Here is a 223,290-nt window from a genome sequence, read left to right on the forward strand (position 1 = left end):
GGCGGCCGCCTCCCACTGTCCCTTGTTGACGGCCTGGATACCGGCGCGCACGATTTCCGCGACGTTTGCCGAAACGCTGAGCGCAAGGCCGAAGAGCAGCGCCACGAATTCCGGCCGCACATGCAGCCCGCCCGTCAGACGGAATTTTCCCGCCGTCGGGAAATCCCAGTCGATGGCGACGCCGCCGGCGAGCCAGAGCAGCAGCGCGGGGCCGACAAGCGCGGCCAGCGCAATGAGACCGCCATGGTTCGACTGGCCCGTCGTGACACGCTTCCTCGTCGCCACGGTGCGGATGACGAGCGCCGCGATCGCGCCGCCGACGAGGCAGGCAAGAAGCGCAAGGCCGCCGCTTTCGACGAGCGCCGCCGGCACGACGAGGCCGCTATTGGAAAGATAGACGCCCGGCAAGAGGTTCAGCGCCTGCTTGACCGGCGGCAGGGTGAGGATGATCAGCGAATACCAGAGGAAGAGATAGAGCAGCAGCGGCACGTTTCGCAGCAGCTCGACATAGACGAGCGCGAGGCGTGCCAGAAGCGGATTGTGCGACATGCGCGCAATGCCGACGGCAAGGCCGAGAACGGTGCCGAAGATCGCGGCGAGCAGCGAGACCTTCACCGTATTGGCGATGCCGACGAGGATGGCGCGGCCGACCGTATCGGTGGGCTCGAAGGCGATGGCCGCCTCGGTGATGACGAAGCCGGCCGGCCGCGTCAGGAAGTCGAAGCCCGTCGCGATGTTCTGCTTGGCGAGGTTTGCGCTCGCCGTGGAAAACAGGGTCCAGCCGACAAGGGCCACGAAACCGATCGCGACGACCTGATAGAAATAGGCGCGAAAGCGCATGTCATGCAGGAAAGCCATGAAACCTCGCCATCGATGTCGGAGAGAAGTGGGGGCACGCGCACCGCCATGCGCGCGCCCCGGAGGATCGCTCTAGGAAGCGATCAACGGATCGGCGGCGAGAAGATCAGGCCGCCCTTGTTCCACAGAGCGTTCGGGCCGCGCGTCAGGCCGAGCTTGGTGCCCTCGCCCACATTGCGCTCGAAGATTTCGCCGTAATTGCCGACGCTCTTGATGATGTTGTAGCCCCACTTGTTGTCGAGGCCGAGCATCTTGCCGAGTTCCTCGGTCGTGCCGAGAATGCGCTGCACGTCCGGGTCTTCGCTTTTCAGCTTCTCGTCGACATTCGCCTGGGTGATGCCCTTTTCCTCGGCGGCCATCAGCAGCCAGACGGACCAAGAAACGATGTCGCCCCAGTTGGAATCGTTCTGGCGGAAGGCCGGCGCGAGCGGCTCCTTGGAGATCGTTTCCGGCAGGACGATGTAGTCGTCCGGGTTGTTGGCGACGGAGCGGATCGAGGCAAGGTCCGAACGGTCCGAGGTGATCGCCTCGCAGCGGCCGGAATAGAAGGCGGCGCGGTTCTCGTCCGGGCTTTCGAAGACGACCAGCTCGAACTTGCCGTTGATGGCGGCGAAGAAGTCGGAAATGTTCTGCGCGGTCGTGGTGCCCGGCAGGGTGCAGATCGCCGCTTCCGTCAGTTCCTTGGCGCTGGTGACGCCGAGCGACTTGGGCACCATCAGGCCCTGGCCGTCATAGAAGACCGTGGGGCCGAAATCGAGGCCGAGCGAGGCATCGCGCGAGAAGGTGTGGGTCGTCTGGCGCGACAGCACGTCGATCTCGCCGGACTGAAGCGCCTGGAAGCGCGTGTTGATGTTGGTCGGAACGAAATCGACCTTCTCGCCATCGCCGAAGACGGCAGCGGCGATCGAGCGGCAGATATCGACGTCAAAACCCTGCATGCGGCCCTTGTCGTCGGGCGCCGCAAAACCCGGCACCGTCAGCGAAACGCCGCAGATGAGCTTGCCGCGTGCCTTGACGGTTTCCAGCGTGCCGGCCGCCGAGGCCTGACCGGCGATGGCAAGACCGAGCGCGGCCGCGCAAAGCGAAAGAAGTGCCTGTTTCATGCTTCCCCTCCCATGGGTGTTGTTGGACCGGACGCCCCACCGCCCTCCAGCAGCCGGCCGTCCCGTCACGATCCATCAGACCGCAATGATTGTGTACAATGCAAAAAATTCATCATCAACACTTTCTGATATAGAATGTGGACAATCGGGCAAAAGCAGCCATGTACAATGATCATGATGCCATGTAGGATGGGCATCAACCTTGAATTTGCAGCGCAATATCGGCGTTAGCACCTGCAAAACAGCAAGGCCGCCTCAATGAGACGGCCCTGAAATCGGGTTTTTTGACAGACGCGGTATACAATCTGCGTGCGAAGGTGAATTCTGTTTCAATCTTTCTCCCGGCAGGCGGGACCGGAGCGCGAATGGTCCGGTCCCGTTTCTGTCCGGCCTTTGCCCATGGGGGCCGTCAGGTTCCCGCCAGCGCTTCCCGCGCCCTCGGCGCCGGCCGGAAGGTCATAGCGATCAGGAAGGCGCCGAGGCCGATGCCCCAGGAGCCGACATAGAGCCAGGTATAGCTGGCGAAGGTATCGTAGATCAGCCCGCCCGCCACCGGCCCCAGCGCCATGCCGAGGCTGCCGGCCATGGCCGTGCCGCCGATCACCGTTCCCATCATGCGCAGCGGGAAGTTTTCACGCGCGATGACCGCATAGAGCGGCATAACGCCGGCATAGATGAAACCGAAGATGCCCGCGACCAGATTGAACGAGGCCAGCCCGCCGGTGAAGACATAGGCGAGCGCCCCAAAAGCCTGCACGAACAGCCCCAGGACGAGAATATGCTTGGCGCCGAACCTGTCGCCGAGCAGGCCGAAGACCACGCGCCCGCCCATGCCCGCCAGCCCCTCGACGCTGTAGATGGTGACGGCGGCGATCATCGGGATGCCGCAGGTGATGGCGTAGCTCACCGTATGGAAGATCGGCCCCGAATGGGTGGCGCAGCAGAAGAAGTTCGTCAGGCACAGGATGATGAATTGCGGCGAGCGCAGCACCTCGCGCACCGTCATGCCCTCCTGCGGCTCGCCGGCCACGGCGGATGAGGCTCCCGCCTCCAGCGCCGGAGGACGCCGGATCAGCAGCGAGACCGGGATCATCGTCACGGCGACGACGGCCGCGATGATCTGCATGGAGACGCGCCAGTCGTGCATGGTCACCAGCCAGGCGGCGAAGGGCGACATGGTCATGGGCGCCATGCCCATGCCGGCCGAGACCAGCGAGACGGCAAGGCTGCGATGGGTATCGAACCAGCCGGTCACGCAGGCCATCATCGGCGCGAAGACGGCGGCGACCGCCACCCCCACCAAAAGGCCGAAGACGAACTGGAAGACGATCAGCGAGGTGGCGAAGCTCGCCAGCACGAGGCTTGCGGCCAGCAGCACCGAGCCGGCCAGCACGACCGGCCGCGGCCCCCAGCGGTCGGACAGGCCGCCCCAGCCCATGCTGGCGAAGGCCATGGCGAGAAAGCCGATGGTCATGGCGGTGGAAACGCCCGTCACCGACCAGCCCGTCTCCTTGGCGATCGGCAGCAGGAAGACGGGCAGCGAGAACATGGCGCCGATGGCGATGCAGCCGAGCAGGCCCCCTGCCGCGACGATCACCCAGCGATAATGCGTATGGACCATTGTCATCTCCTCTTGGCTCGACCGGCCGGCGAAAGCCGCGCCGGATCGTCTTGTCCGGTCTCCCATGAAGACGCTGGCCACCGGGTTCTTCCGACATCGCCCGAAAAGAAAACGCACGATGCGGCCGAAAACACCCCGCGGCAAGGCGGATTGCCCCTATCCCGCGACTTCGGCCAGAATGGACTTGAACCCGGACGGCAAAACGCCTTTCCTCGGCGACGGACACGGCAAGACTAGAAGCCGGCGGCCCGGCAGCGGGAGTTACAAGTGTGACGGGAATGGCATGGACTCGATGATCATCGCCGCCGCGCGGGCATTGGCCGGCGGCGACCCGCTCGGCGCGCTCGACCGCGTGGCGCTGCGCGACGACGCCCCGGCGCTCGCGCTGCGCGGCATCGCCATGGCCCAGCTCGGCGACCTCGACCGGGCCAAGGCATTGCTGAAGAGCGCCGCCGGCGCCTTCGGCCCGCGCGAGGCGGTGGCGCGGGCGCGCTGCATCGTGGCCGAGGCGGAAATCGCCCTCGTCTCGCGCGACCTGACCTGGCCGGTCAAGGCGCTCACCGCCGCCGGCGCGACGCTGGAGGCCCATGGCGACCGCCTCAACGCCGCCCATGCAAGAACCCTCGCCATCCGCCGGCTGCTGCTGATCGGCCGGCTGGACGAAGCCGCCGCGCTGCTGGCGGAAATAGACCCCGCCGCCCTGCCCCCGCCGCTGCGCGCCGCCCATGAACTTGCCGCAGCCGGCATCGCGACCCGCCGGCTGCGCACAGGGACCGCGCGGCAGGCCTTCGCGCGCGCCGCCGAGGCCGCCCGGCAGGCGCGCATTCCGGCGCTGATGCGCGAGATAGAAGAGGCCGCGCGCGTGCTGGAAAGGCCCGCCGCCCGCCTGATCGCCCATGACGGAGAACACCCGCTCCTGCCCGACGCGGTGGAAGCGCTGTTCGCCACGCCGACACTGATCGTCGACGCCTGCCGGCATGTCGCGCGCAGCGGGGAGAGCGCGGTCCCGCTCGCGACACGCCCCATCCTCTTTTCCCTGCTGCGCACGCTGGCCGAAGCCTTTCCGGGGGATGCGAGCCGCGAGACCCTGCTGCTGCGCGCCTTTCGCGCCCGGCATGCCGACGAATCCCACCGCGCCCGCCTGCGTGTGGAAATGGGCCGCCTGCGCGCCGAATTGGCCCCTTTCGCGGATATCGTCGCCACGCCCGCCGGCTTCAGGCTGGCCCCGCACGCGAACCGGGCGGTCGCCGTGCTCGCCCCGCCCCGCGACGAGCCGCATGCCGAGGTGCTGGCGCTGCTCACCGATGGCGAGGCCTGGTCCAGTTCGGCGCTCGCCATTGCGCTCGGCGCCAGCGCCCGCACCGTGCAGCGCGCCCTTGAGCAGCTTGCCGCCGCCGGCAAGGTGCAGCCGGTCGGGCGCGGGCGCGCGCGGCGCTGGCTGACGCCGACACCGGGGGCATTCTCGACACTCTTGTTACTCCCGGGTCCCCTGCCCGGCGATTAGGATAAGATCATCCAGGATCCAGAGGAGACGACGATGACGACCACCGAGGCAGACATCCTGCACGAATACGGCCCCTATCCCGGCGTGGAGCAGATCGGCGGCGTCACCTTCGACGGCAAGGCCGTCTGGTTCGCCGCCGGCGATGCTATCAAGGCGATAGACCCGAAGGACGGGCGCATGCTGGGCGCCATCGACATGGCCGCCCATGCCGGCACCGCCTATGACGGCCGCCACCTCTTCCAGATATCCGAGGACCGGATTCACAAGATCGACCCGGCCTCGGGCGCCGTGCTCGCCACCATCCCGGCCCCCGGCGGCGGCGGCGATTCCGGCCTCACCTGGGCGGAAGGCTCACTCTGGGTCGGCGAATATCGCGGCAAGCGCATCCACCAGATCGACCCAGAAACCGGCGCGATCCTCCGCGTCATCCACAGCAACCGCATGGTGACGGGCGTTACCTGGGTGGACGGCCAGCTCTGGCACGGCACATGGGAGGGCGAGGAAAGCGACCTGCGCCATATCGACCCCGAGACCGGCGCCGTGCTCGACACCATTGTCATGCCCGAAGGCATGGCCGTCTCCGGCCTTGAATCCGACGGCGCCGACCGCTTCTTCTGCGGCGGCGGGCGAAGCGGCGTGGTGCGCGCCGTCCGCCGTCCGCGCTGAGGCCTCGTTTAAAGCCCGTGGGTGCCGTCGTAGCCGTTGACCGGCGGCGGCGCCCAGCCCTGCGGCAGGCCCCTGGCCTTGTAGATTTCCACGACCATCGGATAGCACTTCGCCGTATCGGAGGAATGTTCCGACGAGCAATCCCCGCCCGGGCAGGCGGACATGCAGCCCAGAAGATCGATCTCCGCGAAGAACTCCAGATAATCGCCCGGCCGAACCGGGCTGGCCTTCATGAAATATTGCCCGGTATCGCGTGTGAAGCCGGTGCACATGAAGACATTCAGCACATCATGCACATATCCCTCCGCCTCGCGCGGCGTCATGCCGGTCCTGCGCGCAAGGGCGCGCGTCAGGTTGGAATGGCAGCAATGGTGGTACTGGCCGCCATGGCTGAGCAGGTTGTGCGTATAGGGATCGCAGCGCGTGCCGATCACATCATGCACCGCCCCGCCGAATTCGTCGAAGCCGTACCAGTCCAGCGTGTCGTGCGTGATGGTGGCGATGGGCCTGAGATAGGGGAAGCTGGAGAAGAGCTGGTCGCCAAGCCCGACATGCGTGCCGTTCAGCGCCCGCGTCTTGCCGGAATAGAACCGTTCCTTGAGGTCGTTTGCGTTGAAAAGGTTGAGGTCGCCGACCTGCGCGCCCTCGCTGCAGACGATCCGGCAGAAATGCCCCGCCGGCACTGTCCACGTCGCCGCCTCGCGCGGCGGCACGACGACGGTTTCGACAAGCTCCAGATCGTCGCGCAGGGCGCGATAGGCGGCAAGCTCCGGCCGCGGCAGCGTCTCCACCGGATAGCAGACCACCGGCTTCACCGCCTTGCGCGCCGCCGCATCCGCAGGCGCTGCCGTCATCGCATCGGGCTTCATCTCGATCTCCTCTCGTGCAGCCGCCGCCGGATAATCCGCATCGGCGCCATTCTTGTTGAATAACACTACTACGATTGTTCAACATTACGCAATCGGAGCGACGCCGCAGCCTCTCAATTTCCTTGTTGCATCGCACAACGCCGTGCTATGCATCGCATGTGCTGCGGCTGTCGAAAGGGTGGATTGATGGTGGCTCGACGTATGAAAAGCGCTGCGTCGCCTCGCGATGCCTCCAATCCCCTTCTCGTCAACCTTGCCCTGCAGGGCGGCGGCTCGCACGGCGCATTCACCTGGGGCGTCATCGAACGCATCCTGGACGATCCCTCGCTGAAGCTCGACAGCGTCACCGGCACGTCGGCGGGTGCCATGAACGCCGTGGCGCTGGCGCATGGCTATATCGAGAATGGCCCGGCCGGCGCGAAGGCCTCGCTCGAGGCCTTCTGGCGGCGGGTCAGCGACGCGGCCCGCTTCAGCCCGATCCAGCGCAGTCCGCTGGACGTGATGACCGGCAACTGGACCCTCGACAATTCGCCCGGCTACTTCTTCTTCGACATTTTCAGCCGCCTGCTCTCGCCTTACGAGACCAATCCGGCGAACATCAATCCGCTGCGCGACATTCTCGAGGAAAGCATCGATTTCGAGCGCCTGAAGCAGTCTACGCTCAAGCTCTATGTCACCGCGACGAATGTGCGCACCGGCTTGCCGCGCGTCTTCCGCAATGCCGAGATGACCGCCGACGTGGTCCTGGCGTCGGCATGCCTGCCGCTGATGCACCAGTCCGTCACGATCGACGGCGATTCCTACTGGGACGGCGGCTTTTCCGGCAACCCGCTGCTGACGCCGCTCATCCACGAAAGCGAGGCGCAGGACACGCTCCTGGTGCAGATCAACCCCGTGGAACGGCAGGAGACCCCGCGCACCGCCCGCGAGATTCTCGACCGCCTGAACGAAATCTCATTCAATTCGAGTCTCAAGAAGGAGCTGCGCGGCATCGCCATGTTCCGCCGCGCCGTCGCCGAGGATGGCGGTCTCGACCATGTGGACTGGATCAGGCAATGGTCCGAAACGCGCCTCCACCGGATCACCAGCCCGACCCTGATGACCGTCGGCGCCTCCTCGAAGCTCAACGCCGAATGGGCCTTCCTGAACATGCTGCGCGAAGAGGGCTACAGCTCCGCAGACCAGTTCCTGCAGACCCACGCCGAAGACCTCGGCGTCCGCTCCACCTTCGATTTCGACGCAATCCTGGATACCGTCCTCGAACAGGTGTGAGGATACCGGGTTTCGGCGGAAAAACTGAACGCGGATCAATGCCCGTCGACAAGGCAGCGATGCGTCTGCCCCGGAGCGAACCGCGTGGTACGAGAGATTTAGCGCAGGACTGCACCAACGTAGATCGCGCGCCCACCACCGGCATCTCGCCCCTATACTCTTCGTCGACCTTGTGCGTCTTGCATGCGGGGATATCTACAATTAGTGGCAATCCGGCCCATGCCGCATTGCCCACGCATCAGACATGCATCGACGAATTCCACGCGGGTCAACGCCTCTACCTTCGCATGACCAGTCCCATCCTCAACGATCGGCGACATGGTTGCCTCGTGGCTTGAAGCCTGCAAGTTACGCCAGCCCTTTCACAGGATCAGGAAACTCCAAAAGTGACGCGGATAAACTGCATTCCACCCGATGAACTCACGACAGCTCACCTCGTCGCCGAATACCGCGAACTCCCGCGGATCTTCGGCCTGGTACGCGCCGCAATTGTCCGCGGCGAAAGGCCCGATGATCCGCGCAATCCCCACGACTACCGGCTTGGGCCAGGCCATGTACGCTTTTTCTACCCGCGCCTCGGCTATCTGGCCAGGCGCCAGGAGGCATTGATCGCGGAAATGCTGAGACGCGGCTACGCGCCCAGTTTCACAGATCCCGCTGGCCTGCTGACCGACATTCCTGTCGAATGGCACGGCGACTGGACGCCATCGGAACAGGCGATTGCACTCAACCGGGGAAGGATAGCAGAGCGCCTTGGCGCCAAACTCTAGTTCGCCATCCCGAACAAGGAATGACGCTCGCCACATACGTCTGAACAGACCCACGTTGAAAACACTGTATTTTCTGTCCCCGTCGCCACATTCATTTGAGCACGTCGCCTCATACCCCTGAGCAAACAGGGGTCCGTCGCCACATACGTTTGAGCAACTATGCCTCTGCACGAGATGCCACAACTCTAGAGTGCGCGACAGGTGAGTTCTACAAAAAGATACCTCGCTTCGCCTGATCAGCTTTCCGCTTTTTCTGGGCATCTAACCCGGTATCTGATAGCAGCGTATGCATCAGTTATTTTTTCAAATCTCTCTTGAGCGGCTGAAGGAATGTTTTCTGATAAAGAATGAAGCTCAAGTCGTTTGAAAATCTCAACTTCTTGCCGAAAAACGGTGGCCACCTCGTGGAAGGTGGCTGTACGAGCGAGGCCTAAAACGGCGTAGTAGTCAGCAAGTTTATGATTTGTTTTCCACGCTCCTGTGTCATACCCTTGATCCCCCATTATTTCCACCACTACCGATGTTCGGAGCCCGAGATAAATTCCCGTATCAAATAAATAGAAGACAATTTCACGGAATATAACGCAAGATTTTATTACCGAATCACATATACAAGCGAAAGCCTCTTCAATTACATCGTCCGTCATTCTCTGCGCCCGTAAGGTTTCACGGAGGCCGCGCGCAGCGTCAGAAGCAGTTAATTTTTGGGCTCTGATAAAATCGAATACGTAGTTAACGCTTGCAGCATCATCCCCGATGAACGGTATGTATTTTCTGAATAGCTTGTGTTGGTGTTCTTCGTCTTGGGTGTTCTGAACAGCCATGATCAATGTGACTAAATAGGCTCTAACGTCTACTTTCAGTCGCGGCAATTGCATGAGTGGGATGCCTTTAATTTATTTAAATAATCGAACTAAATAAATTGTGGCACGAGAATTTATCGGCATCTACATGAAGCTAAGAATTATCATGATATACTTATTTCAACAGCGTTGATGATCCTTATATCCACGTGGAATCATGCATGATCATCGGGCGCGTGGCGATGATCGAACGTGCACTTGCTCACAACTTTGCGTTTGACTCACTACAACGTTCGACTATGACCTATGTGACGCAACCCCAAGGCCTTGAATAATCATCATTGCAGATACGTCTGCGGTCTCGCTGAGAAACTGCCGCTGAAGTTCGATGACCGGTGTGACGTCCAGGAAGTGACCTTTCATCCACTGGATAAGGTAGCTGCGCGCCCTTACTGGCAGCTTGTTGTAGATATACCAGAGGAGACGGTGACACTCCTCGGAACGTCCTCGGACCACGCTATCCAGAAGCATCCCCAAGGTTTTTTCAAAGTGCAATGGAGGTGCTCGAAACTTGCCGAACGCGAGTCTCGCGAATTCGACGATAGTGTCGGCATGTGATTTCAGGTCAGCTCGTGGGCCACCAATAGAGCTGGCTCGGGAAATCTGCACAGCGGGGATAAGTGGAGTTTCTGCCTGACTTCGGCTTAGATGCCGGGAACAGGAGAGACCATGACGAGACGACCGCGCCGGAACCATAGCCCGGCTTTCAAGGCGAAGGTGGCACTTGCCGCCATCCGAGGTGAGCAGACGCTGGTGGAGTTGTCCCAGCAGTTCGATGTGCACGCCAACCAGATCAAGCAATGGAAAGACCAGCTCCTTGAGGGGGCGACAGGTGTGTTTGTCAACGGCGGAGTAAAAACCGGCCACGGGGCGGAGCAAAAGTCGGCCACTGCGGCGCCGGTCTGAGACCGCCGGGAGGGCTTAAGCCCGAGCGGGGGTCTCAGGCCGGCGTGGTGATTTTTCGGGAGGTTTTCAGCCTGCCTTTCGGGCTCGGCTTTGTGCGAGACGATAGCTTTCGCCGTTCATCTCGAGGATGTTGACATGGTGGGTGATGCGATCGAGCAGGGCGCCAGTTAGACGCTCGGACCCCAGGGTTTCCGTCCATTCATCGAAAGGCAGATTGCTGGTGATCAGAGTAGCGCCGCGCTCGTAGCGTTGCGAGATCAGCTCGAACAGCAACTCCGCACCGGTCTTCGACAGCGGCACAAAGCCCAGCTCGTCGATGATGAGCAGCTTATAGGCTGCCATCTGCTTCTGGAACCGAAGCAGACGCCGCTCATCACGCGCCTCCATCATCTCGCTGACCAGGGCGGCCGCTGTCGTGAACCCGACGGACAGGCCTTTCTGGCACGCGGCCAGGCCGAGACCGAGCGCGACATGCGTCTTACCCGTGCCGCTCGGGCCCAGCGCAATGACGTTCTCCCGGCGCTCGATCCATTCACAGCGGGCCAGTTCCAGCACCTGCATCTTGTTCAGCTTGGGGATGGCTGTGAAGTCGAAGCTGTCGAGGCTTTTGACGATCGGGAATTTAGCCGCCTTGATCCGACGTTCGACCTTGCGGCGGTCCCGTTCGATCATCTCCCGTTCGGCAAGCCGGAACAGGTATCCGACATGATCGACGCCTTCGGTGGCGCATAACCGGGCCAGCTTCTGGTGCTCGCGCTGGAAGGTCGGCAGCTTCAGGGTCTTGAGATAGTGGGCGAGCAGGATGTCGGGTGCTTCGGTGCTCATGCCGCCTCTCCCGCATCAGACGACAGGAGGCGCATATACGCTTTCGCTGAGGTCTTCTCGACCGTCGCCCGCGGCAGGTAGGGATAGATCGACAGATCCAACCGCGGTGGCCGGCGCTCGACCCGGCACAGGATCAGATGCTTGACCGCATCGAAGCCGATCGCACCGAGCTGTATCGCCTGCTTCACGGCCGCATGCAGGTCCGCAAGGTCGAAGCTCTCCAGCAGGCGCAGAACCTGCACGTATTCCCGTCGGCCATGCTTTGCCATGCGGCCTTCCATCAGGCGGCGCAGCGTCGCGAACTCGTCCGGCAGGTTCCAGCCCTGGAGTGGAGCCGCCTGATCCAGCGCATTGATCGTGAGCGCGACGAACACCCCACCTTTCCTTTTGCGATCGCGGCCGCGAGAACAGCTCCTTCACCGATAGGAGCGGAACGGGATGGTCGAAGATCGCGCTGATGCCATGCTTGAAGCCATGGATGAAGGCATGCATGAAGCCAGGCATGAGGGAAAGTATCGTCGGATCGAGGTGATCACGGGTCGACGCCAGCGGCGGAATTGGACCGACGAGGAGAAGGCGCGGATCCTTGCCGAAAGTGCAGAACCTGACGTGAACATCTCGGCGATCGCCCGGCGCTGGGGCGTCAATCGCGGTCTGCTGAACGTCTGGCGGCGCGAAGCCGGGCTGACCTCTCGACGATCCGCGCAAGCCGGCGCACAGCAGGCCATGTTCGTGCCGGTGACGGTGGTTGGCGATAGAACGTCTTGCGAGAACTCGCCGTCGGATGTCGCCCATGACGCCGCGGGGCGTATTGAGATCGAGATTGCTGGCGCGCGTATGACCGTGATCGGCTCGGTGGCGCCCGAATTGGCGCAGGCGATCGTGGCAACGTTGCGAGCACGCCGGTGATTGGACTTTCGCCTGGTGGAGTGAAGATCATGGTGGCGACGCAGCCGGTCGACTTCCGGCGCGGCATGAATGGGCTTGTTGCGCTGGTGGCGTCAGCGCTTGCAGCTGATCCCTACTGTGGTGACGTGTTCGTGTTCCGCGCCAAGCGTCTCGATCGCCTGCGCTGCATTTATTGGGACGGATCAGGCATGATCCTGGCGACGAAATGGCTGGAGGCTGGCACGTTCGTTTGGCCACCGATCCGTGATGGCGCGATGCAGATGAGTAGCCAGGAGTTCTCCCTTTTGCTGGCCGGTATCGACTGGACGCGGGTCAGGCGAAACACCGTAAAGCGGCCAACGAAAGCAGGCTGATCCTATTGGATTTGCTTGAAGATTCAGGGTCATGTGCTAGGGTCTGCCATGCCGCTTCGACCCGACCCTTTACCTCAGGATGCCGCGCAATTGAGCCGAATCATTCTCTCGCTCGATGCAGAGAATGCCGACCTCAAGGCGCGCGTTGCCTTCCTGGAGCGGCAGCTCTTTGGGCCGAAATCGGAGAAGATGACGGCGATCGACCCGAAGCAGGCGACGCTTGAGCTTGGCGATCTCAGCGACATTCCCGCGGCGGCCAATGACGATGTTGCACCCGTGGCTGACGGCCGAAAGCAGGAGCGGCGATCGCCGGCGCGCAACATCGGCCGGTTACCCAGGCATCTCCCACGGTATGAAGAGCTCATCGAGCCGGAGAGCAAGATTTGCCCGTGCTGCTCGTTCGAGCTGCATTGCATCGGCACGGACGTCAGTGAGGCGCTCGACATCGTGCCGGCGGTTGTCCGGGTGAAGCGGACGATCCGGCCGCGCTACGCATGCCGGGCCTGCGAGAGTGCCATTGTGCAAGCGCCAGCGCCGGCGCGTGTGATGGACGGCGGCATGGTGACCACGGCGTTTGCCGCCCATGTCGCCGTTTCGAAGTTCGCCTGGCATTTGCCGCTTCATCGCCAGGCGCAGATGCTTGCCTCCTGCGGCGTGATCATCGATCGCGGCACGCTCGGGGCCTGGGTGACGCGGGTCGCCTGGTGGCTTGAGCTTCTCTATGACGCGCTGCTTGCCTTCATCCGCTCCCAGCCAAGGGTGTTCTGTGATGAGACGCCGCTCCCGCGGCTTGATCCGGGGCGTAAGCGAACCAAGGTCTGCCAACTTTGGGCGCAGGCGGTCGACGATCGGCCATGGAATGGTCCGGCGCCGCCGGCGGTGGCCTATACTTTTGCCGAAAGCCGCAGCGCGCGCGAGGTCGAGGGGCAATTGTCGTCGTTTGCCGGCGTGCTCCAGGTCGATGGGTACCAAGCCTATAAAACCTTGGCCAAGCGCCGGGGGAGGAGCAATGTCGCTCCCATGCGGCTGGCCTTCTGCCTTGCCCATGCCCGACGCAAGTTCGTCGAAATCGTCAAGATGACCGGGTCTGCTGAGGCCCTGTCGATCCTTGCCAGGATTGCCGAGCTCTATCGGATCGAAGCGAAACTGCGCGGCGAAAATGCCGATACCCGGCTCACGGTGCGGCGTCGCGAGGCAGCGCCCATCATGAGCGAACTGAAGGCCCAGCTCACCGAACTGAGCGACGAGGTGTCGTCGAAATCGGCGCTTGGCAAGGCCGTCACCTACACGCTCAACCACTGGAACGGACTGGCAGCCTTCCTGGAGGATGGCCGGATCGAAGTGGACTCCAATGTGGTCGAGCGTTCGATGAAATCGGTGGCTCTGACGAGGAAGAACTCGTTGTTCGTGGGCAGCGAACGCGGTGGCAAGACGTTCGCGGTCCTCGCATCGCTCGTCAACACGGCAAAGCTCAATAGTGTAGACCCCGAAGCTTGGCTTGCCGACGTGCTCGAGCGCATCATCTCCGGCAAGGTGACCGCGAACCAGATGGATACGCTCTTTCCATGGACCTGGAAGGCCAACCGCGAGAGCATTGCAGATCAGGAGCGACGGGCGGCATGACACAGAACAGCCAAGGGGCTACGGCACGACCGAAGCTCGATGACGAGGCGTTCGAGGCGTTTATCAGGGCACGCCGTCCAGTCTCGCCGATCTGGTCGATGAGCGGCCTCGACGGCTATCTCACGGCTCTCATCATCGGCCCGAGGTTTATCGACCCGCGTCAGTGGATCCCGGAGCTGACTGGCCCGGATGCCCTGAACCTGCCAATGGAAACAACCGAGCATCGAGCCGTCCAGACCATCGTTGCGGAATACAACCGGATATCGGCAAGCCTCGCCGAAACGCCGAAAGATCATCGGCCCAGGTTCACCAAGATCGATGATCAAACCTTTGATCCCTTCGCTTGGGACCTCTGCTTTCTATTGGGAACAAGGTACGCGCCCAAGCTTTGGCAGCCCGTCCTTGGAGGTCATGCCGTCACTGGGGATATCGTCGCGCCCATCCGCAAGCTCGGCGAGGCAAAACGGAACGCGACCCGTCAGGATGCCGTTGCCGTCGCCGAAGCGCTCGTCAAGATCCGAGCCTATTTTATGCCGAAGCGGGCAAAGCAAAAGTTCTGACCGACAGCCGGAAGCCTATTCAGTCAATCACGGAAGCCGTGGGCTCTTCGTTGCGCTCACCATTGATCTTCTGCTCGATCAGCGGCAGATAATGAACGGGATCGAAGACGACGTCTTCCCGTTCCCAGCATCGCGGATGACGGGCAATGATCTCGCCGCGGCAGCCGATCACCACCTCATTGACATAGCCCCGGACCCAGACGTCCTGATGGCCATAGGCGACCGGTACGGAATAGTCGTTGGTCTTGTAGCGCACCAGCGACTGGGCTGTCACCCTGGCGCTGGCCTGGTCGCAGGCATCGAAGGGAGACGCCGGTAACGGACGCATGGCCGCCAGATCACGCTGTAGCCGCTCCCCGATTGTCTCACTCTCACCGCGCAGCTTGTCGCGCTGGCGTTTGCGGCACTGCTCTTCCAGAAAGGCGTTGAACGCATCCCATGTCGCAAACTGCGGGATCGGCACCATAAAATTACGTCGGGCATAACCGACGAGTCCCTCGACATTCCCTTTATCGTTGCCCTTTCCCGGACGGCCATAGCGATCCCGGATCAGGTAGTGGGACAGGAAGCCGCTGAACAACGCCGCCCGCTTGCGTGTGCCGTCGGGCAGGATCTTGGCCACCAGGCAACGGTCATTGTCATAGACGATCGACTGCGGCACGGCCCCGAAGAAGGCGAATGCATGGATGTGGCCGTCGACCCAGGCCTCGGCCACCGCCGCAGGATAGGCCCGCACGTAGCAGCCGTCGCTATGCGGCAGATCCAGCACGAAGAAACGCGCCTTTTGCTCGACGCCGCCGATCACCACCGTCGCCTCGCCAAAGTCGGCCTGCGCATGGCCGGGCGGATGCGACAACGGCACGAACACCTCCTGCCGACGCTGATCCCGCTCGCGTATGTAGTCCTTGATGATCGTGTAGCCGCCGGTGAAACCGCACTCATCACGCAGGCGGTCGAACACACGCTTGGCAGTATGGCGTTGCTTTAGCGGCATCTTCAGATCTTCGTCGAGCCAATGCTCGATCGTCGAAACAAACGCATCCAGCTTCGGACGCCGGATCGGTGATCGACGCTGATAGCCGGGTGGTGTCGAATAGGCCAACATCTTGGCCACGGTCTCTCGCGAGATGTTGAAATGCTTCGCGGCCTGACGCTGCTTCATCCCTTCCGAAACAGCCAGGCGAACCCTCAAATAAAGTTCCACGGTGTAGATCCCCTGTCCCTCCTGCGATCATTGCAGAAAGGAAATAGGTGGCCGGATTTTACTCCGCCCGCAGCAGCATTATGCCGCCGCTACCGTGGCCGACTTTTGCACCGCCGCTCTCACTCCCGCCCTGCAGGCCGACGAGTTCGGCAAGGCCATCTGGCTGCATTCGGCCGCCCTCGTCGCCGCGCCCGCCATCTCGATGCCCGCCGTGGCGTCGGCCCAACCCAAAACGGAGACCAACATGCTGAAAGCCATTGCCATCGCGCTCGGCCTCACCGAGGACGCCGCCGAGGCGTCCTGCCTGTCCGCCATCACCAATCTGAAGAAGCGTGTCGATCCGGCCGTGCATCAGCAGGTCATCGACACCCTTGCTGCCTCGCAGAATGAACTCAGCGAGATCAAGAAAGCCGGCCGCAAGGATAAGGTCGACGCGCTTCTCGAAGGTGCCTTGAAGGCCAAGAAAATCTCCCCGGCCCACCGTGACCACTACGAAACCCTCTGCGCGACCGATGATGGCCTCGCCTCGGTGACCGCGCTGATCGAGACCCTCGGCGCTGGCCTTGCCCCGACCGACCTCGACACCAAGCGCGTGCCCGGCGGCGAGACCTACACCCTGTCTGCCGAAGACCGGAACGTCATGCGCTCGCTCGACCTGTCCGAGGAAGACTACCGCAAAGCCAACGGCCTTCCGGCCGCCTGATCGGGAAAGGAACGATCATGACTGCAATGAGTGAAGGGCGTCAGCTCGTGGAGAGCGCGCCCGACTATTCCGATCCGCCCGTGAAGGGTGGGGTGACGATCCACCAGGGCGCACTCGTCGTGATGGAGAGCGGCCTTGCCGTCCCCGGCAAGACCGCGACCAACCTGACGGCGGTCGGGTTCGCTCTCAAGACCGTGAAGAACACCGGCGCGGACGGCTCGGTCACGGTGCCCTGCAAGCGCGGCACCTTCCGCCTCTTTAACCAGGGGGGCGATGCGGTCACGGCCGGCGACATCGGCAAGGACTGCTTCGTTGTCGATGACCAGACCGTTGCCAAGACCAACGGCACCAACACCCGCTCGGTCGCCGGCAAGGTGATCGCAATCGACGCTGCCGGCGTCTTCGTGCGCGTCGGCTACTGACCTCAACCAGAAAGGACCACTTATGTCCCGCGTTCTCACAGCGGAAAAGCTCGATGCGGCAAGGCGCGGCTTCAAGACCGCCTTCCAGCTCGGCCTGACCTCCACTGCCGCCATCTACCAGTCGCTGGCCACGGTGATCAATTCGGATGCGCCGGAAGAGCTTTATGGCTGGCTGGGGTCGATCCCCAAAATGCGCGAATGGATCGGCGCGCGCCACATCCACGGCCTCACGGAAAAGGCCTATTCCATCAAGAACCGGAAGTTCGAACTGACGGTTTCGGTCAACGCCGACGACATCTTCTACGACCGGCTCGGCGTCTACCGGCCGCGTTTCGAGATGCTCGGCAATTCCGTCGCCCTGCATCCCGACGAAACCACGATGGAGCTGGTCACGTCCGGCGCGACGCTGCCCTGCTTCGACGGCAATAACTTCTTCGACACCGACCATCCGGTCGGCAAGCCCGGCGCGGTGACGTCGGTTTCGAACTATGCCGCTGGCGGTTCCAATCTCTGGATCCTGGCCGACCTCTCCAAGCCGCTGAAGCCGTGGATTTACCAGAAGGTCGGCAACCCGACCTTCGTCAACAAGGAAGACCCGAAGTCCTCGGACCACGTCTTCATGAACGACGAATATGTCTATGGCGCAGATGTGCGCGGGGCAGTCGGCTTCGGCTTCTGGCAGATGGCCTACGGTGCGACCGTGGCGCTGGACGCGACGAGCCTCAAGGCAGCCTGGCAGGCCATGTCGGCGTTTACCGACGACGAGGGGCGCAAGCTCAACATCAAGCCCACGCATCTGCTCGTCGGCAGCAGCAACGTCTTCAAGGCGCGGGAACTCCTGTTGTCCGAGACGATCAGCGGCTCGTCCAACACGCTGCGCAATCTCGTCCAGCTCATGGAGCTTCCGCTTCTCGACTGATCCGCGGAGCGGCCGTTGCGCACGGCCGCAGGATCGCCGGCGGCTTCTCCTCCTCCCGCCGCCGGCGGTTTCCCGGCAAGCAGCGCCCCGCCTGCTTTCTCGGAAACCAAGGAGACCATCATGGCAAAGCAGTCCACCCCGGCCGAAAAGGTCGCGACCAACGATCAGGCAACCGGCGGCCCGGCCGGCGAGACCTTGCAGAACGATGCCGGCGCGGCTTTCCAGGCCCATGAGCACAAGGGTCCCACGGAAGGCGGCGAAACCAGAGCGCCGGCCAGCCCCGAGCCGGGCGAAGACGACGGCGAGGTCATGCAGATGATCGCGGCGGAACAGGTTCTCGTGGTCTCCGCCCCGGGCGGGCCGCGTCGCCGTGCCGGGTTCGGCTTCGGCCCGGTCCCGGTCGATCTGCGCTGGGAAGAACTCGGCGCGGACAACGATGAACGCAAGGACGTGCTGGAGCGGCTGCGCGCCGACCCGTTGCTGAAGATCGATAGCCGCTTCGAAGAGCGCCCGGCCGAGGACGACTGAGATTTCGACGGGAGCGCCGCGAGGGCCGGCCGACACCTGAAGCCTGTCGCCCATCGCCCGTAGCCCTGGTGCAGCAGAAGCCCGACAGGGGCACCAGAACAGCGGCACACCAACACGCGGCAAAGCCCGCATCTCTTTCGAAAGGTCATCGCCATGCCCGACCACAAGGGGCTTCCCGTCGCCGGCTACCAGCCGCAGAGCGAGGCGAGGATCGTCCTCGTCAACGAGAACAAGATGGTTGAGGAAGGCGTTCTGCGCCTGCTCGACATGCTTGCCACGCTGCCCGAGATCGACCAGCGCTGGCTTGCCATCGGGCGGTCGCACATCGAGCAAGGTTTCATGGCGATCAACCGTGCCGTCTTCAGGCCTGGGCGCATCAAGCTCGACGGCGACGAGGCGTAACCATGGCCGTCTACGCCACCATCGCCGATCTCCAAGCCCGTCACCGCGACCAGCTCACGCTCGTGGCGGCCGACGAGGAGACCGGCCTTCGAGACGACGTGCGTATAGACGCCGGCCTCGTCGACGCCTCGACCGAGATCCGCGCGATCCTTGCCGCGCGCTATTCCTCCTCCGATCTTGCCAGCCTGGACGAAGACAGCCTCGCGGTTCTGCGCGTCTATTGCATGGACATCGCCTTTTACCGGATCGCACTCGCCTTCAGTCGCTCGTCGGACGCCATCAAGGAACGGTACGACGTGGCCATCAAGCGCCTGGAGGCCATCGCTTCCGGCAAGGGGGCGCTGACGACGACGGGCGGCGGTGCGGCTGGTGGCAGCGCTGCCGGCGATGTCGGCCAGAACGAGGTTATCGTTGAAGCCCCAGAACGCATGTTCACCAGGGAAAGGCTCGGCCGGATATGAGCTTTTCCATCACGCTCGACGCCTCCGATCTGGACGATGCCCGCCTGAAGCTTCGGCGTTGGTTCGACTTCGAGCCGTCCGAGCTGATGACGAACATCGCCGCCATCGGCGAGAACCAGACCCGCCGCCGCATCGCCGAGGAGAAGACCGCGCCGGACGGCACGCCCTGGAAGCCGAACTCGCAGGACACGTCCATCCTCATGCAGACCGGCCAGCATCTGCTCGCCTCCGTTGCGTCCTTCGCAACGGCCAGCGAAGCGCAGTGGGGCGCGGCCTGGGAATATGCACATGTCCACCAGGAAGGCATGACGATCGTGCCGAAGTCGGCGGAAGCGCTCGTCTTCCAGCTCGGCGGCGAGACTATTCGCGTCAAGCAGGTGACGATCCCGGCGCGACCGTTTGTCGGCATTTCCGACGAGAACGCCCGCGAGATCGTCGATGCCGTTACGGACTTCTTCGGGTTGCTGCCATGATGGAACCAAAGCCCTTTGCCGCGCTGCTCGAAACCGACCCGCTTGCTCCCCTGCAGGCGGCAATCGTTTTCACCCTGAAGCTGCTCAATCCCGGCGTCGCCGTCGTGCCGCATCCGGGCAAGGTCGACGTGTCCGAGCTGGTCTTCAAGACGGTGGTGAAGGCCCCCGGCATCGGCGTCGGCTGGAACAAGGTCAAAACCGGCCAGCACGCAGACGGCATGTTCTATCTCGTCGTCGAATGGGTCGCCTATATCGTGGCCGAAGCCAAGGTTGTGGAGACGCGCCGGGTAGAGAAGGAGGCCGTTGGCCTCGCGATCGGTGGCCGGTTGCTCGAAATCCTCGCGGATATCGAAACCAGCATGTGGGGCCGGCCGGGCGTGCTTCCGCCCGAGACCACGCCGCCGGCCGAGCTTAAGCCGTTCTTCACGGTCCGCGATGCCGCGCAGGGCATCGCCTATTACACCGTCACCTGGACACAGATCGTGCCGGCGCTGGGCACCGGCTTCATGCCGCCGCATGCCGGCCGCTACGATGAGCGGCTCGGCGCGATCGTCTATCCCGAGGCGGACATGATCGACGAGCTGGCTCCGTGGATCCCGGCCAAGCGGGAGGCCGACGAGGATGCGTGATCCGGTCGCCCTCGAACTGCGCCGCCAGCTCGCCCGCATGGAAGCGGCCGAGCGGCGCATGTCCATGATGCTCATTCCCGGCAAGGTCGGCCCGGTCGATCCCGAGCGCCGCCGGCTGCGCCTGAAGCTCGGCAAGAATTCGAAGGGCGAAGACGTGCTTGGTCCCTGGACACGGTGGCAGGAAGCCGGCGTCGGCCAGCTCTCTATCCACAGCGAGCCGGGCGGGGACGAGCAGATGATGCTGATCTCGCTGTCCGGCACGGTCGGCGCTGGCTCGATCGCCATCCCGGCGACCTTCGACCAGGATCACGCCGCGCCGTCCAAGGCGAGCGACCTTTCCATGTTCGCGCGCGGGCAAACCCGGATCGAGATGAAGGGCGACCAGCTCGTGTTTCGCGCCGGGGGCTGCACGGCCGTCCTCGACGCGGCCGGCTGGCAGACCTTGGGCGGCGGCGTTTTCCACGACGACGTCCAGATCGGCAAGGACCATGTCCACGAAGATGTTGAACCCGGCGGTGCCCTTTCGGGCAAGCCGCCACGCTGAAGGAGACCCGCATGGCAAAGCAGACGAAACCGCAGGAGCTGCTCGACGCTGTCCGCGAGCTGCCCGAGAAGCTGCCGATCTTCCCCGAACCGACGCCGCTGGTTCTGAAGGACGAGACGGCGGCGCTGCCGGCCGACGACGGGCGGATCGAATACACGGTGACGGCGACCGCGCCGCCCCGGGTTGCCGGCCGGCGCGTCAAACCGGGCGATACGCTCCGTCTCACCGAGGAGGAGGCGCGCGGCGAGCTGCTCGCCCTTCACATCGCCCCGCCGCGCGCCGCCGGCCTCACCGCCGAGCAGGTTGCTGCCGTAACCGAGATCCTTTGAAGAGGCTTTGAAGCATGGCCGGGGAAATCCGCTATCGCGTCGGGATTAACGCACGGACGGGCAAGCTGCTCACCGGCCCGGCGCATCTTGCGCAGTCGCTCGGCAAGATCTGGCACACCCGGATCGGCACCCGGGTCATGCGCCTGACATTCGGCGCGGATCTTCGCTCGCTGCTTTCCGAGGACCTCACGCCGTCCATCGCGCTCCTTCTCTATAATGAGATGGTGGCGAGCGCGGCCCTTTGGGAGCCGGAATATCTGCTCGGCCAGTTGCAGCTCGTCAGGCTGACGGACGCCGGCCAGCTCGGCATCCGGCACGGCGGCCTCTATTTCCCTGAAGGCCGGTTCGGAAACTACGACCTTGCCGTTGACCTCGGCCTGCGCGCCACCACCACCGTTGCGCTGGGGGCCGCATGACGATCGATCTTTCCGCCCTGCCGAAGCCAACCGTCATCCGCGAACTCGACTACGAAGCCATCGTCGAGCGCCAGAAGCAGGCCTTCCTTGCGAAGTGGGCGGACGCCCAGCTCCTTTATCCCGACCTGCCGACCTACAGCGTGGAAATGCTGGATAGCGACACGTTCGCCATCGACAACCAGGCCGAAAGCACGCGCGAGATGCTGCTGCGCGCCGAGATCAACGACACGTTCCGCTCGACGTTCCTCTATTACGCAAAGCGCGGAAACCTCGACCATCTGGCGGCGAGCGTGCCGGTGCTGCGCATGCCGGGCGAGGATGACGACCGCTTCCTGGTGCGCATCCTGCTCGGGATCATGGGGCATTCGACCGCCGGCCCGAAGGAACGCTACCAGTTCCTCGCCATGTCGGCCGACCTGCGGGTGAAGTGGGCGGAGCCGTACCGGATCGGGCGCAGTCCCGTCATCTACATCGCCATATTCTCGACGGAGGCGAATGGCGTCGCCAGCGCTGGCCTCCTCAATACCGTCCGCGCCGCTGTCACGCTGCCTTCCGCCCAGGTGATGAACGACACGATCGTGGTGCAGCCGGCCATTCAAAAGGTCGCGAACCTTGCCGCCGATATCTGGCTGTTGCCCGACGCCGACGAAGCCACGGTCGCTCGCGCCATATCGAACCTGCGCGCCGCCTGGGCGACAGAGCAAGGCCTAGGCCGCGACCTCGTGGTGGAATGGTGGGTCTCGAAGCTGATGATTGCCGGCGTGCACAAGGTCGCGCCCACCACGTTGGCCGACGTCGTCGCCCAGCCGACCGAAGCCATCTCCATCGGCGCGATCGACCTGACCGTTAAGGGGAGAGCCTATTGACCTCGCTCCTTCCTGCCGCCTCCACCGACATCTACGAGCGTATCGTCGAGGAAACCCGCTTTGCGCGTTGGGCCGAGCTGCGCGCGGCCGTGCCCGCCATCCGCACCGGCAAACGGATCGCGCCCGCACCGGACGTCCTGCCGTTCCTCGTCTTCGAAGACGGGCTTGGCATGCTGACGCCCTATGTCGATAACGTGTACGAGCTGCTCGACGGTCGGGGCACGCGCTGGATGCGGGTGCGGGGCACCTATGAGGCGATCGCGCGTGGTCTCGCATTTCTCGGCATCACGGCCACGGCCGAACCGGCGTGGCACGGTCGCGCCTGGTGGAATTCCTTCCAGCTTCGTTTCCCGGTGCTGCCGGCGAGCGATCATCCGCTGCTCGATCGCATCGAGGGCATCACGCGTCTGTCCAGCCCCAAGCGCTCGGACCTCCGGCGCGGCGTTCACCAGTACGACGTCGGCCCGCTGACCGGCAACGCGTCCCGCCTCAACCAGAGCCTCCTCGACCGCGAGAGCGGCATCCGCCTGCAGCCGGGCGGCACACTCTGGTCGTTCGGCCGGACGATGGATATCGACCACACGCTGACGGAGGCCGAGGGCCTCGCGATCGGCAACTGGATCGAGGTGCCCGAGTCCGGCGGCATTCCGTGGGTCACCATGACCTATCCGTGGGTGACTGCAACCTTTCCCTGGGCCGCAAGTCCGGCAGCCCAGCGCCGGTCGCTGATGGCGGCATGGTTCTCCGCCCGGCCGATCTACGCCCGGCTGAAGAACGCCGCCGGCAGTGTCATCGGCTATCGCCGCTGCCGCGCCTGCCATGCGGTCAGCCCGGCCGTTTCGGGCCGTTACCAGATCGCCGGCCAGTCCTGGTCTCCAGCGCCGGCCGGCCAGACGGCCTACATCGAGGCCATGACCGGCTTCCGCGATGCCGATGGTGTCGAAGCCCGGTCGGTCGCCTTGATGGCCGGCGTCACCCTTGCCGATGGCGTCCCGCCCGGCCGGCTCTGGCTGAAGCCGGAAGAGGTGACAGCCGGCGCACCCTTTGCCGAAACCCCGATCTCCCTGCCGCTCCGCGCCACGGTGCGCGAGCGCTTCAAATTTCTAGTGAGGTTTTAAATGGCCTTTGAACATCCGTCCGGTCTGCCCGACGCTCATGATCGTGGCTCTCAGGACAGCTCCGCTGTCCAGGCGCTCGTTTTCTACGGCATGGAACCCCTCATCCAGGCTGCCGAGTTTAATGAGTGGCAGACAATCCAGCGCGGCGTCATAAAGCGGCTCGGCCATATGATCGTGAACGATGGCGACCGCATCGACGGCGGCGCAGCCTTCATCGACGTCGAGGCCGAAACCATGACGATCGCCGCCGGCCGCGTTTATGCCGACGGTGATATTTGGGACGTGCCGGCTCGGGTGCTGGCCGGCGTCGGTATGGTCGGCCGCATCGATGTCGGCATCCGCCTTGTCACCACCTATGTCACCCACGAAGACGATCCCACCCTTCTTGGCCTGGTCGCCGGAACGGTCTCGGAAGGTGAACCCGGTGCGGCGCGCGAGATCCGCAGCGCCACCTGGGCGCGCCGGGAGGCGGACGAGCCGGGCCTGTTCTTCACCGTCTACATCCTGCAGGACGGCGTGATCCTCGACCAGGAAGGGCCGAACCTGATGGCTCCGGTCACCGCCGCGCTCGCGGCGCAGGATCGCCCGAACGGCAATTACATCGTCCACGGCTGCCGCGTGACCTACCTTGCCACCAATGCCGGCAAGCAGGTCTTCTCGATCTCCGAAGGCGAGGCCAACATCTACGGCTACAAGCGGTCCCGCCTCGTTGCCCTGCGCCACGAGGAGCCGGAAGACTGGGACGAGATGGTGATCCCGGGCGAAACCCACATCTATCCGGGTGGTGCCACCCACACGTTCGAGGTGGACTTCGCGCCGATCGGCGTCGTCAACTCGATCCTGCTGACCAAGGAAATCACCGTCAACGTCACGCGCGGTCCCATCGCCAACGGGCAGGACGGATTGCCGAAGACGGGCGTCACCAGCATCGTCGCCATCACTGGCTACACGAAGGACGTGGATTACACACTCACCGGCAACACGGTGAACTGGGGCCTTGCAGGCGGGGAGCCTTTGGCCGGCGTCAGCTATCCCTGCACCTTCCGCTATCTCGACCTTGTCGAGCCGACCGCAATCACCGACACGGCGATCACCGTTGCCGGCGGCGCGGCGGGCGGCACCATCATTGGGGCCTATACCTCGAAGCTCCCCCGCATCGACCGCCTTTGCCTCGCCGAGGATGGTTCTCCGCTCTACATCAAGGGCATCTCCGCGCGATCCAACGGCCTGCCACCCGCCGCGCCCGACAACGCCCTGAAGCTCTGCCAAGTGCATAACGACTGGATGGGGCCGCCGCGCATCGTCATCGATGGCAAGAACGACGGCGTGGTCTTCAACCCTCAGGCCGACATTGCCCGGTTGAAGTTCGCCTTCCTCGACATGCAGCGCCTCATGGGTCTGGAGCGTATCCAGCAGTCTATCGACAGCCGGGAGCCGGTCGCCAAGAAGGGTATCTTCGTCGATCCGTTCATCGACGACAGCTATCGCGACACCGGGCTTGCGCAGTCCGGCGCGATCTTCGACGGCATGCTGCAGCTTGCCATCGACCCCACCTTCTTCACGACGACGCTGACCGAGCCGGTCATGCTCGACGCCGTCGAGGAGGTCATCGTCTCGCAGCCGCTGAAAAGCTTCTGCGAGAAGATCAACCCGTACCAGAACTTCAACTTCCTGCCCGGCGCGCTGAAGCTGGTGCCGCCGGTGGACTACTGGACGGAGACCCGCGACACATGGACCTCATCGCGCACGCGCGAGTTCAATCGCGGTACGAGGACGGACGGCGGCCCGCTTCGAACCACGGCGACATCGTCCGAGCTGATCGACACCCGCGAGGAGCTGATCGAGTTCCTGCGCCAGATCGAGGTCGCCTTCACCATCACCGGCTTTGCGCCAGGTGAGATACTGGAGACGCTGACCTTCGACGACGTCGACGTGATGCCGGCCGGCGTCCACACCGCCAACGGCATGGGTGAACTGAGTGGCACCTTCACGATCCCGCCGAACGTCACCGCCGGCTCCAAGATCGTCGCCGCCAAGGGCATGGGCCAGACCGACGCCACGGCGATGTTCGCCGGCCAGGGCACGCTGGAAACGCGCACCATGCGCCTCGTCACCACGATCTCGACATGGACGCGGCCACGGATGGTGGCGATCGGCGGCGGCGGCCGTGGTAGCGGCGCGGACGGATCACGCGGCCTCGATCCGCAGGCGCAGCTCTTCGCCCTGCCGGAAACCCGACAGGTCATGGGCGTGGACTTCCACCTCTGCCATATCGGCGACGAGGCCAAGCACATCGTCGTCAACCAGGTGACGTCGGACAACGGCAATCCCACAACCGACGTCCAGGCCGAGGCCATCGTGCCGATGGTGGGGGCCGTCGTCGGCTGGAAGCCGGCGCGCTGGAGCTTGCCGATCACGACGACGCCGCAGACGCTGCACGGCTTCGTCATCAAGACCGACGATGCCGATCATTCTATTTCCATCGCCAAGCTCGGCGGCTTTGACCAGGAGCTGCAGCAGAAGATATCGGGGCACCCGTATACACCTTCGCCGCGCTTCTCCTCCGTCAACGCATCGACCTGGACGGCGCACCAGGATGAGGCGCTGGCTTTCCGCGTCATCGCCTCGTCCTATCCGGTGACGACCAAGATCGTCGAGCTGGGGAGCTTCGACCTAGTCGCGTGCTCGGACCTTGAAGTGCGTGCGACCGTCGAGATCCCGTCGGCCGGCTGCTCGGTCGAGTTCGAGGTGGAGCGCACCAATGGCACGAAGTACCGGCTGGCTCCTCTGCAGGTGCTCCAGCTCACCGAATACATCACGGAAACGGTGCAGCTCCGGGCCATCCTCAAAGGCACTTCGAAGCTCTCGCCGATCCTTTATGCGCCGGTCGTTCTGGTCGCGGGTCATATCCACGAGGAGTTCACCTACATCTCCCGGGCGTTCGCGATCGGCGAGGCGGTGCGGATCGCGAACTACTTCAAGGCCTATCTTCCCGGCGGCTCGACCATCGCGGCCAGCCTGTCGATCGACGGCGGCCCCTTCGTCAACATGCCGGTCGTCGACAACGAGCAACTGGCCTTCCCGCTGTGGGTCGACCGCAAGCACGAGCTGACGGGGCAGACCGGCACGGCCTGCCGCCTGAAGCTCGTCGGCACGGGCGGCCCGGCCTCGCGCCTTGTCGCCGGCCACTATTCCGCCGCCGTATTCTGAGGAGCACGCCATGGCTGACACAACCGAACACCTCCTCATTCCGAAGCCGAACCGCGCGCGGGTGCCGTCCCGTAACATCGACGAGCAATTCGATGAGCTGGCGCTAGCCTTGGACATGGTCGATGCCTTCATTCATGCCCTGCGGCAGGCGGTGGTTTTACTGGCGCCTGCCGACCACGATCAGGCGATGGAGACAATCACCGGCCTGGTCGACGCGCTCAATGCGAAGATGCCGGCCGATCGCCAGTTCAAGCTCGACGATCTCACCGACGTCGACGGGGCGACTGCCGCGCCGGTGAACTATGTCCTGGTGAAGTCGAGCGGCGGGCTGTTCGTACCGTCCACGGCGCTGGCGGCGCTGGGCGTGCACCCGCATCTGATTTCCGAGGTGACGGGCCTTGTCACCGCGTTGACCGACCGTCCGACGCGCGACGAGGTGGCGGCAGGGCTGGATGTCCTCAATGATGACCTGATGGCCGAAATCCAGAAGCGCGGCGTGCCCATTGGAACCATGGTTCATTCTGCTGTGCCGCTGGAAGCCTATGGCTATCTCCTCGCCAACGGAGCGCCATGCACCCCGGTCACCCCAGAACTGCGCGCCGCGTTGCTGGCCGCCGGCAGTCCGTTCGGACATAACGGGACGGACCCGTTGCTCCCTGACGAAGTGACCGCCAATCGCTTCCGGCGTGCTGCAGGCGGGAGCCTGCCGGTTGGCTCGGTGCAGGCCGACCAGATGCAGCGCATAACCGGGTCGATACGTGTTCGATCTACCGACGTAGCTGGATCGGCGTTTGTGGTGGCGGCTGACGGTGCTTTTTCTGCCAGCACGCAAACCGGACCTAGTGCTTCGGGCACGACAGTTGGCACCACACGCGGTCAGGACGTCTTGACCCTCGACACCGCCAATTCGCCCGGTGCGCGCACTGGCGATGAAACCCGCCCGAAGGGCATCACTTATCTGCCGTACATCAAGGCATTTGGCGCGATCACGATTGAGGGCATGGCGGACCTTTCCGCGCTCTTCAATGCGCTCGCGACGGAGATGGAAGCGGTCGCCGGAACTGACAATACGAAGCTCATGACGGCGCTGCGGGTGCGGCAGGCGATGAGGCTCCGCAACGGCGGGACGATTGCTCTTTCCGGGACGTCCGTTGAATTAACCGGCATACCTGCCGATGTGCAGCGCGTGACGCTTGATGTCGATGCCACGTTTTCAACGAATGTTGGACCGCGATTGGAATTGGGTGACGCATCGTCGTTCGCCGGGTCTGGCTACAGTGGTGCGGCGGCTAGATTTGTTACCACCGGATCGAGCGCTGCCGCCTCAAGTGCTTCGTTTTTCGATGACGGTGCGTCTCAAACATCTCGCCTTGCTCGATACGTCCTGACAAAACAGAGCGGTAATGCCTGGCATATCGAAGTTTCTGGCCAGTACGGTGCAGGAGGTGCTTTCTTCGGTTACGGAAAGGCAACTGGCCTTTCAGCAGCGCTATCGCGCCTGCGCCTCTCGACCGGGTCAGCAGCAACCATGTCCGGCACTGCGAAAATCTGGTGGGAGTTCTGATCATGACGTTTCGTGTTGTTTATGACCTCGCAACCGGCGAGCGTCAGGAAATCCCGCTGACGCCGGAGGAAATCGCAGCCCTTGAGCCGATAGCGCCCGAGCCGCCTCCGAATGAGATTTCCCGCCGTCAGTTCTTCCAGGAGTTGGCGAACCGGGAGCTGATCACGAAGGAGGAGGCCTTGGCCGCCATCACGTCCGGCACGCTGCCGGCAGAGTTCGAAACCCTCGTCGCAGCCATTCTCGACGAGGATATCGAATGGCAGGCGCGCATGGCCCTCTGCGGCGCGACGACCTTCCTGCGCACCAACTGGTTCGTGGATTACTTCGCTGCGATGAAGGGCTTCTCCTCGGCCTACATGGATGACCTCTGGAGCAAGGCCTTCCTCATAACCTGACGTCCGGCCGCGCGCCGGGTTGATTTTCGGCCGGGGAACGCGCATCTTCCACCGCAGAAGCGGACTTAGCGATCAAGGGGCTGACAACTGTCAGCCCTTTTTCTATTCCGCCCACGCCTAACGTCGCCCCAGCTTTGAACCATCAGCAGGGACGACCAATGTCAGGCACCACGGACTTTGTCGGCGTACGCGGGTTTTCGAACCTGCGTAGCACCGTCGCCAAGATCGACACGCGCAACAGCACCGTCGTCGGCGTCTGCCTGCCGGCACCCGCTGCCGACAACACGGTTTTCCCGCTCGACGAGCCGGTGCGCCTGTCGATCGACGATCCCGAGCAGGTCGAGAAGCTCGGCGCGGGCATTGCGCGCGACACCGTCGACCAGTTCCTGACGGAAGGCATCGTCACCGATCTCGCCTTCGTCCGTTCCGAGCATTCGACCCTGACCGATCCGGCCGCGAAGCTGGAGGCGGAAATCAATTCGATCGTCGGCAGCGCAGGTTCCAAGACCGGCATGTGGGCGCTGCTGGACGCCAAGAGCCACATCAAGATCGAGCCGGGCAGCATCATCTCGCCCGGCTATATGGCCCATCGCCTCGGCGGCGCGGCCAATGCCGTCGCGACGACCGCCCGCACGATCTGCGACCGGATCATCGACTGCATCGTCATTGCCGACACGCCGTCCACCTCCGTGGAGGCCGCGATCGAATGGGCCGAGGACTTCGCGACGGCCCTCAATGTCGTCGCCATGTATCCGGGCGGCGTCGTGAACCTCGGCGCAGGAAACGTCACGCGGCCGATCTCGGCCAACGTCGCCGCCGCCATGGTGCGCCGGGACAAGGAAACCGGCGGCCCCTACAAAGCCTTCTGGAACCGCCCGCTGCAGGGCATCCTCGCCCCGTCCGTGCCGGTCGGCTACACCGATGGCGATGTCAGCTCCGAGGCCAACCTGCTCGCCCAGGCCGGCGTCGGCACCATCATCGAAGGCAATCTGCTGTGGGCACCCTTCACAACGGCGACGGACCCGACCGTGAAGAGCTGGCGGTCCATCAAGAAAATCCGCACCCGCCGCGCCGTCGAGAAGGCGATGCTGCGGCCGCTGCGCCAGTACATGTCCGAGGACATCACCGGGCATGTCGTCTCGCTGATCTATCGGGCGGCCGACCAGTTCCTGGGCGATCTCGTCACGCTCGGCGCGCTCATCGACTACGAGCTGATCTGGTCGAAGGCCATGAACCCGGCAACCTTGCTGGAGGCCGGTGGTCTGCGCACGAAGATGCGCTGGGCCGAGACGCCCGACCTCGTAGACCTCCAGCTCTACGATGAAGCCATGCCGGAGGCTTTCGACGTGCTGCAGGCGGCAATTGCCTCCGCGCTCTCGCAGCTCGGCCTATCCAACGTGCGCGTCACTGCCTAAAGGAGAATTTTCATGGACGGCCTGATCAGGGGTGCCAACTGGTACTGCGGCGAGATCAACCAGCGCCTTCGCGCCGACGAAACGACCCTGCCGGTGCTGCGCCGTGAGATGATGCAGCTCGTCATGGGCGGTGGGTGGTTTTCGTTCGAACTGCCGGCCGAAGTGCAGCCGCTCACCGCCGAGATGACGGTGGAAGGGGTCCACAAGGACCTCAAGGCCCGGTTCGGCCGCGAACCCGGCGACTGGACGACGGTCTCGTACTACGAGAACCTGCTGAATGTCTTCCCGTCGAACTCGACTGGCGAAGTCGCCAACGGCGCGGCGCAGAACCTCGGCCGCGTCGTGTTTCTGAAGGGACTGCTCAATGAATACGCTCAGGCGGGCGTGAAAGGGCAGAAGTCGAGCGGGAAGACCCGGCTCGTCTGGTCATCGATCGTGCTCTACCACGACATCTTGGACGGCCAGACCGTCCACAAGTTCGACGTCCAGAACAACACCCTGATCATCGACGGCATCAATTACACCGCCGAGCATAATCGCCTCATTCGCGCCTGATCGGCGCGGATGGGGGTGTTTTTCGCCGGCCGCGTCTGCGGCTGGTTCTGCTTTGAGGAGGTTTCAAAGTGACTTCGAATGCCCCGCAGACAATGAAAATCGAGACTGCGCTGGAAAAAGACGATCGGCTCGCCGTCAAGGTCGCAGAAATCCCGCTGCCGCCTGTCGACCAGTGGGAGGCGCTGGACAATTCCGGCGACGCAAAGAAGGTCAGTGCGACTGATCAGCAGGCCCCGGTCGAGCGCGAGATAGCCCAGCTCAATTTCGACATTCCGACGATGGTCGTGCAGCCGCTCGACTTTCCGTTCACACATCCTGTCCTCGGCCACGTCACCGAAATCACCGTGCGACGGCTGACGGTCGGGGCGGTGGGCAACATCCTCGATGGCCGGGCAGCCGACGCGCCGGACATGTTCGACATCTACGCAGTCATGACCGGAGTGCCTGCGCCGGTCCTGCGCGGCCTCATCGATGTCGACGGCGAGAGGGTAACGGGAGCGTGCTTCGATTTTTTGCCCCGACTGTTGCGCCCGGTGACGACGGCAAGCTGACGCGCGTCATCATCGACTATCGGCGCTGGCGGTCGGTCATGGCTCGTATTTCAAGCAGCTTCTCGACGTCCTTGAGTGACCTTCTCGCGATGCCATGGGACGAGGCCCTTCGCTGGTTTCCAGAGGCGAAAAGTATCTACGGGGAGACATGGGGTAAGCGATGAACAGTACGCTTGATGTCGCTCTGCGACTGAGGATGCATTACCAGGGCCGCGATGCCGACAAGGCAGAGCGAGACATCAAGGACCTCGACGAGGCCGCCAAGCGCCTTGGCCGTTCCAACGGCGGCGACGCCCTGGCTCGCGATATCCGCACGATTGGCAGCAATGCTGACGAGGCGCGCCAGAAACTCGGCAAGGTCGGTAGCGGCCTCAATGGCTTGAAGGGCGAGGCCCGCGACGCTGCCGCCGCGATCGGCAGCATCAAGGCCGAGGCCAACGAGACGCGAGCTGCTATAGGCCGAATGGACAATGGCGCATTTGCCGGACTGAAGCAGGACGCCCATGCCGCGAAGCAGGCTATAGCAGAGATCGGACAGGCAGCCGAGCGCGCCGAGCAGAAGATGCGCGGCTGGCGCGGCCCTGCGGTGGCGAAGGGGGGCGGGCTTGGATACAGCCATATTCCCGTTGGTCGGAGCGGCTCGGGTTTTCTGAATGCGGCGGAAGGTGCTGTTGATCAGTTTGGCCTGCCGATCGCGCTCGGAGCTGGTGGTGCCTATATGGTTGGCGCGGTGCCCGCAGGCGCGGCTGTTGTTGCCGGCGCGGCCGTCAACGCGGCGGGGAACGACGAATTCACCCTCGACCAAATCCAGAATACCGGCGGCTTCAGCGATGAAGAGAAGCGCCGTTATGACGCCCTGATGGGGAAGATCGGCCCCAAGCATGGGATAGGCAAGCAGGGTGCAATGCAGGTGTTCGGGCTGCTCCAAGCCGGTGGGCTGGAGCATGGTGAAGCTGCAACGATGATGGATGATGTCGTTCGCTTTGCCAAATCGACAAATTCCGACGTGGGCGATGCAGCCAACACGGCCACAGCACTGCGCAACAATATGAAAATTGCCCCCAAAGATTTGCTCGCCGTCTTTGATGCTATGACGGTGGGTGGCAATTCTGGGAAGTTTGAAGTCCCGGACATGGCTCGGAACTTCCCGTCGATGTTGGCCGCCATGGCCGTGCAAGGATCGACCGGCGCTGGAGGTGTCAATCTGGCAACTGCGCTGGCGCAGTCCATCATGAAATCCTCCGGCTCACCAGATCAGGCGAAAACCTCCTTCGAAGCCATGCTCCGGGACATGATGGCGCCCGAAGTCACCGTACGGGCAAAGAAGGACTATGGGGTTGACGCGTCTGCAGTGAAGGAGGCGGCAGCCAAGTCGGGGCAAGACCCTGTCCTTGCCCTCATCAAGGCGTATCGCGAGGCAGTGGGCGGTGATGAAACCAAGATGCGCGACCTGTTCCGAAACGACGAGTCGTTCAAGGGTCTCGCCGCCGTTTTCAAGGACCTGAAAGAGGTCGAGGCATTGATGGCGAAAATGGAGAGCGCGAAGGGGGTCACCTCGGCTGGCTATGACAATGCGACGGATAATTTTAACTCTCAAAAAGACCGTCTGACCTCGAATGTCGGTCAGAATATCAAGGACCTTGCCAAGCCGCTTCTGCCTGTCCTGACCAGTGTCATGCGCACGATCTCCGAGAATATCGAAGCGGCTCGCGAGGCTCCAGAGAAAGACCCGATAAAGGGCCTCCCCGCCTCGGGCATCGCGGCAGAGGGGCTAAAGCTATTCCTAAAAGGGACCGCCAGCACTGGCGGCGAGCCGTCCGCTATCCAGCGTTTCCTCTTTGGCAAGGGCGCTGAAAAAGACTTCAACCTACGTGAGCATATGGGTGTTGATCTGCGAGGAACCGCGCAAAGCAGCATGGAAGGCTACAATGAAGCCCTTTCAGCCGAGGGCGCGAAGGCGCAAGGTATTGCCGGCTCGATCGCCGATAGCATCAAGGCAATGTTCGGCTTCACCGTAACTCCCACGATCCAGCCGACTTATGTGCCTCCCAGCGGTGGTGGCGCTGCCGCGACGACGGGCCAGCAGCATACGTCCATCTCGCCGACCTCCAACAGGTTCAACCAGACGATCGTTTCGCCGAACTCGATGCATGCCGCGCGGCAAAGCCGGCGCGAGATCCAGAAGGCGCAGGCGCGGACCCTCTATGATACCGGCCGGAGTCTCGCATGAGCGCCTTGAAGCCCTATGGCGCGCTCATCTCGATCGGTGGCGCGATCCTCTACACGGTCGGCCTCAACCCGCAGCGCATCAGCTATTCCTCGACCGCACGCTTTCCGGTGCATTCGGTGCAGTCCGGGTTCCGCGTTCAGAAGACCGGCGTCGATCCCGAGCGCATCACCCTTGAGGCCGTGACCTTCCCGCACGTTGTCGGTGGCCTCGATGCCTATGCCATCCTGAAGGCGCATCATCGCGGCCAGTCCGTCGTTCCCTATGTGCGGCTGCGCGGCAATTACCTTGGCGACGTCAACGGCCTTTGCGTCATCGAGACCATAGACACCGACGAGGAGCGCCTGCACCCGTTCGACGGCGTCGGCCGCAAGGTGGACGTGTCGCTCGGTCTCCTGTTGCTGCCGCCTTCGGCCGCGCTTGGCGGCGGGCTGAACATCATCAATCTTGGAGGCCTGCTCGGATGACCTATCCCGTCCCGCTCGGCGGCGAGCGCATCGACCGGATCGCGCGCAGGCTCATGCAAACCGAGAACCGTGGCACCGTGGAAGCACTGCTGGAGGCAAATCCCGGCCTTGCGGCAATGATGACAGCCGCCATGGTGCCAGCCGAGACCCTCATCCGCCTGCCGGCGACGTTCACACCGAAGACTGCGGCCAAGCGCTTCGTGCTGGCCTGGGAGTAATCATGCGCAAGCCCGTCGTTCAGATTATCGGCGCTTCCGGCACCGACCTCCTTCCAGGCTGGGGCAGCGCCGTCATGGCCGTCCGCTTCACCGATTGCGAGGGCGGCGAGGCCGACGAGCTGGAGATCGATTTCTCCGTTGCGCCGCCTTTGCAGGCACCGCCGGCCAAAGACACGAAGTATCGTCTCCTCTATGGATGGGACGCGTCGGCGCTGAAGGATGCCGGTCTCTTCACCTTCCAGAACGCCAGCTTGAACTTCGATCCCGAGCGCGGCTGGGTAATGACGGTCACATGCCGGTCGGCCGACTTCGTCGATGCCGACAAGGCGGCGGATATGGAGCATTTCGAGGAGACGACGGCCGGCGACATCTTCCGCAAGCTTGCCACCGGCGTCGGCAAGAGCGCCACCGTGCATCCCTCGATCGACGACATCGCCATCCCGTATCGTCTTCGCCACCAGCAATCGGCCATGGGGTTCGCCCAGGCCTTCGCCGACGAGCTAGGCGCGACGGTCAAGCCCGCGAACGGCCGCTGGCTCGTCACCATGAAGAACAGCGGCGAGACGGCGGGCGGCTCCACGATCCCGACGCTCACGATCTCGGCCGACGACGTGACGTCCTGCGGCCTGTCGACAGAGGGCCGGCCGGAATACGGGGAGGTCCAGGCGAGCTATTTCGACGAGGACCGGGGCTTTTCCCGGCTGGAGGCCGCGCGGGGCCTCGGACAGGCCGCCCGATTCCTCGCCCTTCATCCAGCACCATCGGCCGGCGAGGCGAAACAGCGCAGCAAGGCCGAAGCGCTCGACCTCGCCCGCGCGACGATCGACGGCAACGTCACCGTCGAGGGTGATGTGCAGGCCATGGCCGGCGCGCCGGTCGAACTGATCGGCTTCGGAGGATGGGCGGGCCTCAACATGGTGGCGCAGACCATCACCCATGAGTTCACATTCGACGAAAGCGGAGGGTGGTTGATGACGCCGGAATTTGCGGCGCGAACGAAGGCGAGCTGAAGTGACGTCGTTACGGAAGGCCGGCCTGTCGAACTCCGTAAGCTCTTTGAAAAAGTGAAATACACCCAACGGCCAGTTTATGGGCATTGCTGATCCGACGTTCAGCCCAGCAACTGGCAATGCCTTAATGTTTGGTCTAAACCACCATGAGGTTGCAGGGAACAAAGGGGGTTTGAATGCGACTTATCACAGGGCTTTGCGCTCTTCTGCTCGCATCCGGCACGCCGGCTATTGCCGGTTTCAATAGTTGGACGGCGGAAAGCGAAGACGATCCTTTTTCGGGCGGCAACAGGACAACCGTCGATTACTCCAACTCCGTACGCTCGGGTGTCCTAATCATTTGTGATACCGCTCAACCGGGATTAATGGTGCGCGCCGTACCAGGGTTTGCTTTCGAAGCTGGACTCTCTGACGTTACCCCGGAGATGGAATTCGCCATTGATGGCGCGAAGATCCTCGGCCAGGTTGGGCGTGTCGGGGCTGTTGGCGACAACATCGCGGCGGCGGAGACCCAGTTGTCGAAGGAGAATTCCGAGGCCTTCGTTAAAGCCTTTGCCGCTGCAACGAAGCAAATTGCGATCAAGGACGGCATCAGCGACCGTCCGTTCCTTCTCACCGCTCGCGGTTCCACGAAGGCCGGTGCGGCACTGGTAAAGTGCATGGCGGGACAGAAGTGATTTTGTCGTGAGGAGGCGGTTTTGCGCCTCCTCATCATTCTTGGATTTAACCAAGGCTATCTCTGCTTAATCCGAGATGTGAAATCGCCTCAAAGACGCTTCAAAGGATATTTTTGACAGGTCGAGTGGAAAAACCAAAATTCCGATTTCTGGTGTCAAAATTCCGGAAATTCGCGGCGAGCTACAACAACCCAAAAGAGAATTCGGGCGATTTTGCTCAAATTTCGAGGCGAAAGTTCAAATGTATGTGGCGAACAGCAAAGGAACTGGTGGGCCCGGAGGGACTCGAACCCCCAACCAAGCGGTTATGAGCCGCCGGCTCTAACCATTGAGCTACAGGCCCGTCCGGCGGCGCGCCGGGGCCGTCGGTCAATGGCGGCCGACGGCTGGAAAGCGTCTAGACGAAATCGGGCCGCCTCACAAGCATGTCGCCGTATTCTCTACACAATGCCGGGCGATGAACGGGGCAAGGGACACAACTATCAGGAGATATTCCCGCATGTTCCATGGAAGCTTGAGCCGCCGCACCGGCCTCGTCGCCCTCACCCTGGCCCTTGCAGCCGCCGCCGCACCGCTGGCCGCCCAGGCGCAGGAGACCGCAAGGCCGCGCGAATCGACCGTCATCGTCACCGGAGAGGGCACGGCCGAGATGGCGCCGGACATGGCGCTGGTCGACCTCGGCGTCGTCAAGGACGCCAAGACGGCCCGCGAGGCGCTGGACGCCAACAACAAGGCCATGGCCGACATTCTCGCAGCCATGAAGGACGCCGGCATCGAAGCCCGCGACCTGCAGACCTCCGGCTTCGCGATCAACCCGCAATATCAGTTTCCGCAGAGTTCGACGGGCGAGAACCCGCCGCCGATCCTCCTCGGCTTCCAGGTCACCAACACGGTCACGCTACGCGTGCGCGACCTTTCCAAGCTCGGCGAGATCCTCGACAAGGCCGTGACGCTCGGCGCCAACCATGGCGGCGGCATCCGCTTCGTCAACGACAAGCCGGACGCCGCTGTCAGCACCGCCCGCGCGCGCGCCGTGGAGAACGCCATCGCCAAGGCCAAGGAACTGACAGCCGCCGCCGGCGTCGGCCTCGGCCGTGTGCTGGAAATCTCCGAGACGAGCTTCCGCGCCGAACCGATGCCGATGATGCGCGCCATGGCCAAGGACTTCGCCGCCGGCGGCGCGGTTCCGGTCGCCACCGGCGAGAACAGCTATTCCGTCGTGGTCAACGTGACCTTCGCGCTCGGCAAATAAGCCGCGCCGGATAGCGGCAAAAGACGAAGGGCCGGGAAACCGGCCCTTTTTGTTGGTCTTCGAACATTCGGCGAAAGCGGTGGAGGCTACACTCCAAACCCGAAAACCCTCCCGGCGAGACCGGGAGGGCGGCCGTCCAGCGGCCGGGGGTGACAAGCTGGACGACGTCCTTCAGGTGAGCGCCAAAGGCGCCTCCCCCTTTGTCCTCGTATGATGGCTCAGCGCCAGATCGGGCAACCGCGGTCGTTGATGAAGACGATGCGGCGATAGTCGCCGTGGCGGAAGCCTTCGACCACGACGCGGCGCGGCGACATGTCGACGACACGGGCGCGGCGCATGCCGAAATCGCGGGCCTTGGCGACGGCCAGATCCGGCGAGCAGCGGCCGCGGCGACCCCAGTCCCCGTGGCGGCGATCGCGGCGATCGTCCCAGCGGTCGCGATCGTGACCGCGGCGACCGCGATCCCAGCCGCCGTCATAATCCTGGACCTGGAGGAAGCCGTTGCGATAACCGACATTGTCGATCGTCACGCTGAGGCTGGCGGCGGAGGCGGCCGGAACAGCGGCAGTCACGGCGCTAAGACCGAGGACGGCGGCAAGGATGGTCTTTTTCAGAATGCTGGTCATGGAAGGTTCTCCTGTTCGTTCCGGCCGGGCCGTTCTGTCCGGCGATTGAGGAAACCATATGGCGGCCCGCCTGAACGAAATCCGAATCCGCCGTTCAGCCTGCGTTCAACTTCATGAACCGCTGAAGATGGCAAAGCGGGTGATCGCCCCGTCCTCCCGTTCGAGGAGGATAATCTTCTCCTTCGAATAGCTGTCGCCGCCCGCCGAGCGGCCGCGCGCCGTCACGCGGATCGCGGCATTGTCGCCCGAGGCATCGCTCATCACCAGCACGTCGCCATAACTTTCATCATGGGCCTCGAAGTGGCGGGCAAGCCGGTCGCGCAGCGCTTCGCGGCCGTTGTCGCTGCCCTCTCCGATGCCGGAAAGCGCAACATCCTCATGGACCCTGCCGGCGAGCGCGGAAAAGTCGCGGGCGTTCAGCGCCTCGATGACGGCGCGGCTGGTGCTTTCGATATCGGCCATGGTTCTTCCTTCCGGTTGATCGCCCAGGGAAACGTTCGCCCCGCAACGTGGTTCCGTCAAGGGCGGGCCGGGCCTTCAGCCGATGGCCCAGAACAGCGTGCCGAAGACCACGATGAAAGCGAGGATCGCGCCCATGAAGCGACCGAGGCCCTGATTGGTGTCGGTGGTCGTGCCGACAATCGCATAGTAGATATCGTTCATCGCGAGGTCCTTTCCGTAAGAGGCGGATGCAGCGATAGCGCACCCGCCGGCCCGTCACAATTCCAGGAAGGCCCGGAAGCCGCCATAGATCATGCGCTTGCCGTCGAAGACATCCTTCCAGTCGTCGCCCTGCAGACGCTCGTCGGCCATCACCTTGGCGACGATCGCATCGCGCCGCTCCCGGGATTCGTAAGTGATCCAGGAAAAGATGACGATCTCGTCATCGTTCGCATGCACGGCGCGCGGGAACGAGGTGAATTCACCATAGGGCACGTCATCGGCGACGCATTCGACATAATCGATTGCGCCATGTTCCTTCCACACGTCGCCCGCCGTGCGCGCCATCGCCTTGTAGGCCTCCAGATTGGCCTTCGGCACGGCCAGCAGGAATCCGTCGACATAGGTCATGCTCGTCTCCTCCTTGGTTGGGGCATGACAAGAACGTGTGGCGCGGCGGCGATCCGACAAGGGGGCAGCCGCCGTTTATCGCTCTGCGCTCGCCTTCGTCGGATCGCCGACCGCCGCGTTCAGCCGCACGGCCTCCCGCACCAGCGCCTCGGCAAGCCCGCGATCCACGGTATCGCCCTCCACGAATGTCATCGTCGCCAGTTCGTATTTGCCGCCGGGCTTCAGCCGCGGCTCGATCCCGGTCAGCCGCTTGCCGCGCCAGAAACCGAACAGCACGCGGGCCGCCTCGGCGCGGATCAGCAGCACCGGCCCGTTGGAAAAGCAGACGATGTGCCCCCATTTGATGCGCTCTTCCAGCGCGCCGGCGGCGAGCACGGCCGCGCGCAGCGCATCGACGACCGCGCGGCGCCAGCCGTCGAGAGCCGCGACATAGGCCTGAGGGCTTTCGGCCGGCTTTTCCTTGCGCATCATGGGCATGGCTCCGCGTTTTCCCGCAGTCTACCGCGAACCGCCCTGCCCTGCCACGCTTCTCCACCGCCCATCCATGCGCAGGGCAAATCGTCTGTTGCCTCGCTGTCTCCGTCATGCAAGTTTCGGCCGCGTAAACGGCTCGGCATGAAAGGAAAAGACAATGCGGGACTGGTTTTGGCGGCGTGTCCTTTCCCTCTCCGCCTGCGGCCTCATGCTGGGCACGCTCTTCTTCGCGGCATCGCTGACGCCGAGCCTCCTGCCGCGCACGTATCTCACCCAGGGCCTGCTGTCCGGCGTCGCCATGGCGGTGGGTTACGGTCTCGGCGTTCTTCTCAGCATCCTGTGGGTCTGGCTGGAACTGCCGGAGGCGAAGAACCGCACGCGCCTCTGGGTAACGGCGGTGGCCGGCGGCATCTGCGGCGTCGTGGCGCTCGTCTTCCTCTGGCGCACGGCCGAATGGCAGAATTCCATCCGCACGCTGATGCACCTGCCGCCGATCGAAACGGCCCATCCCTTCTATGTCGGCCTCATCGCCCTTGCGCTCTTCCTCGCGCTGCTCGGCCTCGGCCGGCTGTTCACGCTCAGCGCCCGGCTGTTCGCCAGCACGTCGCAGCGCGCGGCCCCGCGGCGCCTTGCCTCGCTCATCGGCACCGCCCTTGCCGTCGTCCTCTTCTGGACGCTGGCGGACGGGGTGCTCGTCCGCTTCGTGCTGCACACGGCCGACTCCTCCTTCCAGCGGCTCGACCAGGTGTTCGAGCCGGACACGGCGGAGCCGACAAACCCGCTGAAATCGGGTAGCGCCGCCTCGCTGGTGCGCTGGAACGAGCTTGGCCGACAGGGCCGCTCCTTCGTGGCGACCGGCCCGTCGTCCAGCGACATCGCCGCCTTCACCGGCAAGCCGGCCATGGAGCCGCTGCGCGTCTATGCCGGCCTCAATGCCGCTGAAACGCCGGAGGCGCGGGCGCAGATCGCGCTTGAGGAACTGATCCGCGTCGGCGGCTTCGAGCGCTCCACGCTGCTCGTCGTCATGCCCACGGGCACGGGCTGGATCGACCCCGAGGGGATCGACCCGGTCGAGTACCTGCACCATGGCGATATCGCCAGCGTCGCCATCCAGTATTCCTATCTCGCAAGCTGGCTCTCACTGCTCGCCGAGCCGGATTACGGCGCGGAGGCCTCGCGCGCGCTCTTCCGCGCCGTCTACGGTCACTGGACGCGCCTGCCGAAGGATCATCGCCCGAAGCTCTATCTCTACGGTCTCAGCCTCGGCGCGCTTTCCTCCGAGCAGGCAGCCGAACTCTTCGAGGTCATCGGCGATCCCTATCAGGGCGCGCTGTGGTCCGGCCCGCCCTTCCCGAGCCGCATCTGGCGCCAGATGACCGCCGGCCGCAACCCCGATTCACCTGCCTGGCTGCCGCGCTTCCGCGACGGCTCCTACGTGCGCTTCACCAGCCAGCGAAACGCGCTGCCGGAAGCCGGCGACCATTGGGGGCCGATGCGCATCGTCTACCTGCAATATGCCAGCGACCCGATCACCTTCTACGACGCGCATTCCTTCTACCGCCAGCCCGACTGGATGCAGGCGCCGCGCGGGCCGGATGTCTCGCCGGACTTCCAGTGGTATCCGGTCGTCACCTTCCTGCAGCTCACGCTCGACCTTGCCATGGCGACCACCACGCCGATGGGCCTGGGGCACGTCTATGCCGGCGAGCATTACGTCGAGCCGTGGATTGCCGTTACGAACGTTACGGACTGGAGCGAGGCGGACATCGCGCGGCTGAAGGAGAAATACCGCGCGGACCGGTAAACGGGCCGCGCCATCACCGCACAAACAAAAACGCCGGGGCAAAACCCCGGCGTTCGCATTTTCAGATCCGTGCGCCTTATTCGGCGGCGACGATCTTGCCGTCTTCCCACTTGAAGAGCGAGAAGCTCTGCGAGGTGAGGTCGCCGCTTTCGCCGTAGGTCAGCTTGCCGATGGCGGTCGGGATGGCGTCGCCGGTCTTCAGGGCGGTTGCGACGGCGGCGGCGTCATCGGCGCTGCCGGCCTTCTCGATGCCGGCCTTCAGAACCTCGACGGCGGCATAGGCGTTGAGCGTGAAGGCTTCCGGCGGAATACCCTTTTCCTTGAGGACGGCGACGGCGGCCTGCGAGTCGGGGCTCTTCAGCGCGTCCGACGCGTTGGTGAAGAGCGTGCCGGCGGCAGCTTCGTTGCCGATCGCCCAGAATTCGCTGTTGGACAGGCCCTCGCCGCCGATGATCGTGGCGTTGACCGAGAGGTCCTTGAGCTGGCGGGCCAGCAGGCCGCCTTCCGGGTGATAGCCGCCGAAATAGATGACCTCGACGCCGTCGGACTTGAGGCGGGTGATCAGCGCGCTGAAGTCCTTGTCGCCCGGGGTGATCGAATCGTAGAGCGCCTCGGTGACGCCGCCCTTGTTGAGCGCGGCCTTGAAGGCGTCGGCAAGGCCCTTGCCGTAGGCGCCCTTGTCATGAACGATGGCGACCTTCTTGTCCTTCAGCTTGGCCAGCACATAGGCGGCGGCGACTTCGGCCTGCTGGTCGTCACGGCCGCAGGTGCGCAGCACGTTGGTGAGGCCGCGGGCGGTGAGGTCCGGCGCGGTCGCCGTCGGGGTGACCATCAGGATGCCGTTTTCAGCCAGCACGTCGGAAGCCGGGATGGCAACGCCGGAGGTGACCGGGCCAACGACGAAGCGGATGCCTTCGCCGACGATCTGGTTAGCGGCGGAAACGCCCTGCTTGGGTTCGCCCGCATCGTCGGTCAGCTTCAGCACGACCTTTTCGCCGAGGATGCCGCCGGTCTTGTTGATCTGGTCGACAGCCGCCTGGGCGCCGTTCTTCACCTGGTCGCCATAGGCGGCAACCGGGCCGGTGAGCGGCGCGATAAGACCGACGACGATATCGGCATGCGCGAGCGGCGCAAAGGCGACGGAAGCCGCAAGCAAGGCTCCGGCGAAAATCTGCTTCTTCATGGTGTATCTCCTGAACTGGGGCCTCGGAAAGGCCCGGTCGCAAACCGTCATGCGTCCGGACGGCGCTGCCGTCTGCTCTGGCATGGCGGGGTACTTTCACGGTCCGGAACAATCGTGCGCGAGAGGCCGGCGTGCTGCGGATTGATTAGGCCGGAAGGGCAAAAAGCGCAACAAAAGAATGCATTTGCATCCTTGATCGGCCGATCACTCCCATGAATGGGAGCGGCAAATCGCAATTGAATCAAAACCAATCGTTAAGATTTACAATTTATCAATATCCAGAAATCTTGAGGATCAGCGATGCGTTGCGTATTGATCGTCGTCCTCCTGCTGCTTGCCGGCTGCGCGTCCGTCCCCCGACAGACGCAGAACGCCTGCGCCATCTTCGAGCAGCGCGACGGCTATTTCGACAACTGGCGGCAGGCCGCCTATGGCGTTGAGCGCGAATACGGCGTGCCCGTTCCCGTGCTGATGGCGACGGTCTATGCGGAGTCCGGCTTCCGGCACAATGCCCGCCCGCCGCGCACCAAACTCTTCGGCTTCATTCCGTGGAAACGCCAGTCGACGGCGCTGGGCTATTCGCAGGCGCTCGACGGCACCTGGGCACGCTACAAGCGTGAGACGGGCCGCTGGACGGCCAAGCGCACCGACTTCGGCGACGCCATCCGCTTCATCGGCTGGTACCACAGCGAGAGCAACCGCAAGAACGGCATCGCCCTCAACGACACCTACCGGCTCTACATCGCCTATTACCACGGCCATACCGGCTACCAGCGCGGCAACTGGAGTTCGACGGCGAAGGCCGGCGGCAAGCGGGCGGCGACCATGGCGGTGAAGTATTCGCACCAGTTGAAGAGCTGCGGCGGCTGGTAAACCGCGCGAAGCGGGCGCCCCGCGTCCGGCTGCCGCCATAAACAAAAAGCCCCGCGACCTTCCGGTTCGCGGGGCTTTTTCGTTTCTTCGTCGCCTCAGCTATCGAGGAACGAGCGCAGCTTGCGGCTGCGGCTCGGGTGCTTCAGCTTGCGCAGCGCCTTCGCTTCGATCTGGCGGATACGTTCGCGGGTGACCGAGAACTGCTGGCCGACTTCTTCCAGCGTGTGGTCCGTGTTCATGCCGATGCCGAAGCGCATGCGCAGGACGCGCTCTTCGCGCGGCGTCAACGAGGCCAGAACGCGGGTCGTCGTCTCGCGCAGGTTCGCCTGGATGGCGGCGTCGATCGGCAGAAGCGCGTTCTTGTCCTCGATGAAGTCGCCGAGGTGGCTGTCTTCTTCGTCACCGACCGGCGTTTCCAGCGAAATCGGCTCCTTGGCGATCTTCAGGACCTTGCGGACCTTTTCGAGCGGCATGGCGAGCTTTTCGGCCAGTTCTTCCGGCGTCGGCTCGCGGCCGATCTCGTGCAACATCTGGCGCGAGGTACGGACGATCTTGTTGATCGTCTCGATCATATGCACCGGAATACGGATCGTGCGGGCCTGGTCGGCGATGGAACGGGTGATCGCCTGACGAATCCACCACGTCGCATAGGTCGAGAACTTGTAGCCGCGGCGATACTCGAACTTGTCGACCGCCTTCATGAGGCCGATATTGCCCTCCTGAATGAGATCGAGGAACTGAAGGCCACGGTTCGTGTACTTCTTGGCGATCGAGATCACGAGACGGAGGTTGGCTTCCACCATCTCCTTCTTGGCGATGCGCGCCTCGCGCTCGCCCTTCTGCACCATCGAGACGATGCGGCGGAACTCAGCGATGGAAATGCCGGTTTCCGTGGCGAGGTTCTGGATCTCCTGACGGATGTCGCGGATCGTCGTGTTCTCGTTCTTGGCGAACTCCTTCCAGCCGCGGGCGGCAAGGTTGGCGATCGACTTCATCCAGTTCGGATCGAGTTCCGCGCCGGAATACTGTTCCAGGAACGAGTCGCGCTTGACGCCGTAGCTTTCGGCAAGGCGCAGCAGGCGCCCCTCGTTCTGCATCAGGCGCTTGGAGATGTCGTAGAGCTGCTCGACGAGGCTATCAACGCGGTTCTGGTTGAGCGACAGCGACTTCACGGCCGTGATCAGCTCGTCCTTCAACTCCTTGTAGCGGCGCTCCTGGGCGGGCGAGAGCGTGCCGGTCGCCTGCAGGCGGGCTTCCACCTGCTGGTCCTGCAGCTTGCGCAGCTTCTTGTAGGTCTCGGCAATGGTGTCGAGCGTCTCCATGACCTGCGGGCGCAGTTCCGCTTCCATGGCGGCGAGCGAGAGGTTCGACTCGTCGTCGTCCTCTTCCTCTTCCTCCGGCGGCAGGCCCTCGCCGCCGACATTGGTGATGTCGTCGTCGTTGGCCGCGCGCGGCTTGCGGTTCTTTTCCTTTTCCTCGGCCGCCTTGCGATCGGCCTCGATCTTTTCCGGGCTCTGGAACTGCGGGGCAGCCTTCGCCTCGGGACCGGAATAGGTCGTCTCGAGATCGATGATCTCGCGCAGCAGCGTCTGGCCTTCGTTGAGTTCGTCGCGCCAGATGATGATGGCCTGGAACGTCAGCGGGCTTTCACAGAGGCCGGCGATCATTGTCTCGCGGCCGGCTTCGATGCGCTTGGCGATGGCGATTTCGCCTTCGCGCGACAGAAGCTCGACGGAACCCATCTCGCGCAGATACATGCGCACCGGGTCGTCCGTGCGGTCCGTCGGCTCCTTCTTCTTGGCGGTCGCAAGCGCGGTGCCGCCGGAAGAGGCAAGCTCCCCGCCTTCGCTCTCGTTGTCGTCGTCGCCGCCTTCGTCCTCGGTCTGGGCCGCCTCTTCGGCGTCCTCGTCCTCGATGACGTTGATGCCCATGTCCGAAAGCATGGCCATCGTGTCCTCGATCTGCTCCGAGGTGACTTCCTCGGACGGCAGGACGGAGTTCAGCTCATCCATCGTGACATAGCCGCGCTTCTTGGCGGCCTTGATCATCTTCTTGACGGCATCATCGGAAAGATCGAGAAGAGGGCCGTCGGATGCGCCTTCGCGTTCGTTTTCGACTTCCTCGTTCTCTTTGACCTTTGTCGCCATATTACTTCGTCGCTTTCCTGAGCACCAGTTTCCAAGCGGTAGGGGTTCCGCAGCCGATCGCCCTTCGGCATGCGCAAACGCGAATCAGCGTCCCTGACCTAACGGATTGACAATTAAATCCCGATTAACCACATCCCGGCTCGCGGGTCCGTGGGAATGTTGCGCAAGCAACATAATTGACATGACTTCCCGATCCGCCGTACCCATTCCTTCTCAGCCAACAATGGTGATTCCCAGAATTTTCGGTTACGTCAAGCTTTTCCGGCAAAAAAGCCGCAAAAGGTTCCGATTCGGGTTCGCAGACAGGCAGGTCGGCGGATCCGGGCGATTGAGCCTCATGTAGGCGCAAATCCCGGAAAGACAAGGGCCGGCAGCCTCGCGAAATCCAGCGGATTGACGCGAACGACTCACCGCCCCGCTCAGAACGAGCGGCCATCCACCTTGTCGATCCTCAGCGTCTCCAGATCGATGGCCGGAATGCACCGCAGGTTCACCGCCGCCATCCTGTTTCCTTTCGGGTCGCTTCCCTCGCCATAGGGCGCGATGCCGCAATTGGCGCAGAAATGGTGCTGGATGACGTGACGGTTGAACGTGTAGGTCGAGACCTTCTCCTTCGGCGTCGTCAGCCGCAGGTTTTCCGCCGGCACGAAGGCGAGCAGGCCGCCGCGCCGCCGGCACATGGAACAGTTGCAGTCCATGGCGGAATCGAACTCGCCCTCCACCTCGAAGGCGACATTGCCGCAATGACAGCTTCCCTCGTATTTCATCAGAAATCCTCCTTCCGTTAAACGCCAAACGCTTCCGTAGGCGGCCTCAATACCAATCCATGACGACCTTGCCGGAATTGCCCGAGCGCATCGCCTCGAAACCCTCCTGGAAGTCGTCGATCCCGATGCGGTGCGTGATGATCGGCGCAAGGTCCAGCCCGCCCTGCACGAAGGCGATCATCTTGTACCAGGTCTCGAACATCTCGCGCCCGTAAATGCCCTTCAGCGTCAGCATCTTGAAGATCACCTTGTTCCAGTCGATGCCGAAACCGTCCGGCGCGATGCCGAGAATGGCGATCTTGCCGCCGTTGTTCATCGTTTCGATCATCGAGCGGAAGGCCGGCGGCGCGCCCGACATTTCGAGGCCGACGTCAAAACCCTCCGTCATGCCGATCTGGCCCATCACCTCGGCAAGATCAGCCTTCGAGGCATCGACCACATGATCGATGCCGACCTTGCGGGCGAGGTCGAGGCGCACCGGATTGATATCCGTGATGACGACCTTGCGCGCACCCGAGCGCTTCGCCACCATCGCCCCCATGATGCCGATCGGCCCCGCCCCCGTCACCAGCACATCCTCGCCGACGAGGTCGAAGGAGAGCGCCGTGTGAACGGCATTGCCGAACGGGTCGAAGATCGCCGCCACCTCGTCCGGCACGTCGTCCGGGATCGGCACGACATTGTGCTCGGGAATGCAGACGAACTCGCCGAAGGAGCCCGGCCGGTTGACGCCAACGCCCTTGGTATAGTGACAGAGGTGCCCGCGCCCGGCGCGGCAGTTGCGGCACTTGCCGCAGACGATGTGCCCCTCGCCCGAGACGCGCTCCCCGACACGGTACTTGGTGACCGCCGAGCCGACCTCGGCAATCTCGCCGACAAATTCATGACCGACCACCATGGGCACAGGAATGGTCTTCTGCGCCCACTGGTCCCAGTTCCAGATATGCACGTCCGTGCCGCAGATCGCAGACTTCTTCACCCGGATCAGCACGTCGTTCGGCCCGACCTCCGGCACCGGCACATTTTCCATCCAGAGACCGACTTCAGGTTTTGCTTTAACCAGCGCACGCATCATGTTCGACATGACGAAAACTCCGCAAGGGATTCAGAAGACTCTCAAATGACGCCCAGTTCGCGCCCGACTTCGGCGAAGACTTGGATCGCCTTGCGAACGTCCGCCTCGCTATGGGCGGCCGACATCTGGGTGCGGATGCGCGCCTGCCCGCGCGGCACGACGGGGAAGGAAAAGCCGATGACATAGACGCCCTTCGCCAGCATGCGGCTCGCCATTTCCTGAGCAAGGCTCGCATCGCCCAGCATGACGGGAATGATCGGGTGCCCCTCCCCCGCAAGCGTGAAGCCAAGCTTCGTCATCTCCGCACGGAAGAGATCGGCATTGGCGTACAGCCGTTTTCTGAGCGCATCACCATTGTCGATGAGGTCGAAGACCTTCAGCGAGGCGGCCGCGATGACCGGGGCGAGTGTATTGGAGAAGAGATAGGGCCGCGAGCGCTGGCGCAGCCATTCGACCACCTCGCGCTTGCCGGACGTATAACCGCCGGAAGCGCCGCCGAGCGCCTTGCCCAGCGTGCCGGTGATGATATCGACCCGGCCCTCCACGCCGCAATGCTCCGCCGAGCCGCGGCCATGCTTACCAACGAAACCAACCGCATGGCTGTCGTCCACCATGACCATCGCGCCATATTTCTCCGCAAGATCGCAGACGCCCTCAAGATTGGCGATGATGCCGTCCATCGAGAAGACGCCGTCCGTGGCGATCATCTTGAAGCGGCTGCCTTCCGCCTTCTTCAGCTCCTCTTCCAGCGCTGCCATGTCGTTGTTGGCATAGCGGAAGCGCTTGGCCTTGGAGAGCCGCACGCCGTCGATGATCGAGGCGTGGTTCAGCGCATCGGAGATGATGGCGTCCTCCTCGGAAAGCAGCGTCTCGAACAGGCCGCCATTGGCATCGAAGCAGGAGGAATAGAGGATCGTATCCTCCTGCCCGAGGAAGGAGGAGATGCGCGCCTCGAGCTGCTTGTGCTCTTCCTGCGTGCCGCAGATGAAGCGCACGGAGGCCATGCCGTAGCCATAGCGGTCGAGGGCCTTCTTGCCGGCCTCGGCCAGTTCCTCGTTATCGGCAAGGCCGAGATAGTTGTTGGCGCAGAAGTTCAGCACGCGCTCGCCGGAGGCGACGGCGATCTCGCCGGCCTGCTTGGAGGTGATCACGCGCTCGGCCTTGTAGAGGCCGGCGGCCTTCAGGCCTTCGATTTCGGATTGGAGATGGGCAAGGAAAGCGGAGGTCATGGGCACGCACTCACGGCTGGAAGGAAAATCGGTTCGAAGCGGCGACGGCTCAGGCAACGCTCGCCGCATAGGCTGCGACAAGCCCCTCGTAGTCTTCCATCGGCGGGAATTTCTCGTAGCTGTGCGCGGCAGGCGTCGTGGCCCAGGCAAGCTTCTCGCTCGTATAGGTCTCGATGAAGGGGCTGGACCAGCTTGCGTCTTCGAGCATGGTCGGCCGGACATTGACGAAGAAATCCATACCCGCCGGCCGCGTGAACATCCATGTCATGCAATCCGGGCAGAAATGGTGCCCCGCCTCAGGACTGGCCCCGGCAACGACTGGCGCGCCGACCGTGACGGCAAAGCCTTGCGACGGGATGGCCGCGCTCAGCGAATAGGCGCTGCCGGACATGCGCTGGCAGCCGGTGCAATGGCAGGCCATGGTCAAAAGCGGCGGCGCGCTGATGCGGATTTGCACCCGCCCGCAACGGCAGGCTCCGTTCAGCGGCAAGGTCGGTCGCGGCATATTCGGCTCCCCCTCCGATCGACGCCGGCTTGTCTTGTTATCGTAGCGCCGGCGCATATGGCTCCAGAACATAGTTCTAGCGCAGCGGCGGCCCGCGTAAAGGGCCACCGACCCCTTTTCAGGGCCGCTCGCAGGCAATCAGCAGGAACATCGGCCGGTTCAGCTCCACCTGCCATTCGGGATGCTCGGCAAGCTGCGCCGCGCTCGGTTTCCATTCCTCGACATGGCGGATGACGAAGCCGGCCGAAACCAGCGCGTTCAGCGTCGTGCCGATGGTTCGATGATGTTTGACGACGCCCTTGGCGAGCCAGTCCGTCGTGCGCGGGCCTTCGACGAGATAACCATCCACCGGCCAGACCGTCCTGCCATCCACCTCCGCCCAGTCGGGCTGTGAGGGCGCCATATAAAGCGGATGCTCGATGGTGAAGACGAAAGACGAGCCGGGCACCAGCGCCGCATGGATGCTGCGCACCAGCCGGCCGAAATCCGCGATATAGTGGAAGGCGAGCGAGGAATAGGCGAAATCGAAAGCGCCTTCCGGCAGTTCGAGCCGGTCGAGGTCGGCAATCTCGTAGCGCACGGCCGGCGACTGCGTCTCGGCCTTCGCCCGTGCGATCATGTTTTCCGAAAGGTCGAGGCCGAGCACGCTTTCCGCCCCCTCCGCCGCCGCATGGCGCGCGAACCAGCCGAAGCCGCAGCCAAGATCGACGATGCGCCGCCCCTTCAGATCGGGCAGCAGCGCGCGCACCGATTCCCACTCCGCCGCCCCGGCAAGCCCATGAACCGAGCGGGGAAGGTTACTGTAGCCCTCGAAGAAGGCCGGCTGGTCATAAATATTCTGGGCCATTGGAAAATCCTCTCACCGGGGACATACCCCGTTTTCAACAAAGGACAAACCCGTCCGCCTGACCACGGGAATGGATCGCAGATTGCCCGAACCGTTACCCGCCCCCTCTCCGGCCGGAACACCGCGAGCAAGACGCCCCTTACGGCCCCACGCGATTTCCCCGGACTTGACAGAAGCCACCTGCCCCTATCCGTTGGCGCCACGAAAGGAAGCGGCAATGACGATTTTGGACAGGTTCTCCCAGAAGGGCCGCGTTGCCCTCGTCACCGGCGCCGCGCGTGGTCTCGGCTTCGAGATCGCCAACGCGCTCGCGGAAGCCGGCGCGCATGTGGTGCTGACGGGCCGCACGCCCGCGACGCTCGACGAGGCCGTGGCGAAAATCACGGCGGCCGGCGGCAGCGCCTCCGCAACCGCCTTCGACATCGCCGACCGTCCCGCCCAACGCGCCGCGCTCGCCGATATCGAGCGCCGGCACGGACGACTCGACGTACTAGTCAACAATGTCGGCGCCCGCGACCGTCGCCCGCTCGCCGACCTCGACGACGAGGCGATCGACGACCTGATCCTGACCGACCTTGCCGCCGCCGCCAGCCTTTCGCGCGATGCCGCCGCCCTGATGAAGCGCAACGGCCACGGCCGTCTGATTTCCGTCACCTCCATCGGCGGCCATGTCGCCATGCCGAACGACGGCATCTACCCCGCCGCAAAGCAGGGCCTCACCGGCCTGATGCGCAGCATGGCGGTCGAATACGGCCCGCACGGCATCACCAGCAACGCCATCGCCCCCGGCTGGTTCGCAACGGAGACCAACGCCGCCATGGCCGCCAACGACGACCTGATGCCCTTTGTGCGCCAGCGCATTCCCGCGCAGCGCTGGGCGCGCCCCGACGAAATCGCCGGCGCCGCCCTCTTCCTCGCCAGCGACGCTGCCTCCTTCGTCAACGGCCATGTGCTGGTGGTGGACGGCGGGATGACGGTCAGGATGTGACGGCCGCCCACCTCGCCGCTAATCCGTGAACTCGTCGATCACCGCGAGAAAAGCCTCGCCGAAACGGTCGCGCTTCGAAACGCCGATGCCGGGAATGTCCAGCAGCTCCTCAAGGTCGCGCGGCCGCTCCTTGGCAAGCGCAATCAGCGTCGTATCGGGGAAGACGACATAGGGCGGCACGTCGAGATCCTTGGCGATGGAAAGACGCTCGGCGCGCAGCAGCTCGAACAGCGCCAGATCGGAACCGGAGAGGTTGGACTTTTCGCGCGCGGCCGGAGAACTGCCGGCGCGCGCCTTGCGCCCGCCCGCCTGCGGCCGATCCTTGCGGAACAGCACCTCGCGCTCATGGCGGAAGACGGCCCGCGCCTCCGGCTCGAGCTTCAGCGCGCCATAGGCAGAATGATCGACACTGATCAGGCCCATGGCCAGCAACTGCCGGAAGATCGACTGCCAGATGCGCGGCGCAATATCCTTGCCCGCCCCGAAGACCGGCATTTCCGTATGGCCGAACCGTTCCGTCTTCTCGTTGACCGTCCCCATCAGCACATCGATGACATGCCCCGCGCCAAAACGCTCGCCGGTGCGATAGACGGCGGCGAGCGCCTTGATGGCGGCCTCCGTGCCGTCCCAGGTCTCGACCGGGTTGCGGCAGGTATCGCAATTGCCGCAGCCGCCCGCATGCGCCTCGCCGAAATGCGCAAGGATCGCCTTGCGCCGGCAGCCGGCCGTCTCGCAGATGGCGAGCAGCGCCGTCAGCTTGGCGCGCTCGATGCGCTTGATCTCGTCCGCCGCCCCGCCCTCGTCGATCATCTTGCGGCGCTGCACGACATCGGCCATGCCATAGGCCATCCAGACATTCGAGGGCAGCCCGTCGCGCCCCGCGCGCCCGGTCTCCTGATAATAGGCCTCCACGGAACCCGGCAGGTCGAGATGGGCGACATAACGCACATCCGGTTTGTCGATGCCCATGCCGAAGGCGACGGTGGCGACGAGGCAGAGATTCTCTTCCTTCAGGAACGCATCCTGATTGGCGTCGCGCACCGCCCGGTCGAAGCCGGCATGATAGGGCAGCGCGCGGACGCCCTGCGCATTCAGCCAGTCGGCCGTATCCTCCACCTTGGCGCGCGAAAGGCAATAGACGATGCCGCTCTCGCCCTGATGACGCGACAGGAAACGCAGGAGCTGCTGGCGCGGCTGGTCGCGCTCGGCGATCTCGTAGGAAATGTTCGGCCGGTCGAAGCTGGTGGTGAAGACCTCGGCCTCCTCCAGCCCGAGGCGCTCGATGATATCGTCGCGCGTATGCGGATCGGCCGTCGCCGTCAGCGCCATGCGCGGCACACCGGGATAACGCTCGCCGAGCAGGCCGAGCGTGCGGTATTCCGGCCGGAAATCATGGCCCCATTGCGAGACGCAGTGTGCCTCGTCGATTGCGAAGAGCGCGATGCGCGCACCCGCGACCAGCTCTGCGAAGCCATCCGTGACGATGCGCTCAGGCGTCACATAGAGAAAATCGAGATCGCCGCTGCGCATGGCGTCGCGCACCGCGAAGAACTCCTCGCGCGACAGCGACGAATTGAGCGCCGCCGCCCTGACGCCAAGCTGCTTCAACGCCTCCACCTGGTCGCGCATCAGCGCGATCAGCGGCGAGATGACGATGCCGACACCCTCGCGGCAAAGGGCCGGAATCTGGAAGCACAACGACTTGCCCGCGCCCGTCGGGAAAAGCACCACGGCATCGCCGCCCGCCGTCACATGCTCCACCACCGCCTGCTGCTTGCCGCGAAAGGCATCGTAACCATAGACGCGCTTGAGCACGTCGAGCGGATCGGCGGCAGGCGCGGCGAAAAGGGCCGACAATGGACCGGGAGGATTGGGGAAACTGGCGTGACTCATGACCTGCACTTTCTTCCCCCATTCTGGCCAAGCCCGGCAATGTCGGCAACCACCCGACCGGCGACTTTCGTCTTCACACACAATGTTCTTGATTTGTTCTGATTTCAAGAGTAAGTTGCAAAAAATTGAGAGGGAGCGAAAAATGGATGCCTATGCAACACTCGGCGCCTCCGACGCCGCGGCGACAGCCACATTCTACGATGCCGTGCTCTCGACCATCGGCTGGGCGATGCATTCCGAATTTCCGGGATGGCGCAGCTATACCAAGGGCGGCGGCGAAGGCGGCTTCAAGCTCTGGCTTTGCACGCCCTTCGACGGTGCGCCGGCCAGCGCCGGGAACGGCACGATGATCGGCTTTGTGGCCGCCTCGCACGATGAGGTGCATGCCTTTCACGCTGCGTCCCTCGCCCTTGGCGGGACGGATGAAGGCCCGCCCGGCCCTCGCGCGCATTACGGCCCGAACTGGTACTCCGCCTATGTGCGGGATCCCTCGGGAAACAAGCTCGCCATCGTCTACGACAGCTAGGACGTTTCCGGCCGAAGCACACAGCGGCTTCGCGCGATGACGCCATGAGGCGTGGCAGAAACGGATTATTTCCCTGCCGGCCCCTTCACCCGGCCGGAGAGCACACCGAAGCCCTCGATGATGGCTTCTTGGTTCTCCATGCGGACGGTTTCCAACTGCACCTCCTGCAGGGCGCGCAGGATTTGCGGCACGCGCTCGCCGTCGCCCTCCTCCGTCGCCACGGCAAGCTCACGTTCGAGTTCACGGCGCTGCCAGAGGAGCGCGCGGGTGCGCTTGTGGAGGGCGAGCGCCTGGAGGTAGCCTTCGCGGGCATCTTCCGGTGCGGCTTCCGCCGTCGCGGTCCAGAGGCGGGAATTGCGGATCTGCTGGTCGAGACCGCGCAGCAGCGTGTCGAAGCCTTGGGCCTCCAGCTCTTCTATCAGCCGGTCGCGGTCGAGCCGCGCGCCGACGGCGCCGGCGATGCCGAGAAGCGAGGACCAGAGGCGCTGCAGGTCGCGGTTCTCGTATTCGATGATGGCGATTTCGTCATAATCGCTGAAGAGGAGGCCGGGATGGTTGACCACGGTAAGCGCCAGCACACTCTCGCGTAGTGCCGGCAGTTCCTGCGCGCCGCGCACCAGCGCGGAGCGGGCGAGCCGGTCGGAAATGCCCGATGGCACCGCATTGCCCTGCGGGCCGCCGCGTCCGCCGCCCCTGCCCGGCTGCCGGTTGCCGGAAAAGCCGCTGCCGCCCTGCCGCTGGGGCGGGCGGAAGAAGGTGTTCAGCCTTTCGCGCATGGCCTGCTGGTAATGGCGGCGCACATCCTCGTCGGCGATCACCGCCGTGACCTGCCGTAAACGCGCCTCAAGGGCGGCGCGGCTTTCGGGCGTGTCGAAATTCGTGCCCTGCACCTCGCGGTTCCAGATCATGCCGTCAAGCGGCTGCGCCCCGGCCATCACCTTGTCGAACGGCGCGCGGCCCTCATGGCGCACCAGATCGTCGGGGTCCTTGCCGTCCGGCAGCAGGGCGAAACGCACGGTCCGCTGCGGCTTGATGAAGGGCAGCGCCAGATCGGCGGCGCGGTTCGCCGCGCGGATGCCCGCCCCGTCTCCGTCGAAACACAGCACCGGCTCCGGCGTCATCTTCCAGAGGAGTTCGAGCTGGTTTTCGGTGAGCGCCGTGCCGAGCGGAGCGACGGCATTCTCGATGCCGGCCTGATAGAGCGCGATCACGTCCATATAGCCTTCGACCGCGATGACCGTGCCGCCCGCCCTGTCGTCCTGCCCGGCGCGGCCCGCCCCCTGCGCCGCCTTGCGGGCGCGGGCATGGTTGTAGAGCACGCTGCCCTTGTGGAAGAGTTCTGTCTCGTTGGAATTGAGGTATTTCGCCGGCGCATCCGGCGACATGGCCCGCCCGCCGAAGGCGATGACCTTTTCCCGCACCGAGAGGATGGGGAACATGATGCGGTCGCGGAAGCGGTCGTAGGAAACGGGAATGTCAGGCCCGTGTACGACGAGGCCGCAGGCCTCGATGGCCTCCTTCGGCACGCCCTTGCCCGCGAGGAATTCCTTCAGCGCATTGCGGCTTTCCGGCGCATAGCCGAGGCGGAAGGTCTCGATGGCGCGGCCGGTCAGGCCGCGGTCGCGAAGATAGGCGCGCGCCTTGGCGCCGCCCGGCGTCTGAAGCTGGTCCTCGAAGAAGCGGGTCGCCATCTCCATGACCTCGACGAGGCCCATGCGCTCCTTCTCGCGCTGCTCGGCCTCGCGGTCCGGCTGGGGCATGGCGACGCCCGCGAGGTCGGCGATCTGCTGCACGGCCTCCGGGAAGGACAGCCCTTCAAGATCGGTGAGGAAGCGGAAATGGTCGCCCGAGACGCCGCAACCGAAGCAATGGTAGCGCCCCTTGCGGTCCTCGCAGTGGAAGGACGGCGATTTTTCGCCGTGAAACGGGCAGCAGGCCCAGTAGTCGCCGCGCGAGACATTGGTCTTCTTGCGATCCCAGGTCACACGCCGGCCGATCACGTCCGAAATGGAAACGCGGTCGCGAATCTCGTCTAGGAAGGCGTTGGAAAAGCGCATGGATACCTCGGGTCGGGGTCCATATAACCATGCGGGCGGCCCGCCGCCAGCGCTAGTCGCCCGCCCACAGCAATTCACAGGTGGAAACAAGAAGGGCGGCCAGAGCCGCCCTTTCGTTCGAATGCCGTGCGCCGGCTTACTTCAGCAGGTCCTTCACCACGCCGGAAGCCTTGGCGAAGTCCATCTGGCCGGGGTGGCGCTCCTTGAGCACGGCCATGACCTTGCCCATGTCGCGCAGGCCCTGCGCGCCGATTTCGGCGATGACGCCGGCAATCAGCTCCCTGACCTTCTCGTCGGAGAGCTGCTCGGGCATGAAGCCCTGGATCACCGTGATTTCCTCGCGCTCCTGGGCGGCGAGTTCCGGGCGGCCGTTTTCGGCGAAGATCTTCGCGGATTCCTCGCGCTGCTTGATCATCTTGGCGAGAATCTGCAGCAGCTCGTCATTCTCCACCGGCCCCTTGCCGGCGCCGCGGTTGGCGATGTCGCGGTCCTTCAGCGTGGCCTGGATCAGGCGCAGCGTGGAAACACGGCAGGCGTCTCTTGCCTTGAGTGCATCCTTCAAGGCGTTTGCGATGGTATCGCGCATCATTTTCTCCATGGGAGGCTGCCTTCGCGGGATGCGCGGCTCGGCCTCTATCGTCGTTCGATTGTGCATGCTCATAGACCGGCGGAGGGTCCGCCGGCAAACGGATTACGCAAGCGATTGATTTCAAACGCTTTATAATTCCGCGCAATCCACAGGCAACGGTTGACCCCGCCCCCTGCTTTGTCTATTTTCCGGCACCTGCACGAAAATTGGCAATCAGGGCGAACCAACGCGGGTTTCCGCGCGCCTTTGCCTGCGACCTTAAATGGTGCCCGGCCTCTCGGCTTTCAAGCCAGCGCCCGGCACCGGAAACGGGATGACTATGACCTCGACCCCCGCATGGACCACTGAAAAGCCCACCGCCCTGCTCGTCCTTGCCGACGGTACGGTGATCGAAGGCAAGGGCATCGGCGCCACCGGCAAGGTGACGGCGGAAGTCTGCTTCAACACGGCGCTGACGGGCTACCAGGAAATACTGACCGACCCCTCCTATCTCGGCCAGATCGTCACCTTCACCTTCCCGCATATCGGCAATATCGGCGCCAATGACGAGGACATCGAGGACCTGACGCCCGCCGCCCGCCATGGCGCGGTCGGCACCATCTTCAAGGCCGACATCACCGATCCGTCGAACTACCGCTCGGCCAAGCATCTCGACGCCTGGCTGAAGGCGCGCGGCATCATCGGCCTTTCGGGCATCGACACCCGCGCGCTGACCGCCTGGATCCGCGAGAACGGCGCGCCGAACGCGGTCATCGCCCACGATCCGAACGGTGTCTTCGACATCGAGACGCTGAAGGCCGAGGCCAAGGCCTGGAGCGGCCTCGTCGGCCTCGATCTCGCCAAGGTCGCCTCCTCCGGCCAGTCCTCGCGCTGGAGCGAGGAGCCGTGGGTCTGGAACGAGGGCTACGAAGACCTTCCCGACGGCGACGTGAAATACCACATCGTTGCGCTCGACTACGGCGTGAAGCGCAACATCCTGCGCCTCTTCACGGGCCTCGGCTGCAAGGTCACCGTCATGCCGGCGACCTCCAGCGCCGAGGACGTTCTGGCGCTGAAGCCGGACGGCATCTTCCTCTCCAACGGCCCGGGCGACCCGGCGGCGACCGGCGAATATGCCGTGCCGGTCATCAAGACGCTGATCGAGACGGGTATTCCGATCTTCGGCATCTGCCTCGGCCACCAGATGCTCGGCCTCGCCGTGGGCGCGACGACCGAAAAGATGCACCAGGGCCACCACGGCGCGAACCATCCCGTGAAGGACCACACGACCGGCAAGGTCGAGATCGTCTCGATGAACCACGGCTTCGCCGTCGCCTCCTCCACCCTGCCGGACGGCGTCGAGGAAACCCACGTTTCGCTCTTCGACGGCACGAATTGCGGCCTGCGCCTTGTCGGCAAGCCGGTCTTCTCCGTGCAGCACCACCCGGAAGCCTCCCCCGGCCCGCAGGACAGCCACTACCTCTTCCGCCGCTTCATCAATCTGGTGCGCGAGAAGAAGGGCGAGGCAGCCATCCCGGAACGGGCGTAAGCGCCTCTTCCTCCATGCGTGCGAAAAGGCCCCGGACAGCGCGTCCGGGGCCTTTCGTTTTGGCGCTATGCCAAGAGGATTACGCCGCGCTCCGCCGCGTCACCAGCCGGTAGAAACGCCAGTTGAGCAGGATGGAGGCGGCCGAAAGGCCGGCGAGGAAGCCGTACCAGACGCCGATGCCGCCGAAGCCGGCCGGGAAAGCGAGGAACCAGGCGGAGAAGAAACCGATCGGCCAATAGGAGATCAGCGCCATGACCATCGGGATGCGCGTGTCCTTGAGGCCGCGCAGCAGGCCGGCGGCAATCGCCTGCAGGCCATCGACAAGCTGGAAGATGCCGGCGACCACCACGAAGGGGCCGGCGATGGCGAGGACGGCGGCCGAATCCTGACCCGTCTTGTCGAGGAAGATCGAGGCGAGCGTCGTGGGGATGGCGGCGAAGAGCACCCCGCCCGTCACCGAGATGCAGGCCGCGACGATCAGCACCGCCCAGGAGGCGCGCACGATGCCGAGCCGGTCGCCGCGCCCGTGCCCCACGCCGACGCGCACGGTGCCGGCCTGCGCCAGACCGAGCGGCATCATGAAGGCGATGGAGGCGAGCTGGAGCGCGATGCCGTGGGCGGCAAGCTGCAGCGTGCCGATATTGCCCATCAGCAGCGAGGCCCCGGAAAAGAGGCTGACCTCGGCGAGCATGGTGAGGCCGATCGGCAGACCCAGATGAAGCACTTCGCGGAAGGCCGGCCAGTCGGGTTTCCAGAAACGCACGAAAAGCTCGTAGCGGCGCATGTCGGCGCGTGACTGGATATAGAGGGTGATGAGCAGGAAGCTCAGCAGGTTGACGCCGAAGGAGACGATGGCCGCGCCAACGATCCCCATGGCCGGCAGGCCGAAATGGCCGAGCACCAGCGCATAGGCGAGGATCGCGTTGACCGTGAGTACGACGATCGTGATGTAGAGCACGATCCCGGCCCGGCCATGGGCGCTGACGAGGCCGCGCAGGGTCATGAACAGCAGCGCCGGCCCCATGCCCCATTGCGCGATCTTCAGGTAGCTGCCCGCGAGCGCCGCCACGTCCGGCTTCTGGCCAGCATAGAGCAGGATGCGCTCCGCATTGAAGAAGATCGGCGAGACGAGCGCGGCATAGATCAGCACCACCCACATGCCCATGCGCACGGAGCGGCGCACGGAGACGGTGTCGCCGCGGCCATAGGCCTGCGCCACCATGGGCATGACGGCATTGGCGAAACCCGAGCCGAGAATGAACAGGGTGAAGAAGAAGGAGCTGGCCAGCACGATGGCCGCCAGATGCGCCGCGCCGAGGCGGCCGAGGATCACCACGTCCGTCGTGTGGATGCCGAGCTGGGCGAGCTGCGCGCCGATAAGCGGCACGCCGAGCGCAAAGGTCGCCCGGAAATGCGCGCCCCAGCCGTTATCCTCGCGGTGCGATGCCATGTGCATGATAATTCTCACTTTCGCATCGCTTCCGATCACAAGATAGGGTCGCGATCAATCGAATAGCGTTGATGCTTTCATCAAAAATGCGCGGAACCGGGCCTTTTCCGCCGGCTCCGGCCGGAAATTTCGTCGAAATGTCATGTCGAAGGCGCGTCAGACGCTTTCCGACACGAGATTTTCCTTCGGGCCGACGCCGGCCCCCTTCAGCTTGACGAGGAAGACGACGAACCCGACCAGCAGGATCAACGCAGCCACCGCGAAGGGTGCGCCGGCAAAGGCGACCGGCGCGGACGGCGACGTGAAGTGGCTGAAGACCTGCGTGAAGATCAGCGGCCCGATGATGGTGGTGATCGATGAAACGCTGGTCAGCGCCCCCTGCAGTTCCCCCTGCGCGGAGGCCGGCACACGGGCGGAGGCGATGGAGCGCAATGGCGGATCGGCCAGCGCCTCCAGCGCCGTCAGCACGATCACCACATAGACCATCCAGCCCTGCCATGCGGCGGCATAGCCGGAAAGCGCCACGACCGAAAAGACCAGGCCGAGAAGCGCGGTGCGATACTCGCCCAGCCTCGGCACGACGCGCGGCAGGACAAGCCCCATGACGACGGCCCCGCCAATGCCGAAGATGCCGAGCGACAGGCCGATCTGCCCCTCGCTCCAGCCATAGCGATAAGCGGAAACGAAGGACCAGACCGCAGGATAGACGGCATGCGCCAGGCCGTAGCAGAAGAAGACGACACCGACCCAGAGCACGCCGGGATAGTTGCGCATCTGCAGGAGCGCGCCGAGCGGATTGGCGCGGGAAAGCTCGAAGCGGCGGCGGTTTACCGGCGCAAGGCTTTCCGGCAGCAGCACCCAGGCGCCGAGGAAATTGAGGAAGGCGAGTGCGGCCGCGCCATAGAAGGGAATGCGCGGACCGAACTCGCCGAGGATACCGCCGATCACCGGCCCGATGACGAAGCCGGTGCCGAAGGCGATACCCATCAGGCCGAAATTCTTCGACCGGGTCTCGTCCGTCGAGACGTCGGCGATATAGGCGGCCGCCGTGCCGAAGCTCGCGCCGCTGAGGCCGGCAAGCACCCGGCCGACGAACAGCATCCAGTAGCTCGTCGCCAGCGCGCAGATCAGGTTGTCGATGGCGAAGGTGAAGATGCAGGCAAGCAGCACCGGCCGCCGGCCGAAGCGATCCGACAGGTTGCCGACAAAGGGCGCGAAGAGAAACTGCATGCCGGCATAGACGAGCAGCAGCCAGCCGCCGTCGATGGCCGCCTGGCTGATATCGTCGCCCGTCAGCTCGCGCAGATAGGTCGGCAGCACCGGCATGATGATGGCGATGCCGATCACGTCGAGGAACATGATCATGAAGACGAGAAACAGCCCCCGCCGGGTAGACCTGGCATCGATCATGGCAAGACCTCAAGAAATGAATGTGCCCGCGCGGCGGGCGAAAATGTCAGGCGGCGAGTTCTATTTCACTTTTCCTGACGAAACAATCCGTGAACATCGCAAAAGTTTTGATGATTGGGATGCATCCGACTGATGAAAACGGAAAAACCCTCCGGCCTGGCCAGCCGGAGGGTTCCTTGAAAAAGATCCGGGAAGACGGCGTCAGACGTCGCCCTTGAACGTGTCGCAGGCGTCGACGCGGCCGGTATCGAAGCCGCGCTTGAACCAGCGGCGGCGCTGGTCGGACGTGCCGTGGTTGAAGCTTTCCGGCACGACATAGCCCTGCATGCGCTTCTGCAGCGTGTCGTCGCCGATCTGGGTCGCGGCGTTCAGCGCCTCCTCGAGGTCGCCGCTTTCCAGAAGCCCCTTCTGCTGGGTGTATTTGCCCCAGATGCCGGCATAGCAATCGGCCTGAAGCTCGACGCGGATCGACATCTGGTTGGCCTCCACCTCGCTCATGCGCTGGCGCTGCTGGTTGAAGCGCGGCAGTACGCCGGTGAGGTTCTGCACGTGATGGCCGACCTCATGCGCCACGACATAGGCCTGCGCGAAATCGCCGGCCGCGTCGAACTTGTTGGCAAGCTCGTCGAAGAAGCTCATGTCGAGATAGACCTTGTGGTCGCCCGGGCAATAGAACGGGCCGGACGCCGCCGAGGCGAAGCCGCAGGCCGACTTTACCGAGCCGGAGAAGAGCACCATCTTCGGCTCCTCGTAGCGCTCGCCGGCCGCCTGGAAGATGCCGTTCCAGGTGTCTTCCGTCTCGGCCAGAACCGTCGACATGAAGGCCTTGGTCTCTTCCTCCTGCGGCGAGGAACGGCTGCTGGCGCTTTCCGTCTGCTCGACGCCTGGCATGCTGCCCTGCCCGCCGCCATTACCCATGACCTGCAGGAGATCGATGCCCATCGCCTTGAAGATGAAGTAGAGGGCAATGAGGAAGATGATGGTGCCGAAGCTCATGCCGCCGCCGGCGCGGCGACCGCCACCCATCGGGATGCGGAAACCGCCGCCGCTGCCGCGGCCGAACGGATTGCCGCCTCCCATCGAAGGCCCGGCCCCGCGCTGGTCCTCGATATTGTCCGACTGGCGACGACCTTTCCATTCCATGGCGCATTTCCCCGCATTGAATTGCCGACGAACGCTCATCGCGTGAATTCGTTCCTCAGCAACGACTTATAGGGCCTGCAGGGGCCGCTTGCAAAACGAAAAGCGACCGCTCAACGCCGCCGCAGGCGGGCGCTCCACCCCGCCTCCCGCACGGCCAGCGCGCCCGCCCCCGCGATGAGGGCGCTGACCGCCGCCGCAATCACCCCACCGGCAAGAGCGGACGAACCGTCGAAGAGCGCCGCATGCATCAGACGCCCCGGCAGCAGCGTGAAAAGCCCCGCCACGACGATGCCGCCGAAATACATACCCGCGACCGCCGAGCGATGCGCCCGGATATCGCCGCGCCGGGCCGCCCGGATCGCCGGCACGCTGCCGAAGATCACGTAGAGCGACAGCAGGTGGATCGCGCTGAAACCGTGGAACGTGCCGATTCCATGAATGAAGAAGGTGGAGGCGCTCGTGGCGACCATCAGGCAGAGCCAGACTTTTCCAAGCAGCCGATGGGCCGGCGTGCCTTTGGGGCGTGCGAGCAGGACCGCGCCGAGCACGGCGGCTGGCAGCACGGTCGCGACGTGGAAACGGATGGCGAGCGAGGCATGGAGAAGCGGTTCGAGGGTCATGGCGGGGTCCGGCGCGGTTGAATTCACCGGCGTCTTGCGCCATTGATCGGGCCGCCTCAAACGCTTTGGCCCGAACGGACGGAAAACTTCGTGGAACGCCCCCTGCTGCAATCCGCGCTTCGTGAACTGCAGGCTTTCCTGCGCGCGCCGCGCTTCTGGGCGACGTTCGGCGCGGTCGTGCTGATCTTCTGGATAACCGGCCCCTACGGCACCGCCGAGCGACTGGCGGCCATCCCGCGCCTCGGCTTCTGGCTCGTGCTGCACGGCCTTGCCTGGGGCATCGCCGTCAGCGTCATCGTCCTCGTCAACACGCTGCTGCGCGGCCGTATCCCCAGCCTTGCCGGCCGCATGGCTATCGGAACCGTCGTGGCCGGCATTCCCGTGGGGCTGGCGACGGAGGCGGTCAGCCTCGCGACCTTCGGCGGCGCGCCGACGCTTTCCACCATCGCCGAAAGCATCGCGACGGGTCTCCTCCTCTCCGCCCTCTTCTGCGGCCTCACCTACCTGACGATGAGCAGCAGGCAGGCCGAGGCGCTCTCGCCCGCGCCTGCTCCGCAGGAGCGCATGGAAGCGCCGCTGCTGCGCCGCCTCAAGTCCGAGAACCGCGGCCCGATCCTGCACATGACCGTCGCCGACCACTATACCGAAGTGACGACGACCCGCGGGCGGGAACTGATCCTCCTGCGCTTTTCCGACGCCGTCGGGGAGATCGGCGGCACGCCGGGCCTCCAGGTGCATCGCTCGCATTTTGTCGCCGATGCGCATGTCGAACGGCTGCTGCGTGCCGATGGCCGGCTCGCCGTCATGCTCAAGGACGGCAGCGAGGTTCCTGTCAGCCGCAGCCGGACGGAGGCGGTGCGCATCCGCTGGGGCTGATTTTTTTGCCGCCCGTGTCGGCTCGCCGTTCCGCCGTTCGTCTCTAGGTATATCGTCAATCGCACATGCCAGGAGAAACCCCATGCGAAAGATCATTGTCGGCGCATTCACCAGCCTCGACGGCGTCATGCAGGCCCCCGGCGGGCCGGACGAGGACCCCATCGGCGGCTTCAAGTTCGGCGGCTGGGCGGCCCCGCTCTTCGACGAGAAGATCGGCGCTTTCATCGGCGAACTGTTCGCAAAGCCCTTCGACCTGCTGCTCGGCCGCAAGACCTACGATATCTTCGCGGCCCATTGGCCCTATGTGGAGAAGGACGACCCGATCGGCCCGCTCTTCGACCGCATCAACAAATATGTCGCGACCCGCAATCCGGGTTTCAAAACCACCTGGCAGAACAGCCATGTGCTCGGCCCGGACACCATCGCCGCAGTGCGCGGGCTGAAGCAGGGGGACGGGCCGGACCTCCTGACGCAGGGTTCCACCGAGTTCCTGAAGGCGCTTTTCGAGCACGACCTCGTCGACGAGGTCCACGTCTCCACCTTCCCGGTCATCCTCGGCAAGGGCAAGCGGCTCTTCAGCGACGGTTCCTTCCCCCGCGCCCTGACGCTGATCGATTCGCGCGTCAGCGACACCGGCATCGTGATGAACCGCTATGCCCGCGCCGGCGACGTCACCACCGGCTCCTTCGAATTCGAGACGCCGACCGACGCCGAGCTGGAACGCCGCCGCAACCTCACCTGAGCCATATCAGGCCAGCCCCTCCGCCGCCGCCGTCTCTTCCAGCCAGGCGGCGAAGGCGGACATGGCGGGGGTGAGGCTGCGCGATTGCAGGCGGGTCAGCCAATAGCTGCCGAGCGCGACGCTGGTGCGGAACGGCTGGACGACCGCGCCGGCGGCAAGCAGCCGCGAGAACATCAGCGGCGGCGCAAGGCCGACGCCCCCGCCCTGAAGCACCACCTCCATCATCGCCAGCGACGTATCGAAGACGATGGCGTTCTGCGGCGGCGGCGTGCGCGGCAGGCCGGCGGCCTCGAACCAGCGCGTCCACTCGTCGCGGCGGTAGGAGCGCAGCAGCGTCATGCCCAGCAGATCGGCAGGCTCCTTGAGATCGTGCGCGACCGAGGGCGTCGCAAGCACGGAAAGCGGCGCGTCGAAAAGACGGACGGCATCCGTCCCGTGCCACGCGCCCGCGCCGAAGCGGATGGCGAAATCGAGGCCTTCGGCGGCAAGGTCCACCCGGTTGTTGTTGGTGGAAAGCCGCACCTCCACGAAGGGATGGCGCTCGCGGAAGCCGGCAAGACGCGGCAGCAGCCAGCCGACGGCAAAGGTGCCGACCGCGCCCACCGTCAAAATCTCCCGCACATGCCCGCCGCGAAAGCGCTCCACCGCATCCGCCATGCGGTCGAAGCTGTCGCGCAGCACCGGCAGCAGGCTTTCCCCCTCCGCCGTGATCATCAGCCCGCGCGGCAGGCGCTTGAACAGCACGACGCCCATCTGCTCCTCAAGGCTCTTGACCTGATGGCTGACAGCCGCCTGCGTGACATTCAGCTCGATGGCGGCGCGCGTGAAGGAGAGATGGCGGGCCGACGCCTCGAAAGCGCGAAAGGCGTTCAGCGGAAGATATGGCCGAACCATGGCGATGCCCCAGTTTTTCTAATGGCTGAGACCAGTATTCATCTTTTGCCAGATCATCAAGGCATTGCTACCTTTGGCGCACAAACCATTCGAAAACCGAGGAAAACGTGATGGACCTGCGTCCCTTCGCGGCCGGCCTGCTGCTGGCCGCCGGCCTTGCCGTGCCCGCCGAGGCCCGTACTATCTGCACCATCGTGGCCGACGCGGCAAGCGACGCGATCATTCTGGAACAGGGCGACTGCAAGACGCGCGTCACCCCGGCCTCCACCTTCAAGGTGCCGCTCGCCGTGATGGGCTACGATTCCGGCTTTCTGGAAAATGCCGAGGAGCCGGTGCTGCCCTTCATGAAGGGTTATCCGGAATGGGGCGGCGAGAACTGGCGTCAGCCGACGACGCCGAAGCGATGGCTCGAATATTCCGTCGTCTGGTATTCCCAGCGCATCACCGAATTCCTCGGCTACGAGCGGCTGCGCGACTATGCCGAGGCCTTCGACTACGGCAATGCCGACATGACCGGCGACCCCGGCAAGAACAACAGCCTGGAGCGCTCCTGGATCGCCTCCTCACTGAAGATCTCGCCGCGCGAACAGGTCGGCTTCCTGAGGAAACTGGTGAACCGTGAATTGCCGGTCTCGGCCGAGGCGATGGATGCGGCGATGGAGATCGTCGAGGGGCGCGACATCGCCGATGGCTGGCGGGCGCAGGGCAAGACCGGCATGGCCTATTCGCAAAAGCCCGACGGCACCCGGAACTACGGCCGCCCGTGGGGCTGGTATGTCGGCTGGGCGACCCGCAACGACCGCACCGTCGTCTTCGCCCGGCTGATGCAGGACGAGACGAAGCAGGAAACACGCGTCAGCCTGCGTGCGCGTGACGGCATCCTTGCGGAATTGCCTAGCATTCTCGCCCGCAACTGAGCCTTGCCTGCCACGCACCTGCGACATCGCGAACCGACAGGGGAAAGCCCCCGCATTTTCCTGTCGATTCGGCAATTTTCGGGGTTCCGCTCACCCCCGCATTTGCCTATAAGCCGCTTCTAGCCTTTGAACGACCATAGATGCGCGCCCGGCCGGTGAACCCATCACCATGGCCGGTTTTACGCGCGCGCGGCAAATGCGTTAAGAACGGATAGAGAGATGCCCAAGCGCCAAGATTTGAAATCGATCCTCATCATCGGCGCGGGGCCGATCGTCATCGGTCAGGCCTGCGAATTCGACTATTCCGGCACCCAGGCCTGCAAGGCGCTGAAGGAGGAAGGCTACCGCGTCATCCTCGTCAACTCCAACCCGGCGACGATCATGACCGATCCGGGCCTCGCCGACGCAACTTACGTCGAGCCGATCACCCCCGAAGTCGTGGCGAAAATCATCGCCAAGGAGCGCCCGGACGCGCTGCTGCCGACCATGGGCGGCCAGACGGCGCTCAACACCGCGCTCTCTCTCAAGCGCATGGGCGTGCTCGACCGCTACAATGTCGAGATGATCGGCGCCAAGCCGGAAGCCATCGACAAGGCCGAGGACCGCGCGCTCTTCCGCGAGGCCATGGCCAAGATCGGCCTCGAAACGCCGAAGTCGATGCTGGCCAACGCCACCGAGATCAAGGACAAGGACCGCAAGGTCCATGAGGCCGAGCGCGCCAAGCTGAAGGCGGAACTGTCGGGCGATGCGCTCGACAAGGCGCTCGATGCGCTGGAAAACCAGTGGAACCTCGGCGAGACCGACCGCAAGCAGCGCTATATGAGCCACGCCATGGCCATCGGCGCGCAGGCGCTCGACACCATCGGCCTGCCCGCCATCATCCGCCCGTCCTTCACCCTCGGCGGCACCGGCGGCGGCATCGCCTACAACCGCTCGGAATTCTTCGAGATCGTCAATTCCGGCCTCGACGCCTCCCCGACCACGGAAGTCCTCATCGAAGAGTCCGTCCTCGGCTGGAAAGAATATGAAATGGAAGTCGTCCGCGACAAGGCGGACAACTGCATCATCATCTGCTCCATCGAGAACATCGACCCGATGGGCGTGCATACGGGCGACTCGATCACCGTCGCCCCGGCCTTGACCCTGACGGACAAGGAATACCAGATCATGCGCAACGCCTCGATCGCGGTGCTGCGCGAGATCGGCGTCGAGACCGGCGGCTCCAACGTGCAGTTCGCCGTCAACCCGGAAAACGGCCGCCTCGTCGTCATCGAGATGAACCCGCGCGTCTCGCGCTCTTCCGCTCTGGCATCGAAGGCCACCGGCTTCCCCATCGCCAAGATCGCCGCCAAGCTCGCCATCGGCTACACGCTCGACGAGCTGGAAAACGACATCACCGGCGGCGCGACCCCGGCCTCGTTCGAGCCGTCCATCGACTATGTCGTGACGAAGATCCCGCGCTTCGCCTTCGAGAAGTTCCCGGGCGCAGAACCGACGCTGACCACCGCCATGAAGTCGGTCGGTGAGGTCATGGCTATCGGCCGCACCTTCGCCGAATCGCTGCAGAAGGCCCTGCGCGGTCTCGAAACGGGCCTTACCGGCCTCGACGAGATCGAAATCCCCGGCCTCGGCGACGGCAACGACAAGAACGCCATCCGCGCCGCCATCTCCACCCCGACGCCGGACCGCCTGCGCATGGTCGCCCAGGCGCTGCGCATGGGCCTGTCGCTCGAAGAAGCCCATGAAGGCTCCAAGATCGACCCGTGGTTCCTCGAGCAGTTCAAGGCCATCGTCGACATGGAGGCCCGCATCCGCGAGCATGGCCTGCCGACCGACGCCGAGAACCTGCGCATGCTGAAGGCCATGGGCTTCTCCGATGCGCGCCTCGCCACCCTCTCCGGCAAGCGCCCGAAGGAAGTCGCCGAACTGCGCAACGGTCTGAACGTGCGCCCGGTCTTCAAGCGCATCGACACCTGCGCCGCCGAATTCGCCTCGCCCACCGCCTACATGTACTCCACCTACGAGACGCCCTTCGCCGGCGCGACGCGCTCGGAAGCCGGCATTTCGGACCGCAAGAAGGTCGTCATCCTCGGCGGCGGCCCGAACCGCATCGGCCAGGGCATCGAGTTCGACTATTGCTGCTGCCATGCCGCCTTCGCCCTGAAGGACGCGGGCTATGAAGCCATCATGGTCAACTGCAACCCGGAAACCGTCTCGACCGACTACGACACCTCCGACCGCCTCTATTTCGAGCCGCTGACGGCCGAAGACGTGATCGAGATCCTGAAGGCCGAGCAGACCAACGGCGAAGTCGTCGGCGTCATCGTGCAGTTCGGCGGCCAGACCCCGCTGAAGCTCGCCGAAGCGCTGGAGAAGAACGGCATCCCGATCCTCGGCACCGCGCCCGACATGATCGACCTTGCCGAAGACCGCGACCGCTTCCAGAAGCTGCTGCAGAAGCTGGACCTCGCCCAGCCGAACAACGGCATCGCCTATTCCGTCGAGCAGGCCCGCCTTGTGGCCGGCGAAATCGGCTTCCCGCTGGTCGTGCGCCCGTCCTACGTTCTCGGCGGTCGCGCCATGCAGATCATCCATTCGGAAGGCCAGCTCCAGACCTATCTGCTCGATACGGTGCCGGAACTGGTTCCCGAGGACATCAAGCAGCGCTACCCGAACGACAAGACCGGCCAGATCAACACCCTGCTCGGCAAGAACCCGCTGCTCTTCGACAGCTACCTGACCAACGCGACGGAAGTCGACGTCGACGCGCTCTGCGACGGCAAGGACGTCTTCGTCTCGGGCATCATGGAGCATATCGAGGAAGCCGGCATCCATTCGGGCGACTCGGCCTGCTCGCTGCCGGTTCATACGCTCTCGAACGAGATCGTCGACGAGCTGGAGCGCCAGACCAAGGCCCTCGCCAAGGCGCTCAATGTCGGCGGCCTGATGAACGTGCAATACGCCATCAAGGACGGCACGATCTACGTGCTGGAAGTGAACCCGCGCGCCTCGCGCACGGTGCCCTTCGTCGCCAAGACCATCGGCGCGCCCATCGCCAAGATCGCCGCCCGCGTCATGGCCGGCGAGGGCCTCGATGCGGCAATCGCCGCCTATGGCAAGAAGCCGGACCCGCGCAACCTCAAGCACATCGCCGTCAAGGAAGCCGTGTTCCCCTTCGCCCGCTTCCCGGGCGTCGACACGCTGCTCGGCCCGGAAATGCGCTCGACGGGCGAGGTCATCGGTCTCGACACCGATTTCGCACTGGCCTTCGCCAAGTCGCAGCTCGGCGCGGGCGTCGACCTGCCGCGCGAAGGCACCGTCTTCGTCTCCGTGCGTGACGAGGACAAGGACCGCGTGCTGACGGCCGTTCGCCTTCTCACCGAGATCGGCTTCAAGGTCATGGCGACGTCGGGTACCGCCCGCTTCCTCGCCGAAAAGGGCATCGAGGCGATCAAGGTCAACAAGGTGCAGGAAGGCCGCCCGCATGTGGAGGACGCCATCCGCAACCGCCAGGTCAGCCTCGTCATCAACACGACGGACGGCAGCAAGGCGATTTCGGATAGCAAGTCGCTCCGCCGCGCCGCGCTGATGCAGAAGGTGCCCTACTACACCACCATGGCCGGCGCGGAAGCCGCCGCCCAGGCGATCAAGGCCCTCAAGCAGGGCCAGCTCGAAGTCCGACCGCTGCAGTCGTATTTCTGAGAATCCGAATATTCAGGCCGGGCGGTTCATCCGCCCGGCCTTTTCATTCGCGCCATGACGCCGCCCCTCGCACATCTGTGGGTGGATGCTGCCCTGCGGCAAAAAAACTGGCTTTCGCGCGCTGCAATCTGCTATAAGGGCCGTTCAAACGCTTTCGACGGTTCCGGGGATTCTTCTCCGGAGACCGTTTTCTTTTGCGTTCACGCGGGCGGGAGCCTGCGGGACGCGGGCTGAAGGACGGGAAAAAATGGTTGAAAAGGTACCGATGACTCAGGGCGGTTACGTCAAGCTGCAGGAAGAGCTGCGCTGGCGTCAGCAGGAAGAGCGCCCGCGTATCATCGAGGCGATTGCCGAGGCGCGCGCCCATGGCGACCTGTCGGAAAATGCCGAGTACCATGCCGCCAAGGAAGCCCAGAGCCACAATGAAGGCCGCATCACGGAGCTGGAAGACTTCGTCGCGCGCGCCGAGGTCATCGACCTCACCAAGATGTCCGGCTCAAAGATCAAGTTCGGCGCCAAGGTGAAGCTCGTCGACGAGGACACCGAGGAAGAGAAGGTCTACCAGATCGTCGGCGACCAGGAAGCCGACGTGAAGCAGGGCCGCATCTCCATCTCCTCGCCCATCGCCCGCGCCCTCATCGGCAAGGAAGTCGGCGATTCGATCGAGGTGAACGCACCCGGCGGCTCCAAGGCCTACGAAATCCTCGCGGTTACCTGGGGCTGAGGCTCCCTGCCGGAGACCGGGGCGGTGACCGATATCAGGAACGTCGACGTAATCGCGCCGAACTTTAAGCGCCGGCTTTCCGGCGTGACGTCGACGATCGTCCAGCTCGTGCCCGCCCAGGTGAAGCTCGGGCTGCGCATCGCGGTGCTCGGCCCCGGCCTGCCGGACGGTGCCGGCCTGCCGAAGATCAGCTTTGGCGCCCTTACCGGCCTCTGGCGCGCGCCCGCAGGGCGCACGCACCGCATCTGGCACGCGCGGCGCAACAACGAGATGGGCTTCGGCCTTTTCCTGCGCGGCGTGCTGCGCATGCCGCTCAAGCTGGTTTTCACCTCGGCCGCCCAGCGCGAGCACAGCGCCTATACGCGCTTCCTCATCCGCCGGATGGACGCGGTGATCGCCACCAGCGACCGCTCGGCCTCCTTCCTCAAGGTGCCGTTCCGCGTCATCCGGCACGGCGTCGATCTCGACGCGTTCCACCCGCCGCAGGGCCATGACGATACGATGGAGGCGACGGGCCTGCCCGGCCGCCATCTCATCGGCTGCTTCGGCCGCATCCGCCACCAGAAGGGCACCGACCTCTTCGTGCGGGCGATGATCGAGCTTCTGCCGCCCTATCCCGACTGGACCGCCGTCATCTGCGGCCGCGCCACGGCGAGCCACGCGGCCTTTGCCGACGGCCTGAAAGCCGAGATCGCCGCCGCCGGCCTTTCAGAACGCATCGTCTTCATGGGCGAGGTGCCGGATGTGAAGGTCTGGTATCGCCGCCTCGCCCTCTATGTCGCGCCCTCCCGCAACGAGGGCTTCGGGCTGACGCCGCTCGAGGCCATGGCGTCCGAGACGGCGGTCGTCGCCAGCGATGCCGGGGCCTATGCCGAGATGATCGCCCCCGGCGAAACGGGCGCGGTGACGCCGGCCGGAAATTACGAGGCGCTGCGCGATGCGATCCGTCCCTATCTGGCGGACCCGCAGATGACCGCGCGCCATGCCGCCGAAGGGCTTGCGCTTGTACGCCGGACCTTCGCGCTGGAGAACGAGGCAAAGGCCGTCAACGCGGTCTATGAAAGCCTGAAATAGAGTTTACAGCTCCACCAGCCCGACCTTCTTGACCTGCCGGATCGTCAGCATGGTGCGCACGGTGTCGACCTGCGCATTGGCGGTCAGTTCCTCGATGACGAAATCCTGGAAGCGGGTGAGGTTCTCCGCCACGCAATGCAAGAGGAAATCGCTGTCGCCGGAGACCATCCAGGCCTGGCGCACCATCGGCCATTCGCCCGTCGCGGCCGCGAAGGCCTTGAGGTTCGCTTCCGACTGGTGCTTGAGGCCGACCATGCAGAAGGCGACGAGATCGTAGCCGAGGGCGGGCGCGTTCAGCAGCGCCGTATAGCCCTCGATGATGCCCGCCTCCTCCAGCTTGCGCACCCGGCGCAGGCACGGCGGCGCGGAAATGCCGGCGCGCGCGGCAAGCTCCACATTGGTCATCCGCCCGTCGGCCTGAAGCTCCTTCAGGATGCGGATGTCGATGGCGTCGAGTTCGGCACGGAACATGGGATTTTTTGAAACCTTTCAGGGTGGCGACCGGAAGTGATCCGAATCGCCGCATCAGCGCAACATTGTTACCGCAAGAGGCACAAATATGTCACGCGGGATCGCTTGCCTGTTGGCAAAGCGCGCCGCGCACTTGAAACTGCCCGTACTCCCCTCATAAATGAGGATCGAACACGACACGCCGGCCCACCCGCAGCGAAACCGCGCGAGGCGGGCCGATTGGGGCAAGGCCCCGGAAGGAACGATCATGTCCACCCGCCACGTCAAGGTGCTGATCATCGGATCCGGCCCCGCCGGCTACACCGCCGCCATCTACACCGCCCGCGCCATGCTGGCACCCGTGCTGATCGCCGGCATGGAACAGGGCGGCCAGCTCATGATCACCACGGATGTGGAGAACTATCCGGGTTATGCCGATCCGGTGCAGGGCCCGTGGATGATGGAGCAGATGCTCAAGCAGGCCGAACACGTCGGCGCCGAGATCGTCAACGACCTCGTCACCAATGTCGACCTCGACGTGCGCCCCTTCCGCATCTCCACCGACAGCGGAACGGAATGGACCGCCGACGCGCTGATCATCGCGACGGGCGCCAAGGCCAAGTGGCTCGGCATCGAGACCGAACAGACCTTCATGGGCTTCGGCGTTTCGGCCTGCGCGACCTGCGACGGCTTCTTCTATCGCGGCAAGGACGTCATCGTCGTCGGCGGCGGCAACTCGGCCGTCGAGGAGGCGCTTTACCTCTCCAACCTCGCAAAGAGCGTGACGGTCGTACACCGCCGCGACGGTTTCCGCGCCGAGCGCATCCTTCAGGAGCGCCTGTTCGCCAAGGAGAACGTCAAGGTCGTCTGGGACCACGAGGTCGTCGAATATCTGGGCGGCGAGGCCAAGCCGCCGATGCCGGCCGCCGTCAACGGCGTGAAGCTGCGCAACGTCAAGACCGGCGAGACGCGCGACGTCGAGACGGACGGCGTGTTCGTCGCCATCGGCCATGCGCCGGCGGTCGAACTCTTCAAGGGCAAGCTGCGCCAGAAGCCGAACGGCTACCTCTGGACGGCGGCCGATTCCACGGCGACGGACGTGCCCGGCGTATTTGCCGCAGGCGACGTCACCGATGACATCTACCGCCAGGCGGTCACGGCCGCCGGCATGGGCTGCATGGCGGCCCTCGAAACCGAAAAATACCTTGCAGGTCATATGCCTGTCGCAATTGCGGCCGAGTAGAAGCCGCCAACAAAGGGAGGCGGGCCAGCTCCGACCTCCCTGTGGGAACAGTCGAAACAGCGATCGGGCGGGAAGCGCATGCTCCCCGCCACAAGAGACATATGGGGGATAGAATGCCGCTCGATTGGGACAAGCTGCGGATTTTTCATGCCGCGGCCGAGGCGGGTTCGTTCACGCATGCGGCGGACAAGCTGCATCTTTCTCAATCCGCCATCAGCCGCCAGGTCAGCGCGTTGGAGCAGGATGTCGGCATCAAGCTGTTCCACCGCCATGCCCGCGGCCTCATCCTCACCGAACAGGGCGAAATCCTCTACCGCACCGCCCATGACGTGCTGATGAAGCTCGAAAGCGTGCGCGTGCAGCTCACGGAAAACACCGAGAAGCCGAGCGGCAAGCTGCGCATCACCACCACCGTCGGCCTCGGCCAGGGCTGGCTGACGGACAAGGTGCAGGAATTCCTCGCCCTTTACCCGGACATGCAGGTGCAGCTCATCCTCGACAACGAGGAGCTGGACGTGAACATGCGCCATGCCGACTGCGCCATCCGCCTGCGCGAGCCGCAGCAGTCCGACCTCATCCAGCGCAAGCTCTTCACCGTGCACATGCACGTCTATGCCGCGCCGTCCTACATCAACCGCTATGGCGAGCCGCAGTCGATCGACGATTTCGACAACCACAAGATCATCACCTTCGGCGAGCCGGCCCCGAACTACCTGCTGGACGTGAACTGGCTGGAGATCGCCGGCCGCGATTCCGACAATCCGCGCCCCTCGGTGCTGCAGATCAACAGCCTCACCTCGATCAAGCGCGCGGCCCTGCTCGGCATCGGCATCGCCATGCTTCCCGATTACATCGTCGGGCGCGATCCGGGGCTGATCCAGCTCGTCACCAATGCGGACGTGCCGTCCTTCGATACCTATTTCTGCTATCCGAGCGAGATGAAGAACTCGGCCAAGCTCAAGGTTTTCAGGGACTTCATCGTCGCGAAAGCACGCAACTGGAACTTCTGAGGACAGGTCTTCTCAAGGCCTGCGCCTCATGCATGGCTGACATGCACATTGAAACCTTGCCGCCTGCACAAAAAACCATCATATCGCCCGTAGCTGATGCATTTTGGTGGCTTTTTCCTCCCAGTGCCACCGCGTCGGCTGTTCCCCTCTGGAGGTTTTATTACCTTCAAAACTACAAAGGGCCCAAGTTGATCTTGCGGCCCTCTTTTTTTGCCTTGTGTTAACCAAGACGGAATTTTCAACGTTCCCGGAAAACTTGGCATCCGTTTCTCTTGAAGAAACATCACCCCTCCCCCATATTCAAAACAGCCGGTGCACCCGCGGACTTTCTCCTCCCAGTGCCGCGCGCCGGCTGTTCCCCTCTGGAGGTTATTCGACCTTCAACCTTGCAGGGCCCAGGCTTCGCTTGCGGCCCTCTTTTTTTTGCCGGCACCTCTTGCATCGCAAAAGAACGATCACAATATCGGCAAAAGACGATACATCCATCGCCAGATAACGATAGACAAGATGACACCGCTCGACACCGACGAAATCCTCAAGGCCCTCGCCCATCCAAAACGGCTGGAGATTCTCGCCTGGCTGAAGGAGCCGCAGGTGCATTTCACCGGCCAGGAGCATCCACTGGAATTCGGCGTATGCGCCGGCCAGATCGAAAAGCGCTGCGACCTTTCGCAGTCCACCGTTTCCGCCCATCTCGCCACCTTGCAGCGCGCCGGTCTCGTGACGACGCGCAAGGTCGGCCAATGGGTGTTCTTCAAGCGCGACGAAGGCAGGATCGCGGCTTTCCTCAGCCACATCAACGGCGCTCTCTGATACCCCCTCCCAGCCAGAAGAAGGACATTTCCATGACCTCCCTTTTCGACCCCCTGACGATCGGCGACATCCAGCTCAAGAACCGCATCGTCATGGCGCCGCTGACGCGCAACCGCTCCCCGGGCGCGGTGCCGAACACGCTGAACGCCGCCTATTACGAACAGCGCGCCAGCGCCGGCCTCATCATCACCGAAGGCACGCCGATCACCCAGCAGGGCCAGGGCTATGCGGATGTGCCGGGCCTCTACACGCCCGAGGCGCTCGCCGGCTGGAAGCAGGTGACGGATGGCGTACACAGGGCCGGCGGCAAGATCGTCGTGCAGATGTGGCATGTCGGCCGCGTCTCCCATGACAGCCTCCAGCCGAACGGCGGCAAGCCGGTCGCCCCCTCCGCCGTCACCGCCAAATCCAAGACCTATCTCGTCAATGCCGATGGCAGCGGCGCCTTCGCCGAGACGTCGGAACCGCGCGCCCTCGAGCGCGACGAGCTTGCCGGCATCGTGGAAGACTATCGCCATGCAGCACGCGCCGCCATCGACGCCGGCTTCGACGGCATCGAGATCCACGCCGCCAACGGCTATCTCATCGACCAGTTCCTGCGCGGCGGCAGCAACAAGCGCACGGACGATTACGGTGGCTCCATCGAGAACCGCGCCCGCTTCCTCTTCGAGGTCGTCGACGCCATCGTGGCGGAAATCGGCGCAGGCCGCACCGCCATCCGCATCTCGCCGGTAACGCCCGCCAACGACGCCTTCGATGCGAACCCGCAGCCGCTCTTCACCCATGTGGTCGAGGGCCTTGCCCGGCACGCCCTCGCCTATATCCACGTCATCGAGGGGGCGACGGGCGGCGCACGCGACCACCAGCAGGGCGACACGCCTTTCGACTATGCGGCGCTGCGCGCGGCCTATGCCGCAGCGGGCGGCAAGGCGGCCTGGATGGTCAACAACGGCTATAACCGGGAACTGGCCATCGAAGCCGTGGAAGACGGCAAGGCCGATCTCGTCGCCTTCGGCAAGCTCTTCATCTCCAACCCGGACCTCGTGGAGCGGCTGAAGAACGATACGGTGATGAACGCCCCGGATGTCGGCACCTTCTACGGCGGCGGCGCGAAGGGCTATACGGATTATCCGGCCCTCGAAAACGTCGCCTGAGGACTTCAGGAGCGGGCGCGGTTCAGGCCGCGCCCGTCCATCTTAACGGCGCATGCCGCCGACATGGTACTCGCCCGGGCCGTTGCGCATGGAGCGGTACTTTTCCGGATTGTTGAAGAAATAGTCCCAGACCGACATCGTGGTCGGGCCTTCGCTGACCACGATCTTTCCGCGCGGCGCGTCCTCGCCGCGCTCGCCGGATCTGTCGGCGGCGAAGGCGGAGCCCGCGGCGGCGAGCGCCAGAAGAACGGCGAGAGAGAGGGGCTTGGTTTTCATGATGCAGCTCCGGTTTTGTCGCGTCGCTTCCTTATATCGGTAAGGAAGGCGAAAATTTCACCGGGGCAAACAAAAAACCCGCCGTTGCCGACGGGTCCTTGTTCAGAGAGAAGAGCCGCTTACTTGCAGGCGGCGCAGAAGCGCTGGATGCGCTTGCAGGCCTCTTCAAGCTGGGCTTCCGAAGTAGCGTAGGAGATGCGGAAGTTCGGGCCGAGGCCGAAGGCCGAGCCATGCACGACGGCGACGCCTTCCGCTTCCAGCAGTTCCGACACGAAGTCCTCGTCCGTCTCGATGACCTTGCCCGACGGCGCGGTCTTGCCGATCAGGCCCTTGCACGACGGATAGACGTAGAACGCGCCTTCCGGCGACGGGCACTCGATGCCCTGGGCCTGGTTGAGCATGGAGACGACGAGGTCGCGGCGGCCCTCGAAGATCTTCTTGTTTTCCGGGATGAAGTCCTGCGTGCCGTTCAGCGCCTCGACGGCGGCCCACTGGGCGATCGAGCACGCGCCGGACGTCTGCTGGCCCTGGATCATGTCCATGGCCTTGATGAGGTTCAGCGGGCCGGCCGCATAGCCGATACGCCAGCCGGTCATCGCATAGGCCTTGGAAACGCCGTTCATGGTGAGCGTGCGGTCGTAGAGGCCCGGCTCGACCTCGACCGGGGTCGCGAACTTGAAGTCGCCATAGGTCAGGTGCTCGTACATGTCGTCGGTCAGAACCCAGACATGCGGGTGGCGCATCAGCACATCCGTCAGCGCCTTCAGCTCGTCATGGCTGTAGGCCGCGCCCGAGGGATTGGACGGCGAGTTGAAGATGAACCACTTGGTCTTCGGCGTGATCGCCTTTTCCAGGTCTTCCGCCTTCAGCTTGAACTTGTTTTCCTGGGTCGTGGCGACGAAGACCGGCTTGCCGCCGCGCAGCGACACCATTTCCGGGTAGGAGACCCAGTAAGGCGTCGGGATAACGACTTCATCGCCCGGATTCATCGTCGCCATGAAGGCGTTGAAAAGAATCTGCTTTCCGCCCGTGCCGACAATGGTCTGCGCGGCGGTGTAGTCGAGATTGTTCTCGCGCTTGAACTTCTTGACGATGGCCTCGCGCAGTTCCGGAATACCGGCGACCGGCGTGTACTTCGTCTCGCCGCGGTTGATCGCGTCGATGGCGGCCTTCTTGATATTGTCCGGCGTGTCGAAATCCGGCTCGCCCGCGCCAAGCCCGATGACATCGCGGCCTTTCGCTTTCAGCTCGCGCGCTTTCTGGGAAACGGCGATGGTGGCGGAAGGCTTCACACGGGAAAGGGCGTCGGCAAGAAAGGCCATGATGGAGATGTCCTCATCGGGTTCAAAGACGGCGTGACGCCATGGACCCGGAGCGCCGGGCTCCATAGCGGTTAGGTCTATGTCGAATGTGGGCGGGTCTTGCAAGCGCGAAGGGCGAAAAAAGCGGGAAATCCGGGCCCCGGCGCAAAATTTCATGGACGCCATCAACGAAGCGAATGGATTGCGGCCCGCCCGCCCGCAGGGCACACCAAATAGTTGAGATCGCTACGGGAACCGAAAACTTTACGCGAAGGATTAAACCGACGTTAACAGGTGCCCCCTATCCTTTGCCTGTCGATATCCAGCGGATGGTGCGCTGCATGAGCGAGAAAAGTATTTTCTCCAATCTCGTCCGCCAGCCGGACGGCGCGTTCAGCGCGGTCTACGGTCCCTATCTCCTGCAATCGGCGCTGCAACCCATCTTCCACGAGCGGGAAGACGGCCATTTGCAGATCGCCGCCTTCAAGGGCCTCATCCGCGCCGGCATCGGCGACCTGCCGTCCTCTCCCGCGGAATTCTTCCAGGCCGTGCCGGAAGAGGAGCGCGCGGCCGTGGACGGCCTGTGCCGCAGCCTGCACATTCTCAACGCCGGAGCGCTCGGCCGCCCCCATGCCGCGCTCATCGTCGGCTACCATTCCGGTCTTTACGGCACGCAGGCCGCGATGCGGCAGGAGGAGGAACGGCTGCGGCTTTGCGCGCATGAGGCGGGCATGCCGTTCGAGGCCATCGCCTGTGAAATCCGCGAGCATCCCGATGACGACCCCGGCGCCATGGCGCAGTTCGCCGCACGGCTGCATGAAAGCGGCTTTTCCATCGCCATCGACGACTATACCGGCGAGGACAGCGACCTGGAGCGCCTGGAGCGCCTCGATCCGCAATTCGTGACCTTCGACACGGCATGGCTGCGCGGCTTTGCGGAAAACTCCGCCGGCCTCGCGCTCCTGCGCGTCGTCGTCGGCCAGTTCGCGCAAAAGGGCATCCGCGCCGTCGTCGCCGGCATCGAGGAGCCGGACATGCTCGACCTCTGCCGCGAGATGGGCGGCCCCCTGATGCAGGGCTATCTCCTCGCCCGCCCCGAACTCGCCCCGACGACCTTCAACATCGCCTTCCCCTTCGAAGGCGAGGAGGATGCCTGGACGTCCGCCGAGGCGCTTGCGGCAGGCCTTTCCCCGGCCGCCGAAACGCGCGTCGTCCGCCCCCAGCGGCAGTTCGGCCGGCGGGGCGTCTAGAACGGTGCAAAACGGCGGTCTATTCGGCCGAACACGCTGAAAATCCACCTTTTTCCATTTGCCATGTTTTCGCCACAATAAATGTCGGGACTTGCCGCAATTCGGTCCTTGTCGCGCCGATTTCGGCAGGCTTTTTCGGTACTCGCAGCGGAGAAAAAGCAAAGAGGGGGACGCGATGTTTCTGGATGAAGACAAGGTCGGCAGATCGCCGAAGGCCCGCGAGTCGCGCGCCATGTTCCTGATCGCGATGACCGCGCTCGCCGCCTGCGTCGCCATGGTCGTCGGCCTGATGTCGCCACCCGCCATCGCGCTGGACACGATCAAGACCTCCGGTATCCAGAAAACGACCTCCGAGACCCTGCCCACGCAAAAGTGACGCCCCGGCGCGGGCGCCGCTCTTGAAAGCCGCACGGCTCTAGGCCAGTTAACGGCGAAAGACGGGAGACGGCGATGCGACGGAAGACAGGCAGCGGGAAAAACCTTATCGGCGGCATGGCCCTCGCCCTCCTTGCGGGCTGGTCGCTCCTCCCCCTCCCGGCCAGCGCCGAAACCCGTGAATTCCCCAGCAAGAAAGCCCCGCTCGCCGTCGAGACGCTGGCAAGCGGCCTGCGGCAGCCCTGGTCCGTCGAGGTCCTGCCGGATGGCGGCTACCTCGTTTCGGAAAAGGCCGGCGCGCTGCGCCTCGTGCGCGGCGGCAAGGTCTCCGCCCCCATCGGCGGCACACCGGAGGTCGCAACGGACGGCCAGGGCGGCCTGCTCGACATCGCGCTCGCGCCGGACTTTGTCAAGAGCCGCATGCTCTACCTGACCTATAGCGCCCGCGGCGACGGCGGCGCAGGCACGGCGGTCGCCAAAGCGCGGCTTTCCGACGACGGCACGCGGCTGGAAGACCTCACCCGTATCTTCCTGATGAGCCGCCTGACGCCGAAGGGCCAGCATTTCGGTTCGCGCATCGCGATCGCCAGGGACGGCAGCCTGTTCTTCGGCATCGGCGACCGGGGCGAAGGCGACCGCGCGCAGGACCCGCGCGACCATGCCGGCGCGATCCTGCATATCAACCCCGACGGCACCCCGCACAAGGACAATCCCTTCCTCGGCACATCGTCGGGCCTTGCGGAAATCTGGTCGAAGGGCCACCGCAACCCGCAGGGCCTCGCCATCGACCCGAAGGACGGCACGTTGCTGACGGCCGAACACGGCGCGCGCGGCGGCGACGAGATCAACAATCCGCAGCCCGGCCGCAATTACGGCTGGCCGCTCGTCTCCTACGGCCGGCACTATTCCGGCGCGGAATTCGACCTCGGCGCTTCGGCCGAGGGCTACGAGCCGCCGCTTTATTACTGGGACCCGTCCATCGCGCCGGGCGCCATCGCCGTCTATCGCGGCGCGATGTTCCCGGAATGGGACGGCAACCTCATCGTCGCCGCGCTGAAATACCAGCTCGTCGCCCGCCTCGAACGGGACGACAGCGGCGCGGTCGTCTCCGAGGAGCGCCTGTTCGACGGCGAGTTCGGCCGCATCCGCGATGTCGTCGTCGCCCCGGATGGCGCGCTGCTGCTCCTGACCGACGAGGCGAACGGCGCATTGTTGCGCGTCTCGCGCGCCGACACGGCGGATTGACGCCCTCCCTTGCCTAACGCCCGGCCGCCTGATAGCAGGGGGCCGGGCGCGCTCGCGTCCGCTTCCTCTCATAGGGTACGAGACATGACGCGCGTTCAGGCGAACCTTCTCCTGTTGCTGGCAGGCGCCATCTGGGGCGCGGGCTTCATCGCCCAGTCGACCGCGATGCAGGCGCTCGGCCCGTTCTGGTTCATCGGGCTTCGCTTCGTCGTCGCGACCTTCGTCGCCCTGCCTTTCATGCGCTGGGAGAAAGCGCGCGCGACCGGGCCGCTGCGCAGGCGGGACGTCGCCGGCTTCGTCGCGACCGGCCTTGCCCTCTTTGCCGGGGCCGCCTTCCAGCAGGTCGGCCTGCTCACCACGACCGTCACCAATTCCGGCTTCCTCACCGGCCTCTATGTCGTCTTCACCCCGATCCTGACGGTGCTGTTCCTGCGCCGGCGGCCGCACTGGGTCATCTGGCCCGCCGCGCTCACCGCCTGCCTCGGCATCTTCCTGCTCTCCGGCGGCACGCTGACCGCGCTGACGCTCGGCGACATGCTGACGATCGCCAGCGCCGCGCTCTGGTCCGTGCAGATGATCTGCGTCGGCGTCTTTTCCGGAAGGTCCGGCCGGCCCATCGCCCTGTCGCTCGTGCAGTTCGCCGTCTGCGGCGTCCTCGGCTGCGCCGCCGGCCTCCTCTTCGAACCCGTCAGCCTGGCCGCGATCCAGTCCGCCCTGCCGGAAATCCTCTATGCCGGCCTCTTCTCCAGCGGCATCGCCTTCATTCTCCAGAACATCGCCCAGCGCTATACAACCGCGCCGCAGGCGGCGATCTTCCTTTCCAGCGAGGCCCTGTTCGCCGCCCTCTTCGGCGTGGCGCTGCTCGGCGAGACCATCACGCCCGCCGGCTATGCGGGCTGCGCCATCATCTTCGTCGCGATCCTAGCGGTGGAGCTGGTGCCGGAACTGCTGCGCGGCCGCCGCGCGGGCCGTCCCGCGGAAGCATGAGCCCCGCCCAAAGCGGGGTCTTCTTCCTCCGTTCCGCAATATAAGTCATATCAATGCGGCGCAGACCCCATAAAACCTGAGGGTTTTTTCGGCAATCGCCCGGAATTTGACCAAAGTGAGGCACGTCGAAGACGCGCCAAAACTTTTGCTTGCCAATTTGAAGCAAACGCATCACTCTTGCGCCGTTCGGGCAATTTGCGAACACGGGAAGACCTTGAATAAATGCGCGCCGGAGACGCGAAACAATTCCGGGCGGCCAACATCTGGAATGGTCCTTGTGACCTTGTGGTTGGCTGGCTGCGGTGAAAACAGGACCCTTTCCTCAACCTCGAGAACTGCCTGCCTAACGCCCCTCGGGGCAAAACTGTCGTGCTGCCCGCCGCCAATATACGGGCAGAGAGAAAAGGACCTGACGCATGGCCGAAACTGGCACCGTAAAATTCTTCAACACCGAGAAGGGCTTTGGCTTCATCAAGCCCGATAACGGTGGTGCGGATATCTTCGTACACATTTCCGCTGTACAGGCCTCGGGCCTGAACGGCCTTTCCGAAAACCAGAAGGTAAGCTTCGACACGGAACCCGATCGCCGCGGCAAAGGCCCGAAGGCGGTTAACCTGCAGATTGCCGGCTGATCCGGTCTTCTCAGGATTTTCAGTTGGAGCCCGGCAGAGATGCCGGGTTTTTTCGTTCAGCCTCCGTTCAGCCTCTTTCTTCTAGTCTGGTGCCATCATCGACCGGTAGAAGCCGGCGTTCAAAGGAACGACGTTATGAATAAAATCATCAAGGCCATCGTGCTTTCCGCTGCTGTCGCCGCAACGACCCTCACCGCAACCGCCGGCGTTGCCGAGGCGCGCGACCGTCATGGCTGGAACAATGGCGGCTGGCACCATCGCGACTACCGCCGCCGCGACCGCAACGACGCCCTCGTCGGCGGCGCCATCGGGCTTGCCACCGGCATGATCATCGGCGGCGCCATCGCCTCCCAGCCGCGTTACGATGACCGCCGTGTCTATGTGGAGCCGGATTACTACCCGGAACCCGAGCGCCGCGTATATCGCCGCCCGGTCGCAAGCTACGAGCCGTGGACGCAGTCCTGGTACGATTACTGCTCGCGCCGCTACCGCTCGTTCAACCCGGACAGCGGCACCTTCGTCGGCTATGACGGCCGCGAGCACTTCTGCATCGCCGGCTGATCGCGGCGATCTTCAGCAAAACGGGCGCCATCGGCGCCCGTTTTCGTTTGTCACAGCCCGCGCAGGAACGGATTGGTCCGCCGCTCCTCGCCGATCTTCCCGCCCGGCCCGTGACCGCACAGGAAGCCGACCTCGTCCCCCAGCGGAAACACCTTGTCGCGGATCGAATCCAGAAGCTGCTGATGGTCGCCGCCCGGCAGGTCCGTGCGGCCGATCGAACCCTGGAAAAGCACGTCGCCGAGATGGGCGAAGCCCTGGCCGCGGTTGAAATAGATCACATGCCCCGGCGCGTGGCCCGGCGTGTGGTAGACCTCGAATTCATGCGCGCCGAAGGAGACCTTGTCACCGTCCTCCAGCCAGCGGTCGGGCACGACATTGCTGACCTTCATCGGCACGCCGAACATCGAGGCCTGCGCCTCCAACCGCTGCAGCAGCGAAAGATCATCCTTGTGCGGACCGATGATGTCGATGCCGAGCGCTTCCTTCAGCTCCTTCGCCCCGCCGGCATGGTCGATATGGCCATGCGTCAGCCAGATCGCCTTGAGGTCGATGCCGTTGTCCTTCACCGTCTGCAGGATCACCTCGACATCGCCGCCGGGATCGACGACCACGCCTTCCTTGGTGTCCGCGTCGAAGAGAATGGTGCAGTTCTGCTGGAAGGGGGTGACGGGAATGATGCCCGCCTGAAGCATGCCCATGGGGTCCTCGCTCTGTTGCGCTCGTCGCCTCCCTATAGACGCAAGCGCCGGCAAAGACCATGCGCCAGCCAGAGCATTTCCAGCCGAAGCGAATTCGCTTCGGCGTCGGATAATGCGATAAAAACAAAATCCTAGCGCAGGCTCGCCATCTCCTGCGCAGGCGCGGTCGCCAGCGTCGGCGAGACGGTCGAGAGCAACAGCGCGACGACCGCGATATTGATGACGGCATAGAGGTAGACGACCGGGCGAAGGCCGCGGGCGACCGGGTTGAGCGGCTGTGAATTCGTCTGCATCGTTCGTTCCCCGTTGTTTCCGGCCAGGATCGGCCCCTTGCGACCGTTTCTACAACGACGCGGGCCGCCGGCCTGTTCCGCCGGAAACAGGAAGCAGGGCGCAGAGGTCAAAGCGGCAGGGCGGTGGTTTCCTTCAGCGTGTCCAGCACGATGGCCGTCTTCACATGGGAGACGGATTCGTGCGGCAGCAGCACGTCGTTGACGAAGGCGGACAGCGCCTTCAGGTTCGGCACGACCACCTTGATGATATAATCCATCTCCCCCGTCAGCGAGAATGCCTCCAGCACTTCCGGCAGGTTGGAGATCAGCCGGGCGAAGCGCACCGCATTGTCGCGGTTATGCGTCGAGAGCGTCACTGTGACGACGATGACGATGCCGAGATCAAGCTTTTCCCGGTCCAGTTCCGCGCGGTAGGCGCGGATGATGCCCTCCTCCTCCAGCCGGATGCGCCGGCGCGAGCATTGCGAGGGCGACAGGTTGATACGCTCCGAAAGCTCGTTGTTCGTCAGGCGCGCATCCTTCTGCAAATGCGCGAGCAGTTTACGGTCGAATTCGTCAAGTTGCACGTTCTTCCCCTTGTTTTCTCATTTTACGCACGAACATCGCACGAGATTGGCAAAACGCAAACACTACGCACGCACATTGCATGGAAACCGCGCCATACTTGCCGAACATCAATCTTGAGGAGGACGAACGATGGGCCCTTTCCCGCATGACGCACCGCCGGCCGTGATCACCGCCGACAACCCGGCCGGCACGGACGGTTTCGAATTCGTCGAGTTCGCCCATCCCGAGCCGCAGAAGCTGGAAGACCTCTTCACCCGCATGGGCTACAGCAAGGTCGCCACGCACCGCACCAAGGCCATTTCCGTCTGGCGGCAGGGCGACATCAACTACATCGTGAATGCCGAGCCGGGCTCGCACGCCATGAAGTTCACGGATGTGCACGGCCCCTGCGCCGCCTCCATGGCCTGGCGCGTGGTCGATGCGCAGCACGCCTTCGAGCATGCCGTCTCCAAGGGCGCGACGCCCTATGAAGGCGACGACAAGGCGCTCGACGTGCCGGCCATCGTCGGCATCGGCGGCTCCCTGCTCTATTTCGTCGACAAATATGGCGCCAAGGGCTCGGCCTATGACGCCGAGTTCGAATGGACCGGCGCGCGCGATCCGCGTCCCGAAGGCGTCGGCTTCTATTACCTCGACCACCTGACCCACAATGTCTATCGCGGCAACATGGACAAGTGGTGGGACTTCTACCGCGAACTCTTCGGCTTCAAGCAGATCCATTTCTTCGATATCGACGGCCGCATCACCGGCCTCGTCTCGCGCGCCATCACCTCGCCCTGCGGCAAGATCCGCATTCCGCTGAACGAATCGAAGGACGAGACGAGCCAGATCGTCGAGTATCTGAAAAAGTACAACGGCGAAGGCATCCAGCACATCGCGGTCGGCACGGACGGTATCTACGACGCGACCGACCGGCTGGCCGGCAACGGCATGAAGTTCATGCCCGGCCCGCCGGACAATTACTACGACCGCTCCTATGTGCGCGTGGTCGGCCATGAAGAGCCGGTCGAGCGCATGAAGAAGCACGGCATCCTCATCGACGGCGAAGGCGTCGTCGATGGCGGCATGACGAAGATTCTGCTCCAGATCTTCTCCAAGACCGTGATCGGTCCGATCTTCTTCGAGTTCATCCAGCGCAAGGGCGACGAGGGCTTCGGCGAAGGCAATTTCCGGGCGCTCTTCGAGAGCATCGAGGAAGACCAGATCCGCCGCGGCGTGATCGCAGCCGAATAACGACCGCGGCAGCAAGCCATGCGGGGAAGAAGGAGGCGGTCGCGATGCGGCCGCCTCTTTTCATTCGTAAAACTCCGGTGCACGCAATACGCGGACAAATTGACAGATACCCAAATTCTCCTCACGTTACAGGTGTCGAATCTTTCGGCAGCGGGCGCGCGGACTCCAGCCGCAGTCCGGCAACGTATCCCAGTCCGGCCCCGACCACTCTCTCGTCCGGGCGGACCTTTCGGAGGGGAATTCATGGAAGCTTTGATGCCCATCATCACGCAGCTCATCGCCGGCGCCGTTGGCGGCAATGTGGCCGGAGCCGCCTTGAAGCAGGCAGCCGTGAGCGCGATCGTCAGAACCATCGTCGGCGCCATCGGCGGCGTTGGGGGCGGCTTCCTCCTGCAGATGCTGGGCGGTGAAGCCGGCCTTTCCGGCCTCGTGGCCAATGGCATCGGCGGCCTTGTCGGCGGCGGCGTGCTGACGGCCATTGTCGGCAGCGTGCTCGGCAAGAAGTAAGGTCCATCCCTTTACGGCGCGAGGCCGGAACATCCCCGCGATGTTCCGGCCTCGCTTGCATTGCGGCGGCTGCGCCGCTCTTTCAAGTTGATTGTTCCGCCCGTTACGGTCTAACCAGAAAACCGGAAAAGACGCGGGGGGCAGCAAGGCATGAAGGGAAATGACAACGTGGCCCGACAGATGCCGGACAGGAACGGCGCGCACGAGCTGCACGAGGACGCCATGACGGGCGACGGGCGCATCGACTTCGAGATCATCGAGGGCCTGTTCTTCGCCTATCGCGACTTCATTTCCGATCCGGACGCCATCCTGGAAAAGAGCGGCTTCGGCCGCGCCCATCACCGGGTCGTGCATTTCGTCAACCGCGAGCCGGGCATGACCGTCGCCGACCTGCTCGACACGCTGAAGATCACCAAGCAGAGCCTGGCGCGCGTCTTGAAGCAGCTCATCGATTCCGGCTATATCCAGCAGGTGGCCGGCCCGGAGGATCGCCGCCAGCGCAAGCTCTACCCGACACGCGCCGGGCGCGCACTGGCTCTTGCGCTCGCCGAGCCGCAATCCCGCCGCATCGCCCGTGCATTCGAGGAAATGGACGCGGGCGACCGGCGGACGGTGATCCGCTTCCTCACCGGCATGCAGAACGCCAAGAGCGAATGACAGATTGACCAGGAGGTGAAGACGATGACCGCTGCCGGCGCGCCCTGCGACGATGCATCCCATCTTCTCGTCGTCGACGACGACACCCGTATCCGCGACCTGCTCAACCGCTACCTGAAGGCCGAGGGTTTCCGCGTGACGGTCGCGGGGGATGCGGACGAGGCCCGGCGCAAGCTGCGCGGCCTCGATTTCGACCTCATCATCATGGACGTGATGATGCCGGGCGAAAGCGGGCTCTCGCTGACGAAGAGCCTGCGCGAGATCCGCCCCGTGCCGATCCTGATGCTGACGGCGCTCGCCGAATCGAGGTCCCGCATCGAGGGGCTGGAGGCCGGCGCGGACGACTATCTCTCCAAGCCCTTCGAGCCGCGCGAACTGGTGCTGCGCATCAACAACATCCTGAAGCGCAACGCGGCCCCCGCCGCGCCGAAGATCGAACAGGTCATGTTCGGCCCCTACACCTTCTCCATCGTGCGCAAGGAGCTGAAGCGCGGCAGTGACCCCATCCGCCTCACCGACCGCGAGCAGGAGATCATGCTGCTCTTCGCCCAGCGCGCCGGCGAGACCATCCCGCGCCACGAACTGATCGGCGAGGAGACGGAGGTCGGCGAGCGCACCATCGACGTGCAGATCAACCGCCTGCGCCGCAAGATCGAGGACGACCCGTCCAATCCGGTCTGGCTGCAGACAGTGCGCGGCATCGGCTACCGCCTCAGCGTGGAACAGGGCTGAGCGTGGGCGGGGCGGGAAATACCCTCCTCCGGCCGGCAGGCCGCAGGGGCGCGTTGCAACCGGCACGCTCCCCGGAAAGCCGCCCATGACCACCTTCCAGACCCTTCGGCGGGATATCGAGCGCGCGCCGCTGGCCGGCTGGAAGCGCTTCACCCGCTGGCTGCGGCACCGGATGCCGACGGGCCTCTATGCCCGCTCGCTGCTCATCATCATCCTTCCGATGGTGCTGCTTCAGGCCGTCGTCGCCTTCGTCTTCATGGAGCGTCACTGGCAGCTCGTCACGCAGCGCCTCTCCATGGCCGTCACGCGCGACATCGCGGCGATCATCGACCTCATCGAGACCTATCCGCAGGACGGCGATTATTCCGAGATCGTCCGCATCGCGCGCGAGCGGCTGGAGCTGATCGTCTCCATCGAGCCCGGCACGGAACTGCCGCCGCCGCGCAGCAAACCCTTCTTCAACATCCTCGACGAAATCCTGAGCGAGGAAATCGTCCGCCAGATCCGCCGGCCGTTCTGGATCGACACCGTCGGCGAAAGCAACCTCGTCGAAGTCCGCATCCTGCTCGATAACAAGGTGCTGCGCGTCTACGCCCGGCGCAGCCAGGCCTATGCCTCCAACACGCATATCTTCCTGCTGTGGATGATCGGCGCGTCCCTCGTGCTCATCACCATCTCCATCCTCTTCCTGCGCGGCCAGATCAGGCCGATCCTGGCGCTGGCGCAGGCCGCCGAGAGTTTCGGCAAGGGGCAGAAGATGCCGGAGAACTTCGCCCCGCGCGGCGCGGACGAGGTACGCCGCGCCGGCCTTGCCTTCATCCTCATGCGCGAGCGCATCGAACGGCAGATGGAGCAGCGCACCGCCATGCTGACCGGCGTCAGCCACGACCTGCGCACCATCCTCACCCGCTTCAAGCTCCAGCTTGCGCTCGCCGGCGACAACCCGGACCTGCAGGGCCTCAACAAGGATGTCGAGGACATGCAGAGCATGCTGGAAGGCTACCTGTCCTTCGCCCGCGGCGATGCGGAGGAGGATGTCGGCGAATTGCGGCTGTCCGATCTCTTCGAGCGGTTCGAGGTGGAAGCGGAACTGCAGGACCGCACCTTCACCAGCGCCATCGACGGCGCGGACGAGGTGATGGTGCGCCCGAACGCCTTCGGCCGCCTCGTCGGCAATCTCGTTTCGAATGCGATGCGCTACGCCAGGAGCGTGCATGTGGACGCACGCCACGGGGCCAAGTGGCTGACGATCACGATAGACGACGACGGCCCCGGCATTCCCGAGCGCTCGCGCGACGACGTTTTCAAGCCGTTCTTCCGGCTCGACGCGGCGCGCAACCTCGATGCCTCCGGCACCGGCCTCGGCCTTGCCATCGCGCGCGACATCGCCCGCAGCCACGGCGGCGACGTCACATTGTCGGATAGTCCGATGGGTGGTCTTCGGGCGACGGTCCGCGTTCCCGCGTGATCAGCACATCTTCTTGCCGTTCGGCACCGGACGGTCGACGCCGGCCAGCACGATGGCCCCGGTCTCGTCCTCGAAGCCGAGCGTCAGCACTTCCGAGCGCACCGGGCCGATCTGGCGCGGCGGGAAGTTGACGACGGCAAGCACCTGCCGGCCGACGAGGCCTTCCGGCGTATAATGCACGGTGATCTGCGCCGAGGATTTCTTGATGCCGATCTCCGGCCCGAAATCGATCTGCAGCTTGTAGGCCGGCTTGCGCGCTTCCGGGAAGGGCAGCGCCTCGACGATGGTGCCGACACGAATGTCGACGCGTTCGAAATCGGCGTAGGTGATGGTCTCGGTCATGGGAAATTCCTTGGAGGGCTCAGCCCGCCAGTTCCTCGGCGCGCTTGCGGGCGGCGGCGATGGCCTTGTCGAAGAGTGGCTGCATGCCGTCCTCGGCCATGAGGACGGAAAGGGCCGCGGCGGTGGTGCCGCCCGGCGAGGTCACGTTCTGGCGCAGGCGGCTGGCGTCGTCGGGGGACTGGTGAAGCAGTTCACCAGCCCCCGCGACGGTTTCCCGTGCGAGGCGCATGGCGAGGTCCGCCGGCAGGCCGAGTTTACGACCTGCCTCTGCCATGCATTCGACGAGATAGAAGACATAGGCCGGGCCGCTGCCCGAAACCGCCGTGACGGCGTCGATGTCGCCTTCGGTCGCGACCCATTCGACAGGGCCGCTCACCTTGAGAAGCGCATGCACGAAATCGCGCTGCCCCTGCGACACCCGGTCATTGGCAAAAGCGCCGGTGACGCCGCGCCCGATCATGGCCGGCGTGTTCGGCATGGCGCGCACGGTGGCGGCCGCGCCGAGATGGCTTTCCAGATTGGCGATGGTCTTGCCGGCCGCGACGGAAACCACGACGGTCTCGGGACCGACGAGCCCCTTCAGCGGCGGCAGGACCTGATCGACGAGCTGCGGCTTGACGGCAACGAAGAGCACGCCCGCCTTCACACCCTCGGGCGCAGACGTCTCGTGCCGCGCGCCGTTGTCGGCGATCAGTTTGGCCATGGTCGGCTGCGGGCCGGGATCGATGACGATGACGGAGGAGCCGGAAATACCGCTCTTCAGCCAGCCCGTGAGCATCGCGCCGCCCATATTGCCGGCGCCGATGAGAACGATGGGACCGGAACCCGCCACAGCCATGTTCACGCCTCCCCGACCGTCTCGAACAATACGGCGTCGACGGCGGACTGGGCGTCCATGCCGGACCAGACGACGAACTGGAATGCCTGGAAATAGGCCTCGCAGGCTTCGAGCGCACTGGACAGCAGCACCTCGACCTGACGGTTCGTCGGCTCCGCGCCGCCGGCAAGCAGCAGCGACTGGCGGAAGATCACGACATCCTCGCGGCGCCACAGGTCGAAATGGCCCATGAGCACCTGGCCGTTCACATGCGAGAGCAGGCAATGCACCTCGTTGACGCGGCTTTCGGGAACCTTGATGTCGAAGGCGCAGGCCAGATGCAGCGCCTCGAACTCCTCCATCCAGGAGAAGGAGACGTGGTAATCCGTCCACTTGCCTTCGACGGTCATCGCGATCTCGTCTTCGCCCGACCGCTCGAACGTCCAGTCATTGTTGGCTGCGACGAATTCGATCATGTCGACCGGGTTGGACTGACGCCCGATATCCAATTCCATAAGGCTCATGCATCACCTTCAAGGCCGGAAGGCATGCGCCATCGCGCTCACACACGCGACGCGGCAAACCATACTCCGGATACAACACTGAATGATTGCTCGGCACCTTGCGCAATTCTGGACGACTTACCCTGCCCGAAGCTTGCGCTGCCCGTTTCGAATCATCATTTAAAATCAGTGTATAATGGCGGAGTCGCGACGCCAGCCCCCGCCTTCCCATTTTCTCCGCCCGGTTGTGGACAGAGCCTGCCAAAGAGATTCAGGTCGGACGCTTAAGGGACTCTGCGCAAAGGGCTTTTCGAAAGTGTCCACAGGGGTAAAAATTTTATTAAAAAAAACGGTTGGCGCGATGTGAATCACGCCAACCGAGTCCTGATCGAAAGAAGCTGTGCCGAAACGGCTCAGGCGCCCTTGGCAAGGCGCGCTTCGAGAGCCTCGATACGCTTCAAAAGCGCGTCGTTTTCATCGCGCGCCTTGATGGCCATTTCCCGCACCGCCTCGAATTCCTCGCGCTTGACGAGGTCCATGCCGTTGAAGAAGCGCTCGGCCTGGGCGCGGAACACGGTCTCGGCCTCCTTGCGCACGCCCTGGGCGGCGCCGGCGGCATCGGTCATCAGCTTGGCGAAGTCGTCGAGAATGCGGTTCGCACCGGTGGTCATGGTCTGCCCTCCTCGGGTCCTGATGGTCCTGGCGGGCGTCATGCGCCCGCATCCTGACCTGTGAGGTAGGGTCTTGCGCCCGTCCTTGCAAGCGGATTCCGGTGGATCGCCGCCCCTTCGGGGCATGGCGGGGCCGCGTATCACGATTTATCGCCTTGACCCTGCCGCAAGGCCTCGCCATCTTCCGCGCAAAATCAGGAAGACCGCAGTTGACCAGCATAGTCCAGCTTTTCGCCATCATGCCCTACCCGCAGATCGACCCGATCGCCTTTTCCATCGGCCCGGTCGCCGTGCACTGGTATGGCATAGCCTATGTCGTGGGCATCATGCTGGGCTGGTTCTACGCCCGCAAGCTGATCGAGACGCCGCACCTTTGGGCCGGCGACGCACCCGCGACCCGCACCCAGCTCGACGACTTCCTCGTCTGGGCAGCCGTCGGCATCATCCTAGGCGGACGCATCGGCTACATCCTCTTCTACGATTTCGCCAATGTCGCCGCCGATCCGCTGCGCGCCCTGCAGATCTGGAACGGCGGCATGTCCTTCCATGGCGGCCTTGCCGGCACGACACTCGCCATGATCCTCTTCGCACGCAGGAACGGCATCGCCGTCTGGAGCCTCTTCGACATCGTCGCCGCCGTCGTGCCGATCGGCCTGTTCTTCGGCCGCATCGCCAATTTCGTCAACGGTGAACTCTGGGGCCGCCTGTCGGATGCGCCCTGGGCGGTGGTCTTCCCCAATGGCGGCCCCTTCGCCCGCCATCCGAGCCAGCTCTATGAAGCCGGCCTCGAAGGCATCGTCCTGCTCGCCCTGCTCGCCATCGCCATCTACGGCCTCGGCGCGCTGAAACGCCCCGGCCTCGTCACCGGCCTCTTCGTCTCCGGCTATGCGCTGTCGCGCATCACGGTGGAGTTCTTCCGCGAGCCGGACCCGCAGCTCGGCTACCTCTTCGGCGGCTGGCTGACCATGGGCATGCTGCTCTCCCTGCCGATGCTCGCCCTCGGCCTGTGGGCCATTGTCCGCGCCCGCACGGCGGATGCGGTCAAAGCCTGAGCGGACGCGCCCATGCCGACACCCCTTTCCCGCAAGATCAAGGCGCTGATCCGCACCAACGGTCCGATCAGCGTCACCGACTATTTCGCGCTCTGCCTCGCCGATCCCGAATACGGCTATTACCGCACGCGCGATCCCTTCGGCACGGCCGGCGATTTCATCACCGCCCCGGAGGTGAGCCAGCTCTTCGGCGAAATGCTCGGCGTCTTCCTCGTCCACGCCTGGCAGCGGCACGGCGCGCCGGCGGATGTGCGCATCGCCGAAATCGGCCCCGGCCGCGGCACGATGATGGCCGACATGCTGCGCGTGGTCTCGCGCATCGCGCCCGAACTCTACGAGAGCGCGACGATCCACCTGATCGAGACCAGCCCGAAGCTGCGCGGCGTGCAGCGCGAAACGCTCGGCACCCATGCGGCCCGCGTCGCCTGGCACGACAGTTTCGAGGAGCTGCCCGAGGGCTTCGTGCTGCTGGCGGCGAACGAACTCTTCGACGCCATCCCGATCCGCCAATTCATCAAGACCGCCGCCGGCTTCCGCGAGCGTCTCGTCGGCCTCGATGCCGAGGACGAGCTGACCTTCGCCGCCGGCGTCGCCGGCATCGACCCGGCCCTCCTGCCGGAAAACCACAAGACCGTCCCGAACGGCACGATCTTCGAGATCGCTCCCGCCCGCGAGGCGGTGATGGCGACCATCGGCGAGCGCATCGCCCGCTTCGGCGGCACCGCGCTGATCATCGACTACGGCCATTTCGTCACCGGCTTCGGCGATACGCTGCAGGCCGTGCTGAAGCACGATTTCGACCCACCGCTTGCCCATCCGGGCGAAGCAGACCTGACGAGCCATGTCGATTTCGAGCGTCTGGCCGGCGCGGCGGCGAGCGTGGGGCTGCACGTCCACGGCATGCTGCACCAGGGCGACTTCCTTGTCGGCCTCGGCATCGGCGAGCGCGCCTCCGCCCTCGGCCGAAACCGCGACGAGGAGACGCAGCAGTCGATCCTTGCCGATGTCGACCGTCTCGCAGGCTCCGGCGTCGGGAAAATGGGCGATCTTTTCAAGGTCTTGGCGGTCGGCAGCGCGCCGCTCTCGCTCTTTCCCTTCCGCCAACCCGATTGACACATACGCCAAGGCCGGACAACATCCGGCCCGATTTGCACCCCGCATGCCCGGCCGAAATCCTTGCCTGGCGGCCTGTCCAAAAGCCTAGCCGAGAGACCATGAAGGACCAAGCGCTCCCCCATCCGATCGAAAGCCCGCTGCTCGCGGAACGCGCCGGCAAAGCCGCGCGCCACGGCTTCTTCACCCGCACCGGCGGCGTTTCGGAAGGCATCTATCGCGGCCTCAATGTCGGCCTCGGCTCGCAGGACGAGCGCGAGAACGTGCATGAGAATCGCGCCCGTGTCGCCCGCTGGTTCGCCGTGGAGCCGGACCGGCTCGCAACGGTGCATCAGATCCATTCGCCCGACGTCGTCGTGGTGGACGAGGGCTATGACGGCGCGCGGCCGCAGGCCGACGCGATGGTCAGCAACACGCCCGGCGTGGTGCTCGGCGTGCTCGCCGCCGATTGCGGCCCCATCCTCTTCTGCGACCCGGAGGCCCGTGTCGTCGGCGCGGCCCATGCCGGCTGGAAGGGCGCGCTCTACGGCGTGCTCGAAAACACCATCGCGGCCATGGAAAAACTCGGCGCGAAGCGCGAAAACATCATCGCCAGCCTCGGCCCCTCGATCAGCCACCGCAACTACGAGGTCGGCCCGGAATTCGTCGAACGCTTCCTCGGCGTCGACAAGACGTACGAGCGCTACTTCAAGCCCTCGGAAAAGCCCGGCCACGCGATGTTCGACCTGCCGGGCCTGACGACGCAGCGGCTGAAGGATGCCGGGGTGACGGCGGAAAACCTCGACATCTGCACCTATCCCGACGAGGACCGCTTCTTCTCCTACCGGCGCACCACGCACCGGCAGGAACCCGACTATGGCCGGCAGATTTCGGCGATCATGATAAGGGGCTGAAGCCCCATACTGCGAGGGAGACACCCATGGCACTTCACTTCGACACCGAGGAATACGCCAACCGGCTCCAGCGCCTCACCTCCCGCATGCGGGAGGAAAAGCTCGACGCCATGCTGCTCTTCGCGCAGGAGAGCATGTACTGGCTGACCGGCTACGACACGTTCGGCTACTGCTTCTTCCAGACGCTCGTCGTCAAGGCGAGCGGCGACATGGTGCTACTCACCCGCTCGGCGGACCTGCGGCAGGCACGCCATACCTCCAATATCGAGAAGATCGAGGTCTGGGTCGACCGCGTCAACGCGGACCCGACCATGGACCTGAAGAACCTTCTGTCCGACCTCGACCTGCTCGGCTGCCGCATCGGCGTGGAATATGACACGCATGGCCTCACCGGCCGCAATACCCGCCTGCTCGACAACCAGCTCCAGAGCTTCGGCGATCTCGTCGACGCCTCGACGATCGTCAGCCGCCTGCGGCTCATCAAGAGCCCGGCCGAGATCGTCTATGTCGAGCGCGCCGCCGCCCTTTCGGACGACGCGCTGGATGCGGCCCTGCCGCTGATCGTGCCCGGCGGCGACGAGGCGGCGATCCTTGCCGCCCTGCAGAACGCGGTGCTTGCCGGCGGCGGCGACTATGCCGCCAACGAATTCGTCATCGGCTCGGGCGCCGACGCCCTTCTCTGCCGCTCCAAATCCGGCCGGCGGCGGCTGGACGCCGAAGACCAGCTCAGCCTGCAATGGGCCGGCGTCAGTTCCCGCTACCATGCGCCGATGATGCGCACCGCCGTCATCGGCGAACCGAGCAACCGCCACCGCGAACTCTACAGCGCCTGCCGGGAGACCATGCAGGCGATGGAGATGGTGCTGCGGCCCGGCAACACGTTCGGCACCGTCTTCGAGACCTTCGCCCGCATCCTCGACGAGCGCGGCCTTGCCCGCCACCGGCTGAACACCTGCGGCTACTCGGTCGGCGCGCGCTTCGCCCCCTCCTGGATGGACCCGCAGATGTTCGTCGTCGGCAATCCGCAGGAGATCGAGCCGAACATGTCGCTCTTCGTCCACACGATCATCTCCGATTCCGAGAGCGGCACGGCGATGACGCTCGGCCAGACCTATCTCACCACCACCGACACGCCGAAGGCGCTTTCGCGCTACGGCCTCGATTTCCTCGAGATCTGACCCGCGACATCCTGCGATTGACAGCGCCCGGAGCGGCACCCATAAATCGTTGCGGGGACGCAGGAGGCAAAAAGCCTCCGCAGGATACGGACGACAACGATGCAAGAGCTGATGAAGCGGCTGGCACTGATCGGCCTCATTGTCACCCTTACCGGCTGCAACAGCACCGACGCGCTCATTCCGCCCGCAGAGGTTGGTGGCGGCTTCAATTCGCCGCCGGTGACCCAGAGCGACCTCGACCAGATGAGCGCCGATACCTCGCCCGTCACGACGATGCCGGTCGCCACCGCCACCCAGCAGACGGCCTTCACCTCTTCCGGCAGTTCGACCGGCGCGGACACGGCCGGCACCCTTCAGGGGCAGGCCGATGCGCTTGCCCGCAACAATGGCGCAGGCAGCGCCGCAGAGGCCGATGCCGAGCTTGCCCGCACGACGGCGGAACGCTCGCTGGCCGCCGAAGAAGTCGCGTCCCTGCCGGCCGCGAACGCAGGCAGCGAGACGATCCGCTTCCTGCCGATCATCGGCGCGCCGGTCGAGGCGGTCACGCCGCTGTCCAAGCGGCTCGGCGCGGAGGCGCGCTCCGGCGGCCTGACGATCCGCAGCGCCTCGGACACATCCGCCCGATACATCCTCAAGGGTTACTTCTCCGCCATGAACGACAACGGCAAGACGACCGTCGTCTATGTCTGGGACGTGCTCGACGGCAGCGGGGCGCGGCTGCACCGCATTCAGGGCCAGGAAACGGTTTCCGGCACGGCCGCCGACCCGTGGACCGTCGTGCCTGCGCAGACGATGGAGGGCATCGCGCAGAAGACGATCCGGCAGTATCTCGACTGGCGCGGTTCGCTGCCGGGTTAAGCTCCCCGAAACGGTAAATCACAGCGAAATGCGAGGAATCGCTTTTCCGAAGGAGCAAGGCCCTTGCATTCGCGGATTTTGCCGCTTAAACGCCCCCCATCAGCATAATCCACAGGCGGACCATAGATGAAGGTTTTCGCGGGCAACTCGAACCGGCACCTTGCCGAAGCGATCTGCAATTATCTGAATGTTCCGCTCGGCCGCGCCACGGTCAGGCGCTTCGCCGACCAGGAAATCTTCGTTGAAATCCAGGAGAACGTGCGCGGCGAGGACGTTTTCGTCATCCAGTCGACGTCGTTCCCGACCAACGACCACCTGATGGAAATGCTCATCATGATCGATGCGATGCGCCGTTCCTCGGCACGCCGCATCACGGCCGTGATCCCCTATTTCGGTTACGCCCGTCAGGACCGCAAGCCCGGCCCGCGCACGCCGATCTCGGCAAAGCTCGTCGCCAACCTCATCACCGAGGCCGGCGCCGACCGCGTGATGACGCTCGACCTGCATGCCGGCCAGATTCAGGGCTTCTTCGACATTCCGACGGACAACCTCTACGCCGTGCCGATCCTGGCGCGCGACGTGAAGGAAAACTACAATCTCCAGAACGTCATGGTCGTTTCGCCCGACGTCGGCGGCGTGGTGCGCGCACGCGCGCTGGCCAAGCGCCTCGATTGCCAGTTGGCGATCGTCGACAAGCGCCGTGAGCGCGCAGGCGAATCCGAAGTCATGAACGTCATCGGCGACGTCACCGGCAAGGACTGTCTGCTGATCGACGATATCGTCGATTCGGGCGGCACGCTCTGCAACGCCGCCGAGGCGCTTCTGAAGAACGGCGCGACCAGCGTCACCGCCTATATCACCCATGGCGTGCTTTCGGGCGGCGCGGTCGCCCGCGTCACCTCCTCCAAGCTCAAGGAACTGGTGATCACCGACTCGATCCAGGCGACCACGGCCGTCCAGTCCGCGCACAATATCCGCGTCATCACGACCGCGAACCTGCTCGGCGAAGCGATCAACCGCACGAGCGCGGAAGAGTCGGTTTCCAGCCTCTTCGACTGAGAAGACGGCCGTTTCGTTTCGAAAGGCCCGCGCCCCGATGGCGGCGCGGGCCTTTCCTTTTCCATCCCCGTTTTTTTGCCTTCGCCCCGATACCGGACGCATCACTTTTGCGTTACGGTCCGGCGAGATTCACCTGGAGGACTCCTGATGTCGCCTTTCCTCACCCGGCTGGCCGGACGCATCGCCATCCTGATCGCCGCCGGCACGCTCGTCGCCTGCTCCGTCGAGGTCGATGAAGGCGGCGGCGATTATCGCCCGCGTCCGCGCCCGCAGGCCTGCACCATGGAATACAACCCCGTCTGCGGCGTACGCGGCGGTAATGAGCAGACCTTCCCCAATGCCTGCGAAGCGCGTTCGAACGGCTTCCGTGTCGTAGGCCGCGGCGAGTGCCGCCGTGGCGGCCGCCCCGATTTCCGCCCGGACGACGGCCGCGCCTGCACGCGGGAATACAATCCGGTCTGCGGCGCGAACGGCCGTGACCGCCAGACCTTCGCCAATGCCTGCGAAGCGCGCCGCAGCGGCTTCGACGTCATCGGCCGCGGCGAGTGCCAGGTGCGCCGTCCCGACAACGGCTGGGACGGCGGCGGCAGCGACCGTGACCGGCCACGCAGAGGCGAACGCGCCTGCACGATGGAATACAACCCGGTCTGCGCACAGCGCGGCCGTGACCGCAGGACGTTCGGCAATGCCTGCTCGGCGGATGCCGAGGGTTACCGCATCGTCAGCCCGGGCGAATGCTCCGGCTACTGATCGCCTACCTGCATGAAACCGGAAACCCCGCCCGCAAGGCGGGGTTTTTCCTTTGCGGGAGCCTGTTTCCAAGCCTCGCGCCGCCTGTTACCAGTGGGCATTTCCTTTCTGCATAGATGTCGCCATGCTTCGTGATTTTTCCGCCCAGGCCCTGTTCATGGGCTTGCTCACCGCCTTCGTCGGCTTCGCCAGCTCCTTCGCCGTCGTGCTGCACGGCCTGACGGGCGTGGGCGCCACCGAGGCGCAGGCCGCCTCCGGCCTGATGGCGCTCTCGGTCTCGATGGGCCTTTGCGCCATCGTGCTCAGCACCGTCACGCGCCTGCCCGTCTCCATCGCCTGGTCGACACCGGGCGCGGCCCTGCTCGCCAGTTCCGGCGCGGTCGAGGGCGGCTTTGCGACGGCGGTCGGCGGGTTCCTCGTCTGCGCGGTGCTGATCGTCATCGCCGGCCTCTGGAAGCCGCTCGGCCGCATGGTCGCCGCCATTCCGGCGACGCTCGCCAACGCCATGCTGGCTGGCGTGCTGATCGGCCTCTGCTTCGCCCCGGTCAGGGCCATCGCCTTCAATCCCCTGCTCGGCCTGCCCATCGTGCTGGCCTGGATCGTCGTCGGCAGCATCAACCGGCTCTATGCCGTTCCGGCGGCGCTCGCCGCCTTCGTCGCCGTGCTCGCCTTCGGCGTCGAGATTCCCGACGGCGCCCTCGCCGGCCTTTCCGCCGCGCTGCTGCCAAAGCCGGAATTCGTGACGCCCGCCTTTACCGTGGCCGGCCTCGTCGGCATCGCGCTGCCGCTCTTCATCGTCACCATGGCCTCGCAGAACATTCCCGGCATCGCGGTTCTCAAGGTCAACCACTACGAACCCAATCCCGGCCCGCTCTTCGCGACGACCGGCCTCTTCTCGCTTCTCTCCGCGCCCTTCGGCGGCCATGCGGTGAACCTTGCCGCCATCACCGCCGCCATGTGCGCGGGCAGCGACGCCCATCCCGACCCGGCGAAACGCTATTGGGCGGCGATCAATGCCGGCGTCTTCTATGTGATCTTCGGGCTTGCCGCCGGCGCGGTCACGGCCTTCGTCAGCCTCGCGCCGCCGATCCTCATCCAGGCCGTGGCGGGCCTTGCGCTCATCAGCGCCTTCGCCGGCTCGGCGCTCAACGCCTTCAAGGAGGCGGACGGGCGGGAGGCGGCGGCGGTGACCTTCCTCGTCACCGCCTCGGGCGTTTCCTTCGCCGGCATTTCCGGCGCATTCTGGGGGCTGATCGCCGGCGGCCTGATGCTGGCGCTTTCCCGCCTCGTGGCCAGCCTGCGCAAGTAGGTTACGGCTGGAACGGCAGCGGACGGCCGTTGACCAGCACCTTGCCGTCCTCGCCGAGCGTGAGGTCCCAGGCCTGCGCGCCGTCGCCGGCGTCGCGCGCAAGACCCTTCATCATCAGGAGACCGAAGGACGCCTGGGCGAATTCCGGCACGGTCGCTGAATTCTTCTGGAGATAGGCGACCGTCTTGTCGAAATCGCGCATGGTGATCGTCACGTCGGCGCTATGGCGCTCCTTGTCGTCCGGATAGACCGTCATCTTGCCGGAAAGGTGTATGTCATAAACCGGCGACACGGCGGACACGTCCTCGAACTCCATGGTCATCGCGCCGTTCGGCAGGACGATACGGCCGAGCTCCTCGTTCTGCGCCTCGGTCAGCGGCTCCGCCTTGGTGAAATCGGCATGGTCGGCGAGATAGTTGACCGCGCCGGCGAGATCGAGATCGGCCATCGCCATCCGGAAAGTCGCCTTTTCCGGCAGGACGCCCTCATAGACGGCGGGCAGCAGACCGGCCGGCGGCTTCGGCTTTTCCACGCCGAAACCGAAGCCGAAGCGGGTGGAATGGGCGACGCCGTTCATGGAGAGGTCGTAGGTGACGGCCTCAGCGCCGAAACTGCCCTGCTCGGTCCCCACCGTCACGTTCGAGGCCCTGATCGTCTCGGTCAGGTTGTCGAAGACCGGAAGGGACGCCCGCAGCAATTCCATGAGCTGTTTGGCCTCGGCCGGCTCGAGCTTTTCCTTGTGCATGTTGTCGAGCACGAAGAAGACGAAGTCCTGCAGGACCTTGTAGCGCGCGCCGTCCATGCTGACATCGATATCGAGCGAATCCGCGCCGATCTCCACCCGGCCGGCCTCGCCACCCGTGATCGTCTGGGCGAAGGTCTTCATCACGCCTGTCGAAGAAATGTCGAGGATGCCGGCATCCTTCTTCTCGGCCACGGTGCGCATCGCCGTCTCGCCGACGCTCGCCGTCACGCTTTCCTTCGGCGAGCTGCTGGAGAAGGCAAGCCGCCCGGTGGTCCAGTCCGCCGAGGTGAAGTAGAGGATTTCGGGGTCGTAGACGCCGTCGAGCTTCATCCTGTCGATGACATAGGAGAAGGCGTTCTTCTCCTCCCCGAGCGTGACCGATCCCTTGATGTCGAGATTCTCGTTCGCCTCGATACGGTAAGTGCCTTCCGGCAGCGGCCGCAGATAGGCCGTGACCGGCTTCAATCCTTCGATGGCGACCGCACCGCTCCTGGCCTTGTCCAGAAGCACGGCGGGATCGAAGCGCAGTTCGTAGAACGAGGTCGCGGCCCTCACCGTGACCAGCCCGGCGTCGATCATCTCCTGCGGCAGATAGCGCGTGAGGCGCTGCTGGATGCCTTCGGCCTCGGCGGGAGAAACCTGCTGGGCAAGGACGGGGCTTGCCGATACAAGCGCAAGGGCGGCCGAGGCCATCAGGATCTGTCTTCTCATCATGGCCTCCAGTGCCGAACCGATTTGGCCCGAACATCCATATGCGGCCGCCCCGTGTCAATCCGGCGCGAAACCGGGCGCGGGCCTTGCATTTCCGGCCATTCTCGTTTATCGACCCCCCGTCCGCGTAGACACCCTTGGAGGCAACGCGGATGAGGCTTTCACGAAATCCTCAAGCTTGGCGCGGCCGGAGCATTCTCCGCCGGGACAAGCTCTCCAGTAACACACGAAAGGTAAAGCCATGAGCCACGACACCTACGAGCTCAAGGCCGAAACGCGCGAACGGGTTGGTAAGGGGTCCTCCCGTGAACTTCGCCGCAACGGCCTTATTCCTGCAGTTATCTACGGCGACAAGCAGGCCCCCCTGTCGATCGCCATCTCGACCAAGGAAGTGACCCAGCGCATCCACGCCGGCGGCTTCAAGACGACCGTCGCAACGATCGACGTCAACGGCGAGAAGATCAAGGTCCTGCCGAAGGACTTCCAGCTTGATCCGGTCCGCGACTTCACGATGCATGTCGACTTCCTGCGCGTTTCGGGCGACACCCATGTCGTCGTCGAAGTTCCGGTTCACTTCGTCAACGAAGAGAAGTCCCCGGGCATCAAGGCCGGCGGCGTCCTGAACGTCGTTCGCCATGCAGTCGAGCTGCACGCCCTTGCCGGCAACATTCCGGAATTCATCACGGCTGACCTCGCTGGCCTCAAGGTCGGCGACGGCATCCACATCTCGCACGTCAAGCTGCCGAAGGGCACCAGCCCGGTCATCGCCGACCGCGACTTCACGATCGCCACGATCGCTGTCCCGGCTGCCGGCGTGAAGGAAGAAGAAGCCGCTTCCGAGTAAGCGCCTTCGAACGAGTTCCTTGCGAACCCCGCGTCCACCCGGACGCGGGGTTTTTCTTTGTGCAACCATTGCACTGTCGCCGCGACGAGTTTGAATTATCAGCACTTTTCCGAACCGATATTTCAACAACATTTAAGACTTTGGTGAAAATCTAGCCCCGGGAAACGATGAGCGCCAAAGAGGGGCATATGGGCGGGCTTCACAAAGCGGCAGGAAGGCAACCGGCATGAAAGTGCATTCGGTTGAGAGCCGCTTCATCGCCATCGTCATCGGCGCCCTGCTCGTCTTCGTGGCTCCGCTGTTCGTGCTGTTCCTGATCCTGTCCTCCGACCGCGTGGCGCGCGAGCGCCTGCAGAACACCGAAGTCCTGCTGAAGACCAACGTGCAGGCGCTCGGCAAGCCGCTCTGGGACTTCGACAATGAGAGCATCGACCAGATCGTCGCCGATCTTCAGGCGGATCCCGCCATCGGTTTCGTGCGCGTGCGCGACACGGCCGATGTCATCGATGTTAGCAAGCCCGCCGTCGCGCCCGATCCGGGCGAGGCCCGCTCCATCGTGCGGACCGACATTCTCCACAAGGCCTCCAACGGCATCCAGAAGGTCGGCACGGCGGAAATCTGGCTGAGGCGGGAAGGCCTCTTCTCGCGCTTCACGAAGGACGAGATCGCCATCTTCGCCATCTTCTTCTTCGCCGTCGCCACGCTTTTCACCGCTGCCATCATCGGCAACCGCATCACCATCGTCCGGCCGCTGATGCGGCTGACGGCGGCCATCGAGGCCACCCGCCGCCTCGGCTCGCGCCACCATGTCGACTGGACGTCGAACGACGAGATGGGCGCGCTCGCCGACAATTTCAACGCGATGCAGAGCAAGCTGGAGCGCGACGAGCTGGAGCTGAAACTGGCCCATGCCCGCGCCACGGATATCTACAACCTCACCCCCGCCATGCTGTTCTCCATCGACGGCGAGAACCGCATCACCGCCGTCAGCGACTACTGGCTGCGCGCGACGGGCTATCGCCGCGAGGAAGCGATCGGCGAGGACTTCACCGCCTTCGTCGCCGAGGAATGGCGCGAAGCCTATCGCAGCCGCCACGCCACCAACACATCGGACGGTGGCATCTGCGAGGTCACGGTGCGCTTCCGCTGCGCCGACGAAAGCGTGATCGACGTGCTGATCCTGGAGACGGGCGCCGAGGCCAGCCACGACCGGCAGGCCCTTTCCCTCTCGGTCATGACCGATGTCACGGAGCTCAAGGAAGCGGAAAACCGCAACCACCGCCAGGCGATCACCGACCACCTGACCGGCCTTCTCAACCGGCAGGGCCTCGAATCCATGCTGGACCACATGATCGGCGAGGTCGATGCGCGCGGCCAGCAGCTTGCCTGTCTTTTCGTCGATCTCGACCGCTTCAAGTGGATCAACGACAATCTCGGCCATGCGGCCGGCGACGACGTGCTGTGCCAGGTGGCGATGCGCCTGCGCCGCCAGTTGCGCGCCAGCGACATCATCGCCCGGCTCGGCGGCGACGAATTCGCCATCCTGCTCGCCGCCCCGAACGCCCGCCAGCTTGCCCTCGACATCAGCGATCGCCTCGTGGCGAGCCTGCATGCCCCGTTCCTCGTCGGCGGCGCGGAGCTGCATGTCAGCGCCAGCGTCGGCGTCGCGCTCTATCCCGACCATGCCGCCACCGCAGCCAGCCTGCTGCAGAAGTCGGACATGGCCATGTATGCGCGCAAGCGCGGCGGCAAGAACGGCGTGCAGCTCTTCGACAGCAACATGGTCGATATCGCCCGCACGCGCCTGGAGATCGAGCAGTCCATCGAGCAGGGCCTGCGCAGCGGCTGGTTCACGGCCCACCTCCAGCCCATCGTCAGCCTTGCGGATGGCCGCGTGGCCGGCTTCGAGGCGCTGATGCGCCTCGACCACCCCGAACGCGGCCTCCTACCCCCGGCCGAAATCATCGGCGTCGCCGAGGAAAATGGCTCCATCGGCAAGATCGGCGATTGCATCCTGTCGAAATCCATCGCCAGCCTCGCCGCCATCTCGAAGCTCGACGGGCTGGCCGACAGCTATCTCGCGGTGAATTTCTCGCCGTTGCAGTTCGAACCCGCCCTGCCCGCCCGCCTTGCCGCCTTGCTGCTGGAAAACGGCGTCACGCCGGCGCGCATCGTCGTGGAAATCACCGAGGCGGTGCTGATGCTCGACAACCCGTTGGTGCGCGAGGTGCTCGACGCGCTCTCCGACCTAGGTTGCCGCATCGCGCTCGACGATTTCGGCACCGGCTATTCCTCGCTGAGCTACCTCAACCGCTTCCCGGTCGATATCGTCAAGGTCGACCAGTCCTTCACCCGCTCGCTTTCCAGCGACCAGCCGGACGTGCGCCGCAAGAGCCGCATGCTGGTGGAGGGCATCCGGACCATCTCGCACCAGATGGGCTGCGCCGTGGTGGCCGAGGGCGTCGAAACCGCCGAGCAATGGGATATCCTGCAGGCGATGGACATAGAATTCGCGCAGGGCTACCTGCTGAGCCGGCCGCTGCCGCTCGAGGCGCTGCTGGAGAAGCTGGACGACTTCGCCCCGTCCCAGGCGCCCGGGCGCCGGGCAGCGGCATTATGAGAAACGGGGAGACGGGATGATGAAGAGACTGCTCCTGGCACTCGGCCTTTCACTCGCCCCCTTGACCGCGCCGCTCGCCGAGCCATTGCACTTCATCACCGAGGAATACGCGCCCTTCAATTTCACCAGGGACGGCAAGATCACCGGGATCACGGTCGATCAGGTCACCGCGATCGCCAAGGCGGCTGACATCGACTACACGATGGAGATCATGCCCTGGGCGCGCGCCTTCGCCATGGCGCGGAGCCGGTCGATGTATTGCGTCTTCACGGCCGGGTATAACCGCGAGCGCGCCCGGCAGTTCGCCTGGATCACCCCCACCCTCAAGGATGAGATGGTGCTGCTGAAGCGCAAGGACGGCAGCAAGGGACCGGCCTCCATGAAGGAGGCGCTCGGTATGAAAGTCGGTTCGCAGCGCGGCGATTTCGCCGTGGAGGCGCTGGAAGCCCTCGGCTTCACGAATATCGACCTTGCCGCCGATATCGACCTTTCCGTGCGCAAGCTCATTTCCGGCCGCATCGACCTGATGCCCACCTCCATCAAGACCTATGAAAGCCTCGTGCAGCAGGGAGAGCCGGTGGAAAAGGCCATGCCGATGTCGGGCCAGATCTTCGGCATCGCCTGCAACAAGCAGACGCCCACCGCCCTCATCCAGCGCCTTCAGGCCGAGCTGAACAAGCTGATCGCCAGCGGCGAGCAGGACCGCATCTTCACCGCCTACGGCCTGCCGCCGAACCCGCGCACGGCGGAAAACGGCGCGAAGGAATAGCCTGCCTGTTGACTTCCGGCCGCTTTCGCGGTGGTGAAGACCGGACACAGCTTTTGGCGGACCATTCCATGCAGATCATCGCCGGGCTCGGCAATCCGGGCGCAAAATATGCGGGCAACCGCCACAATATCGGTTTCATGGCGCTGGACGCCATCCACCGCAAGAACCCCTTCTCGCCCTGGTCGAAGAAGTTCAAGGCCGAGATTTCCGAGGGCGAGCTTGCCGGCGAGAAGGTGCTGCTCGTCAAGCCGCAGACTTTCATGAACCTGTCCGGCGAATCCGTCGGCGAGGCGATGCGCTTCTACAAGCTGGCGCCGAAGGATATCGTCGCGATCTACGACGAGCTGGACCTTGCCCCCGGCAAGGCGCGCATCAAGGTCGGCGGCGGCCATGGCGGGCACAACGGCATCAAGTCGCTCGACGCCCATTGCGGCAAGGACTACCGGCGGCTGCGCCTCGGCATCGGCCATCCCGGCGCCAAGGAGCTCGTCACCAACCATGTGCTCGGCGACTTCGCCAAGGCGGACCATGCCTGGCTCGACCCGCTGCTGGACGAACTGGCCATCAATGCCGCCATGCTGGTGCGCGGCGAGGATTCGCAACTCATGAACAAGCTGGCGCTCGCCACCGGAAGCAAGCCGGAGGAGGACGCATCGGCGAAGAAACCGGCCAGCCAGTCCCATATCCGCGCCGCGCGCAACCACGCCCAGCCGAAGGCCCTGCCCACCACCGGGCCTATGGCCGACATGCTGAAGAAGCTCTTCGGCGACAAGGACAAGTAGCGGCCTATTCTTCCGGCTCGGTCTGGAAGAGCAGCGGGAATCCCGCCTCCTTGGCAAGGTCCGTCGCCTCCTTGGCCTTGGTCTCGGCGATATCGCGCGCGCAGACGACGACCACCGAGGTTCCCATCTTGTGGGCGGTCATCATCACGCGATAGCTCGTCTCCTCCGCCATATGGAAGATGGCCTTCAGCACCAGCACGACGAAGTCGCGCGGCGTATAGTCGTCATTGACGAGGATGACCTTGTAGAGCCTCGGGCGTTGCAGCTTCGGCTTCGTGACGGTCTTCGGGGTGAGGGTCGTGTCACCATTGCTCATGGGAAGCTCCTCGGACTGTTGGCTTCGAGCGGTGTGCGGCCATTGTGCACCGCAGGCGGGGCGACTTCAAGGCCCGGCGGGCCGCAGGCCCTTGACCCTGCCCCGTCCTTCCCCCATAGCGAGGGCAACGATTTTTCCAAGACGAACGGACCATTTCCATGGGCTTCAAATGCGGTATCGTCGGTCTGCCGAATGTCGGCAAGTCGACCCTCTTCAACGCGCTGACCAAGACGGCAGCCGCCCAGGCGGCGAACTATCCCTTCTGCACCATCGAGCCGAACACCGGCGAAGTCGCGGTGCCCGATCCGCGCATGAAGGCGCTCGCCGGCATTGCCGGCTCCAAGGAAATCATCCCAACGCGCATCTCCTTCGTCGACATCGCCGGCCTCGTGCGCGGCGCTTCGAAGGGTGAAGGCCTCGGCAACAAGTTCCTCGCCAATATCCGCGAAGTCGACGCCGTCGTGCATGTGCTGCGCTGCTTCGAGGACGATGACATCACCCATGTCGAAGGCCGGATCAATCCGGTCGGCGATGCCGACACGATCGAGACCGAGCTGATGCTCGCCGACCTCGAAAGCCTGGAACGACGCGTCGAGCAGACGCGCAAGCGCGCCGCCAGCAAGGACAAGGAATCCCTGGCGCAACTGCCGATCATGGAAGCGGTGGTCAAGCTTCTGAACGAAGGCAAGCCGGCCCGCCTTCTCCTGAAGACGCTGGCTCCGGAAGAGATCGACGTCCTCAAGGGCCTCAACCTTCTGACCTCGCACCCGGTTCTCTATGTCTGCAACGTCGCCGAGGGGGACGCCTCGACGGGCAACGCCCATACGGCCGCCGTCGCCGCCATGGCGAAGGAACAGGGCGCGGAATGCGTCATCATCTCGGCCGCCATCGAATCCGAAGTCGCCCAGCTTCCCGAAGAGGAGGCGAGCGAATTCCTCTCGGCGCTCGGCCTTGAGGAAGCCGGCCTCGACCGGCTCATCCGCGCCGGCTACCACCTGCTCGACCTCATCACCTATTTCACCGTCGGCCCCAAGGAAACCCGCGCCTGGACCATCGTGCGCGGCACCAAGGCCCCGCAGGCCGCCGGCGTCATCCACACCGATTTCGAACGCGGCTTCATCCGCGCCTTCACCATCGCCTATGACGACTACATCGCCTACAAGGGCGAGGTCGGCGCCAAGGAAGCCGGCAAGGGCCGCGACGAAGGCAAGGAATACGTGGTGCAGGACGGCGACGTCATCCATTTCCGCTTCAACACGTAAGCGGCTCTCCCATCGGGCACCATCGCTGCCGTCCCTCACCCGAGGGGCGGCAGTTTTCGTTGAAGGGGGCACGATGGCGAGGCCGGCCGCGCTTGCCAAAGCAGGCCGCCCTCGCCATTGTGCCCTTGCAACAGAATGGACGGGATCGTGCCCAGCTACACTTTTGAAGACTTCACGCCCGGTCGCCGCTTCGAGTTTACGAAGCGGACGATGACGGCGGATGAAATCGTCGCCTTCGCGGCGCAGTTCGATCCCCAGCCGATGCATCTCGACGAGGCGGCCGGCCGCGCCAGCATCCTCGGCGGCCTTGCCGCTTCCGGCTGGCACACCAGCGCGGTCATGATGCGCATGCTCTTCGAGGCCTATATCGACGGCTCTACCTCGGAAGGCTCGCCCGGCGTCGATCTCATGGAATGGAAGCGCCCGGTGCTCGCCGGCGACACGCTCGGCGGCCACTGCGAGGTGCTGGAAGCCCGGGTCTCGCGCTCTCGGCCCGACATCGGCATCGTGCGCCTGCGCGCCGAGGTGACGAACCAGCGCGGCGAGACCGTCGCCGTCTCGGAATACATCAATATGCTGCGGCTCGCCGCGAAAGGAGCCGACCATGCGAATGGCTGAGCTTTATCCTTTCGGCGAGGCGGTCGATATCGGCAGCCTCACCTTCACCGCCGAAGACATCATCCGCTTTGCGAAGGATTTCGACCCGCAGCCCTTCCACCTCGATGAGGAGCAGGCGAAGCAGGCCCTCTTCGGCGGCCTCTGCGCCTCCGGCTGGCATACGAGCGCGGGCTGGATGAAATGCTTCGTGCCGTTCTGGATGGGTGAATGCAGGCGCCTCGCGGCGGAAGGCATCGTGCCCCCGAATCTCGGCCCCTCCCCGGGCTTCACCAAGCTCGCCTGGCTCAAACCCGTCTTCGCCGGCGACACGATCACCTATTCGGTGACGCTGACCGGATCGCGCGAACTGGCTTCCCGCCCGGACCGCCTGATCAACACGATCCTCAATGCCGGCCGCAACCAGAACGGCGAGGCGGTCATCCGGTTCGAGAGCACGGTTCTGGAGTTTCTCTGAGGTCGAGACGGAGGGCGTAGCCACGCCCTCCAGCGCACCTCAATCCCCGTCGAAGGCAACCAGCGTTCGCACTTCCACGCCGAGCGCTTCCAGCTTCTTGCGACCGCCGATGCCCGGCAGGTCGATGATGAAGCAGGCCGCGACGATATCCGCGCCCATCTGCTGCAGCAGCTTGACGGCCGCCTCCGCCGTGCCGCCCGTCGCGATCAGGTCGTCGACGAGGATCACCTTTTCACCCGGCTTGATGGCGTCCTTGTGCATCTCCATCTCGTCCACGCCGTATTCCAGGCTGTAGGCGATACGCACGGTCTCGTGCGGCAGCTTGCCCTTCTTGCGGATCGGCACGAAGCCGGTCGAAAGCTGGTGCGCCATGGCGCCGCCGAGGATGAAGCCGCGCGCCTCAATGCCGGCGACCTTGGCGATGCCGATGCCCGCATAGGGATGCACCAGTTCGTCCACCGCGCGGCGGAAAGCGCGCGGATTGCCGAGCAGCGTGGTGATGTCGCGGAAGACGATACCGGGCTTGGGATAGTCCGGAATGCTGCGGATCGCGGCGACGAGTTCGTTTTCAAGCGTAGACATGAGGGTTCCCGACTGCGGAGGGCTTCGTCCGGTTATTGCAGGTGAGGCGCGGCCCCACAACAAAAAAGGCGGCCCGAAGGCCGCCTTTCGACAGAGCAGCGAGCCGCTCAGTGTTCCTTGTTCGCGTAGACCGACTTCTTCGTCAGGTAGATCAGGCCGGTGAAGATCACCAGGAAGACCATGACCATGAAGCCGGTGCGCTTGCGCGCTTCCAGGTGCGGCTCGGCGGCCCACATCAGGAAGGCGGAAACGTCGCGGGCGTACTGGTCGACCGTCTGCGGCGAGCCATCGTCATAGGTGACCTGGTCGTCGGAGATCGGCTTTGCCATGGCGAGCGCCGCGGCGCCGGCGAAGTACGGGTTGAAGTGCGTGCCCTCGGCGATGTCGAGATGCGCCGGCTTCTCTTCGTCGTAGCCCGTCAGCAGCGAGTAGATATAGTCCGGCCCGCCTTCCTGGTACTGCGTGAAGATGTCGAAGACGAACTGCGGGAAGCCGCGGGTGATGCCGCGCGCCTTGGCGATCAGCGAGAAGTCCGGTGGAGCCGCGCCGTTGTTGGCGGCGGCCGCTGCCTGCACGTTCGGGAACGGCGAGGGGAAATGGTCGGACGGGATGGCCTTGCGGGTGAACATCTCACCGTCGCTGTTCGGGCCGTCCTGCACTTCGTAGTTCGCCGCGAAGGCCTTCACCTGGGCTTCCGAGTAACCGAGGCCTTCCAGCGTACGGAAGGCGACGAGGTTCATCGAATGGCAGGCAGAACAGACTTCGGTATAGACCTTCAGGCCGCGCTGGAGCTGGCCGCGGTCATACTTGCCGAACGGACCTGCGAAGGACCATTCCTGCTCGCGCGGGTGGTTCATGGGGAAATGCGGGGTGGCGTGTTCCGCTTCCGCACCGGCAGCGGGCGCCGCCTCTTCCGCCGTGGCGAAGGAGACGCCGAGACCGGCGACGAGTGCGAGCGACAGAATGCCTGCAACAAGCTTTTTCATTGTCATGGTTCCTTTCGTCGCTCGTCTCAGGCCTTGGCCGCCTTGGCGTTCTTCTGTTCCAGAACCGCTTCCGTGATCGAATTCGGAATGCGCTTCGGGGTTTCGATCAGGCCGAGGACCGGCATGATGACGAGGAAGAAGCCAAAGTAGTAGAGCGTGCCGAGCTGCGAGAGGATGACGTAGATGCCTTCAGCGGGCATGGCGCCGAGCCAGCCGAGCATGATGGCATTGGCCACGAACAGCCAGAAGAACAGCTTGTACCACGGGCGATAGACGGCGGAACGAACCTTGGAGGTGTCGAGCCACGGCAGGAAGAACAGGATGATGATCGAGCCGAACATCACCAGAACGCCGCCGAGCTTCGAGTCGATCGGGCCGACATTGAAGGTGATGGCGCGCAGCATCGCGTAGAACGGCAGGTAGTACCATTCCGGAACGATGTGGGCCGGGGTGCGCAGCGGATCGGCCGGGATGTAGTTGTCCGGGTGGCCGAGGTAGTTCGGCATGTAGAAGACGAACCAGGCGAAGACGATCAGGAAGACCGATACGCCGAGGGCGTCCTTCAGCGTCGCATAGGGCGTGAAGGGAACGGTGTCGGTCTTGGACTTCACCTCGACGCCGGTCGGGTTCGTCTGGCCGGTGACGTGCAGCGCCCAGATATGCAGGACGACGACGCCGGCGATCATGAACGGCAGCAGGTAGTGCAGCGCGAAGAAGCGGTTCAGCGTGGGCTGGTCGACGGCGAAGCCGCCAAGCAGGAACTGCTGGATCCACTCGCCGACCCACGGGAAGGCCGAGAAGAAGCCGGTGATGACCGTCGCACCCCAGAAGGACATCTGGCCCCAGGGCAGAACGTAACCCATGAAGCCGGTGGCCATCATGAGCAGGTAGATCACCACGCCGAGAATCCAGAGGATTTCGCGCGGCGCCTTGTAGGAGCCGTAGTAGAGGCCGCGGGCGATGTGCAGGTACACCGCAATGAAGAAGAAGGATGCGCCGTTGGCGTGCATGTAGCGCAGCAGCCAGCCGTGGTTCACGTCGCGCATGATCTTCTCGACCGAGACGAAGGCCTCGTTGACGCTGGCCACGTAATGCATGGCGAGCACGATGCCGGTCAGGATCTGGACGATCAGCATCACCGACAGCATGGCGCCGAAGGTGTAGGCATAGTTCAGGTTGCGCGGAACCGGATAGGAAACGAAGCTGTCATGGACCATGCGCGGCAGAGGCAGGCGCGAGTCGACCCATTTTTCGATGCCAGTCGTCGGCTGGTAGGTTGAATGTTCAGCACTCATTATCAGTAGTCCCCTCAACCGATCTTGATGACTGTGTCGGATTCGAACGAGAAGGTCGGCACGGCGAGGTTCTGCGGAGCCGGACCCTTGCGGATACGACCGGCAGTATCATAGTGCGACCCATGGCAGGGACAGAACCATCCGCCGAAATCGCCGGCCTGACCGAGCGGAATGCAGCCGAGATGGGTGCACACGCCAACCATGATGATCCAGTTCTCCCGGCTCTCCCCGGCCGAACGGTCGAGGTCGGTGGCCTGTGCGTCGGCCGCGATATTGGCGTTGCGGGCGACCGGGTCCTTGAGGTCGGAAAGCGCGACGGCCTTGGCTTCCGCGACTTCCTGGTCCGTGCGGTTACGAATGAAGACAGGCTTGCCGCGCCACTTGACCGTCAGCGACATGCCGGGCGTCAGGCTGGAGACGTCGACTTCGACGGCGCCGAGCGCCAGCGTGGACGCATCCGGACGCATCTGGTCGATGAACGGCCATGCGACCGCTACGCCGCCCACGACGCCCGCCATACCGGTGGCCAGGTAAAGGAAATCGCGGCGAGTGGGCTCGCCCATGGATTCGCTTGTTGTCTCGTGTTCGCTCACGGCTAAACCATCCTCTCACGCAATGTCTGCGGAAACCGCAACGCCCCTTTGGAAACCGGCAAGATCCGGACACAATACGGCCATAGATTCCCCGTCAATCCGGCGCGTTCTATGCTTGATCGCAAATTATGTCCAGCCTTGGCAAGGGGAGGTGGGCACATTGTCGCGGGAAAAAGCCGGCATCTTGACAAAGCATATGCGCCGCCTTGAACATTCGGGCCTTAACGGCTGAAAAACCGAGCGAAAAACGACGCCCGGCGGCCCTATTGCGCCGCTTCCTCATGGCCGAGGAATCCGCCCGACTGGCGCGCCCACAGATCCGCATAGAGACCACCCCGCGCGACCAGTTCCGCGTGGGTCCCCTCCTCCACGATATGGCCGCGATCCATGACGATCAGCCGGTCGAGCGCGGCGATGGTGGAGAGGCGATGGGCGATGGCGAGCACGGTCTTGCCGCGCATCAGGCGCTCGAGGTTCGACTGGATCGCCGCCTCGACTTCGGAATCGAGCGCCGACGTCGCCTCGTCGAGCACGAGGATCGGCGCGTCCTTCAGCATGACGCGGGCAATGGCGATGCGCTGGCGCTGGCCGCCCGAAAGCTTGACCCCGCGCTCGCCGACATGGGCGTCGTAGCCGCGCCGGCCGCGCTGGTCCTCGAGCGTCAGGATGAACTCGTGCGCCTCGGCCTTGCGCGCCGCCTCGATCATCTCCGCCTCCCCCGCATCGGGATTGCCGAAGAGGATGTTGTCGCGGATCGAGCGATGGAGCAGCGCCGTATCCTGGCTGACCATGCCGATATTGGCGCGCAGGCTCTCCTGCGTGACGGCGGCGATATCCTCGCCGGCGACGAGGATGCGGCCACCCTCCAGATCGTAGAAGCGCAGCAGCAGGTTGACGAGCGTCGACTTACCCGCGCCGGAGCGCCCGACGATGCCGACCTTCTCGCCGGGGCGCACGGCAAGCGAGAGGTCCTCGATGACACCGGACTTGCGGCCGTAGTGGAAGCGGACATTCTCGAAACGGATATCCGGCCGGGCGACCTTCAGCTCCCTCGCATCCGGCCGGTCGACGAGGCCGATGGGCTGGGAGATGAGGTCGGCGGAATTCTGGATCGTGCCGATATTGCGCATGATGCCGTTGAGCTGCGTCATCAGCCGGTTGAGCAGGAAGTTCAGCCGCAGCACCAGCGCCATGGTGAAGGCCACCGCGCCGGAACTGACGATGCCGCCGAGCCAGAGATGGATGCAAAGCACCGCCATGCCGGCGATCATCAGGCCGGAGAGGAACGCCATCGAGGCGCGCACGGCCGTCAGCAGCCGGGTGAAATTCAGGATCGTCGCCTGGAAAGTATCGAAGCCGTCGCGCATGTAGCGGTCGTTGGCGTCGTCGCGGCCGAAGAGTTTTAGCGTCTGGATGTTGGAATAGGCGTCGACCATGCGTCCGCTGATCATCGACCCGGCCTCGGCGGAGAGCCGCGCCTGCTCGCGGATGCGCGGCACGTAGGTGCGCGCCAGCACGGCGAAGATCGCCAGCCAGACGACGAGCACCGCCGCCAGCCGCCAGTCGAGCCGGCCGAGCAGAACGAGCGTCGAGGCCGTATAGATCGTGACGAACCAGACGCTCTCCATGAAGGAGGTGATGACATCGCCCGTCGCCTGCCCCGCAGACCAGACCTTGGTGACGATGCGGCCGGAAAAATCGTTCTGGAAGAAGGAAAGCGACTGGCGCGCGACATGCACATAGGACTGCCAGCGCACCAGATTGTAGAAGCCGGGCGTGATGACCTGCTGGTCGACCAGCGCCGTGAGGAAGGCGACGGCAAAGCGCACGACGCCGATAAGGCCGAGCATCAGCAGCAATTCAGGCCCATGCGCGGCAAGCAGCCCGCTCCACCCCGCGCCCGGCGTCACGGTCGCCAGCATGTCGACCAGCCGCCCGACGAACCAGAACGTCGCCGCCTCAATACCGGCCGTGATGCCGCCGAGAACCAGCAGCGCGGCGAACGGCGCCTTGGCCTGCCCGACATAAAACCAGATGAAGGCGAAAAGCCCCTTCGGCGGCCGCAGGTCGTCGCGCCGGGCGAAGGGCTGGATCCAGGTCTCGAAGAAGGAGAAGAGCGGCCGGAAAATCATGTCCTCGATATAGGAGGTTTTGCGCGGGGGGCAAATTAAAGATCGGCAAGGTGGGTGGACGAACTAATCCTCGATGATCCGCTCGATATCCCGACGCCCGTGGAGCACACGGACGATGAGAAGTTCGGTGTCCGTGACGAGATAGTAGAGCTTCATCTCATCGAATCCGTCGATGGGCCACGTTCTCAGGCCGGCAAGCCGTCGGCTCCGCATCGGACGCGGCGACCCTGCATGCGGCGTATGCGAGACGTGGTCGATTGCCAGCCGTGCGGCCTCGATAAAACGGTCGGCGAGGTGGTCCTGTCCGATCTCGATGAAATAGCCGGCCTGCTTGAGCATGTCGGCACGCGCGGCGGGAAGGACGACGGTTTTCAACGCGCCCCGCTTTTGCGCGGCCGAGCGGCGAGGAGCTGCGCCGCCTCCGATTTCAGGTCCGCCCAGAAAGCGGCATCCGGCGCATCGCCCTTGCCGGAGGAGAGCCCTTCCAGCAGCAACGCTTCGAGCCGGGCTTCATTTTCCTTCTCCTGCGCCTCGCGCAGGAGACTGCGGAAATATTCGCTGACATTGCCGTAGCCCTTCGTCTCGAGCTGGCTTTCGACAAAGGACTTCAGGGTATCGGGCAGGGAAATGGTGATCGTCGCCATTGGAACGCTCCTTCTTGCGGCAAGATAGCATCTCTCCCGGCGCATCCCAACAGATAAGAACAATTATGAAAGCGCCCCTGTTCCCAGGGGCGCTTTCCCTGACATTATTCCGCCGCCGCTTCCGCCTCGGCCGCGTCGTCCGCGATGAAGCCGCCGGACTGGCGGGTCCAGAGGTCGGCGTAGATGCCGCCCTTTGCGACCAGTTCGCCGTGGGTGCCCATTTCGTGGATGTGGCCCTTGTCGAGCACCACGAGGCGGTCCATTTCCGTCAGCGTCGAGAGGCGGTGGGCGATCGCGATCACCGTCTTGCCTTCCATGAGGGCGAAGAGGTTTTCCTGGATCGCCGCCTCGACCTCGGAATCGAGCGCCGAGGTCGCCTCGTCCAGCACCAGGATCGGCGCGTCCTTCAGGAAGACGCGGGCAATCGCGATGCGCTGGCGCTGGCCGCCGGAAAGCTTCACCCCACGCTCGCCGACCTGGGCATCGAGGCCGGAGCGGCCCTGCTGGTCGTTGAGGCTTTCGATGAAGTCCCAGGCATTGGCCCGCTTGGCCGCCTCGATGATCTGCGCGTCGGTCGCATCCGGCTTGCCGTAGGCGATGTTGTCGCGGATCGAGCGATGCAGCAGCGAGGTATCCTGCGTCACCACGCCGATCTGCGCACGCAGGCTGTCCTGCGTGACCGTCGCGATGTCCTTGCCGTCGATCGTGATCTTGCCGGACTCCAGATCGTAGAAGCGCAGCAGCACGTTCATCAGCGTCGTCTTGCCGGCGCCGGAACGGCCGACGAGGCCAACCTTCTCGCCGCCGGCGATGTTGAGCGACAGGTCCTCGATCACGCCCTTATTCTTGCCATAGTGGAAGCGGACACGGTCGAAGTCGATGGCGCCCCTGGCAGCCGGCAGCGCCGGGGCCTGCGGCTCGTCCTTGATGTCGTGCGGCTTGGTCATCATGCCCATGCCGTCAAAGACCGTGCCGATATTCTCGAACAGCGCGGTCACTTCCCACATCACCCACTGCGACATGCCGTTGATACGCATGGCAAGGCCGATGGCGACGGCCACCGCACCCACGCTCACGTCGCCCGCCATCCAGAAATGAATGCCGACGGCCGCCGTGAGGAACATCGCGATGACGTTGTTGATATCGATGGCGATGTTGAACCGCGTGATGAGACGCATCTGCTTGTGTACGGTGACGAGGAATTCGTCCATGCCCTCGCGGGCATAGGTTTCCTCGCGGCCGGCATGGGAGAACAGCTTGACCGTCGCGATATTGGTGTAGCTGTCGACGATCCGGCCCGTCATCATCGAGCGCGCATCCGCCTGCTCGCGCGAGACCACCATGAGCTTCGGCACGAAATAGCGCAGGATGCACAGATAGACGACGAGCCACACCAGCAGCGGCACGACGAGGCGCAGCTCCGCAGAGGCGATGATCGCGATCATCGAGACGAAGTAGCTCACCACATAGATGAAGACGTCGATGATCTTCATCACCGTCTCGCGCACGGCAAGCGACGTCTGCATCACCTTGGTCGAGACGCGGCCGGCGAACTCGTTCGAGAAGAAGGCCATGCTCTGGCGGATCAGGTAGCGGTGCATCTGCCAGCGGGCGATCATCGGGAAATTGCCCGCGAGCGCCTGATGCATGGTCATGGTGTGCAGCGCGCCGACGACCGGGATGACGACGAGCAGCAGAAGGGCCATCCAGATGAGCGTTCCGCCCTCACGGGCAAGGAACGTGCCGGGATCGCCGGCCGACAGCCAGTCCACGATATTGCCGAGGAACTGGAACAGCACGACTTCCGCGATGCCGAGCACCATGGAGCAGAAGCCGAGCAAGGCCAGCCACGGCGCGGCAGGGCGCGTATAGTGCCACAGGAAGGCGAACAGGCCCTTCGGCGGCAGCGAGGGCGCTTCCGAGGGATAGGGATTCAAACGACTTTCGAACCAGCCGAACATGGCTTTCTCCGTAATGAAAGACGGAACCGGCATGGACGGCGCAAAACGGGCGCGGTCGGGAATGGGTTCCGGTAGGTTTGCCGCGCGGCGACGAAAAACGTCACACGGCGATTGGAAATGAAGGCAATCTGGGAATCTGGACGGCGGAGTGCCTAGGCGAGAAGAGGCGTAAATCCAGCCGGGAGACGTAGCCGATGCGTGGTATTCATCATGATCCTCCCTTTCTCGCGTTGCAGATGACCTTGGTTACCCCGGAATGGCGCAATTTGCCAGACACTTCGTCGCACGTTCGCATCTGAGGCCAATTCTGTTGCCATGACGCCACATCTGGACCAGAGTCTTTTGTTTTCGTTTGTCTCTTCGGGAAAACCGGCTACCGCTTTTCCCTGACAAACTCTAGGCGACGGCCATGCCAGACCTTCGCATCGCCCTCTACCAGCCCGACATTGCCGGCAACACCGGCACGATCCTGCGTTTCGCGGCCTGCCTCGGCCTTGCCGTCGACATCATCGAGCCGGCCGGCTTCGACATTTCCGACCGCAGCCTGAAACGTGCCGGCATGGACTACCTCGCCACTGTCACGCTCACGCGGCATATCAGTTGGGATCGCTTCGAGGAATGGCGGCAGGCGAGCGGCCGCCGGCTGGTCCTCGCCTCCACGAAGGCGGCGGGCCTCTATACGGACTTCGCCTATCGGCCGGACGACATCCTGCTCCTCGGCCGGGAAAGCGCCGGCGTGCCGGACCGCGTGCATGAGCGCGCGGACGGCCGGGTGCTCATTCCCATGGTCGAGGGCCAGCGCTCCATCAATGTCGCGCTCTCCGCCGCGATGATCTGCGGCGAGGCGCTACGCCAGACGGGCTTTGCGTAAGACTTCGGACCGACCGACATTCAGTTCAGGCTGAGCCGAAAATGGTGCTTTTCCGGGACCCGGAGCGCAGCGTACTTTCGGTACGTGAGCACCGGAAGCCCGGGAAAGCGCCATTTGCAGGCCGGCATGGACTGAATGTTGGTCGGTCCTAGCCGAGGCGTGTCGCCAGCAGCTTGTCGACGCGGCGGCCGTCCATGTCGACGACCTCGAAGCGCCAGCCCTGCGTCTCGGTGATCTCGCCGGTCTTCGGCAGCTTCTGCAGCGACTCGATGACGAGGCCGGCGGCCGTCTGGTAGCTGCGGCGGGCCGGCAGCGACAGGCCGAGCCGGTCGGCCATCTCGTCGATGGGCATGGAGCCGGCGATCAGCCAGGAGCCGTCCTCGCGCTGCACCGCGTAATCGTCGTCGCCTTCCTCGATATCGGCGCGGAATACGCCGGCAATCGCTTCCAGCACGTCGGCGGGCGTGATGACGCCTTCGAAGTGGCCGTATTCGTCGTGGATCAGCAGGATCGGCACTTCCGAATTGCGCAGCGTCTCCAGCACGCGCATCGCATCCATCGTGTCGGGCACGATGGGCGCCTGGCGAATGAAGGCGCGGATATCGAGCGGCTGGCCGGTCAGCATGGCGGAGAGCAGTTCGCGCTTCTGCACGATGCCGACGATGGTTTCCGGCCCGCCATCGGCGACCGGCAGGCGGGCATGCGGGCTCTCGACGAGCTGCTGGTGGATTTCCTCCACCGTGTCGTCGAGGTCGATCCAGTCCACGTCGTTGCGCGGCGTCATGAGACCCCGCGCCTCGCGGTCGGAAAAGCGCATGACGCCGGCGATCATCAGCTTCTCGCCGCCCTCGATGACGCCGGCGGCCTCGGCCTCGGCGACGATGGTCTTGATCTCCTCGTCGGTGACGATGCTTTCGGCAACCTCGTGCTGGCCGAGAAGGCGGAAGATGAGGCGCGTCGAGGCGTCGAGCACCCAGACGGCGGGTGCGCCGACCTTGGAAAGCAGCGACATGGTGGGGGCGACCAGCGTTGCGAACCGTTCCGGGTTCTTCAGCGCGATCTGCTTGGGCACCAGCTCGCCCACGACGACCGACAGGAAGGTGATGACGGAAATGACGATGCCGAAGCCGAGCGGATCGGCCAGCCAGTCCGGCACGCCTTCGGCCCGCAGGATGTCACGCAGGCGCCCGCCGAGCGCGGCGCCGGAGAAGGCGCCCGCGAGAATACCGATGAGCGTGATGCCGATCTGGACGGTGGAGAGGAATTTTCCGGGGTTTTCCGCAAGCTTCAGCGCAGATGCAGCGCCACGCGATCCCTGGGCCGCCATGGTCTTGAGACGCGGCTTGCGGGAGGAAACGATGGACAGCTCGGAAAGGGCAAAAACCCCGTTCAAGAGAATGAGGAAGACAGCAATCGCGAGTTCGAACAAGGACTATGAGCCGTGCTTTAGAACCGCAACGGCGCCTTTCTGTTGATGACGATGGCCGCAAGATAGGGGCGCGCGCGTCCGCCGTCAATCGAACGTGCCGATCACGCTGCCGTCAGGGTCGCATCAATCGGCGCTCGGCAACCGGCGCATGGTGAATTCGATGCGGTCACCCTCCAGCATCCGCCAGCTTTCCACCTCGGTCCAGTAGGCGGCTTTCGGCCAGAGATCGAACCATTCGCGCGCCTTTTCCCGCGCGGCCTGCCGTTCGAGGCAGAAGGTCTCGCGCACGAAATGTCCCTCTCCGGCGGGCTTGCCGCGACGGTGGCGCTCGATCCGGCGGCGAAGGCCTTCGAGCGGGGGCGGTCCGGGAACACGCGCCATGCAGACGTTCCTCCTGGCGGCACATTCGACAGAAGGAACATAAGTCGGCCCCGCGGCTTTTGCGAGTCCCCTCGCCCCGGCCGCAAACGCCCCGCACGGTTGCAAAACGGCGCAAAGTTGGGGACTGTGGCGAAAATGCGATTCGACGGCATCCGCCGCCAGCGGGATAGTGAACCATGGAACGACCAGACCTGCCGAAAGGCTTGCCCGAGGATATCGAAGACAAGAAGGCCATGGCCCGCGCCTGGTTCGAGCAGTTGCGGAGCGCGATCTGCGCAAGCTTCGAAGCCCTCGAGGACGAGCTGGAAGGTCCGCTCTCCGACCTGCCGCCCGGCCGTTTCGTCGCCAAAGACTGGCTGCGCGAGGACGGCGAAGGCGGCGGCGGGCGCATGTCGATGATGGAAGGCCGCGTCTTCGAGAAGGTCGGCGTGCACACGTCGACGGTCTACGGCGAATTCTCGCCGGAATTCCGCGGCCAGATTCCCGGCGCCAGCGAGGACCCGCGCTTCTGGGCTTCCGGCATCTCGCTGATCGCCCATCCGGTGAACCCCAACGTGCCCGCCGTGCATATGAACACGCGCATGGTCGTCACCACCAGCCGCTGGTTCGGCGGCGGCGCGGACCTGACGCCGGTGCTCGACCGACGCCGCGTGATGAGCGACCCGGACACCGCCCTCTTCCACAAGGCGATGGAAATCACCTGCAACCGCCATCCGGTCGCCGACCACGCGAAATTCAAGGACTGGTGCGACGAATACTTCTTCCTCAAGCACCGGAACGAGCCGCGCGGCACCGGCGGTATCTTCTACGACTGGCTGCACTCGCCGGAAGAGCTGGGAGGCTGGGACGCCGACTTCGCCTTCACGCAGGATGTCGGCCGCGCCTTCGCCATGGTCTATCCCAAGATCGTGCGCTCCAACTTCAACAAGGGCTGGACGGAGGAGGACCGCGACGAACAGCTCGTGCGCCGAGGCCGCTATGTCGAGTTCAACCTGCTCTACGACCGCGGCACGATCTTCGGCCTGAAGACGGGCGGAAATGTCGACTCCATCCTCTCCTCCCTGCCGCCGGTGGTGCGCTGGCCCTGACGGCGCGCCATTAGCGGGCTTGTGATTACGGCTTGAGCGGCCTTCGTGGTATCATGCCCCTGTCTGATTCCATCAGGGAGGCAGCCATGATCCATGCGGTACAAGATGCAGCGCATCCGGGCCCCGACCCGCAATCCGCCGATTTTCTCGATCGTTTCGCCGAAACCATCCGTGCCGAAAGCGGCATGGACCTGCCGCACGACTATTTCGTCGCGGAGGCCCGGCTGCGGCTTTCCCGCCGCACCGTCCCGTCTTCCGGCGGGCCGGAATCGTCGGCCTGTTTCGATTGCTGGGCGAAAGGCGAGCACGTCGCCTGACGGCGACGATAATATCGAGCCGGGGTGGAACCCCGGTCAGCCCCTCGCGTTTGTGAAGACAACCGCCCGGGGCAAGCAACCCGCCGGCGGTTTGGCCGCTCCGGCCTCATCTGCTACACTGGTCCCGTTGAAACGACAGGAGATAGTCATGAGACTTTTTGAATGCGGTTCACTCGTCCCCGGATGCGACTGGCATACGCGGGCCAATGACGACGCCGAAGTCGTCCGCCGCGCGGTGGAGCACATGCGCACCGCCCATGGCGAGACCATGATCCGGGAGAGCATGGTCGAGCATATCAAGGAACGCATCGTCAACGAGAAGGCCGCCGACGCCGCCTGACGGCGGCGGCTCAGCCTTCCGTTGCAAGAACCTCCAGCCGGGCAAGCAGCTTTGCCCGGCTCTCATGGAAATTCCCGGCAACCCACGCGTCCTCGATGGCCGACAGCGCCGCGCCGACCTTCGGTCCGGCGGGAATACCGGCGGCCAGCACATCCGCGCCCGTCAGCGGGAAGGACGGCTTCCGCCACTTGCCGGCGCGCGCCAGAAGCCGCTGGCAGAGGCCGGCGCAGACCAGCGCCGCGGGATCGCCCGGCCCGCGCGCCCGCGCGGCGGCAAGCGCCAGCCTGAGGCGCATCACCAGCCCTTGCGGCCCGTTTCGGTACAGCAGCCGGTCGAAGGCGGTTTCGGCAAGCTTCGGCGCAATCTCCGGCGCGGATGCCCAGTAATCGAGCATGGCGGCTTCCGCTTTGGAAAGACGCAGGCGCTCGGCGAGCCGCTTCAGCCGCTCCCGGTCGGCGGGCACCATGGCGGCAAGGCGCAGCAGCGCGTCCGGCGTCCAGCCGAAGGCCTTTTCCGCCTCGATCAGGCCGGGAATGGCGTCGATGCCCCACTTTTCCGTCTCGGGCAGGATTTCCGTGAGAACGCCCGCCTGCCGCATCCACAGCAGCGCGCGGCCCGGATCGGGCGCGCCGAGCAGCTTCTTCGTCTCGGACCAGACCCGCTCGGCCGACAGCCTTGCAAGGCTCTCCTTCGCCCGCGCGCAGGCCTTCAGCCCCTCCGCATCCGGCCGGCCGCTGCCATAGAGCGCGAAGAAACGGAAGAAACGCAGGATGCGCAGGTGATCCTCCGCGATGCGCGTCGCGGCGTCGCCGATGAAGCGCACCGTGCGGCTTTCGATATCCGGCAGGCCGTTCACGAGGTCGATCACCGCCCCGTCCTGCGTGGCGTAGAGCGCATTGATGGTGAGGTCGCGCCGCTCGGCATCGGCCTGCCAGTCGGTGCCGAAGGCGACTTCCGCGTGCCGCCCGTCCGTCGCGACATCCCGGCGCAGCGTGGTCACCTCGAAGGGCACGCCGTCGATGACGAGCGTCACCGTACCGTGTTCGATGCCCGTCGGCACCGCCTTGATGCCCGCCGCCTTCGCCCGCTCCACCACGGCCTGTGGCCGCAGGGTTGTGGCGATATCCACATCGGCCACCGGCAGGCCCATCAGGCTGTTGCGCACGGCCCCGCCGGCCACGCGCGCCTCGCCGCCGTCGCCGTTGAGCAGCGCCAGCACGCGCATCAGCGCCGGATCGGAAAACCATGTCTCGCCGGAGACAGACGTCATGCATAGAGCCTTTCATAGATCACCCGCACGATGCCGGCGGTGATGCCCCAGATGTTATGCCCCTCATAGGGCATGCGATAATAATGCCGCTCGTCGCCGAGCCAGACGCCGCTGCCCCGTTCGTGGTTGCGCGGGTCCATGAGGAAGGAGAGCGGCACGTCGAAGACCTTCTCCACCTCGGCCGGATTGGGAACCAGTTCGAAACCCGGCTGCACCACCGCCAGCACCGGCGTGATCGAGAAGCCCGACAGCGCCTTGTATTGCGGCAGCCGGCCGACAGGTTCGACGAAGCGGCGGTCGAGGCTGATTTCCTCCTCCGCCTCGCGCATCGCCGCCGTCTCGGCGTCGCCATCCTCCGCATCCACCGCCCCGCCCGGAAAGGCGACCTGGCCGGAATGCTTGCGCATGGTCGCCGTGCGCTGGGTGAAGATGACGCGCGCCTCCACGCCATCGTCGACGACGGGAACCAGCACGGCCGCATCGCGCAGCTTCATGTCCTCAAGATGGGGAATGACGCCGGGATTGAGCAGGCTGTCGCCGTGTTCGCGCCAGCTCTCCTCGCCGAGCGTCAGGGTCTGCGCGACGGCCCGGCGGCGGAATTCGGCGGCGCTGTAGGGCGCAAGGCTCATCGGGACAAGGCATCCAGTTCGGCCGCCGGCATGACCGGGAAGACCATTCCGCCGGAGCGCACCGCGAACATCGGCACGCCATCGATGTCGACGGTCTCGCCCAGCGCCACCAGATCGTACATCACCGCCCGCGAGACCAGCGCCTCCAGCCGGCCGCGCACGAGGAGATAGGGCTTCAGCTCGCTGTTCCCCCCCGCGATGACGAAGCGCAGCGGATGCTCCGGCCCCGCCCCCACCACATCGCCGACATTGGTGCGGAAGGTCAGCACCTGCGCCGCGCCCTCTCCGCTCACATTCATCTCCACCGCAAGGAAAGGCGCATCGACGACGCGGATGCCGACCTTCTCGACCGGCGTCACCAGATAGGTCTTCCCATCCTCGTCCCTGCGCAGGACCGTGGAGAACAGCCGCACCAGCGGCGCGCGGCCGATGGGCGTTCCCATATAGAACCACGTGCCGTCGGCGCGGATTTCCATGTCGATATCGCCGCAGAACGGCGGATTCCAGCGCTCGACGGGCGGCAGGCCACGCCCGCCGGTCTCGGCGCCTGCGCGCGAGATCAGGGCGGCCAGTCCCGCAGCGTCCGTGCTTTCGCGAATTTCACCCGTTGCCATTGTTCCGTCCCGGTTCACCCCTATCTCCGCGAGAGGAAAAGGTGGATACAGACACGAGATAGTCATTTCGTGGCCGCTTGTCAGCCACGGCTGCGCTAATAAGCTTTCCATAGAGCGGGCGAACGCGGCGGGGCCACGATTCGCCGGCCGCTTCAAACGGACTGGAGACGACCATGGGCGTTCTGAATTCCCCCGATGCGGGCCTCGACGAAAAGGCGGTGATCGCGGCCGCCGAACGCGCGCTGTCCGATATCGCCCGCATCCGCCAGGAAGTCGCCAAGGTCATCTTCGGTCAGGAAAGTGTGATCGAGCAGACCCTGCTCGCCGTGCTCTCCGGCGGCCATGCGTTGCTGGTGGGCGTGCCCGGCCTTGCCAAGACCCGGCTGGTCGCCACGCTCGGCACCGTGCTCGGCCTTTCGGCAAGCCGCATCCAGTTCACGCCCGACCTCATGCCCTCCGATATCCTCGGCTCGGAAGTGATGGATCAGGACGAGAACGGCAAGCGCTCCTTCCGCTTCGTGCCCGGCCCGATCTTCACCCAGCTCCTCATGGCCGACGAGATCAACCGCGCCTCGCCGCGCACCCAGTCCGCCCTGCTGCAGGCCATGCAGGAATATCACGTGACGATCGCCGGCGCGCGCAACGACCTGCCGAAGCCCTTCCATGTGCTGGCGACGCAGAACCCGCTGGAGCAGGAAGGCACCTATCCGCTGCCGGAAGCCCAGCTCGACCGCTTCCTGCTGCAGGTCGACGTGCATTATCCCGAGCTTGCCGCCGAACGGCAGATCCTCCTGGAAACCACCGGCCTCAACGAAGCGCGGGCCGACGCCGTCCTTTCCGCCGAGCGCCTGATCGAGATCCAGGCCCTTATCCGCCAGATGCCCGTCAGCGAGAAGGTGCTGGACGCGATCCTGTCGCTGGTGCGCGCCGCCCGCCCCGGCAACGGCAACGCCGCCACCGACAAGCATGTCGCCTGGGGTCCCGGTCCGCGCGCCGGGCAGGCGATGATGCTCTGCGCCCGCGCCCGCGCGCTCTACGACGGCCGCCTCGCGCCCTCCGTGGACGACGTGCTGGCGCTGGCCGAACCCATTCTCCAGCACCGCATGGCGCTGACCTTCGGCGCGCGCGCCGAGGGCATGTCGGTGCGCGACGTCATCGCAGGCCTCGTCCGGCAGGCGGGCGGCTGAACGGGATAGAAGCATGGCATCCGTCGGCCAGATCGTCCAACCGACCCCGACCCGCGAGATTCTCTCGCGGGCGCAGGCCCGCGCCGCCCTCATTCCCGATTGCATGGTGGAGGCTCGACGCCTCGCCAATACGGTGATCGCCGGCTGGCACGGTCGCCGCAAGCGCGGCATCGGCGAGAATTTCTGGCAGTTCCGCCCCTATGTCGACGGCGAGAGCCTGTCGCGCATCGACTGGCGGCGCTCGGCCCGCGACGACCATACCTATGTGCGCGACCGCGAATGGGAGGCCGCCCATACCGTCTGGATCTGGGCCGACCTTTCCCCGTCGATGATGTACAAGTCCAGCTTCGGCTCCGTCTCGAAGGAAAGCCGCGCGCTCGTGCTCATGCTGGCGCTCGCCGAAATCCTCGCCCGCTCCGGCGAGCGCATCGGCTGCCCCGGCATCATGGAGCCGATCGCCGCGCGCAACACCGCCGAGCGCCTCGCGACCGCCCTGATGCACGCGCCCGCGACCGGCGGCCTGCCGGACACCGCCATGATCCGCGGCAGCAGCGATATCGTGCTGATCGGCGATTTCCTCGATCCCATCGCCGATGTGATGGACCGCCTCGGCCCCCTCGCCCGCCGCGGCCTGCGCGGCCATGTCGTCGAGATCGCCGACCCGGCGGAGGAGCTTTTCCCCTTTACCGGCCGCACCGAATTCACCGACCCCGAGAGCGGCGAGAAGCTGACGGCCGGCCGCGCCGAAACGCTGAAGGACGACTACGCCCGCGCCTATGCCGCGCGGCGCGAGACCCTTGCCGATAACCTGCGCCATCTCGGCTGGAGCTTCGTTTCCCACCGCACGGACCGCCTCGCCTCCGAGGCGCTGGTGGCCATGCACGCCTATCTTTCCGGCATGCCGGCGATGCGGGCGGAAGGGATCGGCCGATGAGCGCGTTCGCCTTCGCCTTTCCCGCCGTGCTCGCCGCACTGGTCCTCCTGCCCGTCATCTGGTGGCTGCTGCGGCTGACGCCGCCCAAGCCCGCCAGCGAGGTCTTCCCGCCCTTCGCCATCCTCGCCTCCATCCTCAAGCGCGAGGAAACGCCCGCGCAAAGCCCCTGGTGGCTGACGCTGCTGCGCATGCTGATGGCCGCCGCCGTCATCCTCGCCATCGCCGATCCGGTCTTCAACCCGCGCACCAACACGCTTGCGACCAGCGGCCCGCTCGTCCTAGTCGTGGACAATAGCTGGGCCGCCGCCACCGACTGGAAGCGGCGCGCCGAGACCGCCTCCGCGCTGATCGACGATGCGGAGAGCCGTGACGTGCCGGTCTCGCTGGTGCTGACCGCCGACCGCGCGCACGACGCCGTTCCGGTCGACGCCGTGACCGCCCGCAACCGTCTCGCCGCCGCCGGGCCGCGCCCGCTGCCGGCCGAGCGCGGCGGGGCTGTCGCGGCGCTGCGCACAGCGCTCGACGGCACGACGCCCGGCACCCTCGCCTTCATCACCGACGGCATGGCGGGCAGCGGGACCGACGACACGGTCGCCGCCCTCAAGGCCCTCTCGCCCGCCGAGTTTCGCCTGATCGCCGGCGATGGCGCGCCCGCCGTCGCCGTCACCGCCGCGACCAATGGCGCGGACGCCCTTTCCGTCAGCCTGACCCGGCTCGTCGGCGGCCCGGCGCGCAGCCTGCCGCTGACCGCGCATGACAGCCGCGGCCGCCCCATCGCCACCGGCACCGCCGATTTCGCCGCCGGCGCGACCACGACGACCGGCACGATCGCCGCCCCCTTCGAACTGCGCAACGACTTCTCCCGCCTCACCATCGACGGGCTCGCCAATGCCGGCGGCACCTATCTGCTGGACAATTCCTTCCGCCGCCGCCGCGTCGCCTTCCTTTCCGGCGAGGTGCTGGATGCCAGCCAGCCGCTGCTTTCGCCGCTGCACTACATCAACCGCGCGCTCGCGCCCTATGCCGACCTCATCCAGCCGAGCGTGGCCGACCTTTCCTCGGCCATTCCCGAACTGCTGGAGCAAAAGCCCTCCGTGCTGATCATGGCCGATATCGGCCGCCTGCCGGAAGGCGTGCAGGACGAGGTGAAGCGCTGGATCGAGGCCGGCGGCATGCTGATCCGCTTCGCCGGCCCGCGCCTTGCCGCCGCGCCCGCCGACGATCCGCTGGTTCCCGTCATGCTGCGCAAGGGCGAACGCGCGCTCGGCGGCGCGCTCTCCTGGTCCGAGCCGCAACCGCTTGCCGCCTATCCGGCAGGCAGCCCCTTCTTCGGCATGCGCGCGCCGGAAAATATCCTCGTCAAGCGCCAGGTGCTGGCCGAGCCGACACCGGACCTTGCCGAACGCACCTGGGCAAGCCTTGCCGACGGCACGCCGCTGGTCACGACCGGCCCGCTCGGCGCCGGCCGCATCGTGCTCTTCCATGTCAGCGCGGAAACCGGCTGGTCCAACCTGCCGCTCTCCGGCGATTTCGTGGAAATGCTCCGCCGCACCGTGCAGCTTTCGCGCGGCGGCGTCGCAACGGGCGGCAGCGGCCAGCAGGCGCAGGGCCTGCCGCCATACCGCCTGATGACCGCAAGCGGCACGCTTGCCGCCGCCACCGGCGAGGCGAAGCCGCTCGCCGCCGGCGACGCCGGACGGACCGCCGCCAGCTTCGACAACCCGCCCGGCCTCTACGGCACCGCGGACGGCTATGTCGCCCACAACCTCTTCCCGGCCGGATACGCGATCGCCCCGCTCGCCCTGCCGGACGGCGCATCCATCCGGCGCGAGCCGCTGGCCGGTAAGGAGACCTGGTCGCTGAAACCGCACCTCCTCACCCTCGCCGCCCTGCTGCTGCTTGCCGATTGCGCCATCGTGCTCCTGATGGGCGGGGCCTTCGCCATGCGCCGCACGCCGAAGCGCGGCGCGGCCGCCGCCCTCGCCCTGCTGCTGGCCGCCGGAATGCTGGCCGTAGTGCCGTCCGAAAGCCGGGCGGACGATTCCCGGCCCGGCGACGAGGCGATCCTGTCGCGGCTCGACACCACGCATCTCGCCTATGTCATCACCGGCGAGAGCGAGGTGGACCGCATTTCCGAACGCGGCCTTGCCGGCCTCACGGAATTCCTCACCTACCGCACGACGCTGGAACCGGGCGAGCCGGTCGGCGTCGATATCGCCCGGGACGAGCTGGCGCTCTACCCGATCCTCTACTGGCCGGTGAGCGCCAGCGCCGAAATGCCCTCGGCCGCCGCGATCAGCCGGATCGACGCCTATATGCGCAGCGGCGGCACGGTGCTGTTCGACACGCGCGACCAGTTCGTCTCGCTCGACGGCAGTGCGGCAAGCCCCAACACGGAGCGGCTTCAGGCGATCCTCGCCAGCCTCGACATTCCGCCGCTGGAGCCGGTGCCCGCCGACCATGTCCTGACCAAGGCCTTCTACCTGCTCGCCAATTTCCCCGGCCGTTATGCCGGTGGCCCGCTCTGGGTCGAGGCCGAGCTGGACCGCAAGGAAGACCCTTCGCGCCCGGCCCGCGCGGGCGACGGCGTGTCGCCGATCATGATCACCGGCAACGATTTCGCCGGGGCCTGGGCGATCGACGCCAACGGCATGCCGCTGCTGCCGACCGTGCCGCCGGACGAGGTGCAGCGCGAGCACGCCTTCCGCGCCGGCGTCAACATCATGATGTACATGCTCACCGGCAACTACAAGGCGGACCAGGTCCACGTGCCCGCCCTCCTCGAACGGCTGGGGCAGTGACATGACGCTTCAGTTCTCCCCCTTCCTGCCCTGGATCGCCGTCGCCCTCATCGGCATTGCCGGCCTTGCTCTCGCCGCGCTCGGCCTGTGGCGGGGGCTGCACGGCGCTTTCCTGCGCGCGCTCGCCCTTCTGCTGCTGGTGCTGGCGCTCGCCAACCCGGTCTTCCTGCAGGAGGACCGCGAGGCGCTGTCGACGGTCGTTCCCGTCATCGTCGACCGCAGCCAGAGCCAGGGCAGCGAAGAGCGCACCGCCCAGACCGACGCGGCGCTGGCCGGCCTCAAGGAGCGCTTCGCTCACTATCCGCGCATCGAGCCGCGCATCGTGGAGGCCGGCGACGACGGCACGTCGGACACGCCCTCCACCCGCCTCTTCGACGCCCTCACCGCCGCCATCGCCGATGTGCCGCGCTCGCGCGTCGGCGGCGCGATCCTGATCACCGACGGTCAGGTGCACGACATTCCGGAAACCTCGGCCTTCTCCAGCTTCGACGCCCCGGTCCATGCGCTCGTCACCGGCCGGCCGGACGAGTTCGACCGCCGCATCGAGGTGGTCAGCGCGCCGCGCTTCGGCATCGTCGGCGAGGAGCAGGAGCTGAAGTTCCGCGTGGTGGACGACGGCAAGGGGCCGGACACGCCGGCCCGCGTGACCGTTCGCCTCAACGGCAACGAGATCGCCTCGGAAATCGCCCAGCCCGGCACCGAGCAACCGCTCGGCTTCACCGTGCCGCGCGGCGGCAACAATATCCTCGAATTCTCGGTCGATCCGGTCGAAGGCGAGATCACCACCGCCAACAACCGCGCCGTCCATGTCATCGAGGGCATCCGCGAGAACCTGCGCGTGCTGCTGGTCTCGGGCGAGCCGCATGCCGGCGAGCGCGCCTGGCGCAACCTCCTGAAGTCGGACACGGCCATCGACCTCGTGCATTTCACCATCCTGCGCCCGCCGGAAAAGCAGGACGGCACGCCGATCAACGAGCTGTCGCTGATCGCCTTCCCGACGCGCGAGCTGTTCGTCGACAAGATCAACGAATTCGACCTCATCATCTTCGACCGCTACCAGCATCGCGGCGTGCTGCCGATCCTCTACTACGACAACATCGCGCAATATGTGGAGAATGGCGGCGCGCTGCTGATCGCGGCCGGTCCCGAGCATGCCGGCAACGATTCCATCGCCGGCACGCCGCTTGCCGCCGTGCTGCCGGCAACGCCCACCGGCGCGATGAACGAGGCCCCCTTCTATCCGCGCCTGTCGGAGCAAGGCAGGAAGCACCCCGTCACGCGCGGCCTCGAGGGCGCGAAGGACGAGCCGCCCCATTGGGGCCGCTGGTTCCGCACCGTCGATGTGGAGCGCCCCGAGGGCAATGTCGTCATGGAGGCCAATGACGGCAAGCCACTCTTGGTGCTGAACCGCGCCGGCAAGGGCCGCGTCGCGATGCTGCTCTCCGACCAGGGCTGGCTGTGGGCGCGCGGCTTCGAGGGCGGCGGCCCGCATGTCTCGCTCTACCGGCGCACCGCCCACTGGCTGATGCAGGAACCGGCGCTGGAGGAAGAGGCGCTGACCGCGCGCACCTTCGGCCGCACGCTGCAAATCAACCGCCAGACCATCGGCGACGCGCCGGGCGAGGCGGTCCTCAAGCTGCCGTCCGGCGCCACGCAGCGGGTCGCGCTCAAGGAGGCCGAACCCGGCCTCTTCCGCGCCGAGATCGCCACGCGGGAAACCGGCCTCTACGAGATCACCAACGACAATCTCAGCGCCCTCGTCCATGTCGGCGCGGTGGATGCGCCGGAATTCAAGGCGACGATCTCGACGACGCAAACGCTGAAGCCGTTGGCCGAGGCCACGAAGGGCACCGTCCGCCGGCTCGTCGCCGAGAGCGGCGAGGCCGTCTCCCTGCCGCCGCTGCTGCCGGTCTCCGGCCAGATCCGCACGGTCGACGAGAACCGCCTGTCGCTGCGCATGACGGACGAGACGGTGCTGAGGGGCATCAACTCGCTGCCGCTCTTTGCCGGCTTTGCCGGCGTCGGCCTGCTGCTGCTCGCCTTCTCGGCCATGTGGTATCGCGAAGGGCGTTGACCTTACCCCGGTTTCGGCTAATCTGACCGCACGGCCGGAGGCGGCCGGCAGACCCGCGCCTTTCCTGAAGGCATGGCGAACGCCTCCTCAATACCCTTTCTCCACCGTTCATCGTTGGGCGAAGGCGTCGGCAATGCGGGCACTGACGGGAATTTCGCCGGAACGAAAGGAACGGACATGCGCGATTTTCGCGATGCCAAGGCCATGGCGAAAGCCATGCGGGAAACGCTGGCCGCCCGCAATATCGAGATCAACCACAGCGAAGCCCTCGAAATCGTCGCCCGCCAGTTCGGCGTGGAGACCTGGAACATCCTCTCTTCGAAGATCGAGGCGAAACCGCCGGCAGGCGGCATCGCCTTCGAGCAGGCCGTGCCCATCGTGCGCATCTTCGACGTGGCGAAGGCACATGAATTCTATCTCGGCTTCCTCGGCTTCTCCGTCGACTGGGAGCACCGCTACGGCGAGCGGTTCCCGCTCTACACGCAGGTCTCGCGCGGCGGGCTGCGGCTGCACCTTTCCGAACATGCGGGCGATGCCACGCCCGGCGGCAACATGGTCGTCTATATGAAAGGTATCAGCGCCTTCCAGAAGGAGCTGATCGGCAAGGACTACCCCTATATGAGACCGGGCCTCGAGGACGAGGGCACGCGGCTGGAGGTGACGGTGATCGACCCCTTCCAGAACCGCATCCGCTTCATGGAACTGAAGGACTGAGCGCCTTCCGGCGAGGGGTTCAACGCCCCTCGTCATCCCGCCAGGCGATGACGCCCTTCAGCCGCGCATGCGTATCTTCCGCGAAAGGCATGACGAGCACGCGCGCCGGATCGACCGGGCCGGGGAAGGTCAGAGCATTCCACGCCACCTTCTCGAAACCGAGCGGGCCGTAATAGGGCGGATCGCCGACGAGCACGACGGCCTCCGAGCCTTTCCGCCTGGCGGCCGCGCAGGCGATGCGCAGCAGCTCCCGGCCGATGCCCCGGTTCTTGTGCGAGGGGCGAACGGCGAGCGGGCCGAGCAGATGCGCCTTCACGCCACCGGCCAGAACGGGCGTCATGCGCACCGAGGCGATGGTCTCGCCGTCATCCGTGCAGACGAAGGAGAGCGAAAGGTCGTGCGGCCCCTGCTCGCGGATGCGCGCGGCGGCGCGCACATGCCGACCAGGGCCGAAGGCTTCCTCGTTGATCAGTTCGATGGCGGCGTCGTGGGAGGTATCTTCCGTCAGGTAGACGATATCGTGCTTGAGCATGTTCATGGATCAGGGACCGGATACGAAGCTGGAGATGCAGGTGATCGCGCCGCCGCCGAAGGGGGCGCAGCGTGAGCATCAGCGTCGTCGTGGGGTTCCCGTGGTGAACATGCCTGTCGTCTTCCTCGCCGGCTGGAGCGCCGGTGCTGGTCTGCGCGGATAGCAGAAATTTTCACTCTGTCAAAGAGCAAAACGCACCGTTCACTAAAAAGCGCCTATCCAGCCCTGCCCCATGCGCTATCTATGAACGCACGTTCAGGCCGCGATGGGCGGCGAAGGAGACAATCATGGGCATGCTCGTTGACGGCGTCTGGCATGACGTCTGGTACGATACGAAGGCGACGAAGGGCCATTTCCAGCGCTCCGTTTCGCAGTTCCGCAACTGGATCACACCGGATGGCGCGCCCGGCCCGACCGGCGAAGGCGGCTTTGCGGCGGAGGCCGGCCGCTACCATCTCTATGTCTCGCTCGCCTGTCCCTGGGCGCACCGCACGCTGATCTTCCGCAAGCTGAAGAAGCTGGAGGACCTGATCACTGTCTCCGTGGTCGATCCGCTGATGCTGTCGAAGGGCTGGGAGTTCAAGGGGGAGAATGGCGGCACGCTCGACCCGCTGTTCGGCGCAACCGCGCTCTATGAAGTCTATCTCAAGGCCGATCCGCACTATTCCGGCCGTGTGACGGTGCCGGTGCTCTGGGACAAGAAAGAGAACCGCATGGTCTCGAACGAATCGGCGGAAATCATCCGCATGTTCAACTCGGCCTTCGACCGCCTCACCGGCTCGCGCGACGACTTCTATCCGGAGCCGCTGCGCGCCGAAATCGACGCGCTGAACGACAGCATCTACGACACCATCAACAATGGCGTCTACAAGGCCGGCTTCGCGACGACGCAGGAGGCCTATGAGGGCAATGTGACGAAACTCTTCGCCATGCTGGACAGCCTGGAAGAGCGGCTTTCGAAACAGCGCTACCTCACCGGCGGGCGCATCACCGAGGCCGACTGGCGTCTCTTCACGACGCTGGTGCGCTTCGATCCGGTCTATGTCGGCCATTTCAAGTGCAACATCCGCCGCATCGCCGACTATCCGAACCTCTACGGCTACCTGCGCGATCTCTATCAGGTGCCCGGCGTCGCCGACACGGTGAACATGCGCCACATCAAGGAGCACTATTACCGCAGCCACGTCACGATCAACCCGACGGGCGTGGTGCCGGTCGGCCCTGAAATGGACCTTGCCTCCCCGCATGGCCGCGACGGACTGAAGGCGGCCTGACGACCAGTAACTTGACCTACCAGTAATCCGCGAAGGGCGACCGGCCGGCCATCTCCTCCAGCCGCCGGTGGGTCGCCGCCGTAGTTGCGGCCGGCAGGGCGTCGAGCGCGAAGAAGCCGGCCTCGACGATCTCGCGGTCCTTGAGGCGCGGCGCGGTCTGCGCCACGCCATCGCAGCGATAGAGCAGCACATGGTCGCGCTTGCTGGTCTGCCGGTTGAAATAGACATGGAGGAGCCGCGGCGGCGCGCCGATGGCAAGGTTGCCCTCCTCCCGCATTTCCTTGGCCAGCGCCTCCAGCGCCGTCTCCCCCCGCTCGATGCCGCCGCCCGGCAGGTGCCAGCCGGGCACGTAGCTGTGGCGCACGAGGAAGACGCGGCCGGCCTCGTCGAAACAGGCCGCGCGCACGCCCATCGTCATGCCGCGCGACAGCGCGAAGTAGGCGTGAATTACGCGCTTCACGAGGTTCACGAACGGGCCTCTGGCCGGCGGGGCGTTGTCATCCATCGCGGCACTTGGCCGGAAGCAGCCGGCCAAATCAAGACGCACCGCCGCAAATGGCAAGGAATATCCACGCCTTGCGTTTCCCTTGGCAGCCTTATGCTCTAAGGAGGGGTATGTTCAGACTTGCCCATATATCGGACGTCCATCTCGGGCCGCTGCCGGCCCTCACCTTCCTGGAACTATTCTCCAAGCGCATCACCGGCTTCGTGAACTGGCACCGCAACCGTCGCCGGCACCTCTTCACCAACACGCTGGACATCGTGCTGGACGATATCGAGCGGCAGAACCCCGATCATCTGGCCATCACCGGCGACCTCGTAAACCTCGCCTCCTCGCTGGAGATCGCCGCGGTGAAGCGCTGGCTGCCGGAAGCCGGCACGCCGGAAAACGTCTCCGTCGTGCCGGGCAATCACGACGCCTATGTACGCGGCGCCTACGAGAAATCGACACGCGCCTGGTATCCCTACATGCGCGGCGACGCCGGCCCGGACGAGTGGCAGGAAGACAGGCACGTCTTTCCCTATCTGCGCGTGCGCGGACAGGTGGCGATCATCGGCTGCTCGACGGCCGTGGCGACCCCGCCCTTTTCCGCGTCGGGCTATTTCGGCAGCCAGCAGGCGCGCGAGGCGGTGAACATGCTGCGCGCGGCGGGCGAAGCCGGCCTCTTCCGCGTCGTGCTCATCCATCATCCGCCGATCCGCGGCGCGACCTCCTTCCACAAGCGCATGATCGGCATCCGCCGCTTCGCCGCCACCATCTCGACGGGCGGGGCGGAACTGGTGCTGCACGGCCATACCCATCTCAACACGGTCAACTGGCTGCCCGGCCAGACGAAGCCGGTGCCGGTGGTCGGCATCGCTTCGGCCTCGCAGGGACCGGGCGGCCACAAGCCGCCGGCGGGCTACAATCTCTTCTCCATCTCCGGCGCGCCGGGCAACTGGACCATCGAGCGCGAGCGCTATGCGCTGACCGATGACGGCCTTGCGCTGACGCTCGCCGAGACCACACGCCTCTAAGCCCGCGAATAAATTCCCGCCCCCATCCGTTCCCTCCTCCTGAAGCGGCCTGCGCCCGGCAGACGGCCCGATCGAGGAGGAACCTGACCATGCTCCGCCATACCATGCTGCTATCGTTCTGCGCCGCCGTCTCGCTGACGGCGCTTTCCACCGCGCGCGCCGCCGACAGCGACACGACCCAGCCGCCCGTCGCGACCGAAACCACCACGACCTGCACCGGCGGCAAGATCTGGAGCGCCGAGAAGAAGGAATGCATCGCACCGGAGGACATGAAGCCGGCCAAGCACAAGAAGCCGGAGGAACAGAAGAAGTCCGAGCGCGAGATCGACGACAGGCTCTACGCCGCCGCGCGCGAATTCGCCTATGCCGGCCAGTACGGGAACGCGCTGCGGGCGCTGCGCGCCGCCTCGAACCAGGAGGACCCGCGCATCCTCAACTATCTCGGCTACAACACCCGCAAGCTCGGCAACATCGAGCTGGGCATGACCTACTACAGGCGGGCGCTGCAGAAGGACGAGAACTACATTCTCGCCCGCTCCTATATGGGCCAGGCCCTGATCGAGCAGGGCGATATCGAGGGCGCGCGCGTGCAGCTCGTCGAAATCCGCGACCGCGGCGGCGAGAACACCTGGGCCTATCGCGCCCTGCTTCAGTCGCTGGGCGGCGAGCGCACCCGCTACTGATCCGATCCCCGTCGGGGACAAACGTTGCGGAACGCGGGGAAACTGCGTTCCGGTCGCCGTTCACGCTTGCAGACCCAAGGAAGAATGTTTCATATCAGGCGGTCGCTGCCCGGCCGGGAGCGAATAGAGTTTTGATCCCGAACGTTCCCTTGGAAAAGCAATGCGTCCGACGGCAGAATCGAAAGAGTTCCGGCGAGAATTGGTCAATTTGCTGCCGAAGTTGCGGCGTTTCGCCATGACGCTGACGCGCAACGGCAGCGATGCGGACGACCTCGTGCAGGAGGCCTGCGAAAGGGCTATCACGCGAAGCCATCTGTGGAACGGGGAAGGCCGGCTGGAAAGCTGGGTTTATGCGATGACGCGCAATCTCTGGGTGGACGAAATCCGCAAGCGAAAGGTCCGCACAGGGTCGGGTACGGTAGATGTTGCCGAGCAGGATAGCCTGCATATCGAGGCGTCGGCCGACAAGGCGGTCTACGCCAAGCAGTTGCACAAGTTGATCATGACCATGCCGGAAGGCCTTTCGAGCGTCTTCCTGCTGGTGAATGTCGAAGGCCATAGCTATCGGGAAGCGGCGGATATCCTCGGGATACCGATCGGCACCGTGATGAGCCGGCTCTCGGCGGCCCGCATCAGGCTCGCGGCCATGATCTCCGAACAGACGGAAAGGAGGGCCTGATCGTGGAAAGCACGCAGGGTCTCCCGCTCGAAGTACGCCTGTCGGCCTATCTGGACGGCCAGCTACCGGAAGCGGAAGTGGAAGAAATCAACGCTCTCCTGGCCGCCGACGACGCCGCGCGCGCGACCTACGAGAAGCTCAAGCTCGGCAGCGAGTTCGGCGCGCGCGCCTTCGACAGGATGCTGCAGGACCCGATCCCGCTCGATCTGGTGCGCAACATCAAGGAAGCCGGCAAGGACGAGGACGAGACGCCGAAGCTCGGCATTGCCGCCATTCCGGTCTCGGCCGTGCCCGCCCCGCGCCGCAGCGCCTTCTGGCCGCAGGCGCTCGCCGCCTCGCTGGTGATCTTCCTTGCCGGCGGCGCCGCCGGCTATCTCATCTCCGAGCAGAAGCAGACCTCCCAGGTCGCCTCCGCGTCGTTCGCGCCCGTGCGCACATGGCTGGACGATATCGCCGACTACCACCGCATCTATGCGCACCAGACGCGCCACCTCGCGGAAGTGGCGGCCGACGACAAGGCCCATATCGTCGACTGGCTCACGGCCAGCACCGGCGTCGGCTTCACCGTGCCGGACCTTTCCGCCCAGAACCTCACCTTCGAGGGCGCGCGCCTGCTGGTGGCCGGCGGCCGGCCGACGGCGCAATTGCTCTACCGCGACGCCGAGAACGAGGTCTTCGCGATCTGTTTCCTCAAGAGCGAGCCGGTGGATGGCAAGACGGAGCTGACGGAAAGCATCCGCGACGACCTCGGTCTCATCTCCTGGCAGCGCGGCAACGCCTCCTTCGTCGTGGTCGGCCCCTCCTCCGACCCCAATCTCGAGCGCATCGCCCAAGCGGTTTCCACCAGCATCTGACCCCATTCCATCCCAAAGAAAAAGCACCCGGCAGCGACGCTGCCGGGTGCTTTCTTTTAGATCGTTATGCGATCAGCCGCGCAGGGCGATCACATGGTTGGCCGCCGAGACGATGGCTTCGAGCGAGGCGGTCACGATATTCGTGTTGATGCCGACGCCGAACAGCTTGCCGCCCGGATGCTGGACCTCGACATAGGCGATGGCCGCCGCGTTCGAACCCTGCTGCAACGAGTGCTCGGAATAATCCACGACCGACATCGGAACATCGAGATAGATCGACAGCGCATTGATGAAGCCGTCGATCGGGCCGGTGCCTTTGCCTTCGATGCGCTTGACCTCGCCGCCGTCGGTGATCTCGGCCGCGACGATGCGCGTGCCCTTGTTGCCGGCGTCGGGATAGGTGTGATGATCGACGAAGCGCAGGCGCGTGCCCGGCTGCGTGACATAGCGCGCGATGAAGCTCTCGTGGATGCGCTTGGCCGGCAGCTCGACGCCTTCCTCATCCGTGATACGCTGGATTTCGTCGCGGAACTCCACCTGCAGGTTGCGCGGCAGGTTGATGCCGTAGTCTTCCTGCAGGATATAGGCGATGCCGCCCTTGCCGGACTGCGAGTTAATGCGGATGATCGCCTCGTAGGAACGGCCGACGTCCTGCGGGTCGATCGGCAGATAGGGCACTTCCCACAGCGGCTTGTTGGCCTTCTTGATGGCCTTCATGCCCTTGTTGATGGCGTCCTGGTGCGAGCCGGAGAAGGCCGTGTAGACCAGTTCGCCGACGTAAGGGTGACGCTCGGGAATGACCATCTCGTTGGAATACTCGTAGACGGCCTTGATGCGCTCGATATCCGAGCAGTCGAGCTTGGGATCGACGCCCTGCGTATACATGTTCAGCGCCAGCGTGACGACGTCGACATTGCCCGTGCGCTCGCCATTGCCGAACAGCGTGCCTTCCACGCGGTCCGCGCCGGCCATCAGGCCGAGTTCCGTCGCGGCGATGCCGGTGCCGCGGTCGTTGTGCGGATGCAGCGAGATGAGCACGTTCTCGCGGTTGTCGATGTTGCGGCACATCCATTCGATCTGGTCGGCATAGATGTTCGGCGTCGCCATCTCGACGGTGGACGGCAGGTTCAGGATCAGCTTGTTGTCGGCCGTCGGCTTCACGATCTCGACGACCGCGTTGCAGATTTCCAGCGCCACTTCCAGCTCGGTGCCGGTGAAGCTTTCCGGCGAATATTCGAAGCGGTAGCCGCCGCCGGCCTTGGCCGCCATGTCGGTGATCATCTTGGCCGCGTCGGTCGCGATCTGCTTGATGCCGGCGACGTCCTTGGCGAACACCACGCGGCGCTGCAACTCACTGGTCGAATTGTAGAAATGGATGATCGGCTGATGCGCGCCCTCCAGCGCCTCGAAGGTGCGCGTGATCAGCTCGGGGCGGCACTGCACCAGCACCTGCAACGAGACGTCGTCCGGCACATTGCCTTCCTCGACGCACCAGCGGGCGAAGTCGAAGTCGGTCTGCGAGGCCGAGGGGAAGCCGATCTCGATTTCCTTGAAGCCCATGTCGAGCAGCAGTTGGAACATGCGGGCCTTGCGATCATGGCCCATCGGGTTGATCAGCGACTGGTTGCCGTCGCGCAGGTCAACCGAGCACCAGATCGGCGCCTTGTCGATCGTCTTGCCCGGCCAGGTGCGGTCCGGAATGTTGATCGTGGGGTAAGGCTGGTACTTGACCGCCGCCTCGGACATGCCCTGCTTGGGGGTGTGGGTCTTCAGAATCATCGCGTCTTCTCTTCGTCGTCCCGGCATTCGCGGAAGGTCTTAGCGCAAGGATTGGCGCTTGGCGACGGCGAATGCTGGCCATGGGCGGCCAGAACCGGAATTAATGCATGGGGTGAAGCGAGGAGCTATTGCCGGCAGGGCTTTTCGGCCGCCGGGCGCTCCTCAGCGAACCCGGCAACCGCGCGTAAGGCCGAGAAGAAGAAGCGAGGAGAAGCCGCGCGAACGCTCGCGAACAGCAACGCTGCCGCGGGAAACTCGTTCGATGATCTGTGCGCCGGTCTTCAACATGAGGCGGCTTATAGCGGCGGGAAGGCCGCCGCGCAACCCACCTGAACGAAAAAGCCCTCCGCGATGGGAGGGCTTCCTCAATTCAAGTGGCAGAAAAGCCTCAGATATCGGCCTGCGAGGTCACGATGCGCGAGACGAGGCCGTAGCCCTTGGCTTCTTCTGCGGAGAGCCAGTAGTCGCGGTCCGTGTCCTTGGCGATCTTCTCGATCGGCTGACCGGTGGCGTCGGCGAAGATCTTGTTCAGGCGCTCGTTCATCTTGATGATCTCACGCGCCTGGATCTCGATGTCCGAGGCCATGCCGCGGGTGCCGCCCGACGGTTGGTGCAGCAGGAAGCGGGTGTTCGGCAGGCAGATGCGCCGCTCCTTGGGCGCGGCGACATAAATCAGCGCGCCGGCGGAGGCGACCCAGCCCGTGCCGATCATCCAGACCTTCGGCTTGATGAACTTGATCATGTCATGGATGGAATCGCCCGATTCCACATGACCGCCCGGCGAGTTGACGTAGATGCGGATGTCCTCGTCGCTGGACGCGGCGAGCGCCACGAGCTGCGAGCAGACCTTCTGCGCCAGTTCCTGGTTGATCGGCCCGTAGATGAAGATCGAACGCGACTTGAAAAGGTTCGCCTCCGTTTCCTTGCCCAGGGGCACTTCCGTCTTCTTGTCGTCTTCGTCGCTCATCCAAAGTCTCCGGATTGCTCGTCAATAGTCCTGTCGCCGTTCAGATAATGCGACTCACCGGCCAAGACAATGCAACAAAGCGATAACGCGCGATAGGGTTTGTCGCCGCCGCGGGAAAACAGGGTAAACGCCCGCCGCTTGTCATTCCGCAAAACAACCATGGATTTTACAATGGACGGATTGCCCCTTGCCGACTAGAGTATGCAGATTACTGAAAAACTGCATCACCGACCAACCAAAGGCAGCGGAAAAGGGGACACCATGATCAAGCGCATCATACTCGCATTCACCGCATTTGCGGCCACCGCCGCACCCGCCTTCGCCCATCTCAATCCGCAAGAGCACGGCTCCTTCATGGCCGGCCTGTCGCACCCGCTCTTCGGTCTCGACCATATCCTCGTCATGGTGGCGGTGGGTCTGTGGGCCGCGCAGATCGGCGGCAAGGCGCTGTGGGGCGTGCCGCTCGCCTTCGTCACCACGATGGCCATCGGCTTCGGCCTTGCGCTTGCCGGCATCGGCCTGCCCTTCGTCGAGCCGGCCATCCTCGCCTCGGTCGTCGCGCTCGGCCTGCTGGTCGCCATGGCCGTCAAACTCGACACGGTCATGTCCGCCGCCATCGTCGCGGTCTTCGCCCTGTTCCACGGCCATGCCCATGGCGGCGAACTCGGCTCGGCGGGCGCCTTCCAGTTCGGCGTCGGCTTCGTGGTCGCGACGGCCCTCCTGCATATTGCCGGCATCGGGCTTGGCCTCGGTATCGCCCGCCTTTCCGGCGGCGCTCTGGCCGCCCGCATCATCGGCGGCCTGACGGCGCTTGCAGGGCTGGTCCTCGCCTTCGGCTGACGGCCGACTTCCAGGGATCATGGCTTGAAAAAAGCGGCGGTGCGCATGCATCGCCGCTTTTCCTTTATGGCGCGGCCTCGACGGGCGGCGCGACACGCACGCGCTCGCCATGCGCCTTTTCCGTTTCCGGCTCGACATGGATGGCGACATGCACGCCCGGCTGCGCGGCGCCGATGGCGTCCTCCAGCCGGTCGCAGATTTCATGCGCCTCGCCCACGGACATCGCCGCCGGCACGACGAGGTGGAAATCGACGAAGGTCGCCGCCCCGGCCCTGCGGGTCTTGAGGTCATGCACGCCGAGCGAGCCGGCGCCATTCGCCGCGATGGCCGCCTTGATCGCCTCCGCCTCGTCCGGCTCCACCGCATGGTCCATCAGCCCGTCGACGGAATGGGCGATGACCTTCCAGCCCTGATAGAGAATGTTGAGCGCGACGAGCACCGCAAGCAGCGGATCGAGCACCGGAAAGCCGGTGGCAATCGCCAGCACGAGGCCGACGAGCACGCCGACCGAGGTGACGACGTCCGACAGGATATGCTGCCCGTCCGCCGCCAGCGCCGGCGAGCGATAGCGCCGGCCGGCGCGGATGAGCACATAGGCCCAGACCGCATTGATCACGCCCGCCGCGAAATTGATGGCAAGGCCGAGGACCGGCGCATTCATCGGCTCGGGCGCGAGCACGGCCGGCAGGGCCGCCAGAACGATCAGCAGCGCCGCCACCACGATCAGCACGCCCTCGAGCACCGCCGAGAGATATTCCGCCTTGTGATGGCCGAAGGGGTGGGTCTTGTCGGCGGGTTTTGCCGCATAGCTGACCGCCACGAAAGCGACGATGGCCGCCACCACGTTGACGCTCGATTCCAGCCCGTCCGACAGCAGCGCCACCGACCCCGTCACCCACCAAGCAACGAGCTTCAGCCCCATCACGCCGAGCGACAGCGGAATGCCCCAGAGAGCGAGCCGCCTGACCTTGTCCGAATTCTTCATACCACTCTCCATGCGCATGCAAACGAGTTGCAAAAGCCTGGCCCATCAACGCAAAACCGCGCGCACGGGGACGTGCACGCGGTTTTTTCTTGGGTTTCGCTATGGACCAGAGCGGCTGCGTTGTCAAAGCCAAAGCGGCCAACCGGCGAAGGAATAAAAGCCCCTCACCTGCCTGCCGGCATCCTCTTCCCGTAAACGGGGCGAGGAACGATGGGCGCGCCGTTCTGCCCCTTCTCCCCGCCTGCGGGGAGAAGGTCCCGGCAGGGGGATGAGGGGCAGCCCCGCAAGACTACGCCGCCTTCACCCTCCCCTTCTTCGACAGATGCGCCACCACATTCTCGATCATGCGCATGCCGGCGTCCTGGCCGAGCGTCATGATCGATTCCGGGTGGAACTGCACTGCCGCCACCGGCTCGCTGGCATGCTCGATGCCCATGATCGTGCCGTCCTCGCTCTCCGCCGTGATGATGAAATCGCGCGGCAGCGTCGCCGGATCGGCGAAGATCGAGTGATAGCGGCCGACCGTCACCTCCTTGCCGAGACCGGAGAAGACAATACCCGGCTCCAGCACGCGGATGCGCGAGGGCTTGCCGTGCATGGGAACGGCAAGCTGGCGCAATTCGCCGCCATAGGCTTCCGCAAGGGCCTGAAGCCCGAGGCAGACGCCGAAGATCGGCAGGTTGCGTTCCCGCGCCTTGCGGATCGTCGCCTTGCAGTCGAAGTCCTTCGGATTGCCAGGGCCGGGCGACAGCACGACGAGGTCCGGCTTGATACGGTCGAACACCTCTTCCGGGACGGGCGTGCGCACGGTCGTCACGCTCGCGCCGGTCTGGCGGAAATAGTTGGCGAGCGTGTGGACGAAGCTGTCCTCATGGTCGACGAGCAGGATCTTCACCCCTGCCCCGACAGCCGCGACATCGCGCTGGACCTTGGCGGAATTGCCGGACTTGGCATCGCGGATGGCTGCAATCATGGCGGAGGCCTTCAGTTCGGTTTCGGCTTCTTCTTCTTCCGGGCTGGAATCGTAGAGCAGCGTCGCGCCAGCGCGCACTTCCGCGATACCGTCCTTGATGCGGATGGTGCGCAGCGTCAGGCCGGTATTCATGTCGCCGTTGAAGCCGACCATGCCGATCGCCCCACCATACCACGCACGCGGGCTCTTCTCATGCGCCTCGATGAAGCGCATCGCCCAGAGTTTCGGCGCACCCGTGACGGTCACGGCCCAGGCATGCGAGAGGAAGCCGTCGAAGGCGTCCATGTCGTCGCGCAGGCGTCCCTCGATATGGTCGACCGTGTGGATGAGGCGCGAATACATCTCGATCTGCCGGCGGCCGATGACCTTGACGGAACCCGGCTCGCAGACACGGCTCTTGTCGTTACGGTCGACGTCCGAGCACATGGTCAGTTCGGATTCGTCCTTCTTGGAGTTCAAGAGCTTGAGGATCTGTTCCGAGTCGGCAATCGGATCGTCACCGCGCTTGATCGTGCCGGAGATCGGGCAGGTCTCGATGCGCCGGCCCGACACGCGCACGAACATTTCCGGCGAAGCGCCGACGAGGTATTCCTGGTTGCCGAGGTTGATGAAGAAGGAATAGGGCGACGGGTTGATCGCCTTGAGGCGGCGGGAGATTTCCGACGGCTTGCTCTCGCAGCGCTCTAAGAACTTCTGGCCCGGCACGACCTCGAAGAGATCGCCCCGCTTGAAGCTCTCCTTCGCCTTGACGACGAGTTCGGCATATTCGCCGGGCCGGTGGTCGCCATGCGGCGGAATGACATCGACGGTCTGGAACGGCTCGGCGGCAATCGCCTCGCCCTTGCCTTCCGTCGAAAGCCCGTCCTTGGCGAAATCGTAGCGGTCGATCCAGGCCTTGGCGGCGTAATGGTCGACGACGAGAATCTCGTCCGGCAGGAAGAGCACCATGTCGCGCTGGTCGTCCGGCCGCTTCAGCTTGAGGTCGATGGCGTCGAACTGGAAGGCGAGGTCGTAGCCGAAGGCGCCGTAAAGGCCGAGGCTGGCATCCTCCGCCGAATGGAAAAGGTCCGTGACGGCGCGCAGCACCGTGAAGACCGTCGGCATCTTGGAGCGTTCTTCCTCGGTGAACACCCGGTCGGGCATCTTCACCTCGAGGTCGAGCCGGCTTGCCGTGCGCGCACCCAGCGCCAGTTCCGAAACCTGCGCCAGACGGTCGGCGATCAGCGACAGCAGCACCTCGCCGCGCGCATTATAGGCCTCGATCCAGACGGCCCGGCCGAAGGAGGAGATACCGAGCGGCGGATCGACGACCGCCGTGTCCCAGCGCGTGTAGCGGCCCGGATATTCGTAGTTCGAGGAGAAGACCGCGCCGCGCCGCTCGTCGAGCTTGTCGACATAGGTGGAGATCGCATCGGCATAATTTGCCGCGCGGCGGCGGCGCGTGACGGTCACCCCGCCGCGCGTCTCATAGGCTTCGCCGCCGTCTTCCAGAATTTTCGTGGCCATTCCCCAACTCCGTTTCAGGCCCGGTCTTCGCAAGGCGGCCGAACACAAAAAAGCCGCCTCGAATTTTCCGGGCGGCTTGTCGTCTCAATCACGCATGACTGGTCAAGGCCGCCTCAGCGAGCCCACCACCAGCCAGAAAGGATACGTGCGTTCATCATGGGCGGAATTGTTAGCGGCAGCAGCCTCGGCGCGCAAGCCCTTCCTCGCCGCCCGTAAAAAGAAACGGCGCCCGAAGGCGCCGTCCCGTCTGTCATGCGCTTAGAACTTGCGCGAAATCGAAACCTTGAAGGTACGGCCCGGCTCCGAATAGTAGGCCTTGGGCTGGGCGGTCGAGGTCGTCAGGTCGATATCGCGCCACTTCACAGCGTCGTAATATTCCTTGTCGAAGAGATTGTAGACGCCAGCCGTCACACGAAGCCCTTCGAACTGTTCCGGCTCCCACCAGCCGGTCAGGTTCACGATGCCGTAGCCGCGTGGCTGGAAGGTGGCATCGGACTTCTCGCTGACCGCGGCAACGGCGATCAGGCTGGTGTCGACACCCCAGGTCTCGGTCGAGTAGCCACCGCCGATGATGCCCTTGAACGGCGCGACGCTTGCCAGCTTCTTGCCCGTTTCGCGATCCTCGGCGTTGGCATAGGCGAAGGACGCGTGGACGTTGAAGCCATTGGCGAGGGACTTGTGTACGCGCCCTTCGAAACCGAAGATGCGCACGCTGTCGAGGTTCACATAACGGGTCGTGCCCCAGGGGAACGCCGGATCGCTGTAGTCGATCTCATCGTTGATGAAGTCCTTGTAGCGGTTGTAGAAGCCGGTGATGCGACCACCGAATTCAGAATCGCCGAGGTTCGCACCGACCTCGAAACCATTTGCCGTTTCAGGCTTGAGGTCCGGATTGCCGATCACGCGGTACATGGGAGGCGTCGCGTAGTTCATGTAGAGTTCGCTGGGGTTAGGCGCCTTGAAGGCCATGGACCACTGCGCGAACAGCTCCACCTCGGGGCTGACTTCATATGCCGCCCGCAGCTTCGGCGAGAACTGGAAGTCGCTCTGGCCCGCCGGAAGGCCCTTGTAACCGCTGTTGGCCTGGTACGCGGCCGTCTCCTTCGGGCTATAATCATACCAGTCGAAGCGCAGACCCGGCGTCAGGCTGAAGCCTGTGTCGGCGAAGGAAATCTTGTCGTCGATGAAGAGACCGACGCGATAGGCGTCGACATCCGGCATGTCGGCCTGATTCGTATGATGGAAGCTGCACGACATGGACGGAGGCACCATCGTATCGCAGACGTCACGCCCAGCCGAATACTGGCTGTACTTGGAGTAGGACAGGTTCCCGCCCACGGTAACATCATGCACGGTGGAACCCCAATCGAACTGGTTACCAAGCGAACCGACGATGCCGAAGCCGTTTTCCTCCATCTCGTTTCCACGATACCAAGGACCTGCCAACCCACCGGTACGCGTGCCGTAGACAGAGTTGTCGCTGACGACCTGTTGCCAGTAGAGCGTCGCATCTGCGCGGTCGATCGGCCCGGACAGGTCGGGAGCGTCATAACGGTAGTCGACCGAAACACGATTGCGCTCACGCTCCTTGTCGCCGTCCAGGTCGGAGTAATTACGCGGCGTGATGCCCCCTTCGTCGGTCTTGAGGTCGGTCGTCGTATCCTTGTGGAAACGTTCCGCCGTGAGACCGATCGTGTGACCGCCACCGACGTCGTGGCGCACCTTGAACATGAAGTTCTGCTGATCGAAATCGGCCGGATTCGACTCGGTGCGCGTGGCGCCGATCGTGTCCACCGTGCCCATGTTGCGCCGCTCATGACCGCGCACGTATCCGCCCTGGAACAGGACCGAGGTATCCTGGAAACGCTTTGCGAGAGCCACCCATGCGCCAATGGACCGATCGGCGCTGTCATACGTGCTCTTGACGAGACCGCCGAAGTCCTTGCCGTCGGCGATGAGATCATCCGCCTCAAGCGTCCGCAGTACCAGCGCACCGCCAAGTGCGCCCGAGCCGGCGCGGCTGGAATCGGCGCCACGCATGACGTCCACGGTAGAAATCGACGAGAAATCATAGGTATCGACACCGCCATCGCCGCGCGTCGAGGAGCCGAGCGTCGTCGAGGGACCCGGCTGACGCGCGCCATTGGTCAGATAGGGAAGCGGAACACCGTCGATGCTGGTCAGAACGCGATCCGCATCCAGGCCGCGAATGTTGACGCCGGAGCCATCGAACCCTGTCCCGACACCCGGCTCGGTCGTATTGCCGAGGTCCGTGATGCTGGAGATCTGACGCCTTGAGATTTCCGTTGCAGTGGTCTGCGTGGCAAGCGGCGTGTCAGCGACCGAACCGACGGGCAGAACCCGCCTGCCCTTCACCACAACCGCCTGCAGGTTGGTGCTCTGACCGGTCGAAGCACCGGCGGCGTTTGCCGCATCCTGCGCAAGGGCATCGGTGGAAAGCGAAAGCACGGCGAGCGCCGTGCAAGCCAGAAGTGCGGTGCGGTAACGCCGGGCCTGCATGTCTATCCTCTTGGGTCAGCGCGCACGACAGCGGCCAGACGCAGGGGATGCGCCGGCTCTCAGCCATGCGGAAATATGGCGAAAACATGGTCGGGCCTGAAGCCCGCCCCATCGCTATGAAACATGATTAAACTTGTCAACATAAAAAAGATGACTTTCTCAATCCACTATCAAGGAAGAACGGCCCTGTCACATAAATGACGATTTTCAAGAGAAGGCGCCCCGGCTCTTTCAGACCATCCGCAGAACGGGCCGCCGGAATCGCGAATTTTCACCGTCGCGGGTATTTTCCCAATCCGTAAGCATATGCTAATGGCTTGATCGAAACACAGGCAGCAAGGCAATCCCATGGTTTCCCGCATGGTGGACAGGTTCCGCGAGTTGCAGCAGAAGCTGGCGGACGTGATCGAGCATTACGAAACGCCGGAGTTCAAGGCGCTGGACGGCAACATGGCCGCCGCCTTCCAGGCGATCTGCCGGCATGTGCCGCGCAACGCAGACGAGGAGCGCACCATGGCGGCCTTCTTCCTCGACCTCATCGAGAGCAACGATGCGGGCGACAATATCCATATCATCCGCCGCGTGCGCGCAATCGTCGTCGACGGCATCGCGCGGGACCCGCCGGCGATGGAAATCGCGAACGGCGCCGGAATCTAGCACGCCGGCAACCGCGCTTCAGCCACACCCCTGCAACCAAATCCCCCGTCCGACGTTTCCCCGCCAGTATCTCAGCCGGGAGACACCCCATCGCCACGATCCGCCACCTGCCCCTTCTCGCCGCTGTCCTCCTGCTCACCGGCGCCGCCGAACTGCCGAAGGACGGCCCGCTGCCCGCAGCGCGACCTGAATCCAGGGCCATCGAAGCCCCCGAAGACAAGGTCGAGCCGCGCCCGCAAGAAGATGCGGGGGAGCAAGCAGCCTGTCGGACAGCTCTCAAGGAGGCGGGTGCGGTCTTCGCGGAGGCCCCGGCCGTCGAGGACGGCAGGGCCTGCGGCATCGAACGACCGGTAACGCTCAAGGCCCTTGCCGGCGGCATCGAGGTCGAGCCGGACGCGACCGTGCGCTGCGAGGCGGCGCTACAGCTTGCCCGCTGGGTGGAAGGCTCGGTCAAGCCGGCCATTGCGGTCGCCATGCCGAAGGAGGCGATCACCGGCCTCTCCCAGGCCTCGGCCTATGTCTGCCGCAATCGCAACGGCGCGCCGGAGGGCAAGATTTCCGAGCACGCCTTCGGCAACGCCATCGACATAGCCGGCTTCACGCTGAAAAGCGGCAAGACGCTCGCCATCCGCCCCGCCGACAGGGACGCTACGCTGGAGGGCGCCTTCCAGCGCGCCATCACCGAAGCCGCCTGCCTCTATTTCACGACGGTCCTCGACCCCGGCAGCGACGCCGCCCACCAGAACCACCTGCATCTCGACGTGAAGGCACGACGCGGCGGCTATCGATATTGCTGGTGAGACTGTGCGTGTTCGGCACAAAAAGGACAGCCCGCGCCGTATGCATTGCGGGCGGCCTGAGTTGAAATCGGGCGTCTCCCGGCACCGCCCCTGACCGCGTTTTCCGAAGCCAGCCACGCTGCCCGGGCAGGTGAAACGCCCCGCGCCATCCACCGCCCTGCCGCGGATATAGCGAATCACTCGAACCGAGAGCGTTGCGGAATAGTTACAGACTCGTTACCCGGCTCAGTGTTACATGACGATACGCAATTCTGGAGGGACTTCGATGATGAAGCGTCTTTTGGTCAGGACGACCGCCGTACTCCTCATTTCGTCGGGCGCAGCATACGCGGCCGACCTTACGGAACCCGCCCCCGCAACGTTTGAAGAGCGGGTGGCTTCGAACTTCGACTGGTCCGGCGCCTATGTCGGCGTGAACGTCGGCGGCGGGTTCGGCACCTTCGATCATCCGTTTGCCATCACGGCGCCGGCACCTGTCGGAACGGTTGTCGATGGTTCCGTTGACATCAGCGCTGGCGGCTTCCTCGGCGGCGTACAGGCCGGCTATAACTGGCAGAATGGCGATTTCGTATTCGGTGCCGAAGCCGACTTCCAAGGTTCGGCCGTGAAGGCCGAAGACTCTCTCAGCGTCAACACCGTTCCCCCATTTGGCGCTGGTAGCATCGACGGTGAAGCAGGCACGAAGGTCAAGTGGTTCGGTACCGTGCGCGCACGCGCCGGCGTCTCGCCCGTTGATCGCCTTCTGGTTTACGGCACCGCCGGCTTGGCATACGGCAAGGTCGAGAGCTACCTCAACGCCAACGTAACTGGCGGCGGGCCTATCGGTAACATCGATGTGAGCAAATCCAATACAAAGGCCGGCTGGACCGTTGGCGCAGGCGCTGAGTATGCTGTAACCAACAACTGGACGATCAAGAGCGAGTATCTCTACACCGACCTCGGCAAGACCACGCTCATCAATGCGGACCTCTTCGGCGCAAACGCCACGCTCAAGAACGATGTGTCCTTCCATACGATCCGCATCGGCCTGAACTACAAGTTCTGATCGGCCGGTCGCCACATCACAACTGCGAACCCCGGTTCAGCCGGGGTTCGCTTCCGCCCTGCCCAAACCGGGCAAACCTCGAACCTGCCTCCTGCCTAGGATAAACCGGCCATTGCTGGCGGGGGGGGGGGGGGGGGGGGGGGAATGCCCCCCCAGCCCGCTATCATCCGGTTCGAACGACTGCTGAAACGAAGCAGCCCGCCCACATGGTATTCTGCCTGGAGCAAGCCGCATTTGCCCTGCTATCATGCCGGGCATCGCTCTCTTTAAAAGGCTCCACCATGTCGATCACCCCTTACGAACTCTCCGTCCCCGCCTTCCAGAGCGGCTTTGCCGTGCTGTCCAAGCTGCTCGACAAGGCCGAGGCCTTTGCCGAGGAAAAGAAGATCAAGCCGGAAATCCTGGTGAATGCGCGTCTCGCACCCGACATGCTTTCGCTTGCCGGCCAGATCCAGCGCATGAGCGACACCGCCAAAGGCGCCGCCGCCCGCCTCACGGGCACGGAAGCGCCGAGCTTTGCAGACGACGAGACGAGCCTTGCCGATCTCAGGGCGCGCATCGAAAAGACGACGGCCTATCTCGCCTCCGTGCCGGAAGCGGCCTTCGCCGGCGCGGAGGAACGCACCGTGGTTCTGAAGACGCGCGGCGGCGAGATGAGTTCCTCGGGCAAGGCGTATCTCCTTAGCTTCGTGCTGCCGAACTTCTATTTCCACCTCACGACCGCCTATGCGATCCTGCGCCATAACGGCGTTCCCGTCGGCAAGCTCGATTATCTCGGCCGAACCTGACGCAAAGGAAGGGGCCGGGCGGCCCCCAACCTTTGAACAGGCCTTAGAACAGGCCTTCGATCTGGCCGTCCTCGTTCAGGAAGATCTTTTCCGAGGACGGCACCTTCGGCAGGCCCGGCATAGTCATGATCTCGCCGGTGATGACCACGACGAAGCCCGCGCCGGCCGACAGGCGCACCTCGCGCACCGGCACCGTATGGCCTGTCGGCGCGCCGCGCAGGTTCGGGTCGGTCGAGAAGGAATATTGCGTCTTGGCCATGCAGACCGGAAGGTTGCCGTAGCCCTGATCCTCCCAGATGCGAAGCTGGTCGCGCACCGACTTGTCGGCGATGACCTCGCCGGCATGATAGATGTCCTTGGCGATCGTCTCGATCTTCTGGAACAGTGGCATGTCGTCGGGATAGAGCGGCGAGAATTGCGACAGGCCGGATTCGGCAAGGTCGACCACCTTGCGCGCCAGCGCCTCGATGCCCACTGACCCTTCCGCCCAATGCCGGCACAGGATGGCCTCGGCCCCGAGCGTGGCGACGAAATCCTTCACCGCCTGGATTTCCGCCTGCGTATCGGAGGTGAAGTGGTTGATGGCGACGACCACCGGCACGCCGAATTTCTTGACGTTCTGCACATGCCGGCCGAGATTGGCGCAGCCCTTCTTCACCGCCTCGACATTCCCCCTGCCGAGATCGTCCTTCTTCACGCCGCCGTTCATCTTCATCGCGCGCACGGTGGCGACGATCACGGCCGCATCGGGCTTCAGCCCCGCCTTGCGGCACTTGATGTCGAAGAATTTCTCCGCCCCGAGATCCGCGCCGAAGCCGGCCTCCGTCACCACGTAGTCGGCAAGCTTCAGCGCCGTCGTGGTGGCGACGACGGAATTGCAGCCATGCGCGATATTGGCGAAGGGACCGCCATGCACGAAGGCGGGATTGTTTTCCAGCGTCTGCACGAGGTTCGGCTGCATGGCGTCCTTCAGCAGCACCGTCATCGCCCCGTCCGCCTTGATGTCGCGGGCGAAGACCGGCGACTTGTCGCGGCGATAGCCGATAATGATGCTGCCGAGGCGCTTTTCGAGATCCTTCAGGTCCGTCGCCAGACAGAGGATCGCCATGACCTCGGAGGCCACGGTGATGTCGAAGCCTGTCTCGCGCGGATAGCCATTGGCCACGCCCCCGAGCGAGGCGACGATGTGGCGCAGCGCCCGGTCGTTCATGTCCATCACGCGCCGCCAGGCGATGCGGCGGATATCGATGTTCTGCTCGTTGCCCCAGTAGATGTGATTGTCGATGAGCGCGGACAGCAGGTTGTGCGCGGAGGTAATGGCGTGGAAATCGCCGGTGAAGTGGAGGTTCATGTCCTCCATCGGCACGACCTGCGCATAGCCGCCGCCCGCCGCGCCTCCCTTCACGCCGAAGCAGGGGCCGAGCGAGGCCTCACGAATGCAGGTGATCGCCTTCTTGCCGATGCGGTTCAGCCCGTCGCCGAGACCCACCGTGGTCGTCGTCTTGCCCTCGCCCGCCGGCGTCGGGTTGATCGCCGTCACGAGGATCAGCTTGCCGTTCCTGCGCCCCTTCTGCGCGGCGATGAACTCGGCGCTGATCTTGGCCTTGTCATGGCCGTAGGGCAGCAGGTGCTCCGGCGGAATGCCCAGCTTTCCGCCGATGTCCAGGATCGGCTTCTTGCGGGCCGCGCGGGCGATCTCGATATCGGACTTAACGTCTGCCATGCGATGTTCCCTCCCCAAAACAACGAATAGCGAACAGGCCCCTCCTCCTATCCGCCATTCACCCGGTTTCGCTGCACCATCATCGCGCCAGCACGTCGCGTATCTCCACGAAGTTCGAGCGCACGCGCAGCATGTAGAAGCCGATCGTCGCCAGATGCGTCGGCATGATCCAGCCGTCTTCCCGGCCATTCGAGATGATGGCCGGCTGGATGCGCAGCGCGGAGCGAAGCTGGCTGATCGTCGAGGTCCACAACGGCTCGATGCCGCGCGCCCGGATGACCGCCTCGAAATCCGCGCCCGCTGCCGAAAGAATGCCGTACTGGGCGTAGAGCTGGCCGTAGGCGAACCAGAAACGGTCGTCCGCGCGGGTATCGAACCAGCCGTTGTTGTAGAATTCCGAACGCTCGCGCAGGATCGCCGTGGTGGCGCCAAGGTCGTTGGCCAGACGGTCGAGCAGCTCGATCAGGTTGTCCGAGCGACCATCGAAGATCGCGTCGCATGCCTCCAGCGAGGCGTTGAACTTGCGCAGATCCGCCATCGCCGTGCGGTAGTAGTTCGGCGTCGGCGTCTTGGGCAGCAGCGAATCCGAGCCGAAATACCAGGTCTCCTCGTCGAACTGGAGATTGCCGCGCGCGCGCTGCAGGTCGGCGTTGATGCCGGAGGTGCCGCGCACGCGGCCGAGCGAATCCACGAGTTCCACGGCCGTGCGGCGAACCACCTGGTTCACGCCGCGCTGGAAGGAGGCCTTGTTGTCGAACCACGGCGTCTTGTCCCAGTCCAGCCCGAAAAGCCCCAGCTTGTAGAGCAGCATCGAGGAAATCCAGGCGTTCTGGTTGACGTTGAAATCGATGAGATCCGCCGTCACGTCCACGATGGCCGAGCGCACGCAGGTGCGCGGCGCCGGCTCGGCGACCTCGCCCGCCGCCGGCGTCGTCGTCGTGGCGGTGCCCGCATCCTGCTGGCGCTGGCCGAGATTGTAGCGGTTCACATAGTCGGGGTCGAAGCCGCTCCAGACCTGCGTCTGCCAGACGAAATAGCTGTAGAACCCGATGAGCAGGAGCAATACGATGCCGATCGGCCCCTTGATGATCCAGCCACGGGCGCGATACCAGTTCGCCACCTTGACGAACGGCCAGAGGATCCAGGCGATCACCATGCCGATGCCCCGGCCGATGGCCGAAAAGATGCGCTGGAAGAACGCGACGATCGGGTCAAGCATTGGCGTCATCCTCTCTGATGCCGAAGAGTTTCCTGCGGAAAGCAGCCTTGTCCTGCAGATAGGTCCGCGTCAATGCCGCCACAACGTAGGCGCGGAACTTTTCGCTATAATGCTCGTAGGCTGCGTAGAAGCCCTGCTTGTCGAAGACGAAGCGGGACACGAAGTCATAAGGAACCATCTGTGAAATCAGACGGTTGACCAGCCACTGGTCCGGATGGTCGGGCGCGGCGCGCACGAGGAGGAAACGTCGCTCCGGCGCGACCTCGTCGATCTTGATCTCGCCGGTCGCCGCCACCGTACGGGCGGCTTCCATGAGGAAGGGATAGGTGCCGTCTTCCGCCACCAGCGCGGCATTGCGGTGCATCCAGGTCTGCAGCCAGATGCGGTCGGCCTTTTCGAGATCGGCGGTCGGATCGGCGCGGTTGACGAGGCCGGTGACCGTCATGTCCGCCCGGTGCTGGAACAGGCCTGACGGCTCCACCCAGGAGGCGCGCGGCAGCTCCAGCCGCTTGGTCGCGGCCAGGAACTCGAAGATGCGCTTGTGGTCGTCGAGCGCGATATAGCTCACCTGCCAGGGCCGCGAGCGGCGGAAGCCCGGCACGCTCGGGTCGCAGATCACCGTCGTCGTCTTGTCGTCGAGGAAGACATAGACGCCGCCGAAATGGTTCGCCCAATAGGCTTCGTGGCGGAAGACGAGCTGATCCGGCACCAGCGCGTTCTGGCGGATGTCGCCGGTCTGCTTCGCCAGTTCCACCATGCGGTTCAGCATGGCGTCGTCCGACCAGGCGTTCGGCACCGTCTTCAGCCGGTCCACCAGCCCGCGCAACTCCGCCGCCTTGCCGAGCATGTCCTCGGCCGACAGCACCTTGAAGCGCACCTCGTTGATGGAGAGCAGGTCGTCGATATCGTTGACGACCGAGACCGAGTCCTCGATCTCGCCGTAGAGCGCGTCGCGGATGGTGATGGCGTTGATCGCCCGGGCATTGGCCGCGAAGAACTCATGCATCAGCGCGGCGGTGTTGGAAAAGCTCGTATGCACCACCGGCAGGTTCTCCTGCTCGGGCGTCATGACGATGAAGCGCCGGTTGACACGGTTGGGATCGAGATAGTCTCGGTCGCCCAGCTCATCGGCAATTTCCGGCGAAAAGCCCGTCATGTCGATGCGGAAGCTCGACAGCGCCGTGCGCCGCATACCGAACCCGTCCAGCGCCTTGTTGTAGCGCTCGACCAGATGCGGCTCGTCGACGGGCAGGAGCCGACCGTAGATCAATTCGGCTTCGAGGAGGCGTTTCATGCGTTCACTCTCACCACCGTCCTTCCGCCTTCATCGTCTCGATCTCGCGGATCGCCTTTTCACGCTGGCGTTCGCGGCGGATGATGTCGGAGACGGCGGCGTCGTCGGATTTGTCGGTGTAACGGAATTCGCTGTCGGCGTAACGGTTGATCTCCTGCAGGACCATCTCCATCGAGATCGGCCCGCGCAACTCCTCGATCATCGCTTTCTTCTCGTCGTAGCCCTTGTGCATGAAGGCATCCGCCGTCGCGAACCAGTCGTCCGGCAGGTCCACGTCCATGGCGCGCATCTTGATGGCGTCGGTGATGTTCTTGATGGCGCGGCCGGTGAAGCGCGGCTCGGCGAGCTTGATGCGGTGGAGATAGGCGCCGACATCGGCGAGCGAGCGGATCGCGCCCTGCTCCTTCTCGTGTGCCTCCCAGACGGCGAGAAGCCCATCCTCCTGCGGCCTGGCATGCTGCTCGTAGGTGGTGGAGACGGCGCGCTTGATCTCCTGCCCTTCGAAAAGCGTATGTTCGCCGAGCGGGATCGAATGGTTCTTGCCGACGAGCATGGCGAAGATGTCGATATAGTCGTCCTCGGTCTGCGGCCCGTCCACCAGCCAGCGGGCACCGGCGCGCTGGCGCAGCGCATCGTCGACATTTTCCGGATAGTTGGAGAACATGCCGAAGGTGCAATTGCCGCGCACCACCGTCGAGGCACCGGCAAAACTCTCCATCAGAACGGCCGTCACTTCATGCTGGCCGGCCGAGGCGCGGTCGTCGGAGCGCTTGGCAGCGACCTGATCCACATCGTCGATGGTGCCGAAGCCGATCGCCTTCGGATTGATGACATTGTTGACGAATTCCTTGCAGTTCTGGCCGGATTTGCCCTGGTAGGAGGAAATCTGGTCGACGCCGAAATTCTCGTAGTGAAAGGCGTAACCGGCGATCTGGCAGTAGTCGTTGACGAGACCGGCGAGCATCTGGATGAGGATCGTCTTGCCCGTGCCGGGCATGCCGTCGCCGATGAAGGTGAAGAGGAAGCCACCCAGTTCGACGAACGGGTTCATCTGCCGCTCGAAATCGTAGGCGACAAGCATCTTGGCGAGCTTCATCGCCTGATACTTGGCGATGTGGTTGCCGATGATCTCGTTCGGCTTCTTGAAGGTCATGACCAGCGGCTTGCGCTTCTGGCCGGGCGCGACGTCGAAACCGGAAAGCGTGAAATCGTCCTGCTCGATGCGGATATGCGCATTCTCGAAGCCGGCAAGGCCGGTGAAGCGCGCCCGGCGGCCGATCAGCCCCTCGATGGCGACACGCGAGAAAGCGCGCGCCCGGCTGACGAGCGCCGCATCGTCCGGCGCGCCGGCAAGCGTGCGGTCGAGACCGGCGACCATGCTTTTGAGCGCATCCTGCGGCGTGTCGAAGAGATAGTCCGGCTCCCCGCCATCCTCCACCGGCTCGCCCTCGCCGGGCAGCGTTGCGCCGAGATAGGCGGCGAAAGTGAAGGCGGCGATATAGGCGGAGGCGGACAGCAGCGCCTTGAACTGGTTCGCCTCGTCGCCGGCCAGCGGCGAAGCGAGGTTGCGCGCTTGCAGCCCCTCGAGGTTCGTCTGGCGGGAAAAGGCGTCCGTCACCGCCAGCGCCACCTGAAGCCCACGGCGCGCGCGATAGAGCACGGCATGCTGCTGCGGCGAAAGCAGCGGATCGGCGGCGCGCACGGACTGGATGGTCTTCGCCAGTTCCACCTCCCGGGTGCGGCGTGCGCCCGCCGTCGAGACGGTCGAGACGAAGCGCCGGCCGGTGCCGGCGAGCGCCGTGCCGCTCTTGCCGTCGTCGCTTTCGAGGATGACGAGCTTGGAAACGAGGCTTTGCGCCACCGCCTGATGCTTGGCGATATCGTCCTCGTGGATCGTCGTCAGTCCGGCGTTGAGGCTCATCTCATCCCTCGCTGATTACCTGATTTCCTGAAATCACATGCACCTTGTAGGCGCCGAAAATGCCCTGCGTCTCGCCTGCGGCGTAAAGCGCCTGATAGGCATCGTGCGGCACCAGCGCATGCTTCTCATAGGCGCTGACGCCCATGCGGGCGGCCTCCAGATCGTCGGTCTCGATGTGGAACTCCTCCTGCGCCGGGGTGGAACTCCAGAAGCCCTTCTGCGCCGGGCGCTCGGCCTTGGAGAAAATCTCCTGCACCGTCCAGGTCAGAAGCCAGGCATTCTCCGGCTTGCGGACCTTGGAGAGGATATCGTTGACCCGCGCATTGTTCTCCGTGATGCCCGCCGAATAGAACGGGCCGAGCACGAAGCGGCGAAGCTGCTTGGGGTGCAGCGTCGGAAAATCCCTGTCGAGATTGGTGGCGATGGTCGCCGGCGTCAGCGAATAGGCGCTGTTCTTCAGCGCGAAATCGTCGAAACGGCTGGCAAGCTCCGGGTTGAGCAGGCCGCCGACCGGCAACGGGATATCCACGTCGGGATTGAGCTTGCCGTCCTGCGAGACCAGCATCTTCATCACGTTTTCCGAGGAATCCTCGATGGTCGCCATATAGACCATCGGCAATGTCGCCGTGCCGTCGAACGCACCCCAGCAGACGACGTAATAGGGCCGCATGGTCTTCGGGTTCACCGCGACGCGGATCGTCTCCGGCAGCACGAAGGGCGAGAAGATATCGCCCTTGCCGATCTGCTCCAGATAGAGCCGCTCGGCCATGCGGGTCTGAAGGTCCGTCGGAAACGCCTTCTGCCGCAGGATGAAATCCGCCATTTCGGTGCGCAACTGATCGGCGTTCGGGATGGCGGAAAGGCGCTTTTCAGCGCTCTGGCGGTCGTTCTCCAATTCCAGCACGTTCTGGAAGACGGGAAAGCCGCTTTCGGCGCGCGAGACGCGGAACTGCTGGACGAAACCGATACGATTCTCCCAGCAGGCAAAGGAGGCCTTCAGCCGCGCGAGATAGGGCATGACCACTTCGCCCACCACGCTGTTGCGGTAGAGCGGAGAATTGCGGTCGCCAAGAAAGATTTCAAGACCACCCAGAGCAGCCCGGATGGTCGAGAAATATTGGGCGACGGCGCTGTCTGCCGGTACGTTCATAAGGGCGGCGCCTCACCGAAGACGGCAGCACGAAACGGCATGCGCACCATCACGACTTCACGTAATTGGCGGTGTTGTGCTTGTCCATCACCGACTGGAAGCGGCGGGCGAAGGCGTCGTCCGCCAGCTTCTTGCGGCGCTGGATGTCCTGCGTCGCCAGCATGTTCTTCTCGTGCATTTCCAGAAGGTCGCCGATATGGCGCTGGGCGGCCGAGCCGATGCCGGCCATGGTCTCTTCCGCGGCGGTATCGACCTGCGAGCCGAGCGTGTTGATCTTGTGCGCCACATCCTGCTGCGCGGCCGTCTTCAGCGAGTCTTCCAGCGCCTTGTAGAGCACGATGCGCTGCTCGGTATCGATGGTCAGCTTGTTGATCAGCGTGTTCTGCGCGGCGATCTGGTTGTTGAGCGAATCCACGAAGGTCTGGAACATGGAGGTGTAGCGCTCCAGCGTCTGGCTTTCGGCCAGCAGCTCCTGTTCCTTCGCCTGCATCTGGTTGTATTCGGTCGCCAGCGCCGACCGCTCGCCTTCGAGATCCGTGCGGGTCTTCTGCTCGGTCGAGGCTGCAATGCGGTTTTCCAGATCCATGAGAAGCGGGTTCAGTTCCTCGATGCGGTTCTGCGTCGCCTCGAGGTTCGCCATGGTGCCCTTGCGGCGCTCGATCACCTGCACGAGGCTCGTCTCGGAGGTCTTGTAGCGCTGGTCGAGGATCGACTTCTGCTCCTTGAGGATGCCGACGATGGTGTCGGACTTGGAGAGAAGTTCTTGCAGGTTGCCGGCCAGCGACATGTTGCGCACGCGGTCGGTGCGCATGCGCTGCATCTTCTGCTTGGAGAAGATGCCGATGAACTTCTCGTAGCCCGTATAGCTCTTCATGCTCTCGAATTCGGTGCCGAAGATGTTCGTGGCGTCTTCAAGCCCGATGATGAGGTCGGCGATATTGCCTTCCATCACCTTCTGCTGGGCGATGACGTCCTGGATACGGGCATTCTCGATGTCGAAATTGACGTCGCCGAGCTTGGTGTCGGCTTTCGCGAACTGTTCCAGCACGATTCCGGACTGCTCCAGCTTGCCGCGCATCTCGTTGACGACGCTGCGGGTCTTGTCGATTTCAGCATCGAAGTTCTGAAGTGTGGCCATATGCCTTTATCCCCTTGAGCTCTTCACGGCGAACGTCTGCGCCGCCCGTTTTATTCCATCGCGGCGACACTATACGATTTCAGACAGATAGGAACCTGCCTGCGGGCTTTCCCGCAGAACATGTGGGACACCGCCGCCGCACCGCAAGGCGGGTAGGGAATTTTTTCGCATCCTTACTGCGCGGCGGGATTCTTCAGATAGGCGATGAGGTTGGCGATATCCTCGCTCTTCTTCAGGCCCGCGAAGGTCATGGCCGTGCCCGGCACCATGGCGCGCGGCGACAGGAGATATTCGGCCAGCAGCGCCTCGCTCCAGCGCCTGCCGCCCTCGGCAAAGCCGGTCATCGCCGCCGAGTAGCTGTAATCCGCGACGGACGCCACCGGGCGGTCGAGGATGCCGGCGAGCGTCGGGCCGACGCGGTTCACCGGCTCCGTCGTATGGCAGGTCGCGCATTTGCGGAAGACCGCCCTGCCCGCCGCCGCATCGCCCCCGGCAAAAGCCGGAGCGGCAAGACAGAGGAAGGCCGCCGTCAGCGCAGCAAGATGTTTCATCGCAAGCCTCTCCGTCCCCGCCTCATTCGGCGTTCATGATATCGTCCCAATGGCGGCGGCAATAGGAAACGTATTTGTCATTGCCGCCGATTTCCACCTGCGCCCCGTCCTTGGCCACCTTGCCGTCAGCGCCGAGGCGCACGACCATGGTGGCCTTGCGGCCGCAATGGCAGATGGTGCGCACTTCGCGAAGCTCGTCGGCAATGGCGAGCAGCGCCTTGGAGCCGGGAAAGAGCTTGCCCTGAAAATCCGTACGCAGCCCATAGGCCATGACCGGGATGTGCAGCCGGTCGGCGACGCGCGCGAGCTGCCAGACCTGTTCTTGAGAGAGGAACTGCGCCTCGTCGATGAAGACGCAGGCGATCTCGCCCTCCCCGTCGCCGTTTAGCGCCTCGATATGGCGATAGAGATCGTCCGAGCCGTCGAAGGCGATGGCTTCGCAGGACAGGCCGATGCGCGAGGAGATGCGGCCCTGTCCGGCGCGGTCATCAAAGGAGGCGATGAAGATCGCCGTGCGCATGCCGCGTTCCCGGTAGTTGTAGGACGCCTGCAGGAGCAGCGTCGACTTGCCCGCGTTCATCGTCGCGTAACTGAAATAGAGCTTGGCCATGGTTTGTCTCCGTTGCCGCGTCATGGCCCGGGAACCGGCGATTTTCCAGCCGAAAGGGCTGAAAACCACAGAAAACAGCACGGCCCGTCCTTTGCGACATCCATGTGCACAATTGCGAACCGGCGTGAAATTAATTGGACGGCCCGGGGGCTTCCGGCTACGCCAAAGTGCTTGAAAGCATATCGTTTTGATGATTGGCTAAACCATCAGTTATAAGGGGAGCAATAAATGAAGACTGCATCACCATTCAAGACCATGCTTGCCGCAGCCGTTTCCGTCCTCGCGCTTGGCGTCGCCCACGTTTCGGCGGCCGAAGCGGAAAGCTGTGGCAAGGTTCGCTTCTCGGATGTCGGCTGGACGGACGTCACCTCCACCACCGCGACGGCGAGCGTCATCCTCAAGAGCCTCGGCTACGAGACGGAAGTCACCGTCCTGTCGGTGCCCGTCACCTTCACCTCGCTCAGCAACAAGGATATCGACGTCTTCCTCGGCAACTGGATGCCGACGCAGGAAGCCGACATCAAGCCGTTCCGCGAGAACGGCACGGTCGAGACCGTGCGTGAAAACCTCGAAGGCGCGAAGTACACGCTGGCGACCAACGCCAAGGGCGCGGAACTCGGCATCAAGGACTTCGCCGACATCGCCAAGCAGAAGGAAGCGCTCGGCTCCAAGATCTACGGCATCGAGCCCGGCAATGACGGCAACCGCCTGATCATCGACATGGTCACCGCCAACAAGTTCGACCTGACGGGCTTCGAAGTCGTCGAATCCTCCGAACAGGGCATGCTGGCGGAAGTCGCCCGCGCCGAGCAGGAAGGCGCGCCGGTCGTCTTCCTCGGCTGGGAACCCCACCCGATGAACGCCAACTTCAAGCTGACATACCTGACCGGCGGCGACGACATCTTCGGCCCCAACTTCGGCGGCGCGACGGTCTATACCAACGTGCGCAAGGGCTATGTCGCCGAGTGCCCGAATGTCGGCAAGTTCCTGCAGAACCTCAAGTTCTCGCTGGAGATGGAAAACCAGATCATGGGCAAGATCCTGAACGACGGGCAGGATCCGGAAACGGCCGCGACCGGATGGCTGAAGGCCAACCCGGCCGCCATCGAGCCGTGGCTCGCCGGCGTGACCACCAAGGACGGCAGCGGCGAGGCCCTGGCAGCCGCGAAAACGGCACTCGGTCTCTAACAGACCAGAATAGGGCGGGGAGGAAACTTTCCCGCCCTACTTGTCTGCGGATATTGCTGTTCCATCAGGGATATCCGCCCGGACCTGCGCAAATGCATCGCCCATCGTCAAACTCCAGCCAGGGACTTCCACCGTGGATTGGCTCACCGTCTCCAAAATTCCGATCGGCCCGATCGCCAAGGACGCCGTCAGTTGGCTGACGACCAACGGCAAATGGCTGTTCGATTTCCTCAAGGTCTTCCTGCAGGCCGGCATCGACGCCGTGCTCTTTCTGCTGCAAGGCCCCTTCGCCAGCGCCGGCGGCAAGTTCGGCTATGCCATCGCCCTCATCCTGCTGGTGACGGGCGCGAGCTGGTATTTCCGCCGCTCGGTCGGCGTTGCGCTCTTCACCCTCCTCGGCCTGCTGCTCATCGTGAACCAGGGCTACTGGAAGGAGACGACGGAGACGCTGGCGCTCGTGCTCGCGGCCACCGGCGTCAGCATGATCGTCGGCGTGCCGCTCGGCATCGCCGCCGCGCGCCGCCCGTGGTTCTATTCGATCCTGCGACCGGCCCTCGACCTGATGCAGACGATCCCGACCTTCGTCTACCTCATTCCGGCGCTCATCCTCTTCGGCCTCGGCATGGTGCCGGGCCTGATCGCGACGGTCATCTTCGCCATTCCCGCGCCGATCCGCCTCACGCGCCTCGGCATCATCTCGACGCCCCCTTCGCTGGTCGAGGCCGCGCAGGCCTTCGGCGCGACGCCCGGCCAGGTGCTGCGCAAGGTGGAGCTGCCCTTCGCCATGCCGCAGATCATGGCGGGCCTGACGCAGACCATCATGCTCTCGCTGTCGATGGTGGTCATCGCCGCACTCGTCGGCGCCAAGGGCCTCGGCGTCCCCGTGGTGCGCGCGCTGAACACCGTGAACATCTCCATGGGCTTCGAGGCTGGCCTGTGTATCGTGATCCTCGCGATCATCCTCGACCGCCTCTTCCGCTCCTCCGACGAGGGAGACGCCTAATGACCGACGCCGTCGTCTTCAACAACGTCTCCATCATCTTCGGCGACAACCCGCAAAAGGCCCTCTCGATGGTCGATGCGGGCAAGAGCCGCGACGAGATCGGCGCAGAAACCGGCCTCGTGCTCGGCGTGGCGGACGCCACGCTCTCCATCACCGAGGGCGAAATCCTGGTGCTGATGGGCCTTTCCGGTTCCGGCAAGTCCACGCTGCTGCGCGCCGTCAACGGGCTTGCCCCGGTGGTGCGCGGCGACGTGCAGGTGAAGGCCGGCAGCGGCAGCGTGAACCCCTACGGGTCGACGCCCAAGGCGCTGCGCGACTTCCGCATGCACACCGTCTCCATGGTGTTCCAGCAGTTCGCGCTGCTGCCCTGGCGCACGGTGGCCGACAATGTCGGCTTCGGCCTGGAACTTGCCGGCGTGCCGGACAGCGAGCGCAAGGCGCGCGTCTCCGAACAGCTCGAACTCGTCAACCTCACCAAATGGGCGAACCGCAAGGTGAACGAGCTTTCGGGCGGCATGCAGCAGCGCGTGGGCCTTGCCCGCGCCTTTGCGACCGGCGCACCGATCCTCCTCATGGACGAGCCGTTCTCGGCCCTCGACCCGCTGATCCGCACGCGCCTGCAGGACGAGCTTCTGGAATTCCAGCGCCGGCTGAAGAAGACCATCATCTTCGTCAGCCACGACCTCGACGAAGCCTTCCGCATCGGCAACCGCATCGCCATCATGGAGGGCGGGCGCATCATCCAGTGCGGCACGCCGCAGGAAATCGTCAGGAACCCGGCCAACCAGTATGTCGCGGACTTCGTGCAGAACATGAACCCGATCAACATGCTGACGGCCGGCGACGTGATGCAGCACGGCCCGTCCGGCGAGGGCGGCGTGACGGCGACGGCGACGCCCTTGACCCCGCTCGTCGACATCCTCGACGCCATGTCCCGCACGCCCGGCAATGTCGGCGTCGTCGACAACGGCGCGGTCGTCGGCACGATCAACGCACAGGACATCGTGAACGGATTGACGCGGCACCGCCGTCGCGGCTGACAGACGGCCCCGTTCGGATTAGATAGGGTGGCGCACCTTATAAGTGCGCCGCCCTTTTGTATTCGATATGGAGCCGATCATGACCGAGAAGGACAAGCCGAGCGTTCTGCGCGAAACGGACGACGAGGCCCGCCGCCTCGCCCGCACCCTGCTGCGCTCGGCGCGAAGCTGCGCCCTCGCCGTGCTGGAGCCGGAGACCGGCTTTCCCATGGCCAGCCGCACGCTGACCGGCACCGATATCGACGGCACGCCCGTCATCCTCGTCTCCGCCCTCTCCTTCCACACCCAGGCGCTGAGGGCCGATCCGCGCGCCTCGCTGCTGGCGGGCGAGCCGGGCAAGGGCGATCCCCTCGCCCATCCGCGCCTCACCGTGCTGTGCCGCGCCGAGGAGGTGCCGCGCGAGAGCGAGGCGCGCACGGCCCTGCGCGAGCGTTTCATCCGCCGCCATCCCAAAGCGAAGCTCTATGTGGACTTCCCCGACTTCACCTTCTTCCGCCTCGTGCCCGAGCGCGCGAACCTCAACGGCGGCTTCGGCAAGGCCTTCCTCCTGACGCAGGACGACCTCCTGATCCGCTCACCCGCACGCACCGCGCTCGCCGAGATGGAGACCGGCGCGGTGGAGCACATGAACAGCGACCATGCGGAAGCCGCCGGCGTCTACGCCCGCCACTACTGCGGCGCGAAGGACGGCGAGTGGATCATCGTCGGCCTCGACGCGGCGGGCGTCGACCTTGGAAGCGGCGACAAACTCAAGCGCCTCGAATTCTCACGCGAACTTGATCAGGCCGGGGAACTTCGCAGCGAGCTGGCGCGTTTGCTCAAGGAAGCACGCGCGGCGGGCTGAACGCCGGCATTTTCGTCTTTCCGCCGTGCCCCGCAGGAAATAGGGCCGCCGTCAAGCGCGGCCCTACCCCGATTTCTTGCTCTTGATGAGGGGGTTTTTGTTTATATGCTAACAAGCGGATTGATAGAAAATCGCATGATTTGAAGCGGAAACGCCCAAAGGAGTTTCAGATGGAAAAGATTTCAGACGCAGAACACGCACAGGCCGAGGTTGCATCCGATTTCCTCTCGGCCATGGCGAATCCGAAGCGCCTGCTGATCCTGCGCGTGCTCGTGGGTGGAGAGATCGCCGTCGGAGCCCTGGCAAACCAGGTCGGCCTCAGCCAGTCGGCCCTGTCGCAGCACCTTTCCAAGCTGCGCGCGCAGAACCTCGTGACCACCCGTCGCGACGCCCAGACCATCTATTATTCCAGCAAGTCCGACGCCGTGATGACCGTGCTCGAAGCGCTCGACCGCATCTACAAGGCAGGCGGCGCGACGGAAAAGAAGCTTCGCATCGCCTGAAATCGGCCGAATCACCCGTTTTCCTGCGCCCCGGATGAAAATCCGGGGCGTTTTGCGTTGAAAGCGCCTCCCGATGCGCCTTGACGGCCCCCGGCGCCTTGATAATTTGACCACCGGGTAAAAATCGCCGGGATCCTCCCCCGCGTTCCAAGAATCATGGAGAACCGCATGTCCAACCGTCTCAATACCCCCAACGACCTGCGCGCCTTCTGGATGCCGTTCACGGCGAACCGGCAGTTCAAGAAGGAGCCGCGCCTCTTCGTCGGCGCGAAGGACATGCACTACACCACCCATGACGGAAGGCAGGTGCTGGATGGCACGGCGGGCCTGTGGTGCGTCAATGCCGGCCATTGCCGCCCGAAGATCACCGAGGCGATCCGCGAGCAGGCCGGCGAACTCGACTACGCCCCCGCCTTCCAGCTCGGCCACCCCAAGGCCTTCGAGCTGGCCAATCGTCTCGTCGATATCGCGCCCGAGGGCATGAACCATGTCCTCTACACCAATTCCGGCTCCGAATCGGTCGAGACGGCGCTGAAGGTCGCGCTCGCCTATCACCGCGCCAAGGGCGACGGCTCGCGTTTCCGCCTGGTCGGCCGCGAGCGCGGCTACCACGGCGTCAATTTCGGCGGCATCTCCGTCGGCGGCATCGTTTCCAACCGCAAGATGTTCGGCACGCTGCTGACCGGCGTCGACCACATGCCGCATACCCATTTCCCGGACAAGAACGCCTTCTCCCGCGGCGAGCCGGAGCATGGCGGCGACATTGCCAGCGAATTGCAGCGCATCATCACCCTGCACGACGCCTCGACCATCGCCGCCGTCATCGTCGAGCCGGTCGCCGGTTCGACGGGCGTGCTCATTCCGCCGAAGGGCTACCTGCAGAAGCTGCGCGAGATCTGCACGCAGCACGGCATTCTCCTGATCTTCGACGAGGTGATCACCGGCTTCGGCCGTCTCGGCGCGCCCTTCGCCGCCCAGTATTTCGATGTGAAGCCGGACATCATCACCACCGCCAAGGGCCTCACCAACGGCGTGATCCCGATGGGCGCGGTCTTCGTGACGTCGGAAATCCACGACGCCTTCATGAACGGCCCCGAGCACATGATCGAGTTCTTCCACGGCTACACCTATTCGGGCAACCCGATCGCCTGCGCCGCCGCCCTCGGCACGCTCGACACCTACCGGGAAGAGGGTCTGCTGACCCGCGCCGCCGAGCTTGCCTCCTACTGGGAGGACGGCCTGCACTCGCTGAAGGATTGCCCGAATGTCATCGACATCCGCAATGTGGGCCTGATCGGCGCCGTCGAGCTTGCCTCGATCCCCGGCGAGCCGACCAAGCGCGCCTTCAACGCCTTCCTGAAGGCCTACGAGAAGGGGCTGCTGATCCGCACGACCGGCGACATCATCGCGCTCTCCCCGCCGCTCATCATCGAAAAGCACCATATCGACGAGCTGTTCGGCAAGCTGCGCGAGGTCCTGCAGAACAATATCTGACCCAACCTGCCGTAAAAGTGTGCAACGCTCTCTTCCGTCATGCTCGGGCCTGTCCCGAGCATCTGCCAGCGTGCCGGTTTTTGAGGTGTCGGCAGATCCTCGGTACAAGACCGAGGATGACGGCAGCGGGGGAGGCGAGCTTCGCCGATAGCCTGATGGCGGCTCCGGTCGCCATTTTCATTTGCGTCGCGGAAGACGCCCGGTCAGGGAACCAGCCGCTTCTCGTAGCGCCATGCCTCCAGATCGAACGGGCCGGCGGTGGTGCTGAGCTGATGGACGGCCGTTGCGGCAAGATGCCAGCCGCACTTTTCATAGAAGCGCGCCGCGCGGTGGTTGCCGATCGCGCAGATCAGCCAGGCCGTCTCCACGCCATGCGCCGCAAGCCGCGCCTCCGCATCCGCCACGAGCGCGGCCGCGATGCCCGCGCCGCGCCCTTGCGGCGCAACGAAGAGCTGGTCCAGCTCCTCATGCCGGATGGCGCAGAAGCCGAGCGGCGCGCCGGGATCGCCGACGACGCGGACATCCGGCAACATGTCGCCCAGGCGCGCCTCGAAGCGTTCCAGCGTACGCAGCCGGGCGAGCTCCGCCGGCAGCACCGCCGCATGCGCATCCTGCCAGCCCGTGTGCCAGAGCCGCGCGAGCGCCCCGATCTCGGACGTCTCGGCTTTTCTTATGATCGGTGCGGGCTGCATCGCTTCCTCCATTGCGTCGGAAAGAGCCTTTGGCACCCCACCGGGGCTCTTGCAAGTCCGGGCGGTTTGGGGGCTATTGTGCCGCACGGAAACCTGGGGCCTGCACCATGCCGACCATCACCCGCATCGCCAACGAATTCCTCACCGTCGAGATTTCCGCGCTCGGCGCCGAAATGCAATCGGCCACCACGCGGGATGGGGCCGGCTGGCTCTGGAACGGGGATGCGGCCTTCTGGACGGGTCGCTCGCCGGTGCTGTTTCCCATCGTCGGCAAGGCGCCCGACGATACGCTGCTGATCGACGGCAAGCCTTATCCCATGGCGCAGCACGGCTTCGCGCGGCGTCGGGAATTCACGCTCGACGAGGCGACGGCGACCGCCTGCCGCTACGCGCTGGAGGCCACCGAGGAGACGCGCGCGGCCTATCCCTTCGATTTCAGGCTCACCGTCGAGCACAGCCTCGACGGCCCTGCCCTCACCGTCGCCGCGAATGTGGAAAACCGCGGCGAGACGCCGATGCCCTTCGGCTGCGGCTTCCACCCCGCCTTCCGCTGGCCGCTGCCCGGCGCGCAGGGCAAGCCGCATTCCGTGATACTCGACAACGCGGCCGAGCCGCAGCGCCAGCCCCTCGAAAAGGGCCTGCTGTCGCAGGGCAGGACCGCATCGCCCTTCGAAGCCGGCCGGCTGGCCCTCGCGCAAAATCTCTTCGAGGACGACGCCCTCGTCTTCCCCGAGGGCGCGGGCAATGGCCTCACCTATGGCGTGGAAGATGGCCCGGCCCTCAAGTTCCATTTCGAGAACCTGCCGAACCTGGCGCTCTGGACGAAACCCGGCGCGCCTTTCCTCTGCGTGGAGCCATGGCATGGCACGGCGGCGCTTTACGAAGGCTCCCGCGAACTGCGGGACAGGCCCTACACGACCCTGCTCGCCCCCGGCGCGCGCACGCGCTTCGCCTTCACGGTGACCTTCCCGGCCTGAAGATTCGCCTTTCCGGCTCTTTCCTCCCGCCATGGCATGCTAGTGTCGTCCGACAAGGATTCGGAGACTGCAGCCATGAGCAATTTGGAACGTTTCATCGATCAGGGAACCGGACGCGAACCCGCCGATATCGTGCTCAAGGGCGGCGAGTTCCTCGATCTGGTGACGGGCGACCTCGTCGCCTCGGACATCGCCATTTCCGGCGACCGCATCGTCGGCACCTGCGGCGACTACAAGGGGCGGCGGGAGATCGACATTACCGGCCGCATCGTCGTGCCCGGTTTCATCGATACGCATCTGCACATCGAATCCTCGCTGGTCACGCCGCATGAATTCGACCGCTGCGTGCTGCCCTACGGCGTCACGACCGTCATCTGCGATCCGCACGAGATCGCCAACGTCCTCGGCACCGAGGGCATCCAGTTCTTCCTCGACAGCGCGCTGGAAACCATCATGGACATCCGCGTGCAGCTTTCGAGCTGCGTGCCGGCGACCCATCTCGAAACCTCCGGCGCGGACCTGCCCATCGAGCGGCTGCTGCCCTTCCGCGGTCATCCCAAGGTCATCGGCCTTGCCGAGTTCATGAATTTCCCCGGCGTCATCCACAAGGATCCCGTCTGTATGGCCAAGCTGGAAGCTTTCCAGGGCGGCCATATCGACGGCCATGCGCCCCTCCTCGCTGGGAACGACCTCAACGGCTACCTCGCAGCCGGCATCCGCACCGAGCATGAATGCACCACGGCGAAGGAGGCGCTGGAGAAGATCCGCAAGGGCATGCACATCCTCATCCGCGAGGGGTCCGTCTCCAAGGACCTGCATGCCCTGATGCCGATCCTCACCGAACGGCTCTCGCCCTTCCTCGCGCTCTGCACCGACGACCGCAACCCGCTCGACATCGCCGAGCAGGGCCATCTCGACTACATGATCCGCACGGCCATCGCCCATGGCCGCGCGCCGCTCGCCGTCTATCGCGCTGCGTCCATTTCCGCGGCGAAAGCCTTCGGCCTTCGCGACCGCGGCCTTGTCGCCCCCGGCTGGCGGGCCGACCTCGTCGTCATCGACACGCTGGAAAACTGCAAGGCCGAGATGGTCTTCTCGGCCGGCCGCAAGGTGGACGACGACCTCTTCGCAACCCGTAGGCCGGTGGAGCCGGTCGGCCTCGACAGCGTCAAGGCGCGGCCCGTCAGCACCGCCCATTTCGCCGTTCCCGTCACGGAAGGCGAAACGCCGGTCATCGGCGTGCTGCCGGGCAAGATCATCACCGAACATCGCCGCTACCGCCTGCCGGCAAAGGGCAACCAGACCACCGTCGACCTCGCGCAGGATATCATCAAGGTCGCCGTCATCGAGCGCCACGGCAAGAACGGCAACCATGCCAACGGCTTCGTACAGGGCTTCGGCCTGAAGAAAGGCGCCATAGCCTCGACGGTCGGCCATGACAGCCACAATATCTGCGTCGTCGGCGTGGACGAGGACGACATGGCGCTGGCGGCCAATCGCCTCGGCGAGATCAAGGGCGGCTTCGTCGTGGTGGAGGACGGCAAGGTGACCGGCGAGATCGCCCTGCCCGTCGCCGGCCTGATGAGCCTCGAACCCTACGAGACCGTCCGCGACATCCTGCACCACCTGCGCCACGCCGCCTTCGCCCTCGGTGCGACGCTGGAAGAACCCTTCCTCCAGCTCGCCTTCCTGCCGCTGCCGGTCATCCCGCACCTGAAGATTTCGGACAGGGGGATGGTGGATGTGGATCGGTTCGCACTGATCGGGTGAGGCGTAAATGCCCGTCGTCTTCCGCTACGAGAACCTTACCTTTTTCTTCTATTCGAACGAAGGCGATCCGCGCGAGCCGGTACACATTCATGTCCGGGCTGGTGGCGCGATAGCGAAGGTCTGGCTTGAACCATTGATCGGCGTTGCGGAAAGCCGTGGCTTCAACAGCCGGGAACTGTCTGCTATCCTGCGCCTCGTCGCAGAGCGCAGACACCTCATCGAGAAGACGTGGCATGAATATTTCGGCAACTGAAGTCCATTTCGACGACGATACGATGTGGGTATCCCTCGATGACGGCCGGATGCTGGGCGTTCCACTGGCCTGGTTCCCGCGTCTTCTCACGGCGGATAAGGCATCCCGTCTCGCCTATACACTCAGCCCCGGCGGCATCCACTGGGACGCGCTTGACGAAGATATCTCCATCGCCGGTCTGCTCGCAGGCCGCGGCGACCGGACGGTGAGACGCCCGGCCGCCTGATTCTTCACAGCCGCACGCAGGCCATATCCAGCCCATCCAGCACGATAACCCCATCCTTCGGCCTCGCCCCGAAACCGGGAACCGGCACGGGCTCGCCCAGCGCCAGCGATTTCGCCGGCACGAACTCCGCTTTCCCGCGCGTCAGGTTGAAGACGAAGAGCAGTTTCTCGCCGCCCTTCTCGCGCGTGAAGGCGAGGATATCCTGATTGGAGTGGAGGAAGGCCATGTCGCCGTCGTGGAGCGTTTCGTGCTCTTTGCGGAAGGCCAGCGTGGCGCGGTAGTGGTTGAGCACGGAGCCGGCGGTCTTTTCCTGCGTATCGACCGCAAGGCGGCCATGATCCTCCGGCACCGGCAGCCAGGGCTTTGCGGTGCTGAAACCGGCATGGGCCGCGCCGTGCTGCCAGGGCATCGGCGTGCGGCACCCGTCCCGCCCCTTGAAGGCCGGCCAGAAGCGGATGCCGTAGGGGTCGCGCAGGTCCTCGAAGGCAAGTTCGGCTTCGGTGAGGCCCAGTTCCTCGCCCTGATAGAGGCAGATGGAGCCGCGCAGCGTCGACAGCAGCGTGATCGCCAGCTTGGCGATGCGCTCGCGCTCCTCGGGCGCCTCGATGAAGCGGCTGACATGGCGGTTGACGTCATGGTTGGAGAAGGCCCAGCAGACCCAGCCGTCCGTCACCGCGCGCTGGAAGCTCTGCACGCACCGGCGGATATGGTCGGCGGTGAAGTCCGGCCCCAGCAGGTCGAACGTGTAGCACATGTTCAGCTTGTCGCCGCCGCTCGTATAGTCGGCGACGGTCTTCAGCGAGCGCGCGCCGTCGCCCACCTCGCCCACCGTCATGCGCCCCTCGTATTCGTCGAGCAGGGCGCGGAAGCGCCGGAGGAAATCGACATTCTCCGGCTGCGTCTTGTCATAGCGATGCGTCTGCATGCCGTAGGGGTTCACGTCCGGGGCGTCGAGGCCGATATCGTCGGGATTGGCCTCATGGGGCGGGTTGTCGCGCAGCTTCCGGTCGTGGAAATAGAAGTTCACCGTATCGAGGCGGAAGCCGTCCACGCCGCGATCCAGCCAGAAGCGCACGGTCTTCAGCAGCGCGTCCTGAACGTCCGGGTTATGGAAATTGAGGTCCGGCTGCGAGGCCAGGAAGTTGTGCATGTAATATTGCTTGCGCACGCCGTCCCATTCCCAGCCCGGCCCGCCGAAGATCGACAGCCAGTTGTTGGGCGCGGTGCCATCCGGTTTCGGATCGGCCCAGACATACCAGTCCGCCTTCGGGTTTGCGCGGCTGGAGCGGCTTTCGAGGAACCAGGGGTGCTGGTCGGATGTGTGCGAGATCACCTGGTCGATGATGACCTTGATGCCGAGGCGATGGGCCTCCGCCAGCATCGCATCGAAATCCGCCAGCGTGCCGAACATCGGATCGACATCGCAATAATCCGAGACGTCATAGCCCATATCCGCCATCGGCGACTTGAAGAAGGGCGAAAGCCAGATGGCGTCGACGCCGAGCGAGGCGATATGGCCGAGCCGCTTCGTGATGCCCCGCAGATCCCCCATGCCGTCGCCGGTCGTATCCTGGAACGAGCGGGGGTAGACCTGATAGATGACCGCGCCGCGCCACCAGTCGTCGGCCTTGCTGCGGGTCCTTGTCATGCGCTCTCGCTCCGGTTCCGTTCGTATCGGGCAAGGTGTAGCGTGCGCCCCATGAGCCGTAAACGGGTGGCCCCGCGATTTTTCGACGGTTGACGAAGCGGCCGCCGGTCTGGATGATGCCGGCAAATTCCATAGAGAAGGTTGACCGCATGCCCGGTGACGTCACCCTTTCCCCTGCCGAAGCAATGGACCTCGCCCGCACCGCGCTGATGCGCGTCGGCATGGCGGAGGCGGCGGCGACCGCCCTTGCCCGCGCCACGCTGGATGCCGAGATGGCCGGCAAGCGCGCCCTCGGTCTCCAGCACCTCACCGATCATCTCAGGGGCCTCATCGACGGCCGGATCAAGGGGCGCGCCGAACCGCTCATCACCTCGCCGGTGCCGGCCATCATGAAATGCGACGCCATGGGCGGCGTGGCGCAGCACGGTTTCTCGCTCGCCCATGAGGAACTGGCCTCGAAGGCGAAAACCTTCGGCCTTGCGGCCTTCACTCTGCACAACAGCTACACGACGGGCGAACTCGGCTGGTATGCCGCCCGACTTGCGGAAAAAGGCCTCGTGGCGCTCGCCGCCACCAACGGACCTGCCCTGATGGCCGGCGCGGGCGGGTGGCAGCCGGTCTATTGCACCAATCCGCTCGCCTTCGCCGCGCCGCTCGAAGCCGGCCGCATCCTCCTCGTGGATCAGGCGTCCAGCGCTGCGGCCTTCGTGAAAATCCGCGAGGCGGCAGCGCGCGGCGAGACTATTCCCGGCAATTGGGCGCTCGATCAGGACGGCATGCCGACCACCGATCCCTTCGCGGCCATGCAGGGCGCGCTTCTGGCCTTCGGCGGCGCGCGGGGGGCCAATATCGCCCTCATGGTGGAGGTGCTGGCCGCCGGGCTGACCGGCGCGAACTGGTCGCTCGACGCGCCGGATTTCCAGGCGGGCGATACCTCGCCGGGCGCCGGCCTCTTCGTGCTCGCCCTTTCGCCCCAGCTTTTCACGGACGATTTCGCCACGCGCCTCTCGGCCCAGGTCGCGCGTCTTGCGAGCGACTATAGCGTCCATATTCCCGGTATCGAGCGCGTGAACAGGCAGCGCGAGGCCGAAAGCGCCGGCATCGTCTTGCCCCGCCAACTCTTTGACAGTATTTCCTCTTTCCGGCGCAATTGACCGGGGAGGAACGGACATGGCTGGACGGCTGCTGGCAATCGGCGAATGCATGGTGGAACTGATGCAGGCCGAGGGCGGCCTTCTGCGCAAGAGCTTCGCCGGCGACACGTTCAACACCGCCTATTACGCCCGGCAGTTCCTGCCCGCCGACTGGAGCGTCGACTATTTCTCCGCCGTGGGCACGGACATGATCTCCGATGAAATGCTGGCCTTCATGCAGGGGCACGGCATCGGCACGGATCATGTCGCACGCATCGAAGGCCGCTCCCCCGGCCTCTACATGATCCACCTGAAGGACGGCGAGCGCAGCTTCTCCTACTGGCGCTCCGTCTCCGCCGCAAAGCTGCTCGCCCGCGACGGCGACCGCCTACGCGCCGCCATCGACACATCCGACATCATCGTCTTTTCCGGCATCACGCTGGCGATCCTGCCGGCGGAAGACGTCGAGACCCTGCTTGCCGAGCTGCGCCGCGCCAAGGCGGCCGGAAAGCGTGTCGTCTTCGACCCCAACATCCGCCCGCGCCTGTGGGACGATGCGGCGCGCATGCGCGCGACGATCACCGAGGGCGCCCATGCCGCCACGCTCGTCATGCCGAGCCTCGACGACGAGACGACCCATTTCGGCGACGCCTCGCTGGAAGAGACGATCGCGCGCTATGCCGCGCTCGGCGTTGCGGAACAGGTGGTGAAGGACGGCGCTGAGGGCGCGACGCTGGTCTTCGGCGGCGAGCGCAGCCACGCGCCTTCCGCAAGGGTCGAGAAGATCGTCGATACGACCAGCGCCGGCGACAGCTTCAACGGCGCATTCCTCGCCCGTCTTGCCGTTGGCGCCATGCCGCAGCAAGCTGCCCGCTTCGCCGCGGACGTCGCCGCGGCGGTCATCCAGCATCACGGTGCGCTGGTGGCGAAGGACAGGCTGCCGGAGGGCTGAGCCTCAGCGCTTCTTCTTCGCCTTGCTGGCGTAGGGATTGTCCGATGCCCGGAAATGGATGCGGATCGGCACGCCTGGCAGGTTGAAGTCGTTGCGCAGGCCGTTCGTGAGATAGCGGATATAGGATTCCGGCAGCGCATCGGGGCGCGTGCAGGAGACCATGAAGCCCGGCGGACGGGCCTTCACCTGCGTCATGTATTTCAGCTTCAGGCGGCGGCCGGAAACGGCCGGCGGCGGATGCTGCGTCTGCACCGCATCCAGCCAGCGGTTGAGCTTGGCGGTGGAGATGCGGCGGTTCCAGGTGCGGTCCGTGTCGATGACGGCCTGCATCAGCTTGTCGAGGCCGCGCCCCGTCTGGCCGGAGACCGGCACGGCGCGGATGCCGCGCGCCTGCGGCAGAAGCCGCTCGGTCTTCTCGCGCAGTTCCGCGAGCACGGCCTGCGGATCGTCGATCAGGTCCCACTTGTTAAAGGCGAGCACGGCGGCGCGGCCTTCGCGCAGCACGAGGTCGACGATCTGAAGATCCTGCTTCTCGAAGGGGATGGTGGAATCGAAGACGATGACGACCGTCTCGGCAAAGCGGATGGCGCGCAGGCCATCGGCGACGGAGAGCTTTTCCAGCTTCTCCTGCACCTTGGCCTTGCGGCGCATGCCGGCTGTGTCGAACATCTTGATCGTGCGGCCCTGCCAGTCCCATTCGACGGAGATGGAATCGCGCGTGATACCGGCTTCCGGGCCGGTCAGCAGACGATCTTCGCCGAGGAAACGGTTGATGAGGGTGGACTTGCCGGCATTCGGGCGGCCGACGATGGCGACGCGCAGCGGCTTCGTCTCGTCGTATTCCGGCTCGAAATCCTCGTCCTCTTCCGCGCCTTCGGCGAGTTCCGCGCGCACGTCGATATCGGTGACGGCTTCGTCGTCTTCCGGATAGGCGCGCTCCTCGCCGATGGCGGCGACGATGGCGTCGCGCAGGTCCAGCATGCCCTGGCCGTGTTCGGCGGAGATCGGCGTCGGCTCGCCGAGGCCGAGCGTGAAGGCGTCGTAGAAGCCGCCGTCCGAGCCGCGCGCTTCCGACTTGTTGGCGACGAGCACCACGGGCTTGCCCTTGCGGCGCAGCATCTCGGCCAATGTCTGGTCAACGGGTGTCAGGCCCATCTTGGCGTCGACCACGAAGAGCGAGAGATCGGCTTCCTCGATGGCCGCTTCCGTCTGGGCGCGCATGCGGCCCTGCAGCGTCTCGGGCGCGGCCTCTTCGAGGCCGGCCGTGTCGATGATGCGGAATTTCAGGTCGATGAGGCGGGCGTCGCCCGGCCGGCGGTCACGGGTGACGCCGGGCGTGTCGTCGACGAGCGCGAGCTTCTTGCCCACGAGCCTGTTGAACAGGGTGGACTTGCCGACATTGGGGCGTCCGACAATGGCGACGGTGAAGCTCATGAACGTGTTCCGTTGTAGTGACCGGGCAAATGCCAGATCAGGAGGACAGCTTGCCGCTTGCCACGATCAGGTCAAGCAGCATCTGCGCGCGGTTGGCGACATTGCGCGGGCTTTCGCCGTCGTTGAGGATCGCGTCGAACCATTCCTTGGCGCGCGCATAGTCCCCGCTCTTGAAAGCGGAAAGGCCGAGCACTTCGCGGGCGGAATGGCGCAACGCGCTCTGCGGCGTGGCAAGCTGCTCGGCTTCGGCCGAAACCTGCTCGTAGGTGCCGGTATCGACGAGGAGATAGGCCGCGCGAAGGCGGGCCGCATCGCGCAGCGCCTGCGGCACCGAAGCATCCTTGGCGATGGTCGTGAAGGCGGTGACGGCGCCTGCGGCGTCCGTCTCGGCCAGAAGCGAGGCGGAGCGCATGCGGGCCAGAACGGGATAGGCGCCGAAGCCTTCCTTCTCCAGTTCGCCAAGGGCGGCAAGCGCCTCGTCCTTCTTGCCGTCGCGGGCAAGCGTCAGGGCCGCGAGGAACTGGTCGCCGGCGGCCGAGGCCTCGCCGTCGCGCCAGTAATCGTAGCTCACCTTGCCGATCGTGCCGAGAACGACCAGCACGGCGGCGGCGATGAGGACGCGGCCGAAACGCTTCCAGACCAGACGCATCTGGTCGGAACGCAGTTCCTCGTTCACCTCGCGGATAAAGCTGTCGTCCTGATTTACCATGTCGTTTTCCGGCGCAACCAACGTTTAAAAGTTAGCGCCTTCTACCCGATTTTCGCGGCGTTGTAAGGGGGCTGGCGCGAAAAGCCCCCGGATCGACGCGGATCAACCGAGCGGCGCCACCCCGATCAGCCATTCATGCAGCCTGAACACGATGACGGCATAGAGCGCGAGACCGACAACGACGGCAATGATGTCGTATTTCGCCGAGATGAAGACGGGCAGTTTCGTCTCGCCGGCGGCGATGCGCTTCTTCAGCGTGATGCGCAGGATGACCGCCCAGGCGAGGATCGTCGCGAAGAGCAGGACCGAATAGCTCTCGCCATTCGCCAGAAGATGCGCCAGCGCCCAGATCTTGATGGCGACGAGCAGCGGGAACTTCAGCTTCGTGCGGATGTGGCCGGCCGGCAGAAGCCCGGCGACGAGACAGATCGAGGCGATCATCATCAGCGTCAGCGCGATATGCGCCATGAAGGTCGGCGGGAAATAGAGCATCTCGCCACTGTTCGCGCGCGCGTCGATGAAGCCGTAGACGATGAGGAAAAGGCTTGCGAGCGAGACGATGCCGTGCAGCGCCATCCAGCCCGGCTTGCCGAGCGCCGCGATGCCGGCATTGCGAAGACCCGGCGCGACAGGGCGCAGGAGATGGGTGACGACGAAGAGAACGAGACCGGCGATGAGCAACGTCATGGAAATGCCCCTTGAAGAAAAACCGGCCATCGGCCGTTCCCTCTGGAATATCCGCGACGGGACGACAATTCCAGCCCGATCAAAGGATTGCCGCATTCGGAATCGATGAGAGACCCTTTGCAAATTGTCGCGGGTAGCCATGTCCTTGTCTCGGATCCTCTTTCTCCCCCTCGCCGCCGCGCTTGCGGCAGGCCCGGCGCTTGCCAAGGACGACGCGATCGAGCCGATGAAGCGCAAGCAGCTCGTCATCGTCTCCTTCGACGGCGCGCACGACAACAAGCTCTGGGAGAAGAGCCGCGCCATGGCCAGGCGCACCGGCGCGCATTTCACCTATTTCCTCTCCTGCACCTTCCTCTTTTCCAAGGATGCGCGCGCGAATTATCAGGCGCCGCATGAAAAGCGCGGCCGCTCCAATGTCGGCTTCTCGCAGGACAAGGACGAGACGATCCTTCGCCTCGGCGAGATCTGGCTGGCGAAACTCGAAGGCCACGATATCGGCAGCCATGCCTGCGGCCATTTCGACGGCGGCAAGTGGAGCGCCGACGACTGGAAGGCCGAGTTCGCCTTCTTCCGGGATTCGCTGAAGAACGCATGGCAGAATGCCGGCGTCGGCGAGCGGGAGCCGGCCGGCTGGCAGCATTTTGCGGCGCAGGACATCAACGGGTTCCGCGCGCCCTACCTTTCGGCCGGCAGCGGCCTCGTCAAGGCGCTGGAGGCGGAGGGCTTCACCTATGACGCCAGCCTCGTCACCAAGGGACCAGCCATGCCCGTCGCCAGCGGCGATATCGTCCGCTTCGGCCTGCCGCTCATTCCGGAAGGCGCCTCGCAGCGCCCCGTCATCGCCATGGACTACAATCTCTATGTCCGCCATTCCAAGGGCAAGGAGGCCCCGGAAAAGAGCGACGCCTTCGAGGAAAGCACGCTGAAGGCCTATCGCGACGCCTTCGCGAAACAATATGCCGGCGAGCGCATCCCGCTCCAGCTCGGCTTCCATTTCGTGGAGATGAATGCCGGTGCCTATTGGCGCGCGCTCGACCGCTTCCTGACGGAGACCTGCGGCAGGACGGACGTCGCCTGCGTCAGCTATGCCGGCGCGCTGGACATTCTGGCAAAAGAGAAGAAGGCGGCCGGAGCCGCCCTCTGATCCGCCTTACGGCTCGTTGGCCGCAAGCTCGCCCTCTTCCTGCGCCCTTTCCAGGTAGCGCTGGTCGATATCGGGCAGCGGCTGGTCGTCGATGGCCGCCTCGAAGGCCTTGAGGCGCTTGTAGATCGACAGCAACTCGACGATCGTCGTCCAGGAATTGACGAGATACTGGAACGACTCGCGCACCTGCCCGAACACGTTCTGGATCTGGCTCATCACGCCGAGCGTCAGCTTGCCGGCGACGATGGAGGGAACCAGAACGAAGGTGCCGAAGAGGTTGTCGGCCTGCAGGTAGAAGATGCGGGCGACGTTGAAATAGAGATAGTGGAAATAGAGGCGGAAGTAGTTCTTGCGCACGTTGGCGAAAAGCTCGGCCACCGTCGGCGGCTGCGCCCGGTCGGCATGGTCCTCGCCATAGACCAGCTCCTTGCGGTAGGCGGCCTCGACGCGCTGGTTGCGGAATTCCAGCCCCGGCAGCTTGATGCCGACCGCGGCGAGGAACACCGTCCCGAACAGCGACCAGCAGATCGCCGCCCAGACGAGCGCATGCGGCACCTCGCCGATGAAGGGCAGCACCGTCACCGTGCTGGAGAACTTGAACAACACCGGCAGGAAGGCGACGAGCGTCATGATCGAGGAAACGAGGCTGACGCCCAGCCCTTCCACCGTGCGCGAGAAGCGCATCGTATCGTCCTGCACACGCTGCGAGGCGCCTTCGATATGGCGCAGCTTGTCCCAGTGGGACATGTAGAAATCGTTCATCGCCGTACGCCAGCGGAAGACGTAATGGCTGACGAAGAAGAGGTTCAGCGTGCCGACGGTGATGGCGACGAAGGCGATGCCGGCAAAGCCGATCATGCCGACATAGATTTCGCTTTCGGTCGGGATCGGTTCGGTGCGGGCAAGCCCGCGCTGGATCATGTCGTAGAACGGCCCGTACCACGCATTGATGGCCACGCTGACCTGCACGGAGAAATAGGTGTTGAAGATGATCAGCGCCGAGCCGAGCACCGACCAGAGCTGCCATTGATGCGGGCTGTAGGTGAACCAGAAGGCGGCGAACAGCCCGACCATCACCGCATAATAGATGTAGAACCAGAGGAAGGGCGCGGACCAGAAGACGGAGACCCCGATGATCGCCTCCTCGCCCGGCTTCAGCGGCGGCAGCCCGATATAGGCGCCCAGAGCTTCCCCGCCGGCGTACCAGATCGCCATGGCAAGGGCCGACCAAAGGACGACGGAAAGGAAGAACAATCTCGGAGTGGGAAAGAAGGAGACGAACAAGGGAAGCGCTTTCGTTGCGAAGCAGGCCGAAGATGCGCAGAACCTAAAGGAGTTTGCGCAGCACAACAATTGGCGCTCGCCGGCATTACCGAGATTTAATGGAAGGCACGCCGCCAAGCGCGGCGATGACCGCGGCAGCCACGAGAAGGCCGGCGGCGGCCAGGCTCGGCAGCGCATAGCTGCCCGTGCGCGCCGCCAGGAAGCCGGCCCCGAGCGGTCCGACGATCTGCCCGACGCCGAAGGCCGCCGTCATCAGCGCCAGGACGCGGCGCGCGCTGTCGCTCGCCAGCATGCGGCCGAGCTGCAGGCCATAGGCGGTGATGACGACGAAGGTCAGCCCGAGCAGCCCGCCGCCGATGAGCGCGGAGAAGGGAGAGGGCAGCATCACCGTCGCCGCGACGCCGGCCGCCTCCACGAGGATCGCCGAGAGATAGGTGACGGCGACGCCGCAGCGCCGCTCGACAGGCTTCCAGGCGAGAAGCGAGAGGGCCGCGGCGACCCCGGTGACGAGCCAGGTCAGGCATTCGAGCAGTGGGCTTTCCGCCCCCTCCCGCGCGATGGCGACGATGAACGTCGCCGTCACCACATAGCCGATGCCGAAAAGCCCGTAGCTGAGGGTGAGCGCCGCCAGTGGCCGCGTCCAGACGATGGCCGGCTCGCGCGTCGCTACCGCGCTGCCCATCGGGCGCGGCAGCAGCCATGCGACGGCGGCAAGGCCGGCCGCGCCGAGCAGCGCGCCGGCAAACCAGTCGATTCGCCAGGCCGCGACAGCCGGAACGGTCACCAGCGACAGCAGGTAGACCACCACCGCCGAAAGTGCGATGCCGATGCCGACCCCGGAAAAATGCGCCATCTGGACGCGCGGCTCGCGATGCGCAAGGCCGATGGAAAGCACGATGCCCGAGGTGAAGATGAGGCCGAAGGCGCTGGCGACACCCGCCATGAACCGAACGGCCGAGAGCGCGGCCACACCGGACAGAAGCCCCATGGCGATGAGCAGCAGAACGGTTACGGCCAGCGAACCGACCGCAAGCCGCCGCTCGTAGCCGGCGGCCCAGCCATAAGCGGCAAGCACCGCTCCGAGGAGATAACCCGAAAAATTCGCGGCGGCGATGATGCCGGCATCGGCAGCATCGAGACCGAGGCCCGCCATCATGCCGGGCAGGACCGGCGTATAGAAGAACCGCCCAAGCCCCATGGCGACCGCCATCGCGACCGCGCCGGCAAGGGCGGCGCAGACGGGTTCGCGGGAGAGAGGGGACGGGTGCTGCGTCATGGCGCGACCATTGCACTGCAACATGATCGCGGCAAACGACAATTATTGATCGACGGATCAGCGCCGGTGAAGGCGCTCAGCCCGGCAGCGTCACCACCAGCGGACCGTTGCGCGTGGCGACGACCGTGTGTTCGAACTGCACCGTCGGCGCGCACGGATCGCTGTAGAGCGTCCATTCGTCCTTGTCGCCGCTTTCCGCCCAGTTCGCGCCCAGCGACAGGAAAGGCTCGACCGTGAAGACGAGGCCTTCCGTCATGCGGCGCTTTTCCTGCGGGTCCGGCCAGGTGGCGATTTCCGTCGGCTCCTCGTGCAGCGAGCGGCCAACGCCGTGGCTGGCGAGATTGGCGATCAGCGTATAGCGGTTCTTGCGCGCGAAGGCGCCGATGGCATTGCCGACCTCGGCCAGCGGCCGGCCGGCCTTCACTTCCTTGAGGCCGACCCAGAGCGCCCGCTTGCCATCGCGGCAAAGCCGCTCCACCGCCGGCGCGGCGCGCCCGACCGTGAAGGATGCGCCCGTATCGGCAAAGTAGCCGTCGAGTTCGGCGGAAACGTCGATATTGACGAGATCGCCTTCCGCGATCATCCGGTCGCCCGGAATGCCGTGCGCCACCTCTTCGTTGATGCTGATGCAGGTCGCGCCCGGAAAATTGTAGCAGCTTTCCGGGGCCGAACGTGCGCCGGCCGCCTCCAGCATGCGCCGGCCGATCAGGTCGAGTTCGGCGGTCGTCATGCCGGGCCTGACGGCGGTGGACATATGCTGCAGCACGTTCGCGCAAATCCGGCCGATCGCCTTCAGGCCGTCGAGGTCTTCATCGTTTCCAAGGGTCATCGCATCTCTCTTTCGCGGCGCGTCCTATCACGTCCGCGCCGCGCTGTCAGGCGGAAGCCTCCGCCAGCATCTCGCGCACCAGCGGCGCGACCTTCGTTCCATAAAGCTCGATCCCGCGCAGGATCCGGTCATGCGGCATCAGTCCGATCGCCATCTGCAACAGGAAGCGGTCATTGCGGAAGATTTTTTGATGCGCGACGATCTTCTTGGCCACCGTTTCCGGGTCACCGAGGAAGAGATGGCCATCCGGCCCGATCCCCTGGTCGAACTGCGCCCGGTTCGTCGGCCCGAAGCCGCGCTCGCGGCCGATGCGGTTCATCACCTCGGCCTGCGGCCCGTAAAAGGCGTCGGCCGCCGCTTGCGTCGTATCGGCGATGAAGCCGTGAACGTTGATGCTGGTCTTCAGCTTCGCTTCGTCCTGCCCCGCGCGCCGTGCCGCCTCGCGATAGAGATCGAAGAGCGGCGCATAACGCGTCGGCGTGCCGCCGATGATGGCGAGCGCCAGCGGCAGCCCATAGGCCCCCGCCCGCGCCACCGATTGCGGCGTGCCGCCGACCGCGATCCAGATCGGCAATTTGCCATGCGCCGGTCGCGGATAGACGCCGATGCCCGAAAGCGGCGCACGCATCACACCGTTCCACGAAACCGTCTCGCTCTCGTTGAGGGCGAGCAGCAGGTCGAGCTTTTCCTCGAAGAGCTGGTCGTAGTCATCCAGCGCATAGCCGAAGAGCGGGAAGGATTCGATGAAGGAGCCGCGCCCCGCCATGATCTCCGCCCGGCCGCCGGAAATCAGGTCCACCGTCGAGAACTGCTGGAAGACACGCACCGGATCGTCCGACGACAGCACCGTGACCGCGCTCGAAAGCCGGATAGTCTTCGTGCGCGCCGCCGCAGCGGCCAGAATGACGGCCGGCGCCGAGGCCGCATAGTCCGGCCGGTGATGCTCGCCAAGCCCGAAGACATCGAGGCCCACCTGATCGGCAAGCTCGATTTCCTCGATGAGATTCCTCAGCCGCCGCTCCCCTTCCCGCCCCTTGTCGGGCGCGTTGGGATCGACGTCGGCGAATGTGTAGAGACCAAGTTCCATGGGATGTTCCGGATGAGAGGATTTGCCCTGAAATATGGCCGGCAGCGGCGGCTTGAAAGGGCTTATGGAGAAACAGTGTGTTTACAGGAACATCCTCCCTGAAAAAACGGGGCGGTATCCGCCCCGTTTCCATTGCTCAAAGCGTCGACGCCACCGCCTCGAGTTGTGTCGCCACCTGCCCCCAGCCCTCGTGGAAACCCATCTTCTCATGCGCCTCGCAGTCCTCCACGGTCCAGTGGCGGGCGATGGCGGTGTAGCGGGTCTGACCGTTGCCGAGATCGTCGAGGAGGATTTCGGCGGAGAAGAAGGCGCGTTCGCTCGGCTTGAAATCCGGGCCGAAGGCATCGGTGGTGATGATGCGGCGGTCCTTCTCCACCTTCAGGAAGATGCCGGTGCTGTCCATGTGGAAGCCGTCCGGGCCGGTCATGACCGTGCGGAACTTGCCGCCGTCGCGCGGCTCGATCTCGATGACGGGCGTCTCGTAGGGCTTGGGCGCGAACCATTGCTTCATCAGCTCCGGCGTCGTCCAGGCCTTGAAGAGCTGGGCGGGCGTGGCGTTCAGCACGCGGGTCAGCACCAGTTCGCGGTTGTTGGCGGGCTTGATCTCGGCGGTCACGGTCATGGCTTTCTCCTTGTGGATGAATGGGATGGTTCGCATCAAGGACGGGCGGCGAACGGCCAGTCCGACATCGAAAGCGGATTATTTTTCGGCGACGGCCGCTTCGCGCTGCATGCTGTCGATATGCTGGCGGATATGGGCCGCCTCGGCGGAGGTCGTGGCGAGCGCGATGGCCCGGTCGAAGGCCTGATGCGCCTCCGCGTAACGGCCGAGCTGCTTCAAAAGGCCGCCGCGCAGGCCGTGGAAATAGAAATAGCCGTCCAGCTTTTCCGCCAGAGGATCGACAAGCGCGAGCGCCGCCTCCGGCCCCTCGCGCTTGGAGACCGCGACGGCCCGGTTGAGCCGCACCACCGGCGAAGGCTGGAGGCGCTCCAGCGTCTGGTAGAGCAGGTCGATCTGCAGCCAGTCCGTTTCCGCCACCGTCGCGGCGCGGGCATGCAGGGCGGCAATCGCCGCCTGTATCTGGAAGGGACCGGGCGCGCGGTGGCGGATCGCCTTGTCGATCAGCACCAGCGCCTCGTCGATGAGCGGACGATCCCAGAGCGAACGGTCCTGATCCTCCAGCAGCACGATCTGCCCGTTCGCATCGAAGCGGGCATCGAGCCGCGAATGCTGGATGAGCAGGAGCGCCGTGAGGCCCATGATCTCCGGCTCGGCGGGAAAGAGTTTCAGCAGCAGCCGCGCCAGCCGGATCGCCTCCGCGCAGAAGGGCGTATCCGCCTTCTGCGGCACACCGGCCGAATAGCCCTCGTTGAAGACGAGATAGATCATCGCCGCGACAAGCCCGAGCCGCTCGGCCCGCGCCACCGCATCGGGCGTCTCGAAGGCAATCCCGGCCGCGCCGACCTTGGCCTTGGCGCGGGTGATGCGCTGCTCCATCGCCGCTTCCGAGACGAGGAAGGCCCGGGCGATCTGCTTCACCGAAAGGCCGGAGACGATGCGCAGCGCCAGCGCGATCTGCTGCGTCGCCGGCAGGTCGGGATGGCAGCAGACGAAGAGCAGGCGCAGGATATCGTCGCGGTAGTGCGCGCCGTCCAGCCGGTCGGCAAGGTCGCTCTCCGTATCCTCCAGATCGGACAGCATTTCCTCGGGCGGCAGCGGCTGGGTTCTGGCGCGCTTGCGCACCTGATCGATGCCGCTGTTGCGGCCGACGAAGATGAGCCATGCAGCCGGATCGCGCGGCGGGCCCTTTTCGGGCCATGTCCTCAGCGCGCGCAGGCAGGCTTCCTGAAAAGCCTCCTCCGCCATGTCGAGGTCACGGAAGTAGCGCAGCAGCGCCCCCATGGCCTGCGGCCGCGCCGAGGTGAGCGCCAGGTCGATCCAGGCAAGGTCTGTCATGTGATGGGCACTCCCGGATTGAAGAACTGCAGCGGCCGGATTTCATAGGTGCCGTTCGCCGGATTGGCGGCGGAAAGCTCGCGGGCGAACTGAATCGCCTCCTCCAGCGTCTCGGCCTGAAGCACGAAGAAACCGAGGAACTGTTCCTTGGTTTCCGCGAAGGGACCGTCCATGACGATATTGTCCGTCGCGCCCTTGCGCACCGTGACGGCCGCCGTGGTCGGCATCAGCCGCGCGACGGGGCCAAGCTTGCCGGCCTCGGCATAACGCTGGTTGACGGCGCCGAGATCGGCCATGACCTTGTCGTCCAGCTCCTTCGACCAGGCGCAGACTTCACTTTCGGCATCGTAACAAAGAACGGCATACAGCATGGTGAACTCCCGTTGGCTGAAAGACGTAGAAGTAGCGTCTCAGCCGACAGGGCGCACCGGAATATTTTTGATTTTTCGCAGGAACGTCCAGCGGTTCAGATCTTGAACACGTCGTCCTGCCGGAACACGATGACATAGCCGCCCGTCGCCTCGGCCTCCTCGGCCCAGGCGCGCAGTTGCGCGTGATACGGCTCGCTGCACCAGATATCGGGATAGTCGGGATCGACCAGCACCGTGACCTGCGGCCCCTGCCGGTAGACCATCATATGCGAGCGCGACGGCTCCCATGCCTTGTCAAGTCCCGCATCGGTCATCCAGAGACACAGGAAATCCCGGCAGACCGAAGGCCGGTCCGCATAGATCGAACACCCCTTCCCCGCAACGCAATGCCTGCACCAGACATTGGCCGGTTTGTCGAACAGGTCGATATCGGGCAGCCGGCAACAGAGCGTGCAGGTGCCGCAGGATCGGCCGACAATAGTGGCGGGGGATGGATACATGGCCGGTGTCTAGCATCCGGCCATCGAACCTTGAAGGGAGGCGGTGCGAATTACGCGCTCAGCGTCCGCCGCACCGCGTCCTTCCAGCCCTTGATCTTCACGGCGCGCGTCTTCTCGTCCATCTCCGGCGTGAAGCGCCTGTCGCGCGCCCAGGACTTGGCGAAACCCTTGCGGTCGGGCCAGACGCCGGCGCGCTGGCCGGCGAGCCATGCCGCGCCGAGCGCGGTCGTCTCCAGAATGGTCGGGCGGTCGACGGGCGCGTCGAGAATGTCGGAAAGGCGCTGCATGGTCCAGTCGGAGGCGACCATGCCGCCGTCGACGCGCAGAACCGTCTCCTTGCCGTTCGCCTTCCAGTCCTTGTGCATGGCGTCGAGCAGGTCGCGCGTCTGGTAGCAGACGGCTTCCAGCGCCGCGCGGGCGAATTCCGCGGGGCCGGTGTTGCGCGTCATGCCGTAGATGGCGGCGCGCGCCTCCGGGTCCCAGTGCGGCGCGCCGAGGCCGGTGAAGGCGGGCACGAGATAGACGTTCTGGGTCGGGTCGGCCTTCGCGGCGAGATCGCCGGTATCGGACGCGGCCTTGATGACCTTCAGCCCGTCGCGCAGCCATTGCACGGCAGCGCCGGCAATGAAGATCGAGCCTTCCAGCGCATAGGTCGTTTCGCCGTCGAGCCGGTAGGCGATGGTGGTGAGCAGGCGGTTCTTCGAGCGCACCATGTCCGGGCCGGTATTGAGCAGCGCGAAGCAGCCGGTGCCGTAGGTGGATTTCATCATGCCCGGCTCGAAGCAGGCCTGACCGATGGTCGCGGCCTGCTGGTCGCCGGCAACGCCGAGGATCGGGATTTCCGCGCCGAACAGGCCCTTTTCCGTCACGCCGAAATCGGCTGCGCAATCCAGCACCTCCGGCAGCATGGCCTTCGGCACGCGCAGGATTTCGAGCAGTTCGTCGTCCCACGCATTCGTCGCGATATTGTACATCAGCGTGCGGCTGGCATTGGTGGCGTCGGTGACATGGGATTTGCCACCCGTCAGCCGCCAGATCAGGAACGTGTCGATGGTGCCGAAGCAAAGGTCGCCCTTGGCGCCGCGCGCCCGCGCGCCCTTCACGTTGGAGAGCATCCAGGAGAGCTTGGTGCCGGAGAAATAGGGATCGAGCAGCAGGCCCGTCTTCTTCGTGAAGGTCTTTTCGAGATCCTGCTTCTTCAGCTTCTCGCAATAGGAGGCGGTCCGGCGGTCCTGCCAGACGATGGCGTTGTGGATCGGCTTGCCGCTCTCGCGCTCCCAGACCACGACCGTCTCGCGCTGGTTGGTGATGCCGATGGCGGAAATGTCGGAGGCTTCGACACCCGCCTTCTTCAGCGCGGCCTTTACCGACCAGACGACGCTTTCCCAGATTTCTTCCGGATCGTGTTCGACCCAGCCGGACTGGGGGAAGATCTGCGTGAATTCCTTCTGGCCGGAACCGACGACCTTCTGGTTGCCGTCGAAGACGATCGCCCGGCTCGAGGTCGTGCCCTGATCGATCGCGAGAACATATCCGCCCATGCTTTCCTCCCGGTGAAGGGCCGCTCCCAGGCCCTTCGGAATCTTCAATACGATACAAAAACGAATGTCAAAGGAAAATAAAACGCAAATCGCGCTTCGCCCCGAAAGGGACTGTAGCGCGCAAAACACAATTGTCATCGCTCGAGTTTTAAGCGTAGGCTACCGCAACGCAGCATACAGGGAGAAACAAGATGAAGAGCGTCGTCGTCACCGGCTCCACCAGCGGCATCGGCCTTGCCATTGCCAGCGCTTTTGCGGAAAGCGGCGCCAATGTCGTCATCAACGGTTTTGGCGCGGCGGACGAGATCGAGGCTATCCGTGCGAAGCTCGACGGCCTCGGCGCGGGCCGCGTGCTCTACCACCCCGCCGACATGACCAAGCCGCATGAAATCTCCGACCTCATCCAGACGGCGGTGGAGGAATTCGACGGCGTCGATATCCTCGTCAACAATGCCGGCATCCAGCATGTCGAGAAGATCGAGGATTTCCCGGTCGAGAAGTGGGACCAGATCATCGCGATCAACCTCTCCAGCTCCTTCCATACGATCCGCTGCGCCGTGCCGCACATGAAGCGCAAGGGCTGGGGCCGCATCGTCAACGTCGCTTCCGCGCACGGCCTCGTCGCCTCGCCCTTCAAGGCGGCTTATGTGGCGGCCAAGCACGGCATCATGGGTCTCACCAAGACAGTGGCGCTGGAAGTCGCGGAAAACGGCATCACCGTCAACGCCATCTGCCCCGGCTATGTGCTGACGCCGCTGGTCGAAAAGCAGATTCCGGCAACCGCCAAGGCGCGCGGCATCAGCGAGGCCGAGGTGAAGACAGACGTCATGCTGAAGTTCCAGCCGACCAAGGAATTCGTCGGCACGGACGAGGTGGCGGCCATCGCGATGTTCCTCGCCTCGGATGCGGCCAAATCGATCAACGGCACCCACATCTCCGTCGACGGCGGCTGGACCGCGCAGTAACCGCGCGCACCCTTAGGAACGACCGTCGAGATAGCCGAGATCCCGCTTGATGTGATCGGACACATGGCGGGGATCGAACTTCGGCAGGCGCTTGCGACGCCGCAAGAGACCCGCCACCCTTCGCCAGAAGCTTTTCTGGCGAGGCTGCGCGGCGTCGGTGGGCGCGTGATCGATGATGCATGTCATGGTCATACCTTGAAAATTCCATCCATTGCTTGCAGCCTGCTCTGGAAAATGATGGAATTCCAATCGAACCTTTGTCTGCATCCATAAAGAGAACTTGGCCTTGAAGATGTCGCGCAACTTCCCGCTCAATGCGCTCCGCGTCTTCGAGGCGGCCGCGCGGCACGGCAGCTTCACGCGCGCGGGCGACGAGCTGGGCATGACGCAGACGGCCGTCAGCTACCAGATCAAGCTGCTGGAGGAGACGCTGGGCGAGACGTTGTTCCTGCGCCAGCCAAGGCAGGTGACGCTGAGCGAGGCCGGCGAGCGGCTGGCGCCGAAGGTGGCGGAAGGGCTTGCCAGGCTGGCGGAGGCCGTGTCGGACCTGCGCGGAGCGAGCGAGCAGAAGCTGCACATCCACTCCACGCCCACCTTCGCCCTGCAATGGCTGAGCCGCACCATCGGCGACTTCCAGCTCAAGCACCCGAATATCGCGGTGCGCCTGTCCACCTCGCAGGACGTGATCGATTTTGCCAAGGAAGAGGCCGATGTCGCGATCCGCTGGGGCATGGGCGACTGGCCGGGCCTTGCCTGTCACCGCGTCATGCGCATGGATTTCGCGCCCATGCTGAGCCCGAAGCTGGCCGAAAGCATCGGCGGCGTGAAGGCGCCGGCCGATCTTCTGAAACTGCCGATCATCAGCGCGCGGGATATCTGGTGGCGCACCTGGTTTTCGGCGGCCGGCATCGACAATCCGAATCTCGAACGTTTCCCGCCGAACGAGCTGGGCACACAGACCATCGATGCGCAGATCGCCATGGCGGGACAAGGCGTCGCCATTCTCAGCCCCGGCCATTTCCGCAGCGAAATCGCCGCCGGCCAGCTCTACCAGCCCTTCGACCTCACCTGCAACGACGGCCGCGACTACTGGCTCGCCTATCCGGAGAACCGCCGCAATATCCAGAAAATCCGGGCGTTCCGCGACTGGATCCTCACGGCCCTGCCGCAGGAGGTCTGAACCCGTTCGGGGAGCGGCCGGGGACGGCCGCTCCGCAAGCCCTGTCAGGGCTGCTCGATGACGAAGGGCGTGTCGAAGAAGTGTTCGATCACGTTGTTGCCGCCGCCGAGGCGGTCGACGACGAGGAAGTCGCTCACCGCGCCCATGGCTATCAGCGGGTGATGCCAGACATTGCGGCCATAGTTGACGCCCTGCCGTCCGCCGGCGAGGAAGACCTGCGGCCGGCCGGGCTTGCCGCCCTCGTCTTGCGCCACCACCACCAGCCAGGGCCGGTTATCGATGGGCGAGAAGCTCTGGCTGCCGAAGGGATGGCGCTCCATCATGCCGACGGCATAGGGGAAGCTGCGCGGGCTGCCGCGGAAGATGTTGATGATGACCTTCGCATCCTCACCCACCGCCTCGGCCACGGCGAGCGCGTTGTAGCGCTCCGTCGTCCCGCCGTTGATGTAGCGCATGGCGGCGGGATCGGTCTCGATCACGCTGCCGAAGGGGGCGAAGGCTTCTTTCGTGAGGGGCTGGATCGTGAGTTTTTCAGCCATCGGACAGCCCTCCCGGGGAGAGGAAGGGCGGTCGTCGGTAATCAGGCATCGTCAATCTCCGGGGAGCAGAGCATTCAAGCGCAGGAGCGCAATGCGCTCCACCTGGGCTTTCGCGGTTTCGAATTCCTCATCGGCCGTATTGCCGATGCGTGTCTCGAAAGCGGCAAGGATGTCGCTCTTGTCAAGCCCCTTGACGGCAATGATGAAGGGGAAGCCGAATTTTTCGGTATAGCCCGTGTTGAACGCGGTAAAGCGCGCGTGCTCGTCCGGGCTCAGCCGGTCGAGGCCGGCGCCGGCCTGTTCCTTGCGGCTGTCCTCCGTCAGCCCGCCCGCAATGGCGAGCTTGCCGGCAAGGTCCGGATGGGCGCGCAGAACGCCAAGCTGCTCTTGCGCGCTGGACTTGCGGAAGGCGTCCGTCAGCGCGGCATGCACGCCCGCCGCCGTCAGGGGCTGCGGGACCGCGCCGGCATCGAGCGCCCGTTCGGCGATGAAGGGCGAATGCTCGAAGACGCCGCCGAAGCGGTCGAGGAAATCGGTCCGGTCGATCATGCGCTCTTGCCCTTCGTCGGATGGTAGTTCTCGATCCAGTGGCGCGCGATGTCGATACGGCGCGGGATCCAGACCTTCTCATGGCCGAGCACGTAATCGACGAAGCGGGCGAGCGCGGCGACGCGGCCCGGGCGGCCGACGAGGCGGCAGTGAAGGCCGATATTCAGCATCTTCGGGCTGCCTTCCTTGCCTTCCTGGTAGAGCACGTCGAAAGCGTCCTTCAGATAGTTGAAGAACTGGTCGCCGGCATTGAAGCCCTGCGGCGTCGCGAAACGCATGTCGTTCGTTTCGAGCGTGTAGGGGATGATCAGGAAGGGCTCGCCATCGATGCCCGGCACGAAATAGGGCAGGTCGTCGGCATAGGAATCGGAAGAATAGACGAAGCCGCCCTCCTCCATGACGAGGCGCAGCGTGTTGTCCGAGGGCTTGCCCTGGTACATGCCGAGCGGATGCGAGCCGGTGAGTTCCTTGTGCAGGCGCACGGCCTCACGGATGTGCTCGCGTTCCTTCTCCTCGGAATAGTCCTTGTATTCCAGCCAGCGGTAGCCGTGGCTGGCGATTTCCCAGCCGGCTTCCTTCATGGCGGCGACAGCTTCGGGGTTGCGCGCCATGGCGAGCGTCACACCGTAGACCGTGGTGGTGACGTTGCGGCTGGTGAACAGGCGGTGGAGTCGCCAGAAGCCGGCGCGCGAACCGTATTCGTAGATCGATTCCATATTGAGGTTGCGCTGGCCCGGCCAAGGCTGCGCGCCGACGATTTCCGACAGGAGGTTCTCCGAGGCCGCATCGCCGTCGAGAATGCAGCTCTCGCCGCCCTCTTCGTAATTCACCACGAATTGCACGGCGATATTGGCATCGCCCGGCCAGCGAACCTGCGGCGGAGTGCGGCCGTAACCGATCAGGTCGCGCGGATAAGTCTTGTCAGTCATTCGATCACCTCGGCAATGGGCGGAACCGTGCACCGGGCGGTGCAATACCCCATGGGAAGGAACCAATAGCGCCTTGGTCCGTTTCCTGTCCATGACAAGCAAGGAGAAACACTATGGCCATGCAGGACGCAAACATTCGTGAAACGCAGGATCTCATCGCCAGCGACAAGGTCGAGGGCACCAGCGTCTACGGCGCGGATGGCAAGCATATCGGCGCGGTGGAGCGCCTGATTCTCGACAAGCGCAGCGGGCATGTTTCCTATGCCGTCCTCAGCTTCGGCGGCTTCCTCGGCATCGGGCAGGACCACTATCCCCTGCCTTGGGGCAAGCTGAACTACGACGAAGGCCTCGGCGGCTATCGCGTCGATGTGACGAAGGAGCAGGTCGAGCGCGCGCCGCATTATGAAAGCGATGCCGAATACGACTGGAACCGCCGCAACGGCAAGGTGATCCACGACTATTACGGCGTGCCGCCCTACTGGATGTAAGCGTCAGATCCGTCCGGCTTCATCGAAGTGTGCCGGCACGGTGAAAGAGGGCGGTACGCCGAGCGTGCCGCCCTTTATTTCGTGGAGAACTTCCCGGGCGAGCGCATGGGCGAGGCCGAAGCTCACCTTGAAGCCCCCGGTCATCAGGCTGACATTTGCATGATCCGGGTGCCGGCCTACCATGGGCTCCCGGCCGATGGCCTTGGGCCGAAGCCCGGCCCAGCGCTCGGCGACGGGCGCATCCGCAAGAGCCGGCGCCATATGGCGCGCCTTTTCGATCAGGGCGTCGAGAAGCCCGTCGGTGCCATGGGGATCGGAAAAGCTGTTCTCGCTGGTGCTGCCGATGGCGACGAGGCCGTTGTCATGCGGCACGATATAAAGGCCGTCCGCGAAAATCACCGGAAGGGACGGGTCGACGGCCGCCTTGAGGAAGGCCGCCTGCCCCTTGACCCCGACACCCGCCGGCTTTGCCAGCGGCGGACCGAGCGGAGCCAGCAGGCCGAAGGTCTCGACGCCGGCCGCCAGCACGCAATGGCCGAAGGCGACCGCCGTTCCGTCGTCAAGACGCGCGGTCCCGGCCGCCGTATCCAGGCTTTCGATGCCGACGCCCTCGCGGACCACGACATTCGGCAGCCGCGCGAGCGCTGCGCCGAGGGCGGCAAGCAGGCCGCGCGGCGCAAGGCGGGCGGCAAGGTGATCGTGGACAAGCCCGCAGGCCATCGCCCGACCCGCCGGCCAGCCATCGGCCGGCGCGGCGTCCAGCACCTCGAAGGCAAAGGCGCGGCCGGGCGTGCGCCAGACCGCGCGGGCATCCTCGGCATGGCCGAGCGCGATGTCGCGATTGTGGGGCTTTGCCAGCGGGATGAGGCGGCCGGAACGCCGGTAGCCGGCGGACAGGCCGGTCTCGGCCTCCAGCGCCGCAATCTCCCCTTCGAGGGAAACGAGAGCGTCGAACTGGAAGGCCTTCTTGGCGTTCCAGCGGTCCGGCAGATGCGGCATCAACGCGCCGAGCAGGCCGCCGCTCGCCCCCGCGCCGATCCGCCGCTTTTCGACGAGCTGGACAGACAGGCCCGCACGGGCGGCGAAGAGCGCGGTCCACAGGCCCATGACCCCACCGCCGGCGACGAGGAGATCCACGCCCGGTTGACCGGCGGCCTTCCCGCGATTATCGGCTTCTGCCATGGCTGACCACGATCCTGAAAATACGCCGCCGGGCGAAACGGTCCTCGACTGGCACGAGGGCGATATGCCCTATTCCCGCGCCTTTGACGACCACTTTTATTGCCGCAGCGACGGACGGCTGGAATGCGGCCATGTCTTCCTTTCCGGCAACGACCTGCCGCGCCGCTGGCAGCGTCCGGGGCCCTTCCGCATCGCCGAACTCGGCTTCGGCACCGGCCTCAATCTTTGCGAGACCTGGCGTCAGTGGCGCGAAACGGCGCCCGGCGATGCCAGCCTCTTCTTCACCTCCTTCGAGCGTTTTCCGATGGCGCGCGCCGATATCGACCGGGCGCTGGCGCACTGGCCGCAGATCGACCGGGAACGCGCGGCTCTGACGGAGAAATGGCCGGACGCGCCGCAAGGCCGCGTCGAGATCGATCTGGAGCCGAACGTCCATCTCACCGTCGTCTGCGGCGCGGCGCTCGACAGCCTGCACCAGGAGGAAGCGCCATTCGACACCTGGTATCTCGACGGCTTCGCGCCCTCGCGCAATCCGGACATGTGGTCGGCGGAACTGATGGCCGAGGTATGCCGCCTCACCGCCGCGGACGGCCGCTTCGCCACCTACGCCGCCGCCGGCTTCGTGCGGCGCAACCTCACCGCCGCCGGCTTCACCGTCGAGCGCCGGCCGGGCTTTGCGGGCAAGCGTGAAATGCTCTGCGGGGGAAAACCGGCGTCCTAGCTCGGAAGGCCGTTCGCGGCCTGCACCCTGCCCGGCTTCAGCCAGCGATCCAGCTTCTCTTCCAGCTTCTCGATGCTGATCGGCTTGGCGAGATAATCGTCCATGCCGGCGGCGAAGCATTGCTCGCGGTCGCCATCGAGCACATGGGCGGTGACGGCGACGATGGGCACGCGATGGCCGCTGCCGCTTTCCAGCGCACGGATCGCCCGGCTCGCCTCCAGTCCGTCCATGACAGGCATGGAAACGTCCATCAGGATCATGCCCGGGCGGCTGGTGCGGAAGACCTCGACCGCCTGCGCGCCGTTCTCGACCAGCCGGAAGCGCAGGCCGGACGCCAGCAGCAATTGGGTGAAGAGGATCTGGTTGACCTCGTTGTCCTCCGCGACCAGCACGTCCAGCGCCTCGCCGCCCGCCGCCATGGAAGGCGACGCCTGCGGGCGAAGCGGCAGGACCTTGGCCTGTCCGGCGTCCCGCACCGCCGGGGCGCCCCTCGCGCCCCGCATGGCGCGCAGCACCTCGGCCACCGTCTCGCGCAGGAGGCCGGCCCGGGCCGGCTTCATCAGATGCGCCTGCACATCCTGCGAGGACCGATGCTGGTCTTCCGTCGAAAGGTTCATGGAGGTAAGCACGATCACGGCGATATCCGCCGTCGCCGCGCCGTCGCGCAAGGCCCGTACGAAGGCCGGCGAGCGCTCGGGCCGGTAGTCGAGCAGGATCGCATCCACCGCCACGCCGATATCCGCCGCCGCCGCAAGCACGGCCAGCGCCTCGGCCTCGGACCCGACGGCCGTGGCGTCGTAGCCCCATTCGAGCAGCATGTCATGCGCGGCCTTGCGGGAAAGATCGTGCCCATCGACGACGAGGACGCGCGCGCCCGATGCCCGGGCCGGAACGATGCGCGCCGGCAGCGAGGCGACGGCGAGCGCCATCGGCAGGCGGACAGTGAAGACGGAGCCGCGACCGACCTCGCTGCTGGCCTCCAGCGCGCCGCCGAAAAGGCGCGTCAGGCCGTCGGTGATGGCAAGGCCGAGGCCGGTGCCTTCGTGCCGGCGCGTCGAGGAACTGTCGACCTGCGAGAATTTCTCGAAGATCGATTCCATCTTCTCGGCCGGAATGCCCGCGCCCGTATCCTCCACGCGGATGACGATATCGACGCCGCTCTCGGTGGTGCTGGAGGAAAGGTCGATCAGCACATGGCCGCGATCGGTGAACTTGACGGCATTGCCGACGAGATTGGTGACGATCTGCCGGAAGCGGCCGGCATCGCCCATCACCGCCGCCGGCATGTTGGCCGCGCCGCGCACGACGAGCTCGATATCCTTCTCCGCCGCCTTCGCCGACAGGAGCGTCGCCACATCCTCGATGGCCTCCACCGGATTGAAGGCGACGTCGCGCAGAACCATCTGGCCGGCGTCGATCTTCGAGAAGTCGAGAATGTCGTTGATGATCGTCAGGAGCGCATTGCCGGACTTCACCATGATGTCGATGAAGGTCTTCTGGCGCGTGTCGAGGTTGGATTTGGCAAGCAGTTCGGCCATGCCGAGAACGCCGTTCATGGGCGTGCGGATCTCATGGCTCATATTGGCCAGGAATTCCGATTTCGCCTTGTCGGCCGTCTCCGCGCGGGTGACGAGGCGGCGCAGTTCCTCCTCACGGTCCTTGAGGTCGGTGATGTCGGAAAAGACCATGACGTCGCGGCCGCGGCTCGTCGGCGTCACGTCCAGCCGCAGCCAGCGCTGGTAGCCGCTGAACACCGTCAGCGAGGCCGGCTTGCCGGTAAAGAGGATGTTCCCGAACTCGCTCGCATCGACGGGTTCCTCGCCGTCGAAGCCGGCGATCTTGCGGTCGATGCAGCTTTGCAGCACATCCTGCATCAGCGCGCCCGGCTGCAACAGGTGCGGCGGCATGGCGATCATGCTGACAAGCGCCTCGTTGGAAAGCACCACCACGCCGTTTTCGATGATCAGCAGGCCCTGGCTCATCGCGGAGACGGCATCCTTCATGAGGCTGCCGATCTCCTCGAGCGCGCTGCGCGTCTCCAGAACCTCGCGCTCGCGCTCGCGCCGCTCTGTAATATCGATATAGGTCAGCAGGCAGCGCCCGCCGGAAACCGCGCAGCCGGCTTCGATCACCGTTCGCCCGTTGGCGTAGGTGACCTCTCGCACCGGCGTGCTGCCGGCGCGAATGCTGGCGATGCAGGCCTCATAGCCATCGGCCCGGGCGCGGCCATCGTCGCTGACACCGCCCTGTTCCTGCTGGAAACGCAGCAGCTCCAGGAGCGGCCGGCCCTTCATCGGCGGCAGGGTGCCGCCCCAAATTTCCTCGAAGGCCCCGTTCACCAGGTCGATCGTGTTCGCCTCGTCCACGACCACGATGCCGACCGGCAGCGATTCCACCACGCTTTCGAGATCGGCCCGCGCCGCCTCCGCCAGCCGCTGGGTCTCGATCAACTGCTCCTCGCGCTTCTTCAGCAGCGTGGTGTCGGTAATCGATCCGATGAGGTAGTTCTTGTCGTCGAGCGTCGTGACACGGTAGAGCCGCGAGATCGTCGGCAGCACCGAGCCGTCCGACCGGATATAGTCGATCTCGGATTCGAACAGATCGCCGGTATCGAGCACGAACTGGTTCTGGTCGTGGAATTCCTCGCCCTGCTCGGGATACATTTCCAGCGTGGTGAGGCCGAGCAATTCTTCCGGCTGCCGGCCCGTCAGATCGACATAGGCCCGGTTGGCGAAGATCATGCGCTGGTTCTCGTCGCGCATGAAGCTTGCGACCGGCAGCTCGTCAAGCAGCGCGCGGTAGAGGCTGATCTCCTGCGAATGCTGTTGCAGCCGCCCTTCGCTTTCCTTCAGCGCCGTGGCGTCCAGCCGCAGCACGACCAGCGTGCCATCCGGCCGACGCTGGCTGACGAGACGTATCCAGCCGCCCGCCATCCGCACGAGGGATTCGTGGAGCGGCAGGCCGTACTCGGCGAGCCGGCCCGCGACCCAGTGGGCGCGCTCGTCTGCGGACGCAGGCCCCATCTCAAGCCCATGCAGCGCCTCGACGATCGCGGACAGGTCGACCGTACCGCCCGCCGCTTCGCCGACGAGAGCGCCATAAAATTCCCGCATGCTGCGATTGGCGTAGTGCAGCCGGTCATCCGCGCCGAAGACGGCAACGCCCGCCCCCATGGCGTCGAGCGCACTTTCGACATGCGTGCGCGCATCCTCCGGCTCCGTCTGCGCGGACGCAGCGGAACGGCCTGCCGTGCCGTTTCCGTTGGCGGCGGTGCGAACGGCGGTGGCAAGCGCCTCCACAACCGGCGTGAAGAAGCCGACGAGAATGGATATCGCGGGGGAGATCCGCTCGCGCCTCAGCGCGATATCGAAACAGCCGTCGAAGGGATGGACATAGCGCGCGCGCTCGGGATTGCCGAAGATCAGGCAGCGGCGTTCCGGGTCGCTCCGGTCGCCATGGCCGGGCGCCTCGCCGATCTCGTCGCTGCGAAGGCCCACCATCTCCGCCGGGGAGCGGCCGAAAAGGCGTGCATAGGCCTCGTTCACCGCAAGGTAGCGCAGTTCGCTGCTCTTGACGTAAGCCGGGTGCGGATGTGCGCCAACGCGCGCGCACGCCGCCACCAGCAGTTCGTCATGAGATTCAGCCACGCCAAGTACTCCCCGAAGCGGCACGGATAGAGAGATTCATACCCCTCGGGGAGTATCACCAATCCTTGAACGGATGGTTAACCGATCGTTGCCGGAACCGGGGACGCCGTCAGCCTTCGAACATGATCGACCGGACGGAGGCGATCAGCTTCTGCGTCGGCAGGTTGGAAAAATTCCTGTCGATCTCGGCCGTGGTCAGCGTGCGCGCCCTGTCGGAGAGCTTGCTGCGCAGGTCTCCCAGCGTCTGCGGCGCGGCGCAGACGACGAGCCGGTCGAAAGCGCCCTCGGCGGCATAGTCATCGATGCGGCCGGCGATCTCGGCGGTGAACTTCTGCTGCTCCTCGCGCACCGGGTCGCTCGAATATTCCATGGCGGAACGGCCATGGCCGACGGAGGAATGACTGCGCCCCGGCCTGTCGGCCATGATGTCCTGCGCCTTCTTCGGCTCCCAGCGAAAGATTTCCTGCTCCGGGTTCTGCTGGCCGTCCTTCAACAGGTTCACCCCCTTGAGCAGGCGGGCCTGATTGCCGTCGGCGGCGAGAATCCAGGTCGTAGCGGTCATGTTTCCCTCCCGTAGCGAGATTCATGGATGCGCAGATCGGTTCTGCGTCGGGAAGCATCCAACAGGATTGTGGCAGGATGCGTATCGGCTCAACGCGAGGGGCGCGGGCATGTTCCGGGTGGCGGAAGTCCCGAAGCTGTTGGAAAGGCCGTAAGCCTCTGGCGCGGCACCGGAAAAGCCCGCTAGTCTGTCACCAAGGGAAAGAATCGCCGTGGCCGAACCGTTGAAAAACCTGCTGCATCCGGGATTGGTGAAGGACATGGCGCGCCATGTCCTGCGCGTCTCGCCGGGCTTCGACGCCGACCGCTTCACGCAACTCGCGACGGAGAACATGGACGCGCTGGAACTGATGCAGCGCGCCGAGCGGATCAAGGACGCCTTCACGCAGACGCTCCCCGCCGACTACGCCGCTGCCGCCGGCATCCTGCGGAACGCCCTGCCGCAGGCAAACACGCCCGGCCTTTCCGGCTGGGCGCTGCTTCCCGTCAACCAGTTCGTCTCCGAACACGGTCTCGGCCATTTCGACCTTTCGCTGGCCCTGCTCAAGGCGCTGACGCCGCATTTCACCGCAGAGTTCGGCATCCGTCGCTTCATCCATGCCGAACAGGAGCGGGCGCTTGCCGAAATCTCCGGCTGGGTCGCGGACACCAACCACCATGTCCGCCGGCTCGCCAGCGAAGGCACCCGCCCCCGCCTACCTTGGGCGATGCGCCTGCCAGCACTCGTCAAGGATCCGGCGCCGATCCTGCCGATCCTCATCGCGCTTCTCGACGACCCGGAGGATTATGTCCGGCGCTCGGTCGCCAATAGCCTGAACGATATCGCCAAGGACCACCCAGCACTCGTCGCCGATTTCGTGGAAGCGCATATCGAGGGCGCATCCACGGAACGGCGGCAATTGCTGCGCCATGCCTCCCGCACGCTCCTCAAGAAGGGGGATGCCAAGGCGCTCGCCAATTTCGGCTTCGCGGCCGCCAAGGAGATCGGCGCGGACCTGACGCTTGCAACACCCGTGGTCACCTTCGGGGACAAGCTCGGCTTTTCGCTAACGGTGCGCAACGAAGACAAGGCGCCGCAGCGGCTGATGATCGACTACGCGATCCATCACATGAAGGCGAACGGCACGCTGGCCCCCAAGGTCTTCAAGTGGCGGCAGCTCGATCTGCCGGCCGGCGGCAGCCAGACGATCGGCAAGGATCACGCGATCCGGGCCATCACCACGCGACGTTATTACCCCGGCACGCACCGCGTCGAAATCCTGATCAACGGCGCGATTGCGGCCTCCGCCGACTTCGAATTGCGCATGGATTGACCCCGCGCCTTTTCGCACATGCGAAAGTAACACTTGACTTTTCGCCCCAAAACAACGACATGAGCCGCAGCGTCGCCCTTCGGCCGCCGCGTGAGCGAGCCAGCGATTTCCCGGACAGGGATGCCAAGAAGGACAAGCGCAAGAGAAGGATCCGCCTCCCATTTTGCGGATGACTGCGCAGACGATAGCCAACCAACCCACAAGTTCCCAATTCACGCGGGGTTCTTGACGCCAGACGAAACCGGAAGCGCATGGTGCGTTCCGGCCTGAAGCAGTTCCAGCAAAAGTGTGACGCGGTTTTGCGTCCGGAACTGCGTTCGGGAAAGTCGTTTGGCGCCCCCGAAAGGTATTGCTTTGACCACTTTCCACGACCTCGGCCTCTCGAAGACCATCGTCGCCACCCTTTCCGCGCTCGGCTTTGAAAAAGCGACCCCGATCCAGGAAAAGGCCATCCCGCTCGTCCTCGAAGGCTCGGACCTCATCGGCCTTGCCCAGACCGGCACCGGCAAGACGGCCGCCTTCGGCCTGCCGATGATCGAAAAGCTTCTCGCCGACACCCGCCGTCCCGACCCGCGCAACATCCGCGCCCTCATTCTCGCCCCGACCCGCGAACTGGTGAACCAGATCGCCGACAACCTGCGCGATTTCGTGAAGAAGACGCCGCTGCGCGTCGTCACCGTCGTCGGCGGTGCTTCGATCAACAAGCAGTCGGAAATGCTGAACCGCGGCACCGACATCCTCGTCGCCACCCCGGGCCGCCTGCTCGATCTCGTCGCCCGCAAGTCGGTGACGCTGACGCAGGCCCGCTACCTCGTGCTCGACGAAGCCGACCAGATGCTCGATCTCGGCTTCATCCACGACCTGCGCAAGATCTCCAAAATGGTGCCGAAGAACCGCCAGACGCTGCTCTTCTCGGCCACCATGCCGAAGCTGATCGCCGAGCTTGCCGGCGAATATCTCAGCAATCCGAAGAAGGTCGAAGTCACCCCGCCCGGCAAGGCCGCCGACAAGGTGGAGCAGTATGTCCACCACGTTCCCGGCAAGGACCAGAAGACGCAGATCCTCAAGCAGACACTCACCGCCAACCCGGATGGCCTGTCGCTCGTCTTCTCGCGCACCAAGCATGGCGCCGAGAAGCTGATGAAGCATCTCGACCAGGTCGGCTTCAAGGCCGCCTCGATCCACGGCAACAAGAGCCAGGGCCAGCGCGAGCGCGCCCTCAAGGCCTTCCGTGACGGTGAGATCCGTGTACTCGTCGCCACCGACGTCGCCGCCCGCGGCATCGACATCCCGGGCGTCACCCACGTCTACAACTACGACCTGCCGGAAGTGCCGGACGCCTATGTCCACCGCATCGGCCGCACGGCCCGCAACGGCCGCGACGGCATTGCCATCGCTTTCTGCGCGCCGGACGAAGCGCACCTCCTGCGCGACATCGAGCGCCTGATGGGCATCAAGATCGCAGTCGCCAGCGGTGAAGCCCCGGCCGAAGTCAGCACGGCCGGCCCCGGCGGCAAGTCCCGCAAGGGCCGCAACAGCCGTGGCGGCGGCCAGCGCTCCGGCAACGGCCGCGCCGCCAACCGTCCGGCCCGCCAGCCCTTCGGCGACGGCGCACAGGCCGAAGCCGGCGCGCCGTCCGGCGCCAAGCGCCCGCAGCACGGCCGTCCGGCCCAGAAGCAGGGCGACCGCCAGAACCGCAACCACGGCGGCGGCAACGGCCAGCCCGGCCGCCCGCAGCGCAGCGGCAAACCGCGCCGCCCGGAAGGCCAGCGCCGCGAACAGGCGTAAGCGGATAACGCATTGAATGAGGAACGGCGGGCTTCGGCCCGCCGTTTTCGTTTGTGCCGTCCTCACTCGGCCGGCGCGGCATCCTTGCGGTTCGTCAGATACACCCCCGCCACCACGATCACCGTGCCGAGGATCATCGGCATCGTCAGCTCCTCGCCGAAGATGGCCGCCGCCTGCAGCGCGGCGATGGGCGGCACCAGATAGATGAGCGAGGCCGCGCGCGAGACCTGTCCCCGGCGGATGAGGTAGAGCAGCAGCAGGATCGCGCCCATCGAGATGCCGAGCACCGCCCAGGGGAGCAGCGCGATGAAGGCAAAACTTATCTCGACATGCGGGGTTTCAAGGCCGAGCGCGAGAGGTAGCGTGACGATCAGGGCCCCGACATATTGCAGCGTGGCGACGGCACGGATGTCGCCGGTCTGAAGGTGCTGCTTCTGATAGATCGTGCCGTAGGTCACGGCGGCCATGCCGAGCATGTTGACGAGGATGGCGAGGGCCGGGATTTCCGCCGCGCCCTGCCCGAAGAATTTCGGCAGCACGGCAATAAGCACGCCGAGGAAACCGAGACAGAGGCCGAGCTTCTGCGTCGTGCTGAGCCGCTCGCCGATGAAGAACGGCGCCGCCAGCGCCGTCATCAATGGCTGGAGCGCGGCGATGATCGAGGACAGTGCCGCCGGCACGCCCTCGCCGATGGCCCACCAGACCGCGCCGAGATAGATGCCGTGCAGGAAAACGCCGGAGACGATGGCATGCAGGATAGTGCGCCTATCGCGCGGCCAGGAAACGCCGGACGCCACGCAGAGGCCCGCAAAGAGGACAGCGGCCGTGAGGTAGCGGATGCACAGGAAGGTCAGCGGCTCGGAAAGCAGGGCCGCGAACTTGGCGACGACCCAGCCCGTGGACCAGAGCAGGACGAAGATGGCCGGAGCCAGACGATCGAGGGACATGGGATTTCCGGCGGCATGACAAGCGATGCGCGAGCGTTAGGACCTGCCCCGGTGATGGTCAACGCAATTTCCTTGATGCTTAGGTTCAGCAAAAGGCATCGGGGAACACGCTTTCGGCATCTGCCCATCCTTTCGGCAGCGCAATGCACGGACGAAAGGAATGCCTGCCGAAAAACCGTCGCACCGGCCGGTTTCTGCGCGCTCAAAGCGGTGTGAGAATTCTTTCCCGCTAATTGAGCATGGTTCTTGCATTGCCCCAGTTCTTGTACTCAAATGACGGAAAATGGGGAACACGCCTTTGGCATTTGACGAAATGATGAATGCGGACTCCGGTTCGCGGCAGCCGTATCAGAACTACCATGAATGGTACGAAGCACAGGATCGGGCGCGCCTGATCGCCAAATCGAGAGACGCCGAAAACCTCTTTCGAAAAACCGGCATCACCTTCGCAGTCTACGGACACGCCGACAGTTCCGAAAAGCTCATCCCCTTCGACATCATACCGCGCATCATCTCCGGCCGGGAATGGCGCAAGCTGGCCCAGGGCATCGAGCAGCGGGTCATCGCCCTCAACGCCTTCCTTGACGACATCTACCACAAGCAGGAAATCATCAAGGCGGGCCGCATCCCGCGCGAGCTGATCGAGCGCAACGAGGCGTTCCTGCCGCAGATGATCGGCTTCAAGCCGCCGGGCGGCGTCTATACCCATATCGTCGGCACCGACATCGTGCGCACGGGCGAAGATCAGTTCTACGTGCTGGAAGACAATGCCCGCACCCCTTCCGGCGTCAGCTACATGCTGGAAAACCGGGAAACCATGATGCAGATGTTCCCGGAGCTGTTCCACCTCAATAAGGTGCGCCCGGTCGAAGACTATCCGAAACTCCTGCGCCAGAGCCTCGCCTCCCTCGCCCCGCCCGGCTGCTCGGGAAAACCCCGCGTCGCGGTGCTGACGCCCGGCATCTTCAACTCCGCCTATTACGAACACGCCTTCCTCGCCGACATGATGGGCGTGGAACTGGTCGAAGGCTCGGACCTGCGCGTCGTCGACGGCAAGGTGAAGATGCGCACCACCCGCGGCTACGAGGCCATCGACGTGCTCTACCGCCGCGTCGACGACGACTTCCTCGACCCCCTCACCTTCCGGCCGGATTCCGCGCTCGGCGTTCCCGGCATCATGGATGTCTACAAGGCCGGCAACATCACGATCGCCAACGCACCCGGCACCGGCATTTCCGACGACAAGGCGATCTATTCCTACATGCCGGAAATCGTCGAGTTCTATACGGGCCGCAAGGCGATCCTTGAGAACGTGCCGACCTGGCGCTGCTCGGAGGAAGACAGCCTGAAATATGTGCTGGAGCACTTGAGCGAACTCGTCGTCAAGGAAGTGCACGGCTCGGGCGGCTACGGCATGCTCGTCGGCCCCACCGCATCCAAAAAGGAATGCGCGGCCTTCGCCGAAAAACTGAAGGCCCGGCCGGCGAACTACATCGCCCAGCCAACGCTCTCGCTCTCCACGGTGCCGATCCTCGTGAAGAAGGGCATCGCGCCCCGGCACGTCGATCTTCGGCCCTATGTGCTCGTTTCCGACAAGGTGCAGATCATTCCCGGCGGGCTGACCCGCGTGGCGCTGAAGGAAGGCTCGCTGGTGGTCAACTCCAGCCAGGGCGGCGGCACGAAGGACACCTGGGTTCTGGAGGACTGAGCCGATGCTGGGAAGAACTGCAAACGGCCTTTACTGGATGTCCCGCTATATCGAGCGGGGCGAGAACATCGCCCGCCTCATCGACGCGGGCCTGCGCATGGCGCTGACGCGCTCCGGCTCCTCCGACGAGGACTGGGACGGCGTGTTGCAAAGCGCCGGCGTGCGCGAGGATTTCGACAGCGTGCACGACAAGCTGACGAGCGCCGACGCCATCGACTACCTGCTGCGCGACCGCTCCAACCCGTCGAGCGTCATGTCCTGCATCGAGGCGGCGCGCAACAACGCCCGCATGGTGCGCACGGCGCTGACGCGCGAGACCTGGGAAGCGACCAACGAGTGCTGGATCGAGCTGAAGCAGATCCTCGCCAAGCGCGCCAAGCCGGCCGACATGCCGGAGATCATCGACACGATCAAGCGGCGCGCCGGCCTCATCCGCGGGGCGTTCCACGGCACGATGCTGCGCGACGACATCTACAATTTCTCGCGCATCGGCACCTTCATCGAGCAGGCGGACAACACGGCCCGCATCCTCGACGTGAAATATTACGTGCTGCTGCCGGCCATCGCCAAGGTCGGCTCCTCACTCGACAACAAGCAATGGGAATCCATCCTGCGCTCCGTCTCGGCGCACCGTTCCTATAGCTGGGTCTATGACGGCGACTATTCGCCGGCGAATATCGCGGACTTCCTCATCCTCAACGACCGCATGCCACGCTCGCTCGCCTACAGCTACGACAAGATCGTCAGCAATCTCGGCTATCTTGCGAAAAGCTACGGCGAGAAGCACGCCGCGCACGAAACCGCCTCCTCCACGCTGATGCTGCTGCGCAGCCGCAGCATGGAGGACATCATGGAACAGGGCCTCCACGAATTCATCGAGGAGTTCATCGTCCACAACAACCGCCTCGGGGAGGAAATCTCCGAGGGCTACCGCTTCTATCGTTAGGCCGGGGGTTCGCGATGCGACTGAAGATCAGCCACACGACCGAATACCGCTACGACGACCCGGTGCAATATTCCCTGCAACGGCTGCGGCTGACGCCGAAAAGCCAGCCCGGCCAGATCGTGCGCGACTGGAAGACCACCGTCCACGGCGCGCATCTGGAAGCCGGCTACAGCGACCATTTCGGCAATCATGTCGATCTCGTCAGCACCGAGGGCGAGCAGGTGGCGATCCGCATCGTCGCCGAGGGCGAGGTGGAGACGGAGGACCGGGCCGGCGTCTTCGGCCCACATCAGGGTTTTGTGCCGCTCTGGCTGTTCCTGCGCGAAACGCCGCTGACCAGGCCCGGCAAGCTGATCCGCGAGCTCGCCAAGGCCGCAACGGGCGAGAACGAACTGGCGCGCATGCATGCGCTGATGGGCGCGATCCACGAGACCGTCGCCTACAAGCCGGGCGAAACTGCCACCGACACGACGGCCGAACAGGCGCTGGAGAAGAAACAGGGCGTCTGTCAGGACCATGCACATATCGTGCTGTCCGTCGCACGCCATCTCGGCATTCCCGCCCGCTACGTCTCCGGCTACCTGCTGATGGACGCGCCGGAGCAGACGGCAAGCCACGCCTGGGCGGAAGTTCACCTTCAGGGGCTCGGCTGGGTCGGCTTCGACGCGGCCAACAATATCTGCCCGGATGCGCGTTATGTCCGGCTTTCGACCGGCCTCGACTACAAGGACGCTGCGCCTGTTTCCGGCATGGTGACGGGCAAGGCGGCCGAGACGATGAGCGTTTCCATCACCGTCGAACCGGCCGCCAGCCAGAGCCAGTCGCAAAGCCAGAGCTGAAAGCGGCGGCCGGGAAAGCCGCCGCCCTCCTCCCGGAGCATTTCCGCTTTTCTGCGAATCGCAAAAAACGCTCCAGCTCTTTGTTTTCACGCGCTTCCAAACGCAAAACTGCTGCGCACTTTTGCTGGAATTGCTCTATCGCGACGCCACCTGAAGCAGACGGCAGAGGTTCACCAGCGCGGCGTCGTAGCCTCCGCTGCCGATGCCCCGGCAACGCTTGATCATCTGCAGGCGATCACGGCGGGGAAGCTGCGAGAACGCTTGCAGCACCTGCCGATCGGATCCCGTGAAGCCGCCACCGGGGGAGACGCCATCGTTCCCCACGCCAAGGCCGACCGTCGCATCAAGCAGGCTCCCGCCGCCGACATTCGCATCGACAGCAGCGCCAAGGCCTCCCGCGCCGCCCACCGTGGCGTCGACATCCGCATCGACAAGGCCACGCGTCCCGCCGACATTGGCCTTGGCGCGGGCGTTCACGCCGCTGCTGCCGCCAATCGAGGCGGTGACATCGGAATCGACAAGCCCTCTCGAACCGCCGACATTCGCCCGCGCACCGGCATTGACGCCGCGCGCGCCGCCGACGCTGGCGCCCGCCCGCGCATCCGCAAGGCCCCCGCTGCCGCCGACCGTCGCATTGGCCCCGGCCCTCACGCTGCCGAGGCTCACCCCGAGGCCGACGCCGAGGCCGCCCTTGTCCTGCGCGCCCGCATGAACCGGCACGGCAAGAACGACAGCCGCCAGCGCAACCGCCGAAAGCCTGGAGATCGATACTGTATTCGATGCTGCAAACATGGAAGCCTCCCATCAGCGGCCGGTCCGGGATGGATCGGCACCGCATAACGAAAGGTTGCGCCGCGCCCGAAGTTCCCGCGCCGCCGGGCGGATCGGCGGAGAAGGAAAAGGAAGCGTTTAGACACGCGTCGCGGACGACGAGTTGTGCCGTCCCGATACAGATCGGGCGCGGCCTTGCCCGGCCGCGCCCGAAAAACGATGGTCGCCACCGCTTTACGCTAGCGTATAGGCGGTCTTGACCGTCGTGTAGAACTCGTTGGCGTAGCTGCCCTGCTCGCGCGAGCCATAGGACGAGCCCTTGCGGCCGCCGAAGGGTACATGGAAATCGACGCCCGCCGTCGGCAGATTGACCATCACCATGCCGGCTTCGGCATTGCGCTTGAAATGCGTCGCATGCTTGAGGCTGGTGGTGGCGATGCCGGAGGAGAGGCCGAAGGGCGTGTCGTTGGCAACGGCCAGCGCTTCCTCGTAGTCTTTCACCCGGATGACGGCGGCGACGGGGCCGAAGATTTCCTCACGCGAGATGCGCATGTCGTTGGTCGCCTCGGTGAAGAGCGCCGGCGCAAGGTAGAAGCCGGGCGTATCGCGCTTCAGAAGCTCACCGCCGAAGGAAAGCTTGGCGCCTTCCTTCTGGCCGATCTCGATATAGTCGGTATCCTGCTTCAACTGGCTTTCATCGACCACCGGGCCGATATGCGTGCCGGCCTTCAACGCGTCGTCCACGACGACGCCCTTGAGACGCTCGCCGACGGCGGCGACGAAGCGGTCGTGGATACCTTCCGTGACGATGACGCGCGAGGAGGCCGTGCAGCGCTGGCCGGTGGAGAAGAAGGCCGAGTTGACGGCCGCTTCCACGGCGACGGTGAGGTCGGCATCATCCAGCACGACGAAGGGGTTCTTGCCGCCCATTTCGAGCTGGTATTTGCGGTTATGCTCGATGGAGGCGGCAGCGACGCGCTTGCCCGTGCCGGTGGAGCCAGTGAAAGTGATGGCGTGGACGTCCGGGCTGTCGAGCATGGTCTGGCCGACCACGGAGCCCTTGCCCATCACGAGGTTCAGCACGCCCTTCGGCAGGCCGGCGCGCACGAGGATATCGACGATGGCCCAGGAGCAGCCCGGCACCAGTTCCGCCGGCTTGAAGACGACCGTGTTGCCGTAGCAGAGCGCGGGCGCGATCTTCCATGCCGGAATGGCGATGGGAAAATTCCAGGGCGTGATGATGCCGACGACACCGACCGGCTCGCGGGTGATCTCGACGCCGATGTTCGGCCGCACCGAGGGCAGAACCTCACCGGCAAGGCGCAGGCACTCGCCCGCGAAGAAATCGAAGATCTGGCCGGCGCGGATCGTCTCGCCGATGCCTTCGGCCAGCGTCTTGCCCTCTTCGCGCGACAGAAGGCGGCCAAGCTCGTCCTTGCGGGCGAGGATTTCATCGGCCGTCTTGCGCAGGATCGCGTGGCGCTCGAGGATGCCGGAGCGCGACCAGGCCGGGAAGGCCGCCTTGGCCGCAGCGATTGCCGCCTTGGTGTCTTCCGCCGTGGCGCGGGCATATTCGCCCACCACATCGTTCGTGTCGGACGGGTTGATGTTGCGGATCGCATCCGTGCCGACCCATTCGCCGGCAATAAGATTCTGATGGATAGTCATGGCCGAGGCCTCCTGTCTGTCATCTGCGGACCCGATAGAACCGGGTTGCCGCGCAAATTACAATTGGCGGATGACGATCTCTTCTTCCTCGGCGACCGCCAGCGGATTGCGCAGCGGCAGGCCGAAGCCGTCCGCGCCGATCTCGAACACGTCGCCCGCTTCCGTGCGGATGCCGTCGCCGAAGGACAGCGTCGCCGTGCCGAACATATGGACATGGATATCGCCCGGCGCGCGGAACAGGCCGTATTTGAAGTGGTGGTATTCGAGATTGGCGAAGGTATGGGACATGTTCGCCTCACCGGAGACGAAGGGCTTTTCCCACAGAACCTTGCCGCCACGCACGATGCGCGAGAAGCCGCGGATATCGTCGGGCGCGACGCCGACGCGGATTTCCGGGCCGAAGCTCGCCTGCCGCAGCTTGGAATGGGCGAGGTAGAGATAGTTGATCCGCTCCGTCACATGGTCGGAGAACTCGTTCGACACGGCAAAGCCGATACGGAACGGCGAACCGTCCGAGGCGATGACATAGATGCCGGCCATTTCCGGCTCCTCGCCACCGTCGAGCGCGAAGGACGGCGAGGTCAGCACGCTGCCCGGCGCGACGGCCTGCGTGCCGTTACCCTTGTAGAACCATTCCGGCTGCACGCCCTTCTCGCCGGCCTTCGGCTTGCCGTTCTCGAGGCCCATGCGGAACATCTTCATGGAATCGGTCAGCGTCTCCTCGGCGGCTTCCGAGGTCTTCTTGTGCATGGAATCGCGCGTTGCGGCGGAGCCGAGATGGGTGAGGCCCGTGCCCGTCAGGTGCAGGTGGGCGGCATCGGGATGCGTGATCGGCGACAGCAGCCGGCCCTCGGCATAGGCCGCCTCAAGATCGACGTCATCGCCAAGCCCCTTGGCCTCGACGACCGCCTTCAGCGATTTTCCGCTATCGGCCGCTTCCATGGCGAGCGCATAGACGCTCTTCGCCCCCTTCACCGCCCGGCCCTTGCCGCCGTCCTCGCGCACGACCACGGTGATCGAGCCATCGGCATTTCCTACCTGCGAAATCAGCATTTCCGTTTCCTTCCATCCGCGGGCCTGGCGACAAAGCTCCGCACTTGCGGGGAACGACGGTCCCCGCGCTGGCGGCATGGGCCGCCGGTCAAACACATTTGCGATATCTGACTGACCGGCTCCCGGTCAGCCCTTGTTCTTGTTGTAGACGTCGAAGAACACGGCGGCGAGCAGCACCAGGCCCTTGATGAGCTGCTGGTAGTCGATGCCGATGCCCATGATCGACATGCCGTTGTTCATGACGCCCATGATGAAGGCGCCGATCACCGCGCCGGTGATCTTGCCGACGCCGCCCGACGCCGAAGCGCCGCCGATGAAGCAGGCCGCGATGACGTCCAGTTCGAAGCCGACGCCGGCCTTCGGCGTCGCCGAGTTGAGGCGGGCCGCGATGATCATGCCGGCGAGCGCGGCGAGCGCGCCCATGTTCACGAAGGTGTAGAAGGTCAGCCGCTCGGTGTTGATGCCCGAGAGCTTCGCCGCCTTCTCGTTGCCGCCCATGGCGTAGATGCGCCGGCCGATGGTCGTGCGGGTCGTGACGAACGTATAGAGCGCGATCAGGAGGCCCATGACGACGAGGACATTCGGCAGGCCGCGATAGGTCGAGAGCTGGAAGCCGAGGAAGATCGCCACGGCGCTGATGATCGCCATCTGCACGGCGAAGAAGGCGAAGGGCTCGTTCTCGGTCTCATGCAGCGCGTTCATGCGCCGCTCGCGAAGGCCCGCATAGATGGCGTAGGCGACGAGCGCCAGCACGACGACGAGGGCGAAATAGTTCTTGATGAGGCTCGTCGCCGGATCGGTGATCGACAGGAAATCCGGCACGAAGCCCGTGGAAAGGATCTGGAATTCCTTCGGGAACGGGCCGACCGGGCGGCCGCCGAGCACGACATAGGTCATGCCGCGGAAGACGAGCATGCCGGCGAGCGTCACGATGAAGGACGGTATCTTCTGGTAGGCGACCCAGTAGCCCTGCGCCGCGCCCATGACCGCGCCGACGAGGATGCAGAGCGGCACGACGACGATGGCCGGCAAGCCCCATTTCACCAGCATGATCGCCGATATGGCGCCGATAAAGGCGACGATGGAGCCGACCGACAGGTCGATATGCCCCGCCACGATGATCAGCAGCATGCCCAGCGCCATGATGACGATGAACGAGTTCTGCAGCACCAGGTTGGTGATGTTGACCGGGCGGAAGAGCACGCCGTTTGTGATGACCTGGAAGAAGATCATGATCACGACCAGCGCAACGAGCAGGCCGTATTCACGGATGTTCTTCCTGAGATATTCCCCCACCGAAGGCTGGGTCGTCTTGGTCGCGGTATCGGTGGACATTAGTGTTTCTCCCCGGAGCGCATGATGGCGCGCATGATGGATTCCTGGCTTGCTTCCGCCTTGGAAAGCTCGGCCACGATGCGTCCTTCGTTCATGACATAGATGCGATCGCAGGTCCCGAGCAGTTCCGGCATCTCCGACGAGATCATCAGGATGCCCTTGCCCTCGGCGGCAAGCTGGTTGATGATGGAATAGATTTCGAACTTCGCGCCGACATCGATGCCGCGCGTCGGTTCATCGAGGATCAGAACCTCGGGATTGGTGAAGAGCCACTTCGACAGCACCACCTTCTGCTGGTTGCCGCCCGAAAGATTGACCGTTTCCTGATAGATCGAATGCGAGCGGATGCGCAGCTTCTGGCGATAGCCCGCGGCGACCTTGGCCTCCTCGTGCGTGTCGATCACCGTCGCCCTGGACACCGCCTTGAGATTGGCCAGCGTCGTGTTGTGCATGATGTTGTCGATCAGCACGAGGCCGAGATGCTTGCGGTCTTCCGTCACATAGGCAAGGCCGGCCTCGATGGCCTTGGGGATCGTGCTCACATCCACCGGCTTGCCGCGCATGGTGACGTCGCCGGTGATCTTGTGGCCCCAGCTCTTGCCGAAGAGGCTCATGGCCGTCTCGGTGCGTCCCGCGCCCATCAGGCCGGCGATGCCGACCACTTCGCCGGCGCGCACGTTGAAGCTGATATCGTGCAGGAACTGCCGGTCGCGGTGCTGCTGGTGGAAGACGTTCCAGTTCTTCACCTCCAGCAGCGTTTCGCCGATCTTCGGCTCGCGCGGCGGGTAGCGGTCTTCCATCTCGCGGCCGACCATGCCCTTGATGATGCGGTCTTCCGAAATGTCCTCGTGGTGACAGTCGAGCGTCTCCACCGTGCCGCCGTCGCGCAGGATGGTGATCTGGTCGGCGACCTTTTTGATTTCGTTCAGCTTGTGCGAGATGATGATGGAGGTCATGCCCTGCGTGCGGAACTCCATGAGCAGCTTCAGGAGCGCGTCGGAGTCCTTTTCGTTCAGCGAGGCTGTGGGTTCGTCGAGGATGAGCAGGCGCACCTTCTTCGACAGCGCCTTGGCGATCTCGACGAGCTGCTGCTTGCCGACGCCGATATCGGTAATCAGCGTGCCCGGCGGCTCCTTCAGCCCGACCTTGTCGAGCAGTTCCTGCGTGCGGCGGAACGCCTTCTTCCAGTCGATGACGCCGTTCGTCGCCACCTCGTTGCCGAGGAAGATGTTTTCCGCAATCGAGAGCAGCGGCACCAGCGCCAGCTCCTGATGGATGATGATGATGCCCAGATGCTCGCTGTCGGAGATCGTGGAGAAACGGCGGACCTCGCCGTCGAAATGGATTTCACCCTCGTAGGAGCCGGCCGGATAGACGCCGCTCAACACTTTCATGAGGGTGGATTTGCCGGCGCCATTCTCGCCGACAAGGGCGTGGATTTCGCCTTCGCGGACCTTCAGGTTGACGTTGTTCAGCGCTTTCACGCCGGGGAACGTCTTCGTGATGCCACGCATTTCCAGAAGGGTCTTGCTCATATACCAGTTTCCAGCGGCCTTCCGCCGTCATTCAAGCGGCGAAACCGAGCCTAGTCGCTCTGCGATCCGGAGAAAAGAGGGTTCGCGCACATGGCGCGAACCCCGGAGAGTGATGGGAGAACGATCAGTTCTTGAGCTGGTCGGCCGTGTAGTAGGCCGAGTCCGTGACGAGGATCTTCTCGGCGCTGGACTTGTCGACGGCAACCGGCTTCAGCAGGTAGGACGGAACGACCTTGACGCCGTTGTCGTAGGTCTTGGTGTCATTCACTTCCGGCTCCTTGCCTTCCATGATTGCGTTGACCATGCCGACCGTGACCTTGGCGAGCTCGCGCGTGTCCTTGAAGATCGTGGAATACTGTTCGTCAGCGAGGATCGACTTGACGGACGGCAGTTCCGCGTCCTGGCCGGTGACGATGGCCATCGGCTGGTCGCCCGAGCCGTAGCCGACGCCCTTCAGGGCCGACAGGATACCGATGGACAGGCCGTCGTAGGGCGACAGAACGCCATCGACGCGGCCGTCGGTGTAGGTCGAGGAGAGCAGGTTTTCCATGCGGGCCTGCGCGACGGCGCCGTCCCAACGCAGCGTGCCGACGGTTTCCATGCCGGTCTGGCCCGACTTGACGACGATCGCGCCGCTATCGATCAGCGGCTGGAGAACCGACATCGCGCCGTCATAGAAGAAGAAGGCGTTGTTGTCGTCCGGCGAACCGCCGAACAGCTCGACGTTCCACGGCTTGGTGTCCGGGAACTTGGCCTTCAGGCCGTCGACGAGGCTGGTGGCCTGCAGGACGCCGACCTGGAAGTTGTCGAAGGTGGCATAGTAATTGACGTTGCCCGAGTCGCGGATGAGGCGGTCGTAGGCGATGACCTTCACGCCGGCGTCGGCAGCCTTCTGGAGAATGTCGGAGAGCGTCGTGCCGTCGATGGCACCGATGACCAGGACCTTGGCGCCCTTGGTGACCATGTTCTCGATCTGGGCGAGCTGGTTCGGGATGTCGTCGTCGGCAAACTGCAGGTCCGGCGTGTACCCGGCTTCCTTGAACAGCTTTTCCATCGTCTCACCGTCGGAAATCCAGCGGGTCGAGGTCTTCGTGGGCATCGAGATGCCGACCACGCCCTTATCCTGGGCGAAAGCGGGCGCAACGAACGACGCCACGCTGATGGCAGCGGCGGCGAGAAGCGAAGTGATCATTTTCATTGAAAGGTCTCTCCCTTGTGCGCACTGGCCGAAATTGCAGCCAGGCATTGTTCTGTGCGCGATGGGGTCGCCGTCAGGCAGCGGCCCGGGCTGGACGGACGAAAATCCGCCGGCCCCAACTCCCAAGGACCCCAGCACACATTCGCGCAACGTCTACCGAATTGCCATAACTGTCAAATGCAATGAACTTCTAAATCGATACCATAGTTGATATGTTATGGAGGAAATATACTATTTTTGCGGATACGAACCATGCGCCTTGACGACACCGGAGACCAGTTCCTCCCCGACGAGAGCCTCGACAGCCTGGAGGGGATCGGCCTCCTGCGCAGCGGGCTGAAGCTCAGCCACCTGCGCATGATCACGGCCATAGAGGCGCACAAGCAGGTGAGCGCGGCGGCCGAGGCGCTCAACATATCCCAGCCCGCCGCCTCGCGCATGCTGACGGAAATGGAAACGATCCTCAAGGCCCAGCTTTGCGAACGCATCTCGCGCGGCGTCACGCTCACCGCCTTCGGCCGGGCCTTCGCCCGCCGGGCGCGCACCATCCTGCTCGAACTGCGCGAGGTCGACCGCGAGCTTTCCGCGCTGAAATCCGGCACCGGCGGCTCGGTCTTCCTCGGTTCGGTGACGGCGCCGGCCATCAGCCTCGCCGTGCCGGCGATCCAGCAGGTCAGCGCTGCCTATCCGGGCATCGAGGTGAATGTGCGCGTGGAGACGAGCAACGTGCTCGCCCGCGAACTGCTCGCCGCCCGGCAGGATTTCATCATCGCCCGCGTGCCGGACGATCTCAATCCCCGCCTCTTCAACGTCACCGAGATCGGCATCGAGAAAGCCTGTCTCATCGTGCGCAAGGGCCATCCGCTGACGGAAAAGCCCGTCGTCGGCCTCGCCGACCTGCCGCGCTACGACTGGGTGTTCCAGCCGGCGGGCACGCTTTTGCGGCGGCGCATCGAGGAACTGTTCATCGCGGCCGGCGTGCCGCTGCCCGCCACCGTCGTCAACACATCGTCGATCCTGCTCACCACCGCCATCGTCTGCGGCTCGAACGCCATCGCCCCCGTCGCCCGCGACATGGCGAATTTCGTCGCCGATGTCGGGGCGCAGGCGGGCGAGATCGTCATCCTCAACACGGATTTCGAGATCGACATCAAGCCCTACAGCCTCATCTCCGTGAAAGGTCGGGCGCTCCCGCCGAGCGCCAAACTGCTCTATGATCTCATCTGGCAACGCAGCCGGATGGTCGCGCCGGACTGAGTGGAGGACGACAGATGTTCGGCATGACCGTTTTCGAATCCGTGCTGGAACGGCTGAAGGCCGAGGCGCGCGAAGCCGCGGAGGAGGACGAGGCCCCTGTCGAGGACACCCTTGGCGGAAGGATACGCGGCCTGACCTCGGGCTTTGCCGGCCTCGGCGCGACAGGCGCCTTCGTTTCCGGCTCGCAAGCCGCCGCAGCCTATCTCGACCTCTATGAGGCCCCGCCCGCCCCGGAGCCGGAGCGCCCGCCGCCGCCCCCGCCGCATCTGCTGCGCACGACGCCCGAGGAGGTCGCCGCAGACCTCGCCCTGACCGGCCGGGAGGATATCGACGCCCTCACCGCCCGCCGCCGCAGTTTCGCACGCGACAACCATCCAGACCGCGCACCGGCGGACCTGCGCGGCAATGCAACGCTGCGCATGAAGATCGCCAATATGCTGATCGACGAGACGATCCGGCGAATAGAAGTGGAGAAGAGCCTCGGGCTTTCGGGTTAGCCCGCGCCGTCGCCGCCCTCGCCCGCCGGCTTTTCGGCGGGGGCCGAGGGTTTGAAGAAGAGGATGAGATGGGCGAAGGCATAGGCGGTCACGGCAAGGAAGATCATGCCCCAGGTCTGCTGGCCGTTATAGAATTCCACCGTCGTCCATGCCGCGCAAAGCCCGACCAGAAGCAGCCGCCGCCAGAGCGGGCGGTAGAACGGATGGTCGGGATCGATGAACTTCATGAACGTCTCCTCATGCCTCAGCCCGTGTACATAAGGGCTTTTCATCCGCAAGGAAACCGCGCCGCCGAAGAATGGAACGATCTTGACGTCGCAAGCGAAAACGGAATAAAAATTCCAAAGCATACATGTCGCGGCCTTCCCGTTCCGTTTCCGCGTGGGAGGACCTGACGTCGAGGCCATTCGCAGGGCTCGCCCTGTTCGCCATTACAGGAACGAGGAAAACATGACTGTGAGATTTGGCCTTCTCGGCGCAGGCCGCATCGGCAAGGTTCATGCAAAGGCCGTCACCGGCAATCCCGACGCGGTGCTGGTCGCCGTCGCCGACGCCTTCCCGGCGGCAGCCGAGGCCATTGCCGCGCAATATGGCTGCGCGGTGCGCAGCATCGAGGCGATCGAGGCGGCCGGCGATATCGACGCCGTCGTGATCTGCACGCCGACCGACACCCATGCCGATCTCATTGAGCGTTTCTTGCGCGCTGGAAAAGCCATCTTCTGCGAAAAACCCGTCGATCTCGATATCGACCGCGTGCGCGCCTGCATCAAGGTGGTCGAGGAGACAAAAGGCAAGCTGATGGTCGGCTTCAACCGCCGCTTCGACCCGCATTTCATGGCCGTGCGCAAGGCCATCGACGATGGCCGCATCGGCGATGTCGAGATGGTGACGATCACCTCGCGCGATCCCGGCGCACCGCCGGTCGATTACATCAAGCGCTCCGGCGGCATCTTCCGCGACATGACCATCCACGACTTCGACATGGCCCGCTTCCTGCTCGGCGAGGAAGTGGCCACGGTCTCGGCGACGGCCGCCGTGCTGGTCGACCCGGAGATCGGCAAGGCCGGCGACTATGACAGCGTCTCGGTCATCCTGCAGACGAAATCCGGCAGGCAGGCGATCATCTCCAACTCCCGCCGCGCCACCTACGGCTACGACCAGCGCATCGAGGTGCATGGCTCGAAAGGCATGGTGTCGGCCGAAAACCAGCGCCCGGTCTCCATCGAAGTCGCCAATGGCGAAGGCTATACCCGCCCGCCGCTGCACGATTTCTTCATGACCCGCTACACCGAGGCCTATGCCAACGAGATCGCCGGCTTCATCGCCGCCATCGAGAAGGGCGCCGCCCTTTCGCCCTCCGGCGCCGATGGTCTCGCCGCCCTCGCGCTCGCCGACGCGGCCGTGAAATCCGTGGAAGAAAAACGCCAGATCTCCGTCGCCTGACGGAAGCCTCCTCCCAAGCAACTGGCCGGGCGACATCGTCGTCCGGTCTTTTTTATGGGTGCCCGCCTATTCCCCGACCGTGCGGGCCGCGATGATATCGTGGTCCATTTCCGCAAGCGCCCGGTCGAGATGGCCTTCCAGCACCAGCGTCGCTTCCTCCGGCGCAAGGGTGATCGGCGGCGCGCCGAACAGGCGGACTTGCTGCGATTGCCCCAGCCCCTCCTCCAGCCCGCGCCGCAGAAGATCGAAATAGCGCGTGCCCGGTCCGGTAATGGCGATCGGCATCGCCTCGTGCAGGCTCACCATGCGCGACAACCCTTGCCCCAGCGCAAGGCCGGCCTGGCGGAAGGCATATTCCGACATGCGGTGCCCCTGCCGGGCGCGCAGCGCGATCTTGTCCATCTCCGCAAGCGGCACGAACTTGGCGGGAATCGTATCCGGCGGCACTTCGAAGGCCGTGCGCAGGATGCCGTAGAACCCGGCGGAGGCCTCGATGCAGCCCTGCGCCCCGCAACGGCAGAGCTTGCCGTCCGCCGCATTCAGCATATGCCCGAAATTCGGCGCGGTGACGGAGAGTTCGCCCGTCCGGTCGAACCGCGCGATACCCAGCCCGATGCTGTGGCCGAGCGACAGCGCGGCGACGGCGGTCAGGTTCTCCACCCCCGCCTTTTCCATGCGCAGCGCCATGGCGTGGGCGACGAGCAGCGTCTCGTTGCTGAGCAGAATCTTCGCCCGCCAGCGCGGCTTGAGCAAAGCCGCGAAATCCACCTGCTCCGCCCCGAAGACCGGCGACCAGACGAGCCGCGCGGACGCCGGATCGACCAGCCCCTTGCTGCTGATGGAGACGACCAGCACCTCCTCCGGCGCGATGCGCGAACGGTCCGCCAGCCTGTCGAGCGCGGCGACGAACGCCTCCGCGAAGGGTCGCGTCGAGCTGTCCGCCTGATTGCGCGCCTCCTCGAACCGGTCGATGAGCGTGCCGCCGTAATCCGCCAGCGAATATTGCACGAGGTCGGAGGCGATGCGCACGGCGACGAGATAGCCCGCCCCGCGCCGCTGGCCGAAGATGACGCGCGGCCGCCCGCGCGAGGCGGCGGCCTGCTGTTCGCGCCGCTCCAGCACCTCGGCCTTCTCTAGTTCCGCGGTAATGGCCGAGACGGTGGCCGAAGCAAGGCCGGTGTGATGGGAAATATCCGTATGGGCAAGCGGCCCGTGCCGGCGCAGCGACGCGAGGACGAGCGCGCTGTTCTGCTGACGCACAAGCTCCGTGCTCGACTTCACCAGCATCGTCCGTTCCCGCCTGCCTTCATGAACTGCAACACATGCCCCTCCCAAAGCATCTGTCACGCTGTCGTTCAAGGCCTTTCGAACCTGTGTTGACAGCCTTGAAAAGTTCTGACATCTATTTTCTCGACTGTCGAGAAAAAAGTCCCGGCACCGCCGGGAGGGGCATCGAGACAGTATTATCGTGGCCGGTCGTGAATTGGGCGGGAGGTTCGCCCGGGCGGCCGGTGTTCACTTGGGAGGTTATCATGAAGTCCGTTCTGAAGCTGATGGCAGGGGCTGCCATCATTGTTTCCCTGCATTCCGCCGCCGCGCACGCCAAGGACCTCGTCGTCGGCGTTTCCTGGTCGAACTTCCAGGAAGAGCGCTGGAAAACCGACGAAGCCGCCATCAAGGCAGCGCTCGAGGCCTCCGGCGACAAGTACATTTCCGCTGACGCCCAGTCCTCTGCCGCAAAGCAGCTCACCGACATCGAGTCGTTGATCGCCCAGGGCGCGAACGCCATCATCGTGCTTGCGCAGGATAGCGACGCCATCGGCCCGGCCATCGAAAAGGCCGCAGCGGAAGGCATCCCGGTCGTCGGCTACGACCGCCTGATCGAGAACCCGTCCGCCTTCTACATCACCTTCGACAACAAGGAAGTCGGCCGCATGCAGGCCCGCGAAGTGTTCAAGGTGAAGCCGGAAGGCAACTATGTCTTCATCAAGGGCAACTCCGCCGACCCGAACGCCGACTTCCTCTTCGCAGGCCAGCAGGAAGTGCTGAAGGAAGCCATCGACGCCGGCAAAATCAAGAATGTCGGCGAAGCCTATACCGATGGCTGGAAGCCGGAAAACGCCCAGAAGAACATGGAACAGTTCCTGACGGCGAACGACAACAAGGTCGACGCGGTCGTCGCCTCGAACGACGGCACGGCCGGCGGCGCGATCGCCGCGCTGACCGCGCAGGGCCTTGCCGGCTCCGTCCCGGTCTCCGGCCAGGACGCCGACCACGCCGCGCTCAACCGCGTCGCGCTCGGCACGCAGACGGTCTCCGTCTGGAAGGACTCCCGTGAACTCGGCAAGCGCGCCGCGGAAATCGCCGCCCAGCTCGCCGGCGGCAAGACCATGGACCAGATCGACGGCGTGACCACCTTCGCCGGCGGCCCGAAGGGCGTCGAGATGAAGTCGGTCTTCCTCGCTCCGCTGCCGATCACCAAGGACAACCTGAACGTCGTCATCGACGCCGGCTGGATCTCCAAGGATGCAGCCTGCCAGGGCGTCGCGGCCGGCTCGGTCGAAGCCTGCAAGTAAGCCGGAGCAACCGGTAACGACCTGACCATCGCCAGGCGCCGCAACGACACCGTTGCGGCGCTTGCGCAAGATGGGCAGCGGGCGGAGGATAGGGCGGCGGCCTGTCCTCGAGCGGGATGGAAACGGGTGAGCCGGCTTGCCGCGCAACCCGCCCGAACTCCGGACCACGCCCGGACGACACGTTCAACAAAAAAGTGAGGGGGACGGCAAAGCGATGGCCGACATCACGAATACCGCACATGCCAATCGCGCGCGATCGGCGAGCGAGAATCCGGTAAAGCGCTTCTTTCGCGCGACCGAGATCGATACGCGCCTGCTCGGCATGGTCGGCGCGCTGCTGATCATCTGGATCGGCTTCAACATCCTGTCCGGCGGCCTCTTCCTGACGCCGCGAAACCTCTGGAACCTTTCCGTCCAGACCGCCTCCGTCGCCGTGATGGCCACCGGCATGGTGCTCGTCATCGTCACGCGCAACATCGATCTTTCGGTCGGCTCGATCCTCGGCTTCGTCGGCATGATCATGGGCGTGCTGCAGGCCGAACTGCTGCCGCAGCTCATCGGCTTCAACCATCCCGCCACCTGGATCATCACCCTTCTGGCCGGCCTGCTGCTCGGCGCGGCCATCGGCGCGCTGCACGGCTCCATCATCGCCTTCCTCAACGTGCCGTCCTTCATCGTCACGCTCGGGGGCCTGCTCGTCTGGCGCGGCGCCACCTGGTTCGTCACGAGCGGGCGCACCGTCGCCCCCATGGACGCCACCTTCCGCCTGATGGGCGGCGGCACCGAAGGCTCGATCGGCGCGACGGCAAGCTGGATCGTCGGCGCCCTCGCCTGCATCGCCATCGTGGCGACCATCGCCAACTCCCGCAAGCAGCGCAAGCGTTTCGGCTTCCCGCTGCGCCCCATGTGGGCCGAGTATTTCCTAGTCGCGGTCGGCTGCGCGCTCGTGCTCGGCGCCATCGCGGTCGTCAACGCCTATCCCTGGCCTGTCGCCATCGCCCGCAAGTTCGCGGACGCCAACGGCATCGCCTGGCCGGAAGGCGGCCTCTTCATCCCGCACGGCATCGCCGTTCCCGTGCTGATCGCCATCGTCGTCGGCATCGTCATGACCTTCATCTCGACGCGCCTGCGCTTCGGCCGCTACGTCTTCGCACTCGGCGGCAACCCCGAGGCGGCGGAACTTGCCGGCATCAAGACCCGCTGGGTCACGGTCAAGATCTTCGCGCTGATGGGCATGCTCTGCGCCATCGCCGCCGCCATCTCGACGGCCCGCCTCAACGCCGCGACCAACGCCCAGGGCGAGCTCGACGAGCTTTACACCATCGCGGCCGCGGTCATCGGCGGCACGTCGCTGGCCGGCGGCATGGGCACAATCGCTGGCGCCATGCTCGGCGCCCTCGTCATGCAATCGCTGCAATCGGGCATGGTGCTGGTCGGCATCGACACCCCGTTCCAGCGCATCGTGGTCGGCATGGTCCTCGTCGTCGCCGTCTGGCTCGACACGATCTACCGCGCCCGCGCCAAGTAAGAGGAGCCACCCCAATGACGGACACCCGTACGCCCCTCGTGGAGATGAAGAACATCTCCATCTCCTTCGGCGGCATCCATGCCGTGGACAACGCCTCGGTCGATCTCTATCCCGGCGAGGTCGTCGCCCTGCTCGGCCACAACGGCGCCGGCAAGTCGACGCTGATCAAGATCCTCTCCGGCGCCTACCGGCGCGACAGCGGCGAAATCCTGATCAACGGCGAACCGGCCGACATCGCCAATCCGCGCGACGCCAAGAAATACGGCATCGAGACGATCTACCAGACGCTGGCCGTCGCCGACAATGTCGACGCCGCCGCCAACCTCTATCTCGGCCGCGAGCTGCGCACCCCCTGGGGCACGCTCGACGACGTGGCGATGGAGGCCAAGACCCGCGAGGTCATGGGCCGCCTCAACCCCAACTTCCAGCGTTTCAAGGAGCCGGTAAAGGCGCTGTCCGGCGGCCAGCGCCAGTCCGTGGCGATCGCAAGAGCCATCCTCTTCAACGCCCGCATCCTCATCATGGACGAGCCGACGGCGGCGCTCGGTCCCCAGGAGACGGCGCAGGTCGGCGAGCTGATCAAGCAGCTCAAGAAGGAAGGCATCGGCATCTTCCTGATCAGCCACGACATCCACGACGTCTTCGACCTCGCCGACCGCGTCTCGGTGATGAAGAACGGCCAGGTCGTGGGCCATGCCCGCACCGAGGACGTCACGAAGGACGAGGTTCTCGGCATGATCATCCTCGGCAAGGTCCCGGAAAAAGCCATCCCCGGCCCCGGCGCCATGCAGACCGCCTGACAAACCGACAAAGCCGCCGGCCCCGCCCGGCGGCTTTGTCTTTCGCGCCCACCGCAAACCACCCAAGAGTTTGCCCCATCCCGCAATTTCCCGATTGAAGCCCGCCCCCAGCTAGGCTAAGAACCCTCTCATCGGACAGGCGATTCATCGCCTACGGATGCACCCGTAGCTCAGCTGGATAGAGTGTTGGATTCCGATTCCAAAGGTCGCAGGTTCGAATCCTGCCGGGTGCGCCATTTCAGTACAGAACCACTAACGCCGAACGCCGCCGTTTTCCCACTAGAAGCAGCCACCAGCGTTCGCAGCAGTTCTGATTTCGATCCCGTGATGCGAATTTCATCGTCAGCGACCTCAACGCGCTGCGCCAGTGCTCGAAGCTGATCCCGCCGATAACCGCCCCCTTCGAGCCGAAGCCCTGCGCGCGCGGCGCTGGAAAGTGAATCGAGCATGTCGACGGTGATCGTCTGATTGCCGGAGCTATCCAACGTCGCCTGCAACCGCTCGGCCTCGGCCTTCGCCTGATCGCGAATCGCCTTGAGGCTGGTCATCCGCTCCTTCAGGTTCTCGTCGTTCAAATCGGCAAGGCCGGCTTCGATCGCGTCATAGAGGCGATTGAGCCGTGCTTCCGTTTCCGTGACGCGCCGGTTGATTTCAGCGAGTTGTTCCCGACGACGCTCGGCGCGATCGCTGCGGCGGTCGAGGAGACTGGCAAGGATCGTTTCCAGACGCGAGGGCGCCAGCAGGCGCTCGTCCAGATGGTTGGCGACCAGATCGTCGAGCTTGCCCATCTGGATCGTGCGGCCGACGCAGCCGGTCTTGCCCTGCCGAGCTTTGGTCGAGCAGGTATAGTAGCGATATTCAGCGCCCGTGCTTCCTCTGCCGGTGCGCAGCGTCATCGCGCCTCCGCACTTCGAGCAAAAGCAGATGCCCGTCAGCAGGGTCGGCCCGCTGGTGACGCGGGCCGGCACCAAGCTCGGATGACGAGATTTCAACCGGGCCTGCACCAAGTCGAAGACTTCGCGCTCGATGAGCGGTGGCACCTCCATGATCGCGACTTCGCTCTCCGGCTTCTTCTCCCGGTTCTTATGCGTGCGGGTGTTGAAGCGATGCTGGCCGATATAGGTCGTGCGGGTGAGGATCGCGTGGATTTGCGCAAGGCCCCAGCGCCCGCCGTCTCGGGTGAACAGGCGGCGTTCGTTCAGATAGCAAGTGATCGCCTTGACGCCCAAGGGGCCGGTCTTGCCGTCCCCTTCAAGGAACAGACGGTAGATCAGCCGCACGGTCTCGGCGTGCAGCGGGTCGATCTCCAGCTTCTTCTTGGTCTTCGATCCGCGCTGCTCCGCCGCGATGATGCGATAGCCGATCGGCGGACGCGCGCCATTCCAGAAGCCTTGCCGTGCATTCTCGTTCATGGCGCGCAGGACGTGCTTGGCGTTTTCCTTCGACTGATATTCGTCGAACAGGGCCATGATCTGCCGCATCATGACGTGCATGGGATCGTCGCCCATCTCCTGCGTGATGGAGACGAGCTTGACGCCGTTCTTGGCGAGCTTGCGAACGTAGAACTCCAGCTCGAAGTGATCGCGGAAGAAACGCGAGAAGCTGTGAACCACGACGACATCGAACGGCGCAGGCTTGCTGGTGCCGTCTTCGATCATGCGCTGGAACTCGGGGCGCTTGTCGTTGGTGGCGGATGCGCCGGCCTCAACGAACGTCTCGACAAGCTCATAGCCGCGCGTGGCGCAATAGGCTTCGCCCTGCTTGCGCTGGTCGGGGATCGACACATCATGCTCGGCCTGGCGCGTCGTTGAGACGCGAAGATAGAGGGCGGCGCGCTGAGCGACGTGCGGGGACTGAATGTTCATTGCTGGCCTCCCTTGACCGTGTGAGGCGCTTTGGCGGCGGTCAGCGGCATCACCAGTTCGATACGATCATATGCGAGCTTGGGGGTGAGCTTGAGGCCCCGAGCCTTTTCCATGCGGATGAGGCCGTAGCCGGCCATCGTCTTGAGGGTGCGCGAGACATTCGATTGCGCCCGCCCGGAGATCTTCGCTAACTCTTCCACGGATTCGGGCGCTTGCTCGTGGATGATGCGCAGCAGGTCGCGGTTCCCGGTGGACAGAATGCGCGCGAAGGATTCGGTGGATGGGAACCAGACGGTCGGATCGCCCGGCACAGGCTTCTTCTCGCCCGCCGCGATCTGCCGAGTCCGGTCCTTCATTTCCTCATAGTCGGCGATACCGACTTTCAATGTAGCCATAGCCTATTCCGCCCATCGTTCACTCTTTGTCCATATCATCTATTGATATGTTTTTCAAGCTGTTTCCTCCCGGCTTGCTATAGAGAGGGCCACCGAACAGGCGGTCCAGCAAGTCGCCGAAATAGCGCTCGAAGATATCGACTTCATCTTCCGTGACCGGAACCTGATCAGGCCAGTCGTCAACAACACGCAAATTGTCATGCCATTTCGGTGAAGGTTTGCGGCGCGATCGGCGGGTGCTGGGCTTAGGCTCGGCGGCATAGTCATAAAGATCGTCAGGCAACGGCTCCGATCTTTGTCGGCGGGTGCGTCGCCTTCTGGCGGGTGGTTTTTGTTCGTTCATGAAATCCTCCATGGTTTGCCTATCCGGGTTCTCCTGCAAGGAGACCCCGTCATTTGGCGGACTCTGGAGGGCAAACGGCGGTCTGTAGCGTGCCGTATTCACGCTGATGGGTTCTCGGCACCCCTGGCCGATCCCGGCGAAGGCGACAGTGAAGTTAGTCCGTGCTCTGCGGCGGGTAGGTCAGGGAGTAGGACCACAATATCGGCTTCAGCCCTCGCAGGTCTGGGTCGTTCGAGTCGATCTCCACTTCCCCGATGAAGCGATTGAGATGATCCGGCGGCAGGCCGTCCTTGATCTCGAAGTAGCCGCCGAACGCGCAGCCGCCGGACAGTTTGCCGAGCACCGTTTCCTCGAAATGCCCTGCGCCGGCGACGTCGAAACCGAAGCCGTTGATCCTGAAGGGCTTGCCCGCCCGCTTCTCAATTTCCTCGATCGTCATGCCGTTGCGAATACCGAGCGGGCCGATCCACTGGTTCTGCTCGCCAAAGACGACGATCCTGCTCGGCAACCTGCGTCTGCTCTCGTCGTACCATTCTATGTCGAGCCGCCGTTGCGGGTCTTGCGCGAACAGCACCGTGGCGCTTGCGGTCTCTCCGTCTCGGTCCACTGTGGCGTAGGAGACGTTCTTTGCGCCGTAGCGTTTCACCAGGTCTACGTGGCTCGCCGTCCTCGCGAATTGAGCGGCGCACTCGACGACATATTGCTGCGGTTGAGTGTGTTGCTTCTGTGCGGACGCATGGGCCGGCAGAAGCAAGACGAAGAAGATGGCTATGAGACGGGGCATGACCGTCGGTTCACAGACGATACTGGCATGCGACATCATTCTGCAGGCACAACACGAAGCGGCGTACCATAGGGTTCGACGCGCAAGTTGCCCTGCGCCTGTACGCTGATCTTCGCCAATGGTGCCTGCTCAAGTTCGCCATCCTTCGCCTTGCGGACCGCGTAGCGCCACACGGTCAGCGAACCACGCTCCTGAAGCGCCCGGCCGATCGTACTGGCATCATCGCCGAGCGCGGCGTCTTCCTTGGTGAGTGCCGCGACGATCGATTCCCTTTCGCTGACAAAGCTGAACAGCTTCGTGGCCTGCTCGGCAGCGAAGGCGGGAGCGAAGGAAGACAGGAATGCGGCGGCAAGCACTATGCGGGCGAAGCCGCGATTATGATGGGAAGAGAGCATCAAAGTTCCTTTCGATCTAGGTTGCCGGACTGCACCAGATGCCGGC

At 64.6% G+C, this 223,290-nt stretch carries 223 protein-coding genes, 2 tRNA genes and 4 pseudogenes (1 of these 229 only partly in view); 125 read left to right on the top strand and 104 right to left on the bottom strand.

Annotated elements, in window-relative coordinates; translation table 11 throughout:
• From K8M09_RS11010 to K8M09_RS11020, 3 genes are all read right to left on the bottom strand, one after another.
• On the bottom strand, positions 1-858 hold the 5' portion of the coding sequence (locus K8M09_RS11010) for an amino acid ABC transporter permease (RefSeq protein ID WP_160787881.1). 291 nt of this gene lie to the left of the window's left edge; the window shows 858 of its 1,149 coding nt (coding positions 1-858); it begins with the start codon at positions 856-858; its stop codon lies beyond the left edge, outside the window.
• Positions 859-941: 83 nt separating this feature from the next.
• Positions 942-1,961: an amino acid ABC transporter substrate-binding protein gene (locus K8M09_RS11015; RefSeq protein ID WP_160787882.1), complete on the bottom strand. Its 1,020-nt coding sequence runs from the start codon at positions 1,959-1,961 to the stop codon at positions 942-944.
• Between the two features lie 409 nt (positions 1,962-2,370).
• Positions 2,371-3,582 carry an MFS transporter gene (locus K8M09_RS11020; RefSeq protein WP_160787883.1) on the bottom strand — a complete coding sequence of 404 codons (1,212 nt, stop codon included), beginning with the start codon at positions 3,580-3,582 and terminating at the stop codon, positions 2,371-2,373.
• A gap of 283 nt (positions 3,583-3,865) precedes the next feature.
• On the opposite strand from K8M09_RS11020, the gene K8M09_RS11025 reads away from it, so the two are divergent.
• Positions 3,866-5,086 (top strand): helix-turn-helix domain-containing protein, encoded by a 1,221-nt coding sequence (locus K8M09_RS11025; RefSeq protein ID WP_160787884.1) that lies wholly within the window; start codon positions 3,866-3,868, stop codon positions 5,084-5,086.
• Positions 5,087-5,119: 33 nt separating this feature from the next.
• Entirely contained in the window at positions 5,120-5,752 is a 633-nt protein-coding gene (locus K8M09_RS11030) for a Vgb family protein (RefSeq protein WP_160787885.1), read from the top strand.
• 8 nt (positions 5,753-5,760) lie between these two features.
• On the opposite strand, the gene K8M09_RS11035 is transcribed toward K8M09_RS11030, so the two are convergent.
• Positions 5,761-6,621, bottom strand: coding sequence for an urea carboxylase-associated family protein (locus tag K8M09_RS11035; protein WP_160787886.1), 861 nt, complete (start codon positions 6,619-6,621; stop codon positions 5,761-5,763).
• Positions 6,622-6,822: 201 nt separating this feature from the next.
• Here K8M09_RS11035 and K8M09_RS11040 point away from each other — a divergent pair, with 201 nt between their 5' ends.
• The gene (locus tag K8M09_RS11040) at positions 6,823-7,893 is read left to right on the top strand and encodes a patatin-like phospholipase family protein (protein ID WP_160787887.1); all 1,071 of its coding nucleotides are present in this window, start codon (positions 6,823-6,825) and stop codon (positions 7,891-7,893) included.
• A 386-nt stretch (positions 7,894-8,279) separates the two neighbouring features.
• Positions 8,280-8,663 (top strand): pyrimidine dimer DNA glycosylase/endonuclease V, encoded by a 384-nt coding sequence (locus K8M09_RS11045; protein ID WP_160787888.1) that lies wholly within the window; start codon positions 8,280-8,282, stop codon positions 8,661-8,663.
• A gap of 236 nt (positions 8,664-8,899) precedes the next feature.
• Here the strand turns inward: K8M09_RS11045 and K8M09_RS11050 are convergent, their stop codons facing one another.
• A complete protein-coding gene (locus K8M09_RS11050) occupies positions 8,900-9,541 on the bottom strand; it encodes a hypothetical protein (protein ID WP_160787889.1) in 642 nt (213 codons plus the stop codon).
• Positions 9,542-10,195: 654 nt separating this feature from the next.
• On the opposite strand from K8M09_RS11050, the pseudogene K8M09_RS11055 reads away from it, so the two are divergent.
• Positions 10,196-10,426 (top strand): annotated as a pseudogene (locus K8M09_RS11055) (transposase); the annotation flags it as partial.
• Positions 10,427-10,498: 72 nt separating this feature from the next.
• Here the strand turns inward: K8M09_RS11055 and istB are convergent.
• Together istB and K8M09_RS11065 are read right to left on the bottom strand one after the other, a co-directional pair.
• On the bottom strand, positions 10,499-11,257 hold the full coding sequence (gene istB / locus K8M09_RS11060; protein ID WP_229341825.1) for an IS21-like element helper ATPase IstB: 759 nt from the start codon (positions 11,255-11,257) through the stop codon (positions 10,499-10,501).
• Positions 11,254-11,613 (bottom strand): annotated as a pseudogene (locus K8M09_RS11065) (IS21 family transposase); the annotation flags it as partial. The gene istB and the pseudogene K8M09_RS11065, both read right to left, overlap by 4 nt.
• Positions 11,614-11,695: 82 nt before the next feature.
• On the opposite strand from K8M09_RS11065, the gene tnpA reads away from it, so the two are divergent.
• Genes tnpA through K8M09_RS11085 form a run of 4 tightly spaced genes read left to right on the top strand, consistent with a single transcriptional unit; the run spans position 11,696 to position 14,702 of the window.
• Positions 11,696-12,166, top strand: a complete 471-nt coding sequence (tnpA, locus tag K8M09_RS11070; protein ID WP_160788234.1) for an IS66-like element accessory protein TnpA — start codon at positions 11,696-11,698, stop codon at positions 12,164-12,166.
• Positions 12,163-12,519, top strand: coding sequence for an IS66 family insertion sequence element accessory protein TnpB (tnpB, locus tag K8M09_RS11075; RefSeq protein ID WP_160788235.1), 357 nt, complete (start codon positions 12,163-12,165; stop codon positions 12,517-12,519). Before tnpA ends, tnpB begins: the two co-directional genes overlap by 4 nt.
• Before the next feature lie 48 nt (positions 12,520-12,567).
• Positions 12,568-14,142, top strand: a complete 1,575-nt coding sequence (gene tnpC, locus K8M09_RS11080; RefSeq protein ID WP_160788236.1) for an IS66 family transposase — start codon at positions 12,568-12,570, stop codon at positions 14,140-14,142.
• Complete coding sequence (locus K8M09_RS11085) at positions 14,139-14,702, top strand: YecA/YgfB family protein (protein WP_064334525.1); 564 nt, start codon at positions 14,139-14,141, stop codon at positions 14,700-14,702. Before tnpC ends, K8M09_RS11085 begins: the two co-directional genes overlap by 4 nt.
• Before the next feature lie 61 nt (positions 14,703-14,763).
• Here K8M09_RS11085 and istA read toward each other — a convergent pair.
• Positions 14,764-15,906: pseudogene (istA, locus tag K8M09_RS11090) on the bottom strand (IS21 family transposase); the annotation flags it as partial.
• A 94-nt stretch (positions 15,907-16,000) separates the two neighbouring features.
• Between istA and K8M09_RS11095 the strand changes: the two are divergent.
• From K8M09_RS11095 to K8M09_RS11210, 24 genes are all read left to right on the top strand, one after another.
• The gene (locus K8M09_RS11095; protein ID WP_229341827.1) at positions 16,001-16,609 is read left to right on the top strand and encodes a phage protease; all 609 of its coding nucleotides are present in this window, start codon (positions 16,001-16,003) and stop codon (positions 16,607-16,609) included.
• Between the two features lie 17 nt (positions 16,610-16,626).
• On the top strand, positions 16,627-17,031 hold the full coding sequence (locus K8M09_RS11100; protein WP_206366735.1) for a hypothetical protein: 405 nt from the start codon (positions 16,627-16,629) through the stop codon (positions 17,029-17,031).
• A gap of 22 nt (positions 17,032-17,053) precedes the next feature.
• On the top strand, positions 17,054-17,950 hold the full coding sequence (locus K8M09_RS11105) for a Mu-like prophage major head subunit gpT family protein (RefSeq protein ID WP_229341829.1): 897 nt from the start codon (positions 17,054-17,056) through the stop codon (positions 17,948-17,950).
• Between the two features lie 120 nt (positions 17,951-18,070).
• Entirely contained in the window at positions 18,071-18,478 is a 408-nt protein-coding gene (locus tag K8M09_RS11110) for a hypothetical protein (protein WP_160786954.1), read from the top strand.
• 153 nt (positions 18,479-18,631) lie between these two features.
• Positions 18,632-18,880: an Acb2/Tad1 domain-containing protein gene (locus K8M09_RS11115; RefSeq protein ID WP_160786953.1), complete on the top strand. Its 249-nt coding sequence runs from the start codon at positions 18,632-18,634 to the stop codon at positions 18,878-18,880.
• A gap of 2 nt (positions 18,881-18,882) precedes the next feature.
• On the top strand, positions 18,883-19,341 hold the full coding sequence (locus K8M09_RS11120) for a phage protein Gp36 family protein (RefSeq protein ID WP_160786952.1): 459 nt from the start codon (positions 18,883-18,885) through the stop codon (positions 19,339-19,341).
• Entirely contained in the window at positions 19,338-19,814 is a 477-nt protein-coding gene (locus K8M09_RS11125; protein ID WP_160786951.1) for a phage virion morphogenesis protein, read from the top strand. The genes K8M09_RS11120 and K8M09_RS11125 overlap by 4 nt, the downstream gene beginning before the upstream one ends.
• A complete protein-coding gene (locus tag K8M09_RS11130; protein WP_160786950.1) occupies positions 19,811-20,443 on the top strand; it encodes a hypothetical protein in 633 nt (210 codons plus the stop codon). The genes K8M09_RS11125 and K8M09_RS11130 overlap by 4 nt, the downstream gene beginning before the upstream one ends.
• Positions 20,436-20,987 (top strand): phage baseplate assembly protein V, encoded by a 552-nt coding sequence (locus K8M09_RS11135; protein ID WP_160784849.1) that lies wholly within the window; start codon positions 20,436-20,438, stop codon positions 20,985-20,987. The genes K8M09_RS11130 and K8M09_RS11135 overlap by 8 nt, the downstream gene beginning before the upstream one ends.
• An 11-nt stretch (positions 20,988-20,998) precedes the next feature.
• Positions 20,999-21,316: a hypothetical protein gene (locus K8M09_RS11140; protein ID WP_160786949.1), complete on the top strand. Its 318-nt coding sequence runs from the start codon at positions 20,999-21,001 to the stop codon at positions 21,314-21,316.
• Between the two features lie 14 nt (positions 21,317-21,330).
• Positions 21,331-21,732: a GPW/gp25 family protein gene (locus K8M09_RS11145; protein WP_160786948.1), complete on the top strand. Its 402-nt coding sequence runs from the start codon at positions 21,331-21,333 to the stop codon at positions 21,730-21,732.
• A complete protein-coding gene (locus K8M09_RS11150) occupies positions 21,729-22,598 on the top strand; it encodes a baseplate J/gp47 family protein (RefSeq protein WP_160786947.1) in 870 nt (289 codons plus the stop codon). Before K8M09_RS11145 ends, K8M09_RS11150 begins: the two co-directional genes overlap by 4 nt.
• Positions 22,595-23,716: a phage tail protein gene (locus tag K8M09_RS11155; protein WP_160786946.1), complete on the top strand. Its 1,122-nt coding sequence runs from the start codon at positions 22,595-22,597 to the stop codon at positions 23,714-23,716. Before K8M09_RS11150 ends, K8M09_RS11155 begins: the two co-directional genes overlap by 4 nt.
• Positions 23,717-26,926 carry a DUF4815 domain-containing protein gene (locus tag K8M09_RS11160; RefSeq protein ID WP_160786945.1) on the top strand — a complete coding sequence of 1,070 codons (3,210 nt, stop codon included), beginning with the start codon at positions 23,717-23,719 and terminating at the stop codon, positions 26,924-26,926.
• Between the two features lie 10 nt (positions 26,927-26,936).
• Entirely contained in the window at positions 26,937-28,490 is a 1,554-nt protein-coding gene (locus tag K8M09_RS11165; protein ID WP_160786944.1) for a hypothetical protein, read from the top strand.
• A 2-nt stretch (positions 28,491-28,492) separates the two neighbouring features.
• Complete coding sequence (locus K8M09_RS11170) at positions 28,493-28,885, top strand: hypothetical protein (protein ID WP_160786943.1); 393 nt, start codon at positions 28,493-28,495, stop codon at positions 28,883-28,885.
• Positions 28,886-29,043: 158 nt separating this feature from the next.
• On the top strand, positions 29,044-30,300 hold the full coding sequence (locus tag K8M09_RS11175; protein ID WP_160786942.1) for a phage tail sheath protein: 1,257 nt from the start codon (positions 29,044-29,046) through the stop codon (positions 30,298-30,300).
• Positions 30,301-30,312: 12 nt separating this feature from the next.
• Positions 30,313-30,855 (top strand): phage major tail tube protein, encoded by a 543-nt coding sequence (locus K8M09_RS11180; protein WP_160786941.1) that lies wholly within the window; start codon positions 30,313-30,315, stop codon positions 30,853-30,855.
• Between the two features lie 68 nt (positions 30,856-30,923).
• Complete coding sequence (locus K8M09_RS11185; RefSeq protein ID WP_160786940.1) at positions 30,924-31,406, top strand: hypothetical protein; 483 nt, start codon at positions 30,924-30,926, stop codon at positions 31,404-31,406.
• A gap of 160 nt (positions 31,407-31,566) precedes the next feature.
• Positions 31,567-33,636, top strand: coding sequence for a phage tail tape measure protein (locus K8M09_RS11190; RefSeq protein WP_160786939.1), 2,070 nt, complete (start codon positions 31,567-31,569; stop codon positions 33,634-33,636).
• A complete protein-coding gene (locus tag K8M09_RS11195) occupies positions 33,633-34,100 on the top strand; it encodes a phage tail protein (protein ID WP_160786938.1) in 468 nt (155 codons plus the stop codon). The genes K8M09_RS11190 and K8M09_RS11195 overlap by 4 nt, the downstream gene beginning before the upstream one ends.
• Positions 34,097-34,318, top strand: a complete 222-nt coding sequence (locus K8M09_RS11200) for a tail protein X (protein WP_160786937.1) — start codon at positions 34,097-34,099, stop codon at positions 34,316-34,318. The genes K8M09_RS11195 and K8M09_RS11200 overlap by 4 nt, the downstream gene beginning before the upstream one ends.
• Before the next feature lie 2 nt (positions 34,319-34,320).
• Positions 34,321-35,328, top strand: coding sequence for a phage late control D family protein (locus K8M09_RS11205; protein ID WP_160786936.1), 1,008 nt, complete (start codon positions 34,321-34,323; stop codon positions 35,326-35,328).
• Between the two features lie 176 nt (positions 35,329-35,504).
• Positions 35,505-36,005: a hypothetical protein gene (locus K8M09_RS11210; RefSeq protein ID WP_160786935.1), complete on the top strand. Its 501-nt coding sequence runs from the start codon at positions 35,505-35,507 to the stop codon at positions 36,003-36,005.
• A 267-nt stretch (positions 36,006-36,272) separates the two neighbouring features.
• Here K8M09_RS11210 and K8M09_RS11215 read toward each other — a convergent pair.
• Positions 36,273-36,348 (bottom strand) — tRNA-Ile (locus tag K8M09_RS11215).
• Positions 36,349-36,504: 156 nt separating this feature from the next.
• Between K8M09_RS11215 and K8M09_RS11220 the strand changes: the two genes are divergently transcribed.
• Positions 36,505-37,257 carry an SIMPL domain-containing protein gene (locus K8M09_RS11220; protein ID WP_160786934.1) on the top strand — a complete coding sequence of 251 codons (753 nt, stop codon included), beginning with the start codon at positions 36,505-36,507 and terminating at the stop codon, positions 37,255-37,257.
• Between the two features lie 218 nt (positions 37,258-37,475).
• Here the strand turns inward: K8M09_RS11220 and K8M09_RS11225 are convergent, their stop codons facing one another.
• The 5 genes from K8M09_RS11225 to K8M09_RS11240 all read right to left on the bottom strand — a co-directional run bounded on the left by K8M09_RS11225 (position 37,476) and on the right by K8M09_RS11240 (position 39,425).
• Positions 37,476-37,883: a hypothetical protein gene (locus K8M09_RS11225; protein WP_160786933.1), complete on the bottom strand. Its 408-nt coding sequence runs from the start codon at positions 37,881-37,883 to the stop codon at positions 37,476-37,478.
• Positions 37,884-37,994: 111 nt separating this feature from the next.
• A complete protein-coding gene (locus K8M09_RS11230) occupies positions 37,995-38,345 on the bottom strand; it encodes a nuclear transport factor 2 family protein (RefSeq protein ID WP_160786932.1) in 351 nt (116 codons plus the stop codon).
• Positions 38,346-38,420: 75 nt separating this feature from the next.
• A complete protein-coding gene (locus tag K8M09_RS23660) occupies positions 38,421-38,546 on the bottom strand; it encodes a hypothetical protein (RefSeq protein WP_267500138.1) in 126 nt (41 codons plus the stop codon).
• Between the two features lie 54 nt (positions 38,547-38,600).
• The gene (locus K8M09_RS11235) at positions 38,601-38,954 is read right to left on the bottom strand and encodes a DUF1428 domain-containing protein (protein WP_160786931.1); all 354 of its coding nucleotides are present in this window, start codon (positions 38,952-38,954) and stop codon (positions 38,601-38,603) included.
• A gap of 75 nt (positions 38,955-39,029) precedes the next feature.
• On the bottom strand, positions 39,030-39,425 hold the full coding sequence (locus K8M09_RS11240) for a DUF1801 domain-containing protein (RefSeq protein WP_160786930.1): 396 nt from the start codon (positions 39,423-39,425) through the stop codon (positions 39,030-39,032).
• Between the two features lie 160 nt (positions 39,426-39,585).
• Here K8M09_RS11240 and K8M09_RS11245 point away from each other — a divergent pair, with 160 nt between their 5' ends.
• A complete protein-coding gene (locus tag K8M09_RS11245) occupies positions 39,586-41,232 on the top strand; it encodes an alpha/beta hydrolase (protein ID WP_160786929.1) in 1,647 nt (548 codons plus the stop codon).
• Positions 41,233-41,308: 76 nt separating this feature from the next.
• Here K8M09_RS11245 and K8M09_RS11250 read toward each other — a convergent pair whose 3' ends face one another.
• The gene (locus K8M09_RS11250; RefSeq protein ID WP_160786928.1) at positions 41,309-42,415 is read right to left on the bottom strand and encodes an ABC transporter substrate-binding protein; all 1,107 of its coding nucleotides are present in this window, start codon (positions 42,413-42,415) and stop codon (positions 41,309-41,311) included.
• A gap of 300 nt (positions 42,416-42,715) precedes the next feature.
• Here K8M09_RS11250 and K8M09_RS11255 point away from each other — a divergent pair, with 300 nt between their 5' ends.
• On the top strand, positions 42,716-43,288 hold the full coding sequence (locus K8M09_RS11255) for a transglycosylase SLT domain-containing protein (RefSeq protein ID WP_160786927.1): 573 nt from the start codon (positions 42,716-42,718) through the stop codon (positions 43,286-43,288).
• 95 nt (positions 43,289-43,383) lie between these two features.
• On the opposite strand, the gene rpoD is transcribed toward K8M09_RS11255, so the two are convergent.
• The 6 genes from rpoD to K8M09_RS11285 form a co-directional block, all read right to left on the bottom strand.
• Positions 43,384-45,435, bottom strand: coding sequence for an RNA polymerase sigma factor RpoD (gene rpoD, locus K8M09_RS11260; RefSeq protein ID WP_160786926.1), 2,052 nt, complete (start codon positions 45,433-45,435; stop codon positions 43,384-43,386).
• A gap of 419 nt (positions 45,436-45,854) precedes the next feature.
• Positions 45,855-46,202: a GFA family protein gene (locus K8M09_RS11265; RefSeq protein WP_160786925.1), complete on the bottom strand. Its 348-nt coding sequence runs from the start codon at positions 46,200-46,202 to the stop codon at positions 45,855-45,857.
• Positions 46,203-46,248: 46 nt separating this feature from the next.
• Positions 46,249-47,286: an L-threonine 3-dehydrogenase gene (tdh, locus tag K8M09_RS11270; RefSeq protein ID WP_160786924.1), complete on the bottom strand. Its 1,038-nt coding sequence runs from the start codon at positions 47,284-47,286 to the stop codon at positions 46,249-46,251.
• Between the two features lie 32 nt (positions 47,287-47,318).
• Positions 47,319-48,506, bottom strand: coding sequence for a glycine C-acetyltransferase (locus tag K8M09_RS11275; RefSeq protein WP_160786923.1), 1,188 nt, complete (start codon positions 48,504-48,506; stop codon positions 47,319-47,321).
• Between the two features lie 49 nt (positions 48,507-48,555).
• Positions 48,556-49,011: a GFA family protein gene (locus K8M09_RS11280; RefSeq protein ID WP_160786922.1), complete on the bottom strand. Its 456-nt coding sequence runs from the start codon at positions 49,009-49,011 to the stop codon at positions 48,556-48,558.
• Positions 49,012-49,129: 118 nt separating this feature from the next.
• Positions 49,130-49,858, bottom strand: a complete 729-nt coding sequence (locus K8M09_RS11285; protein WP_160786921.1) for a class I SAM-dependent methyltransferase — start codon at positions 49,856-49,858, stop codon at positions 49,130-49,132.
• 217 nt (positions 49,859-50,075) lie between these two features.
• Between K8M09_RS11285 and K8M09_RS11290 the strand changes: the two genes are divergently transcribed.
• Positions 50,076-50,846 (top strand): SDR family oxidoreductase, encoded by a 771-nt coding sequence (locus K8M09_RS11290; RefSeq protein ID WP_160786920.1) that lies wholly within the window; start codon positions 50,076-50,078, stop codon positions 50,844-50,846.
• A gap of 18 nt (positions 50,847-50,864) precedes the next feature.
• Here the strand turns inward: K8M09_RS11290 and recQ are convergent, their stop codons facing one another.
• Complete coding sequence (recQ, locus tag K8M09_RS11295; protein WP_160786919.1) at positions 50,865-52,739, bottom strand: DNA helicase RecQ; 1,875 nt, start codon at positions 52,737-52,739, stop codon at positions 50,865-50,867.
• A gap of 142 nt (positions 52,740-52,881) precedes the next feature.
• On the opposite strand from recQ, the gene K8M09_RS11300 reads away from it, so the two are divergent.
• Complete coding sequence (locus K8M09_RS11300) at positions 52,882-53,265, top strand: VOC family protein (RefSeq protein WP_160786918.1); 384 nt, start codon at positions 52,882-52,884, stop codon at positions 53,263-53,265.
• A gap of 65 nt (positions 53,266-53,330) precedes the next feature.
• Here the strand turns inward: K8M09_RS11300 and dnaG are convergent, their stop codons facing one another.
• The gene (dnaG, locus tag K8M09_RS11305) at positions 53,331-55,322 is read right to left on the bottom strand and encodes a DNA primase (protein ID WP_160786917.1); all 1,992 of its coding nucleotides are present in this window, start codon (positions 55,320-55,322) and stop codon (positions 53,331-53,333) included.
• A gap of 136 nt (positions 55,323-55,458) precedes the next feature.
• A complete protein-coding gene (locus K8M09_RS11310) occupies positions 55,459-55,908 on the bottom strand; it encodes a GatB/YqeY domain-containing protein (protein WP_206366683.1) in 450 nt (149 codons plus the stop codon).
• Positions 55,909-56,230: 322 nt separating this feature from the next.
• Here K8M09_RS11310 and carA point away from each other — a divergent pair, with 322 nt between their 5' ends.
• Positions 56,231-57,439 (top strand): glutamine-hydrolyzing carbamoyl-phosphate synthase small subunit, encoded by a 1,209-nt coding sequence (carA, locus tag K8M09_RS11315; RefSeq protein ID WP_160786962.1) that lies wholly within the window; start codon positions 56,231-56,233, stop codon positions 57,437-57,439.
• 79 nt (positions 57,440-57,518) lie between these two features.
• Here carA and K8M09_RS11320 read toward each other — a convergent pair whose 3' ends face one another.
• The gene (locus K8M09_RS11320) at positions 57,519-58,895 is read right to left on the bottom strand and encodes an MATE family efflux transporter (protein WP_160786916.1); all 1,377 of its coding nucleotides are present in this window, start codon (positions 58,893-58,895) and stop codon (positions 57,519-57,521) included.
• A 150-nt stretch (positions 58,896-59,045) separates the two neighbouring features.
• Positions 59,046-60,299, bottom strand: a complete 1,254-nt coding sequence (locus tag K8M09_RS11325; protein WP_160786915.1) for a TCR/Tet family MFS transporter — start codon at positions 60,297-60,299, stop codon at positions 59,046-59,048.
• Here K8M09_RS11325 and K8M09_RS11330 point away from each other — a divergent pair.
• Positions 60,253-60,432: a hypothetical protein gene (locus K8M09_RS11330; protein WP_170299527.1), complete on the top strand. Its 180-nt coding sequence runs from the start codon at positions 60,253-60,255 to the stop codon at positions 60,430-60,432. The two genes, K8M09_RS11325 and K8M09_RS11330, sit on opposite strands and share 47 nt — an antisense overlap.
• Positions 60,433-60,500: 68 nt before the next feature.
• Here K8M09_RS11330 and ypfJ read toward each other — a convergent pair whose 3' ends face one another.
• Positions 60,501-61,442 (bottom strand): KPN_02809 family neutral zinc metallopeptidase, encoded by a 942-nt coding sequence (ypfJ, locus tag K8M09_RS11335; protein ID WP_160786914.1) that lies wholly within the window; start codon positions 61,440-61,442, stop codon positions 60,501-60,503.
• Positions 61,443-61,552: 110 nt separating this feature from the next.
• Positions 61,553-62,062, bottom strand: coding sequence for a DUF2306 domain-containing protein (locus tag K8M09_RS11340; RefSeq protein ID WP_160786913.1), 510 nt, complete (start codon positions 62,060-62,062; stop codon positions 61,553-61,555).
• A gap of 90 nt (positions 62,063-62,152) precedes the next feature.
• Here K8M09_RS11340 and K8M09_RS11345 point away from each other — a divergent pair, with 90 nt between their 5' ends.
• On the top strand, positions 62,153-62,938 hold the full coding sequence (locus K8M09_RS11345; protein WP_160786912.1) for a LytTR family DNA-binding domain-containing protein: 786 nt from the start codon (positions 62,153-62,155) through the stop codon (positions 62,936-62,938).
• An 82-nt stretch (positions 62,939-63,020) separates the two neighbouring features.
• Complete coding sequence (locus K8M09_RS11350) at positions 63,021-63,680, top strand: dihydrofolate reductase family protein (RefSeq protein ID WP_160786911.1); 660 nt, start codon at positions 63,021-63,023, stop codon at positions 63,678-63,680.
• A gap of 6 nt (positions 63,681-63,686) precedes the next feature.
• Here K8M09_RS11350 and K8M09_RS11355 read toward each other — a convergent pair whose 3' ends face one another.
• Entirely contained in the window at positions 63,687-64,574 is an 888-nt protein-coding gene (locus K8M09_RS11355; protein WP_160786910.1) for a LysR family transcriptional regulator, read from the bottom strand.
• 107 nt (positions 64,575-64,681) lie between these two features.
• On the opposite strand from K8M09_RS11355, the gene blaOXA reads away from it, so the two are divergent.
• The 4 genes from blaOXA to K8M09_RS11375 all read left to right on the top strand — a co-directional run bounded on the left by blaOXA (position 64,682) and on the right by K8M09_RS11375 (position 70,991).
• Positions 64,682-65,491 (top strand): class D beta-lactamase, encoded by an 810-nt coding sequence (blaOXA, locus tag K8M09_RS11360; RefSeq protein ID WP_380735349.1) that lies wholly within the window; start codon positions 64,682-64,684, stop codon positions 65,489-65,491.
• A gap of 219 nt (positions 65,492-65,710) precedes the next feature.
• A complete protein-coding gene (gene carB / locus K8M09_RS11365) occupies positions 65,711-69,193 on the top strand; it encodes a carbamoyl-phosphate synthase large subunit (RefSeq protein WP_160786908.1) in 3,483 nt (1,160 codons plus the stop codon).
• A gap of 247 nt (positions 69,194-69,440) precedes the next feature.
• A complete protein-coding gene (gene greA, locus K8M09_RS11370) occupies positions 69,441-69,917 on the top strand; it encodes a transcription elongation factor GreA (RefSeq protein ID WP_160786907.1) in 477 nt (158 codons plus the stop codon).
• A gap of 24 nt (positions 69,918-69,941) precedes the next feature.
• On the top strand, positions 69,942-70,991 hold the full coding sequence (locus K8M09_RS11375) for a glycosyltransferase family 4 protein (protein WP_160786906.1): 1,050 nt from the start codon (positions 69,942-69,944) through the stop codon (positions 70,989-70,991).
• Between the two features lie 3 nt (positions 70,992-70,994).
• On the opposite strand, the gene K8M09_RS11380 is transcribed toward K8M09_RS11375, so the two are convergent.
• Positions 70,995-71,462: an Lrp/AsnC family transcriptional regulator gene (locus K8M09_RS11380; RefSeq protein ID WP_160786905.1), complete on the bottom strand. Its 468-nt coding sequence runs from the start codon at positions 71,460-71,462 to the stop codon at positions 70,995-70,997.
• A 247-nt stretch (positions 71,463-71,709) separates the two neighbouring features.
• Between K8M09_RS11380 and trxB the strand changes: the two genes are divergently transcribed.
• The 4 genes from trxB (at position 71,710) to K8M09_RS11400 (ending at position 75,661) form a co-directional block, all read left to right on the top strand.
• Complete coding sequence (trxB, locus tag K8M09_RS11385; protein ID WP_160786904.1) at positions 71,710-72,684, top strand: thioredoxin-disulfide reductase; 975 nt, start codon at positions 71,710-71,712, stop codon at positions 72,682-72,684.
• A gap of 113 nt (positions 72,685-72,797) precedes the next feature.
• A complete protein-coding gene (locus K8M09_RS11390; protein WP_160786903.1) occupies positions 72,798-73,694 on the top strand; it encodes a LysR family transcriptional regulator VtlR in 897 nt (298 codons plus the stop codon).
• 507 nt (positions 73,695-74,201) lie between these two features.
• Complete coding sequence (locus K8M09_RS11395) at positions 74,202-74,507, top strand: ArsR/SmtB family transcription factor (protein WP_160786902.1); 306 nt, start codon at positions 74,202-74,204, stop codon at positions 74,505-74,507.
• Positions 74,508-74,539: 32 nt separating this feature from the next.
• Positions 74,540-75,661: an alkene reductase gene (locus K8M09_RS11400; RefSeq protein ID WP_160786901.1), complete on the top strand. Its 1,122-nt coding sequence runs from the start codon at positions 74,540-74,542 to the stop codon at positions 75,659-75,661.
• A 42-nt stretch (positions 75,662-75,703) separates the two neighbouring features.
• Here the strand turns inward: K8M09_RS11400 and K8M09_RS11405 are convergent, their stop codons facing one another.
• On the bottom strand, positions 75,704-75,937 hold the full coding sequence (locus K8M09_RS11405; protein ID WP_160786900.1) for a hypothetical protein: 234 nt from the start codon (positions 75,935-75,937) through the stop codon (positions 75,704-75,706).
• 119 nt (positions 75,938-76,056) lie between these two features.
• On the bottom strand, positions 76,057-77,259 hold the full coding sequence (locus tag K8M09_RS11410; protein WP_160786899.1) for a pyridoxal phosphate-dependent aminotransferase: 1,203 nt from the start codon (positions 77,257-77,259) through the stop codon (positions 76,057-76,059).
• Positions 77,260-77,579: 320 nt separating this feature from the next.
• Between K8M09_RS11410 and K8M09_RS11415 the strand changes: the two genes are divergently transcribed.
• The 6 genes from K8M09_RS11415 to K8M09_RS11440 all read left to right on the top strand — a co-directional run bounded on the left by K8M09_RS11415 (position 77,580) and on the right by K8M09_RS11440 (position 82,288).
• Positions 77,580-78,488 (top strand): EAL domain-containing protein, encoded by a 909-nt coding sequence (locus K8M09_RS11415; RefSeq protein WP_160786898.1) that lies wholly within the window; start codon positions 77,580-77,582, stop codon positions 78,486-78,488.
• A 175-nt stretch (positions 78,489-78,663) separates the two neighbouring features.
• On the top strand, positions 78,664-78,864 hold the full coding sequence (locus K8M09_RS11420) for a hypothetical protein (RefSeq protein WP_160786897.1): 201 nt from the start codon (positions 78,664-78,666) through the stop codon (positions 78,862-78,864).
• 74 nt (positions 78,865-78,938) lie between these two features.
• Entirely contained in the window at positions 78,939-80,108 is a 1,170-nt protein-coding gene (locus K8M09_RS11425) for a PQQ-dependent sugar dehydrogenase (protein ID WP_229341832.1), read from the top strand.
• An 84-nt stretch (positions 80,109-80,192) separates the two neighbouring features.
• Positions 80,193-81,095: a DMT family transporter gene (locus tag K8M09_RS11430; RefSeq protein WP_160786896.1), complete on the top strand. Its 903-nt coding sequence runs from the start codon at positions 80,193-80,195 to the stop codon at positions 81,093-81,095.
• Between the two features lie 416 nt (positions 81,096-81,511).
• Complete coding sequence (locus tag K8M09_RS11435) at positions 81,512-81,727, top strand: cold-shock protein (RefSeq protein ID WP_064330734.1); 216 nt, start codon at positions 81,512-81,514, stop codon at positions 81,725-81,727.
• Positions 81,728-81,862: 135 nt separating this feature from the next.
• Positions 81,863-82,288: a BA14K family protein gene (locus K8M09_RS11440; protein ID WP_160786895.1), complete on the top strand. Its 426-nt coding sequence runs from the start codon at positions 81,863-81,865 to the stop codon at positions 82,286-82,288.
• Between the two features lie 50 nt (positions 82,289-82,338).
• On the opposite strand, the gene K8M09_RS11445 is transcribed toward K8M09_RS11440, so the two are convergent.
• From K8M09_RS11445 to K8M09_RS11455, 3 genes are all read right to left on the bottom strand, one after another.
• Positions 82,339-82,980, bottom strand: coding sequence for an MBL fold metallo-hydrolase (locus K8M09_RS11445; protein ID WP_206366684.1), 642 nt, complete (start codon positions 82,978-82,980; stop codon positions 82,339-82,341).
• A gap of 137 nt (positions 82,981-83,117) precedes the next feature.
• Positions 83,118-83,279: a hypothetical protein gene (locus K8M09_RS11450; RefSeq protein ID WP_160786893.1), complete on the bottom strand. Its 162-nt coding sequence runs from the start codon at positions 83,277-83,279 to the stop codon at positions 83,118-83,120.
• Positions 83,280-83,386: 107 nt separating this feature from the next.
• On the bottom strand, positions 83,387-83,845 hold the full coding sequence (locus K8M09_RS11455; protein WP_160786892.1) for an Lrp/AsnC family transcriptional regulator: 459 nt from the start codon (positions 83,843-83,845) through the stop codon (positions 83,387-83,389).
• Between the two features lie 130 nt (positions 83,846-83,975).
• On the opposite strand from K8M09_RS11455, the gene hppD reads away from it, so the two are divergent.
• The 5 genes from hppD (at position 83,976) to K8M09_RS11480 (ending at position 88,443) form a co-directional block, all read left to right on the top strand.
• Positions 83,976-85,079 (top strand): 4-hydroxyphenylpyruvate dioxygenase, encoded by a 1,104-nt coding sequence (gene hppD / locus K8M09_RS11460; RefSeq protein ID WP_160786891.1) that lies wholly within the window; start codon positions 83,976-83,978, stop codon positions 85,077-85,079.
• A 243-nt stretch (positions 85,080-85,322) separates the two neighbouring features.
• Positions 85,323-85,586 carry a hypothetical protein gene (locus tag K8M09_RS11465; RefSeq protein ID WP_160786890.1) on the top strand — a complete coding sequence of 88 codons (264 nt, stop codon included), beginning with the start codon at positions 85,323-85,325 and terminating at the stop codon, positions 85,584-85,586.
• 180 nt (positions 85,587-85,766) lie between these two features.
• Positions 85,767-86,243: a MarR family winged helix-turn-helix transcriptional regulator gene (locus tag K8M09_RS11470; protein WP_229342343.1), complete on the top strand. Its 477-nt coding sequence runs from the start codon at positions 85,767-85,769 to the stop codon at positions 86,241-86,243.
• 24 nt (positions 86,244-86,267) lie between these two features.
• Entirely contained in the window at positions 86,268-86,975 is a 708-nt protein-coding gene (locus tag K8M09_RS11475; protein ID WP_160786889.1) for a response regulator, read from the top strand.
• 85 nt (positions 86,976-87,060) lie between these two features.
• Complete coding sequence (locus tag K8M09_RS11480; protein WP_160786888.1) at positions 87,061-88,443, top strand: ATP-binding protein; 1,383 nt, start codon at positions 87,061-87,063, stop codon at positions 88,441-88,443.
• Here K8M09_RS11480 and K8M09_RS11485 read toward each other — a convergent pair whose 3' ends face one another.
• The 4 genes from K8M09_RS11485 to K8M09_RS11500 form a co-directional block, all read right to left on the bottom strand.
• Positions 88,444-88,785, bottom strand: coding sequence for a tRNA-binding protein (locus tag K8M09_RS11485; RefSeq protein WP_160786887.1), 342 nt, complete (start codon positions 88,783-88,785; stop codon positions 88,444-88,446).
• A 19-nt stretch (positions 88,786-88,804) separates the two neighbouring features.
• On the bottom strand, positions 88,805-89,623 hold the full coding sequence (proC, locus tag K8M09_RS11490; RefSeq protein WP_160786886.1) for a pyrroline-5-carboxylate reductase: 819 nt from the start codon (positions 89,621-89,623) through the stop codon (positions 88,805-88,807).
• Between the two features lie 2 nt (positions 89,624-89,625).
• Positions 89,626-90,126, bottom strand: coding sequence for a type III secretion system chaperone family protein (locus K8M09_RS11495; RefSeq protein WP_064330750.1), 501 nt, complete (start codon positions 90,124-90,126; stop codon positions 89,626-89,628).
• Between the two features lie 392 nt (positions 90,127-90,518).
• A complete protein-coding gene (locus K8M09_RS11500) occupies positions 90,519-90,776 on the bottom strand; it encodes an accessory factor UbiK family protein (protein ID WP_160786885.1) in 258 nt (85 codons plus the stop codon).
• Positions 90,777-91,015: 239 nt separating this feature from the next.
• Here K8M09_RS11500 and lgt point away from each other — a divergent pair, with 239 nt between their 5' ends.
• From lgt to K8M09_RS11540, 8 genes are all read left to right on the top strand, one after another.
• Positions 91,016-91,828, top strand: a complete 813-nt coding sequence (gene lgt / locus K8M09_RS11505; protein ID WP_160786959.1) for a prolipoprotein diacylglyceryl transferase — start codon at positions 91,016-91,018, stop codon at positions 91,826-91,828.
• Between the two features lie 12 nt (positions 91,829-91,840).
• Entirely contained in the window at positions 91,841-92,941 is a 1,101-nt protein-coding gene (locus K8M09_RS11510; RefSeq protein WP_160786884.1) for a class I SAM-dependent methyltransferase, read from the top strand.
• A 101-nt stretch (positions 92,942-93,042) separates the two neighbouring features.
• Positions 93,043-93,834 (top strand): peptidoglycan editing factor PgeF, encoded by a 792-nt coding sequence (gene pgeF / locus K8M09_RS11515; protein ID WP_160786883.1) that lies wholly within the window; start codon positions 93,043-93,045, stop codon positions 93,832-93,834.
• Between the two features lie 26 nt (positions 93,835-93,860).
• Positions 93,861-95,012 (top strand): M24 family metallopeptidase, encoded by a 1,152-nt coding sequence (locus tag K8M09_RS11520; protein WP_160786882.1) that lies wholly within the window; start codon positions 93,861-93,863, stop codon positions 95,010-95,012.
• A 99-nt stretch (positions 95,013-95,111) separates the two neighbouring features.
• Complete coding sequence (locus tag K8M09_RS11525) at positions 95,112-95,870, top strand: hypothetical protein (protein WP_160786881.1); 759 nt, start codon at positions 95,112-95,114, stop codon at positions 95,868-95,870.
• Positions 95,871-95,996: 126 nt separating this feature from the next.
• A complete protein-coding gene (locus tag K8M09_RS11530) occupies positions 95,997-96,929 on the top strand; it encodes a ribose-phosphate pyrophosphokinase (protein ID WP_160786880.1) in 933 nt (310 codons plus the stop codon).
• A 147-nt stretch (positions 96,930-97,076) separates the two neighbouring features.
• Complete coding sequence (locus K8M09_RS11535; protein ID WP_160786879.1) at positions 97,077-97,679, top strand: Kazal-type serine protease inhibitor family protein; 603 nt, start codon at positions 97,077-97,079, stop codon at positions 97,677-97,679.
• Between the two features lie 124 nt (positions 97,680-97,803).
• Positions 97,804-98,988, top strand: a complete 1,185-nt coding sequence (locus tag K8M09_RS11540) for a benzoate/H(+) symporter BenE family transporter (RefSeq protein ID WP_160786878.1) — start codon at positions 97,804-97,806, stop codon at positions 98,986-98,988.
• Between the two features lies 1 nt (position 98,989).
• Here K8M09_RS11540 and K8M09_RS11545 read toward each other — a convergent pair whose 3' ends face one another.
• Complete coding sequence (locus tag K8M09_RS11545; RefSeq protein ID WP_160786877.1) at positions 98,990-100,444, bottom strand: hypothetical protein; 1,455 nt, start codon at positions 100,442-100,444, stop codon at positions 98,990-98,992.
• Between the two features lie 241 nt (positions 100,445-100,685).
• On the opposite strand from K8M09_RS11545, the gene K8M09_RS11550 reads away from it, so the two are divergent.
• The 4 genes from K8M09_RS11550 to pth all read left to right on the top strand — a co-directional run bounded on the left by K8M09_RS11550 (position 100,686) and on the right by pth (position 105,459).
• Positions 100,686-101,288, top strand: coding sequence for a 50S ribosomal protein L25/general stress protein Ctc (locus K8M09_RS11550; protein ID WP_160786876.1), 603 nt, complete (start codon positions 100,686-100,688; stop codon positions 101,286-101,288).
• A 226-nt stretch (positions 101,289-101,514) separates the two neighbouring features.
• Positions 101,515-103,908, top strand: a complete 2,394-nt coding sequence (locus K8M09_RS11555) for a putative bifunctional diguanylate cyclase/phosphodiesterase (RefSeq protein WP_160786875.1) — start codon at positions 101,515-101,517, stop codon at positions 103,906-103,908.
• Positions 103,909-103,927: 19 nt separating this feature from the next.
• The gene (locus K8M09_RS11560; RefSeq protein WP_160786874.1) at positions 103,928-104,677 is read left to right on the top strand and encodes a substrate-binding periplasmic protein; all 750 of its coding nucleotides are present in this window, start codon (positions 103,928-103,930) and stop codon (positions 104,675-104,677) included.
• A gap of 68 nt (positions 104,678-104,745) precedes the next feature.
• Entirely contained in the window at positions 104,746-105,459 is a 714-nt protein-coding gene (gene pth / locus K8M09_RS11565; protein ID WP_160786873.1) for an aminoacyl-tRNA hydrolase, read from the top strand.
• A gap of 4 nt (positions 105,460-105,463) precedes the next feature.
• Here pth and clpS read toward each other — a convergent pair whose 3' ends face one another.
• Positions 105,464-105,775, bottom strand: coding sequence for an ATP-dependent Clp protease adapter ClpS (gene clpS, locus K8M09_RS11570; RefSeq protein ID WP_160786872.1), 312 nt, complete (start codon positions 105,773-105,775; stop codon positions 105,464-105,466).
• 158 nt (positions 105,776-105,933) lie between these two features.
• Between clpS and ychF the strand changes: the two genes are divergently transcribed.
• The 3 genes from ychF (at position 105,934) to K8M09_RS11585 (ending at position 108,109) form a co-directional block, all read left to right on the top strand.
• The gene (gene ychF / locus K8M09_RS11575) at positions 105,934-107,037 is read left to right on the top strand and encodes a redox-regulated ATPase YchF (RefSeq protein WP_160786871.1); all 1,104 of its coding nucleotides are present in this window, start codon (positions 105,934-105,936) and stop codon (positions 107,035-107,037) included.
• Positions 107,038-107,247: 210 nt separating this feature from the next.
• Positions 107,248-107,655, top strand: coding sequence for a MaoC family dehydratase (locus K8M09_RS11580; protein WP_229342345.1), 408 nt, complete (start codon positions 107,248-107,250; stop codon positions 107,653-107,655).
• Entirely contained in the window at positions 107,642-108,109 is a 468-nt protein-coding gene (locus tag K8M09_RS11585; RefSeq protein WP_160786869.1) for a MaoC family dehydratase, read from the top strand. Before K8M09_RS11580 ends, K8M09_RS11585 begins: the two co-directional genes overlap by 14 nt.
• A gap of 39 nt (positions 108,110-108,148) precedes the next feature.
• On the opposite strand, the gene K8M09_RS11590 is transcribed toward K8M09_RS11585, so the two are convergent.
• The 8 genes from K8M09_RS11590 to K8M09_RS11625 form a co-directional block, all read right to left on the bottom strand.
• On the bottom strand, positions 108,149-108,691 hold the full coding sequence (locus tag K8M09_RS11590; RefSeq protein ID WP_160786868.1) for an adenine phosphoribosyltransferase: 543 nt from the start codon (positions 108,689-108,691) through the stop codon (positions 108,149-108,151).
• Between the two features lie 107 nt (positions 108,692-108,798).
• The gene (locus tag K8M09_RS11595; protein ID WP_160786867.1) at positions 108,799-109,677 is read right to left on the bottom strand and encodes a cytochrome c1; all 879 of its coding nucleotides are present in this window, start codon (positions 109,675-109,677) and stop codon (positions 108,799-108,801) included.
• Between the two features lie 26 nt (positions 109,678-109,703).
• Positions 109,704-110,972, bottom strand: coding sequence for a cytochrome b (locus K8M09_RS11600; RefSeq protein WP_160786866.1), 1,269 nt, complete (start codon positions 110,970-110,972; stop codon positions 109,704-109,706).
• A 14-nt stretch (positions 110,973-110,986) separates the two neighbouring features.
• On the bottom strand, positions 110,987-111,565 hold the full coding sequence (gene petA / locus K8M09_RS11605) for a ubiquinol-cytochrome c reductase iron-sulfur subunit (protein ID WP_160786865.1): 579 nt from the start codon (positions 111,563-111,565) through the stop codon (positions 110,987-110,989).
• Positions 111,566-111,828: 263 nt separating this feature from the next.
• A complete protein-coding gene (locus K8M09_RS11610) occupies positions 111,829-113,697 on the bottom strand; it encodes an ABC transporter ATP-binding protein (RefSeq protein WP_160786864.1) in 1,869 nt (622 codons plus the stop codon).
• A gap of 63 nt (positions 113,698-113,760) precedes the next feature.
• Positions 113,761-114,072 carry a type II toxin-antitoxin system RelE/ParE family toxin gene (locus K8M09_RS11615; RefSeq protein WP_160786863.1) on the bottom strand — a complete coding sequence of 104 codons (312 nt, stop codon included), beginning with the start codon at positions 114,070-114,072 and terminating at the stop codon, positions 113,761-113,763.
• The gene (locus K8M09_RS11620; RefSeq protein ID WP_160786862.1) at positions 114,069-114,341 is read right to left on the bottom strand and encodes a type II toxin-antitoxin system ParD family antitoxin; all 273 of its coding nucleotides are present in this window, start codon (positions 114,339-114,341) and stop codon (positions 114,069-114,071) included. The genes K8M09_RS11615 and K8M09_RS11620 overlap by 4 nt, the downstream gene beginning before the upstream one ends.
• A 104-nt stretch (positions 114,342-114,445) precedes the next feature.
• Positions 114,446-116,302: an ABC transporter ATP-binding protein gene (locus tag K8M09_RS11625; RefSeq protein ID WP_160786861.1), complete on the bottom strand. Its 1,857-nt coding sequence runs from the start codon at positions 116,300-116,302 to the stop codon at positions 114,446-114,448.
• A 409-nt stretch (positions 116,303-116,711) separates the two neighbouring features.
• Between K8M09_RS11625 and K8M09_RS11630 the strand changes: the two genes are divergently transcribed.
• Positions 116,712-117,173 carry a tRNA (cytidine(34)-2'-O)-methyltransferase gene (locus K8M09_RS11630; RefSeq protein WP_160786860.1) on the top strand — a complete coding sequence of 154 codons (462 nt, stop codon included), beginning with the start codon at positions 116,712-116,714 and terminating at the stop codon, positions 117,171-117,173.
• Between the two features lie 148 nt (positions 117,174-117,321).
• Here K8M09_RS11630 and K8M09_RS11635 read toward each other — a convergent pair whose 3' ends face one another.
• The gene (locus K8M09_RS11635) at positions 117,322-118,602 is read right to left on the bottom strand and encodes a hemolysin family protein (RefSeq protein WP_160786859.1); all 1,281 of its coding nucleotides are present in this window, start codon (positions 118,600-118,602) and stop codon (positions 117,322-117,324) included.
• Between the two features lie 123 nt (positions 118,603-118,725).
• Positions 118,726-118,983: a hypothetical protein gene (locus K8M09_RS11640; protein WP_160786858.1), complete on the bottom strand. Its 258-nt coding sequence runs from the start codon at positions 118,981-118,983 to the stop codon at positions 118,726-118,728.
• A 176-nt stretch (positions 118,984-119,159) separates the two neighbouring features.
• Here K8M09_RS11640 and hemF point away from each other — a divergent pair, with 176 nt between their 5' ends.
• The 3 genes from hemF to K8M09_RS11655 all read left to right on the top strand — a co-directional run bounded on the left by hemF (position 119,160) and on the right by K8M09_RS11655 (position 120,728).
• Positions 119,160-120,071 (top strand): oxygen-dependent coproporphyrinogen oxidase, encoded by a 912-nt coding sequence (gene hemF, locus K8M09_RS11645; RefSeq protein WP_160786857.1) that lies wholly within the window; start codon positions 119,160-119,162, stop codon positions 120,069-120,071.
• 86 nt (positions 120,072-120,157) lie between these two features.
• A complete protein-coding gene (locus tag K8M09_RS11650) occupies positions 120,158-120,388 on the top strand; it encodes a hypothetical protein (protein WP_160786856.1) in 231 nt (76 codons plus the stop codon).
• 148 nt (positions 120,389-120,536) lie between these two features.
• Entirely contained in the window at positions 120,537-120,728 is a 192-nt protein-coding gene (locus K8M09_RS11655) for a DUF1059 domain-containing protein (RefSeq protein ID WP_160786855.1), read from the top strand.
• A 10-nt stretch (positions 120,729-120,738) separates the two neighbouring features.
• Here K8M09_RS11655 and K8M09_RS11660 read toward each other — a convergent pair whose 3' ends face one another.
• Genes K8M09_RS11660 through K8M09_RS11670 form a run of 3 tightly spaced genes read right to left on the bottom strand, consistent with a single transcriptional unit; the run spans position 120,739 to position 123,241 of the window.
• On the bottom strand, positions 120,739-121,998 hold the full coding sequence (locus K8M09_RS11660; RefSeq protein WP_160786854.1) for a CCA tRNA nucleotidyltransferase: 1,260 nt from the start codon (positions 121,996-121,998) through the stop codon (positions 120,739-120,741).
• Positions 121,995-122,627 (bottom strand): CoA pyrophosphatase, encoded by a 633-nt coding sequence (locus tag K8M09_RS11665; protein WP_160786853.1) that lies wholly within the window; start codon positions 122,625-122,627, stop codon positions 121,995-121,997. The genes K8M09_RS11660 and K8M09_RS11665 overlap by 4 nt, the downstream gene beginning before the upstream one ends.
• The gene (locus K8M09_RS11670) at positions 122,624-123,241 is read right to left on the bottom strand and encodes a DUF1285 domain-containing protein (RefSeq protein ID WP_160786852.1); all 618 of its coding nucleotides are present in this window, start codon (positions 123,239-123,241) and stop codon (positions 122,624-122,626) included. The genes K8M09_RS11665 and K8M09_RS11670 overlap by 4 nt, the downstream gene beginning before the upstream one ends.
• Before the next feature lie 173 nt (positions 123,242-123,414).
• On the opposite strand from K8M09_RS11670, the gene K8M09_RS11675 reads away from it, so the two are divergent.
• The 5 genes from K8M09_RS11675 to K8M09_RS11695 all read left to right on the top strand — a co-directional run bounded on the left by K8M09_RS11675 (position 123,415) and on the right by K8M09_RS11695 (position 130,951).
• Positions 123,415-124,428 carry an AAA family ATPase gene (locus K8M09_RS11675; protein ID WP_160786851.1) on the top strand — a complete coding sequence of 338 codons (1,014 nt, stop codon included), beginning with the start codon at positions 123,415-123,417 and terminating at the stop codon, positions 124,426-124,428.
• Positions 124,429-124,441: 13 nt separating this feature from the next.
• Entirely contained in the window at positions 124,442-125,362 is a 921-nt protein-coding gene (locus K8M09_RS11680; RefSeq protein ID WP_160786850.1) for a DUF58 domain-containing protein, read from the top strand.
• A complete protein-coding gene (locus tag K8M09_RS11685) occupies positions 125,359-128,163 on the top strand; it encodes a DUF4159 domain-containing protein (RefSeq protein WP_160786849.1) in 2,805 nt (934 codons plus the stop codon). Before K8M09_RS11680 ends, K8M09_RS11685 begins: the two co-directional genes overlap by 4 nt.
• Before the next feature lies 1 nt (position 128,164).
• Positions 128,165-130,237 carry a hypothetical protein gene (locus K8M09_RS11690; RefSeq protein WP_160786848.1) on the top strand — a complete coding sequence of 691 codons (2,073 nt, stop codon included), beginning with the start codon at positions 128,165-128,167 and terminating at the stop codon, positions 130,235-130,237.
• A gap of 177 nt (positions 130,238-130,414) precedes the next feature.
• Positions 130,415-130,951, top strand: a complete 537-nt coding sequence (locus K8M09_RS11695; RefSeq protein WP_160786847.1) for a glyoxalase superfamily protein — start codon at positions 130,415-130,417, stop codon at positions 130,949-130,951.
• Between the two features lie 19 nt (positions 130,952-130,970).
• Here K8M09_RS11695 and K8M09_RS11700 read toward each other — a convergent pair whose 3' ends face one another.
• Complete coding sequence (locus tag K8M09_RS11700; protein ID WP_229341834.1) at positions 130,971-131,489, bottom strand: GNAT family N-acetyltransferase; 519 nt, start codon at positions 131,487-131,489, stop codon at positions 130,971-130,973.
• Here K8M09_RS11700 and K8M09_RS11705 point away from each other — a divergent pair.
• Both K8M09_RS11705 and K8M09_RS11710 read left to right on the top strand, forming a co-directional pair.
• Complete coding sequence (locus K8M09_RS11705) at positions 131,476-131,646, top strand: hypothetical protein (RefSeq protein ID WP_160786846.1); 171 nt, start codon at positions 131,476-131,478, stop codon at positions 131,644-131,646. The two genes, K8M09_RS11700 and K8M09_RS11705, sit on opposite strands and share 14 nt — an antisense overlap.
• 124 nt (positions 131,647-131,770) lie before the next feature.
• Positions 131,771-132,757, top strand: coding sequence for a glutathione S-transferase family protein (locus K8M09_RS11710; protein WP_160786845.1), 987 nt, complete (start codon positions 131,771-131,773; stop codon positions 132,755-132,757).
• Positions 132,758-132,773: 16 nt separating this feature from the next.
• On the opposite strand, the gene K8M09_RS11715 is transcribed toward K8M09_RS11710, so the two are convergent.
• The gene (locus tag K8M09_RS11715; RefSeq protein ID WP_160786844.1) at positions 132,774-133,262 is read right to left on the bottom strand and encodes an NUDIX domain-containing protein; all 489 of its coding nucleotides are present in this window, start codon (positions 133,260-133,262) and stop codon (positions 132,774-132,776) included.
• A 110-nt stretch (positions 133,263-133,372) separates the two neighbouring features.
• Between K8M09_RS11715 and K8M09_RS11720 the strand changes: the two genes are divergently transcribed.
• The 4 genes from K8M09_RS11720 to K8M09_RS11735 all read left to right on the top strand — a co-directional run bounded on the left by K8M09_RS11720 (position 133,373) and on the right by K8M09_RS11735 (position 136,491).
• Positions 133,373-134,275: a metallophosphoesterase family protein gene (locus K8M09_RS11720; protein ID WP_160786843.1), complete on the top strand. Its 903-nt coding sequence runs from the start codon at positions 133,373-133,375 to the stop codon at positions 134,273-134,275.
• An 89-nt stretch (positions 134,276-134,364) separates the two neighbouring features.
• The gene (locus K8M09_RS11725; RefSeq protein ID WP_160786842.1) at positions 134,365-134,958 is read left to right on the top strand and encodes a hypothetical protein; all 594 of its coding nucleotides are present in this window, start codon (positions 134,365-134,367) and stop codon (positions 134,956-134,958) included.
• A 160-nt stretch (positions 134,959-135,118) separates the two neighbouring features.
• Positions 135,119-135,637, top strand: a complete 519-nt coding sequence (locus K8M09_RS11730) for an RNA polymerase sigma factor (protein ID WP_160786841.1) — start codon at positions 135,119-135,121, stop codon at positions 135,635-135,637.
• 2 nt (positions 135,638-135,639) lie between these two features.
• On the top strand, positions 135,640-136,491 hold the full coding sequence (locus K8M09_RS11735; RefSeq protein WP_160786840.1) for an anti-sigma factor: 852 nt from the start codon (positions 135,640-135,642) through the stop codon (positions 136,489-136,491).
• A 72-nt stretch (positions 136,492-136,563) separates the two neighbouring features.
• Here K8M09_RS11735 and leuA read toward each other — a convergent pair whose 3' ends face one another.
• Positions 136,564-138,270, bottom strand: coding sequence for a 2-isopropylmalate synthase (gene leuA, locus K8M09_RS11740; RefSeq protein WP_160786839.1), 1,707 nt, complete (start codon positions 138,268-138,270; stop codon positions 136,564-136,566).
• Positions 138,271-138,658: 388 nt separating this feature from the next.
• Entirely contained in the window at positions 138,659-139,237 is a 579-nt protein-coding gene (locus tag K8M09_RS11745) for an ATP-dependent Clp protease proteolytic subunit (RefSeq protein ID WP_160786838.1), read from the bottom strand.
• A 261-nt stretch (positions 139,238-139,498) separates the two neighbouring features.
• On the opposite strand from K8M09_RS11745, the gene K8M09_RS11750 reads away from it, so the two are divergent.
• Complete coding sequence (locus tag K8M09_RS11750; protein WP_160786837.1) at positions 139,499-140,077, top strand: HupE/UreJ family protein; 579 nt, start codon at positions 139,499-139,501, stop codon at positions 140,075-140,077.
• Positions 140,078-140,141: 64 nt separating this feature from the next.
• Here the strand turns inward: K8M09_RS11750 and K8M09_RS11755 are convergent, their stop codons facing one another.
• The 3 genes from K8M09_RS11755 to K8M09_RS11765 form a co-directional block, all read right to left on the bottom strand.
• Positions 140,142-141,062, bottom strand: a complete 921-nt coding sequence (locus K8M09_RS11755; protein WP_160786836.1) for a cation diffusion facilitator family transporter — start codon at positions 141,060-141,062, stop codon at positions 140,142-140,144.
• Between the two features lie 289 nt (positions 141,063-141,351).
• A complete protein-coding gene (locus K8M09_RS11760) occupies positions 141,352-143,541 on the bottom strand; it encodes an anthranilate synthase (protein ID WP_160786835.1) in 2,190 nt (729 codons plus the stop codon).
• 258 nt (positions 143,542-143,799) lie between these two features.
• On the bottom strand, positions 143,800-146,061 hold the full coding sequence (locus K8M09_RS11765; RefSeq protein ID WP_160786834.1) for a TonB-dependent hemoglobin/transferrin/lactoferrin family receptor: 2,262 nt from the start codon (positions 146,059-146,061) through the stop codon (positions 143,800-143,802).
• Positions 146,062-146,409: 348 nt separating this feature from the next.
• Here K8M09_RS11765 and K8M09_RS11770 point away from each other — a divergent pair, with 348 nt between their 5' ends.
• The 4 genes from K8M09_RS11770 (at position 146,410) to K8M09_RS11785 (ending at position 149,351) form a co-directional block, all read left to right on the top strand.
• Positions 146,410-146,718, top strand: coding sequence for a hypothetical protein (locus tag K8M09_RS11770; protein ID WP_170299526.1), 309 nt, complete (start codon positions 146,410-146,412; stop codon positions 146,716-146,718).
• A 200-nt stretch (positions 146,719-146,918) separates the two neighbouring features.
• On the top strand, positions 146,919-147,518 hold the full coding sequence (locus K8M09_RS11775) for an extensin-like domain-containing protein (RefSeq protein ID WP_229342350.1): 600 nt from the start codon (positions 146,919-146,921) through the stop codon (positions 147,516-147,518).
• A gap of 268 nt (positions 147,519-147,786) precedes the next feature.
• On the top strand, positions 147,787-148,563 hold the full coding sequence (locus K8M09_RS11780; RefSeq protein ID WP_160786956.1) for an outer membrane protein: 777 nt from the start codon (positions 147,787-147,789) through the stop codon (positions 148,561-148,563).
• Positions 148,564-148,844: 281 nt separating this feature from the next.
• Positions 148,845-149,351, top strand: coding sequence for a DUF1993 domain-containing protein (locus K8M09_RS11785; RefSeq protein ID WP_160787558.1), 507 nt, complete (start codon positions 148,845-148,847; stop codon positions 149,349-149,351).
• Between the two features lie 43 nt (positions 149,352-149,394).
• Here K8M09_RS11785 and K8M09_RS11790 read toward each other — a convergent pair whose 3' ends face one another.
• The 8 genes from K8M09_RS11790 to K8M09_RS11825 form a co-directional block, all read right to left on the bottom strand.
• The gene (locus K8M09_RS11790; protein ID WP_160787557.1) at positions 149,395-151,074 is read right to left on the bottom strand and encodes a formate--tetrahydrofolate ligase; all 1,680 of its coding nucleotides are present in this window, start codon (positions 151,072-151,074) and stop codon (positions 149,395-149,397) included.
• A 79-nt stretch (positions 151,075-151,153) separates the two neighbouring features.
• The gene (locus K8M09_RS11795) at positions 151,154-152,293 is read right to left on the bottom strand and encodes a DUF2333 family protein (protein ID WP_160787556.1); all 1,140 of its coding nucleotides are present in this window, start codon (positions 152,291-152,293) and stop codon (positions 151,154-151,156) included.
• Positions 152,286-153,587 carry a DUF6638 family protein gene (locus K8M09_RS11800; RefSeq protein WP_160787555.1) on the bottom strand — a complete coding sequence of 434 codons (1,302 nt, stop codon included), beginning with the start codon at positions 153,585-153,587 and terminating at the stop codon, positions 152,286-152,288. Before K8M09_RS11800 ends, K8M09_RS11795 begins: the two co-directional genes overlap by 8 nt.
• A gap of 10 nt (positions 153,588-153,597) precedes the next feature.
• Positions 153,598-155,508, bottom strand: coding sequence for an AAA family ATPase (locus K8M09_RS11805; RefSeq protein WP_160787554.1), 1,911 nt, complete (start codon positions 155,506-155,508; stop codon positions 153,598-153,600).
• A 1-nt stretch (position 155,509) separates the two neighbouring features.
• Entirely contained in the window at positions 155,510-156,658 is a 1,149-nt protein-coding gene (locus tag K8M09_RS11810) for a hypothetical protein (RefSeq protein ID WP_160787553.1), read from the bottom strand.
• Between the two features lie 49 nt (positions 156,659-156,707).
• Positions 156,708-157,796 carry a hypothetical protein gene (locus K8M09_RS11815; RefSeq protein ID WP_160787552.1) on the bottom strand — a complete coding sequence of 363 codons (1,089 nt, stop codon included), beginning with the start codon at positions 157,794-157,796 and terminating at the stop codon, positions 156,708-156,710.
• Between the two features lie 173 nt (positions 157,797-157,969).
• Positions 157,970-158,347, bottom strand: coding sequence for a c-type cytochrome (locus K8M09_RS11820; protein ID WP_160787551.1), 378 nt, complete (start codon positions 158,345-158,347; stop codon positions 157,970-157,972).
• Positions 158,348-158,369: 22 nt separating this feature from the next.
• Positions 158,370-158,957 (bottom strand): thymidine kinase, encoded by a 588-nt coding sequence (locus tag K8M09_RS11825; RefSeq protein ID WP_160787550.1) that lies wholly within the window; start codon positions 158,955-158,957, stop codon positions 158,370-158,372.
• 228 nt (positions 158,958-159,185) lie between these two features.
• On the opposite strand from K8M09_RS11825, the gene K8M09_RS11830 reads away from it, so the two are divergent.
• The 6 genes from K8M09_RS11830 (at position 159,186) to K8M09_RS11855 (ending at position 165,029) form a co-directional block, all read left to right on the top strand.
• A complete protein-coding gene (locus K8M09_RS11830) occupies positions 159,186-160,145 on the top strand; it encodes a choline ABC transporter substrate-binding protein (RefSeq protein WP_160787549.1) in 960 nt (319 codons plus the stop codon).
• Positions 160,146-160,278: 133 nt separating this feature from the next.
• A complete protein-coding gene (gene choW, locus K8M09_RS11835; protein ID WP_160787548.1) occupies positions 160,279-161,148 on the top strand; it encodes a choline ABC transporter permease subunit in 870 nt (289 codons plus the stop codon).
• The gene (gene choV, locus K8M09_RS11840) at positions 161,148-162,188 is read left to right on the top strand and encodes a choline ABC transporter ATP-binding protein (protein ID WP_160787547.1); all 1,041 of its coding nucleotides are present in this window, start codon (positions 161,148-161,150) and stop codon (positions 162,186-162,188) included. The genes choW and choV overlap by 1 nt, the downstream gene beginning before the upstream one ends.
• A 79-nt stretch (positions 162,189-162,267) precedes the next feature.
• The gene (locus K8M09_RS11845) at positions 162,268-163,032 is read left to right on the top strand and encodes a HugZ family pyridoxamine 5'-phosphate oxidase (protein WP_160787546.1); all 765 of its coding nucleotides are present in this window, start codon (positions 162,268-162,270) and stop codon (positions 163,030-163,032) included.
• 170 nt (positions 163,033-163,202) lie between these two features.
• Positions 163,203-163,535: an ArsR/SmtB family transcription factor gene (locus K8M09_RS11850; protein ID WP_160787545.1), complete on the top strand. Its 333-nt coding sequence runs from the start codon at positions 163,203-163,205 to the stop codon at positions 163,533-163,535.
• Positions 163,536-163,703: 168 nt separating this feature from the next.
• Positions 163,704-165,029 carry an aspartate aminotransferase family protein gene (locus K8M09_RS11855; protein WP_160787544.1) on the top strand — a complete coding sequence of 442 codons (1,326 nt, stop codon included), beginning with the start codon at positions 163,704-163,706 and terminating at the stop codon, positions 165,027-165,029.
• A 203-nt stretch (positions 165,030-165,232) separates the two neighbouring features.
• Here the strand turns inward: K8M09_RS11855 and K8M09_RS11860 are convergent, their stop codons facing one another.
• Positions 165,233-165,721, bottom strand: coding sequence for a GNAT family N-acetyltransferase (locus tag K8M09_RS11860; protein ID WP_160787543.1), 489 nt, complete (start codon positions 165,719-165,721; stop codon positions 165,233-165,235).
• A gap of 107 nt (positions 165,722-165,828) precedes the next feature.
• On the opposite strand from K8M09_RS11860, the gene K8M09_RS11865 reads away from it, so the two are divergent.
• The 4 genes from K8M09_RS11865 to K8M09_RS11880 all read left to right on the top strand — a co-directional run bounded on the left by K8M09_RS11865 (position 165,829) and on the right by K8M09_RS11880 (position 168,947).
• A complete protein-coding gene (locus K8M09_RS11865) occupies positions 165,829-166,698 on the top strand; it encodes an aldose 1-epimerase family protein (RefSeq protein WP_160787542.1) in 870 nt (289 codons plus the stop codon).
• A gap of 75 nt (positions 166,699-166,773) precedes the next feature.
• Entirely contained in the window at positions 166,774-168,468 is a 1,695-nt protein-coding gene (gene ade / locus K8M09_RS11870; protein ID WP_160787541.1) for an adenine deaminase, read from the top strand.
• Positions 168,469-168,475: 7 nt separating this feature from the next.
• A complete protein-coding gene (locus K8M09_RS11875) occupies positions 168,476-168,721 on the top strand; it encodes a DUF4160 domain-containing protein (RefSeq protein WP_160787540.1) in 246 nt (81 codons plus the stop codon).
• Entirely contained in the window at positions 168,702-168,947 is a 246-nt protein-coding gene (locus K8M09_RS11880; RefSeq protein WP_160787539.1) for a DUF2442 domain-containing protein, read from the top strand. The genes K8M09_RS11875 and K8M09_RS11880 overlap by 20 nt, the downstream gene beginning before the upstream one ends.
• Before the next feature lie 4 nt (positions 168,948-168,951).
• Here K8M09_RS11880 and bglA read toward each other — a convergent pair whose 3' ends face one another.
• Positions 168,952-170,595 (bottom strand): beta-galactosidase BglA, encoded by a 1,644-nt coding sequence (bglA, locus tag K8M09_RS11885; RefSeq protein WP_160787538.1) that lies wholly within the window; start codon positions 170,593-170,595, stop codon positions 168,952-168,954.
• A gap of 149 nt (positions 170,596-170,744) precedes the next feature.
• Here bglA and K8M09_RS11890 point away from each other — a divergent pair, with 149 nt between their 5' ends.
• Both K8M09_RS11890 and K8M09_RS11895 read left to right on the top strand, forming a co-directional pair.
• A complete protein-coding gene (locus K8M09_RS11890; RefSeq protein ID WP_160787537.1) occupies positions 170,745-171,749 on the top strand; it encodes an Ldh family oxidoreductase in 1,005 nt (334 codons plus the stop codon).
• Between the two features lie 16 nt (positions 171,750-171,765).
• Positions 171,766-172,680: a sugar kinase gene (locus K8M09_RS11895; protein ID WP_160787536.1), complete on the top strand. Its 915-nt coding sequence runs from the start codon at positions 171,766-171,768 to the stop codon at positions 172,678-172,680.
• Between the two features lie 3 nt (positions 172,681-172,683).
• Here K8M09_RS11895 and der read toward each other — a convergent pair whose 3' ends face one another.
• The 3 genes from der to K8M09_RS11910 form a co-directional block, all read right to left on the bottom strand.
• The gene (gene der / locus K8M09_RS11900; RefSeq protein WP_160787535.1) at positions 172,684-174,114 is read right to left on the bottom strand and encodes a ribosome biogenesis GTPase Der; all 1,431 of its coding nucleotides are present in this window, start codon (positions 174,112-174,114) and stop codon (positions 172,684-172,686) included.
• Positions 174,115-174,151: 37 nt separating this feature from the next.
• Positions 174,152-174,823: a tetratricopeptide repeat protein gene (locus K8M09_RS11905; protein ID WP_160787534.1), complete on the bottom strand. Its 672-nt coding sequence runs from the start codon at positions 174,821-174,823 to the stop codon at positions 174,152-174,154.
• Between the two features lie 102 nt (positions 174,824-174,925).
• Positions 174,926-175,510, bottom strand: coding sequence for an NnrU family protein (locus K8M09_RS11910; RefSeq protein ID WP_160787533.1), 585 nt, complete (start codon positions 175,508-175,510; stop codon positions 174,926-174,928).
• A gap of 139 nt (positions 175,511-175,649) precedes the next feature.
• Here K8M09_RS11910 and K8M09_RS11915 point away from each other — a divergent pair, with 139 nt between their 5' ends.
• Positions 175,650-176,654 (top strand): polysaccharide deacetylase family protein, encoded by a 1,005-nt coding sequence (locus K8M09_RS11915; protein WP_160787532.1) that lies wholly within the window; start codon positions 175,650-175,652, stop codon positions 176,652-176,654.
• Positions 176,655-176,660: 6 nt separating this feature from the next.
• Here the strand turns inward: K8M09_RS11915 and bacA are convergent, their stop codons facing one another.
• The 9 genes from bacA to glpK form a co-directional block, all read right to left on the bottom strand.
• Positions 176,661-177,938, bottom strand: a complete 1,278-nt coding sequence (gene bacA, locus K8M09_RS11920; RefSeq protein ID WP_160787531.1) for a bacteroid development protein BacA — start codon at positions 177,936-177,938, stop codon at positions 176,661-176,663.
• Between the two features lie 85 nt (positions 177,939-178,023).
• Positions 178,024-179,214 carry a YbfB/YjiJ family MFS transporter gene (locus K8M09_RS11925; protein ID WP_229341836.1) on the bottom strand — a complete coding sequence of 397 codons (1,191 nt, stop codon included), beginning with the start codon at positions 179,212-179,214 and terminating at the stop codon, positions 178,024-178,026.
• A gap of 76 nt (positions 179,215-179,290) precedes the next feature.
• The gene (gene map / locus K8M09_RS11930) at positions 179,291-180,043 is read right to left on the bottom strand and encodes a type I methionyl aminopeptidase (RefSeq protein WP_160787530.1); all 753 of its coding nucleotides are present in this window, start codon (positions 180,041-180,043) and stop codon (positions 179,291-179,293) included.
• 46 nt (positions 180,044-180,089) lie between these two features.
• Positions 180,090-181,130 carry an LLM class flavin-dependent oxidoreductase gene (locus K8M09_RS11935; protein ID WP_160787529.1) on the bottom strand — a complete coding sequence of 347 codons (1,041 nt, stop codon included), beginning with the start codon at positions 181,128-181,130 and terminating at the stop codon, positions 180,090-180,092.
• A gap of 136 nt (positions 181,131-181,266) precedes the next feature.
• Positions 181,267-181,752, bottom strand: coding sequence for an SRPBCC family protein (locus K8M09_RS11940; RefSeq protein WP_160787528.1), 486 nt, complete (start codon positions 181,750-181,752; stop codon positions 181,267-181,269).
• A 78-nt stretch (positions 181,753-181,830) separates the two neighbouring features.
• Positions 181,831-183,087 (bottom strand): RNA polymerase sigma factor, encoded by a 1,257-nt coding sequence (locus K8M09_RS11945; RefSeq protein ID WP_160787527.1) that lies wholly within the window; start codon positions 183,085-183,087, stop codon positions 181,831-181,833.
• Positions 183,084-183,458: a YciI family protein gene (locus K8M09_RS11950; RefSeq protein ID WP_160787526.1), complete on the bottom strand. Its 375-nt coding sequence runs from the start codon at positions 183,456-183,458 to the stop codon at positions 183,084-183,086. Before K8M09_RS11950 ends, K8M09_RS11945 begins: the two co-directional genes overlap by 4 nt.
• A 95-nt stretch (positions 183,459-183,553) precedes the next feature.
• On the bottom strand, positions 183,554-183,958 hold the full coding sequence (locus tag K8M09_RS11955) for a YkgJ family cysteine cluster protein (protein ID WP_160787525.1): 405 nt from the start codon (positions 183,956-183,958) through the stop codon (positions 183,554-183,556).
• A 50-nt stretch (positions 183,959-184,008) separates the two neighbouring features.
• Positions 184,009-185,499: a glycerol kinase GlpK gene (glpK, locus tag K8M09_RS11960; RefSeq protein ID WP_160787524.1), complete on the bottom strand. Its 1,491-nt coding sequence runs from the start codon at positions 185,497-185,499 to the stop codon at positions 184,009-184,011.
• Between the two features lie 191 nt (positions 185,500-185,690).
• Between glpK and K8M09_RS11965 the strand changes: the two genes are divergently transcribed.
• Positions 185,691-186,464, top strand: coding sequence for a 3-hydroxybutyrate dehydrogenase (locus K8M09_RS11965; protein ID WP_160787523.1), 774 nt, complete (start codon positions 185,691-185,693; stop codon positions 186,462-186,464).
• Between the two features lie 12 nt (positions 186,465-186,476).
• Here the strand turns inward: K8M09_RS11965 and K8M09_RS11970 are convergent, their stop codons facing one another.
• Entirely contained in the window at positions 186,477-186,767 is a 291-nt protein-coding gene (locus tag K8M09_RS11970) for a hypothetical protein (protein WP_170299572.1), read from the bottom strand.
• Between K8M09_RS11970 and K8M09_RS11975 the strand changes: the two genes are divergently transcribed.
• Positions 186,757-187,644, top strand: a complete 888-nt coding sequence (locus tag K8M09_RS11975; RefSeq protein ID WP_170299573.1) for a LysR substrate-binding domain-containing protein — start codon at positions 186,757-186,759, stop codon at positions 187,642-187,644. The two genes, K8M09_RS11970 and K8M09_RS11975, sit on opposite strands and share 11 nt — an antisense overlap.
• Before the next feature lie 44 nt (positions 187,645-187,688).
• Here K8M09_RS11975 and K8M09_RS11980 read toward each other — a convergent pair whose 3' ends face one another.
• The 3 genes from K8M09_RS11980 to puuE are packed head-to-tail and all read right to left on the bottom strand — an operon-like array spanning position 187,689 to position 189,661.
• Positions 187,689-188,183 carry an ureidoglycolate lyase gene (locus K8M09_RS11980; RefSeq protein ID WP_160787522.1) on the bottom strand — a complete coding sequence of 165 codons (495 nt, stop codon included), beginning with the start codon at positions 188,181-188,183 and terminating at the stop codon, positions 187,689-187,691.
• Positions 188,184-188,234: 51 nt separating this feature from the next.
• Positions 188,235-188,732, bottom strand: a complete 498-nt coding sequence (gene uraD, locus K8M09_RS11985; RefSeq protein WP_160787521.1) for a 2-oxo-4-hydroxy-4-carboxy-5-ureidoimidazoline decarboxylase — start codon at positions 188,730-188,732, stop codon at positions 188,235-188,237.
• The gene (gene puuE / locus K8M09_RS11990) at positions 188,729-189,661 is read right to left on the bottom strand and encodes an allantoinase PuuE (protein WP_160787520.1); all 933 of its coding nucleotides are present in this window, start codon (positions 189,659-189,661) and stop codon (positions 188,729-188,731) included. Before puuE ends, uraD begins: the two co-directional genes overlap by 4 nt.
• A 113-nt stretch (positions 189,662-189,774) precedes the next feature.
• On the opposite strand from puuE, the gene K8M09_RS11995 reads away from it, so the two are divergent.
• Positions 189,775-190,149 carry a PRC-barrel domain-containing protein gene (locus K8M09_RS11995; protein WP_160787519.1) on the top strand — a complete coding sequence of 125 codons (375 nt, stop codon included), beginning with the start codon at positions 189,775-189,777 and terminating at the stop codon, positions 190,147-190,149.
• Positions 190,150-190,152: 3 nt separating this feature from the next.
• Here K8M09_RS11995 and K8M09_RS12000 read toward each other — a convergent pair whose 3' ends face one another.
• Complete coding sequence (locus K8M09_RS12000) at positions 190,153-191,331, bottom strand: NAD(P)/FAD-dependent oxidoreductase (RefSeq protein ID WP_160787518.1); 1,179 nt, start codon at positions 191,329-191,331, stop codon at positions 190,153-190,155.
• On the opposite strand from K8M09_RS12000, the gene mnmD reads away from it, so the two are divergent.
• Positions 191,330-192,052, top strand: coding sequence for a tRNA (5-methylaminomethyl-2-thiouridine)(34)-methyltransferase MnmD (mnmD, locus tag K8M09_RS12005; protein WP_160787517.1), 723 nt, complete (start codon positions 191,330-191,332; stop codon positions 192,050-192,052). The genes K8M09_RS12000 and mnmD overlap by 2 nt on opposite strands.
• On the opposite strand, the gene K8M09_RS12010 is transcribed toward mnmD, so the two are convergent.
• Complete coding sequence (locus tag K8M09_RS12010) at positions 192,049-195,699, bottom strand: PAS-domain containing protein (RefSeq protein WP_160787516.1); 3,651 nt, start codon at positions 195,697-195,699, stop codon at positions 192,049-192,051. The genes mnmD and K8M09_RS12010 overlap by 4 nt on opposite strands.
• Positions 195,700-195,808: 109 nt before the next feature.
• A complete protein-coding gene (locus K8M09_RS12015; protein ID WP_160787515.1) occupies positions 195,809-196,261 on the bottom strand; it encodes a host attachment protein in 453 nt (150 codons plus the stop codon).
• Positions 196,262-196,472: 211 nt separating this feature from the next.
• Here K8M09_RS12015 and K8M09_RS12020 point away from each other — a divergent pair, with 211 nt between their 5' ends.
• Together K8M09_RS12020 and K8M09_RS12025 are read left to right on the top strand one after the other, a co-directional pair.
• Positions 196,473-197,573: a DNA alkylation repair protein gene (locus K8M09_RS12020; protein ID WP_160787514.1), complete on the top strand. Its 1,101-nt coding sequence runs from the start codon at positions 196,473-196,475 to the stop codon at positions 197,571-197,573.
• 354 nt (positions 197,574-197,927) lie between these two features.
• Positions 197,928-199,361, top strand: coding sequence for a DEAD/DEAH box helicase (locus K8M09_RS12025; RefSeq protein ID WP_160787513.1), 1,434 nt, complete (start codon positions 197,928-197,930; stop codon positions 199,359-199,361).
• 62 nt (positions 199,362-199,423) lie between these two features.
• Here the strand turns inward: K8M09_RS12025 and K8M09_RS12030 are convergent, their stop codons facing one another.
• The gene (locus K8M09_RS12030) at positions 199,424-200,308 is read right to left on the bottom strand and encodes a DMT family transporter (RefSeq protein WP_160787512.1); all 885 of its coding nucleotides are present in this window, start codon (positions 200,306-200,308) and stop codon (positions 199,424-199,426) included.
• A gap of 313 nt (positions 200,309-200,621) precedes the next feature.
• Between K8M09_RS12030 and K8M09_RS12035 the strand changes: the two genes are divergently transcribed.
• From K8M09_RS12035 to K8M09_RS12045, 3 genes are read left to right on the top strand one after another with little or no spacing between them, the layout of a single operon-like run.
• Positions 200,622-202,016 (top strand): circularly permuted type 2 ATP-grasp protein, encoded by a 1,395-nt coding sequence (locus K8M09_RS12035; RefSeq protein ID WP_206366694.1) that lies wholly within the window; start codon positions 200,622-200,624, stop codon positions 202,014-202,016.
• A gap of 4 nt (positions 202,017-202,020) precedes the next feature.
• Entirely contained in the window at positions 202,021-202,962 is a 942-nt protein-coding gene (locus tag K8M09_RS12040; RefSeq protein WP_160787510.1) for an alpha-E domain-containing protein, read from the top strand.
• Positions 202,963-202,976: 14 nt separating this feature from the next.
• The gene (locus tag K8M09_RS12045; protein WP_160787509.1) at positions 202,977-203,801 is read left to right on the top strand and encodes a transglutaminase family protein; all 825 of its coding nucleotides are present in this window, start codon (positions 202,977-202,979) and stop codon (positions 203,799-203,801) included.
• A gap of 135 nt (positions 203,802-203,936) precedes the next feature.
• Here K8M09_RS12045 and K8M09_RS12050 read toward each other — a convergent pair whose 3' ends face one another.
• The 6 genes from K8M09_RS12050 to chvE form a co-directional block, all read right to left on the bottom strand.
• Positions 203,937-204,593 carry a hypothetical protein gene (locus tag K8M09_RS12050; protein ID WP_229341838.1) on the bottom strand — a complete coding sequence of 219 codons (657 nt, stop codon included), beginning with the start codon at positions 204,591-204,593 and terminating at the stop codon, positions 203,937-203,939.
• A gap of 213 nt (positions 204,594-204,806) precedes the next feature.
• The gene (locus K8M09_RS12055; RefSeq protein WP_160787508.1) at positions 204,807-206,240 is read right to left on the bottom strand and encodes an aldehyde dehydrogenase family protein; all 1,434 of its coding nucleotides are present in this window, start codon (positions 206,238-206,240) and stop codon (positions 204,807-204,809) included.
• A gap of 57 nt (positions 206,241-206,297) precedes the next feature.
• The gene (gene araD1 / locus K8M09_RS12060) at positions 206,298-207,293 is read right to left on the bottom strand and encodes an AraD1 family protein (protein WP_160787507.1); all 996 of its coding nucleotides are present in this window, start codon (positions 207,291-207,293) and stop codon (positions 206,298-206,300) included.
• A 126-nt stretch (positions 207,294-207,419) separates the two neighbouring features.
• Positions 207,420-208,628: a multiple monosaccharide ABC transporter permease gene (mmsB, locus tag K8M09_RS12065; RefSeq protein ID WP_160787506.1), complete on the bottom strand. Its 1,209-nt coding sequence runs from the start codon at positions 208,626-208,628 to the stop codon at positions 207,420-207,422.
• A complete protein-coding gene (gene mmsA, locus K8M09_RS12070) occupies positions 208,628-210,163 on the bottom strand; it encodes a multiple monosaccharide ABC transporter ATP-binding protein (RefSeq protein WP_160787505.1) in 1,536 nt (511 codons plus the stop codon). The genes mmsB and mmsA overlap by 1 nt, the downstream gene beginning before the upstream one ends.
• Before the next feature lie 124 nt (positions 210,164-210,287).
• Positions 210,288-211,361, bottom strand: a complete 1,074-nt coding sequence (chvE, locus tag K8M09_RS12075; RefSeq protein ID WP_160787504.1) for a multiple monosaccharide ABC transporter substrate-binding protein — start codon at positions 211,359-211,361, stop codon at positions 210,288-210,290.
• 252 nt (positions 211,362-211,613) lie between these two features.
• On the opposite strand from chvE, the gene K8M09_RS12080 reads away from it, so the two are divergent.
• Positions 211,614-212,618, top strand: coding sequence for a LysR family transcriptional regulator (locus K8M09_RS12080; protein ID WP_160787503.1), 1,005 nt, complete (start codon positions 211,614-211,616; stop codon positions 212,616-212,618).
• Between the two features lie 23 nt (positions 212,619-212,641).
• A complete protein-coding gene (locus tag K8M09_RS12085; protein ID WP_229341840.1) occupies positions 212,642-213,115 on the top strand; it encodes a hypothetical protein in 474 nt (157 codons plus the stop codon).
• On the opposite strand, the gene K8M09_RS12090 is transcribed toward K8M09_RS12085, so the two are convergent.
• Positions 213,112-213,342 (bottom strand): hypothetical protein, encoded by a 231-nt coding sequence (locus K8M09_RS12090; protein ID WP_160787501.1) that lies wholly within the window; start codon positions 213,340-213,342, stop codon positions 213,112-213,114. The two genes, K8M09_RS12085 and K8M09_RS12090, sit on opposite strands and share 4 nt — an antisense overlap.
• Positions 213,343-213,565: 223 nt before the next feature.
• On the opposite strand from K8M09_RS12090, the gene iolG reads away from it, so the two are divergent.
• Entirely contained in the window at positions 213,566-214,558 is a 993-nt protein-coding gene (iolG, locus tag K8M09_RS12095; RefSeq protein ID WP_160787500.1) for an inositol 2-dehydrogenase, read from the top strand.
• A gap of 66 nt (positions 214,559-214,624) precedes the next feature.
• On the opposite strand, the gene K8M09_RS12100 is transcribed toward iolG, so the two are convergent.
• Entirely contained in the window at positions 214,625-215,845 is a 1,221-nt protein-coding gene (locus K8M09_RS12100; RefSeq protein WP_160787499.1) for an ROK family transcriptional regulator, read from the bottom strand.
• A 245-nt stretch (positions 215,846-216,090) separates the two neighbouring features.
• Between K8M09_RS12100 and xylF the strand changes: the two genes are divergently transcribed.
• The 4 genes from xylF (at position 216,091) to K8M09_RS12120 (ending at position 219,698) form a co-directional block, all read left to right on the top strand.
• Positions 216,091-217,134, top strand: coding sequence for a D-xylose ABC transporter substrate-binding protein (xylF, locus tag K8M09_RS12105; RefSeq protein WP_160787498.1), 1,044 nt, complete (start codon positions 216,091-216,093; stop codon positions 217,132-217,134).
• A gap of 214 nt (positions 217,135-217,348) precedes the next feature.
• A complete protein-coding gene (locus tag K8M09_RS12110; protein WP_160787497.1) occupies positions 217,349-218,662 on the top strand; it encodes a sugar ABC transporter permease in 1,314 nt (437 codons plus the stop codon).
• A 14-nt stretch (positions 218,663-218,676) separates the two neighbouring features.
• Entirely contained in the window at positions 218,677-219,462 is a 786-nt protein-coding gene (locus tag K8M09_RS12115; protein WP_160787496.1) for an ATP-binding cassette domain-containing protein, read from the top strand.
• Between the two features lie 159 nt (positions 219,463-219,621).
• A tRNA-Arg gene (locus K8M09_RS12120) sits at positions 219,622-219,698 on the top strand.
• Positions 219,699-220,274: 576 nt separating this feature from the next.
• On the opposite strand, the pseudogene K8M09_RS23720 reads toward K8M09_RS12120, so the two are convergent.
• The 5 genes and pseudogenes from K8M09_RS23720 to K8M09_RS12145 all read right to left on the bottom strand — a co-directional run.
• Positions 220,275-221,327 (bottom strand): annotated as a pseudogene (locus tag K8M09_RS23720) (recombinase family protein); the annotation flags it as partial.
• Positions 221,324-221,722, bottom strand: a complete 399-nt coding sequence (locus K8M09_RS12130) for an HVO_A0114 family putative DNA-binding protein (RefSeq protein WP_160787495.1) — start codon at positions 221,720-221,722, stop codon at positions 221,324-221,326. The pseudogene K8M09_RS23720 and the gene K8M09_RS12130, both read right to left, overlap by 4 nt.
• A 19-nt stretch (positions 221,723-221,741) precedes the next feature.
• Positions 221,742-222,065 (bottom strand): hypothetical protein, encoded by a 324-nt coding sequence (locus K8M09_RS12135; protein WP_170299571.1) that lies wholly within the window; start codon positions 222,063-222,065, stop codon positions 221,742-221,744.
• Positions 222,066-222,219: 154 nt separating this feature from the next.
• Positions 222,220-222,888 carry a hypothetical protein gene (locus tag K8M09_RS12140; RefSeq protein WP_160787494.1) on the bottom strand — a complete coding sequence of 223 codons (669 nt, stop codon included), beginning with the start codon at positions 222,886-222,888 and terminating at the stop codon, positions 222,220-222,222.
• Complete coding sequence (locus K8M09_RS12145) at positions 222,885-223,244, bottom strand: hypothetical protein (RefSeq protein ID WP_229341842.1); 360 nt, start codon at positions 223,242-223,244, stop codon at positions 222,885-222,887. Before K8M09_RS12145 ends, K8M09_RS12140 begins: the two co-directional genes overlap by 4 nt.
• Between the last annotated feature and the right edge of the window lie 46 nt (positions 223,245-223,290).

This window comes from Shinella zoogloeoides (assembly GCF_020883495.1).
Lineage (GTDB): Bacteria > Pseudomonadota > Alphaproteobacteria > Rhizobiales > Rhizobiaceae > Shinella > Shinella zoogloeoides.

Excerpts from the sequence above, each read along its gene's own strand:
- K8M09_RS11310 (WP_206366683.1), bottom strand. The coding sequence starts at position 55,908 with ATGCGCGATACCATCGCAAACGCCTTGAAGGATGCACTCAAGGCAAGA.
- K8M09_RS11110 (WP_160786954.1), top strand. The coding sequence starts at position 18,071 with ATGGCAAAGCAGTCCACCCCGGCCGAAAAGGTCGCGACCAACGATCAG.
- K8M09_RS11755 (WP_160786836.1), bottom strand. The coding sequence starts at position 141,062 with ATGAAGAATTCGGACAAGGTCAGGCGGCTCGCTCTCTGGGGCATTCCG.
- bglA (WP_160787538.1), bottom strand. The coding sequence starts at position 170,595 with ATGACAAGGACCCGCAGCAAGGCCGACGACTGGTGGCGCGGCGCGGTC.
- glpK (WP_160787524.1), bottom strand. The coding sequence starts at position 185,499 with ATGGGCGGATATGTTCTCGCGATCGATCAGGGCACGACCTCGAGCCGG.
- recQ (WP_160786919.1), bottom strand. The coding sequence starts at position 52,739 with ATGAGTCACGCCAGTTTCCCCAATCCTCCCGGTCCATTGTCGGCCCTT.
- pgeF (WP_160786883.1), top strand. The coding sequence starts at position 93,043 with ATGAAGGACCAAGCGCTCCCCCATCCGATCGAAAGCCCGCTGCTCGCG.
- K8M09_RS12085 (WP_229341840.1), top strand. The coding sequence starts at position 212,642 with ATGACCGTTTTCGAATCCGTGCTGGAACGGCTGAAGGCCGAGGCGCGC.
- K8M09_RS11420 (WP_160786897.1), top strand. The coding sequence starts at position 78,664 with ATGTTTCTGGATGAAGACAAGGTCGGCAGATCGCCGAAGGCCCGCGAG.
- K8M09_RS11470 (WP_229342343.1), top strand. The coding sequence starts at position 85,767 with ATGCCGGACAGGAACGGCGCGCACGAGCTGCACGAGGACGCCATGACG.
- K8M09_RS12040 (WP_160787510.1), top strand. The coding sequence starts at position 202,021 with ATGCTGGGAAGAACTGCAAACGGCCTTTACTGGATGTCCCGCTATATC.
- leuA (WP_160786839.1), bottom strand. The coding sequence starts at position 138,270 with ATGATTCTGAAGACCCACACCCCCAAGCAGGGCATGTCCGAGGCGGCG.
- K8M09_RS11710 (WP_160786845.1), top strand. The coding sequence starts at position 131,771 with ATGGGCATGCTCGTTGACGGCGTCTGGCATGACGTCTGGTACGATACG.
- K8M09_RS11860 (WP_160787543.1), bottom strand. The coding sequence starts at position 165,721 with ATGCAGCCCGCACCGATCATAAGAAAAGCCGAGACGTCCGAGATCGGG.
- K8M09_RS11190 (WP_160786939.1), top strand. The coding sequence starts at position 31,567 with ATGAACAGTACGCTTGATGTCGCTCTGCGACTGAGGATGCATTACCAG.
- K8M09_RS11785 (WP_160787558.1), top strand. The coding sequence starts at position 148,845 with ATGTCGATCACCCCTTACGAACTCTCCGTCCCCGCCTTCCAGAGCGGC.
- K8M09_RS11465 (WP_160786890.1), top strand. The coding sequence starts at position 85,323 with ATGGAAGCTTTGATGCCCATCATCACGCAGCTCATCGCCGGCGCCGTT.
- K8M09_RS11485 (WP_160786887.1), bottom strand. The coding sequence starts at position 88,785 with ATGACCGAGACCATCACCTACGCCGATTTCGAACGCGTCGACATTCGT.
- K8M09_RS11020 (WP_160787883.1), bottom strand. The coding sequence starts at position 3,582 with ATGGTCCATACGCATTATCGCTGGGTGATCGTCGCGGCAGGGGGCCTG.
- K8M09_RS11030 (WP_160787885.1), top strand. The coding sequence starts at position 5,120 with ATGACGACCACCGAGGCAGACATCCTGCACGAATACGGCCCCTATCCC.
- K8M09_RS12115 (WP_160787496.1), top strand. The coding sequence starts at position 218,677 with ATGACGGACACCCGTACGCCCCTCGTGGAGATGAAGAACATCTCCATC.
- K8M09_RS11195 (WP_160786938.1), top strand. The coding sequence starts at position 33,633 with ATGAGCGCCTTGAAGCCCTATGGCGCGCTCATCTCGATCGGTGGCGCG.
- K8M09_RS11845 (WP_160787546.1), top strand. The coding sequence starts at position 162,268 with ATGACCGAGAAGGACAAGCCGAGCGTTCTGCGCGAAACGGACGACGAG.
- K8M09_RS11275 (WP_160786923.1), bottom strand. The coding sequence starts at position 48,506 with ATGACCTCCGCTTTCCTTGCCCATCTCCAATCCGAAATCGAAGGCCTG.
- K8M09_RS11170 (WP_160786943.1), top strand. The coding sequence starts at position 28,493 with ATGACGTTTCGTGTTGTTTATGACCTCGCAACCGGCGAGCGTCAGGAA.
- K8M09_RS11685 (WP_160786849.1), top strand. The coding sequence starts at position 125,359 with ATGAGCGCGTTCGCCTTCGCCTTTCCCGCCGTGCTCGCCGCACTGGTC.
- K8M09_RS11620 (WP_160786862.1), bottom strand. The coding sequence starts at position 114,341 with ATGGCGACGATCACCATTTCCCTGCCCGATACCCTGAAGTCCTTTGTC.
- K8M09_RS11555 (WP_160786875.1), top strand. The coding sequence starts at position 101,515 with ATGAAAGTGCATTCGGTTGAGAGCCGCTTCATCGCCATCGTCATCGGC.
- K8M09_RS11250 (WP_160786928.1), bottom strand. The coding sequence starts at position 42,415 with ATGAAGAAGCAGATTTTCGCCGGAGCCTTGCTTGCGGCTTCCGTCGCC.
- K8M09_RS11660 (WP_160786854.1), bottom strand. The coding sequence starts at position 121,998 with ATGACGTCTGTCTCCGGCGAGACATGGTTTTCCGATCCGGCGCTGATG.
- K8M09_RS11910 (WP_160787533.1), bottom strand. The coding sequence starts at position 175,510 with ATGACGTTGCTCATCGCCGGTCTCGTTCTCTTCGTCGTCACCCATCTC.
- K8M09_RS11040 (WP_160787887.1), top strand. The coding sequence starts at position 6,823 with ATGAAAAGCGCTGCGTCGCCTCGCGATGCCTCCAATCCCCTTCTCGTC.
- pth (WP_160786873.1), top strand. The coding sequence starts at position 104,746 with ATGCAGATCATCGCCGGGCTCGGCAATCCGGGCGCAAAATATGCGGGC.
- K8M09_RS11425 (WP_229341832.1), top strand. The coding sequence starts at position 78,939 with ATGCGACGGAAGACAGGCAGCGGGAAAAACCTTATCGGCGGCATGGCC.
- K8M09_RS12055 (WP_160787508.1), bottom strand. The coding sequence starts at position 206,240 with ATGACTATCCATCAGAATCTTATTGCCGGCGAATGGGTCGGCACGGAT.
- K8M09_RS11950 (WP_160787526.1), bottom strand. The coding sequence starts at position 183,458 with ATGCTGTATGCCGTTCTTTGTTACGATGCCGAAAGTGAAGTCTGCGCC.
- K8M09_RS11890 (WP_160787537.1), top strand. The coding sequence starts at position 170,745 with ATGCCCGGTGACGTCACCCTTTCCCCTGCCGAAGCAATGGACCTCGCC.
- K8M09_RS11925 (WP_229341836.1), bottom strand. The coding sequence starts at position 179,214 with ATGACGCAGCACCCGTCCCCTCTCTCCCGCGAACCCGTCTGCGCCGCC.
- K8M09_RS11025 (WP_160787884.1), top strand. The coding sequence starts at position 3,866 with ATGGACTCGATGATCATCGCCGCCGCGCGGGCATTGGCCGGCGGCGAC.
- K8M09_RS11100 (WP_206366735.1), top strand. The coding sequence starts at position 16,627 with ATGACTGCAATGAGTGAAGGGCGTCAGCTCGTGGAGAGCGCGCCCGAC.
- K8M09_RS11245 (WP_160786929.1), top strand. The coding sequence starts at position 39,586 with ATGCGGGACTGGTTTTGGCGGCGTGTCCTTTCCCTCTCCGCCTGCGGC.
- K8M09_RS11850 (WP_160787545.1), top strand. The coding sequence starts at position 163,203 with ATGGAAAAGATTTCAGACGCAGAACACGCACAGGCCGAGGTTGCATCC.
- K8M09_RS11180 (WP_160786941.1), top strand. The coding sequence starts at position 30,313 with ATGGACGGCCTGATCAGGGGTGCCAACTGGTACTGCGGCGAGATCAAC.
- ychF (WP_160786871.1), top strand. The coding sequence starts at position 105,934 with ATGGGCTTCAAATGCGGTATCGTCGGTCTGCCGAATGTCGGCAAGTCG.
- K8M09_RS11590 (WP_160786868.1), bottom strand. The coding sequence starts at position 108,691 with ATGTCTACGCTTGAAAACGAACTCGTCGCCGCGATCCGCAGCATTCCG.
- K8M09_RS11810 (WP_160787553.1), bottom strand. The coding sequence starts at position 156,658 with ATGAACGTACCGGCAGACAGCGCCGTCGCCCAATATTTCTCGACCATC.
- K8M09_RS11415 (WP_160786898.1), top strand. The coding sequence starts at position 77,580 with ATGAGCGAGAAAAGTATTTTCTCCAATCTCGTCCGCCAGCCGGACGGC.
- K8M09_RS11280 (WP_160786922.1), bottom strand. The coding sequence starts at position 49,011 with ATGCCGCGACCGACCTTGCCGCTGAACGGAGCCTGCCGTTGCGGGCGG.
- K8M09_RS12100 (WP_160787499.1), bottom strand. The coding sequence starts at position 215,845 with ATGCTGGTGAAGTCGAGCACGGAGCTTGTGCGTCAGCAGAACAGCGCG.
- K8M09_RS11145 (WP_160786948.1), top strand. The coding sequence starts at position 21,331 with ATGGCCGGGGAAATCCGCTATCGCGTCGGGATTAACGCACGGACGGGC.
- K8M09_RS11855 (WP_160787544.1), top strand. The coding sequence starts at position 163,704 with ATGTCCAACCGTCTCAATACCCCCAACGACCTGCGCGCCTTCTGGATG.
- K8M09_RS11125 (WP_160786951.1), top strand. The coding sequence starts at position 19,338 with ATGAGCTTTTCCATCACGCTCGACGCCTCCGATCTGGACGATGCCCGC.
- K8M09_RS11995 (WP_160787519.1), top strand. The coding sequence starts at position 189,775 with ATGGCCATGCAGGACGCAAACATTCGTGAAACGCAGGATCTCATCGCC.
- K8M09_RS11895 (WP_160787536.1), top strand. The coding sequence starts at position 171,766 with ATGGCTGGACGGCTGCTGGCAATCGGCGAATGCATGGTGGAACTGATG.
- trxB (WP_160786904.1), top strand. The coding sequence starts at position 71,710 with ATGTCCACCCGCCACGTCAAGGTGCTGATCATCGGATCCGGCCCCGCC.
- K8M09_RS11495 (WP_064330750.1), bottom strand. The coding sequence starts at position 90,126 with ATGAGCCTTATGGAATTGGATATCGGGCGTCAGTCCAACCCGGTCGAC.
- K8M09_RS11160 (WP_160786945.1), top strand. The coding sequence starts at position 23,717 with ATGGCCTTTGAACATCCGTCCGGTCTGCCCGACGCTCATGATCGTGGC.
- K8M09_RS11600 (WP_160786866.1), bottom strand. The coding sequence starts at position 110,972 with ATGAGTGCTGAACATTCAACCTACCAGCCGACGACTGGCATCGAAAAA.
- lgt (WP_160786959.1), top strand. The coding sequence starts at position 91,016 with ATGCCCTACCCGCAGATCGACCCGATCGCCTTTTCCATCGGCCCGGTC.
- K8M09_RS11595 (WP_160786867.1), bottom strand. The coding sequence starts at position 109,677 with ATGAAAAAGCTTGTTGCAGGCATTCTGTCGCTCGCACTCGTCGCCGGT.
- K8M09_RS11790 (WP_160787557.1), bottom strand. The coding sequence starts at position 151,074 with ATGGCAGACGTTAAGTCCGATATCGAGATCGCCCGCGCGGCCCGCAAG.
- K8M09_RS11235 (WP_160786931.1), bottom strand. The coding sequence starts at position 38,954 with ATGACCTATGTCGACGGATTCCTGCTGGCCGTGCCGAAGGCCAATCTG.
- K8M09_RS11640 (WP_160786858.1), bottom strand. The coding sequence starts at position 118,983 with ATGGCGCGTGTTCCCGGACCGCCCCCGCTCGAAGGCCTTCGCCGCCGG.
- K8M09_RS11240 (WP_160786930.1), bottom strand. The coding sequence starts at position 39,425 with ATGATGCGCAAGGAAAAGCCGGCCGAAAGCCCTCAGGCCTATGTCGCG.
- choV (WP_160787547.1), top strand. The coding sequence starts at position 161,148 with ATGACCGACGCCGTCGTCTTCAACAACGTCTCCATCATCTTCGGCGAC.
- K8M09_RS11355 (WP_160786910.1), bottom strand. The coding sequence starts at position 64,574 with ATGGTTCGGCCATATCTTCCGCTGAACGCCTTTCGCGCTTTCGAGGCG.
- K8M09_RS11200 (WP_160786937.1), top strand. The coding sequence starts at position 34,097 with ATGACCTATCCCGTCCCGCTCGGCGGCGAGCGCATCGACCGGATCGCG.
- K8M09_RS11220 (WP_160786934.1), top strand. The coding sequence starts at position 36,505 with ATGTTCCATGGAAGCTTGAGCCGCCGCACCGGCCTCGTCGCCCTCACC.
- K8M09_RS11410 (WP_160786899.1), bottom strand. The coding sequence starts at position 77,259 with ATGGCCTTTCTTGCCGACGCCCTTTCCCGTGTGAAGCCTTCCGCCACC.
- K8M09_RS12080 (WP_160787503.1), top strand. The coding sequence starts at position 211,614 with ATGCGCCTTGACGACACCGGAGACCAGTTCCTCCCCGACGAGAGCCTC.
- K8M09_RS11935 (WP_160787529.1), bottom strand. The coding sequence starts at position 181,130 with ATGGAACTTGGTCTCTACACATTCGCCGACGTCGATCCCAACGCGCCC.
- K8M09_RS11550 (WP_160786876.1), top strand. The coding sequence starts at position 100,686 with ATGAGCCACGACACCTACGAGCTCAAGGCCGAAACGCGCGAACGGGTT.
- K8M09_RS11610 (WP_160786864.1), bottom strand. The coding sequence starts at position 113,697 with ATGATTTTCCGGCCGCTCTTCTCCTTCTTCGAGACCTGGATCCAGCCC.
- K8M09_RS11545 (WP_160786877.1), bottom strand. The coding sequence starts at position 100,444 with ATGAGAAGACAGATCCTGATGGCCTCGGCCGCCCTTGCGCTTGTATCG.
- K8M09_RS11230 (WP_160786932.1), bottom strand. The coding sequence starts at position 38,345 with ATGGCCGATATCGAAAGCACCAGCCGCGCCGTCATCGAGGCGCTGAAC.
- K8M09_RS12000 (WP_160787518.1), bottom strand. The coding sequence starts at position 191,331 with ATGGCAGAAGCCGATAATCGCGGGAAGGCCGCCGGTCAACCGGGCGTG.
- clpS (WP_160786872.1), bottom strand. The coding sequence starts at position 105,775 with ATGAGCAATGGTGACACGACCCTCACCCCGAAGACCGTCACGAAGCCG.
- K8M09_RS11175 (WP_160786942.1), top strand. The coding sequence starts at position 29,044 with ATGTCAGGCACCACGGACTTTGTCGGCGTACGCGGGTTTTCGAACCTG.
- K8M09_RS11535 (WP_160786879.1), top strand. The coding sequence starts at position 97,077 with ATGTCGCCTTTCCTCACCCGGCTGGCCGGACGCATCGCCATCCTGATC.
- K8M09_RS11165 (WP_160786944.1), top strand. The coding sequence starts at position 26,937 with ATGGCTGACACAACCGAACACCTCCTCATTCCGAAGCCGAACCGCGCG.
- K8M09_RS11700 (WP_229341834.1), bottom strand. The coding sequence starts at position 131,489 with ATGAACATGCTCAAGCACGATATCGTCTACCTGACGGAAGATACCTCC.
- K8M09_RS11780 (WP_160786956.1), top strand. The coding sequence starts at position 147,787 with ATGAAGCGTCTTTTGGTCAGGACGACCGCCGTACTCCTCATTTCGTCG.
- K8M09_RS11440 (WP_160786895.1), top strand. The coding sequence starts at position 81,863 with ATGAATAAAATCATCAAGGCCATCGTGCTTTCCGCTGCTGTCGCCGCA.
- K8M09_RS11975 (WP_170299573.1), top strand. The coding sequence starts at position 186,757 with ATGTCGCGCAACTTCCCGCTCAATGCGCTCCGCGTCTTCGAGGCGGCC.
- K8M09_RS11880 (WP_160787539.1), top strand. The coding sequence starts at position 168,702 with ATGAATATTTCGGCAACTGAAGTCCATTTCGACGACGATACGATGTGG.
- K8M09_RS11225 (WP_160786933.1), bottom strand. The coding sequence starts at position 37,883 with ATGACCAGCATTCTGAAAAAGACCATCCTTGCCGCCGTCCTCGGTCTT.
- araD1 (WP_160787507.1), bottom strand. The coding sequence starts at position 207,293 with ATGCTGATTTCGCAGGTAGGAAATGCCGATGGCTCGATCACCGTGGTC.
- K8M09_RS11580 (WP_229342345.1), top strand. The coding sequence starts at position 107,248 with ATGACGGCGGATGAAATCGTCGCCTTCGCGGCGCAGTTCGATCCCCAG.
- K8M09_RS11435 (WP_064330734.1), top strand. The coding sequence starts at position 81,512 with ATGGCCGAAACTGGCACCGTAAAATTCTTCAACACCGAGAAGGGCTTT.
- K8M09_RS11830 (WP_160787549.1), top strand. The coding sequence starts at position 159,186 with ATGAAGACTGCATCACCATTCAAGACCATGCTTGCCGCAGCCGTTTCC.
- K8M09_RS12090 (WP_160787501.1), bottom strand. The coding sequence starts at position 213,342 with ATGAAGTTCATCGATCCCGACCATCCGTTCTACCGCCCGCTCTGGCGG.
- K8M09_RS11585 (WP_160786869.1), top strand. The coding sequence starts at position 107,642 with ATGCGAATGGCTGAGCTTTATCCTTTCGGCGAGGCGGTCGATATCGGC.
- tdh (WP_160786924.1), bottom strand. The coding sequence starts at position 47,286 with ATGTCGAACATGATGCGTGCGCTGGTTAAAGCAAAACCTGAAGTCGGT.
- K8M09_RS11430 (WP_160786896.1), top strand. The coding sequence starts at position 80,193 with ATGACGCGCGTTCAGGCGAACCTTCTCCTGTTGCTGGCAGGCGCCATC.
- K8M09_RS12035 (WP_206366694.1), top strand. The coding sequence starts at position 200,622 with ATGATGAATGCGGACTCCGGTTCGCGGCAGCCGTATCAGAACTACCAT.
- K8M09_RS12135 (WP_170299571.1), bottom strand. The coding sequence starts at position 222,065 with ATGAACGAACAAAAACCACCCGCCAGAAGGCGACGCACCCGCCGACAA.
- K8M09_RS11330 (WP_170299527.1), top strand. The coding sequence starts at position 60,253 with ATGAAGACGAGAAACAGCCCCCGCCGGGTAGACCTGGCATCGATCATG.
- uraD (WP_160787521.1), bottom strand. The coding sequence starts at position 188,732 with ATGATCGACCGGACCGATTTCCTCGACCGCTTCGGCGGCGTCTTCGAG.
- K8M09_RS11815 (WP_160787552.1), bottom strand. The coding sequence starts at position 157,796 with ATGGCCACACTTCAGAACTTCGATGCTGAAATCGACAAGACCCGCAGC.
- hemF (WP_160786857.1), top strand. The coding sequence starts at position 119,160 with ATGGAACGACCAGACCTGCCGAAAGGCTTGCCCGAGGATATCGAAGAC.
- K8M09_RS11725 (WP_160786842.1), top strand. The coding sequence starts at position 134,365 with ATGCTCCGCCATACCATGCTGCTATCGTTCTGCGCCGCCGTCTCGCTG.
- K8M09_RS11450 (WP_160786893.1), bottom strand. The coding sequence starts at position 83,279 with ATGCAGACGAATTCACAGCCGCTCAACCCGGTCGCCCGCGGCCTTCGC.
- K8M09_RS11675 (WP_160786851.1), top strand. The coding sequence starts at position 123,415 with ATGGGCGTTCTGAATTCCCCCGATGCGGGCCTCGACGAAAAGGCGGTG.
- K8M09_RS12045 (WP_160787509.1), top strand. The coding sequence starts at position 202,977 with ATGCGACTGAAGATCAGCCACACGACCGAATACCGCTACGACGACCCG.
- K8M09_RS11255 (WP_160786927.1), top strand. The coding sequence starts at position 42,716 with ATGCGTTGCGTATTGATCGTCGTCCTCCTGCTGCTTGCCGGCTGCGCG.
- K8M09_RS11770 (WP_170299526.1), top strand. The coding sequence starts at position 146,410 with ATGGTTTCCCGCATGGTGGACAGGTTCCGCGAGTTGCAGCAGAAGCTG.
- K8M09_RS11915 (WP_160787532.1), top strand. The coding sequence starts at position 175,650 with ATGTCCTTGTCTCGGATCCTCTTTCTCCCCCTCGCCGCCGCGCTTGCG.
- K8M09_RS11680 (WP_160786850.1), top strand. The coding sequence starts at position 124,442 with ATGGCATCCGTCGGCCAGATCGTCCAACCGACCCCGACCCGCGAGATT.
- K8M09_RS11115 (WP_160786953.1), top strand. The coding sequence starts at position 18,632 with ATGCCCGACCACAAGGGGCTTCCCGTCGCCGGCTACCAGCCGCAGAGC.
- K8M09_RS11475 (WP_160786889.1), top strand. The coding sequence starts at position 86,268 with ATGACCGCTGCCGGCGCGCCCTGCGACGATGCATCCCATCTTCTCGTC.
- K8M09_RS23660 (WP_267500138.1), bottom strand. The coding sequence starts at position 38,546 with ATGAACGATATCTACTATGCGATTGTCGGCACGACCACCGACACCAAT.
- K8M09_RS11285 (WP_160786921.1), bottom strand. The coding sequence starts at position 49,858 with ATGGCCCAGAATATTTATGACCAGCCGGCCTTCTTCGAGGGCTACAGT.
- K8M09_RS11205 (WP_160786936.1), top strand. The coding sequence starts at position 34,321 with ATGCGCAAGCCCGTCGTTCAGATTATCGGCGCTTCCGGCACCGACCTC.
- K8M09_RS11135 (WP_160784849.1), top strand. The coding sequence starts at position 20,436 with ATGCGTGATCCGGTCGCCCTCGAACTGCGCCGCCAGCTCGCCCGCATG.
- K8M09_RS11265 (WP_160786925.1), bottom strand. The coding sequence starts at position 46,202 with ATGAAATACGAGGGAAGCTGTCATTGCGGCAATGTCGCCTTCGAGGTG.
- K8M09_RS11130 (WP_160786950.1), top strand. The coding sequence starts at position 19,811 with ATGATGGAACCAAAGCCCTTTGCCGCGCTGCTCGAAACCGACCCGCTT.
- K8M09_RS11525 (WP_160786881.1), top strand. The coding sequence starts at position 95,112 with ATGCAAGAGCTGATGAAGCGGCTGGCACTGATCGGCCTCATTGTCACC.
- K8M09_RS12030 (WP_160787512.1), bottom strand. The coding sequence starts at position 200,308 with ATGTCCCTCGATCGTCTGGCTCCGGCCATCTTCGTCCTGCTCTGGTCC.
- K8M09_RS12130 (WP_160787495.1), bottom strand. The coding sequence starts at position 221,722 with ATGGCTACATTGAAAGTCGGTATCGCCGACTATGAGGAAATGAAGGAC.
- K8M09_RS12015 (WP_160787515.1), bottom strand. The coding sequence starts at position 196,261 with ATGACCGCTACGACCTGGATTCTCGCCGCCGACGGCAATCAGGCCCGC.
- mnmD (WP_160787517.1), top strand. The coding sequence starts at position 191,330 with ATGGCTGACCACGATCCTGAAAATACGCCGCCGGGCGAAACGGTCCTC.
- K8M09_RS11210 (WP_160786935.1), top strand. The coding sequence starts at position 35,505 with ATGCGACTTATCACAGGGCTTTGCGCTCTTCTGCTCGCATCCGGCACG.
- proC (WP_160786886.1), bottom strand. The coding sequence starts at position 89,623 with ATGGCTGTGGCGGGTTCCGGTCCCATCGTTCTCATCGGCGCCGGCAAT.
- K8M09_RS12145 (WP_229341842.1), bottom strand. The coding sequence starts at position 223,244 with ATGCTCTCTTCCCATCATAATCGCGGCTTCGCCCGCATAGTGCTTGCC.
- K8M09_RS11630 (WP_160786860.1), top strand. The coding sequence starts at position 116,712 with ATGCCAGACCTTCGCATCGCCCTCTACCAGCCCGACATTGCCGGCAAC.
- dnaG (WP_160786917.1), bottom strand. The coding sequence starts at position 55,322 with ATGCGCTTTTCCAACGCCTTCCTAGACGAGATTCGCGACCGCGTTTCC.
- K8M09_RS11050 (WP_160787889.1), bottom strand. The coding sequence starts at position 9,541 with ATGCAATTGCCGCGACTGAAAGTAGACGTTAGAGCCTATTTAGTCACA.
- ypfJ (WP_160786914.1), bottom strand. The coding sequence starts at position 61,442 with ATGGAATGGAAAGGTCGTCGCCAGTCGGACAATATCGAGGACCAGCGC.
- tnpC (WP_160788236.1), top strand. The coding sequence starts at position 12,568 with ATGCCGCTTCGACCCGACCCTTTACCTCAGGATGCCGCGCAATTGAGC.
- K8M09_RS11105 (WP_229341829.1), top strand. The coding sequence starts at position 17,054 with ATGTCCCGCGTTCTCACAGCGGAAAAGCTCGATGCGGCAAGGCGCGGC.
- K8M09_RS11730 (WP_160786841.1), top strand. The coding sequence starts at position 135,119 with ATGCGTCCGACGGCAGAATCGAAAGAGTTCCGGCGAGAATTGGTCAAT.
- K8M09_RS11715 (WP_160786844.1), bottom strand. The coding sequence starts at position 133,262 with ATGGATGACAACGCCCCGCCGGCCAGAGGCCCGTTCGTGAACCTCGTG.
- K8M09_RS11945 (WP_160787527.1), bottom strand. The coding sequence starts at position 183,087 with ATGACAGACCTTGCCTGGATCGACCTGGCGCTCACCTCGGCGCGGCCG.
- greA (WP_160786907.1), top strand. The coding sequence starts at position 69,441 with ATGGTTGAAAAGGTACCGATGACTCAGGGCGGTTACGTCAAGCTGCAG.
- iolG (WP_160787500.1), top strand. The coding sequence starts at position 213,566 with ATGACTGTGAGATTTGGCCTTCTCGGCGCAGGCCGCATCGGCAAGGTT.
- K8M09_RS11625 (WP_160786861.1), bottom strand. The coding sequence starts at position 116,302 with ATGTTCGGCTGGTTCGAAAGTCGTTTGAATCCCTATCCCTCGGAAGCG.
- map (WP_160787530.1), bottom strand. The coding sequence starts at position 180,043 with ATGACCCTTGGAAACGATGAAGACCTCGACGGCCTGAAGGCGATCGGC.
- K8M09_RS11825 (WP_160787550.1), bottom strand. The coding sequence starts at position 158,957 with ATGGCCAAGCTCTATTTCAGTTACGCGACGATGAACGCGGGCAAGTCG.
- rpoD (WP_160786926.1), bottom strand. The coding sequence starts at position 45,435 with ATGGCGACAAAGGTCAAAGAGAACGAGGAAGTCGAAAACGAACGCGAA.
- K8M09_RS12140 (WP_160787494.1), bottom strand. The coding sequence starts at position 222,888 with ATGATGTCGCATGCCAGTATCGTCTGTGAACCGACGGTCATGCCCCGT.
- K8M09_RS11140 (WP_160786949.1), top strand. The coding sequence starts at position 20,999 with ATGGCAAAGCAGACGAAACCGCAGGAGCTGCTCGACGCTGTCCGCGAG.
- K8M09_RS11520 (WP_160786882.1), top strand. The coding sequence starts at position 93,861 with ATGGCACTTCACTTCGACACCGAGGAATACGCCAACCGGCTCCAGCGC.
- K8M09_RS11655 (WP_160786855.1), top strand. The coding sequence starts at position 120,537 with ATGAGACTTTTTGAATGCGGTTCACTCGTCCCCGGATGCGACTGGCAT.
- K8M09_RS11085 (WP_064334525.1), top strand. The coding sequence starts at position 14,139 with ATGACACAGAACAGCCAAGGGGCTACGGCACGACCGAAGCTCGATGAC.
- puuE (WP_160787520.1), bottom strand. The coding sequence starts at position 189,661 with ATGACTGACAAGACTTATCCGCGCGACCTGATCGGTTACGGCCGCACT.
- K8M09_RS11720 (WP_160786843.1), top strand. The coding sequence starts at position 133,373 with ATGTTCAGACTTGCCCATATATCGGACGTCCATCTCGGGCCGCTGCCG.
- K8M09_RS12050 (WP_229341838.1), bottom strand. The coding sequence starts at position 204,593 with ATGTTTGCAGCATCGAATACAGTATCGATCTCCAGGCTTTCGGCGGTT.
- chvE (WP_160787504.1), bottom strand. The coding sequence starts at position 211,361 with ATGAAAATGATCACTTCGCTTCTCGCCGCCGCTGCCATCAGCGTGGCG.
- K8M09_RS11510 (WP_160786884.1), top strand. The coding sequence starts at position 91,841 with ATGCCGACACCCCTTTCCCGCAAGATCAAGGCGCTGATCCGCACCAAC.
- K8M09_RS11035 (WP_160787886.1), bottom strand. The coding sequence starts at position 6,621 with ATGAAGCCCGATGCGATGACGGCAGCGCCTGCGGATGCGGCGGCGCGC.
- xylF (WP_160787498.1), top strand. The coding sequence starts at position 216,091 with ATGAAGTCCGTTCTGAAGCTGATGGCAGGGGCTGCCATCATTGTTTCC.
- K8M09_RS11390 (WP_160786903.1), top strand. The coding sequence starts at position 72,798 with ATGCCGCTCGATTGGGACAAGCTGCGGATTTTTCATGCCGCGGCCGAG.
- K8M09_RS11400 (WP_160786901.1), top strand. The coding sequence starts at position 74,540 with ATGACCTCCCTTTTCGACCCCCTGACGATCGGCGACATCCAGCTCAAG.
- carB (WP_160786908.1), top strand. The coding sequence starts at position 65,711 with ATGCCCAAGCGCCAAGATTTGAAATCGATCCTCATCATCGGCGCGGGG.
- K8M09_RS11650 (WP_160786856.1), top strand. The coding sequence starts at position 120,158 with ATGATCCATGCGGTACAAGATGCAGCGCATCCGGGCCCCGACCCGCAA.
- K8M09_RS11805 (WP_160787554.1), bottom strand. The coding sequence starts at position 155,508 with ATGAGCCTCAACGCCGGACTGACGACGATCCACGAGGACGATATCGCC.
- K8M09_RS11500 (WP_160786885.1), bottom strand. The coding sequence starts at position 90,776 with ATGACCACCGGTGCGAACCGCATTCTCGACGACTTCGCCAAGCTGATG.
- K8M09_RS11380 (WP_160786905.1), bottom strand. The coding sequence starts at position 71,462 with ATGTTCCGTGCCGAACTCGACGCCATCGACATCCGCATCCTGAAGGAG.
- K8M09_RS11540 (WP_160786878.1), top strand. The coding sequence starts at position 97,804 with ATGCTTCGTGATTTTTCCGCCCAGGCCCTGTTCATGGGCTTGCTCACC.
- K8M09_RS11445 (WP_206366684.1), bottom strand. The coding sequence starts at position 82,980 with ATGCTTCAGGCGGGCATCATTCCCGTCACCCCCTTCCAGCAGAACTGC.
- K8M09_RS11905 (WP_160787534.1), bottom strand. The coding sequence starts at position 174,823 with ATGGTAAATCAGGACGACAGCTTTATCCGCGAGGTGAACGAGGAACTG.
- K8M09_RS11395 (WP_160786902.1), top strand. The coding sequence starts at position 74,202 with ATGACACCGCTCGACACCGACGAAATCCTCAAGGCCCTCGCCCATCCA.
- K8M09_RS11300 (WP_160786918.1), top strand. The coding sequence starts at position 52,882 with ATGGATGCCTATGCAACACTCGGCGCCTCCGACGCCGCGGCGACAGCC.
- K8M09_RS11765 (WP_160786834.1), bottom strand. The coding sequence starts at position 146,061 with ATGCAGGCCCGGCGTTACCGCACCGCACTTCTGGCTTGCACGGCGCTC.
- istB (WP_229341825.1), bottom strand. The coding sequence starts at position 11,257 with ATGAGCACCGAAGCACCCGACATCCTGCTCGCCCACTATCTCAAGACC.
- K8M09_RS11695 (WP_160786847.1), top strand. The coding sequence starts at position 130,415 with ATGCGCGATTTTCGCGATGCCAAGGCCATGGCGAAAGCCATGCGGGAA.
- K8M09_RS11875 (WP_160787540.1), top strand. The coding sequence starts at position 168,476 with ATGCCCGTCGTCTTCCGCTACGAGAACCTTACCTTTTTCTTCTATTCG.
- K8M09_RS11820 (WP_160787551.1), bottom strand. The coding sequence starts at position 158,347 with ATGAAACATCTTGCTGCGCTGACGGCGGCCTTCCTCTGTCTTGCCGCT.
- ade (WP_160787541.1), top strand. The coding sequence starts at position 166,774 with ATGAGCAATTTGGAACGTTTCATCGATCAGGGAACCGGACGCGAACCC.
- K8M09_RS11795 (WP_160787556.1), bottom strand. The coding sequence starts at position 152,293 with ATGCTTGACCCGATCGTCGCGTTCTTCCAGCGCATCTTTTCGGCCATC.
- mmsA (WP_160787505.1), bottom strand. The coding sequence starts at position 210,163 with ATGAGCAAGACCCTTCTGGAAATGCGTGGCATCACGAAGACGTTCCCC.
- K8M09_RS11670 (WP_160786852.1), bottom strand. The coding sequence starts at position 123,241 with ATGGCAACGGGTGAAATTCGCGAAAGCACGGACGCTGCGGGACTGGCC.
- K8M09_RS11865 (WP_160787542.1), top strand. The coding sequence starts at position 165,829 with ATGCCGACCATCACCCGCATCGCCAACGAATTCCTCACCGTCGAGATT.
- K8M09_RS11750 (WP_160786837.1), top strand. The coding sequence starts at position 139,499 with ATGATCAAGCGCATCATACTCGCATTCACCGCATTTGCGGCCACCGCC.
- der (WP_160787535.1), bottom strand. The coding sequence starts at position 174,114 with ATGAGCTTCACCGTCGCCATTGTCGGACGCCCCAATGTCGGCAAGTCC.
- K8M09_RS11800 (WP_160787555.1), bottom strand. The coding sequence starts at position 153,587 with ATGAAACGCCTCCTCGAAGCCGAATTGATCTACGGTCGGCTCCTGCCC.
- K8M09_RS11665 (WP_160786853.1), bottom strand. The coding sequence starts at position 122,627 with ATGAGCCTTGCGCCCTACAGCGCCGCCGAATTCCGCCGCCGGGCCGTC.
- K8M09_RS11745 (WP_160786838.1), bottom strand. The coding sequence starts at position 139,237 with ATGAGCGACGAAGACGACAAGAAGACGGAAGTGCCCCTGGGCAAGGAA.
- carA (WP_160786962.1), top strand. The coding sequence starts at position 56,231 with ATGACCTCGACCCCCGCATGGACCACTGAAAAGCCCACCGCCCTGCTC.
- K8M09_RS11560 (WP_160786874.1), top strand. The coding sequence starts at position 103,928 with ATGAAGAGACTGCTCCTGGCACTCGGCCTTTCACTCGCCCCCTTGACC.
- K8M09_RS11940 (WP_160787528.1), bottom strand. The coding sequence starts at position 181,752 with ATGACCGTGACCGCCGAGATCAAGCCCGCCAACAACCGCGAACTGGTG.
- K8M09_RS11760 (WP_160786835.1), bottom strand. The coding sequence starts at position 143,541 with ATGGCCACGAAAATTCTGGAAGACGGCGGCGAAGCCTATGAGACGCGC.
- K8M09_RS11320 (WP_160786916.1), bottom strand. The coding sequence starts at position 58,895 with ATGCACATGGCATCGCACCGCGAGGATAACGGCTGGGGCGCGCATTTC.
- K8M09_RS11405 (WP_160786900.1), bottom strand. The coding sequence starts at position 75,937 with ATGAAAACCAAGCCCCTCTCTCTCGCCGTTCTTCTGGCGCTCGCCGCC.
- tnpA (WP_160788234.1), top strand. The coding sequence starts at position 11,696 with ATGGTCGAAGATCGCGCTGATGCCATGCTTGAAGCCATGGATGAAGGC.
- K8M09_RS11530 (WP_160786880.1), top strand. The coding sequence starts at position 95,997 with ATGAAGGTTTTCGCGGGCAACTCGAACCGGCACCTTGCCGAAGCGATC.
- K8M09_RS11120 (WP_160786952.1), top strand. The coding sequence starts at position 18,883 with ATGGCCGTCTACGCCACCATCGCCGATCTCCAAGCCCGTCACCGCGAC.
- K8M09_RS11955 (WP_160787525.1), bottom strand. The coding sequence starts at position 183,958 with ATGTATCCATCCCCCGCCACTATTGTCGGCCGATCCTGCGGCACCTGC.
- K8M09_RS11980 (WP_160787522.1), bottom strand. The coding sequence starts at position 188,183 with ATGGCTGAAAAACTCACGATCCAGCCCCTCACGAAAGAAGCCTTCGCC.
- K8M09_RS11290 (WP_160786920.1), top strand. The coding sequence starts at position 50,076 with ATGACGATTTTGGACAGGTTCTCCCAGAAGGGCCGCGTTGCCCTCGTC.
- mmsB (WP_160787506.1), bottom strand. The coding sequence starts at position 208,628 with ATGTCCACCGATACCGCGACCAAGACGACCCAGCCTTCGGTGGGGGAA.
- K8M09_RS11965 (WP_160787523.1), top strand. The coding sequence starts at position 185,691 with ATGAAGAGCGTCGTCGTCACCGGCTCCACCAGCGGCATCGGCCTTGCC.
- K8M09_RS11350 (WP_160786911.1), top strand. The coding sequence starts at position 63,021 with ATGCGAAAGATCATTGTCGGCGCATTCACCAGCCTCGACGGCGTCATG.
- K8M09_RS11015 (WP_160787882.1), bottom strand. The coding sequence starts at position 1,961 with ATGAAACAGGCACTTCTTTCGCTTTGCGCGGCCGCGCTCGGTCTTGCC.
- hppD (WP_160786891.1), top strand. The coding sequence starts at position 83,976 with ATGGGCCCTTTCCCGCATGACGCACCGCCGGCCGTGATCACCGCCGAC.
- K8M09_RS11325 (WP_160786915.1), bottom strand. The coding sequence starts at position 60,299 with ATGATCGATGCCAGGTCTACCCGGCGGGGGCTGTTTCTCGTCTTCATG.
- K8M09_RS11690 (WP_160786848.1), top strand. The coding sequence starts at position 128,165 with ATGACGCTTCAGTTCTCCCCCTTCCTGCCCTGGATCGCCGTCGCCCTC.
- K8M09_RS11480 (WP_160786888.1), top strand. The coding sequence starts at position 87,061 with ATGACCACCTTCCAGACCCTTCGGCGGGATATCGAGCGCGCGCCGCTG.
- K8M09_RS11340 (WP_160786913.1), bottom strand. The coding sequence starts at position 62,062 with ATGACCCTCGAACCGCTTCTCCATGCCTCGCTCGCCATCCGTTTCCAC.
- K8M09_RS12110 (WP_160787497.1), top strand. The coding sequence starts at position 217,349 with ATGGCCGACATCACGAATACCGCACATGCCAATCGCGCGCGATCGGCG.
- K8M09_RS11150 (WP_160786947.1), top strand. The coding sequence starts at position 21,729 with ATGACGATCGATCTTTCCGCCCTGCCGAAGCCAACCGTCATCCGCGAA.